At 56.5% G+C, this 230,686-nt stretch carries 204 protein-coding genes, 2 tRNA genes and 1 pseudogene (2 of these 207 running past the window's edge); 104 read left to right on the top strand and 103 right to left on the bottom strand.

Annotated features, from left to right (window positions below; translation table 11 throughout):
- From tssC to SADFL11_RS09035, 12 genes are all read left to right on the top strand, one after another.
- Positions 1–1,448, top strand: the 3' portion of a protein-coding gene (gene tssC, locus SADFL11_RS09090) for a type VI secretion system contractile sheath large subunit (protein WP_008195274.1). 40 nt of this gene lie to the left of the window's left edge; only the last 1,448 of its 1,488 coding nucleotides appear in the window; its start codon lies off the left edge, out of view; it ends in the stop codon at positions 1,446–1,448.
- Positions 1,449–1,529: 81 nt separating this feature from the next.
- Positions 1,530–1,943, top strand: coding sequence for a type VI secretion system baseplate subunit TssE (tssE, locus tag SADFL11_RS09085; RefSeq protein ID WP_008193203.1), 414 nt, complete (start codon positions 1,530–1,532; stop codon positions 1,941–1,943).
- Positions 1,944–1,965: 22 nt separating this feature from the next.
- Positions 1,966–3,714: a type VI secretion system baseplate subunit TssF gene (gene tssF, locus SADFL11_RS09080; RefSeq protein WP_008194986.1), complete on the top strand. Its 1,749-nt coding sequence runs from the start codon at positions 1,966–1,968 to the stop codon at positions 3,712–3,714.
- Positions 3,711–4,820, top strand: coding sequence for a type VI secretion system baseplate subunit TssG (gene tssG / locus SADFL11_RS09075; RefSeq protein WP_008188892.1), 1,110 nt, complete (start codon positions 3,711–3,713; stop codon positions 4,818–4,820). The genes tssF and tssG overlap by 4 nt, the downstream gene beginning before the upstream one ends.
- Positions 4,817–6,751 carry a type VI secretion system-associated FHA domain protein TagH gene (gene tagH, locus SADFL11_RS09070; RefSeq protein ID WP_008196624.1) on the top strand — a complete coding sequence of 645 codons (1,935 nt, stop codon included), beginning with the start codon at positions 4,817–4,819 and terminating at the stop codon, positions 6,749–6,751. Before tssG ends, tagH begins: the two co-directional genes overlap by 4 nt.
- A complete protein-coding gene (gene tssJ, locus SADFL11_RS09065; protein ID WP_050776091.1) occupies positions 6,748–7,239 on the top strand; it encodes a type VI secretion system lipoprotein TssJ in 492 nt (163 codons plus the stop codon). Before tagH ends, tssJ begins: the two co-directional genes overlap by 4 nt.
- 131 nt (positions 7,240–7,370) lie before the next feature.
- The gene (gene tssK / locus SADFL11_RS09060; RefSeq protein ID WP_040451780.1) at positions 7,371–8,705 is read left to right on the top strand and encodes a type VI secretion system baseplate subunit TssK; all 1,335 of its coding nucleotides are present in this window, start codon (positions 7,371–7,373) and stop codon (positions 8,703–8,705) included.
- Positions 8,706–8,716: 11 nt separating this feature from the next.
- Positions 8,717–9,640 (top strand): type IVB secretion system protein IcmH/DotU, encoded by a 924-nt coding sequence (icmH, locus tag SADFL11_RS09055; protein WP_008195533.1) that lies wholly within the window; start codon positions 8,717–8,719, stop codon positions 9,638–9,640.
- An 11-nt stretch (positions 9,641–9,651) separates the two neighbouring features.
- On the top strand, positions 9,652–13,266 hold the full coding sequence (gene tssM, locus SADFL11_RS09050; RefSeq protein WP_008197388.1) for a type VI secretion system membrane subunit TssM: 3,615 nt from the start codon (positions 9,652–9,654) through the stop codon (positions 13,264–13,266).
- Between the two features lie 54 nt (positions 13,267–13,320).
- Positions 13,321–14,058, top strand: coding sequence for a type VI secretion system-associated protein TagF (gene tagF, locus SADFL11_RS09045; protein WP_040451781.1), 738 nt, complete (start codon positions 13,321–13,323; stop codon positions 14,056–14,058).
- A gap of 61 nt (positions 14,059–14,119) precedes the next feature.
- Positions 14,120–14,815 (top strand): PP2C family protein-serine/threonine phosphatase, encoded by a 696-nt coding sequence (locus SADFL11_RS09040; RefSeq protein ID WP_040451782.1) that lies wholly within the window; start codon positions 14,120–14,122, stop codon positions 14,813–14,815.
- On the top strand, positions 14,808–15,767 hold the full coding sequence (locus tag SADFL11_RS09035) for a serine/threonine-protein kinase (protein WP_008189142.1): 960 nt from the start codon (positions 14,808–14,810) through the stop codon (positions 15,765–15,767). Before SADFL11_RS09040 ends, SADFL11_RS09035 begins: the two co-directional genes overlap by 8 nt.
- Before the next feature lie 12 nt (positions 15,768–15,779).
- Here SADFL11_RS09035 and SADFL11_RS09030 read toward each other — a convergent pair whose 3' ends face one another.
- The 9 genes from SADFL11_RS09030 to SADFL11_RS08990 are packed head-to-tail and all read right to left on the bottom strand — an operon-like array spanning position 15,780 to position 27,912.
- Positions 15,780–17,546, bottom strand: a complete 1,767-nt coding sequence (locus SADFL11_RS09030) for a hypothetical protein (RefSeq protein WP_008193153.1) — start codon at positions 17,544–17,546, stop codon at positions 15,780–15,782.
- Between the two features lie 17 nt (positions 17,547–17,563).
- The gene (locus SADFL11_RS09025; protein ID WP_008194802.1) at positions 17,564–17,914 is read right to left on the bottom strand and encodes a hypothetical protein; all 351 of its coding nucleotides are present in this window, start codon (positions 17,912–17,914) and stop codon (positions 17,564–17,566) included.
- The gene (locus SADFL11_RS09020) at positions 17,911–19,806 is read right to left on the bottom strand and encodes a tetratricopeptide repeat protein (protein WP_040451783.1); all 1,896 of its coding nucleotides are present in this window, start codon (positions 19,804–19,806) and stop codon (positions 17,911–17,913) included. The genes SADFL11_RS09025 and SADFL11_RS09020 overlap by 4 nt, the downstream gene beginning before the upstream one ends.
- A gap of 34 nt (positions 19,807–19,840) precedes the next feature.
- On the bottom strand, positions 19,841–20,482 hold the full coding sequence (locus SADFL11_RS09015; protein WP_008193838.1) for a DUF3540 domain-containing protein: 642 nt from the start codon (positions 20,480–20,482) through the stop codon (positions 19,841–19,843).
- A gap of 25 nt (positions 20,483–20,507) precedes the next feature.
- On the bottom strand, positions 20,508–21,584 hold the full coding sequence (locus SADFL11_RS09010) for a hypothetical protein (protein ID WP_008193402.1): 1,077 nt from the start codon (positions 21,582–21,584) through the stop codon (positions 20,508–20,510).
- A gap of 33 nt (positions 21,585–21,617) precedes the next feature.
- Positions 21,618–23,147 (bottom strand): type VI secretion system Vgr family protein, encoded by a 1,530-nt coding sequence (locus SADFL11_RS09005; protein ID WP_008192908.1) that lies wholly within the window; start codon positions 23,145–23,147, stop codon positions 21,618–21,620.
- A 31-nt stretch (positions 23,148–23,178) separates the two neighbouring features.
- Complete coding sequence (locus SADFL11_RS09000) at positions 23,179–23,583, bottom strand: PAAR-like domain-containing protein (RefSeq protein WP_081450578.1); 405 nt, start codon at positions 23,581–23,583, stop codon at positions 23,179–23,181.
- Positions 23,583–24,704: a pentapeptide repeat-containing protein gene (locus tag SADFL11_RS08995; RefSeq protein WP_081450579.1), complete on the bottom strand. Its 1,122-nt coding sequence runs from the start codon at positions 24,702–24,704 to the stop codon at positions 23,583–23,585. Before SADFL11_RS08995 ends, SADFL11_RS09000 begins: the two co-directional genes overlap by 1 nt.
- Positions 24,697–27,912: a DUF2169 family type VI secretion system accessory protein gene (locus SADFL11_RS08990; protein ID WP_081450580.1), complete on the bottom strand. Its 3,216-nt coding sequence runs from the start codon at positions 27,910–27,912 to the stop codon at positions 24,697–24,699. Before SADFL11_RS08990 ends, SADFL11_RS08995 begins: the two co-directional genes overlap by 8 nt.
- A gap of 517 nt (positions 27,913–28,429) precedes the next feature.
- Here SADFL11_RS08990 and SADFL11_RS08985 point away from each other — a divergent pair.
- The 4 genes from SADFL11_RS08985 to SADFL11_RS08970 all read left to right on the top strand — a co-directional run bounded on the left by SADFL11_RS08985 (position 28,430) and on the right by SADFL11_RS08970 (position 35,196).
- Positions 28,430–28,942: an Hcp family type VI secretion system effector gene (locus tag SADFL11_RS08985; RefSeq protein WP_040451785.1), complete on the top strand. Its 513-nt coding sequence runs from the start codon at positions 28,430–28,432 to the stop codon at positions 28,940–28,942.
- A gap of 214 nt (positions 28,943–29,156) precedes the next feature.
- Positions 29,157–31,904 carry a type VI secretion system ATPase TssH gene (gene tssH / locus SADFL11_RS08980; protein ID WP_040453237.1) on the top strand — a complete coding sequence of 916 codons (2,748 nt, stop codon included), beginning with the start codon at positions 29,157–29,159 and terminating at the stop codon, positions 31,902–31,904.
- Between the two features lie 117 nt (positions 31,905–32,021).
- Positions 32,022–33,641, top strand: coding sequence for a sigma-54-dependent Fis family transcriptional regulator (locus tag SADFL11_RS08975; RefSeq protein ID WP_008193784.1), 1,620 nt, complete (start codon positions 32,022–32,024; stop codon positions 33,639–33,641).
- 94 nt (positions 33,642–33,735) lie between these two features.
- The gene (locus SADFL11_RS08970; RefSeq protein ID WP_008195916.1) at positions 33,736–35,196 is read left to right on the top strand and encodes a serine/threonine-protein kinase; all 1,461 of its coding nucleotides are present in this window, start codon (positions 33,736–33,738) and stop codon (positions 35,194–35,196) included.
- A gap of 13 nt (positions 35,197–35,209) precedes the next feature.
- Here the strand turns inward: SADFL11_RS08970 and SADFL11_RS08965 are convergent, their stop codons facing one another.
- Both SADFL11_RS08965 and SADFL11_RS08960 read right to left on the bottom strand, forming a co-directional pair.
- Positions 35,210–35,983, bottom strand: coding sequence for a MinD/ParA family ATP-binding protein (locus SADFL11_RS08965; RefSeq protein ID WP_008195891.1), 774 nt, complete (start codon positions 35,981–35,983; stop codon positions 35,210–35,212).
- Between the two features lie 26 nt (positions 35,984–36,009).
- Complete coding sequence (locus SADFL11_RS08960) at positions 36,010–36,435, bottom strand: hypothetical protein (protein WP_008197238.1); 426 nt, start codon at positions 36,433–36,435, stop codon at positions 36,010–36,012.
- Positions 36,436–36,584: 149 nt separating this feature from the next.
- On the opposite strand from SADFL11_RS08960, the gene SADFL11_RS08955 reads away from it, so the two are divergent.
- Both SADFL11_RS08955 and SADFL11_RS08950 read left to right on the top strand, forming a co-directional pair.
- On the top strand, positions 36,585–37,211 hold the full coding sequence (locus SADFL11_RS08955) for a LysE family translocator (RefSeq protein WP_008191901.1): 627 nt from the start codon (positions 36,585–36,587) through the stop codon (positions 37,209–37,211).
- Between the two features lie 164 nt (positions 37,212–37,375).
- Positions 37,376–38,173 (top strand): hypothetical protein, encoded by a 798-nt coding sequence (locus tag SADFL11_RS08950; RefSeq protein WP_008191064.1) that lies wholly within the window; start codon positions 37,376–37,378, stop codon positions 38,171–38,173.
- An 88-nt stretch (positions 38,174–38,261) separates the two neighbouring features.
- Here SADFL11_RS08950 and metG read toward each other — a convergent pair whose 3' ends face one another.
- From metG to SADFL11_RS08935, 3 genes are all read right to left on the bottom strand, one after another.
- Complete coding sequence (gene metG / locus SADFL11_RS08945) at positions 38,262–39,782, bottom strand: methionine--tRNA ligase (RefSeq protein ID WP_040453241.1); 1,521 nt, start codon at positions 39,780–39,782, stop codon at positions 38,262–38,264.
- 343 nt (positions 39,783–40,125) lie between these two features.
- Positions 40,126–41,121: a YeiH family protein gene (locus SADFL11_RS08940; protein ID WP_008189587.1), complete on the bottom strand. Its 996-nt coding sequence runs from the start codon at positions 41,119–41,121 to the stop codon at positions 40,126–40,128.
- A 15-nt stretch (positions 41,122–41,136) separates the two neighbouring features.
- On the bottom strand, positions 41,137–42,399 hold the full coding sequence (locus SADFL11_RS08935; RefSeq protein WP_209002774.1) for a cytochrome-c peroxidase: 1,263 nt from the start codon (positions 42,397–42,399) through the stop codon (positions 41,137–41,139).
- 57 nt (positions 42,400–42,456) lie between these two features.
- On the opposite strand from SADFL11_RS08935, the gene SADFL11_RS08930 reads away from it, so the two are divergent.
- Positions 42,457–42,951, top strand: a complete 495-nt coding sequence (locus SADFL11_RS08930; RefSeq protein WP_040451787.1) for a tetratricopeptide repeat protein — start codon at positions 42,457–42,459, stop codon at positions 42,949–42,951.
- Positions 42,952–43,001: 50 nt separating this feature from the next.
- On the opposite strand, the gene SADFL11_RS08925 is transcribed toward SADFL11_RS08930, so the two are convergent.
- From SADFL11_RS08925 to SADFL11_RS08895, 7 genes are all read right to left on the bottom strand, one after another.
- Complete coding sequence (locus SADFL11_RS08925) at positions 43,002–43,805, bottom strand: ORF6N domain-containing protein (RefSeq protein ID WP_008193442.1); 804 nt, start codon at positions 43,803–43,805, stop codon at positions 43,002–43,004.
- A gap of 141 nt (positions 43,806–43,946) precedes the next feature.
- Positions 43,947–45,005, bottom strand: a complete 1,059-nt coding sequence (locus SADFL11_RS08920; protein ID WP_008192124.1) for a TRAP transporter substrate-binding protein — start codon at positions 45,003–45,005, stop codon at positions 43,947–43,949.
- A 27-nt stretch (positions 45,006–45,032) separates the two neighbouring features.
- Positions 45,033–46,322 (bottom strand): TRAP transporter large permease, encoded by a 1,290-nt coding sequence (locus tag SADFL11_RS08915; RefSeq protein ID WP_008191145.1) that lies wholly within the window; start codon positions 46,320–46,322, stop codon positions 45,033–45,035.
- Positions 46,322–46,912, bottom strand: a complete 591-nt coding sequence (locus tag SADFL11_RS08910; RefSeq protein WP_008190882.1) for a TRAP transporter small permease — start codon at positions 46,910–46,912, stop codon at positions 46,322–46,324. The genes SADFL11_RS08915 and SADFL11_RS08910 overlap by 1 nt, the downstream gene beginning before the upstream one ends.
- A 71-nt stretch (positions 46,913–46,983) precedes the next feature.
- A complete protein-coding gene (locus tag SADFL11_RS08905) occupies positions 46,984–47,499 on the bottom strand; it encodes a flavin reductase family protein (RefSeq protein WP_008195861.1) in 516 nt (171 codons plus the stop codon).
- Positions 47,499–48,389 (bottom strand): aldo/keto reductase, encoded by an 891-nt coding sequence (locus SADFL11_RS08900; protein WP_008196161.1) that lies wholly within the window; start codon positions 48,387–48,389, stop codon positions 47,499–47,501. Before SADFL11_RS08900 ends, SADFL11_RS08905 begins: the two co-directional genes overlap by 1 nt.
- Positions 48,389–49,543, bottom strand: coding sequence for an LLM class flavin-dependent oxidoreductase (locus SADFL11_RS08895; RefSeq protein ID WP_008194466.1), 1,155 nt, complete (start codon positions 49,541–49,543; stop codon positions 48,389–48,391). The genes SADFL11_RS08900 and SADFL11_RS08895 overlap by 1 nt, the downstream gene beginning before the upstream one ends.
- Positions 49,544–49,689: 146 nt before the next feature.
- On the opposite strand from SADFL11_RS08895, the gene SADFL11_RS08890 reads away from it, so the two are divergent.
- The 3 genes from SADFL11_RS08890 (at position 49,690) to SADFL11_RS08880 (ending at position 54,524) form a co-directional block, all read left to right on the top strand.
- Positions 49,690–50,400 carry a GntR family transcriptional regulator gene (locus tag SADFL11_RS08890; RefSeq protein ID WP_008196299.1) on the top strand — a complete coding sequence of 237 codons (711 nt, stop codon included), beginning with the start codon at positions 49,690–49,692 and terminating at the stop codon, positions 50,398–50,400.
- A gap of 38 nt (positions 50,401–50,438) precedes the next feature.
- Positions 50,439–51,563 carry a Gfo/Idh/MocA family protein gene (locus tag SADFL11_RS08885; protein ID WP_008195953.1) on the top strand — a complete coding sequence of 375 codons (1,125 nt, stop codon included), beginning with the start codon at positions 50,439–50,441 and terminating at the stop codon, positions 51,561–51,563.
- Between the two features lie 312 nt (positions 51,564–51,875).
- Positions 51,876–54,524, top strand: coding sequence for an SH3 domain-containing protein (locus SADFL11_RS08880; RefSeq protein ID WP_040451788.1), 2,649 nt, complete (start codon positions 51,876–51,878; stop codon positions 54,522–54,524).
- Between the two features lie 351 nt (positions 54,525–54,875).
- Here the strand turns inward: SADFL11_RS08880 and SADFL11_RS08875 are convergent, their stop codons facing one another.
- The 4 genes from SADFL11_RS08875 to SADFL11_RS08860 form a co-directional block, all read right to left on the bottom strand.
- Positions 54,876–55,880: a lipase family protein gene (locus SADFL11_RS08875; RefSeq protein WP_008193268.1), complete on the bottom strand. Its 1,005-nt coding sequence runs from the start codon at positions 55,878–55,880 to the stop codon at positions 54,876–54,878.
- Positions 55,877–56,677, bottom strand: a complete 801-nt coding sequence (locus tag SADFL11_RS08870; protein WP_040451790.1) for a glycosyl hydrolase family 18 protein — start codon at positions 56,675–56,677, stop codon at positions 55,877–55,879. The genes SADFL11_RS08875 and SADFL11_RS08870 overlap by 4 nt, the downstream gene beginning before the upstream one ends.
- Before the next feature lie 2 nt (positions 56,678–56,679).
- On the bottom strand, positions 56,680–57,225 hold the full coding sequence (locus SADFL11_RS08865) for a hypothetical protein (protein ID WP_134852962.1): 546 nt from the start codon (positions 57,223–57,225) through the stop codon (positions 56,680–56,682).
- 222 nt (positions 57,226–57,447) lie between these two features.
- Positions 57,448–57,909, bottom strand: a complete 462-nt coding sequence (locus SADFL11_RS08860; RefSeq protein WP_008189243.1) for an Lrp/AsnC family transcriptional regulator — start codon at positions 57,907–57,909, stop codon at positions 57,448–57,450.
- 104 nt (positions 57,910–58,013) lie between these two features.
- Between SADFL11_RS08860 and SADFL11_RS08855 the strand changes: the two genes are divergently transcribed.
- Complete coding sequence (locus tag SADFL11_RS08855; RefSeq protein WP_008191462.1) at positions 58,014–59,495, top strand: aminotransferase class V-fold PLP-dependent enzyme; 1,482 nt, start codon at positions 58,014–58,016, stop codon at positions 59,493–59,495.
- A 15-nt stretch (positions 59,496–59,510) separates the two neighbouring features.
- Complete coding sequence (locus tag SADFL11_RS08850; RefSeq protein ID WP_008195799.1) at positions 59,511–60,299, top strand: class II glutamine amidotransferase; 789 nt, start codon at positions 59,511–59,513, stop codon at positions 60,297–60,299.
- On the opposite strand, the gene SADFL11_RS08845 is transcribed toward SADFL11_RS08850, so the two are convergent.
- Positions 60,289–60,669, bottom strand: coding sequence for a SpoIIAA family protein (locus tag SADFL11_RS08845; RefSeq protein ID WP_008188877.1), 381 nt, complete (start codon positions 60,667–60,669; stop codon positions 60,289–60,291). The two genes, SADFL11_RS08850 and SADFL11_RS08845, sit on opposite strands and share 11 nt — an antisense overlap.
- 279 nt (positions 60,670–60,948) lie before the next feature.
- Here SADFL11_RS08845 and SADFL11_RS08840 point away from each other — a divergent pair, with 279 nt between their 5' ends.
- Complete coding sequence (locus tag SADFL11_RS08840) at positions 60,949–61,968, top strand: hypothetical protein (protein ID WP_008192313.1); 1,020 nt, start codon at positions 60,949–60,951, stop codon at positions 61,966–61,968.
- Between the two features lie 61 nt (positions 61,969–62,029).
- On the opposite strand, the gene SADFL11_RS08835 is transcribed toward SADFL11_RS08840, so the two are convergent.
- The 4 genes from SADFL11_RS08835 to SADFL11_RS08820 all read right to left on the bottom strand — a co-directional run bounded on the left by SADFL11_RS08835 (position 62,030) and on the right by SADFL11_RS08820 (position 64,946).
- On the bottom strand, positions 62,030–62,653 hold the full coding sequence (locus tag SADFL11_RS08835; protein WP_008190392.1) for an HD domain-containing protein: 624 nt from the start codon (positions 62,651–62,653) through the stop codon (positions 62,030–62,032).
- 49 nt (positions 62,654–62,702) lie between these two features.
- The gene (locus SADFL11_RS08830; RefSeq protein ID WP_008193276.1) at positions 62,703–63,275 is read right to left on the bottom strand and encodes a helix-turn-helix domain-containing protein; all 573 of its coding nucleotides are present in this window, start codon (positions 63,273–63,275) and stop codon (positions 62,703–62,705) included.
- A gap of 49 nt (positions 63,276–63,324) precedes the next feature.
- Positions 63,325–63,687 carry a VOC family protein gene (locus tag SADFL11_RS08825; protein ID WP_040451791.1) on the bottom strand — a complete coding sequence of 121 codons (363 nt, stop codon included), beginning with the start codon at positions 63,685–63,687 and terminating at the stop codon, positions 63,325–63,327.
- 632 nt (positions 63,688–64,319) lie between these two features.
- The gene (locus SADFL11_RS08820) at positions 64,320–64,946 is read right to left on the bottom strand and encodes a DapH/DapD/GlmU-related protein (protein WP_040453247.1); all 627 of its coding nucleotides are present in this window, start codon (positions 64,944–64,946) and stop codon (positions 64,320–64,322) included.
- A 385-nt stretch (positions 64,947–65,331) separates the two neighbouring features.
- Here SADFL11_RS08820 and phnC point away from each other — a divergent pair, with 385 nt between their 5' ends.
- From phnC to SADFL11_RS08795, 5 genes are all read left to right on the top strand, one after another.
- Entirely contained in the window at positions 65,332–66,165 is an 834-nt protein-coding gene (gene phnC, locus SADFL11_RS08815; RefSeq protein WP_008194278.1) for a phosphonate ABC transporter ATP-binding protein, read from the top strand.
- A 52-nt stretch (positions 66,166–66,217) separates the two neighbouring features.
- Entirely contained in the window at positions 66,218–67,135 is a 918-nt protein-coding gene (gene phnD / locus SADFL11_RS08810; protein WP_008192947.1) for a phosphonate ABC transporter substrate-binding protein, read from the top strand.
- 72 nt (positions 67,136–67,207) lie between these two features.
- Entirely contained in the window at positions 67,208–68,056 is an 849-nt protein-coding gene (phnE, locus tag SADFL11_RS08805; RefSeq protein ID WP_040451792.1) for a phosphonate ABC transporter, permease protein PhnE, read from the top strand.
- Between the two features lie 13 nt (positions 68,057–68,069).
- The gene (phnE, locus tag SADFL11_RS08800; RefSeq protein WP_008192847.1) at positions 68,070–69,404 is read left to right on the top strand and encodes a phosphonate ABC transporter, permease protein PhnE; all 1,335 of its coding nucleotides are present in this window, start codon (positions 68,070–68,072) and stop codon (positions 69,402–69,404) included.
- A 216-nt stretch (positions 69,405–69,620) separates the two neighbouring features.
- Positions 69,621–70,820, top strand: coding sequence for a lytic murein transglycosylase (locus SADFL11_RS08795; protein ID WP_040451794.1), 1,200 nt, complete (start codon positions 69,621–69,623; stop codon positions 70,818–70,820).
- A 19-nt stretch (positions 70,821–70,839) separates the two neighbouring features.
- Here SADFL11_RS08795 and SADFL11_RS08790 read toward each other — a convergent pair whose 3' ends face one another.
- A complete protein-coding gene (locus SADFL11_RS08790; RefSeq protein ID WP_040451796.1) occupies positions 70,840–72,381 on the bottom strand; it encodes a tetratricopeptide repeat-containing diguanylate cyclase in 1,542 nt (513 codons plus the stop codon).
- Between the two features lie 220 nt (positions 72,382–72,601).
- On the opposite strand from SADFL11_RS08790, the gene parA reads away from it, so the two are divergent.
- From parA to SADFL11_RS08770, 4 genes are all read left to right on the top strand, one after another.
- Entirely contained in the window at positions 72,602–73,243 is a 642-nt protein-coding gene (gene parA, locus SADFL11_RS08785; RefSeq protein ID WP_040453249.1) for a ParA family partition ATPase, read from the top strand.
- A 180-nt stretch (positions 73,244–73,423) separates the two neighbouring features.
- Positions 73,424–78,877: an alpha-2-macroglobulin family protein gene (locus tag SADFL11_RS08780; RefSeq protein ID WP_209002773.1), complete on the top strand. Its 5,454-nt coding sequence runs from the start codon at positions 73,424–73,426 to the stop codon at positions 78,875–78,877.
- A gap of 24 nt (positions 78,878–78,901) precedes the next feature.
- Positions 78,902–81,028 (top strand): penicillin-binding protein 1C, encoded by a 2,127-nt coding sequence (gene pbpC, locus SADFL11_RS08775; RefSeq protein ID WP_040451797.1) that lies wholly within the window; start codon positions 78,902–78,904, stop codon positions 81,026–81,028.
- A gap of 452 nt (positions 81,029–81,480) precedes the next feature.
- A complete protein-coding gene (locus SADFL11_RS08770; protein ID WP_008188951.1) occupies positions 81,481–82,656 on the top strand; it encodes a porin in 1,176 nt (391 codons plus the stop codon).
- A gap of 158 nt (positions 82,657–82,814) precedes the next feature.
- Here the strand turns inward: SADFL11_RS08770 and SADFL11_RS08765 are convergent, their stop codons facing one another.
- Positions 82,815–83,729 (bottom strand): alpha/beta fold hydrolase, encoded by a 915-nt coding sequence (locus SADFL11_RS08765; RefSeq protein WP_008194251.1) that lies wholly within the window; start codon positions 83,727–83,729, stop codon positions 82,815–82,817.
- A gap of 274 nt (positions 83,730–84,003) precedes the next feature.
- Between SADFL11_RS08765 and dapA the strand changes: the two genes are divergently transcribed.
- Positions 84,004–84,882, top strand: a complete 879-nt coding sequence (gene dapA, locus SADFL11_RS08760; RefSeq protein ID WP_040451798.1) for a 4-hydroxy-tetrahydrodipicolinate synthase — start codon at positions 84,004–84,006, stop codon at positions 84,880–84,882.
- Between the two features lie 42 nt (positions 84,883–84,924).
- Complete coding sequence (gene smpB, locus SADFL11_RS08755) at positions 84,925–85,404, top strand: SsrA-binding protein SmpB (RefSeq protein WP_008196682.1); 480 nt, start codon at positions 84,925–84,927, stop codon at positions 85,402–85,404.
- A gap of 286 nt (positions 85,405–85,690) precedes the next feature.
- Here the strand turns inward: smpB and SADFL11_RS08750 are convergent, their stop codons facing one another.
- The 3 genes from SADFL11_RS08750 to SADFL11_RS08740 form a co-directional block, all read right to left on the bottom strand.
- A complete protein-coding gene (locus SADFL11_RS08750) occupies positions 85,691–86,146 on the bottom strand; it encodes an acyl-CoA thioesterase (protein ID WP_008195797.1) in 456 nt (151 codons plus the stop codon).
- Positions 86,143–87,306 (bottom strand): iron-containing alcohol dehydrogenase, encoded by a 1,164-nt coding sequence (locus SADFL11_RS08745; protein WP_008190778.1) that lies wholly within the window; start codon positions 87,304–87,306, stop codon positions 86,143–86,145. The genes SADFL11_RS08750 and SADFL11_RS08745 overlap by 4 nt, the downstream gene beginning before the upstream one ends.
- Positions 87,307–87,398: 92 nt before the next feature.
- Entirely contained in the window at positions 87,399–87,806 is a 408-nt protein-coding gene (locus SADFL11_RS08740; RefSeq protein ID WP_008196721.1) for a DUF2000 family protein, read from the bottom strand.
- Between the two features lie 16 nt (positions 87,807–87,822).
- Between SADFL11_RS08740 and SADFL11_RS08735 the strand changes: the two genes are divergently transcribed.
- Positions 87,823–88,704: an AraC family transcriptional regulator gene (locus SADFL11_RS08735; RefSeq protein ID WP_050776095.1), complete on the top strand. Its 882-nt coding sequence runs from the start codon at positions 87,823–87,825 to the stop codon at positions 88,702–88,704.
- On the opposite strand, the gene parC is transcribed toward SADFL11_RS08735, so the two are convergent.
- On the bottom strand, positions 88,701–90,953 hold the full coding sequence (gene parC, locus SADFL11_RS08730) for a DNA topoisomerase IV subunit A (protein WP_008190233.1): 2,253 nt from the start codon (positions 90,951–90,953) through the stop codon (positions 88,701–88,703). The two genes, SADFL11_RS08735 and parC, sit on opposite strands and share 4 nt — an antisense overlap.
- Before the next feature lie 294 nt (positions 90,954–91,247).
- Here parC and SADFL11_RS08725 point away from each other — a divergent pair, with 294 nt between their 5' ends.
- On the top strand, positions 91,248–93,296 hold the full coding sequence (locus SADFL11_RS08725; RefSeq protein ID WP_134852961.1) for a putative bifunctional diguanylate cyclase/phosphodiesterase: 2,049 nt from the start codon (positions 91,248–91,250) through the stop codon (positions 93,294–93,296).
- 13 nt (positions 93,297–93,309) lie between these two features.
- Here the strand turns inward: SADFL11_RS08725 and recO are convergent, their stop codons facing one another.
- The 9 genes from recO to rpoZ form a co-directional block, all read right to left on the bottom strand.
- Complete coding sequence (recO, locus tag SADFL11_RS08720) at positions 93,310–94,065, bottom strand: DNA repair protein RecO (protein ID WP_040451801.1); 756 nt, start codon at positions 94,063–94,065, stop codon at positions 93,310–93,312.
- A 61-nt stretch (positions 94,066–94,126) separates the two neighbouring features.
- Positions 94,127–95,026 carry a GTPase Era gene (gene era / locus SADFL11_RS08715; protein WP_081450643.1) on the bottom strand — a complete coding sequence of 300 codons (900 nt, stop codon included), beginning with the start codon at positions 95,024–95,026 and terminating at the stop codon, positions 94,127–94,129.
- Positions 95,027–95,146: 120 nt separating this feature from the next.
- Positions 95,147–95,854 (bottom strand): ribonuclease III, encoded by a 708-nt coding sequence (gene rnc, locus SADFL11_RS08710; RefSeq protein WP_008195308.1) that lies wholly within the window; start codon positions 95,852–95,854, stop codon positions 95,147–95,149.
- A 48-nt stretch (positions 95,855–95,902) separates the two neighbouring features.
- Positions 95,903–96,655, bottom strand: coding sequence for a signal peptidase I (gene lepB / locus SADFL11_RS08705; protein ID WP_008189074.1), 753 nt, complete (start codon positions 96,653–96,655; stop codon positions 95,903–95,905).
- Positions 96,656–96,768: 113 nt separating this feature from the next.
- Positions 96,769–97,200, bottom strand: coding sequence for a holo-ACP synthase (gene acpS / locus SADFL11_RS08700; RefSeq protein ID WP_008194475.1), 432 nt, complete (start codon positions 97,198–97,200; stop codon positions 96,769–96,771).
- 55 nt (positions 97,201–97,255) lie between these two features.
- Positions 97,256–97,858 carry a DUF2062 domain-containing protein gene (locus SADFL11_RS08695; RefSeq protein WP_008189263.1) on the bottom strand — a complete coding sequence of 201 codons (603 nt, stop codon included), beginning with the start codon at positions 97,856–97,858 and terminating at the stop codon, positions 97,256–97,258.
- Positions 97,859–97,890: 32 nt separating this feature from the next.
- The gene (gene pyrE, locus SADFL11_RS08690) at positions 97,891–98,472 is read right to left on the bottom strand and encodes an orotate phosphoribosyltransferase (protein WP_008189523.1); all 582 of its coding nucleotides are present in this window, start codon (positions 98,470–98,472) and stop codon (positions 97,891–97,893) included.
- Between the two features lie 31 nt (positions 98,473–98,503).
- Positions 98,504–100,744 (bottom strand): RelA/SpoT family protein, encoded by a 2,241-nt coding sequence (locus tag SADFL11_RS08685; RefSeq protein WP_008192496.1) that lies wholly within the window; start codon positions 100,742–100,744, stop codon positions 98,504–98,506.
- Between the two features lie 103 nt (positions 100,745–100,847).
- Positions 100,848–101,249 carry a DNA-directed RNA polymerase subunit omega gene (rpoZ, locus tag SADFL11_RS08680; RefSeq protein ID WP_008197301.1) on the bottom strand — a complete coding sequence of 134 codons (402 nt, stop codon included), beginning with the start codon at positions 101,247–101,249 and terminating at the stop codon, positions 100,848–100,850.
- A 379-nt stretch (positions 101,250–101,628) separates the two neighbouring features.
- Here rpoZ and SADFL11_RS08675 point away from each other — a divergent pair, with 379 nt between their 5' ends.
- Together SADFL11_RS08675 and SADFL11_RS08670 are read left to right on the top strand one after the other, a co-directional pair.
- Positions 101,629–102,219, top strand: a complete 591-nt coding sequence (locus SADFL11_RS08675; RefSeq protein ID WP_008196956.1) for a LabA-like NYN domain-containing protein — start codon at positions 101,629–101,631, stop codon at positions 102,217–102,219.
- A gap of 10 nt (positions 102,220–102,229) precedes the next feature.
- Positions 102,230–102,889, top strand: coding sequence for a uracil-DNA glycosylase (locus SADFL11_RS08670; RefSeq protein WP_040451802.1), 660 nt, complete (start codon positions 102,230–102,232; stop codon positions 102,887–102,889).
- A gap of 6 nt (positions 102,890–102,895) precedes the next feature.
- Here the strand turns inward: SADFL11_RS08670 and SADFL11_RS08665 are convergent, their stop codons facing one another.
- The 4 genes from SADFL11_RS08665 to hemB all read right to left on the bottom strand — a co-directional run bounded on the left by SADFL11_RS08665 (position 102,896) and on the right by hemB (position 107,731).
- Positions 102,896–103,675 (bottom strand): arginyltransferase, encoded by a 780-nt coding sequence (locus SADFL11_RS08665; RefSeq protein ID WP_008192550.1) that lies wholly within the window; start codon positions 103,673–103,675, stop codon positions 102,896–102,898.
- A 30-nt stretch (positions 103,676–103,705) separates the two neighbouring features.
- A complete protein-coding gene (locus tag SADFL11_RS08660) occupies positions 103,706–105,544 on the bottom strand; it encodes an SLC13 family permease (RefSeq protein WP_008194198.1) in 1,839 nt (612 codons plus the stop codon).
- Between the two features lie 154 nt (positions 105,545–105,698).
- Positions 105,699–106,214 carry an RDD family protein gene (locus SADFL11_RS08655; protein ID WP_008196004.1) on the bottom strand — a complete coding sequence of 172 codons (516 nt, stop codon included), beginning with the start codon at positions 106,212–106,214 and terminating at the stop codon, positions 105,699–105,701.
- A gap of 521 nt (positions 106,215–106,735) precedes the next feature.
- Positions 106,736–107,731: a porphobilinogen synthase gene (hemB, locus tag SADFL11_RS08650; protein WP_008197365.1), complete on the bottom strand. Its 996-nt coding sequence runs from the start codon at positions 107,729–107,731 to the stop codon at positions 106,736–106,738.
- Between the two features lie 267 nt (positions 107,732–107,998).
- Here hemB and SADFL11_RS08645 point away from each other — a divergent pair, with 267 nt between their 5' ends.
- From SADFL11_RS08645 to SADFL11_RS08620, 6 genes are all read left to right on the top strand, one after another.
- Positions 107,999–109,138, top strand: coding sequence for an isobutyryl-CoA dehydrogenase (locus SADFL11_RS08645; RefSeq protein ID WP_008192462.1), 1,140 nt, complete (start codon positions 107,999–108,001; stop codon positions 109,136–109,138).
- 56 nt (positions 109,139–109,194) lie between these two features.
- Positions 109,195–110,226, top strand: coding sequence for an enoyl-CoA hydratase/isomerase family protein (locus SADFL11_RS08640; protein ID WP_008194722.1), 1,032 nt, complete (start codon positions 109,195–109,197; stop codon positions 110,224–110,226).
- Positions 110,227–110,244: 18 nt separating this feature from the next.
- Complete coding sequence (locus SADFL11_RS08635) at positions 110,245–110,664, top strand: DUF6163 family protein (RefSeq protein WP_008194069.1); 420 nt, start codon at positions 110,245–110,247, stop codon at positions 110,662–110,664.
- 115 nt (positions 110,665–110,779) lie between these two features.
- Entirely contained in the window at positions 110,780–111,670 is an 891-nt protein-coding gene (gene mmsB / locus SADFL11_RS08630) for a 3-hydroxyisobutyrate dehydrogenase (RefSeq protein ID WP_008195547.1), read from the top strand.
- A gap of 156 nt (positions 111,671–111,826) precedes the next feature.
- Positions 111,827–112,342: a transcriptional regulator LdtR gene (ldtR, locus tag SADFL11_RS08625; RefSeq protein ID WP_008190274.1), complete on the top strand. Its 516-nt coding sequence runs from the start codon at positions 111,827–111,829 to the stop codon at positions 112,340–112,342.
- A gap of 385 nt (positions 112,343–112,727) precedes the next feature.
- On the top strand, positions 112,728–113,954 hold the full coding sequence (locus SADFL11_RS08620; RefSeq protein ID WP_008193457.1) for a L,D-transpeptidase family protein: 1,227 nt from the start codon (positions 112,728–112,730) through the stop codon (positions 113,952–113,954).
- Between the two features lie 306 nt (positions 113,955–114,260).
- On the opposite strand, the gene mauJ is transcribed toward SADFL11_RS08620, so the two are convergent.
- Positions 114,261–115,067, bottom strand: coding sequence for a methylamine utilization protein MauJ (gene mauJ, locus SADFL11_RS08615; protein WP_040451803.1), 807 nt, complete (start codon positions 115,065–115,067; stop codon positions 114,261–114,263).
- A gap of 436 nt (positions 115,068–115,503) precedes the next feature.
- Between mauJ and SADFL11_RS08610 the strand changes: the two genes are divergently transcribed.
- Entirely contained in the window at positions 115,504–115,791 is a 288-nt protein-coding gene (locus SADFL11_RS08610; RefSeq protein ID WP_209002772.1) for a DUF6898 family protein, read from the top strand.
- Between the two features lie 76 nt (positions 115,792–115,867).
- Here the strand turns inward: SADFL11_RS08610 and SADFL11_RS08605 are convergent, their stop codons facing one another.
- Genes SADFL11_RS08605 through SADFL11_RS08590 form a run of 4 tightly spaced genes read right to left on the bottom strand, consistent with a single transcriptional unit; the run spans position 115,868 to position 119,250 of the window.
- A complete protein-coding gene (locus SADFL11_RS08605) occupies positions 115,868–116,689 on the bottom strand; it encodes a GGDEF domain-containing protein (protein WP_008194538.1) in 822 nt (273 codons plus the stop codon).
- Positions 116,686–117,084 carry a DUF1987 domain-containing protein gene (locus tag SADFL11_RS08600; RefSeq protein ID WP_008193103.1) on the bottom strand — a complete coding sequence of 133 codons (399 nt, stop codon included), beginning with the start codon at positions 117,082–117,084 and terminating at the stop codon, positions 116,686–116,688. The genes SADFL11_RS08605 and SADFL11_RS08600 overlap by 4 nt, the downstream gene beginning before the upstream one ends.
- Before the next feature lie 18 nt (positions 117,085–117,102).
- Complete coding sequence (locus SADFL11_RS08595) at positions 117,103–117,654, bottom strand: SiaB family protein kinase (protein ID WP_008192128.1); 552 nt, start codon at positions 117,652–117,654, stop codon at positions 117,103–117,105.
- Between the two features lie 9 nt (positions 117,655–117,663).
- Positions 117,664–119,250, bottom strand: coding sequence for a SpoIIE family protein phosphatase (locus SADFL11_RS08590; protein ID WP_134852960.1), 1,587 nt, complete (start codon positions 119,248–119,250; stop codon positions 117,664–117,666).
- Between the two features lie 360 nt (positions 119,251–119,610).
- On the opposite strand from SADFL11_RS08590, the gene glyA reads away from it, so the two are divergent.
- The 10 genes from glyA to SADFL11_RS08545 all read left to right on the top strand — a co-directional run bounded on the left by glyA (position 119,611) and on the right by SADFL11_RS08545 (position 129,051).
- Entirely contained in the window at positions 119,611–120,918 is a 1,308-nt protein-coding gene (gene glyA, locus SADFL11_RS08585) for a serine hydroxymethyltransferase (protein ID WP_134852959.1), read from the top strand.
- A gap of 28 nt (positions 120,919–120,946) precedes the next feature.
- A complete protein-coding gene (nrdR, locus tag SADFL11_RS08580; RefSeq protein ID WP_040451804.1) occupies positions 120,947–121,423 on the top strand; it encodes a transcriptional regulator NrdR in 477 nt (158 codons plus the stop codon).
- A 14-nt stretch (positions 121,424–121,437) separates the two neighbouring features.
- On the top strand, positions 121,438–122,565 hold the full coding sequence (gene ribD / locus SADFL11_RS08575; protein ID WP_008189440.1) for a bifunctional diaminohydroxyphosphoribosylaminopyrimidine deaminase/5-amino-6-(5-phosphoribosylamino)uracil reductase RibD: 1,128 nt from the start codon (positions 121,438–121,440) through the stop codon (positions 122,563–122,565).
- Position 122,566: 1 nt separating this feature from the next.
- On the top strand, positions 122,567–123,178 hold the full coding sequence (locus tag SADFL11_RS08570) for a riboflavin synthase (protein WP_008197360.1): 612 nt from the start codon (positions 122,567–122,569) through the stop codon (positions 123,176–123,178).
- Positions 123,179–123,213: 35 nt separating this feature from the next.
- Positions 123,214–123,378, top strand: a complete 165-nt coding sequence (locus tag SADFL11_RS25240) for a hypothetical protein (RefSeq protein ID WP_008195503.1) — start codon at positions 123,214–123,216, stop codon at positions 123,376–123,378.
- Positions 123,347–123,796 (top strand): 6,7-dimethyl-8-ribityllumazine synthase, encoded by a 450-nt coding sequence (ribH, locus tag SADFL11_RS08565; protein ID WP_008197303.1) that lies wholly within the window; start codon positions 123,347–123,349, stop codon positions 123,794–123,796. Before SADFL11_RS25240 ends, ribH begins: the two co-directional genes overlap by 32 nt.
- A 5-nt stretch (positions 123,797–123,801) precedes the next feature.
- Positions 123,802–124,335 carry a transcription antitermination factor NusB gene (gene nusB / locus SADFL11_RS08560; RefSeq protein ID WP_008193251.1) on the top strand — a complete coding sequence of 178 codons (534 nt, stop codon included), beginning with the start codon at positions 123,802–123,804 and terminating at the stop codon, positions 124,333–124,335.
- 2 nt (positions 124,336–124,337) lie between these two features.
- Positions 124,338–125,336, top strand: a complete 999-nt coding sequence (gene thiL, locus SADFL11_RS08555; RefSeq protein ID WP_008191723.1) for a thiamine-phosphate kinase — start codon at positions 124,338–124,340, stop codon at positions 125,334–125,336.
- Positions 125,337–125,471: 135 nt separating this feature from the next.
- Complete coding sequence (locus SADFL11_RS08550; protein ID WP_008197143.1) at positions 125,472–126,695, top strand: MFS transporter; 1,224 nt, start codon at positions 125,472–125,474, stop codon at positions 126,693–126,695.
- A 217-nt stretch (positions 126,696–126,912) separates the two neighbouring features.
- Positions 126,913–129,051, top strand: coding sequence for a sodium-translocating pyrophosphatase (locus tag SADFL11_RS08545; protein WP_040451805.1), 2,139 nt, complete (start codon positions 126,913–126,915; stop codon positions 129,049–129,051).
- Between the two features lie 79 nt (positions 129,052–129,130).
- On the opposite strand, the gene SADFL11_RS08540 is transcribed toward SADFL11_RS08545, so the two are convergent.
- Complete coding sequence (locus SADFL11_RS08540) at positions 129,131–129,568, bottom strand: outer membrane protein assembly factor BamE (RefSeq protein WP_008197254.1); 438 nt, start codon at positions 129,566–129,568, stop codon at positions 129,131–129,133.
- 114 nt (positions 129,569–129,682) lie between these two features.
- On the opposite strand from SADFL11_RS08540, the gene SADFL11_RS08535 reads away from it, so the two are divergent.
- The 6 genes from SADFL11_RS08535 to SADFL11_RS08510 all read left to right on the top strand — a co-directional run bounded on the left by SADFL11_RS08535 (position 129,683) and on the right by SADFL11_RS08510 (position 134,133).
- A complete protein-coding gene (locus SADFL11_RS08535; protein ID WP_134852958.1) occupies positions 129,683–130,318 on the top strand; it encodes a ubiquinol-cytochrome C chaperone family protein in 636 nt (211 codons plus the stop codon).
- 166 nt (positions 130,319–130,484) lie between these two features.
- Entirely contained in the window at positions 130,485–130,832 is a 348-nt protein-coding gene (locus SADFL11_RS08530; protein ID WP_167578968.1) for a YceD family protein, read from the top strand.
- 203 nt (positions 130,833–131,035) lie between these two features.
- Positions 131,036–132,100, top strand: a complete 1,065-nt coding sequence (gene plsX / locus SADFL11_RS08525; protein ID WP_008195827.1) for a phosphate acyltransferase PlsX — start codon at positions 131,036–131,038, stop codon at positions 132,098–132,100.
- Positions 132,097–133,074, top strand: a complete 978-nt coding sequence (locus SADFL11_RS08520) for a beta-ketoacyl-ACP synthase III (protein ID WP_040451806.1) — start codon at positions 132,097–132,099, stop codon at positions 133,072–133,074. The genes plsX and SADFL11_RS08520 overlap by 4 nt, the downstream gene beginning before the upstream one ends.
- A gap of 142 nt (positions 133,075–133,216) precedes the next feature.
- Complete coding sequence (locus tag SADFL11_RS08515) at positions 133,217–133,522, top strand: integration host factor subunit alpha (protein ID WP_040451807.1); 306 nt, start codon at positions 133,217–133,219, stop codon at positions 133,520–133,522.
- An 8-nt stretch (positions 133,523–133,530) separates the two neighbouring features.
- A complete protein-coding gene (locus SADFL11_RS08510; RefSeq protein WP_008192472.1) occupies positions 133,531–134,133 on the top strand; it encodes a MerR family transcriptional regulator in 603 nt (200 codons plus the stop codon).
- 8 nt (positions 134,134–134,141) lie between these two features.
- Here the strand turns inward: SADFL11_RS08510 and SADFL11_RS08505 are convergent, their stop codons facing one another.
- The 3 genes from SADFL11_RS08505 to SADFL11_RS08495 form a co-directional block, all read right to left on the bottom strand.
- Positions 134,142–135,449 (bottom strand): hypothetical protein, encoded by a 1,308-nt coding sequence (locus tag SADFL11_RS08505; protein ID WP_008193765.1) that lies wholly within the window; start codon positions 135,447–135,449, stop codon positions 134,142–134,144.
- A 121-nt stretch (positions 135,450–135,570) separates the two neighbouring features.
- Entirely contained in the window at positions 135,571–136,770 is a 1,200-nt protein-coding gene (locus tag SADFL11_RS08500) for a glycerophosphodiester phosphodiesterase family protein (protein WP_008192519.1), read from the bottom strand.
- Positions 136,771–136,842: 72 nt separating this feature from the next.
- Positions 136,843–138,078: a cytochrome P450 gene (locus SADFL11_RS08495; protein ID WP_008192204.1), complete on the bottom strand. Its 1,236-nt coding sequence runs from the start codon at positions 138,076–138,078 to the stop codon at positions 136,843–136,845.
- A 273-nt stretch (positions 138,079–138,351) separates the two neighbouring features.
- Here SADFL11_RS08495 and SADFL11_RS08490 point away from each other — a divergent pair, with 273 nt between their 5' ends.
- Entirely contained in the window at positions 138,352–138,537 is a 186-nt protein-coding gene (locus tag SADFL11_RS08490) for a hypothetical protein (RefSeq protein ID WP_008190198.1), read from the top strand.
- 55 nt (positions 138,538–138,592) lie between these two features.
- Here the strand turns inward: SADFL11_RS08490 and SADFL11_RS08485 are convergent, their stop codons facing one another.
- The 3 genes from SADFL11_RS08485 to SADFL11_RS08475 all read right to left on the bottom strand — a co-directional run bounded on the left by SADFL11_RS08485 (position 138,593) and on the right by SADFL11_RS08475 (position 141,286).
- Positions 138,593–139,177, bottom strand: coding sequence for an SOUL family heme-binding protein (locus tag SADFL11_RS08485; RefSeq protein ID WP_167578967.1), 585 nt, complete (start codon positions 139,175–139,177; stop codon positions 138,593–138,595).
- 213 nt (positions 139,178–139,390) lie between these two features.
- The gene (locus SADFL11_RS08480) at positions 139,391–140,551 is read right to left on the bottom strand and encodes a matrixin family metalloprotease (RefSeq protein ID WP_040451808.1); all 1,161 of its coding nucleotides are present in this window, start codon (positions 140,549–140,551) and stop codon (positions 139,391–139,393) included.
- Positions 140,552–140,839: 288 nt separating this feature from the next.
- The gene (locus tag SADFL11_RS08475; RefSeq protein WP_008188783.1) at positions 140,840–141,286 is read right to left on the bottom strand and encodes an ABA4-like family protein; all 447 of its coding nucleotides are present in this window, start codon (positions 141,284–141,286) and stop codon (positions 140,840–140,842) included.
- Between the two features lie 86 nt (positions 141,287–141,372).
- Between SADFL11_RS08475 and SADFL11_RS08470 the strand changes: the two genes are divergently transcribed.
- Complete coding sequence (locus SADFL11_RS08470) at positions 141,373–141,819, top strand: MarR family winged helix-turn-helix transcriptional regulator (protein ID WP_040451809.1); 447 nt, start codon at positions 141,373–141,375, stop codon at positions 141,817–141,819.
- Positions 141,820–141,903: 84 nt separating this feature from the next.
- Here SADFL11_RS08470 and SADFL11_RS08465 read toward each other — a convergent pair.
- The 6 genes from SADFL11_RS08465 to SADFL11_RS08445 all read right to left on the bottom strand — a co-directional run bounded on the left by SADFL11_RS08465 (position 141,904) and on the right by SADFL11_RS08445 (position 146,889).
- A tRNA-Pro gene (locus tag SADFL11_RS08465) sits at positions 141,904–141,980 on the bottom strand.
- Positions 141,981–142,094: 114 nt separating this feature from the next.
- On the bottom strand, positions 142,095–143,387 hold the full coding sequence (locus tag SADFL11_RS08460) for an O-antigen ligase family protein (RefSeq protein ID WP_008195966.1): 1,293 nt from the start codon (positions 143,385–143,387) through the stop codon (positions 142,095–142,097).
- The gene (locus SADFL11_RS08455; protein WP_008196322.1) at positions 143,384–144,997 is read right to left on the bottom strand and encodes an undecaprenyl-phosphate glucose phosphotransferase; all 1,614 of its coding nucleotides are present in this window, start codon (positions 144,995–144,997) and stop codon (positions 143,384–143,386) included. The genes SADFL11_RS08460 and SADFL11_RS08455 overlap by 4 nt, the downstream gene beginning before the upstream one ends.
- Entirely contained in the window at positions 144,997–145,224 is a 228-nt protein-coding gene (locus SADFL11_RS25580; protein WP_040451810.1) for a hypothetical protein, read from the bottom strand. Before SADFL11_RS25580 ends, SADFL11_RS08455 begins: the two co-directional genes overlap by 1 nt.
- A 30-nt stretch (positions 145,225–145,254) precedes the next feature.
- Complete coding sequence (locus SADFL11_RS08450) at positions 145,255–146,226, bottom strand: glycosyltransferase (protein WP_040451811.1); 972 nt, start codon at positions 146,224–146,226, stop codon at positions 145,255–145,257.
- Positions 146,227–146,331: 105 nt separating this feature from the next.
- Positions 146,332–146,889, bottom strand: a complete 558-nt coding sequence (locus SADFL11_RS08445) for a polysaccharide biosynthesis/export family protein (protein WP_040451812.1) — start codon at positions 146,887–146,889, stop codon at positions 146,332–146,334.
- Positions 146,890–147,085: 196 nt separating this feature from the next.
- On the opposite strand from SADFL11_RS08445, the gene SADFL11_RS08440 reads away from it, so the two are divergent.
- Complete coding sequence (locus tag SADFL11_RS08440; RefSeq protein WP_008193846.1) at positions 147,086–149,446, top strand: exopolysaccharide transport family protein; 2,361 nt, start codon at positions 147,086–147,088, stop codon at positions 149,444–149,446.
- Between the two features lie 36 nt (positions 149,447–149,482).
- Here SADFL11_RS08440 and SADFL11_RS08435 read toward each other — a convergent pair whose 3' ends face one another.
- Complete coding sequence (locus SADFL11_RS08435; protein WP_008192213.1) at positions 149,483–150,685, bottom strand: GNAT family N-acetyltransferase; 1,203 nt, start codon at positions 150,683–150,685, stop codon at positions 149,483–149,485.
- A 154-nt stretch (positions 150,686–150,839) separates the two neighbouring features.
- On the opposite strand from SADFL11_RS08435, the gene SADFL11_RS08430 reads away from it, so the two are divergent.
- Positions 150,840–151,913 carry a polysaccharide deacetylase family protein gene (locus SADFL11_RS08430; RefSeq protein ID WP_008195557.1) on the top strand — a complete coding sequence of 358 codons (1,074 nt, stop codon included), beginning with the start codon at positions 150,840–150,842 and terminating at the stop codon, positions 151,911–151,913.
- A gap of 13 nt (positions 151,914–151,926) precedes the next feature.
- Here SADFL11_RS08430 and SADFL11_RS08425 read toward each other — a convergent pair whose 3' ends face one another.
- A complete protein-coding gene (locus SADFL11_RS08425; RefSeq protein ID WP_040451813.1) occupies positions 151,927–152,139 on the bottom strand; it encodes a DUF2842 domain-containing protein in 213 nt (70 codons plus the stop codon).
- A gap of 136 nt (positions 152,140–152,275) precedes the next feature.
- On the opposite strand from SADFL11_RS08425, the gene SADFL11_RS08420 reads away from it, so the two are divergent.
- Positions 152,276–153,403: a COX15/CtaA family protein gene (locus SADFL11_RS08420; protein WP_008189973.1), complete on the top strand. Its 1,128-nt coding sequence runs from the start codon at positions 152,276–152,278 to the stop codon at positions 153,401–153,403.
- 71 nt (positions 153,404–153,474) lie between these two features.
- Here SADFL11_RS08420 and SADFL11_RS08415 read toward each other — a convergent pair whose 3' ends face one another.
- From SADFL11_RS08415 to SADFL11_RS08405, 4 genes are all read right to left on the bottom strand, one after another.
- Positions 153,475–154,755, bottom strand: coding sequence for an O-acetylhomoserine aminocarboxypropyltransferase (locus SADFL11_RS08415; protein ID WP_008194552.1), 1,281 nt, complete (start codon positions 154,753–154,755; stop codon positions 153,475–153,477).
- 140 nt (positions 154,756–154,895) lie between these two features.
- Complete coding sequence (locus SADFL11_RS25235) at positions 154,896–155,048, bottom strand: hypothetical protein (protein ID WP_008188953.1); 153 nt, start codon at positions 155,046–155,048, stop codon at positions 154,896–154,898.
- 765 nt (positions 155,049–155,813) lie between these two features.
- A complete protein-coding gene (locus SADFL11_RS08410; RefSeq protein ID WP_008196180.1) occupies positions 155,814–156,344 on the bottom strand; it encodes a CoA-binding protein in 531 nt (176 codons plus the stop codon).
- Positions 156,345–156,349: 5 nt separating this feature from the next.
- On the bottom strand, positions 156,350–157,171 hold the full coding sequence (locus tag SADFL11_RS08405; protein WP_008197029.1) for an enoyl-CoA hydratase: 822 nt from the start codon (positions 157,169–157,171) through the stop codon (positions 156,350–156,352).
- A 162-nt stretch (positions 157,172–157,333) separates the two neighbouring features.
- Between SADFL11_RS08405 and SADFL11_RS08400 the strand changes: the two genes are divergently transcribed.
- Positions 157,334–158,161: a DUF1194 domain-containing protein gene (locus SADFL11_RS08400; protein ID WP_008196109.1), complete on the top strand. Its 828-nt coding sequence runs from the start codon at positions 157,334–157,336 to the stop codon at positions 158,159–158,161.
- Positions 158,162–158,172: 11 nt separating this feature from the next.
- Here SADFL11_RS08400 and SADFL11_RS08395 read toward each other — a convergent pair whose 3' ends face one another.
- Complete coding sequence (locus SADFL11_RS08395) at positions 158,173–158,514, bottom strand: hypothetical protein (protein ID WP_008193158.1); 342 nt, start codon at positions 158,512–158,514, stop codon at positions 158,173–158,175.
- 223 nt (positions 158,515–158,737) lie between these two features.
- Between SADFL11_RS08395 and SADFL11_RS08390 the strand changes: the two genes are divergently transcribed.
- Positions 158,738–159,412, top strand: coding sequence for a DUF2161 domain-containing phosphodiesterase (locus SADFL11_RS08390; protein WP_008189009.1), 675 nt, complete (start codon positions 158,738–158,740; stop codon positions 159,410–159,412).
- 40 nt (positions 159,413–159,452) lie between these two features.
- On the opposite strand, the gene SADFL11_RS08385 is transcribed toward SADFL11_RS08390, so the two are convergent.
- The gene (locus SADFL11_RS08385; RefSeq protein ID WP_008194199.1) at positions 159,453–161,639 is read right to left on the bottom strand and encodes a putative bifunctional diguanylate cyclase/phosphodiesterase; all 2,187 of its coding nucleotides are present in this window, start codon (positions 161,637–161,639) and stop codon (positions 159,453–159,455) included.
- Between the two features lie 304 nt (positions 161,640–161,943).
- Between SADFL11_RS08385 and SADFL11_RS08380 the strand changes: the two genes are divergently transcribed.
- Positions 161,944–162,930, top strand: a complete 987-nt coding sequence (locus SADFL11_RS08380; RefSeq protein ID WP_040453267.1) for a calcium/sodium antiporter — start codon at positions 161,944–161,946, stop codon at positions 162,928–162,930.
- A 15-nt stretch (positions 162,931–162,945) separates the two neighbouring features.
- Here SADFL11_RS08380 and SADFL11_RS08375 read toward each other — a convergent pair whose 3' ends face one another.
- On the bottom strand, positions 162,946–164,238 hold the full coding sequence (locus tag SADFL11_RS08375) for an MFS transporter (protein WP_040451814.1): 1,293 nt from the start codon (positions 164,236–164,238) through the stop codon (positions 162,946–162,948).
- A gap of 88 nt (positions 164,239–164,326) precedes the next feature.
- Positions 164,327–165,052, bottom strand: a complete 726-nt coding sequence (locus SADFL11_RS08370) for a spermidine synthase (RefSeq protein ID WP_008195015.1) — start codon at positions 165,050–165,052, stop codon at positions 164,327–164,329.
- A gap of 195 nt (positions 165,053–165,247) precedes the next feature.
- Here SADFL11_RS08370 and SADFL11_RS08365 point away from each other — a divergent pair, with 195 nt between their 5' ends.
- Both SADFL11_RS08365 and SADFL11_RS08360 read left to right on the top strand, forming a co-directional pair.
- Positions 165,248–166,231 carry a LysR family transcriptional regulator gene (locus tag SADFL11_RS08365; protein WP_008193787.1) on the top strand — a complete coding sequence of 328 codons (984 nt, stop codon included), beginning with the start codon at positions 165,248–165,250 and terminating at the stop codon, positions 166,229–166,231.
- A gap of 138 nt (positions 166,232–166,369) precedes the next feature.
- Positions 166,370–168,805 (top strand): GcvT family protein, encoded by a 2,436-nt coding sequence (locus SADFL11_RS08360; protein ID WP_008188989.1) that lies wholly within the window; start codon positions 166,370–166,372, stop codon positions 168,803–168,805.
- Between the two features lie 32 nt (positions 168,806–168,837).
- Here the strand turns inward: SADFL11_RS08360 and SADFL11_RS08355 are convergent.
- The 7 genes and pseudogenes from SADFL11_RS08355 to SADFL11_RS08325 all read right to left on the bottom strand — a co-directional run bounded on the left by SADFL11_RS08355 (position 168,838) and on the right by SADFL11_RS08325 (position 176,513).
- Positions 168,838–170,872 (bottom strand): annotated as a pseudogene (locus SADFL11_RS08355) (ASKHA domain-containing protein).
- A 121-nt stretch (positions 170,873–170,993) separates the two neighbouring features.
- A complete protein-coding gene (locus SADFL11_RS08350) occupies positions 170,994–171,950 on the bottom strand; it encodes a methyltetrahydrofolate cobalamin methyltransferase (protein WP_008189177.1) in 957 nt (318 codons plus the stop codon).
- Positions 171,951–172,844, bottom strand: coding sequence for a methylenetetrahydrofolate reductase (locus SADFL11_RS08345; protein WP_040451816.1), 894 nt, complete (start codon positions 172,842–172,844; stop codon positions 171,951–171,953).
- Entirely contained in the window at positions 172,837–173,139 is a 303-nt protein-coding gene (locus tag SADFL11_RS08340) for a virulence factor (protein WP_040451817.1), read from the bottom strand. The genes SADFL11_RS08345 and SADFL11_RS08340 overlap by 8 nt, the downstream gene beginning before the upstream one ends.
- Before the next feature lie 103 nt (positions 173,140–173,242).
- Positions 173,243–173,920: a DUF1638 domain-containing protein gene (locus SADFL11_RS08335; protein ID WP_008189173.1), complete on the bottom strand. Its 678-nt coding sequence runs from the start codon at positions 173,918–173,920 to the stop codon at positions 173,243–173,245.
- 6 nt (positions 173,921–173,926) lie between these two features.
- Entirely contained in the window at positions 173,927–174,631 is a 705-nt protein-coding gene (locus SADFL11_RS08330; RefSeq protein ID WP_008193275.1) for a corrinoid protein, read from the bottom strand.
- Between the two features lie 211 nt (positions 174,632–174,842).
- Positions 174,843–176,513: a formate--tetrahydrofolate ligase gene (locus tag SADFL11_RS08325; protein ID WP_040451819.1), complete on the bottom strand. Its 1,671-nt coding sequence runs from the start codon at positions 176,511–176,513 to the stop codon at positions 174,843–174,845.
- Between the two features lie 201 nt (positions 176,514–176,714).
- On the opposite strand from SADFL11_RS08325, the gene SADFL11_RS08320 reads away from it, so the two are divergent.
- Positions 176,715–177,275 (top strand): helix-turn-helix domain-containing protein, encoded by a 561-nt coding sequence (locus SADFL11_RS08320; RefSeq protein WP_008189720.1) that lies wholly within the window; start codon positions 176,715–176,717, stop codon positions 177,273–177,275.
- Between the two features lie 115 nt (positions 177,276–177,390).
- Here SADFL11_RS08320 and SADFL11_RS08315 read toward each other — a convergent pair whose 3' ends face one another.
- On the bottom strand, positions 177,391–177,669 hold the full coding sequence (locus SADFL11_RS08315; RefSeq protein WP_081450644.1) for a hypothetical protein: 279 nt from the start codon (positions 177,667–177,669) through the stop codon (positions 177,391–177,393).
- Positions 177,670–177,905: 236 nt separating this feature from the next.
- Between SADFL11_RS08315 and SADFL11_RS08310 the strand changes: the two genes are divergently transcribed.
- Together SADFL11_RS08310 and tdh are read left to right on the top strand one after the other, a co-directional pair.
- Entirely contained in the window at positions 177,906–179,093 is a 1,188-nt protein-coding gene (locus SADFL11_RS08310) for a glycine C-acetyltransferase (RefSeq protein ID WP_008190767.1), read from the top strand.
- Positions 179,090–180,127, top strand: coding sequence for an L-threonine 3-dehydrogenase (tdh, locus tag SADFL11_RS08305; protein WP_040451821.1), 1,038 nt, complete (start codon positions 179,090–179,092; stop codon positions 180,125–180,127). The genes SADFL11_RS08310 and tdh overlap by 4 nt, the downstream gene beginning before the upstream one ends.
- A 204-nt stretch (positions 180,128–180,331) precedes the next feature.
- On the opposite strand, the gene SADFL11_RS08300 is transcribed toward tdh, so the two are convergent.
- On the bottom strand, positions 180,332–180,535 hold the full coding sequence (locus SADFL11_RS08300) for a YgaP family membrane protein (protein ID WP_040453271.1): 204 nt from the start codon (positions 180,533–180,535) through the stop codon (positions 180,332–180,334).
- A 126-nt stretch (positions 180,536–180,661) separates the two neighbouring features.
- Positions 180,662–181,873, bottom strand: coding sequence for a winged helix-turn-helix domain-containing protein (locus SADFL11_RS08295; protein WP_008193307.1), 1,212 nt, complete (start codon positions 181,871–181,873; stop codon positions 180,662–180,664).
- A gap of 156 nt (positions 181,874–182,029) precedes the next feature.
- On the opposite strand from SADFL11_RS08295, the gene SADFL11_RS08290 reads away from it, so the two are divergent.
- The 3 genes from SADFL11_RS08290 to SADFL11_RS08280 all read left to right on the top strand — a co-directional run bounded on the left by SADFL11_RS08290 (position 182,030) and on the right by SADFL11_RS08280 (position 184,659).
- A complete protein-coding gene (locus SADFL11_RS08290) occupies positions 182,030–182,869 on the top strand; it encodes a substrate-binding periplasmic protein (RefSeq protein WP_040451823.1) in 840 nt (279 codons plus the stop codon).
- A 29-nt stretch (positions 182,870–182,898) separates the two neighbouring features.
- Positions 182,899–183,654 (top strand): sulfite exporter TauE/SafE family protein, encoded by a 756-nt coding sequence (locus tag SADFL11_RS08285; protein WP_008189961.1) that lies wholly within the window; start codon positions 182,899–182,901, stop codon positions 183,652–183,654.
- A 231-nt stretch (positions 183,655–183,885) separates the two neighbouring features.
- Entirely contained in the window at positions 183,886–184,659 is a 774-nt protein-coding gene (locus tag SADFL11_RS08280; RefSeq protein ID WP_008194320.1) for a substrate-binding periplasmic protein, read from the top strand.
- 73 nt (positions 184,660–184,732) lie between these two features.
- Here SADFL11_RS08280 and SADFL11_RS08275 read toward each other — a convergent pair whose 3' ends face one another.
- The gene (locus tag SADFL11_RS08275) at positions 184,733–185,767 is read right to left on the bottom strand and encodes a GlxA family transcriptional regulator (protein WP_040451824.1); all 1,035 of its coding nucleotides are present in this window, start codon (positions 185,765–185,767) and stop codon (positions 184,733–184,735) included.
- 458 nt (positions 185,768–186,225) lie between these two features.
- Here SADFL11_RS08275 and SADFL11_RS08270 point away from each other — a divergent pair, with 458 nt between their 5' ends.
- The 5 genes from SADFL11_RS08270 to SADFL11_RS08250 all read left to right on the top strand — a co-directional run bounded on the left by SADFL11_RS08270 (position 186,226) and on the right by SADFL11_RS08250 (position 191,760).
- Complete coding sequence (locus tag SADFL11_RS08270; protein WP_008194694.1) at positions 186,226–187,038, top strand: ferredoxin--NADP reductase; 813 nt, start codon at positions 186,226–186,228, stop codon at positions 187,036–187,038.
- A gap of 262 nt (positions 187,039–187,300) precedes the next feature.
- Positions 187,301–189,124, top strand: a complete 1,824-nt coding sequence (locus tag SADFL11_RS08265) for an N-acetylneuraminate synthase family protein (protein WP_008188926.1) — start codon at positions 187,301–187,303, stop codon at positions 189,122–189,124.
- Positions 189,117–190,148: a GDP-mannose 4,6-dehydratase gene (locus tag SADFL11_RS08260; protein WP_008196271.1), complete on the top strand. Its 1,032-nt coding sequence runs from the start codon at positions 189,117–189,119 to the stop codon at positions 190,146–190,148. Before SADFL11_RS08265 ends, SADFL11_RS08260 begins: the two co-directional genes overlap by 8 nt.
- Before the next feature lie 21 nt (positions 190,149–190,169).
- Positions 190,170–190,859: an acylneuraminate cytidylyltransferase family protein gene (locus tag SADFL11_RS08255; protein WP_008193344.1), complete on the top strand. Its 690-nt coding sequence runs from the start codon at positions 190,170–190,172 to the stop codon at positions 190,857–190,859.
- A gap of 22 nt (positions 190,860–190,881) precedes the next feature.
- A complete protein-coding gene (locus tag SADFL11_RS08250; RefSeq protein ID WP_040453275.1) occupies positions 190,882–191,760 on the top strand; it encodes a class I SAM-dependent methyltransferase in 879 nt (292 codons plus the stop codon).
- 8 nt (positions 191,761–191,768) lie between these two features.
- Here the strand turns inward: SADFL11_RS08250 and SADFL11_RS08245 are convergent, their stop codons facing one another.
- From SADFL11_RS08245 to SADFL11_RS08230, 4 genes are all read right to left on the bottom strand, one after another.
- Positions 191,769–193,622: a tetratricopeptide repeat protein gene (locus SADFL11_RS08245; protein ID WP_008189670.1), complete on the bottom strand. Its 1,854-nt coding sequence runs from the start codon at positions 193,620–193,622 to the stop codon at positions 191,769–191,771.
- A 185-nt stretch (positions 193,623–193,807) separates the two neighbouring features.
- Positions 193,808–193,879, bottom strand: a tRNA-Val gene (locus tag SADFL11_RS08240).
- A gap of 86 nt (positions 193,880–193,965) precedes the next feature.
- Positions 193,966–194,628: a phosphoglycolate phosphatase gene (gene gph / locus SADFL11_RS08235; protein ID WP_040451826.1), complete on the bottom strand. Its 663-nt coding sequence runs from the start codon at positions 194,626–194,628 to the stop codon at positions 193,966–193,968.
- 125 nt (positions 194,629–194,753) lie between these two features.
- Positions 194,754–196,523: a methyl-accepting chemotaxis protein gene (locus SADFL11_RS08230; protein ID WP_134852955.1), complete on the bottom strand. Its 1,770-nt coding sequence runs from the start codon at positions 196,521–196,523 to the stop codon at positions 194,754–194,756.
- Positions 196,524–196,763: 240 nt separating this feature from the next.
- Between SADFL11_RS08230 and rpiA the strand changes: the two genes are divergently transcribed.
- The 3 genes from rpiA (at position 196,764) to gor (ending at position 199,637) form a co-directional block, all read left to right on the top strand.
- Positions 196,764–197,462, top strand: coding sequence for a ribose-5-phosphate isomerase RpiA (gene rpiA / locus SADFL11_RS08225; RefSeq protein WP_008190030.1), 699 nt, complete (start codon positions 196,764–196,766; stop codon positions 197,460–197,462).
- A 51-nt stretch (positions 197,463–197,513) separates the two neighbouring features.
- On the top strand, positions 197,514–198,026 hold the full coding sequence (locus SADFL11_RS08220; RefSeq protein ID WP_209002770.1) for a DUF2059 domain-containing protein: 513 nt from the start codon (positions 197,514–197,516) through the stop codon (positions 198,024–198,026).
- Between the two features lie 234 nt (positions 198,027–198,260).
- Positions 198,261–199,637 carry a glutathione-disulfide reductase gene (gene gor, locus SADFL11_RS08215; protein WP_008190763.1) on the top strand — a complete coding sequence of 459 codons (1,377 nt, stop codon included), beginning with the start codon at positions 198,261–198,263 and terminating at the stop codon, positions 199,635–199,637.
- A gap of 75 nt (positions 199,638–199,712) precedes the next feature.
- On the opposite strand, the gene SADFL11_RS08210 is transcribed toward gor, so the two are convergent.
- The 3 genes from SADFL11_RS08210 to SADFL11_RS08200 form a co-directional block, all read right to left on the bottom strand.
- Entirely contained in the window at positions 199,713–201,242 is a 1,530-nt protein-coding gene (locus SADFL11_RS08210; RefSeq protein ID WP_208981169.1) for a sensor domain-containing diguanylate cyclase, read from the bottom strand.
- A 294-nt stretch (positions 201,243–201,536) separates the two neighbouring features.
- Entirely contained in the window at positions 201,537–203,078 is a 1,542-nt protein-coding gene (locus SADFL11_RS08205) for a GGDEF domain-containing protein (protein ID WP_008192543.1), read from the bottom strand.
- A 187-nt stretch (positions 203,079–203,265) separates the two neighbouring features.
- Positions 203,266–204,453, bottom strand: coding sequence for an aminotransferase class V-fold PLP-dependent enzyme (locus tag SADFL11_RS08200; protein ID WP_040451827.1), 1,188 nt, complete (start codon positions 204,451–204,453; stop codon positions 203,266–203,268).
- A gap of 49 nt (positions 204,454–204,502) precedes the next feature.
- Here SADFL11_RS08200 and SADFL11_RS08195 point away from each other — a divergent pair, with 49 nt between their 5' ends.
- From SADFL11_RS08195 to SADFL11_RS25760, 3 genes are all read left to right on the top strand, one after another.
- On the top strand, positions 204,503–205,096 hold the full coding sequence (locus SADFL11_RS08195; protein ID WP_209002768.1) for a gamma-glutamylcyclotransferase family protein: 594 nt from the start codon (positions 204,503–204,505) through the stop codon (positions 205,094–205,096).
- Positions 205,097–205,259: 163 nt separating this feature from the next.
- Entirely contained in the window at positions 205,260–205,685 is a 426-nt protein-coding gene (locus tag SADFL11_RS25840) for a hypothetical protein (RefSeq protein WP_008190291.1), read from the top strand.
- Complete coding sequence (locus SADFL11_RS25760; RefSeq protein ID WP_008195915.1) at positions 205,685–206,713, top strand: calcium-binding protein; 1,029 nt, start codon at positions 205,685–205,687, stop codon at positions 206,711–206,713. The genes SADFL11_RS25840 and SADFL11_RS25760 overlap by 1 nt, the downstream gene beginning before the upstream one ends.
- Before the next feature lie 59 nt (positions 206,714–206,772).
- Here SADFL11_RS25760 and SADFL11_RS08185 read toward each other — a convergent pair whose 3' ends face one another.
- The gene (locus SADFL11_RS08185; protein ID WP_008196519.1) at positions 206,773–207,507 is read right to left on the bottom strand and encodes a VIT1/CCC1 transporter family protein; all 735 of its coding nucleotides are present in this window, start codon (positions 207,505–207,507) and stop codon (positions 206,773–206,775) included.
- 275 nt (positions 207,508–207,782) lie between these two features.
- Between SADFL11_RS08185 and SADFL11_RS08180 the strand changes: the two genes are divergently transcribed.
- From SADFL11_RS08180 to gltX, 5 genes are all read left to right on the top strand, one after another.
- Positions 207,783–209,165, top strand: coding sequence for a class II 3-deoxy-7-phosphoheptulonate synthase (locus tag SADFL11_RS08180; RefSeq protein ID WP_008192513.1), 1,383 nt, complete (start codon positions 207,783–207,785; stop codon positions 209,163–209,165).
- Between the two features lie 199 nt (positions 209,166–209,364).
- Positions 209,365–209,898, top strand: coding sequence for a response regulator (locus tag SADFL11_RS08175; protein ID WP_040451829.1), 534 nt, complete (start codon positions 209,365–209,367; stop codon positions 209,896–209,898).
- A gap of 119 nt (positions 209,899–210,017) precedes the next feature.
- Complete coding sequence (locus tag SADFL11_RS08170) at positions 210,018–211,685, top strand: NAD+ synthase (protein ID WP_008194633.1); 1,668 nt, start codon at positions 210,018–210,020, stop codon at positions 211,683–211,685.
- A 24-nt stretch (positions 211,686–211,709) separates the two neighbouring features.
- Positions 211,710–212,933 (top strand): MFS transporter, encoded by a 1,224-nt coding sequence (locus SADFL11_RS08165; protein WP_008191387.1) that lies wholly within the window; start codon positions 211,710–211,712, stop codon positions 212,931–212,933.
- Positions 212,934–213,016: 83 nt separating this feature from the next.
- On the top strand, positions 213,017–214,378 hold the full coding sequence (gene gltX / locus SADFL11_RS08160; protein ID WP_040451830.1) for a glutamate--tRNA ligase: 1,362 nt from the start codon (positions 213,017–213,019) through the stop codon (positions 214,376–214,378).
- Here gltX and SADFL11_RS08155 read toward each other — a convergent pair.
- Both SADFL11_RS08155 and SADFL11_RS08150 read right to left on the bottom strand, forming a co-directional pair.
- Positions 214,341–215,672, bottom strand: a complete 1,332-nt coding sequence (locus tag SADFL11_RS08155) for a DUF2865 domain-containing protein (protein ID WP_167578964.1) — start codon at positions 215,670–215,672, stop codon at positions 214,341–214,343. The two genes, gltX and SADFL11_RS08155, sit on opposite strands and share 38 nt — an antisense overlap.
- A 129-nt stretch (positions 215,673–215,801) precedes the next feature.
- A complete protein-coding gene (locus SADFL11_RS08150) occupies positions 215,802–216,266 on the bottom strand; it encodes a MarR family winged helix-turn-helix transcriptional regulator (RefSeq protein WP_040451831.1) in 465 nt (154 codons plus the stop codon).
- Between the two features lie 401 nt (positions 216,267–216,667).
- Between SADFL11_RS08150 and SADFL11_RS08145 the strand changes: the two genes are divergently transcribed.
- Both SADFL11_RS08145 and SADFL11_RS08140 read left to right on the top strand, forming a co-directional pair.
- Positions 216,668–217,891 (top strand): MBL fold metallo-hydrolase, encoded by a 1,224-nt coding sequence (locus SADFL11_RS08145; RefSeq protein ID WP_008193652.1) that lies wholly within the window; start codon positions 216,668–216,670, stop codon positions 217,889–217,891.
- Between the two features lie 139 nt (positions 217,892–218,030).
- Positions 218,031–218,546, top strand: coding sequence for a CreA family protein (locus tag SADFL11_RS08140; protein ID WP_040451832.1), 516 nt, complete (start codon positions 218,031–218,033; stop codon positions 218,544–218,546).
- Positions 218,547–218,569: 23 nt separating this feature from the next.
- Here the strand turns inward: SADFL11_RS08140 and SADFL11_RS08135 are convergent, their stop codons facing one another.
- The 3 genes from SADFL11_RS08135 to SADFL11_RS08125 all read right to left on the bottom strand — a co-directional run bounded on the left by SADFL11_RS08135 (position 218,570) and on the right by SADFL11_RS08125 (position 221,010).
- Positions 218,570–218,929: an ArsR/SmtB family transcription factor gene (locus SADFL11_RS08135; RefSeq protein WP_008188976.1), complete on the bottom strand. Its 360-nt coding sequence runs from the start codon at positions 218,927–218,929 to the stop codon at positions 218,570–218,572.
- A 64-nt stretch (positions 218,930–218,993) separates the two neighbouring features.
- Positions 218,994–219,182, bottom strand: coding sequence for a hypothetical protein (locus tag SADFL11_RS08130; RefSeq protein WP_008193965.1), 189 nt, complete (start codon positions 219,180–219,182; stop codon positions 218,994–218,996).
- 139 nt (positions 219,183–219,321) lie between these two features.
- On the bottom strand, positions 219,322–221,010 hold the full coding sequence (locus tag SADFL11_RS08125; protein WP_008194602.1) for a L,D-transpeptidase family protein: 1,689 nt from the start codon (positions 221,008–221,010) through the stop codon (positions 219,322–219,324).
- Between the two features lie 276 nt (positions 221,011–221,286).
- Here SADFL11_RS08125 and cysS point away from each other — a divergent pair, with 276 nt between their 5' ends.
- The 6 genes from cysS (at position 221,287) to rarD (ending at position 226,912) form a co-directional block, all read left to right on the top strand.
- Positions 221,287–222,714 (top strand): cysteine--tRNA ligase, encoded by a 1,428-nt coding sequence (gene cysS / locus SADFL11_RS08120; protein WP_008196296.1) that lies wholly within the window; start codon positions 221,287–221,289, stop codon positions 222,712–222,714.
- A gap of 293 nt (positions 222,715–223,007) precedes the next feature.
- Positions 223,008–223,376, top strand: coding sequence for an endonuclease domain-containing protein (locus SADFL11_RS08115; RefSeq protein ID WP_008191144.1), 369 nt, complete (start codon positions 223,008–223,010; stop codon positions 223,374–223,376).
- Positions 223,373–223,855, top strand: coding sequence for a GFA family protein (locus tag SADFL11_RS08110; RefSeq protein ID WP_040451833.1), 483 nt, complete (start codon positions 223,373–223,375; stop codon positions 223,853–223,855). Before SADFL11_RS08115 ends, SADFL11_RS08110 begins: the two co-directional genes overlap by 4 nt.
- On the top strand, positions 223,852–224,358 hold the full coding sequence (locus SADFL11_RS08105) for a GFA family protein (protein ID WP_040451834.1): 507 nt from the start codon (positions 223,852–223,854) through the stop codon (positions 224,356–224,358). The genes SADFL11_RS08110 and SADFL11_RS08105 overlap by 4 nt, the downstream gene beginning before the upstream one ends.
- Complete coding sequence (cimA, locus tag SADFL11_RS08100; protein WP_008196661.1) at positions 224,355–225,950, top strand: citramalate synthase; 1,596 nt, start codon at positions 224,355–224,357, stop codon at positions 225,948–225,950. The genes SADFL11_RS08105 and cimA overlap by 4 nt, the downstream gene beginning before the upstream one ends.
- Positions 225,951–225,976: 26 nt before the next feature.
- Positions 225,977–226,912 carry an EamA family transporter RarD gene (gene rarD, locus SADFL11_RS08095; RefSeq protein ID WP_040451835.1) on the top strand — a complete coding sequence of 312 codons (936 nt, stop codon included), beginning with the start codon at positions 225,977–225,979 and terminating at the stop codon, positions 226,910–226,912.
- Positions 226,913–226,924: 12 nt separating this feature from the next.
- Here rarD and SADFL11_RS08090 read toward each other — a convergent pair whose 3' ends face one another.
- Together SADFL11_RS08090 and SADFL11_RS08085 are read right to left on the bottom strand one after the other, a co-directional pair.
- A complete protein-coding gene (locus SADFL11_RS08090; RefSeq protein WP_134852954.1) occupies positions 226,925–228,184 on the bottom strand; it encodes a GGDEF domain-containing response regulator in 1,260 nt (419 codons plus the stop codon).
- Positions 228,185–228,343: 159 nt separating this feature from the next.
- Complete coding sequence (locus tag SADFL11_RS08085; protein WP_228198254.1) at positions 228,344–228,979, bottom strand: LOG family protein; 636 nt, start codon at positions 228,977–228,979, stop codon at positions 228,344–228,346.
- Between the two features lie 196 nt (positions 228,980–229,175).
- On the opposite strand from SADFL11_RS08085, the gene SADFL11_RS08080 reads away from it, so the two are divergent.
- Positions 229,176–230,686: the 5' portion of a LysM peptidoglycan-binding domain-containing protein gene (locus SADFL11_RS08080; protein WP_008190212.1), read on the top strand. Its footprint extends 133 nt past the window's final position; 1,511 of the gene's 1,644 nt are visible here — the first part of the coding sequence; it begins with the start codon at positions 229,176–229,178; the stop codon falls past the right edge of the window.

Genomic DNA, 230,686 nt, shown 5'->3' with positions numbered 1-230,686 from the left:
AAACCGAGGAACTCGACGCCTCGTTGCTTGACCAGATTTTGCAGGAAACCAAACTCGCTCCGAGTGACGATGGTTATGACGTCGCCAAAAAGGGCGTTGCTGCATTCATTTCCGAACTTCTGAAGCCGACAGACGGTCAAAGTCAGGTCTCTGGCGCTGCCGTCGACATGATGATCACCGAGATCGACAAGAAACTGTCGGACCAAGTCGATCAGATCATCCACAATGAAGACTTCAAGACGCTGGAATCCGCTTGGCGCAGCATGAAGTTCGTCGTGGACCGGACCGATTTCCGCCAGAACATCAAAATCGAAATGATGAGCGTCTCCAAAGACGAGCTGCTGGAAGATTTTGAAGACAGCCCGGAAGTCGTGAAGTCCGGCCTCTACAAGCACATTTACACCGCTGAATATGGCCAGTTCGGTGGTCAGCCGGTTGGCGCTGTCGTGACGAACTACGATTTCGGCCCCGGCTCACAAGACATCAAGCTGGCTCAGTATTGCGCCAGCGTTGGGTCCATGTCGCATGCCCCATTCATCGCCGCGGCTGCACCGGCCATGTTCGGTGTGGATACCTTTGAGGAAATACCGAACCTCAAGGACATGGAGTCCATTTTTGAAGGGCCGAAATACGCGAAATGGAACTCGTTCCGCGAGTCCGAAGATTCCCGTTATTTCGCGCTTGCCATGCCGCGCTTCATGCTGCGCACCCCGTACGGCCCTGAGACCACACCGGTCAAGGCCTTCAACTACGAGGAAGAGTCTGGTTCCAAGAGCGAGAACTACCTCTGGGGCAATGCAGCGTTTGCAATGGCGACCAAGCTGACGGACAGCTTTGCCAAATTCCGCTGGTGCCCGAACATTATCGGTCCTCAGTCTGGCGGTGCGGTCGAGGATCTGCCGGTCCACACCTTTGAGGCCATGGGGCAGCTGCAGAGCAAGATCCCGACAGAAGTTCTGGTTTCCGACCGTAAGGAATACGAACTTGCTGAGCAGGGCTTTATCTCTCTGACCATGCGCAAAGGTTCCGACAACGCTGCGTTCTTCTCGGCAAACTCGGTTCAGAAGCCGAAGTTCTTCGGCAACAATCCGGAAGCCAAGGATGCGGAGCTGAATTACAAGCTCGGCACACAGCTGCCCTATATGATGATCATCAACCGCTTGGCGCATTACATCAAGGTTCTGCAGCGGGAGAACATCGGCAGCTGGAAAGACCGCAACGAACTGCAGTCCGAGCTGAACAACTGGATCCGTCAGTACGTATCTGACCAGGACAACCCGTCCGCAGACGTACGTTCGCGCCGTCCGCTGCGCAAGGCGTCGATCACCGTTGCGGATGTTGAGGGCGAACCAGGCTGGTACAGCGTGTCGATGGCGGTGCAACCGCACTTCAAGTACATGGGGGCAGACTTCACACTGTCCTTGAAAGGCAAGCTCGACAAGGCTTAAGTCTGTCAGTGTCTTGACGAATGACCTTTCACAGGGCGCCAATCGTTTGGTGCCCTGTGTTGCTTCAAGAGGACTTCTGCTGTGGCGGTTTCCCTTTTTCAGCGTCTTGAAGGCGATGTATTAAAAAACGAGTTCAAGTCGCTGGATCAACATGAGGCGGCGCTGATGGACAGTATTCTCGCCGACCTGCGTATCCTGTTGAACTCAATGGCAGGCTGCTGTGAAACGCGGCCTGACTACGGGTTGACGGACTTCAACGCCGTCAACCAGAGCCACAAGGACACGGCTGCAGAGCTGTGCCGGGATATTGAACAGCAAATCATCAAATTCGAACCGCGATTGAGCAATCCGGTGGTCAGGACCATCGAGGATCCTAACCGTCCGCTGGAGTTTGTGTTCAACGTTGAGGCAGACTTGAAATATGGTACGCGGCAGGTTCGCGTGCGTTTTGATTCTGTGCTGGACAGCTCAGGCAAGGTGCGCCTCACTGCTTAAGCCGTAAAAGGATACGTGCTGGATGTCGGTCAATTCCTACTACAGGGATGAACTCAGCTATCTCAAGGAACTCGGAGCCGAGTTTGCCAAGGCGAACCCGCGCCTGTCCAAGTATCTTGCCGATGACCCGACAGACCCGGATGTCGAACGGCTCATGGAAGGCTTTGCGTTTCTCGTCGGACGGCTGCGTCAGCGTCTTGATGCCGAAATGCCGGAAGTGGCGCATTCGCTGCTCAAGCTGATCTGGCCGCATTATCTGCGGCCTGTCCCGCCGATGACGACATTGAAATTCCGGCACGCACCGGATGTTTCCGAACTTGCCATTCGCGTTCCTAAGGGGACGTCGGTCAAGACAGCGTCCATGAACGGCGAAGCGGTGCCGTTCCGCACAACGCTGGACTTGAATGTCCTTCCGCTGGAGATCAGCGAAACCAACCTGGACAATCGCAAGGACAGCGCATCGCTCGAATTGTCCTTTACGAAAACGGCTGGCGCGGGCCTGGCTGCATTGGCAGCTGCCCCGCTGACCCTTTATCTCGGCGGCCAAGGCGAGACCAACACGGCGCAGCAGCTTTACCTCTATCTGATGAAGCGATTGAGGTCGGTTCAGCTGTTGCCAAAGGGACAGGACCCGATCACCGCGGACGTGGTTCTGGAACCGGTCGGGTTTGAGCGCGACGAAGCGAGCCTGCCCTATCCGGAAGGCTCATTTGACGGATTCCGGATCATGCAGGAGTACTTCTCCTGCCCTGAAAAGTTCATGTATGTCCGCATCCGCGGCCTTGAGAAATACGCCCGCGTCACCGCGGACAGCTTCAAGCTGGTGTTTCAATTCAATCAGGGCTTTTCCAACCTCAGCCGGGTGATGCCGCACCAGATCCAGTTGAACACCACGCCGGCGGTCAATCTGTTTGAGGCCGAAGGCCAGGCGCTTCTGGTGTCGCATGATCGCAGTGAGTATCCGGTGCGGCCCCTCGGCGGCCGGGAACTGCGCAGCGTCCATGATGTTTTGTCCGTGACCGGTTGGGTGCAAGGAAGCAGCAAAAGGATCGATTATCAGGCGTTCGAGTCCTTCTCGCATGATTCTTCCGGGGCGGATCCGGACAAGCTCTACTACCGTGCGACCATCAAGCCATCTGTTCTCGGAAGTGGGATTGACCACTACATTTCGTTCGTCACCCGGTTGAACAAATCCGGGGAACCGCTCACTGAAACGATCTCTCTCAATCTGCTTTGCTCCAACGGGGAGCACGCGGGCAAGTTCGGCATTGGCTCGGTCAACCAGCCGACATCGGAGACACCAGCCAAACTTGTGTTCACAAACATCACCCGGATTTTGGGCGAGGTTCCACCACCGCTTGATGACCGGATCCTGTGGACGTTGATTGCCAACCTCTCCCGCAACTATGCATCGCTGATCGACGTCGAAGCGTTGCGCACAGTGATCGGAGCCTATGATTTCCGGGCGAATGTGGACCGGCAGGCCGCGCTTCAGCGAGACCTCTTGCTCCAAAGCTTCAAGAGTTTCGAACGGCGCAGCGTCGATATCTTCCGCAATGGCCGTCCAGTCCGGGCCTATGAACTTGTGCTTCGGCTCGCCGAGAGTGAAATGGGCGGCGAGGCGGAAATGTACCTCTTCGGCTGTGTTTTGGACCGCTTTTTGAAATCCTATGCCAGCATCAACAGTCTGCATCGCCTCTCGATGATCGGGACCGACAGCAACACGCTTTTGAACTGGGATCCGAAGGAAGGGAGCGCGGCGCAGCTATGACGGAAGTTGTCGAGGCAACGGATAAACACCAAGCTCTTGCCGGGCACCTTGCGCACAGCCAATTCTTTCAGCTCGTCTACCTCATCGGCCTGATGCATGCGGACGTCAACAAGATGGGTCCGGGCCATGCGCCGAAGGATGAGCCTATCCAGTTTCGTGCCACCCGCTCGCTCAGTTTCGGTGCCAGTGATGTTTCCGAGATCTCTTATAACGAAGCCCGCGACAAATTTGATATCCGGGTGAATTTTCTGGGCCTTTATGGTCCGGCCTCGCCGTTGCCGCCGAACGTTACGGAACGGATCATCGAGAGTGATGAAAACCCGTCTTCTCTCGAAGACCTTTTGGATTTGTTCAATCACCGCCTGACGATCCTGCTTTACCAGATTTGGCGCCGCTCCCGGCACTACATCCGGTTTGAAGACCATGGCCTTGATGCGACGTCCAAATGCTTCCTGGCCTTGTGCGGGTTTCCGATCGAGGACCGGGCGGAAATCGGATCCGTCGCAAGATCAGCGCTGCTGCCGCATGTTGGTCTGATGTCGTTGTACTCGAACTCCGCCGAGGCTGTCGCATCGGTCTTGTCGAGTTTCTTCAAGGTGCCGTGCGAAATCATCGAGTATGTGAACCGCCATGTGGTGATGGGTGAAGACAGCCAGATCTCTTTGGGCGTTCGAAATACCCTACTTGGCGGGGACATGGTGCTTGGCGAAGAGGTCGAAGACGACCTTGGCAAATTCACCGTCCGGATGGGCCCTGCGTCTTATGAAAAACTCAAACCGTTCATGCCCGGTGGAGAGCGGCACCCCGAAATTGCCGAACTTTTGGCGATGGTCATGCGGGACCCACTTGATTGGGATCTGCAATTCGTCTTCAAGGAGGACACGGTGACAGCCGGAAAAGTAGGCGATATTCGGCTGGGTGTTTCTCTGTGGCTCGATGCCGAGGAAGACAGCCAACTGGAAAATCCTGTTCAGTTGACGGGTCTGCCTTTGGGGAGCGGGCCGGACTATACCGGTGAGCAGGAACATGCTACGCCGAAAACGAGTGGTCATGTGCCCGGGACGGGGCCTGCCGATAAACAATCCAACGGTCTGATGGTGTCATGAGCAGTGAGTTGATCCTGACCTGCGCGGCTTTGGGCAGTCAGTTCCGGTACGGGCCCTCCGGTGGAACCTTTGGGCGCTCAAAAAAGTGCGACTGGGTTCTTCCTGATCCCAATCGGATATTGTCATCCATACATGCGCGCGTTGTGTTTCAAGGTGGCGCATTCTTGCTGATTGACGAGAGCACCAACGGGACATTTCTTGCCGGACAGGAGCAGCCAATTGGCCGCGGCCGGTCTATTCCGCTGGGGCCGGGGACTGTCCTGACTGCAGGCCCTTATGAAATAACTGCAGAACTCGTCACAGCGCAGCAACCCATGCAATCCGCACCTGTTGCCGTCGCACAGCCACAGGTTCAGCAAGCCGCTGCAATGGAGCCGCAACCCGATTTTACTCCGGATGCGCAATTTCTGGCACCGGGACAGACCTATGGTGCACCTCCAAAGGGCAAACAGTCTCTGGATCCACTGGACTATCTTGGTGGCAGGGACCCAGCGCCTCAGCCGGTGAGGGCCGCCCCGCCGGCATCCTCGCAGCAAATCCCGCAAGACTTCATGCAGGCTGGCGCGCAGGCGCCGGTTGTTGTTCCACCGGCAGCGCCAGTCCCGCCGCAAGCCGCCGCCGCACCCATCGCCCAACCGCCGCAACCAGCCGCTGCCAGCGTTTCGCCTCAACCGGTGGCATCGCCGCCGGCCGAGCCGGCTCAACAACAACCAAGTACTACGCCCGCGCCAGCTGCCACGCCGCCAGCTTCGGGCGGCATTCCTGACGACTTCTGGTCGTCCCTTCCAGGCGGCCCGCTTCCAGGTTCACCTGCTGCGCAAGGGGCGTCTCCGATGCCGTCTCAGCCAGCTGCGCCTGAACCAGCTGCGCAATCGGCCATTCCAGACGATTTTTCCTTTGGCGCGCAACAAGCGTCGCAAGCTCCAGCTCCGGTCTCTACACAGGGCGCCGCCCAGCCGGCTTCCACATCAGCGCCACTTCCGCCAATGCCGCAGAGTGCTGGATCGAACGCACCCGTTTCCTCGATGATGCCGCCGATGCCGGGACCAGGAACCGCAGGCGGTCTCTCCCACCTCGACGCGCTCAAGGCGCGCAGAGAACAGCGGGTCGCAGCGCTTGATGCCAAGGCAAAGGGTGCGGACAAGGATGAAGCCCGTCTGGCGGGAGCGCCGCAGCCGATGCCTTTGGCCGCGCAACAACCGCCAATACCGGCTCAGCCGATGCCCGCTCAACCACTTCCGGTGTCTCCAGCGGCATCAGAACAGCAACCCGCTGCGCCTGTTCAAGAGATACCGAACATCCCGATGCCGACCGGACCGCGCAGCGATGAGGATCTACAGGTCCTGTTGAGAGCCATGGGGTTTTCGGAAGCCGATGTTCCCGAAGCTATCCGCGATCAAATCCTGGAGGATGTCGGCGCCATGGTTCGCGAAATGGCGTCTGGCCTCGTGTCCATGATGGCCGCACGAAAGGTTGTGAAATCGGAATTCCGGATTGATGAAACCCGGATTGAACCGAAAGAAAACAACCCGTTTAAGTACTTCAAGGTTGGCGAACTTGCGTTGGATGAAATGCTTTTGACCAGAACCGAAGGGTATCTGTCGCCAGCACAGGCAACCCGTCATGCGTTTCAGGACTTGCAGAGCCATTCGATGGTCGTCATGTCCGCCATGCAACGGGCGATGCGGTTGATGTTTGAAAAATTATCCCCAGAAGCTTTGGCGCAATCCGGTGACGGTGACGGGGCATTGCGCCTAAGAAGTCTTGGGGGACGTCGTGACAAGTGGGATACGGCGCGCAATACATATGATCACTTGCGCAAGGATTACGAAGCGCTCGTGCGGCAGATGATCATGGAAGCCTTCACGCAAGTGCAGGAAGAGCAGGCGCGGCGGATGTCCGACGATTATTGGAACAAGAGGAAAAAATGAGCCTGACCCGACGATCAGCCTGCATCGGACTTCTTGGAGTGCCCATTGTCATTTCTGCAGGGTGTGCAAGGACCGCAAAGCCGACACCGATCAAGATCGAGCTGCAGGCCGATGCCAACGTGAACCCCAACGAAAATGGCGATCCGGCACCGGTTGTGGTCAGGGTTTACGAGTTGAAAGAGCTGACGGCCTTTCAGAATGGCAGCTTTTTTGACTTCGCGGACAACGACAAGAAATTGTTGGGCGGTGACTTGGTCGGAAGTGCGGAATACGAGCTGACACCGGGACAGACGGTCGACTATAACCGCAGTATCTCCAGTGAAGCCCGCTACATCGGGGTTGTCGCTGCATTCCGGGATATTGAGTCCGCTCAGTGGCAGGACTCGATCGAACTCGAACAAGAAAAGAAAAATGAGTTTGTCATCTATCTGACCACTCTTGCTGTTCGAATACAAAAGCTTCGAAACCGCCGGTTGGGCGTCTTTTAGGACAGATCCCGCATGGGTTTCCTAACGAATTGAGTTTGCACAGCGGAATCAATTAGAAGATACTCCGCAACGTCGGTATTTTGCCGTTAGGTTCGAATCATGAAACTTGGTGAGAAGCGCAGGGGAGTGCATTGAACGCAAGCGGCAAACCGCTCTGGCTGGAGGGAATGTTTCTCCGGCCCCAGCACCTCCAGCAATATGACCGCTGGATCGAAACCAATCTTGAGCACCGGGTGAAAGACCAGGCGCCCTACAGCTGGGGCGTGCGGAAACTTGAGTTTGATCCGGATGCCTTGCGGATCGGCCAGATTCAGATCGCGGACGCGGACATCGTGTTTCCGGACGGATCTGTCTTCAACACCTCGCTCCTGCACAAGGTTGCAGGCGCGCGCGAAATAACGTCAGAACATCAAGGCAAAAAGATCTATCTGGCTGTGCCTTTGAAATCCGTCGGCGGGCTGGAAGTCGGCGACGAAGCGCAAGGCAAACAGCGCTACACAAGGCATATGTCCGAGGCGCGCAACACGGCAGAAGCTGACCGCCCACCAGCCAATATCGCGGTTGGAACACTGACAGCCCGTTTGATCCTCGAAGGTGAAAACCTTGATGAGACCGCCAATCTGCCGATCGCCGAGATTGAAGGTGTGGACGCGCAAGGAGGTGTGCAACTTTCCGGCACATTTATCCCCCCGGTGAATTTCGTTGCAGCCAGCAAGCCGTTGCTGGCGCATCTTGAAGAAGTGCGCAGCCTTCTGCGCAAGCGCGGCGAAATGATGGCTAGCAATGCGGCAGGGCAGGGCAGCAGCACCCGCAACGGCCTCATGGACCTCATGATGCTCGGCGTGGTGAACCGCTACGAAGTTGTTATCGGTCATCTGATTATGTCGGGACGGCACATGCCCGAGATGGTTTACCGCGACCTGATTTCGCTGATCGGCGAGATTTCGGCCTACGGCACTGATACACGCCGCCCTCCGGAAATACCGATTTATGATCATCGTGATCTGCGGATGACCTATCAGGGCCTTGTCGCCGTCCTGCGCAACCTGCTCAGCTTTGTTGTCGAGCAGAACGCGGTCAGCATTCCGCTCACAAAACGGGAATACGGGATCTGGCTGGGCGAAACCTCAGACCGGATGGTATTCCAGGCGCGCTCCTTTGTGCTGATTGCCTATGCAAACGTGGATCTGGAAACCCTGCGCAAGCAGATGCCTATCCAGATCAAGGTCGGGCCGGTCGAAAAGATTCGCGAGTTGGTCAACCTGCAGCTGCCCGGGATTGGGATCTCGCCACTCTCAGTGGCCCCCCGCCAAATCCCGTATATCCAGAACGCGGTCTACTTTTCGTTGGATACCGACAATGAACTTTGGCCGCAAATGCAGACCACAGCCGCATTCGCGTTACACTTGAGCGGCGACTATCCGGGGTTGGGGCTAGAGCTTTGGGCAATCCATAAAGGCAAGTGACTTAGCAGCTTATGACGAATGACGACCTGGACCAACCGACCGTAGCGCAGCGCTTGTCGCCGCGGGCACGTACGTCCATGGCGCAGGGCTCGGCAGGTGCGGGCGATCCGGGCGATGAACCGACTGTTGCGTTCGTCAGCCAGCCTTCCGTCGCCCAACCCGCGCAGCAAGCTCAGCCTGACCCGTCTGCTCCGGCCACGCAGAATGGATCTTCGGTTGAAGCAGCAACATCGATCGTTCGCCTTTTCGACCGCATCCCGGAACGCGTTCTGGTCCGCGCGGCATCACCGCTGCTGCTGCTGATAGCGCACTTGCGCAGTGCGATTGACCGCGCCGATGTCGTCTCGCTCCGCCGCGAAGTCGTGGCTGAAATCGACAAGTTTGAGCAAACGGCGCAAAAGGAAGGCGTAGAAGCCGGTGACATCATCGCTGCGCGCTATGTTCTGTGTGCAACCGTTGATGAGACGGTCTTGATGACGCCCTGGGGCAGCCGCAGTGAGTGGAGTTCCAACAGTCTGCTCAACCAGTTTCACAATGAGACCTGGGGCGGCGAAAAGTTCTTTGGCATTTTGGACCGGATCAAGGGCGATGCGCCGCGCAAGATGCCTTTGCTTGTTTTGCTGCACGCGTGCCTGATGCTCGGATTCGAAGGCCGTTACCGGGTTTTGGAAGGCGGCCGGGATCAGCTGGAAGATCTGCGCAACGAACTGTCGCGGCTGATCAAGCGGAACACGCGCATCAAGCCGGACCAGCCGCTGTCGAAAGTGTCTGAAGGCCACAAGGGCGGTCGGAAGGTGAGCATTCTGCCGCCAATATGGATCATCGGCATTATTGCTGTGTCGATCCTTTTTATTGCCTGGGCCTACAGCGATTTCATGCTGGAAGGTGAAATCGTCCCCCCGTTGAGCGCCATTGAAGCGCTCGAAGTGAAATAGGGGCGGCGGGTATGATCAGGACGTATTTCGCAAGCCTTTTGAGACCGGTAAGCCTGCTTATTCTCTTGCTGCTGATCATCGTATCGGTTGCCATCTATTTCTTTGGCGGCATCGTCACGATTGCGGGCTTCACGCCGTTTGCGCAGACCGAGCCGCGGATCATTGCGATCGTCGCGCTCTTTGTTCTGTTTTTCCTCATTACATTCCTGCGCCATGTTCTGGCACGCCGGGCGAATGCCAAGCTCATCAATTCCATGCTCGCCAATGACGAATTGGTGTCCATGGGAACGGACATGTCGGCCGATGAAGTCGAGCTGATCCGGGAGCGCTTCGAAGCTGCCCTGCAGAAGTTGCGCGACAACCCGCTGGACGGCAAGCGGCGCCGGAATTTCCTGTTTGAACTGCCGTGGTACATCATCATCGGCCCGCCCGGCACCGGTAAAACCACCATCTTGCGCAATTCTGGCCTGGAATACCCGCTCGCCGAACACGGGCAGGAGGCGCTGCAGGGCATTGGCGGCACGCGCAACTGTGATTGGTGGATTTCCAATGAAGCCGTGATGATCGACACGGCCGGCCGGTACACGACGCAGGACGTCAACAAGGGCGTTGATGCCGCGGCCTGGAATGGTTTTCTCGAGCTGATTCTGAAGTTCCGCAGACGGCGTCCGGTCAACGGCATTCTGCTGACCATCAGCATTGAGGATGTGGCCGTTGCGGACGAGGACAGCCGGAAGCGTCAGGCGGAAATTCTGCGTCAGCGGCTGCGCGAACTGCACCGGACATTCGGCATGCGGCTGCCGGTCTATGTCATGTTCACCAAGTGTGACCTGATCGCCGGGTTTGACGAGTATTTCGACGACCTGAAGCAACGCGAGCGGGATCAAGTCTGGGGCGTTACGCTGCCCTATGACCCACAACAGATCACGGTTGGACCAGCGTTCGAGGCCGGATTCACGGATCTTGTGGCACGTCTGGAAAAGGACCTGCCGGGCACGCTGAGTGAAGAACGGAACAACAGCCGCCGCTGCCGCATTTACGGCTTTCCTTATGAGTTCGGCTCTCTTTCCACGGTTTTGCGGAGTTTTCTGGCGGATGTTTTCCGGTCCAGCCGGTATGAAGCGCAGCCTTTGTTGCGGGGCGTCTATTTCACGTCCGGAACGCAGGAAGGGACGCCGTTCGATCGTTTGCTCGGTGCAATGGGCCGAAGTTTCCAGCTGGCCCCATCGCATCAGATGCCGCTCAGCGGGCAGGGCAAAGCCTATTTCATCAAGAACCTGCTCTCCAATATTGTCTTTCCTGAGCAAAACCTGGTCGGCGTCAACACAGGTCTGGAGCGTCGGCTGGCTGCTGTCTACGCCGGTGGTTTGGCTGCTCTGTGCGCCCTTGTAATCGGTATGTCAGCTTACTGGCTGGCAGGTCTCAATCACGCAGAAGAGACCGCAGAGGAAGTGGAAGAGTTGACGGATCGGCTCCGTATTCTGCGCACGGAAGCGGATCAAAATCGATCCTTGATCAGCATTCTGCCGACACTCAACGCAGCCAAGGCGCTGCGCGATGAAGTGATCGAGCAGGAGAATTGGCTTACGGTCACACCGTTTTCGATCGAGTCCCAGTCCAAGTTGTTGCCGGCTGCAACGAAGACCTACGATTCTTATCTGACCGAGTATCTTCTGCCGTCGATTGCCTCGCGCCTGGAAGCGCAGATCCAACTGGTCTCGAACACCACGGGCAGCAATTCCGCGCTCCTGCGGGATCAGCTCGAAACCTACCTCATGCTGACGACCGGTCAGAACTACAACGCCGACAAGGTCAGGAGTGCCTTCCGTTCGCAGAACGAGGCCGCGTTCGTGCTCAACCCGGAAAACCGGGGCGCAATGCAGGAGCACATGAACAACCTGATTCAGCTCCTGCCGATAAAGACGGCCGTTGACCAGCCGATCGTCCAGGAAGCCCGCGACAGGATCCAGCGCGTTCCACAAGCAAGCGAAATCTATAACCGCATGGTGACGGATTCCGCACAGCGTTACCGGGTCGCACCAATCAATCTGACGCGCTCGCTCGGGGCCGGTGCGCTGTTCATCGACAGTGCGACAGCAGGTGGCCGCAGCCTGATCCCGGGCCTTTACACCAAGAACGGTTTTTACAACTTCTTCCTGGCCCGGCTGCCGGAATACATCCGGTCATCGATTGGGTCTGACTGGGTGCTCGGGGATAGCGTCAGTGAGACGACCTATAACCGGCTCGCCCAGGAAATCGTCCGGATGTACACGCAGGATTACATCCAGGCCTGGCGTGAAGGGATCAGCTATATCCGCGTCGTGGAAATCGGCTCGCTCGGCCGGGCCCAGATTGTCCTGCAGGACTTGTCGAGCCCGGATTCGCCACTCACAAATGTTCTGAATATCCTGCGCGAAAACACCCAGCTGCCGCTTCCTGGTTCCCAGCAAAACCAGGCAGCGACACAGGCCGCCTCCGCAGCATCGTCAGGTGCGGCAACCAGTCTCGCAGCCTCTGCCAGCGAAGCAGCTCAAAAGGCGGCAGTTGAAACTGCGTTCGGGGATGCGCCTTGGCCTGGACTTGCAATTGAAAATGCCTTCCGGCCGCTGAACAACCTGACCGATCCGACGAGCACTCAGACACTCGACCGTGTTCAGCAGCTGTTCGGCGATCTTTATGGCAACGTGTCCGGAGTTGTGACGGCTCCGGACCCTACAAAAGCTGCTTACGATTTGGTCAAGGGAAGAGCGCAAACCCCGACCACCGATTCCTTCACGACCTTGCGGGCGGAAGCGTCCACCAAACCCGAACCGGTGCGGTCGATGGTCCTTTCGATCGTCAATCGTACGTGGGATCTTTTGAACAAATCTGCCTATCTCTATCTGAACGGCCGATGGAAAGATGAAGTCGTACCAGCCTGTACGTCCATCATCGCTGGGCGGTACCCGTTCGATCCGGATGCGCAAGAAGACGTCAGCCTGGAAGATTTCACTGATCTGCTCGGCCCGTCCGGTGTCATGGATGCGTTTTACAACGACTATCTGAAACCGTTTATCGTGGTGCGCCGGCGCCAGTTCAGCCCGATCCAGACGCAAGGTGCGGGCCTGGGCTTGGCTCAGGAAACGCTCAACCAGATTTCCACGTCTCAGACAATCAAGGAAGCGTTCTTTGCCAAAGGCGGCAGCAGTCCGGAGACCAAATTCACGATCCGGCCGTCCTTCCTGGACCCGGAAGCCCTGCGCTCGACTTTGAAGATTGACGACGATTCGATTGTTTACCGGCACGGTCCGGTGCGCGGCAAGGACTTCAGTTGGCCGAGCCAGGCTGATGCGAGCACCGCGGAACTGTCGATCACACTTCTGGACAATTCCAAGACCACGATCCTCAAGGAAGGCACATGGGCGATTTTCCGGCTGTTGAGTGCATCTGGCTTGTCTCGGGTCCGTGGCCGCGACCGGTTCGAGTTCTCGGTCGAAAAGGTTGTGAAGAAGGAACAACGGATCGACAACGGCACCAAGACGGTTGATGTCAGCTACAAGGGCAGCTTCGCCTTGAGTGCCGGTAGCGTTGTGAACCCGTTCAACCTTGGGCTCTATTCATCGTTCCGGTGCCCACCAGCGCTGTAAGGGCATCGGCCGGACAATACTATTGACCCTAAAGAACCAGGGAGGCTGGGGCGCATGCATATCTGCGGCTTTTTTGGCAAACGCCCCGCCGAACGAGATTTTGTCTTCGAGGGATTGCCGGCGCGGGTAACCGACGCTTGGGCGAACACCGTGAGCAACTGGCTTCACGCATGTAAGACCGCTGCGCCGCAAACCTGGCACAGCGCCTACTTCAGTGCCCCGGTCTGGCGATTTGCGCTGCCAGCCAATCATCTCGATGACCGCGCCTGGATTGGACTTGTTGCCGGATCCGCAGACACCATGGGCCGGACCTTCCCGTTGGCTGTTTTGATGTCGATGCATGTCGAGCAATTCAGCAACGATGTTATTTTCCAGATCGATGAAATCATGGATCGCCTGGAGCTTGACCTGCTGACGTTCCTTGCGGGCGAAAGCACGCGGCGTCACTTCCTCAACAGCGTCACAAATTGCTCAGCGGACATCAGGGCTACGATAGATGAGCCGCCCTACAACGTTGCGATGACGCTTCCCGACCTTGAGAGTGATGAAGCGGGCCTGTGCATTCCATGGACAGATCTGGTGGCTTCGAATGAAGTGCCAGCACACATACTGGTCTGGCCAGAGACGGAAAAAAAGAAGAAGCGATCATCCTCTCCGGGATACTGGTGGCATGAAGGGTCGCCGGAACGGGTCAGCGAAGTCTGTGTGTTCTCAGCCATGCCTGAAGCTGCGGCCGCAAGGGGAATTTTCATGGGGCAATGGGAGGCTCAGGGCTGGCGTGCGCGGACTTGAAACAGCATGCTGTCCTATCCGGATCGCAAGGAGATAGCGCCTCAAACGGCAAAACGAAAATATGGTCATAAAAAAGAAAAAGACCGGAACAGGCCTGGAGATCGAGACCGCCACCCGGCAAGGCACGCGCCACAGTCAGAATGAAGACAATCATGTGTCCAAGCCCGAACATGCTATGTTTGCTGTCTCTGACGGCATGGGGGGGCATCGGGATGGTCATCTCGCGAGCCGAGCCTTTGTCGAAGAACTGCAAGTGATCGAGTTTGTGGACGGCGAAGGCGTGAACGAACGGCTCCAACGGATCGAAGCTGCCTTTCATCGTGTGAATGACCGGCTCTATGGCAGTTATCTGGAAAACCCGGATGCGGACATCAGCGGATGTACCGGTTTGACCCTGATCATCCACGACGGATATGCCGGGTGCCAATGGGTAGGAGACAGCCGCCTTTATCTGTTGCGCCAGGGTCATCTCTTTCTTGTATCGGAAGACCATAGTGATGATCTGGGGCGGTTGACCCGCGCGCTCGGCTCGCATGAAGAGATTCTGGTCGACAGGCGTGTGATCGAGTTCTCGAAGGGCGACTGTTTTGTCCTGTGCACCGACGGCTTGTTCAAGGGGGCCAGCGAGACAACAATTGCCGATGCGCTTGCAGATGGCAGTGCGGGTGTTGCGGACCGTTTGGTTGCTCATGCGGTCGAGGGCGGATCATCGGACGACGTAACACTGATCACGGTGCGGCTGAACGACAATGGCTGAAGCAGACACGGATCTTGGCTATTCGCTCGCCGTTGATACGATGGCGGAGCCAACCGAAACCATGACCCCGGTGCCGGGTCTTGTGCTGAAGGCCCGGTATTTGCTGATCAAGGAGATCGGCCGGGGCGGGCAGTCCCTGGTATTCAAGGCGCGGGATCTTGTTGCGGCAAAAGCGGGATTGTCGAAAGCCGATCTTGCTTTGAAGATCATCACAGCGGGACCGGAGATAGAACCGGATTTTGTCGCCTTGATGCACCGGGAAGCGCGACGCCTTCGGGACCTTGTCCATCCCAACATCGTTCGTGTTTACGACATGGACCGCGTTCAGAACCTGCATTTCATGGTGATGGAGTATCTGGAAGGGGACACGCTCTCCAGTTTTCTGCGCAATGCGGAGGGCCGTAAACTGGAGCTCGCTCAGGTGATCCGGCTGGTACAGGATTTGGGCTCGGCTCTCGAGTTTGCACATGCCAACGGGATCATCCATTCCGACCTGAAACCCGGCAATGTCTTTGTGCAGACCGATGGCTCGGTGAAGCTGATCGACTTCAACATCTCTGCACCGATTGCACCGTCCTTGCGCATGGATGAAGAAGACACGATCCGGATCCTGATTCGTCTGGGCGCAATCACCCCGAGTTATGCCTCGCCCCAGCGGCTGGAGGGCCACGAACCATGCGCAGCCGATGACGTGTTCTCGCTTGCGGTTATGGTTTACCTATGCCTCGCCGGACGCCGTCCGTTCGGACCCAAAAACGCGTTGGAGGCCATGGACGCGTCAGTACAGCCGGAGCGCCCTGACCAGCTCTCTTCGGCGCAGTGGACAGCCTTGATGAAGGGCCTTGCGTTTGACGATGCAGGACGGACCTCGGAAATCACCAATTTCGTTACGTCCTTCGCCGCGCAACGTCAATCTGCAGCCGATTGGATCCGGTCGCGGCTCAGCTGGTAGGTCAATGCCGAGTCAGATCCCGATCCTAAATCCGAAGTGACGATCGCCCCGAGCTGAGCCTGTGAGCGTCGCATCGATATCAAGGACGTCTTCATCCTCTTCAGATCGGGCTGCGCTCACCGAAAACTGGACTGCATTGAAAAGGGCGTCTGAAATCTCGTCGAGCCGGGCTTGGAGATTGTTGGCGGACTCTTCTGCCGTCTTGGAACCTGATGGAGCCGTTGAAAAAGCCACCTGAAGCAGCGTGTTGAGCCGGGCCATGGAAAGTGCACGCGCAACACCTGCGTCCGGTTCGTCCGACTTGCTGGCCGAGACCGTACGTGAACCGGCAAAATAGACTTCTGCCCGGTTGGCCTGCCCGCGTAGAACGTTGATCCCGGCTGAGGCGAGTGACAGAGAAGAGTCTTGCGAGACATAAGTCATGACGCTGTCCGCCACCGGTTTGCCGGTGGTGGTGTGTTCCGCCGTTTCCAGTTGATCAATCGACAGTTTTTGACCAGCACCAAAGTCGGGCCATCCTTTTGCCGCTTGAGCGTGGAGAATGGAAAGCAGGGCAACCCAGCTGGCGGGCAGGCCAACATCGGCCGGACCGTCATCATCAGCAATGAGGCGTCCCTTGTTCCAGAACAAGGCAAGGCTGCTCGACGCCGGAGATTGCCGGAGGCTTGCAAACTGTTCAAAGCCGATTTGATCCAGCATTTGATGCGGCGTGTCCCGGCTGCCGACAGTGTCAGCGCTGTCTCCGGCAAAGTCCGGGGCGAGGGTGCCGAGCAGGCACGTCGCATTGTCCACTGCAACCGTGGCCAGACGTTTGAAGCCGGAGGCGCCGTCCTTTGCGAGGCTGGATTCATTGGCGGCAAGAACGACATCGAATGCGGCATGGGCGAGCGCGCCCTCCGGTTCTTCCAGGCTCGCCAGAACATCCTCGATCGCAGCTGTTGCACTGACTTGAACCAGAAACAGGCGGATTGAGCTTTCGCGCGGCAATTCAGCCAGCAACATCCGCAGCGCGAGCCAGTTTTCCAGAACCTGATGTAGGCGGCGGTCTTTGATGATCAGAGCGGCCTGGTCTTCGATCATTGCATCGAAAGAGGCACCTCCGCCGGCGGGTGCAGGTGTGGGCGGCGCAGGTTTGCGGGGTTCACCACTTGAGGTCTGTGACAAGAATGCTTGGACGGCATGCTTTGCAAGGTCCTGTGTGGCTTCACTGTCTGCCGATCTCTTCGGTGGCTCGACCATCGAGAACAGGCCATCCAGCCCGTCGTCTTCGTCTGACTTCGAATCCGAAGAAGGAGAAGCCGATGTCTGGGGTTTGGGAGCTGCGTCACCAGATGCAGTCATTTCCGGAGCTGAGTTAGCACTCGATGATTTGGCTGCGTCCAAGAGCAGATCGAAACGTTGTCCATGGTCGGCCAGTCCGGACACGCCGCCCATAGCCATCGCAGTCTTGATTGTGGTGCGGAACTCAAGCGCCTTGCTGACGGCCGCGGGCTTGAAATCCCTCGGACGTTTGAAAGACACATCTTCGATCAAAGTGGCCGGGAGTGTCCCGAGGATGTTTTGGGCCTCCACCGTCAGCGCCGGCGAGAGCTCGCTGATCAGTTCTGAGATATCATTGCCGGTGATTTCCAGAAGACCGGCAACGGAAGTGGCGAAGTCGCCAAAAATCAAAACACGGTAGGGCGGTGGCGGTTGCCTGTCCTGAGGCAGCGGCGTCCCATCGCCCAAGCCAACGGAAAACGACTTGATGCCGGTGGGGGTCTCATCGTCCTGAGCCATGGACCGGTCCTTTCTGGTTATCTGATATTCACGCGGGTCGGTGTCGCCTCGATCGCCAGAAACGCAAGGGTTTTCTGATCAATCACCACCCGACCGTCGACACTATAGCCCGCCGCGCGGTCCGCGACATGTCCGGTCACTGCAAACTCGACGACAGGGCGCGAGGACCATTGACCGCTGCCGACCGGCGTCACAACCAGATCCAGCGTCAACTTGTGCCCGTTGCTCATAAGCTCTGTGGTTTGTCCAAGCGACTTGGCTTCCGATTTGCCGTCCAGATATACTTGCGGCGTGCGGTTGCGCAGGTAATCGTAGATGCAGGCATGAAGGGCATCAGGCTCTTGTGTCGCAGGTCGCCAGGCGCTCATGATGTTTCCTCCGTTTGCCCGCCGGACGACGCCAGCCGGTTGTCGATACGTGCATGGATGTCATCCGTTAGTTCCGGGATGAGCGTTGCCCAATGGCCAAAGCGTGGTGCCTTCAGGACGTCCATGCTCGGATACCACAGGCTTTGATTGGTTTCGGCGTACCAATACCATGGGGACATGTATTGCGCGATGACCAGTCCCGGTGTTCCGGCAGCTCCGGCACCATGCAGGATAATTCCGTCCGGGCCCACCACGAAATCGAGGGCGTGCAGCAGGGCTGCAAGATCGTCGAGGCGTTTGATATGCGCACCAGCATCAATAATTCCTTGATGACCGGACAATTGTCTGCGGCTGTGATCCCAAACCGTACTGACCAATGTGCCGGGCAGGGAACGTAATGCGGGCAGTAATGTATCAAGTGTCAGGCCGGGCTGCGCCTCGTTCCAGGCAATCCCGATCCACGGCTTCGGAAACTCAGAAAGGGCGTCCTGCCAACGTTTTAAAAGCTCCGGTTTGACCGGCAGATACGGGCAGGGCCCTGTAACCCCACCCCGCAGGTCGGTCGGCAATCCGAGGATCTGAGATATTGGAAGCGTGCCGGAGTGCGTTGGTGGTTCAGCGTTGCCGTTCGGCGCGTCGTTCGGCAGAAAGTTGTTGTATCCGAAAAAGCCAGAGAGCTGGGACAAGGTTGAAGGACCGGCAAGCGGAGCAGTCTTGTCGCGGCCCGCCTGGTCCAGAAAGCGCGCAAGCACCATGAATTCCAGGTTGGACAGACCGGGATCGATGACCATGACGGCTTCACTGACCCGTTGCCTCAACACTTCAGGATTTGTGTCTCCGCTTTGGCCACCATCTAGGGGCGCAACGACCGGCTGTTCCAGCGTTGACGGGATCTTTTCAATTTGTCCGGTGGACAGGAAGGCATCGCGCAAGATGCTGAAGAGCCGGCCCCGGACCGCATCCTTCATGCCTGCCGCATTGGCCATCAGTGGCTCCAGCAGCTGTATGGCCTTTTCCGGTTCTCCGGCCAGCCGATAGGCCGTGCCCAGCGTCAGCGTTGCGTCCATCCGGTCCTTGGCACCTTTGGCGACCGGAGCAAACTCCCGCAAGGCTTCCAATGCTTCTCCGCGTTCCGCCTTGATCTTGATGTAGCTGAGCCAGGCTGGCATCAGATCCGGGAAAAGGGCTTTGGCGCGGCCGGCGATCCGCAAGGCTTCGCTCGATTGACCAATCGCGGCGGCGTTGTTGGCAAGCGCCAGCATGAATTCCGGGTTCGTCGGTTCCTTCAGATGTGCTGCTTCAAAAAACGATGTGGCTTTCCCATGGTCGCCAAGCGCAGTCAGAATTTGGCCGACAAAGGCTGACAGGTTGCTGTCGTCCGGTGCATTGCTCAAGGCTTCTTGAGCGATCATCAGAGCCGGAGAGAACAAGCCGTAGGCATAATAAAGCCGCGATATGCCAAGCAGGATATCAGTATCGCCGGTGTTTCGGCTCCGAACGGTGTTCAGGAGGTCTTCCGCTTCCGACAAGGCACCTGCGGACGCCAAAAACTCGGCTTTCAAGAGCGCTGCCTGGGCATGATACGGATCAAGGGCGAGAGCACGTTCCACCAGTTTTTCAGCGTCGTCCGGCTTCTGGCTTATGATCGAGATCTTCGCGGCGAGTGTCAGAAAGCCCGGATCCTGGCCGGTGACTGCGGTCGATTTCGACAACAGTGTTTGAGCCCCTTCCAGATCGCCGTTCGCCAGCCGGGTTTCAATCAGACCGGACAAGGCCTCCGGATGGCCCGGCGAGACGTCCAGAATACTTTCATACAGGAGCGCCGCATTATCGTTCCGGCCGGCCAACGCATGGTCTTTGGCCGCTTTCAGCCTATCATCAACTAGGAGCATTCAATTTCCGCAATCTGCTATTTCGAACAGCACCTTAGCCGACGCTGACGCGTTTGGCATCGAGCCGGACATCTTCTTCCGCCGTAATCATGGAGATGTCGCTGTTTTGAGTGGCGACGCTGTCGATGTTCTGAACAAGGATACCGGCCTTGAGCGTTTCGGTCTCCTTGACCGAGCTGCTGCGGCTTTGCGCAGTCGTCGTGATGGTCCGGGCGTTGACCATCTTGTCCACCAGCGTTTCCATTGAGCGGGTGAAGTTGGTGATCAATTGCTTTCCGGTCTGAGTCACGCTTTCCGCCAGCACGTTCATACGCCGCGCACTCACATTAACATCCGGTGCGGACACGGTGAGGCGCCCCTCGGATTTCAGCGCGACTTCCTTTGCACCTGCAACTCCGATTTCTGCAGATACATCGGCGTCGCGGATCAGGACCGACAGTATGAACGCCTGATCGGCACCGCGGTAAACCAGAACCGTATCGCCGATCGCGGGGGCCAAAAGGCAACCGGCCGCTTGGCTTGCATGGATTTGCTCACCGTCCGACAAGGTCACCATGGCGTCCTGTTCTGTCAGGAGCGCCTTGACGATGCCGGTTTCAAGGCCGTTGCCGGGAGCGGGCGGCGGTGTCGCTGTTTTGGATGTCGTTTCCGCCTTGCGGGATGTTTGTTTTTTCATAAGCGACTCTTTAGCGGTGGGATTGTCAGATCTGCGCCGTGCTGGCGATCTTTGCTTCCCACAATGATATCATGGACTTGACGTTTACATTCGCACATTCTGCAGCGATCTGTTCGGCGGTGATGCCACCGGTGCTTGCTTTGACAGGGGTTGCGGTTGCTTCCGTTGCTGTCGTGTCTACCTTGACGGCTTTGGATCTGAACGTCGCCCCAAGCACCTTCAGTTCACCTTCCTTGATTTCGGTTTTCCAGGCAAGGATGTCTGTCTTGACCAGTCCGATATCGGTCTTGAAAGCGTAAAATGTGATCTTGCTGATCGGTTCGATATTCAGGCTAAAGGCCAAATTGAATATGAATTCAGCCGCGATTTTGACCTGAATGTTTCCGCCGCAGAACATTTTGAAGTACGTGCCATAATGCCTTGTATCGGTATGGGCGTGGATCTCTTTGTATGAGTTCGCGTGATAGATTTCGTATTTGTTCGCTTCGTAGTATTTGCGCGAGACGCTGGTCACCTTTTCGTATTGCTCGCCGGCGACGGTTTTTGTGTCTTTCCTGACGGTGGTGTTGAGATCACCCAGTCCATTGGCGCCGGCGATCAGATTGATATCCTGTTCATTGCCGTTGGTGTCGGTGCCGGACTGGATCGTGATCGCTCCCTCGTCCGACTGGATGTGCATGGCACCTTTGGGGTTCAGGTAGAATTTCTCACCGCCGCGGATCAGGATCCGGCCATCGCAGGCCATCAGGATGCCTTTCCCGCCGCCAGCTGCATTTGTGTAGATCGCATCACCCGATTCATCGGCAATGTGTTGTGCCGGAAAAAAGGCGGAGTAGGTATCAGCGCCCGCATTGAAGGCGGTTTGTTCGACATCTGCGTATTCGCCAAGGCGCAGCAGGGTGCCGAGGCCGGTGTCGTCGGCTGATGTATTCGCGGCGCCGGGTGTGCTTGGCACGTAAAAGTAAGTGTACGTTGTCTGATAGTGAGTGCCCGTGTCGTCTTCGACAAGGGCTTCACTGTCAGTCACGCTGTCCAGGGAGGTGTTCAGATCGGACAAAGTCGCGGTCAGGGAATTGATCTGCGTATCATAGGCCGAAGACATTCTGTGTCCTCCCATTGTGGGTCTTTGCAGACCCTACGCGGAACCGTCGCTGATCTGCATGATAATGCCGGAAGCTGTCCGGGTTCTGTGCGCGACATTCTGGTTTGTCGCCGTGACAGGGTTGACCTGCTCCCCGTTCGACACCGCGCCCAGAATGACCGGGCGGTCCGGATCGCCGTGCAGGAAGCCGAGCAACACCTCTGTGCCGATCAACAGTGTGGAGTGGGACCCGTAACCGTCTCCGCCGCCATAAGGTTCCATTTTCCGAACGACATAGCTTGCCTTGCCCTGCGACAGGCCGCTTTCCTCGTCCAGAATCCGGACACGGTACCGGCCGGCGCTGTCGAGTTCGGCGCGCTTTCCTTCGGTCTCACCATCGATCACCGCGGAAATGTACCCCGGGATAGATGGCTTTGGTGTGACAATGGATGGCCGGAAGCCGTTGTCGAACGGAACACAGACGAAGCGGTTGCGGTAGGGCTCCGGTGTCATGTCGGCCGAACTGAAGCCAAGCGGTGTCGTATTGACACAGCTGTGGGTGACTTCGGTCACGATATAAAGACCGTCAAGATCCCGGATCGGATGGTCCTTCAACTGAAAGAAATATCCCGGGCGCAGGAGCGGAATGTTGCTATCGCCAACGAATTGCTGGCGTTCCGTTTCAACGAGTTCGACCCGCCGCTTCGCGATGAAGTTGCCTTCTGAAACGGTTGCATAGTGCTCACCATAGCGGGTGGTGATGCCCTGGCCGGGGAAGCTGGCGTCTTGCGAGACGAACAGATCTACCTTCGGGGTTTCTTCGTTGTATTCCCGCAAAGCCACTGTGCCGCTTTGGGTGATGAATTTCTGGTTGAAAGACCAGATTCCGAAATCGCCGGTGCCCATCACCTGTTCTTTGCTGCGATAGGACAGCTCTTCGGTGATTTGTTTGCCGGAAAGCTTTGTGAAGTGTTCCTTCCGGTCGCCGAAGACAACCTTCTCCTTGTCACTGGAATGATCGAAGGAGAAGAAGATGCCGAACCGCTCACACATGCGCTTCAGGAAATTCAGGTCATGCTCCCGGTACTGCATGACGAAATGCAGTTTCGGGTAATCTCCGCTGGACGGCAGCATGTCATACTGGATCTGGCGCGGAACGCGGCTCGAACTGGTGTTCGAGTTCTTCTTGTTCGCATCGCTAAGCTCGCTGGTCAGGATATCGATGACGGTGACATCCTTGTCCGTGCCGTACACCTGGTTCTGGGCACTGTGCCGCAGCATGGAGAGTTCAGGTTCAATGACGAACCGGTAACAGAATTCGCGGTTCGGTGTCGGGTCGCGTGTCTCCGCGCCTTCAATGAGACCCTGCGCCTCCATCTTTTCTTCGCCCATCTCCAGCGTGAGCGTGGCAGCCTTGCCCATCATGTCGGGCAGTTTGATAGGGTCTTTCGAGACGATATCAGTCGTAAACCGATACCCGTCGGTCAGGGCTTCAACGCCGTGAAGAGCTTCGACATAGACGTCGCTGCTCGATACGCCGGGCAGGGTGATCGACATTTTTCCCTGCATCGCTTCGCTGCTCATTGTCTGATCTCCTCTTCTGCCGTCGCGCCGCTTAAAGGCTCGGGTTCAGCAGACGTATTTGTGACGGTACCAGAGTGGTGCCGACAGAATTGGGTGAAACGCCGTTCTGCGCTGTCGGGTCCAAAAGTGCGCGGGTTGCCGGCATGCACTGAAGGAAGAGTTTGGTGGAGCCCTTCACGTTCCGGCTGTTGGAACACACCATCCCCGAAGCCACGCCGGGACCAGGGCCACTGACCGTAACCGGCGCCAAGTTTGTCATATTATGTGCCGGCATGCACATGATGAGTGACCGGAAACAGGTTGGGATTTCCGTCACCCGGAACCCCATGGAAAAAAGCGGGATCGGGACCGGGCCGACCGGTGTTGTTTGCAGGTAGATATCCGGAACCGAGAAGTCCATTCCGGGAATCGGGCCTTGTGAGTTTACAAACACCATCAGAGTGTCCCTCCTTGGCCCGCACCATCGCCGTCGAGGGCGACCTTGTCGGGCCGGTATAATTCTGCAATCGCACGATCAGTATCGGTCTCGATCCGGCTGCCGGATGTGCCGAGCATCACAGTCTGTTCGGTCTTGGCTGCATGAAATTTCGTAAGGTTAAAATTGCTTGCCGAGAGAGAGGCACCTGACAGGTCGGCATGCGAGAATTCGACCTGGCGCAGATCGCATTGCTCAAACAAAGCCGCCCGGCAATCCGCCTCCAGAAAGACTGCGGAAAACAGCTGCGAACTGTTGAACCGGGCTCCAGAAAGACCGGCACCGGCAAAGTTCGCCATGGTCAGCTGGCTGCCCGAGAGATCCACGCCGTCCAGTTTGCTTTTGGTGAAGCCGGTCGTATTTGCTGTGACACCGCGCAGGCTGGCGCCTTCAAAATTACATTCGGCAAACACGGACGCGCTGAGGTTGGCACCGTTCAAACTTGTGCCCTTGAACTCGCCCTTGTGGAATGTGCAGTGCTGCCAGGACTGACCGGAAAGATCGAGGCCGGAGAGGTTTGCATCGGCAAACAAGGCAATATCGATAAAGGTGCCGGTGATATCCACCGGCCGCAGATCGGCGTCTGTCAGCATGAAATTTGACAGAACCGCGTTTGCAAAGCTGGCGCCGGTCACGTCAGATGCCAAAACGACGGCCCGGTAGAAGCTGGCCCTGGAAAAGTCGGCATCCATCAGGTCCGGCTGGGCAAAGGACACCTGATCGAACGTGCTGCCAGAAAAATCGCAGTTGCTGGCGTTCCCCGCAACGATCTGGGCGCGCTCAACATACGTGTCGCGCATTTCTGATGCTTCCATGTCGCAGGACACGATCTGGCTGTTCTTCAAGTTGCAGCCATTGAAACGTGCGCCTTTGAGCGTGCACGACACAATCTGCGCATCTGTCAGGGCCGTTCCGGAAAAGTCGCACCCGGTCAAGTCGCACTCGATAAACCTTATCCCTGCAAGGTTCATGTTAGCAAAGGACATTCCCGAGGCAATGCGGAGCATGATCGGTTGTTCATGGGCGTGGAACGCCATGACATCTTCAAAAGTGATCGGTTTTCTGTCCGGCATCTTAGGCATGGGTCGGTTGCTCCAGAAGTGTCATGCCAAGGTTGGCGCCGGAAAAATCGCAGCTGGCGAGTTTGGCCTCAAGCAAGTCTGCGGCGAAGAGATTGGCAGCGCGCATCGAGCAGCGCCGAAGATCGACACCTGTGAGCGCAGCGGCAAAAAGATTGGCCCCAAAGAAATCGCTGCCTGCAAAATTGGACCGGCCGAACAGCGAGTTGCGGAATGAAGACAGTCTGAAATCATTGGCTTCAAGGTTACATGCGTTGAAGAAGCAAGCGGTCCCGCTTGCCCTCAAAAAACAGCATTCGGGCATTTCGGCCGTGTTGAATGAGCTTTCGGTTGCATGAAGTCCGTCAAAGCGCGAGCCGGTCAGGTCGCTTGCGCCCATGATGCCAACGGACAGCCATTTGCCGTTGACGGCACGCATACCAGGTGCCTTCACTTCCATAAAACCAATGCGTTCCAGGTCGCTGTCGCTTAAGTCCAGGCCTTTCATGGACAGGGTCACGAACATTGTCCGAAGCAACTTGGAGCTTGTAGCTTTAAATCCGTCCGCCGATCCGGTCAGGATCTGACAATCGGTCATTCGGCTTTGCTTGAGCTGCATGTCGTCGATGTTGGATTCAATCAGACGCACTTTCTCAAGATCCGCTCCGGTGCCGGTCGATCCCGACAGGTCCGACTGGATGATCAAAAGGTCATGCAGTTTTGCCCGGTCAAGCGACAGTTCCTGCGCGCTTGCCCTGTTCAGGTTGGCGCGGGTCATGTCGCAGTCGGAAAAGTCGACACCCGTAAGCGTTGCCCCGGAAAAGACTGCTCCAGTCAGGTTTGAACCTGTGAACCGGGCATCTGTAAGGTCTGATTGCTCGAAGAACGTTCCGGAAAGGTCCATGCCGCTGAAATCAACGCCGCGTAGATCGGCGCCAGCAAGATCAGCGCCTTTGAAGTCGTGACCATCGCGCAGTTTTCCGGTGACAAACGCACCCAGACGGATCGGAACCCCCTCGGGCAGGGCCTCAAGTGGAAACAACGGGGCTGGGGATTGCTGGCGGGCTGTTGCCATGGAGTCTTCCATGGTCTCTTCCGCCTCGTCCATGCGGTCCTTGGCTGTTGCCACCGACGCCAGTGCCGTCTCCGACGGTGTTTGGCCTTCAGGCGGCTGCGGTCCGTCCGCTTGCATGCCCTCGACCCGCTCCAAAAGGGTTTCGAGCATCTCACCCGGTTTGTCTTTCGGGATGATGGGTGAATCGAGTTTGGACAGGCCTTCTTCCAGTTTGGCCGTTAGGTCGTCCATCGGCATGTCATCTGGTTGACTTGCCAATAGGTCTTTGAACGATGACTGTTTTGCCGAAGGCGCAGGCGTGGTTTCGGCCAGCTCCCCGATCATCGCACTGAACTGATCGTCAATGGCGTCTGAGGGCGGTTTCATGGCCTCATCCAAGCCTTCAAGCTGGGACAAGTCCATTTCGTCTATGGCCTTCCGGGCGTCTGCCAGGATACTGCCCTCAGGTTGTTTCATCGCCCGCGCAACCGCCTTGGTATACGCGAGTTCGATGTCTTCTTCCGACGGCGCGTCCGGTTCGCCGAAGATGCCAGCCAGCGTTTCATCAAGAGCCCCGGCAGCGTCGGAATTGTCATCCAGTCCCGCAAACGGACCGGAGGGTGACCGGTCTTTCAGGGCGGTCAGTTGCCCCGTGACTTCCTGAAGGCCGGATGCGAAGTCCGGGTCGAGTTCAAGATCTGAAAACCGAGCCAGGAACGCGTCATCGACAATTGGTTTCTTGGCGTGTGGCGGCAGCAATTTGGGCGGCGTTGCTGCGACAATGGCCCGGCGCTGAAGCTCTGCTTTGGCCATCTCGCGGTCACGTTTTTCCAGAAGGGCGTCTTCAACCGCTTTGACGTCATCCAGAAGGGCGGCCAGATCCAGATCGCCGTTTTCCAGTTCTTCCGGGGTTGGTTGGGCCACCAGGGGAATATCGTCGATAATGTCCGACTTGGGCGGCGGGACGAGGTCTCCCGGGAGGCCTTCATCCTCCAGCATCTTGCGCGCAGCCCAATTCTGGTTGTCCATGAACTTCTGCCGGTCGGCCGCAGCCTTTTCCAGTTTGGCTTCGCGTTTGGCACTGAGGATTGCCGGATCGACATCCGGCATCAACTGATAGTCGGCCAGCGCATATTTGTGCGCTTCGTCCTTGGATGTCCGTTTCTGATAGACATCAGCGTAGTAAGCAGCATCCCGGCTGACTGCATCCGTCTCTTCCAGGCCGACCATGATGGCCGCAATGTCTTCCGCAAACCGGTCTGTGCCGCGCAAAAGGCCACGGAATGTCAGAACGGCCTTTTGAACATTCGGGAAAAGCGTCACGGTATCGCAGCGCATCGTGGTTTCGATGAGCTCATTCGTATTGGTCAGCTTGTAGAAACACCGGGCGGTGAGACGCGGCAGTTGTCCGCCAACGGATGCCTCACCGCGCGACATACCGGTGATCGCAAATGTTTCCCCGCCTTCAAAGAAACCATCGAACCGTTGATCCTCTGGTGCTTCGCAGTGATAGAGCGGATTGAAGTCATCCGGTTTCAGCGGCGAGATATGGTCGATCCAATGCTGATCATACGTGCCGAGATATTTCAGGCGTGCGGCGTCATCCGCAGCAATTGGGCCGAAATGAGCTGGAACCGGCTGGTCATCCGGCGCCTTGATCAGCCTCGCGGGATCTTCAACATTCGGAAGCGGTGCATCGTAGCCGGCCTCCAGAATGCTTCTGGCTCCGTGCCCTTTGCCACGCGCATTCGGTGCGTAGTTCGGGCCGCCGAAGGCCTGCGCTTCGCCAATCGGCATTTTGAGAAATGGAACCGGCCGGCTCATTTGCACGCCCTGATCCGAAAGTTGCCAAACGCGATCGCCAAAAACGGCGAGCTCTTTATGGAACCGTTCGAAACGGACAGAGACCCGGATGCCTTCTATGGGCGCATCAGTCGGCGACAGCGCATTGCCTGCAACAATCACTTCGCCCTTCGGCTTGAGCTGACCCTTGTCGAAGATTGCACCGTTGGGCATTTGCTCCGTCACCATCGGCCAAAGCGCTTGCTCGGTCAAAAGCCGGCTAGGCTCCTCGAAGTCAAATAGAGCATAAGCCGACACTGTGGTCAGCGCTCCGTCCTTCGTGGGGTCTGTTTGGTGCGCTACCGAAACCCGGGATGGTTTGATGATAGCTGGCAAAGGCCTTCTCCGTTGCGTTTGTTACTTCATCGAATGAAGGGCCATTCGATCGATAGGAGCCTGTAATCTATAGGACGCAGACAGTGTCCCGCAAAAGTTACAATATCATCACACTCATACAGGACCGACCTAAGCAAGGTGCGGGACTGGCTACCTTGGGTCAATTGTCTAATATCTGCACATCTGGATTGAGAGTGCTCTAACGTTTTTTGGAAAAAGTGAATGATTTCAAAGAGCGGTTCGAGTGCGAATTGGAAGCAGGCCGTAAAACAGCGCGCTGAATGTGATGCAAATCACAAGGAGAATGCGCAGAGAATTGCACACCAGGCCCGGCACTGTGCAGTTTTCTGCACAGTTTAACACTTTCTTAAATCGGAAAATATCGAGCGTAAGATGTTGAAATATATCAAAATATTCGACCAGATGCCGATTTGGCACGCTGCTTGCGATGTGCAGGGCGTTGGAGGCGAACATCCTCCTACCGGAATTTCGAAAGCTCAAATACGGGAGACGAAAAATGGCAAATGTCGCATACATGACCATCAGTGGTTCCACTCAAGGCGAAATCACTTCCGATGCCACCACAGCCGATTCCATCGGCAACAACTGGCAGGAAGGCCACGAAGGCGAGTCCCTGATCTACAAGTTCGAGAGCAACGCGATTGTTCCGCGTGACCCGAACTCGGGTACCGCCATCGGCACCCGCCGCCACCAGCCGACCACCATCATCAAGCCGCTGGACAAGGCGTCTCCGCTGATGTGGCAGGCTCTGGCCACCGGTGAATCCCTGGAGATCACCGTCAACTTCTGGCGCACATCCACCTCCGGTGTCCAAGAGCATTACTACACGATCAAGTACACCGACGCCGTTCTGGTTGAAGGCAAGACCATTTTGCCGGACGTTTTGGATGATGCGAACTCGTCCCGCGGTGATCAGGAGCAGTGGTCCTTCACTTACCGCAAGGCCGAGTGGACCCACGAAAAGGCCGGCACATCGGCTTCTGACGACTGGCGCGCTCCGGTCACCTGATCCGGGTGACTGAGTTGAATTGTTGATTGAATGCCGCTTCGGAAACGGGGCGGCATTCTTTTTAACGTTTGTACTATTAATTCAGCGTTTTCCGCATTGTGCGGGAAACGTCTCTTTGCGTAAGCTTGCAGCGTTTTTATGACACGTTTGTCATCAAAGGCCGCTAACAGTTGGGAACAATGCACGTCCGTGCATAATTTGGGGGTTGCTCACCGTGCTCGACCTGGATCTTCGCCGCCTCATCGGCCGTCTGAACGCATATTCAAAACGCGCGCTGGAAGGTGCTGCGGGCCTGGCGGTGACACGCGGGCATTATGAAGTCTCCATCGAACATGTGCTGCACGTGTTCGTGGAAGACAGTCAGCATGATGTCCAAAGCGCGCTTCGGCACTTTGAGATTGATCCGGCGGTGATGCGAAAGGGGCTTCAAAGTGTCCTTGAAAGCATGAAGACGGGTAATCAGGGCCGTCCGGTGTTTTCGCCTCTCCTTGTCGAACTCATTTCTGATGCATGGCTGGTCAGCTCCGTCGAGCTGGATCTTGATCAGGTCCGCTCCGGCAGCCTCCTGGCCACAATCTTCGCGCAGCCGAACCGCTACGGTGATGATCGTTGGCTTCAATACATGGAAGACATCACGTTCGCCGGGTTCAAAAAGGATTTTACCGACATCATCGGGAACTCCGAAGAAACCACAGCAGGTCTAACCGCAGCACCTGTTGGAGATGACAAGGCGTCATCTATCGCGCCCGGAATGAGCCCGGACAGTGCACTTGCCAGATTCTGTACAAACTTCACACAGGCAGCCAGAGAGGGCAAGATCGATCAGGTGTTTTGCAGGGATCACGAGATCCAGCAGATGATCGACGTTCTTGGCCGCCGGCGGAAAAACAACCCGATCTGTGTCGGTGAACCTGGTGTCGGTAAGACTGCAGTTGTCGAAGGACTAGCGGTCAAAATCGCCGAAGGCGATGTGCCGGATATGCTCAAGAGTGTTGAGCTGATCGGTCTGGATCTCGGCATGCTGCAGGCGGGCGCCGGTGTTAAGGGCGAATTCGAAAACCGCCTGAAAGGCATTATCGACGAGGTCAAGTCGTCGCCGAAACCAATCATCCTGTTCATCGATGAGGCCCATATGCTGATTGGTGCAGGTGGATCTGCTGGTGGTGCTGACGCTGCGAACCTTCTGAAACCGGCTCTGGCGCGCGGTGAACTGCGTACAGTCGCGGCAACGACCTGGAGCGAATACAAGAAGTATTTCGAAAAGGACCCCGCACTGGAGCGGCGTTTCCAGCTGGTAAAGCTGGATGAGCCGAGCCCGGAGCAGGCGATCACGATTATGCGCGGCCTGCGCGGCGCTTATGAGAAAAACCACGGCGTCTATATTCGCGACAATGCTGTGGTGGCTGCTGCCAAACTATCCGCGCGCTACATTTCAGGCCGGCAGCTCCCGGACAAGGCGGTGGATGTGTTGGATACCTCCTGCGCGCGCGTGAAGCTGTCTTTGTCTTCAAAGCCGTTTGTAATCGAGCTGAAGGAAAAGCGTCTCGGCGAATTGAACCGGGCGCTGGGATCATTGACCCGGGATGCCCAGGCTGACTTTGCCCCCGTTGATCCGCAAGTTGAGGAGATCGAGGCCGAAATTGAGACAGTCGAGATGGAGATCGCTGATCTGACGGCCCGCTGGCAAAAGGAACTGGATCTCGTCAATCAAATTCTGAAGCTCCGTCATGACCTTGGCCTGAGCCTTGAGGGGGACGAGCCGGCTGCGGAGGACGAGGTGTCCAGCGAAGACGCGGAAGAAGCCTCTGACACTCCGGAAGCCGAAGCCGAGGAAAGTGGTCAGGTGACCACCGGCGACACGGCCGTTGATATCGAAGCCATGAAGGCAATGTACGCTCAGATCGCTGAAGACCTGAAGGTGGCTCAGGACGGCGACCCGCTGGTTTCTTTCGAAGTCACCGAAGAGGCCATTGGTCAGGTGATCTCTGACTGGACCGGCGTACCCCTCGGCCGCATGGTAGAGAACGAAGCCGATTCTGTACTGAAGCTTTCTCAGAACCTCCAGGCGCGCGTGATCGGTCAAGATCACGCCATTCAAGCCGTCGACGAAGCCTTGCGGACTGCAAAGGCTGGTGTTCAGAACCCCGAAGCGCCGATGGGTGTGTTCCTGTTCGTCGGCCCATCGGGTGTTGGTAAAACCGAATTGGCAACGGCGATCGCGGACCAGCTGTTCGGCGGCGAGCGCTTCCTGATTTCCATCAACATGTCGGAATTCCAGGAAAAACACACCGTATCGAAGCTCGTCGGGTCCCCTCCGGGCTATGTCGGCTATGGCGAGGGCGGTGTTCTGACCGAAGCTGTCCGCCAGCGGCCCTATTCAGTTGTACTGCTCGATGAAGTGGAAAAAGCGGACCTTGAGGTGATGAACCTCTTCTACCAAGTCTTCGACAAGGGCGTCTTGTCGGATGGCGAGGGACGCCAGATCGACTTCAAGAATACAATTGTTGTTCTGACCAGTAACCTTGCCACAGATGTTCTGACTGAAATGGGCTCGCTGCCGGAAAAACCTGTCGTGGATGAGCTGGTGGCTGCTTGCCGCCCAATCCTGAGCGCACATTTCAAGCCGGCACTTCTTGCGCGGATGCAAATCGTGCCGTTCTATCCGCTGATTGGCGAACCGCTTGAGAAGATCGTCCGGTTGAAACTGAACAAGGTCGGCAAGCGCCTACGTGAAAACCAGAAGATGGAACTTGTTTATTCCGACGAGGTCGTCAAATCGATTGCCGCCCGCTGTACGGAAGTGGAAACAGGTGCCCGAAACATCGACCACATCGTCAATCGCACGATTTTGCCGGAGCTCTCCACCGAGCTTTTGACAAAAATGGGCGGCGATGGAACGGACTTTACTAAAGCGACGATTGATGTCGGCGAGCCGGGCCACTTTACCTACAGCCTGAGCTGATGACCTTGCAAAGACAGGTTGGCAAAGGCGCCGCCTGCAAACATGAACACAAACGGTCTCCGGGCGGGCATGCTGCTGCCCGGGGGATGAGTTCACATCTGCGCAGGCGGAAACCGAATGATACTCGATGACCTGTTGGATTTGACCGAGGCACTGGCTGGAGCCGAGCAGGTGGAAACTGTTCTGGAGTTGGTGCTGGAGTCTGCGCTGAATATCTCGCGCGCAGAGGGTGGGTCGATTTATACGCTCGACACTTTGGGGCAGCATTTGCACCGTACGGCGTCCCGCTATCACGGTGTTGTCGCGACCGCGGCAACAGGCGAGCGTGTTTCCATTTATGGCGATGACATGATGCCGAATCTGCAGGCTCCAGCCGCGCTCGTCGTCTCCACCGGCACCGTGATCAACATCGCTGACATCACTTCAGCAGTTGGATATGATTTTTCCCGCATCGAGGAAGATGATCGGCTGTGTGGAACAAAAACACAGTCCTTGGTCATTATTCCGATGACGGTTCTAAGGGACCGGTCCATCGGTATCCTGCAGCTGATCAACCCGCGCAACGCAGATGGCCAAACCGGCGCCATTCGCGATGAGGTGCTAAAGCAGCTTAAGGCGCTGTCCATCCATGCGGGGATCTGCATCTGGAACACCCGCATGCATGAGGAAAACACACGGCTTAAGAAGCAGTTTGATCGCTACATGAAGGAGCTGCCGCGCCAACTGACAAAAGACAAGGCGCAGCCGGCTCCGGTCAAAAAGCAAAAGCCGCAGGGGCTCGTCGGTGATAGCCCGCCGATCGAAAAGGCCATCAACCTTATTGGCAAGGCGGCCAATTCCGATGTCCCGATCTTGGTGCGCGGAGAAACCGGGACCGGCAAGGAGATGATGGCAAGTTTCATCCATCAGTCCAGCGACCGGTCGGACCAGGCATTTGTCGTGCAGAACTGCGCGGCACTTCCCGAATCGCTTCTTGAAAGTGAGCTTTTTGGACATGTCAAAGGCGCGTTTACTGGCGCGCAAACGGATAAGGCAGGCCTCGCACATGAGGCGCACAAAGGTACGCTGTTCCTCGACGAAATCGGAGACATGCCGCTCGCACTTCAGGCGAAGGTTCTGCGTTTGCTGCAAGAGGGCGAAGTCCGGCGGGTTGGAGCGACAAAAACCGAACATGTGGATGTCAGAATAGTCGGGGCGACAAACGTCAATCTGGAAGAAAAAATTGCGGAAAGCGAATTCCGGAAGGATCTGTTTTACCGCCTGAATGTCTTCCCGATCAGCTTGCCGCCTTTGCGGGAACGTCCCTCTGACATTCCAAAACTCATCGATCATTTCTTGAAAAAAGGCGCGGCCAAGGCGGGAACGACCGTGCCGATCGTATCGGCCGACGCGCTCGATGCGTTGCTTTGCTGGAGCTATCCCGGCAATGTTCGCGAATTGAAGAACATTTTGGACCGGGCCCGCTTGATGGCCGAGGCCGGTTATCCCATTCAGCTGGAGCACCTGCCGCTGGAGTTGACGGGACCCATGAATGGCAGTGCAGCGCCGATGCCGAGCGGGATCCCTGAGGGGGATTTGAAAACCATCGTTGGCCAGTATGAAGCACTGGTCATCGAGGCTAAAATGCGGGAAGCTGGTTGGAACAAAACCAACGCGGCGCGTTTACTGAAAGTAAGCAGGCGAACCATTATTGAAAAGCTGAACCGCTACAACATCACCCGTCCGGCTGGCTTCTGACAGTGGTCGGGCCATCAGGAGACACCGCAGTCTGAAACTCTTTGGGTTAAGCGCGAAAAAACACGATGCCACTGGTGAAGGTCCGGATTCACTGGTGAAAGCCTTCGTGTCCGGCCGCTTGTCCTACGATGCGCTTATTCACGGGCTCAAGGAAGTGTTCCATCGCTCCGATTCACACGCGGCCGACGTTCACGCGACCCTTGGAGAGGCTGTAGAAAGCGGGCGTCTCCCGAATGATCTTGCCCAAATAATACGGACGCAATTGCCCCCAGGTGGCGAGCTAAACGAGCCCGGTGGACCGGCAGTGCCCTCAGACACGGCTGCAATCGCGAGCGGTGCCGCGGACCGTGCGGCCGAAGACGATCTGGATGAACCAACCATACCGAATGGCGTGGTCGGGCGGGCGTCTTCAGCAAGTCAGCCACAACCTGCGGCGCAATCGCCCTACCTTCCACCCTTGCCGTATCTCACCGAACCGCCAGCACAGGCGGGCGATGACATGCGCAACAAGGTCGATGATGTTGTCCTCGGGTCGATCGTCGACGGTTTCAAGGATTTCCGGAAGGCGCGGAACAGCGGCAGCGATCAAACTGCTGGCGAAGTGCAATCGGGAAAACTCGACCAGTTTCTGACCGGCTACAAAAGCGCGCGGCTGCGGACCAATGCCCGTAAGGCGGCAGCAGGTCAGTCAGGAGGGGCGGCCGATCTCAACTCGCTTGCGGGTGCCGGAGCAGAGCGGGCGGGAGTGGGGACGTTACTGCGTGACCGGTTCGTGCTCGACCGGGAGGTAGGCCGCGGTGCTATGGGTGTCGTTTATGCCGCCGTCGACCGGCGCCGCCTGGAGGCAGGGCACGACGAGCCGTATGTGGCGTTGAAACTTCTGACCGATGAAATCCGGTCAGACACTGGCGCCTTGCGCCAGCTGGAGGCCGAGGCCCGTAAGGCGCAGGCGCTTGCGCATCCGAACATTGCGACGATCTATGATTTCGACCGGGATGGTGGTGAAGTCTTTATCGTGATGGAACTGTTGCGCGGGACCACGCTGGACCGGAAGCTGTCAGCAGCTCTGGGCCATTCCCTGCCGGCCAAGGATGCATTGCCGATCCTGCAAGGGATTTGCGACGGTCTCATCTATGCGCACAGTCAAAATGTCGTCCATTCGGACTTGAAACCGGGGAATATCTTTGTTCTCGACAACAATGTGATCAAACTGCTCGACTTCGGTCTCGCAGCCGTTACGACCGCTGAGATAGCCGATAATGGGCTCGGCAGTGCATTGACCGCGTCCTATGCAAGTCCGGAAATGTTTGAGAAGGCACCGCGGGATCCGCGCGACGATGTGTTCGCACTTGGCTGCATCGCCTATCAGGTTCTTGCCGGTCGCCATCCGTTCTCATTGAAAGGCTCAGATGAAGCTGCCCGGGAAAACATGGTGCCAGAACCCCTGGAAGGGCTGGATGCTGAGGTATGGCAGGCTCTTGAAAAAGCCTTGGCATTCAAGCGCGAAAACCGGCTGGTCGATGTCAGTACATTCCGGGCCGCACTCTTCGATTAATCCTTAAAGCGGATCATTCAATTGAGTCAGCAATCGTTTCGATCGACCGGGTGAATGCATGGTCCGGGTGCAGGGTACGGATGAGCCCGGTGCTGCCGATTTGAATAAGGTCGGTCGAGAGCGGCAGGACCGCGGCCACCGGCGTCCGGTAGTTGGAGAAAATCCGCTGGGACAGATCCTGAAAATCGAAGGTTTCCAAAGCTTTGTTGACAATTAAGAACAATTGCGGAACTTCCAGCTTGCGGGCAAGTTCAAGCGTCACCGCTGTCCCCTGGTAGTCCTGAATATCCGGACGCAGGATCAACAATAGCGTGTCGGAGACCGCTATCGACAGCAGGGTCTCTTCATTCACGCCCGGGTGTGTGTCGATCAAAAGGTAATCGAGATCCATGGTGTCACAAAACTCCATGAACCCGCGATTGAGGGCTTCCACATCATACATTTCCTTCACAATCCGGGCGATGTCCCCGGTCTTGATGGAGGAGGGAATGAAGAAGACCTTGCCCGGCCCAGTGATCGAGGGTTCGCCGTCCGGGCCTTTGACACCGTCGGTGATGTCCAAAACGGTGTCCTTGATACCGCAGTATCCCCACAGGTAGTTGTTGAGCGTGTGTGTCACCGTGTTCAGGTCCACATGAAAGAGCGTGTGAATGCCCGGTGACTGAATATCCGTGTCCACGATCCCGACCTTGTGGCCGCGCAGGGCAAGGCTCGCAGCGATGTTCGCCGTCACGTTCGATTTGCCGGTGCCGCCGCGATAGGAATGGGTGGAAATGATCTTGGTCACTGGAATTCTTTCAGTCTAAAGAAGCCTCAAGGCTGCTTTTTATACTTTGATCTCATCGACTTTGCGCGGGCCTGAAGCGTGCGGAAGTAGTCAGTATCAGCGACTTTCTCCACTTCCATCTTGGCTTCTTTTTCGTCATAGGCGACTTCGAATTTGTCGAGGCGGACCTTCAGTTCCTGGTTCTCCTTCCGCAGCTGAGCTTCGGCGAGTTCCAGTTTGCGCCGTGTTTCGGTCAAGTCCTCAATAAGCTGACCGGAATGAAATTCCCGGGCCTCGACCTGCACCACCATGCTGGAGAACGTTTCGGCAAGCGCGCGGATGCTCTCAGGCACATGTTTATCCGTGATGATGTCAAAGAGTTCGTCCACATCATCATAGCGGCCGTTCGCGATGGCCTCGCACGTCTTTGCGAGGCTTGCGATGGCAGGCTGCATGGCGTCCGGTGAGCTCAAAAAACCTCCTGAAGATCGGCGGGTGCTGGACCGTCGCCCTTGAATACACCAACAGACGGGGGACCCAAAGGCAAAACTGTCTTTGTTTCCTCTGACCTTGACCGGCGAAGTTTAACCGGCGAAATGTGAACGAACGATTGGAGACCTAAATGATTCCGGTGGATGTCCTTGGTGTATTTTTTGTCGCGGCCATTGCCTTGGGTCTGGCGCCGGGGCCCGACAATATCTTTGTTCTGACCCAATCTGCCCTCTACGGACGGTTTGCCGGCCTGGTCGTGACCCTGGGGCTGTGCACCGGCCTGATCTTTCACAGCGCCGCCGTTGCATTGGGTGTCGCCGCGATCTTTCAGACATCTGCTCTTGCCTTTACGCTGCTTAAATTCGCAGGGGCTGCCTATCTCGTTTATCTGGCAGTGCAGGCGTTCCGTGCCGGCAGCAGCAAGATCAATGGAAACAGCGCCCTGGAAATGTCTCTGCCGGCGCTCTATCTGCGCGGCATCATCATGAACGTGACCAATCCAAAGGTCGCGATTTTCTTTCTGGCGTTCCTGCCGCAGTTTGCAGATCCCGCGCGCGGCTCTGTCCCGTTTCAAATCCTGATATTTGGCGGGCTTTTCATTGTTGCCACAATCCTGGTGTTTGGCGCGGTTGCGCTCGGAGCGGGGTCTCTTGGGGGATACCTGAAACGCTCACCATCGGCGCAAGTCTGGCTCAACCGCTTGGCGGGTGTGGTCTTTGTCGGCCTTGCCGTTCGGTTGGCAATCTCAGAGCGGTGACGCCACTCGGCAAAAATCCCTGTAATCCATAGAATTTACCGAATGAATCAACACATAATTGCGGAATGCCGCCCGCTTTTACGCGATGTTAACCATAAAACAAGCACAACTTTAGGGTGAAGTCCGAAGGTGGCCTTCGGCAAATCCAAGTGGCGTGTTAGCTCATGAAGACCAGTGTAATTGCAATTCTATCGGCCTTTACGGCGGCTGGTTCCGCCCTCGCGGCGGACCCTTTTCCATATGATCCGGGAATGTCCGGCGACGTCTATACCGCGTCAACGCTGCGCGGTTCCATCGGTCTTCGCTATTGGTACAGCCAGGGATCAACCGAGAACAAGGGCGACTTAGCCCGGATCGACAACGAGAATGTGACCGGCCACACAGTTGAGTTCCTTGCGCGTCTTGAAGATACGTCTACAGGATTTTTCACGAAGGGCTATGTCGGTCTTGGCAAGAACACTGACGGTTCGCAGTCCCAGAGGGGCTTTAAGTCGACCAGTTGGAACACAAGCAATCTTGGCTACCTCACGCTGGATGGCGGGTGGGAGTTTCGGCGGTTTTCTAACAACTCAGCCCGTATCAATGCTTTGGTCGGCTATCAGTATTTGAGCGACATTCATTCAGCCTCTTTCAACACTGTCGATGTCAAAATCACGAGCAAGTTTCATGCTTTTCGTGTCGGCGTGGCAGCGGATGGTCAATTTAACGACCGTTTTGCCTGGGCGGTCGAAGCGGCGGCAGTGCCTTGGGCCTACAATCAGGTCAAGGACAGTGCAACCAAGCTTGAGAGTGAATACACCTACGGCTTTGAAGCCGACGCCACATTGAACGTCGCACTGACCAGCAACTGGGACATTGGTATCGGTGGCCGCTACTGGTGGCTGCATTCCGAGTATGAACTCGACCAAAGCCAGACCTACCAGCGTTATGGCCTGCTGATCGAGAGTAAATACAAGTTCTGAGTGTTTGGGATTCTAGGGCCGTCCGGAAATGACGGTAAAAAAACGCCGACCCATCAGGATCGGCGTTTTTTGTTTGGAAGTTTGAGCCTTACTGCACCCGGGGGAACAGGGCGTCGATCTCGCCGAGTTCTGTTCCGCCAGCCAGCTTGTCCAGCTCGGGAGCCCAAGGCGTTGCAGCCTTCGGTGCGTTGAGCATGCCAAGTGCCCTGGTGGCCGAGCCCGGGATCACCTGGGTGAGGGCCTCGAAAAGGATGCGCTGACAATCGAGTGTCACATAAAGAACGGTCGCGCAGCGCTCGCGGGTCTCCTCGTTCTTGAAGAGAGACCACGGGGCCTGTTGGTCGATGTATTCGTTCATGGCCACGGCCGCCTCGACGATCTGCTGGGTCGCTGCCGGAATATCCTGCAGGTTGATCCAGCCCGCGAACGCCTTTGTGGCCTCGACAACCGTCCGGCGCAGCGCCTCGTCTTCGGCCGTTAGAGCTCCTGGCATCGGCACCTTGCCGTCGAAATTCTTGTTTGAGAATTTCGCAACACGGGACAGGAGGTTACCGATCTTGTTGCCAAGCTCTGAATTGTAAGCCTGGGTGATCAGATCGACCGAAATCTGGCTGTCGCTGTCCGCGCGCATGTGCCGGGCAAGATACCAGCGCAGCGCATCGACACCGAGCTTGTCCATCACCTCGATCGGATCAACCACATTGCCGATGGACTTCGACATCTTGACGCCGCCAGCGCCCACCCAGTGGCTGTGCACGGAGAGCTTTTTCGGCAACGGCAGATCAGCCGCCATCAGCATCAAGGGCCAGTAGACACCATGCGGCTTCAGGATGTCCTTGCCGATCATGTGTTCACATTCCGCCCACCAGTCCTGGTAGCCGTCGTCCGGCCAGCCGATGTTGGTCAGGTAGTTGGCAAGCGCGTCGAACCAGACATACGTCACGAAATCCGGATCGAACGGCAGATCGACGCCGAGCGTGACGCGGGTTTTCGGCCGGGAGATACACAGATCCTCCAGCGGCTCGGCCAGCATCTTCTTCAGCTCGTTTTTGAACGGCTCGGGCTGAATGAAATCCGGGTTCTCGTCGATGTGCTTCAGAAGCTTCTCGCGGAACGGTTCCATCTTCAGGAAGTAGTTGGTCTCGTCCGTTTGCTCGACCTTTATGGTCGGGTGCAGCGGGCACTGGCCGTCCTCGGTAAGATCGCTTTCCTTCTTGAACTCCTCGCAGCCCTTGCAGTAGGTGCCGGTGTACTGCTTCTTGACGATCAGGCCCTTGTCAAAGATGCGCTGCTCCATCTCCGCGACGGCTGTCTTGTGGCCTTCGCGGCTGGTGCGGACAAAGTAGTCGAATTCAACGCCGATCTTTTCGAACACATCGCGGAATTCCTTGCAGCGCATGTCGAGATAGTCGGTGACCGGCATATCGAGTGCTTCGGCTGCTTCCTGGTTCTTCTGGCCGTGCTCGTCAACGCCGGTGGACAGCATCATCTCGTACCCCAGCGCCTCGCGGTTCCGCTTCAGGATGTCGGCCATGATCGAGGTGAAGGCGTGGCCGATATGCGGGGATCCGTTGACGTAATAGATCGGGGTGGTGATGTAGCTTTTCATCAACATGCTTTCGAAATTTCTAGGCAGGGGCCGGAACGCTTGTTTTTGCAAGGACCGGCCAGAAAATCCGCCGTGAAGAGGTGCGAGCTATATTTCACACTCGCGCCCCCAAGAAAAGCCCCGGCAGGGCAAAAGCGGATGGGTGGTTGCTTAGGATATAGGGATTTGGGGCGGGCGAGGCTAGAGGTTGAGCCTCGTGCTCTCCGCCGTCCCGGCCTTGCGCCGGGACCAAAGTCCGGTTTGATGTGCATGACCCCGGCTCAAGGCCGGGGAGGCGGATTTGGTCAGCGCTTTGCAAGGTGGCCGGAGTGCGACAGTCCACATTCAAGCCTATGTTAAAAGATCACCCGATCAACCAGATCCCGGCAAGCACGAACAGGGCCAGAAAAACTGTTTGCGTGACCACCATCCAGATCGCCGGGCCACCGACTTCCAGGAGTTTCGGGATGGAGGTTTTCATGCCAACTGCGGCGATCGCTGCAAGCAGCGCCCAACGGGACACCTGGCTGGCGGCATCCTTCACGATCTCCGGAATGAACCCGAAGGAGTTGAAGGTTGCAAGGATCAGGAAAGCGACGACAAAAAGCGGCATCAGAGGCGGCCGGGCAGCTCCGGGTTCTGTGCCTTTGCGCAGGATAAGCGCTGCGATCAACACGATCGGGGCCAGCAGCGTGACCCGGATCAGCTTCACCAGCGTCGAGAGATCACCGGTTTCTTCGGACACGGAGAAGCCAGCGCCGACCACTTGAGCAACATCGTGAATGGTGCCGCCAAGGAAGACGCCGGTCGCATCCCGGTCGAGCCCGAGTGAGGCGGTCAGGATCGGATAGAAGATCATGGCAAGCGTGGACAGCACGGTCACCGTGATGACGGTAAACGCAAGGTCCCGCTCGGCATGCTCACGCTTGGGCAAAATTGAGCCAATGGCCATGGCAGCCGAGGCACCGCAAATGGCGACCGCGCCGCCAGACAGAAACGAAAACAGCCGGTCCTTGCCAAAGAGGTTCCCGATCAGCAGCGAAAAGCCGATGGTCGCTAGGACTCCTGCAACAACGAGAGCCAGAAACGGCAGTCCAAGCGCCTGAACCATATCGACACTGATCCGAACGCCCAGCAAGGCAACCCCAATCCGCAATAGCGTGCGTGCAGAAAAGGCAATGCCGTCCGCTGTGCGTTTTTCCTCCGAGAGAAAATTCAGCGGCATTCCAAGCAGGATAGCCATCAGCATCGCGGGCGCACCATAGTGCTCGTTCAAAAACTGCGCCGAGATTGCGACCAGACCGGCAATCGCTATTCCCGGGAACAATTCATGAGCCCGGTGTTTGATCTTGTCGATCATTTTTCGTCCTTGTTCTTATTTGTCGATCGGAAGACCGCTTGGAACGGAAGTTGGAATGCCAAAGGGCGGAAAAGCTACGGAATCTGAGCCTGTAAGCGCTTTCATGAAGTCTACTATAGCACCAATTTCACTGTCAGAAAGGTCAATGGTCTCAACGTCGCGAAATAGTCTTTGGCGCGCCATTTCGCGACTGTCCGACCAAACGACAAAATCAATGGCTTCCAACCAGGGAGCAGAGGGAAGGGCGGCAAGTTTTGGGTCCCATTTCGCCAGCATACCGTCCGGATCAAGATGGTGGCGTATGATCCCTGCCAGTGTTGGATAGGCGCCATTGTGCCCGTAAGGAGCGGTGAGCTCGACATTGCGCAGCATAGGTGTGCGGAACCGGTAAGCGTCCTCCAGGCTGTCGCTTTCGGCCATGCGTCCTGTGTCCCGAACCATCGGGTCAAACCGCCGTGTCCGACCGGGTCCGAAAGGAGGCAGCCCGAGCGCGTGGAACTTCTGGTCACTCAACAGACTTCCAGAATGGCAGCTTGAACAGCCGGCCTTTCCGTAGAAGAGATCAAGCCCATGTTTTTGCTGCGCGGAGAGAGCCTCTGTGTCACCAGCCAGATAGCGGTCGAAGGGACTGTCGAAGCTCTGCCATTCGATTGCCTGAAAGGCGGCTAGAGAATTGGCGATCTCGACAATCGTGACGTCTTCGGCTGACTCAACATGGTTGAAAGCCTCGATAAACATCTGACCATATTCAGGAATTACGCGCACTCTTTTGGCGAGGATCGGCCAGGCCGCATCGATCCGGTCATGGACCGCGCCGGCAATCTCGTTCTCTTTCGGATTTCCCGACATCTCGAACTGCGCCACGAGGGGAAACACAGCCTGGGCCGCGAGCAGCGAGTTGAAGCCTTCCGGCAGCCATTCTTCCGCGGGTGAATTAAAGCCGTTCTCATAGGTCTCGGCAATGGATATGCGGCCGTCATGAAACAAGGTGTGAAGGTCTTTTGCGCCCAAATTCCAAAGGCCTGGCGCGTTGCGCGGAATCCGTTTCTTAATCCGGCTCTCACCGGTTCCAGCCAAGCGGCCAGGACCGAGACCTTTGCCGCCCTCGCCAATGCCGAGTGACAAGCCGTCGCCTGTTCCAAACTCTGGATGATGGCACGTTGCGCAGGCAATATTCCTGTTGCCGGACAGGATCTTGTCGTAAAAGAGAAGTTGGCCGAGCGCGGCCTGTTTGCGATCAAATTCGAGAAAGTCAGATCGGGTTAGAGGCGCTGGCAATTCAGCCGCGCCAGCTGGCAATATGCAAGCAGACAAAAGCGAAGGAACGAGGAAAACATGACGCCACTTCGATCTGCGGTCGCCGCACTTTGCATCCTTGTCAGCGCGGCAATGACCAGCCCGGCGCGTGCGGAGATCGAAGAAGCGCGCGATCTGATGGAATCCGGCAAATTCGAAGAAGCCAAGGATGCGCTTTGGCCGGCGGCCCGGTCCGGCAATGCTGACGCTGAAGAGCTGATCGGTGTCATGTATGCCATGGGGCTTGGCGTGGAACGGGACGACCAAAGGGCTTTTGAATGGTACCTCAGAAGCGCCATGAAGGGGCATCCCGGCGCCCAGTCCGGTGTTGGCTGGTACTACGAGATCGGCCGGGGCATGCCGGCGCCCGATCTTGTGCGCGCTTATATGTGGTACACGCTGTCTGCCATCGGAGGCGATCCGGACGCGGCGATTTCGCTTGAAGAGGTGGTCAAAAAGATGACCGCGGAAGAGATCGAAAAAGCGCATATTCTTGTCGCCGACTACAAGGTCTGGATGTACCCGTTCCGCTGACCGCGGCTGACGGCCTGTGAGAACGGATGTCAACCTCGTGCTCAACAGTTCTATCCTCCCAGGTCTTTCAGAACGGCCAAAAGACCGTCGACACTGCCGCTGTCCATGTAGCGCTGCACCTCGATCACGATCCTGAGCTGTTTGGCCAGATATGCCAAGCGCCTGTGGTCATTTTCGATATGTTTGGCGGTCACCTCGGCATCGATCGCTTCGGCTTCCTTCAAGAGTTTCTGGATTTCCGCCAAGGTTTTTTCGTTTTGGACGCCTTGCTTGCGCAAATGCGATTTCACAGCGTTGAGGCCCTCTAGGGCAATGGCCCGTGCCTCATCCCGGACAGTGGTGTCGGCGGTCGGATCGGCAATTGCATCGAGAACCCGGCCAAGGGCGCCGTCGAGTTTAACCAGGAGACCGGGCCGTTCATCAGCCGGGGCAGGAAGCATACCCGTTTTGGCGGTCACTGCCTTTGCGTTTGGCTCTGGACTGACACCAGCCTTGCGTGCTGCAACGAATGTCTTGATGATGAACCGGGTCGCCTCCACTGCCTCCGGAGTCCGGATAATGGTTGCCGCCATGGCGGCACCGTGTTCGGTGAAAACCCATGGAAGTTTCCGGCGTCCACCATGTCCACTTGATGTACCAGATTGGTATATCAAAATTTCTGCTTCACTTTCAGTGAGTTGAAACGCGAATCCGCCCTCAAACCGCTCCAGATGTGCCTTGACACGCTGGTTGAATTTCGAGGTCGACAGTCCAAAAAGCCTTGCCAAATCCTCATCCAGAACGACGGCCTGGTCCCGGGTTTCAAAGATTTGTGGCGGTTCGAGCTTGGTCAGTTCCGGAGATGAGGCAGCCATATGACAATCCAAAAAATCAACGACTAAAGACAGGTAGCATCAAGAGATGTGTCATATCCACGGTTGATTGTCTGGATGAAAATACAAATGCCAAGAACGAAGTGAGGAGCCAGAATGCGGCCCCTCACTTGTCGTGTCGTGTTAGTTCAGGTCTGCGTCGCGCGCGCCGTTAACGTCTGCCTCGGCAGCTGCCACGGCTTCTTCCAGCGCGCCGAAGATTTCGCCGCCGCGGTCAACGTTTTCCTTGAACCAATCGAAGACCGGGCTTGCAGCTTCTTTGAAGGCTGCCTTTTCGGCCGGGGTTGGAACATAAAGATCACCACCGCCGGCAACAAAGTCTTCATAGGCCTGGATCGACTTGCGCTTCGGAGATGCAAAGGTTGCCTGTTGCAGGGCATAGAAACCATCAACAACCACCCGGCGCATGTCCTCCGGCATGGAGAGGAACTTCTCATTGTTCATCCACCACAGAGCGCCCATGTAGGCATGTCCGTCGAGGGTGACGTATTGCAGGCCGGCATCCGGGAACTTCATGCCCATGATGTCGGTGATGCCGTTCTTTGAGCCTTCAACCACGCCAGTCTGGAAGGAGGTGAACAGCTCCGGCCACGGGATCGGGGTCGGAGACGCGCCAAGCGCTTTGACAAGAACCTGCGGCAGATCGGCAACGACAGTACGGATTTTCAGGCCTTCCATGTCAGAAGGTGCCGCAATACGCCGCTTTGTGTTGGCGAAGTTCCGCCAGCCGCCGGTGTTGCCGATGGTCATCAGGCGGATCATGTTGTCACTGTCTTCCAGCGCCATGTTGCGCATGGTGCGGGTGAAGTCACCGGACAGAACATGTTCTGCAATCCGGTCATCGGACATCATGTACGGCAGGTCGAGAACCTGAACATACGGGAAGATGCCGGATGCGCCGCCGGATGTGGAGATGTAAACATCGATGGCACCACCAGCGACCCCTTGCAGGCACTCTGCGCCGTTGGAGCACAGCTGCGTGCCGATGAAGAGTTCAACCTCGATGGCACCGTTCGAAGCGGCTTCCACGAAGTTCTTGAACACGACAAGACCATCATAGTCTTCATCGTTTTCGTTGGAGTTTGCGGTGGCGCGCAATGTGTAGTCGGCCGCCGTTGCACTCAATGCGGACCCGGCGAGCATCGCCGCGACCGTCAAGGATTTAAGGGCAGATTTGAGCATTGAAGTCCTCCCTAGGTAAAGCTCAGATCAGTTGGCAAATCCGGTCAGACGCGGGATCGTCATCGAAAGTGCCGGAATGTAAGTGATCAGAAAGATCACTGCGATCTCCACCGCCAGAAACGGCAGAATAGCCTTGGATATCGTCTCCACCCGTTCCTTGGAGACAGATGCTGCTACAAACAGGACCAGCCCCATCGGAGGCGTTGCCAGGCCAATGGTCAGGTTCACGCTCATGATGATGGCAAAATGGATCGGATCAACACCCAGTTCGAGAAAGATCGGTCCAAGGATAGGTCCAAGAATGATGATCGCCGGTCCGGCATCCAGAAACATACCCACGATGAACAAAAGCAGGTTGATCAGGAACAGCAGGAGCAGCGGGTTTTCGGTCAGGCTAAGCACGAAGTCGGCCATGATCTGCGGCGCGTAGCTGAGGCTGACCACGGTTTTGAAGGCCATGGCGGCGCCGACCAACAGCAACACAACGGCTGATGTAATGCCAGCCCGGTTCAAAACGCCCGGAATTTCATGCGGCTTCAAGGTTCTGAGAACAAACAGCCCGATGAAGAGCGCGTATGCCACGGCAACCGCTGCGGCCTCTGTGGGCGTGAAGACACCGGCCAGAATGCCGCCAAGGATGATCACCGGGGTCAGAAGCGGGAAGAATGCCTTGAGAGAGGCCTGACCACGTTCGGCCCAGGTCGACTTCCGGGACGCAATAGGGAAGTCGTACTTGTCGGCCATGAACTTGACCATCAGCATCAGGCCGACGCCGACCATGACACCGGGAACGATACCGGCGAGGAACAGCGCGGCAACACTTTCGCCCATGACATAAGCATAGATGATCATGATTCCCGAGGGCGGAATGATCGGTCCGATCACCGAGGAGGCCGCTGTAATCGCAGCTGCAAACTTGCGGGTGTAGCCCTGCTTTTCCATGGCCGGGATCAGCATGGATCCAAGAGCAGAGGTATCGGCAACCGCTGAGCCGGAAAGGCCGGCAAACAGCATCGACGAGAGGATGTTGACGTGAGCCAGCCCACCGCGCAGGTGGCCCATCAGCGCCTGAGAGAACTCTACCAGCCGCATGGTGATGCCGCCTTTGTTCATTAACTCGCCTGCGAGCATGAAAAACGGAATCGCCATGAGAGGAAAGGAGTCCATGCCATTGTAGACGTTGCGGTAGAGCAGGGTGATGTCCCGCTCTTGACCGTTCAGCCACAACAGAATACCGGGCGCTGCCAGTAGGCCGAAGAAAACCGGCAAACCGATCATCAGGAAGGTGAGGAAGACAGGAAGGAACCAAATCAGCATCAGTCCGCCCCCGCCATATCTGCATCCGGAATGTTTGGCAGATGGTCCTTGCCGCCAATCAGCGAAATCAGGCTGCGCAGAATGAGCTCAACATTGACCAGAGCGAGCAAGATGACGCCAACGAACATCGACATCATCATCCAGCTGCGCGGCACCCGGATCCATTCGGTCAAGGTCAAATTGCCGGGAACGTAGAGAGAGGCGGTTGCAAACCTTCCGCCAAAACCGGTGACCTCGGCGTAGCCGATCTGAACGGCAACAAGCAGAACAACAAGGGAGACCAACAGGAGAAACAGCGACAGGACACTTGCCAGAATTTTCGGAAGCATGATTACCAGTGTGTCGATGGCAACAAACCCGCCGCGCCGGAAGGCGGTTGGCGCCATCAAGCCGGTCATCCAGAGCATGCAGAAACGGGCGGCCTCATCAGGCCAGGGGAGGGCATTGTTTAACCCATAGCGGGCCACGACCTGTATCAGGATCGCAACCACCATCAACGCAACGGCGACGACGCCGATCCCTCGTCCGATCCGCAAAAGATGCGAATTGACGAAGGCAAGCGGTTTTAAAACCGCCAGCAATGCCCCCATACGGGCTCCTCCCTGGTCCGTCCATTATGGCGGGGCGATGGCCGTCCCGACCTTTTCTTTTGTGATCGCTTTTACTTTGGCGCGATTTGTCCGAGTTTGCCGGAAAAAAATGTCAGCGCATCCCCGGTGCGCATTTCAGCCTGCATCACTTCGCCCAGAACAATCAAATGATCGCCGCCCTCATACGCCGCAAACCGCTTACATTCGAAACGCGCCAGGCAGTTCTCGATCAGCGGTACGTTGTTCTGGCAAAGCTGGTATGTCAGCTGATCAAAAGCATGTGCGTTCTTGACGAACCCATTGCAGATCTCTGCCTGCTCGTGGCTCAGAACATGGATTGCATAGCGTTCGGCTTGCTCGAAGTAGCGGAACCGGCGCGAGCCCTTGTCCGGCATCCAGAGGACCAGCGGCGGGTCCGTGGAGACGGAAGAAAAGCTGTTGGCGGTGATCCCGACCGGGCCGTCTTCAGAATGGGTGGTCACAACCGTGACGCCGGTCGCAAATCGGCCAAAGGCATCCCGCAACAGCCGGGAGTTTTCCGAATGCGGCGCGAACGTTACGGTGTGATCTGCAGTTTGCATGGTCATCAGGGAACCTCGTTTCCAAGGGCAGCCTCGTAAAGGCGGTACCAGGTTTCGCGGTCAAGTTTGACTTTGAGCGCGTCCGAGATTTTCCCGATACGCTCCAGATTGTTGGTGCCCATGACCGGCATGAGGTGTGCCGGATGCGCCAAAAGGAACGCAACAGCAACTGCAGAGCGGTCAACACCGAAGGAATGTGCGATCTCGTCCATCACTGACCCGAGCTTGCCGCCTTCCGAAATCAGAGATCCGCCACCAAGCGGGGACCAGGCCATCAGTTTTGTGCCGAGCCGCTGATGGAAGGCCAGATCGCCATTTGTAAATGGCGAGATTTCCTTCAAGGAGATCTCGATCTGGTTTGTCACTAGCGTGTTGGTCATGGCGGATTGAAGGAGTTCCCAGTCCCAAGGACGGAAGTTCGAAACGCCGATGTTTTTCACCTTGCCGGACTTCACCAGATCATCCAGCGCGGCACCCGTTTCATGATGATCCATGAACGGATCCGGGCGGTGGATCAGGAGAAGATCGACCGTCTCAATGGCCATTTCGGTGAGAGAAATCTCGACCGATTTATCAATGTGAGCCCGCGACGTGTCGTAGTACTTCACCTTGGCGTCGGCATACCGGCCACACGGAGCGACGATGTCACACTTGGTGATGATCTCCATCTTGTTCCGCAGAGACGGATTGGCTTTCATCGCGCCGCCAAGCACGGCTTCGGCACCGTAGTCGCCGTAGATATCCGCCTGATCGAAGGTCGTGATGCCCTGATCTAGGCAAGACTGGATCTTCCGTTCTACATGAGCCGGAGAAGTGTCCGCATCGTCGCCAAGCCGCCACATGCCGTAGATGAGGCGGGAAAATTCAAGCGTGTCGTTAAGTTTGACGCGATCCATTAGCGGCGGACTCCATTGCCGAGCGGTGTTGCAGGGGTTTCGGCCGGAACGCGGCCGTAAGCTTCGGGAAGCGAGCAGGTCTTCAGATTTGGCATGACACGGGCGCCGAAGTGCTTGGCTTCTTCTTCATGCGGGTAGCCGGAAAAGATAAACGCCCGGATGCCCATTTTCTGATAGGCCTCGATCTTGGACATCACCTGGTCGGTGGAACCGACGAGCGCCGCGCCGCAACCGGAACGGGCCCGGCCGACCCCGGTCCAAAGGTTTGGTTCGATGTAGCCAAATTGGTCCGCGATCTCGCGGTTTTTGGATTGGTGGCTGACGCCCAGGGATTTCGCGTCGAGGGCGCGTTCGCGGATAGCAGTGCCCTGATCATCATCCAGCTTGGAAACGATGTAGTCGGCGTATTCCTGCGCTTCCTTTTCTGTATCGCGGACGATCATGTGAACCCGAAGGCCATAGTCGAGGGTGCGATCGTATTTCTCGGCGACGGCATGAACAGCTTTCATGCGGCCTTCCAGCTCTTCGATCTTTTCCGGCCACATCAAGTAGACGTCGCAGTGCTGGCCGCAGAGATCCAAAGCGTCGGGCGAATAACCGCCAAAATAAAGCAGGGGGCCGCCTGTCTGGTAAGGCCGGGCCGGATCCGTGGTCAGACCTTTAAAATTGTAGATCTGACCTTCGTAGTTGATCTCGTCCTGCGTCCACGCCTGCTTGAGGATTTCAACCACTTCGCGGGAGCGCTGATAACGGTAGCCGCTGTCGGCTTCTTCGCCCGGGAAGTTGGAGGAGATGATGTTGACCGTCAGCCGGCCTTCCAGCATGTGGTCCAGCGTCGCGATGGTCCGTGCCAGCATGATCGGCTGCATTTCACCACAGCGGACAGCCGCCAGCAGGTTGATCTTGTCGGTAATCGGCGCGCAGCCGGCGACGAAACTCAAGGTGTCCTGTCCGACCTGGTAGGAGGACGGGCAAAGAATGTTCCGGAAGCCCTGGGCCTCGGCTGTTTTGACGATGGAAGAGCAGTGCTCCCATGAGGACCGCAAGTGGCCTTCCGGCACGCCGAGGAACTGATAGTCGTCCGAGCACAGCGCCGCAAACCAGGACACTTCAGCTGCATCTAGGTCCGGCGAAGTTACGGGAACAACGGTCATTTAAGGCTCTCCTCCCCAATATTTTTTAGGCATTTCGTTTGTTTTCGAAGGCCTTCATTTGGCCCTTCACTTTTTCCTTGCTTATCACCCGCCTTGATGTAAATCAATAGTGTATCAATTTTTGAAAGACAGATCGCCGCACCGCAATGCCAACCGCCTCGCAGACCTCAAATGCCCTGCCTCTTTATGTCCAGATAAGTGAGCTTCTCATTCGGGATATCGCGGCTGGCCGCCTTCTTGACGGAGAGCGCTTGCCGCCGGAGCGGGACATGGCGGAAGAGCTTGGGATCTCCATCGGCACACTGCGAAAAGCGTTGGCTGATCTTACGGAAAAAGGCCTACTGGAGCGGATCCAGGGCTCGGGAAACTACATACGTCAGGGCGGAACCAACGAAAGCGTTTACGCCATGTTCCGTCTGGAGCTCCTATCCGGTGGTGGACTGCCAAAAGCCGACATTCTTGAGGTTGAACGCGTTTCCAAGCCGGAAGGTCTGCCTGCGTTCGGCACCAGCGGCGAGGGTACGCGCATCCGCCGTCTGCGCTACCTCAACGAAACAATCATCGCGGTGGAGGAAATCTGGCTGGATGGGGATTGCGGTTATGTCCGCAAGGACCAGCTTTCAGATTCGCTTTACCGTTTCTATCAAAAGCAACTTGGCTTTTGGATCATTCGCGCTGAAGACAGGGTGACGATCAAGGCCGTGCCGGACTGGGCGCCAGAGGTTTTTACCAAGGCACCCGGCACTCTCACAGGATACATCGAACGGTTCAGCTGGGCTGACAAGCCCGAGCCGGTCGAGTATTCGCGCACCTGGTTCGATACCGACAGAGCGCATTACGTTCAAAGACTGAAATAGGCGGGCACGAAACGATCCGCCGACTTAAGGAGAGCCAAATGCCTGCAAAGGTAAAATACGGTGTCATCGGCTGTGGCATGATGGGTCAGGAGCACTTGCGCAACATCGCGCTGCTGCCGGACACCGAAGTGGTGGTTATTTTCGAACCGGATGCGGGGATGGCCGAGCAAGCTGCCCAGTTTGCGCCGCATGCCAGGCTCGTCGATTCCGTCGATGCTGTTTTGAGCGTCGCAGAGTTGGATTGCATTCTGATCGCCAGTCCCAACCACTGCCATGTGCCGCAGATGGAGGAAATCCGTCAGAAGCGGCCGCTGCCGCTGCTGGTTGAAAAGCCGCTGTTCACCGACCCGAAGGATATTGCAGCGCTCGAGGCCTTCAAGGCATCATATCCGGCCCCGGTCTGGGTCGCGATGGAATACCGGTACATGCCGCCGATTGCAGCGCTGATCGAACAGGCGGAACAGGCAACGGGCGGCATCAAGATGCTGACCATCCGCGAGCACCGCTTTCCGTTCCTGGACAAGGTCGGATCCTGGAACCGGTTCAACCGTTATTCCGGCGGGACGTTTGTCGAAAAATGCTGTCACTTTTTCGATCTGATGCGGCTGATCATCAAGAGCGAGCCGGTCCGTGTGATGGCTTCAGCGGGGCAGGACGCCAACCACAAAGAGGAGCTCTATAACGGCGAAACGCCGGATATCCTCGACAACGGGTATGTGATCGTTGATTTCGAAAATGGCGCCCGCGCAATGCTGGAGTTGTGCATGTTCGCAGAAGGCTCCCGATATCAGGAGGAAGTGTCCGCGGTCGGGCCTGCTGGCAAGATCGAAGCCTTGGTCCCCGGGCCGGGCCGGTTTTGGCCAAGAGACCTGGGTGAGCCGCCAGTTCCCCAACTGATTGTGTCGCCGCGCAATCCAAAAGGCCCGCGCCAAATCGACATTCCGGTAGATCCGACCATCCTGGATGCCGGCGACCACAACGGCTCGACCTTCTATCAGCACCAGCATTTTGTCGCTGTGGTCCGCGGCGAAAAGACCGACGTGGAAGTCTCTTTGGAAGACGGCCGGAGAGCGGTTGAGATGGGGCTTGCCGCTCAGCAGTCCGCGCGCACCGGTCAAGCCGTTGCGGTCGTCGGCAGGGCTGTGTCTTCCATGGCGTGCTGAAGCCGGTGGGTTGAATGTCATGGTCTTCCCACGCGAAGGACCTCATTCCGCCTGAGATAACGTCTGTGCTGTCCCGGCCTTGAGCCGGGACCTTATGATATTAGGCTCCGGCTCAAGGCCGGGGCGGCCACTTCCAATTCATCCACACGGCCTAGAATTGGCGCACTGAAAAAAAAGCGCGCCGGAGTTTTTTTAATGAAGAATTTCAAAGATCACGGCTGACCCTGCTGTGAAAATGCCATAACGTCAGGCTAAGGTATTGAGAACCCGCCGGAAGAAGCCGGGCCGTCCGATATTTTTGGAGGTTTTGCTGTGCGTAAAGTTATTTCCGTCGCCCTGTCATCTGCCCTGGTGCTGCAGACCGTTCTTTTGAATGGTGCTCTGGCAGCGCCGGCTGTCACCACGGCCAATGTGAATTTCCGTCAGGGGCCGGGGACCGGGTTTGGCTCGCTCGGCACTGTGCCGAACGGCACTCCCGTCGAACTTCAGGATTGCGACGACACCGGCGCTTGGTGCTCGGTGACCTACAACGGTCAGAATGGTTTCGTCAGTGGCAATTACCTGCAACTGACCGAAGCTGAGGATACGACCGGCTGGCCGCGCACCTACGATACGGATGCAGGCGCGACACTTGTTCTCTATCAGCCTCAGGTCACCGAATGGACGGACTTCAAGGCCCTCGATGCCCTGATTGCGGCTGAATACATCAAGGACAAGGATGCAGCCCCGGTGTTCGGCGTGATCGGCGTCAGCGGAAAAACCGCTCCGGACCCGCAAGCCGGCTTGATTGATGTCTCGGACATTCAAGTGACCCGCCTCGATTTTTCCGCGCTCGACCGGACGGCCCTGTCGGATCTGTCTCTGCAGGTGGGCAAGATTCTGCCAACGGGCGTGGTGACGGTTAAGGAAGACCGCATTACCGCGAATTTGGCCGAATACAAGCGGATGGAGGATGTCGACGGACTAAACGCCGAGGCACCGCCGCTGTTCATCTCCTATGAGCCGGCAATCTTGGTGCAAACGGAAGGCGAGCCCATCTTTGCACCGGTCAAGGGCGATCAGGGCTTGAGCTTCGTGGTCAACACCAACTGGGACATCCTGAAGCCGGATGAAGGCTCGGACTATTATCTCAGGGATGAAAAATCCTGGCTCAAAGCATCAGAATTGACTGGCAACTGGGAAGCGGTGATGGACCTGCCGGACCCGATCACCAATTTGCCGGACGACGACAACTGGAAAGAGACCCGCGAGGCAATCCCGCCGCAATCGTTTCCGGACAACAAAGCGCCCAAGGTCATCTATTCCGATAAACCGGCTGAAATGATCGTTTTCGAGGGCGATCCGAAACTGGAGCCGGTGCCCGGTGGGGATCTGGAGTGGGCCTCCAACACCGACCACGATGTCTTTTTCCTGAAAACCACATCGACCTGGTACATCCTCCTGTCGGGACGGTGGTTCAAGTCGGTGTCTCTCGACGGTCCGTGGGCGTTCACCACGCCTGACATGCCGTCGGATTTCCTGAACATCCCGGAAGATGCGCCTTACTATTCGGTCCGGTCGTCCATTCCGGGCACGTCTGAAGCGTCCCAGGCCCGCCTGAAGGCCAGCATTCCAACGACGGCGCGTGTTGAGCTCGGGTCGGTCAGCGCGGATGTCGCCTATGCAGGTGATCCGGAGTTCACGCAGATCGAGGGCACATCGATGTCCTATGCGGTGAACACCAACGATCAGGTCATTCAGGTCGGCGCAAAATACTACGTGCTTCAGGACGGTGTCTGGTTTGTCGGTGACAGCCCGCAAGGACCGTTTGTCGTGGTGCAAGCCGTTCCGGACGAGATCTACACCATTCCGCCGTCTTCGCCGGTCTACAACGTCACTTATGTCCGTGTTTATGAAACCGAGCCCAATGCCGTCTGGTACGGTTACACTATGGGGTATGTGACCGGGTTTCTGGCATGGGGCGTCTTTGTCTACGGCACAGGCTGGTATTACCGCCCGTGGTACCGCCCGGGCATCCGGCCGATCTATTTCCCGCGGCCGGTGACATACGGAATCGGTGCTTACTACAATCCGCTTCGCGGCACTTATGGCCGGTACGGCTATGCCTATGGTCCGCGCCGGGGCATTGCAGGTGGCGGCATCTACAATCCGCGCACGGGTGGATATATCCGCGGCGGAGCGATCAGCGGCCCGCGGGGCAGTGCCGGTTTCATCTCTGCGTATAATCCCCGCACGGGCAATCGCGTCGTTGCGGGCGGTGCCCGCGGCATCTATGGCTCCTGGGGCGGGGCGGTCGTGTCCGGCCCGCAGTGGTCGCGCACCCGTGAGGTCAGGGCATCGGCGGCAAACCGGTGGCAACAACAGGGCGGCCCGGGCCGTGCGGCAACGCTGAACCGGCGGGGAGGGGATGTCTTTGCTGGCCGCGATGGCAGTGTTTATCGCCGCGATGGACAGAACTGGCAGAAGTTTGAAGGCGGTCGCTGGAACGGGGTCGATGCGCCTTCGCGCGACGCTCTTCAAAACCGGGCGCGCGATCTCGGGGCAGGGGCTGCGATTGGAGCTGGTGCCGGAGCCGCGCTCGCCAACCGGCCGGCTGGCGACCGGATCCAGAACCGGCCAAACGCCGGACAACGACCCAATGCCGGGCAAAGGCCGAACGCGGGCCAACGTCCGAACGCAGGTCAGCGGCCGAATGCCGGACAAAGACCAAGCAATCAGAGGCCGAATGTCCAGCGTCCAGCCAACCGGCCGGAAACGCGCCCGGCCCAACGCCCAGCGACCCGGCCAGCACAGCGGCCGCAAGCACCGGCACATCTTAATCGGGACCGTGCAGCGCGCCAGGCAGGCAACCGTCAGGTCAACCGCCAGCGCAACGTGCAGCGGTCCCGGCCGCAACAGGCCCGCCCGCAAAGGGGCGGCGGTGGCCGCGCCGCCCGCGGAGGCGGCGGCCGCCGGAGGTGAACGGTCTCCGGTTCTGCAACGTGAGACCCGATCGGTGATAAAAACACCGGTGGGTACAGATTTATGCAGAAGAAATCTTCACGGCGGGTGGGCAGGACCCACTGATCTGGACAATGCGGCGCAACACACGGCGTTGAGTTGCGAGGAAAAGCGCAAAAAGCGGACTGGCTGCCTATTTGAACGGTTCGGTGCAGCAGATCGAAGCCATTCTTGCGTCCCTTTGGGACAGGATGAAGTTGCCCGGCAAGGTCGTTGCAAATCTTTGAAAACAGGGCATAAGCTCAAGGGACTGCAGGCGTCAGAGCGCCGGTACTTGCCTCATGAAATATGTCTCCAATTCATCCCCACGGACTAAGCTTTGTCCACGAATATCGGGCTCAAGCCGAGCGCCTTTTGGGTATTGGCCGGATCCGCAGCTTTGCGTGGTGAAACAACCGTTCCTAAAAGGATCGAAAACGGCAACGGTGGCGCGCCAAGCAGGGAAAGGTAAGTATCCGGCATGTGCTGGTGCAGGTTCTCCAGAACATACGCCACCAGATCACACGAGACGGATGGCGGTTGAACTTCACCGTCCAAGGGAATCGGATCGCCAATGGCCGTATAGTCATAACCACCGAGTTTTAACCGGGCGACGGTGGCAAGCAGGAGTGCTGAGACGACGGCGCCGCCTTGAGGCTCTGGCTGATAGAATTCATGAGTGGCATAGACGTTGTCCCACCCGTAAGGGACTGTGTCCAACTTGTTGTAGACCCGGCGGACACGTCCGGACAGTGCCGTGCCGGGGCCAAAAAGCTCGGCAAAGCTGCTGTTGCCGGGTGTGAGACCGGCATAGGTTGCAACGGATATCGATTTGCCGGGAAAAAGGTCTGTGAACCACAAGGCCAATACTGGAGCAAGAGTGCCGCCAAGGCTGTGCCCCGTAACAAAGACCGGGCTCTCGTCTGGTACGGTCGCTAGATAGGCCTGAAGGGTTATGCCATTGCCATTGGCGAGCATTTTTAGGTTTTCAAAACCGGTGGCGGTTCCAGCGGAGATTTTCGCCTCTGGGTTTCCGGGCCAAGAGACCATGGTGCCGAAAGGGCTGTCCTGCCGTCCGTCTTCCCAATAAGCCGATGACAGAGGATTTGGATAAGTGCCTCGGATCGAGACGACCCGCGTGCCATCCGACGTGTTGTGCGCGGCAAATGCAAAATTGGGTGGCGTATCTGTAACCGAAGGCAGCCAGTCCAGCTGCCAATCAGAGGCTGTTGGCTCAGCTTCCTCAATATACCGGCCAATGTCTTTTGGCGCACCGTAGGCAATGCCTGCCAACGTCATCAAGATTGCATCGGATGTAGAGACTGCCTTGGCTATCATGGCAGGTTGTCATGGATGACCTTGGCCCATGCTCCGTCTGGCTCACCGGTAATTTGTTTTATGTCGGAGCTGAGATTCCAGAGCGTCATCCCGTATTTTGGACCCATGGAGGGGTTCCAAGTCGTCAGCTGTTTGGTTTCGCTCAAGGACGTTCCTTGGGAGATCGGTCCCACCTTGTCAGACTTGACCCCAATAGAAATTTTTTCCGGAGCGATGACGGTTGCATATTGCTCAACGAGCTGGGTCATATCATCGAAGTCGAGGAAATATGCGATTGTGTTTATGTAATCGACGTATTTCGCAAGGTCGTGGATAACCGTCTTGTCGCGATCGAAAATGTAGCTGTCGAGCGTGATGATCTTGTCCGGCATCGCCTTGCGCATGCCGATTACAGCATCCACGAACGGCTGGCCTGGAAACGAATCCAGATCCTCATTATCGACGTCGAACCCATCCAGGTCCCATTCATCGGCAAGGTTTGCGCACCAGGAACCAAATTGATCCGGATTGGTTATCCCGGTGTTCCAGCCAACAGATGGGTTTGGTGTTCCGATCAAGGACAGCAGGATTTTTGTATCGGGATTATCTTTGCGGATGCCGGCGATCCCCGAGCGGATCGCGTCCTGGCTGTTGGATTTTTGAAGAAAACCGGTGCAAGTGGTGTTTGACGGGTAAAGGTTCGCGAACGCCAGGATCACCGTATCGATATAGCTTGGGGTGTCTTCCAGAACCGGACCAGCGCCCGGGCCTGAGGGGACATAGCCAAGCCAGAAAGCAGTAAATTTTTGGTTTGGCATGACTAGATCTGGGTCCCGCCATTGAAGGTTGGCAGGGCATACACGACGGCATCCAGAACGGAATCGCTGAGCGGGTTGGTGCCATCATAGTAGACCAGACGCTGTGTCGGTGTTGCGATGAGGGCGCCTGTCGCGCTGGAGACAATCTGTACCGTACCGCGCCAGCCGGTTCCACCCTGGGGGATCGGCACTGCCTTTTCATCGAGGCTTGGAATGACCTGCACCCCATATATGAGCGTCTGCCCACGGCCGATTTTCTGGTTGAGAAAGCCGCGCCCTGTTGACGCGAAAAACTGGGAGTAAATGTTCACGTTGCCGTTGGCGTCAATAAATTGCGCCTGCAGACTGCTTTGCCCGGCACCTTGCGTAAAATCAGTCGTTTCCTCAAAAATCAGATTGAAATTCACAGCAGATACATTCGCTGATGGCGATAATGAAATTTGTACAAAGTAACCCTGTAACAGAAATGGATTTTTTGCTGTGGAAGGGAGTATTCCAGAGGGAACAAGTGTCTCGGCAAGAACTTCAAAAGAAGAGAAGACGGTCATTATTTATTTCCTTCGACTGGAGATGTGAAGGTGGAAAAAAGTAATTTACGTAACGTAATATAATAAGAATAAATTTAAGATTGTCTAATGAAAAAATACAACAAAAAGGAGAGATGCTGCGAAGTTGGTTCCTTCTGTCCGTAGTAGGGTAACAGGAGGAGTAAGGAAATTCTCTTCAAGTTATTGAAAAATAATCAAAATAAATCTAAGCGTTGCCGTCTGTCAAATCGGCAGATCGCGGGCGTTGGCGATGGCTTCCATGGTCATGTAGGAGGTGACCGTGTCGAGATCGACCTTGTCGATCAGCCGCTGGTAGACCTGATCGAAGGCGTTCATGTCTTCGGCGACGACTTTCAACATGTAGTCGTAGTCCCCGGCGAGCCGGTAGAAGTCGATCACGTTGGGGATCCGCGTAACCTCACTGCGGAAGGTTTCCAGCCACTCCTTGGAGTGGTGGCGGGTGCGGATCATGACGAAGACCGTGAGGTTCAGGCCGAGCTGCGCCGGATCGAGGCGAATCGTGTGCCCTTCGATCAATCCGCTCTCATAAAGGATTTTCAGCCGCCGCCAGCAGGCGTTTTGTGACAATCCCACTTCCTCGGCGAGCTCCCGCTGCGACAAGCGGGCATCCCGTTGCAGGGCTCTCAGAAGCGCGCGGTCAATTTGATCGAATTTTTTCACCATTAAAGATCAAATGACACAAATTAGAGAGATCAGCAATCAAAATAGGTGCGGATTTCTGAATATGCTTGGTCGTATGATCCGTTCAAAGACATTTGGAGCAGAGCATGACCCAATCTCAACACCACGCTTCTTCCCGAACTGCGCTCGATGCATTCAAACGCGCTTTGAAAGACCCGGACCTGATCGATCGGCTGCGCGCTGGCCTGATCGGAGACGGCATGGTGATTGAGGGACCGTTTGGCCCGAAAAAGATGATCTATGCCGATTATGTCGCCTCCGGCCGGGCCCTTCGGCAGGTCGAGGACTTCGTCATGGAAGAGGTGCTTCCGGTCTATGCCAACAGCCACACCGAAGCTTCTTACTGCGGGATGGCCATGACCCGGATGCGCGAGGCCGCGCGGTCCGAGATTGCCCGCATCTGCCGGGCCTATGACAGCTACGCCACGGTCTTTTGCGGGTCAGGTGCAACGGCAGGTCTCAACCGTCTGGTTCACCTGCTGGGAGTCTCCGGAGCCGCGGAACGCGGCCAAAACCCGTTGGTGATTCTCGGCCCTTACGAGCACCACTCCGACATTCTGCCGTGGCGGGAATGCGGCGCCGAGGTCATCGAGATCGGCGAAGCGGCCGATGGCGGTCCGGACCTTTTGGAACTGGACGCGGTTCTCACCGACAAAGCATCTGGACGTTTGACCGTCGGCGCGTTTTCGCTGATGTCGAATGTCACCGGTATTGTGACCGATGATGTTGCCGTTACGCGGATCCTGAAACGCCATGGTGCATTGAGTGTCTGGGACTGTGCCGGATCTGGGCCTTACCTGCCGATCGACATGAAGCCGGGCACGGACGCAGAAAAAGACGCGGTTGTTGTCTCCCCGCACAAGTTTATTGGTGGTCCGGCCGCATCCGGTGTCATGATCGTGCGCAAACAGGCGGTCTGCATTAAGACACCGGTGTTTCCAGGCGGCGGAACGGTGCGTTTCGTCTCTCCGTGGGGGCATGACTACTCCGAAAACATCACCGCCCGTGAGGAAGCCGGAACGCCGAATGTCATCGGTGATATCCGCGCAGCGCTGGCGTTCCTGGTGAAGGAAGCCATCGGTCAGGCAGAAATGGATGCCCGTAACGAAGCCTGGCGCGCCCGGGCCCTGGCAGCCTGGCAGAAAAATCCGGCAATCGAGATCCTCGGCAATCTGGAGGCAAGCCTCACCATGCCGATCTTCTCTGTCCGGGTGAAGGACCTGGAGCGCGGCGGGTACATCCACCAACAGCTGGTCACACGGATGCTGTCGGATGTTTACGGGGTTCAGGCGCGCGGTGGCTGCGCCTGCGCCGGGCCGTACGCCCATCGGCTGCTCGGCATCGACCGGGCGGAATCCGACGCCCTGCGCGATGGCATTCTTTCCGGTGAAGAACTGAAGAAACCCGGCTGGACCCGGCTCAATTTTTCCGTTCTTCTGGATGACGTGAAAGCCGATCAGATCATCCAGGCCGTCGACCAGCTGGCGCGTAAGCCGTACCCGGTCGCCGACAGCTATGCGTGCGATGAAACGACCGCAAGGTTCAAGGCCGCGCAAAAAGCTGCATAAGGATTAAGAGCGAACATGTGCCGATGGGCTGCCTGGAGCGGGGCTCCGAAATACCTGGAAGAAGTCATCTGCGATCCGCATCATTCGCTGATTGATCAGAGCCGCAATGCAACGTCCTGCAAAACGGCGGTGAATGCGGACGGGTTTGGCGTTGCCTGGTATGGTGACAAGGGAACGGCCTGTCTTTACAAGGATGTGCGCCCGGCCTGGTCGGATCCGAATCTGTTGCAGATCGCAAAGCACATCCAGTCGGGGCACTTCCTGGCCCATGTCCGCGCGTCGACCGGCACGGCAACGACACGGGACAATTGCCACCCGTTTACCTTCGACCGCTGGACGTTCATGCACAACGGTCAGATCGGCGGGTATGACAAGGTCCGCCGGCGGCTCGACAACATGATCCCGGACGATCTTTACCGCGACCGGATGGGCGGCACCGACAGCGAGAGCCTCTTTTTGATTGCGCTCGCCTATGGGCTCAAACACCATCCACGCGCGGCGATGGCCCGCGCGGTTCATGAGGCTGAAGCGCTGTCAAAATATTCCGGCTGCACGCCGCACATGCGTTTTGCCTCTGCCTGGTCGGATGGCGAGACACTCTATGCAGCGCGGTACGCATCAGACAGCTATCCGCCGACCCTCTATTACCGCGAGTTCAACGACGGCGTCATGGTGGTCTCCGAGCCACTAGACGAGGCGCGAAACTGCTGGATGGAAGTGCCGCACGGGCACATGATCACGGTCTCCGGCGGCAAGGTCGAGCAATGCGCCTTTTTGAGCGACGAAGAGCTGCTCACGGCGTAGGCATCGTTTCCTCGATCCAATCCCAGGCGGCGTCGAGTTCGGCAGTTGAAAAGTGTTGTTCCTTAATGCCGGCCAGGTTTGCGAAGGCGGCGTCTATATCCACGAGCGCCGAGACAAATTTGCTGTCTGTCACAACGGCAACCCGCGCGATCTTGTCCATATGGGTTATGATCCATTTGATGTCGGACGCCACTGCTTTCAGTGAGACACCGACATGTTCGCCAAGAACCACCACAAAACTCACCTTGCCATAGGTTGAGACCAATTCATCCGCCTTGGCAATCAGCTCTTTTTCTTCCTCTATCGTCAGCGTGCCGGAAACCTTCACACCGAGCACGGCTCCGTCGCTGCGTGGCAAAATCTCGTACATTCCTGACCTCCCGAGTGGTTTGTAAGCATCTGCAAGTTTATTTGACGATCGCGAGCCCCACGTTCAAGGCAGTCCGGGTTTGTGCTTATGTGCGGGTTTGATGCTATCGGCATCGGATTGGTTAACGCTGCCTAACAATCTGACGACAACTCGAGTGAAGCTGCTAATCCGGCTTTAAAATGCGCCCGTTAAACTACCAGACATAAAAATGCGCGGCTGCTGTAAGGCGGCCGCGTTTGTTGTGGCCGAGAGAAACAAAAAAAGACGTGGAGACGTTCAATGGCGCTGGCTGACTGGAACGGGTTTTACGACCCGGACACAGCGAACCTGGACAACATAGCAGCAAGCGCTGCGAGCAACGCTGCCGCGCGCATGGATTCAAGCCGCAGTTGCTACTTTTATGTGCCGTCTACGAGCTCAGAGGAGGATGAACACCGCCTCGGAGCCGTCTTCCGACTTGGTGAGTATGCGGACATCGAGGAGCAGGCATTTAGAGCTGACGAGCTGGCAGATTGGTACCCGCACCAGCATATCATCGATGAGGGCAGCACTGCCAATGTCTACAAGAATGCATCCGGAGGCGGAGACGGGATCCTGCTGGCCTGTGATGGCCGGATCCTCGTCAAGGCTGAGGAGAAAATGTATCTGGAAACCGCTGATTTCAGCCAGCAAGTCAACGGTGACTACACGGTGAATGTCGACGGGGCAGCATCAGTAACGAGCTCCGGAAAACTGGAAATGTCTTCGTCCGCAGAAGTCGTTTCCATCTCCAGCGGAGCGGGCAAGGACATCACGTTGTCAGCGGGTGACGGAACCGGGGTTATCCAGACCAATGCCAAGGAAGAAACCAAAACCATTGCCGGCGACACCTACGAGTACAATTCCGGCAATACCAAGAGCTTTACCGAAGGCAACAGCATCGACATGACGTTCGGCGGATCGCTTGCCATTTTCGGCGGCGGTGAATTGAGCATCGGTATGGGCGCGACGACGGAGATCAACGCCACGGTTGCCGTTGGTATGGCGGCAATGACAGTCGACGTGGTTGGTATAGCTGCAGAAGTCACCGGCAAAGAGGTGGACCTGAAAGAACTGGCTGTCAAACTCAAGACCCTTCTGGTCAGCAATGAAACCATGGCCGCCCAGATCAAACAGATGTCCGTGGAGATGACGGAGCTAAAGGCAGCATCCAAGACAATCTCAACCGAAAACAGTACTGTTGCGGCAAAGTCAGAATCCGTGAAGGCAAAATCCGGCGGTGTGACTGCAGACACAACCGGGCTGGTCGTCAATATTTGACCGCAATCGATGCATATCTGCCATGACTGGACAAGAGATAAGGATCTGATACCTACGCCGCCTAAGCATTTTGGGCGCTTTTACGGTCTTTTATGAGCTCTTTTGTTCGAGCGTCGACCCGTTCGCGAATCTGGCGTGTGAGGGGAAAGACCTCAGTCCGGTCTCGTCCATAACTCAAATTGAAGGCATGGAAATCGGCATCGGCAGCCGGCATGAGCTGGTGCTGCAGCATGGTTTCCAGCTTATCGAAGGCTTTGGCAAGTTGCGCTTCTGGTGTCACGGCATCGGCGTATTCGTCCCAAAGCACCATGAAATCACTGGCCACGTCATCGGGCAGGTCGGCACACAGCGCTTGAAAGTCCCGTCTTTCGCGCTCCTGCCGGTTGTCGCCGTCCGATTGGTGCGGGGCTGGAACATCACCAGAGATTGCTTCGCCAAGGTCATGAAGAACACACAACTTGAGCAGCTTTTTGATATCGACACCAACGATGTCTTTCTCAAAGAGCAGAACCATCAAACACAGCCGCCAGCTGTGCTCCGCAGTACTCTCCGCTCGACCGCTCCGGCTGGTGCCGGATCGCAAAGTGTCCTTGAGCTGTTCGGCTGCCTGAAAAAAGGCAAGAAGACCGGTCAGCCGGCCATGGTCAATAAAGGGGGCGTGGTTGCCGTTGGATTTGCTGTTCATGGGCGGAAGTTTACCCCGGCCAACAACGCTTGACGACACGCTGAATATTTTATGCAAGCCGGGCAGTGTCGTCCCGCACAAGCCGGGCAAAGCGCCCGTCGGACAGGGCGAGCCGCGTGATCCGGATCCGGCTTTCCGGGATCGTCATCTCCGGAAAATCAGCGCGCTCCGTTGAAAACACGACGTCTGGTGTGTGAGGTTCGAACCAGCCCTTTACGCCAAGGCTCTGTTCGGCTGTCTGGATCCCTTCCGACGCATAAGGCCAAAGCGGGCGATCCATTAGCTCTTTCACGCCCGCATGCCAGTCCTGCGCCCGGGCAGGGGAGACGGCAAGCAGCTTGTGGCTGAGATCGCACACCAGATGAACCGGCGCGCTGTTACCGCTGACAAGCTCCACCAAGGCCCGGTCTGCTGCACTGTTGGGTCGCGCGAGCAACAGCCGTTCCACTTTGGAGCGGTCAAGTCCGTCAGGCTCTGAAGCACCGCTTTCCCAGCGCGAGACTTTGGATTGGGACACCCCGAGCTCATCGGCCAGTGCCTGCTGTTTGACGCGATTGAGCACCCGCCAGCGGCGAAGGGACGGGCCGAGGTTTCTTGAAAGCGCGGTGCCAGGATCAAACATAGCACTACCATACCAAATGCCGGACTGTTCGGCAGCTTCTGAAATCGCGTCAGGAACCCCTAAAAACCCTGTTTGAGATGGATACTGCGTTGCCAGCCGGATCCTTGGTATTGGCAAATTGATATCCGTTGCCCTGGTGTATCGGGCCGAATTCCAGTCCTTTTTTGGCAAGGACCGATTTCTCAGAAACAACATCTTCGACCTGAAAAACCAGTTTAACGAGGGTTTGTCCGGCTTTCCGGCCTTTTGCCAATGGATGCAGAAGGAGTTGGCATCCTTCGTCAAGGCTATGCAGCTCAATCAAACCGCCATCTGCAGGCCTCGCTGTGTAGCCGAAGTGCCGACAATAAAATTCGGCAACGGCTTCCACATCACGAGCGTAGAGTGTCAGGCGATTGAGAAGATATGTCACTTGCTGCTCCCGGCTGTGGCACGGTTAGGTTTGGCCACGGTTCGCCGGAGATCAAGCGTTTCTGTGGGATTCTATGCGGAATAACAGAAAGGGTGTCGGCTTTCACCAACACCCCCCTGTTCAGGTCAAGGTTATCGGACCCGGAAACCTGCCGAAGCGGGATCGATAGTCCGTCTTGATCTCAACTCGACATCAGATCTCCGAAGACATCTGGTGTCTGCGGACTTCTCATCCCCGAAGAGACTTAAAGCCTGCACCGACATTGCAGATAACCCGCTGCTCACCGGAGAGCCGGGGCGCTGGCTGCGGAGCGCTCCGCATCAAGCGCAACCTGGGTGCCTCACAGCCGGTCCGCGAGAGCCGCAAGCGGCCCCTTGGGACTGTGCCCAGACAGCGATGGCAAGAACCGTATGCTTTGGTTGGCGGTCCGAAACAGGTCTTTGCCGTGCTGTTGATTGAAGTTCACCACAGGATTTCAGCGCTGTCGAATCGGCCCTGTTAACCATTGTGACTTGTGGGGAAAGTCATCTATTTCTTCTGATAGCCGCAGAAATGCAGGCCTTGTAGTGAGTTGAGTTCCCTTACGGAAATCAAATGCAAGTTTAGAAATGATTTTCCGGCAAAATAATAGGTCAGCGATACTTCTCTATGAATCCGTCGATCGGCAAATTGCGAAAATCGGTCAAGCGCTCCTTCAACTGATCGTGGCTCCAATCCCACCAGGCGATCTCCATCAGAGCCTCTTCCTGGGTTTCCGTAAACCGGCGTTTGATTGGTTTCGCCGGAACACCGCCGACAATCGTATAGGGCGGAACGTCTTTCGACACGACCGCGCCTGCGGCAACGATTGCCCCGGTCCCGATTGTGACTCCGGCCAGAACCGTCACATTATGACCGATCCAGACATCGTGGCCGATTGTGACCCAATCGTCCTTGCGCCATTGAAAGAACTCCTGGTCATCATCACCCAGCCCATAGGCGGCCGCCCGATAGCTAAAGTGATGTTGTGACGCGCGCCAGGTGGCATGATTTCCCGGATTGAGACGCACCCGCCGGGCAATCGAGCAGAACTTGCCAATCGTTGACCAGACCACATCCCCTTCCTGAACAATGTAGGAATAATCGTCCATCTGGCTTTCGCGCATTTCGGTCAGCGCGCCGACTTCCGTCCACTTACCGAGCTCACAGTTCTGAACGACCGCGTCAGGGTGGACATTGGGGGCTTCGGTCAGGCCGGGTTTTTGGTGCGGTGCGGACATGGTTGGTTCCATTGGTTTGTGACAGGCGCAGATGGATAGCCTTGGTCGCATCACGAAGCGTGACGCTTTGATGACGTATCCATGAACTCTTTCCCTTTTCCTCAGTTTCGGTTGGTTCACAGCAGCTGGCTATTATTTCAGAGCGGAAACACGCTTCTCGGGCTTTGTTCTTCTCTTGCAACCATGATTTGCCGCGCAATGCAGAACCCTCTGAGGAGGCAGGAAAAACAAGCCCTGGCCCGGCGACCGGCATGTCCCGGCAGGCCTTTGTCATTGAAGTGTCATCGTTTCTTCAAGGGACTGATAAATTCCTGTCATCTCACTGTTACGCCCGAATGGCTCTTGTCGCGCAGCAAATACGAACAAACACGGACAGGGCTGCCGCGTGATTCAATTTCAGGACGTCACCAAGACCTTTGGGTCCCGGACTGCGGTGAACAAGGTATCTTTCAACATTGATAAACCGCAGATGGTTGGCATTATCGGCCGCTCCGGTGCAGGCAAATCGACCTTGCTGCGCATGATCAACCGGTTGACGCCGGCAACTTCCGGTCAGATCCTCTTTAATAACCGCGATATTTTGAGCCTCAAAGGCGGCATGATGCGCCGCTGGCAGCGTGACTGCGCGATGGTGTTCCAGCAGTTCAATCTGGTGCCGCGCCTGGATGTGGTGACCAACGTCATGCTCGGCCGCTTGAACGGCCATGGCACACTGAAGAGCCTCTTTAACATTTTCGGCCAGGACGATGTGAACAGTGCACTTGCTGCGCTAGACCGGCTTGGGATTGCCCAAGAGGCAACAAAACGGGCCGAGGAGCTGTCCGGCGGCCAGCAGCAGCGCGTGGCGATTGCGCGGGCGCTGATGCAAGATCCGCACATGATACTGGCGGATGAACCGATCGCGTCTCTTGACCCGATGAACGCCAAGATCGTGATGGACGCGCTGCGTGAAATCCATGTGCGCGACCACAAGATTGTCATTTGTAACCTGCATACGCTCGACACAGCACGCACCTACTGCGACCGCGTGATCGGAATGCGGGATGGTTTCATCGTCTTTGATGGCGCGCCGGATGCGCTGACCACGAATGTGGCGCGCGAAATCTACGGCGCTGATGAAAGTTTCAACGAGGCGGCCACATCGACCGCCATCGATGCCGGGCAGTCCGGCACCCAAGAATCCGCCGGTGCGGTGGCCCCGGCGGCAGCAGCGGTCTGACCCTGCTTCCAAGTTAAACGTCACCATTTACCGAACTCGGGGAGTATCCCAAATGAAACTGGTTTCCAAAGTTGCTGCGCTGGCTGCAGTCAGCATGATCGCTCTGAACGCAACTTCTGCCGTTGCTGAAGAAATCACTGAATTCCGCATCGGTATTCTCGGCGGCGAAAACGCTTCCGATCGTCTGCGTGCATATACTTGCCTTGAAGAAAAAACCGCTGATCTTCTCGGTGTTCCGGTCAAGCTGTTCGCACCGGCTGACTACAACGGCGTGATCGAAGGCCTGCTCGGCGGCAACCTCGACATGGCTTGGCTCGGCGCATCGTCTTACGCCAAAGTCTATCTGACCGACCCGGAAGCTGTTGATCCGGTTTTGGTAAAAGTCAATGTTGACGGCGGTTACGGCTACTATTCCATCGGGTTTGCTCGCGTTGACAACGAAATCAACTCCCTGGAAGACATGAAGGGCAAGGTCTTCGGCTTTGGTGATCCGAACTCCACCTCCGGTTACCTCATCCCGTCCATCGCCATCCCGCAGGAAGGTTATTCCATGGCGCCGGGTGAGTACTTCGGCGACGTAAAATTCACCGGCGGCCACGAGCAGACAATCGTTGCCGTATCCAACGGCGACATCGACGCTGGCGTTACCTGGGCCGACGGCCTTGGTGAGTGGGAAGACGGCTACAACTCCGGCGCTCTGCGTAAAGCGTCCGATGCTGGCCTGGTTGACATGACCGAACTGCGTGAAATCTGGCGTTCGCCGGTGATTCCGGAAGGTCCGATCGTTCTTTCCAAGAAGCTTCCGGAAGACGTCAAAATCAAAATGACCGCTCTGATGGCTTCTCTGAACTCCCTCGATCCTGAGTGCGCGTACGGCGTTGCTGCTGGTGAGACCAAAGGCTTCATGCCGATCACTCATGAAGCTTACGTCAACATCGTTGAAGCACGTAAAGCAAAGAACAAGAACTAAGAGTTCTTTCTCGAAGCGTGGGCCGGTTTCCGGCCCGCGTTTTTTATGCGTGACGTTTAAAGGACATTGAAGATGGCCGTCGCTGCAATGGAAGAGGAAATCCTCTCCTTACGCAAACGCCGTCAGCTCTATTCGCTGATCGGACTTTTGTTGGTCGTTGCTGTTATGGTTTCGGGATACTCGAAATCCAACGACATGAACTCCGGCGGTTTTCTGCAGGGCCTGAGCAAGTTTTTCGATTATCCAGGCGAGATCGTTGTCGAAGCCTGGGAGGCCGGGCCGGCTTTTTTCGGTCTGATTATTCAATATATCCCGGCGATGTTGGAAACCCTTAATATCGCTGCGGTGGCGACGCTTATTGGCGGAGCTATGGCGGTTGTTCTCGCAATGGCTTCGACCCGCAACGTCGACAGCTGGGGACCGCTGATACCGGTCGTTCGCCGCATGATGGACATCATGCGGGCCTTTCCGGAATTGATCATCGCGTTGTTTCTGATCTTCGTTTTAGGGTCCAGCCCGGTTCCGGCCATGATTGCGGTGGCGTTTCATACAGCTGGCGCGCTTGGCAAACTGTTTTCCGAAGTGAATGAAAACATCGACCGCAAGCCTATTGAAGGTTTGAGTGCCTGTGGGGCCAATTGGGTGCAACGGATCCGCTTTGCGGTGATGCCCCAGGTGGCGCCGAATTACCTCAGCTATTTCCTGCTGCGTCTTGAGATCAACGTGAGGGCTTCGGCTATCCTCGGTTTCGTTGGCGCGGGCGGCATCGGCCAGGAATTGCGTAGGACAATTGGCTGGGGGCAGGGCGCCGGCGATGAAACCGCCGCGATCTTCGTGCTCCTGTTTCTCACCATTATGATCATCGACCAGTCATCGTCCTATCTCCGGGGCAAGCTGGTTGGATCCGGCCGCGCGCACTAAGGAGGCCAGGACCATGTCAAATGATACGCTCGAACCGGTCGTAACGCCGAACGATGTCTGGCAAAACGTGCGCAAGCGCGCATGGATCACGATTGCTGTCCCGCTTGGTGTCCTTGCCTATCTTTCCTACACTTGGTTTGCCTTTGGCGTTCCTGAGCTTTTGTCCAAGGCGCAGCCAGAGCGGGCGGTAATCCTCGCAACGGATTCTGTGGCCCACAAAATCCATGTCACCAAACTTTTGCGCCGGGACATTCTTGAAGTGGCCATCGAAGGGGAGCGCCGCGCGACCTTCGAAGAAACAAACATGCCCGACTGGGTCGCGGTTGATGATACCGACGCTACAGTCGATCTCGGCGATGGTTATCTTGTCGAGATTATTGGAAAGCGGATGGACTTCACTGTCCCAGGCTACGGTGTTGTAACCGGGATCGCGACCAATACCGGTGTCGATATTATCCTGCCAGAAGGGGATGTGCCTGACTACGTGAAGGCCAACCCGAAGAAACTGGACGTTCGGCCGACACTCGACCGCCGGGTGCAGGTGACTCGTACAAAGATCGAAGTGCACAATTACTTCGGCGGCTGGGAGAACTTCTGGTTCCCGTTCCATTCCGAACTCTATGGTATGTCCTTCAGCCAGCTCTACGCTCTCGCACTCAGTGCAGACCGGATGGACCCGAATTACTCGAACCTATGGTTCATGGTTCATGAGTTTCTGGAAAACCCGGACTGGCAGCACGGGGAGATTTTCGTCGCTCTGTTTGAAACGATCATGATGGCCGTGCTTGGCACCATAACTGCGGCGCTGTTTGGTCTGCCGCTGGCGTTTCTCGCGGCGCGGAACTTCACGCCATCCATGTTCCTTCGGTTTGGAACACGTCGGTTGTTCGATTTCCTGCGCGGTATCGACATGCTGATCTGGTCGCTGATCTTCATCCGCGCCTTTGGCCTCGGACCATTGACGGGCGCGCTGGCAATTGCCTTCACCGACACAGGCTCGCTCGGCAAGCTGTTTTCCGAAGCGTTGGAAAACATTGACAACAAGCAGGTGGAAGGTGTGCGGGCGACTGGTGCCAACCAGTGGCAGCGGTACCGGTTTGGTGTGATCCCGCAGATCCTGCCTGTCTTCGTTTCTCAGGTGCTTTACTATCTGGAATCAAACACGCGCTCCGCGACAGTTATTGGTGCTCTTGGCGCTGGAGGTATCGGGCTGATGCTGGTCGAAACGATGAAAACCTCACGTGACTGGGAGAACACCAGCTACATCATCATTTTAACGATTGTGGTGGTGATCATCATGGATCAGACGTCCGGCTGGCTGCGCCGCAAGCTGATCGAAGGCAAATAAGGCATCTCCGCAATCCTCGCCGTGTGCCGGGACTTGCAGGGTAGAAAACAAGATCCCGGCTTCCAGCCGGGATTTTTGGTTTTGCCGCTCTGGAAAGGGCACCTATCAGGCTGAATTCCCTTTTGATAACGGTGAAGTTCATCTTCCTGCCGCAATTCGGTCGCGGTCCCGTGGCAGCGTTTCCGCAAGGTGATTCAAAAGCTGGCGGGACTGGGTATGCGGCGGAGATCTTCAAGTGTTTTCTCTTCGGTCATGATGTTGGCGGTTTTGGGGGCGGCCAGCCTTGCAACGCCTGCATTGGCGATTGAAAGCTGCGTCGCGTCGCTGAAACAGCAAGCGATTTCTGCAGGCGTCCGGCCGGAGGTTGCCCAGAAAATGCTATCTGGCGCGAAATACGACGAGAAAGTCATCCGCTTTTCAACGGCTCAGCCGGAGTTCAAGACCGAAATCTGGGACTACATGGCGTTCCTCGTTGATCCGCAGCGGATTCAGGACGGCAAGGCAAACCTGAAAAAGCATGCCCGGACGCTGGATGCGGTCGAAAAACGCTACGGCGTCGACAAGCACATTGTATTGGCAGTCTGGGGAGTTGAGAGCGATTACGGCAATTTCCGCGGCGATTTCTATACTCCGCACGCCCTTGCCAATCTGGTGTGTGCCGGCAAACGACGGCAAAAGTATTTCCGCGGCGAGCTGATGAAAACGCTTCAGATTGCCTCGCGCGGCGATGTCCGGATGGAAGACTTCAAAGGGTCCTGGGCCGGGGCCTTTGGCCAAACCCAGTTCATGCCGACAACGTTTGCCAGTCTTGCCGTCGATTTTGATGGAGACGGGCGCAAGGACCTTGTGAACTCTGTTCCGGATGCCTTGGCATCCACGGCGAACTTCCTGAAAAACGCCGGATGGCGGAACAGCCGTTTGTGGGGGTTTGAGGTGAAGGTGCCCAAGGGCTATTCCGGTCCGTCCGGCCGCAAGAACTATGCCTCCATGAGCACATGGACCAAGCGCGGTCTTAGAAATCTCGACGGCAGTACCTTCAAAAGCAAGGCAGACACGGCGTTGATCCGGCCAGCCGGTGCAAACGGCCCGGCATTTCTCGTGACGCGCAATTTCAAGGCGCTCAGATCCTACAACGCGTCGACGTCTTATGGTCTCGCAATCGCGGTGCTTTCAGAGCTTGTTTCCGGTGGTGATCCGATCATGACGCCCTGGCCGACAGACAATCCCGGTCTTTCCAGAGCGCAGCGCCTTGAGCTGCAAAAGCTCTTGAACAAGAACGGGTTCAATGTCGGAGAACCGGACGGCAAGGTTGGCCCGATGACGCGGAAGGGCATTCGGGCTGCGGAAGCGAAATACGGCATGCCCGTCACCGGGCGCCCCTCCTGGAACGTCTATTACGCACTTGGTGGGCGGTAGAAAGAAAGGTCTTGGGGCTTTATGAGCCGGTTTTTGCGGGAGCCGGTTCCATGAACGCCTGATTGCGGCCAGATCGTTTGGCGGCATACATCGCCTCGTCCGCTGCCTGAAGCAGGCTGCGTTCAAGATTTGGCCGGATCCTTGTAACGGAAATTCCGATACTCGCACCGACCGCTCCTTGATCGCCGGGCAAATCTATCGGCTGGTTGATGCGGTCAAGGATATCTTGCGCGAGCTTTGCCAGCTCGCCCTGTTCCGTTCTTACCGTTGAGGCCACCAGAAACTCGTCCCCGCCCATGCGGACCAGAAGTTCCTGATCAAGCAGGAGTGTTCTCAAGCGCTCACTGATGACCTTGATGACTTCATCGCCCGTCGCGTGACCAAACCGGTCATTGATGGATTTGAAGCCGTCAAGGTCGATAAGAAGGGCCGCAATTTCATCAGAGCTCTTATCGGACTGTTCTGCCCGGCCGAAATACTGGGTCATCATGCGCCTGTTGCCGATGCCGGTAAGCGCATCGTGCAGGGCGTTGTGTTCAATGCGCCGGTTCAACATCTGCAGCGTCTCATTGGCCTGGACCAATTCTGTATTCAGCCGGACGCTTTGATCGCGAAGCTCACGTTCGTACTCCGCGCTGCGGCGGGCGAGCTGGTACTCCAGCTGGCTCCGCAATTCATAGCTTTGCCGGTGCGCTTCAACCTTGAACTGCGTCGCCTGCATCTCGGCATAGACTTTGAGATGCGACAGCGCCTGCTGGTACGTGCCAATGGCTTCGTGGGTTTGGGAGAGGTGCAGGTGAAAGTTCCGGATCCATAGGTGATAATCGAAAGCGGTCGCTTCCTTGAGACCTTGTTCAAAGACCTTCAGCGCATCCGCTGGACGTCTCTCTTTCAAGTAGCTTGAACCGATCGCAAAATGCAGCTGGCAAGTAACACGGGGATCATCGCTGAAAACTGCCGCCCTCAGACCTTTTTCAGCTTCTTCGCGGGCCAGTTCATAGTTTCCGCTGGCAACAAGCGCGCCGGCATAAACCTCCTCAGCATAGGGCAGCATGATCGCGTTCCGCCGCGACCGGTTCTGTTCAACACTTTGCTGGCCTGCATCGAGCGCAGCATCAATATTTCCGGCAAGGCAATTGACGCGGCAAAGATTGTGCAACACGCGCCCGGGCTCGAAATAAAGACCGGTGTCCTCCGCGATCTGCAAGGCATCGCGAAGATGAGTCAGGGCCTCGTCATAGTTTTCCGAGTACTGGCGCAAGGTTGCCAGGATGGTTAGCACTTCAATACCGGCACCGCTCTCCGCATGCGGGCCAAGCGTTTCAAAACCGTCCTTCAGGAACTCGTCTGCGAGCTTGTGGTCGCCGACGCTGTAGGCGCAAACGGCCTTGACCACGAGAAGCTCTGCCCATCCTTCCGGATCGGACTGTTTGGACATGGATTGGAATGCTACCTCCGCCAGTTCACCGGCGGTTTTGAAGTTGCCGCGCCAGCGCTCCAGCCAAGATAAATTGAAGGCAAGCGGCCGCCCGTCCAAGGCAGGCACCGTTCGGGCATCCATGGCTCTGTTCAATAAAGCCCGGCAAAGTGCCGGGTTTCTCCAGCGCAGCGCCCATGTTCTTGCTTGCAGGTTTTTCAGGTTGAATCTCCGGATAATTTCACAACCTATGGATATAATTATCACTGGTGCAAATGATGTATCCGTTAACGAAACACGGTTTTCTACGTGTTGCAATGCGAAAGAGTGCGGCGCAATATGGCGGCGAAGCATGGAGGTGTTGATGTCCGGACGAATTCTTACAGTTGCACAACAAAAAGGCGGGTCCGGTAAAACAACCCTTGCAGCACATCTTGCTGTTGCACTGGCAGCGAAATCCGGGGAACCGGTTGCTATCCTGGACGTCGATCCGCAAGGTTCGTTGGGTACCTGGTACGAGGCGCGCGAAGAAACGCTCGGGGAAGATGAGACCGGTCTGGAATTCCGGACTGCCTCCGGATGGGGTGCCCGTCGGGAAGCCCGGTCTCTGGCGCGCTCTCACGGGTATGTCATCATCGATACGCCGCCGAAAACGGATACGGATGCCAAACCCGCAATTGATGCTGCCGACTTCGTGATCGTTCCGATCCAGCCAACCCCTGTTGACCTTTGGGCAACATCCCAGACCATCGATTTGGCAGCCCGGGAAGATACGCCCGCGCTCCTGGTCATGAACCGGGTGCCACCGCGAGCCTCGTTGACCGGTGAAATGGCCGATGCGATTGCCGCATCCGGCTATGACACATTGGGGGCACGCCTAGGAAACCGGACCGTGTTTGCCTCTGCGATGGGCCGCGGAGCGTCCGTGACCGAAAACGCACCGTCCAGCAAAGCTGCTCAGGAAGTTAATCTATTGATTGAAGAGCTGGTCTCCCGCGTCGGCTGAACCTGGCTCCAGGTTTGCATTTCAGAAAAATTGCCTTGTCCTCGTCATCTTCCGGTGCCTTCATAACAGAGGTTATTCGGCCCGGGAGGACTGGCCATGTGGCATGTTTCCAATAAATATTCGCAAAATCAATTAGATAGATCTGTTTTCAGATTCTCTTTGTTAGTCGCCGGGGCACTCTTGACCGGCGGATTGGCACTCGGTGGTTTCACCGAAGCCGCCCACGCCCAAGACAGACGGATCGTCACCATTGAGGACGCGGATTTCTTCGGTGGTGATTATCAGACGGTCAAGGATGTGGACCTTGACGGCTGCAAGACGGCCTGTTTGAGCGACAACCAGTGCCAGGCCTTCACCTTCAACACCAGTGCAGGCTGGTGTTTTCTAAAGTCCTCTGCCGGGCAGATGCAGAATTTTGCCGGGGCGGTTGCCGGGCGCGTGGTCGAGGTCCAGCAATCGACCTTTGCGACCACCGGTGAAAGAAAGGCAGAGCTTGATTTTCTAAGCCGTGAGACCTTAGAAGCTGCGGAAACCTACCTGCAGCGGATCGAAGAGACGGTCCGGCCAAACAGCACCGATGCAGATGAGATCCGCCGCAATGGTTCAAACGCGCTTGCCAACAACAACAACGCCCTGGCAGAGGCTGATTTCCTCCAGCTGATCGCATTGGACCCGACACGGTTCGATCCATGGGTTCAGCTTTCGACAGCGCTCATCCTGCAAGACCCAAGTGATTGGCAGGAGCGGGAAACGAAACGCAAGAACCTCGTATCCGCCGCGGTCAACGCCTATTTGCGGGCTGGAGCGCCTGAAGAACAGGCCTTTGCGCTTGAATATCTGGGTCGCGGTCTTTCCCTTCGCCAGGACTACAAAGCAGCCATCAAGTCTCTCCGGGCTTCGCTCGCACTGGAAGAACGTGGCTCCGTGCGCCGGCGCTACGACAAACTGATGGCGGAGCACGGCTTCCGGATCGTCGATCATCAGGTCGATTCGGACAGTGCGACGCCGCGGATCTGCCTTGTATTTTCGCAAAAGCTGCCGGTCGGGGAAGATCTCAGCCCGTATGTTTCTGTCCAGGGCGACGGCACAGTGTCGATTGAAACAGATGGGTCCCAGGTTTGCGCCGAAGGCGTGCGCCACGGCGCGCGCTACCAGTTGACCGCGCGCAGCGGCCTGCCGGCAGCTGACGGTGAGGTGCTCGAAAAGTCTTCAGATCTCTCGATTTATGTCCGGGACCGCAGCCCGTCGGTCAACTTCCTTGGCCGGTCTTATGTGCTTCCCGCAGGTGGGGATCCGACGATCCCGATCGTTTCGGTCAATACCAACGAAGTTGAAGCAACCATCTACCGGATCGGCGACCGGTCCGTCGCCGACGTCCTGAGAGACAACCGCTTCCTGCGCCAACTGGGCAGCTATCAGGCGGGCCAGATTGAGGGGGATCTCGGGGAAAAGGTCTGGAGCGGTGTTGTTGAGACCGGCAATGAGCTCAATCAGGATATCACGACGGCCATCCCGTTGTCTGAAACCGGGCTTGAGATGAAACCCGGGATTTACGCCATGACCGCAAGGTCAAAGCTGGACGTGAAGAACCAGTGGGGCCCGCTCGCAACGCAGTGGTTTCTGGTGTCTGACCTTGGACTCACCGCCATGTCCGGCGCAGATGGAATTGCGGCCAATATCCGGTCCCTATCCAGCGCTGATGCTCTCACAGGGGTCAGTGTCCGGCTGATGGCTGTCAACAACGAGATCCTTGGAACGAGCGAAACCGATGCGGACGGGTTTGCCAGATTCGCTGCAGGTCTCACACTCGGGCGCGGGGGCAATGCGCCGGGCATACTGGTCGCGGAAACAGCTGGAGGCGATTACGGCTTCCTGGATCTGCGCAAACCCGCCTTTGATCTGTCAGACCGCGGTGTCGACGGACGCCCGGCACCCGGGCCTTTGGACGTTTTTGCCTGGTCTGATCGTGGCGTCTACAAGGCGGGTGAGACCGTTCATGCACAGGCCTTGCTCCGAACAGCGAAGGCCGAAGCACAGGCCGGTTTGCCGCTGACATTCATAGTCCGGCGCCCGGATGGTGTCGAACATGCCCGGTACACGCTGCAAGATGGCGGTCTCGGCGGATATGTTCAGGACATTGATTTGAGCCCGATCGCCCAGCAGGGCATCTGGTCCTGGCAGGTCCTGCTGGATCCGGACGGCGAAGCGCTTGCGGACAAGACATTCCTTGTCGAGGACTATCAGCCGGAAAGAGTCGATTTCACACTGGAAACGGCCTCCGAAACCTTCAGCCGATCTGCGCCGCTCGACGTCTCATTGACGGCAAAGTTTCTGTATGGATCGCCAGCAAGTGGCCAAACGCTGGAAGGTGATGTGATCGCGCGCCCGGTGCGCACGATGGAAGCATATCCGGGATACCGTTTTGGCATTGAAGATTCGGACGCCTATTCTGAGCGCACGCGCTTGCCGTCCGGGCTTCGAACCGATGATCAAGGCGCGTTGACCTTCTCCGCTGATCTGCCGGAGCTGCCGGAGACAACTGGTCTTTACGACGCTGAGATTGTTGCCCGCCTTGTGGAGACCGGAGGACGTTATGTCGAGCGGACGCTGGATCTGCCAGTCAGCCTCGACGGGCCGCGGATTGGGATCCGGCCTGCCTTCGATGGCGGTGTCGATGAGGGCGGTCCTGCCGACTTTATAGTGGTCGCGATTGGTGAAACCGGCGAGCGGATCGCGGCAACCGGCTTGAACTGGACGCTGTCCAAAGTCGACCGGCGCTACCAATGGTACCGGCTGGATGGCCGCTGGTCGTACGAGCCGATTACCTCTACCCGCAGGATCTCGACAGGAACCCTGGATGTGTCGGAAGCCCAACCGGCCAGCCTGTCGCTCCCTGTTGAGTGGGGCGAATACCGGCTGGACATTGAAGGCAGCGGTGCGTTGCAGACCGCAACACGGGTGGTGTTTCAGGCGGGCTGGTACACCGCCAATGCGACATCCGACACGCCGGACTATCTCGATGTCGGGCTCGACAAGGAGAACTACCGGCCAGGTGAAACCGCAAAACTTCGCTTGAAACCGCAAATGGCGGGCACGGCCGTGATCAACGTGGTGTCCGGCGGCCTTCTCTCCACCCGCACCGTGGACGTGTCCGGGGAAGAAACGGAAGTCGATATTCCGGTGGAAGAGGCCTGGGGGGCAGGAGCCTACATCACGGCCAGCCTCTACCGGCCGATGGACGTTGATCAAGCCCAGATGCCGTCGCGCGCGATGGGCCTTTCTTGGCTGCAGGTTGATCCTGGTGATCGGGATCTTGAGGTTGTGATGGATCTGCCGTCGATGATCCGGCCGCAAACCCGGCTTGATGTTCCGGTCCAGCTTGCCAACTTGGCCGCAGGTGAAGAGGCACACATCACGGTTGCGGCGGTGGACGTCGGAATACTCAACCTGACGGCCTATGAAACGCCGGCCCCTGAAAAGTGGTATTTCGGTCAGCGCCGCCTCGGAAGCGATATCCGCGATCTTTACGGCCAACTCATTGACCGGATGTCTGGCGCACGGGGCAAGGTTCGCTCCGGCGGAGACGGTATGGGCATGCGTTTGGATGCGCCGCCGCCGGATGATGAACCTGTGGCGCTGTTCTCCGGCCTTGTGAAAGTTGATGAGAATGGCGAGGCAGTCGTTTCGTTTGATGTGCCTGACTTTAACGGCGCCTTGCGCGTGATAACCGTGGCCTGGAGCAAATCCGGTGTCGGTCATGGAGAACAAGAGATCGAGGTGAGGGCGCCGGTCGTCATGACGGCGAGCACACCGGCCTTTCTTGCCCCGGGCGACTCCTCCCGGCTGGTTCTTGAAATCGATCCGGTCGATGCCCCGTCAGGTGCCTACGATCTTGAGCTGACTGCAAGCAACGGGCTGAGCCTGGAAGACGGCGCGAGCGTTCCGAGGGTTCTCGATCTGGAGACGGGCAAGAAGACACAAGTCATTCTGCCAATGGCGGCCGGCGACGCACTGGGAAGCGCCGAAATCGTTGCTTCCCTGACCGGGCCTGACGCCCAGACTATCGTCAAGCGGCTCAATCTCGATATCAAGGACACCCAGCCGGAAGTTCTGCGCAGTTATGCGTTCGATTTGGCGCCGGGAAACAAGCTTGAGGTGGATGCCGCCAGCTTTGAAGATTTGCGCGGAGACAGTGTGAAGGTTACGCTGACAGCGGGCGGTGCGGCACGAATAGATGTGGCTGGCCTTCTGGCTGCGCTGGACCGGTACCCGTATGGCTGTACCGAGCAGACCACAAGCCGGGCGCTGCCGCTGTTGTACTTGAGCGACGTTGCAGAAGCAGCCGGCCTTGGTGGAGACGATGAAATCCGTGAAAGGGTTATCAAAGCCATTACCGCCGTTCTTGCCAACCAGTCCTCTGGCGGATCCTTCGGGCTCTGGAACAGCTATGGCAGCGGTGGGACGTGGCTCGATGCTTATGTTGCCGACTTCCTGACCCGGGCGCGGGAAAAGGGCTACCAGGTTCCAGATCTTGCTTTTACGTCCGCGCTCGACAATCTGGAAAACCGGCTCGCCTATGCGTCGGACTTTGAAAGCGGCGGTGAGGACATTGCTTATGCGCTTTATGTCCTTGCGCGCAATGGCCGGGCCTCCATGGGGGATCTCAGATACTATCTGGATGCCAAACTGCAGAACTTTGCGACGCCGCTGGCCAAGGCACAGCTTGCAGCCGGTCTTGCGCTCTACGGTGAAGATGAACGGGCCGCGACCGGATTTGGGGCCGCTCTTGATGCATTGGATCGGACAGCGTCCAGCAATTACAGGGAAGACTTTGGATCAAAGCTTCGCGATGCGGCTGGGGTCACAGACTATGTTGTATCTGCATCTGTCAGCGAGCAATTGAACACCCGCGCGGTTTCAGAGCTGACATCGGTGGACAGCACCGCCCGGAGCCGGTCGACACAGGATATGGCATGGTTGTTGCTCGCAGCGAATGCGCTGAACGAGTCTGCGGAAGAGGCTCGCCTGTCGGTGGATGGGGTGGAGACACCTGGCCGGCTTGCCTGGACACTTGGTTTTGACGAACTGAAGTCCGGCCAAGTCGATGTCCGCAATGCCGGTGAAAAGCCAACTGAAGTGCTGATGTCGATTGCCGGTCAGCCGCTCAGCCCGGAACCGGCAGGCGGCAAGGATTATGCCGTCGAGCGAACACTGTATGACCTTGACGGCAATGTCATTGACCCATCCGCGGTGCCCGTGAACACCCGGATCGCCGTTGTGCTGACCATACGGCCGTTGTCTGATCAGCCTGGTCGGTTGATGGTCGTCGACCGTTTGCCCGCAGGTCTTTCTATCGACAATCCGCGTCTGGTGCGTTCCGGTGATCTTGGAGGTTTGGCGTTCCTCTCCACGATCGACCAACCGGATTACAGCGCGTTTTATTCCGACCGGTTTGAGGTTTCCGTTGATGAGAGCAACTGGGGCAACCGTGAGCTGACCTTTGCGTATCTGGCACGGGCGGCGACACCGGGGACGTTCAGCCATCCACCGGCCTCGTTAGAAGACATGTACCGACCGGACCGGCGGGCTATCACGGAAACTGCCCGGTTCGTGGTGCTTGGACCGACCAGATAGAAAAGCTGGGCGGTGCGTGAACGGATGAACAGACGGTCATTGAAACGATGGGGGCTCATTGCTGGCGCTGGTGGTTTGCTGGCAATCGGCGCCGCCGCCTGGACCATTTTTGCGGACTATCGGCAACTGCCTGCTTTGCCGAAGGCCTCCGAACTGTCTGTGTCAACCGTCGTTCTCGATCGTGAAGATCGTTTGCTGCGGGCTTTCACAAGCTCTGATTCCAAATGGCGCTTGCCGGTCAAACTCGACGAAATCGACCCGCTTTATTTCGAACTGTTGCTCGCCTACGAGGACAATAGGTTCCGCCAGCATGGCGGTGTTGACGTTTTGGCGCTGGGCCGCGCCGCTTTGCAGGCAATTGCCAACGGCCAGCTTGTTTCGGGCGGTTCAACCCTGACGATGCAGGTCGCCCGGCTTCTGGACGAGACGCCCACAAAGTCGCTGAAACGGAAGTATCAGCAGATCCTGAGGGCCGTTCAGCTGGAGCAGGTGGCAACCAAGGACGATATCCTGCACCTTTATGCCTTGCGCGCGCCCTTTGGCGGCAATCTGGAAGGGGTCCGGGCGGCAAGCCTCACCTGGTTCGGTAAGGAACCGCGGCGTTTGACGCCAGCCGAAGCGGCGCTTCTTGTAGCTCTGCCGCAAAGTCCGGAGAGCCGTCGCCCGGATCGTCATCCAAAAAATGCATTGAAGGCCCGCAACCGTGTTCTGGCGCGTGCAGTCCGGGAAGGTGTGCTGGGTGAAGAGGAAGCCAGATCAGCAGCCAACGAGCCACTTCGGGCCGAGCGACATCCAATGCCACTGCTCGCAGCCCATGAGACCCGGGAGGCACGGGCCGCATATCCTTCCGAGCCGGTTCTGCGTCTGACATTGGACAGGGATCTACAACAAGCCCTGGAAGATCTCGCCCGCCGCAGGGTGGCTGTCATGCCTGCACCGCTTTCGATCGCCATGGTGGTTGCGGATCATAAGTCCGGCAAGATCCTGGCAAGCGTTGGCGCGCCCGACCTTCTGGATGAAAGCCGGGAAGGGCATGTGGACATGACCCGGGCTACCCGGTCACCTGGGTCTGCCCTGAAACCCTTTATATATGGACTCGCCTTTGAAGAGGGGATTGGCCAACCGGACAGCCTGATTGTCGACAGGCCAACCAACATCGCCGGTTATCGTCCCACCAATTTTGATCGGGGCTATCAGGGAACGGTTACTTTGGATGAGGCCCTGCAGCTTTCCTTGAACACACCGGCGGTCCAGCTTCTGGAATCAGTAGGCCCTACAAGACTTCTTGCCCGGTTGAGACGTGCGGGCGTTCAACCGCAGCTGGAACCAGGCAGCGCGCCGGGGCTTGCCATTGGTCTTGGGGGAATCGGATTATCGCTCCGCGACCTCACGCAGACCTATGCTGCACTCGCGCAGCTAGGAGAGCCTGTTGAGCTGCGATCCTGTCGAAACCCATGCAATAACGATCGGGCGCCTGCGTGGCGGGCCATGCCTGTTCTGACTGAGAAGTCGGCGTATCAAGTCACTGACAGTCTGTCCGGCTTGCCGCAGCCACTCAATCCCGCAAAAGGGGCTATTGCCTACAAAACCGGTACTTCTTATGGCTATCGTGATGCCTGGGCGGTTGGGTATGACGGCCGCTATGTTGTCGGCATCTGGACAGGCCGGGCCGATGGGTCGCCAGTCCCGGGCCAAACCGGTGCGTCGTCGGCGGTGCCAATCCTGCATGAAGCCTATCAGTCATTGGTCGCGGGGCGTGAACCTTTGCCCAAGCCGCCGGATGACATCGCTCGCGCAGCGACGCGGCCACTTCCTGAACCGCTTAGGTATGCCCGTGTCAAATCCCGTCCCAAGATGACCAGGACCACAAGCCGTTTGGGAATCACCTTCCCGCCGGATGGCGCAAAGCTGCAGATTGGCAGGGCCTCCTCTGAAGGCGCACATCCAATGGTCGTCAAGTTTGATGGCGGTCAACGGCCGTTCCGGCTTTTCGTAAACGGAACACCGACGGGGAAAGCCACGTTTGAACGCCGATTCTTCTGGAACGCACCAGGCTCAGGCTTTGCCAATCTCATGATTCTCGATGGGAAAGGGCAGACTTCCAAGGTGTCGATCGTCCTTGAGGGAACCCAAAGCCGGGAAAAACCCTAGAAACCGGCGCCGCATTCAGCGGCAGTCCTCCGGAATTGCGATCTACGGAAGCTATGCGAACGGAGTTGGCGTACGAACCGATTCCTTGGCGCGATTCCGGCCATTCAGGGCGTAGACAACATACCCGCCTTTGAAGTCGGAACTCCCCGAAACCCATTACTAACAGGCTCAAACGTCTCTAAATCCTACCAAATCCTAAACGTTGGGGCTGATTTTGTGACATTCACGCAACACCGGTTTCTGAAAACCCTGCCCGGCGGCTCCAAACCGGATTTCTGAGTTGAACGGCAGATCGGGATGCGTATGGTCACAACTGCGAGCGGCTTCGGGCCGCACTGATTTGCATACCGCGGACGTCCAACCTCCGGCAGGAAGCAAATACAGAAATTATTCGCGGGGATAATGGCATCACTTTGATGCTGGCAAATTTGACTGATTTTTGGAGGTCAGACATGAAACTCTTTAAGGGCATGATGCTCGGCGCTGCAGCCGTTGCTACAGCCACAACTGCTCAGGCAGCTGATCTTCCGGTTGCTCCGGAGCCGGTTGACTACGTACGTATCTGTGACGCTTACGGCGCTCGCTTCTTCTACATCCCGGGCACAGAAACCTGCCTGCGTGTAGGTGGTCGTGTTCGTGCCGACTACGGCATCTCTGACTTCGGCAACTCTGGCCCGAACTCTTGGGATTCCAAAGCTGACAACAGCCTGCGTTTCCGTGCTCGTGGTTACATCCGCCTCGACGCTCGTACACAGACCGAATTCGGCCTGCTGCGCACTTACACCGACGTTTGGTTCACTTCAAACAACTCCAACTTCGGTTCCGCTGGCGGCAACACTGAGCTGTGGGACGCATTCGTTCAGCTCGGCGGCTTCACCTTCGGTCGTACCGGTTCTTTCTTCGACTACTGGACTGGTGAATCCTGGGGTTCCCGCATCGGTCAGGGTCTTGACTCCCGTGCAAACCTCGCAGCTTACACCGCTACCTTCGGTAACGGCCTGTCTGCAAGCCTCTCTCTCGAGTCCAACACCGGTGAGCGCTCCCCGAGCACTTACATCGGCGGTTACTCCCGCGGTGGCTTCCGCTACCCGGCTCTCGTTGCCAACGTGAACGTAGTTCAGGGTTGGGGCGGCGCTCAGTTGATGGGTGTTGTTAAAGCTAACCGTGCTTCCACAGCTCCGGTTGACTCTGAGACCGCTTGGGCGATCGGTGCATCTGCACGCTTCAACCTGCCGATGCTCGGCTCCAACACTGGCCTCGGCCTGCGCGCTGTCTACGCTGACGGTGCAATCGGCTACATCCACGAAGCATACGGTTCCTACGACGCGACCCTCAATGCTGCTGGCACTGGCCTGTCCAACTCCACCGGTTGGGGCGTTGCAGCTGGTATCACTCACTACTGGACCCCGACCATCTACACCGCGGTTCAAGGTCAGTACTGGGATATCGACACTCTGAACACAGCCAACGACCTGTCCGCTTGGTCCGCTCACGCGACCCTCGGCTGGACCCCGGTCTCCGGTCTCGTAATCGGTACTGAATTCGAGTACAAAGACGAAGACTTCGGTGCTGGTGGCGTAGACAACCAGGACATGACTGTTACCTTCCGTGTACAGCGCACGTTCTAATCAATCCTTATCTTAAGGTTTGATGGAAAACCCGGCGGAAACGCCGGGTTTTCTTTTTGTTCAGCACGAACTGCGGCAAAGAAAAAAGCCGGGACACAAACGGGTCCCGGCCTTTTCTGTTTTTGTTTGGGGCAACGGCCAGACAAATAAGGGACTTGTCAGACCTTGCTCAAAAACCCTCCGATACGTTCATGCGTCTCGCTGTCCCACAAAACAGGCGCATGACCCTGGCCCGCAATCGTGTGGAGCGTGGCTTTGGGGTGGCTGTCGAGCATCTGTTGTGCAGTGTCTTCCCCCAAGAGGTCAGATTTTGCGCCGCGAATGACCATGACTGGCCTGTCTTTCAAGAACTCGTAAAGCGGCCAAAGGTCAGGAACCGGAGCGCCGTCATCAAGACTGGCAAACTGATGCCCAAGCGCCGGATCATAATCGAGCACAACCTTTCCATCCTTCTCAGAAGCAACCTGGCCCGCCATTTTCAGCCAATCGTCCGCCGAAAACACGGGGAATTGCATTCCGAGCATATGCCGGAGTGAGCCGGCAACCTCATCGAGGGACGCGTAGGACATGTTGCGGCCAAGTGTTGCCGCGATCCTATGGATGGCCCGCATCTCGATATGCGGACCGATGTCATTGAAAATTACGGCGGCCAGCCGGTTGGGTGGATACCGGTGAGCCATCGCGAGCGCATGCAGTCCGCCCCGGGATGTGCCCAAAACTGCAAAACGCTCGAGTTTGAATGCCTCGATCGCTGCATCTATGTCTTTTTCCTCAACAGGGAGCGCATAATTCTGCCACTCCGGGTCCCAGTCGCTGTCGCCGCGTCCGCGATAATCCAGGGCGATGACACGGTGGCCTTGGCCTTGAAGAAATGCTGCGATCTCATTGAAGTCGCGTGTATTTCTCGAAAGGCCGGGAAGGCACAGGACGGTGACTTTTTCGTCTTTCTGTGCGGACTGGGGCACGGGCCATTCTTTTGCCGCCAGCGTCAGACCGTCCGGGCTCTGATAGGTCAAGCTGACCGGAGCGCCGGATGGGGCGGCATGTGGCGGTTCCTCTGGTGCAAGCGTCATGGCGGTTCTCCCTAGGATATGTTGTGTTTTTTTGAAAGATAACTGGAGCGCGCGCCGGCTGCCATAGGAAGATTGCTTAAACGGCACACCCGCTCAGTGGGTGAAATGCGAACCAATGCTGCATCAGCCGAAAGAAAAGCGAAATTGAGCCTTCTAAACAGCAGTTGCAGGATTGCCGGAAGCTGGCGGGGTGAGTATGTTGCGCCTCCGTTAGAACTCTTTGGGCATTCGTCCCAAGCTTAGCCACGTACTGCCGATCCAAAAGGAAACCGAGATGTTTAAAGGCTCCATCCCAGCGCTTATCACGCCCTTCAAGGACGGTGCGCTTGATGAGAAACGGTTTCAGGAGTTCGTGGACTGGCAGATTAAGGAAGGCTCCAGCGGCCTGGTTCCGGTCGGAACCACCGGAGAGAGCCCGACGCTCGGCCATGATGAGCACAAGCGTGTCATCGAGCTCTGCATAGAAGCGGCCAACGGCCGGGTTCCGGTCATCGCCGGCGCTGGCTCGAACAACACGATCGAAGCCATTGATTTCGCCCAGCACGCCGAAAAGGCGGGTGCCGATGCGCTTCTGGTGGTGACGCCTTACTATAACAAACCGAACCAGGCTGGCCTGAAGGCACACTATAAGGCGATCAATGACGCGGTCGGGATTCCGATCATCATTTACAATATTCCGGGGCGGTCGATTATCGATATGACACCGGAGACCATGGCTGAGCTCTTCGAGACCTGCGAAAACATCAAAGGTGTCAAGGACGCAACTGCGGATTTGGCCAAGGTTTCGCGGCAGCGCCAGTTGTGCGGACCGGATTTCATCCAGCTCTCCGGCGAAGACATTTCTGCGCTGGCTTTCAATGCACATGGCGGGGTGGGCTGCATTTCGGTAACGGCGAATGTCGCACCGCGGCTGTGTTCGGAATTTCAGGCTGCGACGCTGGCCGGTGACTACACGACAGCGCTTGAGTATCAGGACCGCCTCGCACCGCTTCATCGGGCATTGTTCCTTGAACCGAGCCCAACAGGGGCCAAATATGCATTGTCGCTTTTGGGAAAGATCGAGGAAGAGCTGCGTTTGCCGCTCGTTCCGATTTCCGAAGGCACGCAGGCAGAGATCCGCAGCGCGTTGTCGCATGCAGGTTTGATCAACTAATACAAAGAAGGGCGTGCTGCGGCACGCTCCGGGAACACGCTTATGGCTCCGAAAAAAGGGGGGCATCCGGGCCGGACCATCATCTCCGACAACCGGAAGGCCCGGTTCAACTACGAGATCGAAGACACGCTTGAAGCCGGCATCGAGCTGAAGGGGACGGAAGTCAAATCCCTTCGCACGGGTAAGGCGAATATCGGCGAATCTTACGCTGCCGAGCACAAGGGCGAGATCTGGATCTACAACGTCTATATCCCGGAGTATCTGCAGGGGAACCGGTTCAACCATGAACCGCGCCGTCCGCGGAAGCTGCTTCTGCACAAGCGCGAAATCGGCAAGCTGGCCGGAGCCGTTCAAAAAGACGGCAAGACGATTGTTCCGCTCAAGCTCTATTTCAATGAACAGGGGCGGGCGAAACTGGAATTGGCCCTGGCACGCGGTAAGAAGCTTCATGACAAGCGCGAGACGGAAAAGAAACGCGATTGGCAGCGTGAGAAGTCGCGCTTGATGAAGAATATTTCCTAAAGCCGAACCTTCATAAATCGCGTTGTTTTGAAGCCGTGCGATGTGTGGAACAGCCTGTCCAAAACCTGTTCCAAACTTGTGGATAAGCTGTGGGTAGGCCGCTGTTGATCACCTGTGCGCAGCTTGTTGAGATGTGGAGAATTCCGCTCCAGCGAATGGCAACTTTGCTGGTGGTCTACAGCGTGTCGCGTTCAATTAAATTCAGGCTAGTTCAGCTTTCGCGTACGAGGCAAAGCCGAGTTGCAGCAAAACCTGAATCCGCTTAAACGCGATTTGCTTTAGAACGCTAACCCAGCGTTTCCAGAACCTTGCGGGTTTTGTCCGAAATTGGAACCGGGCGCCGGGTCTGCCTGTCAACATAGATATGAACGAAGCGGCCGTGCGCTGCGGTTTGAAGATCTTCGCCGGAAAAGAGACCGACCCGGAAAACCACTGAGCTCTTGCCGATTTGTTCTATTCTGAGACCCGCTGAAACATTGCCCGGAAACAACAGCTCCGCGAAATAGTTGCAGCCCGTCTCAGCAACAAGAAACACGGTTTCTCCGCGCACCGGATCCAGCAGACCATTTTCGATATACCAGCTGTTCACGGCGGTATCGAAATAGCTCAGGTACTGGACATTGTTGACATGACCATACATGTCCACATCCATCCACCGGGTGGGGATTTCCAGGAAACTCCGGAAATCTGACCGTTCCAGCGGTTTTTTGCGCTCAGGAGCTGCAGATTTGTTTGCCGTCATAGGGCCGCCGCGTAGATGTTGAAGGCGTCCGTCTCGGTCACTTCACGCGGATTATTCACCAGAAGACGGGTTTGTTTCATGGCATCACGCGCCATTTTCGGCAGATCCTTTTCAGAGATACCCACCTCACTCAAACGGGTCTGCAGACCGAGTTTTTCCGTAAGTGCGGCGAGACGCCTTGCAAAGGTGTCCGCGCGGTCAGTGGGGCTGGCAAGATCACTCAGTTCCGGAAACAGGGCCGGTGCGAGCTCCGCGTAGATTGGTGCGGCAACCGCATTATTGAAAGCAAGCACATGCGGCAGGACCAGGGCGTTTGAAAGCCCATGAGGCACGTGGAATGTCCCGCCGATCGGGTAGGCGAGGGCATGCACAGCCGCAACCGGGGAATTGGCAAACGCCATTCCGGCGAGTTTCGAGCCGAGCAACATGCCGCCACGGGCGCTCACATTGGTGGGATCAAACACGGCAGTCTCGATATTGGCACCGAGCAGTTTCAATGCCTCGACCGCAAGCGTGCGGGACAATGGATTGTTGTTGGCGGACTTTGAGGCATAGGCTTCGATCGCATGCACCATCGCATCAACGCCGGTGGCAGCGGTCACATGGGCCGGCAGACCAAGGGTCAAAAGTGGATCGAGAACGGCCAAATCCGGCAATAGGTGTGGGGAAACAACACCGCGTTTTTCATCGGCGCCGACCGTGATGATCGAGATCGGCGTCACTTCGGATCCGGTGCCCGCGGTGGTCGGGATCAAGATGAGGGGCAGGCGGGGGCCTTTGGCGTTGCCGATGCCCCAGGCATCATTCAGATCTTCACCGCTGCCGAGCAACAGGGCGACCAATTTGGCGACATCCAGAGAGGACCCACCGCCAAACCCGATGATTGAGGTCGCGCCGTGGTCCTTGGCCGCTGCGACAGCGTCTTCGACCAGTTTTTGCGGTGGATCTGCAACGACTTCAGAAAAGCGGCCAATCTGATGTCCGGCGGCGGTCAGGCTAGCTTCACACTCTTCTTGCAGACCGAGAGATACGATCCCCGGATCAGTGACCAGAAAGGGCCGGTCACCCAGAAAATCCAAAGCATGCCGGTCAAGCGCCGCCGCTGCGCCATTTTCAAAAACAATCCGCTCGCTGGTATGAAAAGTAAACGCCGCGACCATATTCCCTCCCGATATTTTGCGAGTGTGCATAACAAAGCTGGCTGCGTCGAGGGGCAATTGGTCAGGTCCATGAAACGCCCGTGTCGAAACGCCTATCCGTGCATCTTCGCACCTTTAGAAATCTTGTCGGCGGTCTTTTTGTCCGTGTGAAAAGCAATGCCGACGACCTTTGCGCCATCCGGAGTATGCTCTGCAAAGACCGCGCGGTTGGCGCTGTCGTGGCCCGTTGAGAACATTTCTTCGATATAAAGGCTCGATTTGACCTGCCGCTCAAGCGTGCGCCGGTGGATCTTCTTAAGCGCATCTGGATTGGCAGTCAAAACGATCACAGGCTGGACGCTCATCGGATGATAGACATTGCCGTCTGCATCTTGGTAAGGCATTCCGATGATGTCCGGCTTGGCGGCGGCGACGCCGGTGGACAGGAATGCAGTGACATTCAGCTTCTGCCACATGGCCAGGTCCTCGCGGACGACGATGACGAATTTGGTATCGAACATGAATGAAAATTCCATAATGGGATTTGAGGAAAGGCGAGAGACAACCAGCCTAGGCGGGGTGGCCGGAAACGGTCTTGAACGTTTGTGCAAAATCGGATGGGACGGCATTCGCGTAGCGCCAACTGAAGCCGGGATTGAGCGGATCGAAGCCAATTTCCAGGGCAACGGCTTCTCGGCTCATCGGCATGATACCTATGCCATCGGCGTGACACTGCAGGGCGTGCAGCGGTTCAAGTACCGCGGTGCGGAGCGGGCGTCCTGTCCCGGTCAGGTGATTGTCATCCACCCGGATGAAGTTCATGACGGCGGGGCCGGGACAGAGACCGGCTTGCGTTACAGGATGATGTATATCCCGCCGGAAATGATTGCGGAGGCGCTTGGGGGAAAGGCGTTGCCCCACGTTTCAACTCCGGTTCTGACGGATCCAGTGTTTCAGAGGAGCCTGATCGAAGCCTTGCAGGATCTCGACAGCGAGATGGGTGACTTGAGAGTTTCTGATCTTCTGGCAGTCTTGGCCAGCTGTTTGAACCGCTTCTCAGATGATGCACGACCCGTCCGGCAGACGCTCGACTGGCCGGTTCTGAAAATGTGTGCCGAGTTTATAAAGGAACATGCGGCAGATCCGATTGCCTCTGCTGATCTGGAGGCTGTCTCAGGTCTGGACCGGTTTGCGCTCTCCCGCCAGTTCCGGGCGGCCTTCGGAACAAGCCCGCATCGGTATCTGGTCATGCGCCGTTTGGAACAGGTGAAGAGCGGCCTTGCGGATGGCGAATGCCTTGCGGCAGCGGCAACGGCCGGTGGCTTTGCAGACCAAAGCCATATGTCCCGTCATTTCAAACGTGCGTTTGGCATGTCACCTGGAAAATGGCGGCAGTTGAATGCCGCCAGCTTGGCTTAAAGCGTCTTCGGCCCAAACTTGTTCGAGCGCGGGAACCCGGTCGGGGGCAGGCGGCCTGCCTGGCCGCGGTCGCCGAGCCATTCGGAAAGCTCCTCCAGCGAGCGGGTGAAGCTGCGCCCGGAACTGTCGGTCCAGGTAAGACCGTCTTCGCCTTTGAACACGCGGATGTCAGAGACATTGCCATCCCGGTAGCGCTGCAGGCGGACACCGCGGCCACGCCCCATCTGGGCGATCTGCGCGAGCGGGAACACCAGAAGCTTCCGGTTCTCACCAATGATCGCAACATGATCGCCGGTCGCATCGACACACAAAGCCGCTTCAGCCGGTGCTGTGAGGTTCAAGACCTGTTTGCCCTTCCGGGTGTTGGCAACGACATCATCTTCGCTGACAACAAATCCGCGGGCTTCGTTGTTGCTGAGGAGAAGGTTCCGTCCGGGTTTGTGAACGAAGGCGCTGACGACATCCTGTGCCTCGTCCATTTCCACCATCAAACGGATCGGCTCGCCATGGCCACGTCCCCCCGGCAGGCGGTCCGCACCGAGCGTGAAGAACTTGCCGCCGGTGGAGAAGACGAGGATCTTGTCGGTCGTCTCCGCATGGAAGGAGAGCTTAAGCTTGTCGCCTTGCTTGAAGGAGAGGCTCGAAAGGTCCGCCTGGTGGCCCTTGAGTGCCCGGATCCAGCCTTTCTCCGAGATGATGACCGTGATCGGTTCCTTTTCGATCATCGCCTGTTGGATGTCGACCAGATCCGCTTCCGGGGCTTCCGCCTTGTCCGTGCGGCGTTTGCCGATCTCCGTCTCCGGGCCATAGACCTTGGCGATTTCGCCAATTTCCTTGGAGATCTTTGTCCACTGGCGCGCATCGGATCCAAGCAGTTTGGTCAGCTGATCCTTTTCATCCGTCAGCTTGTCGTGTTCCTTCCGGATCTCAAACTCTTCCAGCTTGCGCAAGGAGCGCAGACGCATGTTGAGGATCGCTTCGGCCTGAACGTCGGTCAGCTCGAAGGTCCGTATCAGAGATGCTTTGGCGTCGTCTTCCTCGCGGATGATGCGGATGACTTCATCAAGGTTGAGATAGGCGATCAGATAGCCGGCCAACACCTCTAGCCGGTGATTGATCTGGCCAAGCCGGTGTTCGGAGCGGCGGACAAGGACGACCTTGCGGTGGTCCAGCCATTCCCGCAGCACCTGCTTGACGCCCATCACCATCGGCACCTTGCCCATGGAAAGAACGTTCATGTTCAGCGAGAACCGGTTTTCCAGATCCGTCAGTTTGAACAAGGATTCCATCAGGATATTGGCATCGACGTTCTTGGAGCGCGGCACCAGAACGACGCGAATGTCTTCCGCCGACTCGTCGCGCACATCGTCCAGAAGCGGGAGCTTGCGGGCGATCAGCAGCTCGGCAATCTTCTCGATCAACCGGGACTTTTGAACCTGATAGGGGATCTCGGTGACAACAATTGCCCATTGTCCCCGGCCAAGTTCTTCCACTTCCCAGCGTGCCCGCACCCGGAAGCTGCCACGCCCTGTGGCGTAGGCCTCACGGATGGAGCCTTGATCGGAAACCAGAAGCCCGCCCGTCGGGAAATCCGGGCCCTTGATGTGCTCTAAAAGCTCATCGACTTCAGCATCCGGGTTCTTGATTAGATGCTGACAAGCGTTGCAGAGTTCAAAAGCATTGTGCGGTGGAATCGAGGTCGCCATGCCAACCGCAATGCCCGAGGAACCGTTGCCGAGAAGGTTCGGAAACCCGCCCGGAAGAACGATCGGTTCCTTGTCTTCGCCGTCATAGGTTTCGCGCCAGTCGACCGCATCCTCGTCCAAACCGTCCAGAAGACGCTTGGCGGTGTCGGTCATGCGGGCTTCGGTGTACCGCATGGCTGCGGCATTATCGCCATCCACATTGCCGAAGTTGCCCTGACCATCGATCAGCGGATAGCGCTGTGCAAAGTCTTGAGCCAAGCGGACAAGGGCGTCGTAAACCGCCTGATCGCCATGGGGGTGGTATTTACCAATGACATCGCCGACGACGCGCGCGCATTTCTTGAAACCCTGGCCTGGATCCAGCTTCAACAGCCGCATGGCGTAAAGCAGGCGCCGGTGCACCGGCTTCAGGCCATCACGAACGTCAGGCAGAGCCCGGTGCATGATGGTTGACAATGCATAGGCCAGGTAGCGCTCTTCCAGCGCGTCCTTCAGGTTGATGCCTTCAATGCCGCTTGGCGGCGGTGTCACTTCTTGTCCCATACCTGCTTGCTACCGGCTTCCGCGAAGCAGTTCAATAAACCGGGGCGCACATAGGTATCAAAACCGCAGATTTTCAACGGTTTTCCGCATCATGCACAGGCAGTAGCGGGTGCAGTTTGAGTTCAAATTTGTTCGCTCACCGCAATGAGGTCCGTTTGAGAGGGTGTTTCGGTTTTCAATGCGACCATTAGTTGTTCTTTTACCGTAAAAATAACAATGAAATAGGCATTATGGTGTTTTTAACACCTCGGATCGAGGCTGTCTGAGAAGTTGCCCAAATTGTAACGAGCAGGATTGTCGACGATTATCGGTATGAACAGAGTTTCCGGCCCTTTTTCTGGTTTGAAATCCGCACTGTCCACTTGGTTGCTGGATGACAGCCAGGACATCGAAGTTGCAAAAGCGCAGTTTGAATCGACACGGCACCAGGCCCCTTTCCTCTACATTATCCGGTTCATCTGCGCCTGGACCATTGCGTTCACGCAAATGAGTTACGCGCCGCTTTGGCTGGTCCTGATTTATCCGATTTGCACAACTATCTGGTCCTATTGCCGTATTCGCCGCCTTTGGTCCGCACCAAAGGCACCTCCGAGAACCTTGGAGGCGTTGATTGTCTGGCGGAAAAGGACACAGATTATCGCGGCTCTGGCCCCCTCGATTTTCACAATCTGGGCCCTCATGCTGTTTCCCTATGGAACCGCGTTTTCGCAGGTTCAGATTTTCCTGACGATCCTGGTGGGCAACCTGAGTGCCTTGTTCAGCCTGACGCATTTGCGCTCGATCGCGGTTACCAACGCCGTCTCCAGCACGGGCATCTATACACTGTTCTTCAGCTGGTACGGGGACCCGGCCTATCAACTGATGGCACTTTTTGGGGTGGCAGTTACATTCTTTGTGGCGCTCATAGAAATGAATACCTATCGGGACTTCATTTCGCTCATCAAGACCGGCACGCGCTTTAAGGAGCAAAGCCGTTATCTGGAGCAAAAACATCGGGAAACCGAAAAGCTCAATGCGTTGAATTACCAGCTCGCAACCACTGATCATCTGACCGGTGTCGCAAACAAGCGGTTTTTCCGGCAAGAACTTGACCGGGCGCTTCGGGCCGCGAATGCGTCGGGAGAGCGTTTCGGCCTCTGCATCTTCGACATCGGTGGTCTGAAATCGATCACTGAGATTTACGGGCTGGATGCAGGGGACCAAGTGTTAAAGGAAGTTGCCCGCCGGCTGTCCGGCATGGACGGCGAAGGGGTGTTCGTTGGCCGGGTCGGCGGCGATGAATTCGGGTTCTTCGGGACCTGCGATCCTGAAAAATATCAAAGGGTGAAAGCCGCTTTTGAGCGGTTGATCGAGCTGCCGGTAGAAACCAAACAGGGCCGCTTCCGCCCCAATTATTCCGCCGGGATAGCCCACTCAAATGGGGCTGTGACATGTGCAACGGAATTGTTTGAACGGGCTGATTTTGCCCTTTCCACCGCCCGCGAAAACCGCAAGGAAACCTCTGTTTCCTATGATGCTTGCCTTGACGCCCGGCGGTCCCGGGACACCGAGATCCTGTCTGCATTGCTCGATGAAGAAACAAGAGACGGTCTGCACCTGGCGTTTCAGCCGATCATCGATATCACATGCAATTCAATCCTCGGCGTCGAGTGCCTTGCCCGTTGGCATCATCCCCAGCTCGGCAATATCGCACCGGTCGACTTCATCCCGCTCGCCGAACGGTCCGGTGTGATCAATCTGATCAGCCTGGATCTGTTTGAAAAAGCCCTGTCTGAGGCCAAGGCTTGGCCGGAGAGCCTTCGACTGTCGTTCAACCTGTCGGCGTCCAACCTGTCTTCAAGACGTTTCATCGTTGAGTTTCTGAGTATCCTCAAGCAATCCGGGATCGACCCTCAGCGGCTGAGCTGCGAAGTGACCGAAACGTCGGTCATGTGGGACTTCAAGGAAACACGGCGCGCGCTGGACACATTGAAGGGTGCTGGCGTCCGGATTTCTCTGGATGATTTCGGAACCGGGTACTCGAGCCTCTCCCACGTGCACCGGCTGCCGCTCGATTGCATTAAGATCGACCGGAGTTTTGTCTCGGACCTTTGCCCTGGAAGCACCGGCTATGGCATCGTGAAATCACTTCTGGCACTCAGCCGGGATATGGCGATCTCCTGTGTGGTTGAGGGCGTTGAAACGGACGACGAGTTATCTATCCTAAAAGACCTCGGCGCATCATTCGTCCAGGGCTATCTTTTCTCAAAACCGCTCAATGCCGCAGAGTTGGCACAGCTTCTGGCAACGGGATTACCGGATCGGGCAGACCCTTCAATCGACGGGCTTCCAAAAGCCAGTTGATCGGTGTCCAGGGTCAGAAATTCCATGGGAATTCAGATCTATAGCGTTTTTCCAGGGCATTCGTCAGAAGCGTGCGTGTGCCGCTATCAGTGATGTTGCGCTCGCCTAGTTGCCGGTCGAGAAAGAAACCGGTCAGCTGAAAGCCTTGGGTGACGTCTTGCCAGGTCAACTCAGTCCCGGCTTGCCGTTGCCCATCCAGCAAAAACGAGGGCAGGGGGAGCAGTTTGTCATGATAGGGCCGTCCGGCTTCCCGGCTCACGGCACGGGCCGAGCGGGGCGAGACATAGGCGAGATCGTCGGTCGTTCCGGTTGCAGCGCAGGATGTTAGATCCAGACCGGCCCCCAGTTCCTGAAGCAATTCCAGCTCAAAACGGATCATGAGTGCCGCCGCCGCATCGCTTGCATCAAGGTGATCAAGCACAACGTTCAGCGCGCCATAGATGCGCGGATAGGGATGGCGTTCCGGTAGAAGTCGGACCAGTGCGGCAAGGTGTTGAACTGCAGCCAATCCGATTCCGCTGTTCATCAGGTCAGCAGCACGGGCGGTGTGTGGTTCTATCTGGAATTGCCCGAGATGATCGGAGAGCCGGGCTTTCCAGGTGAGAGACAATTCGTTGCCGGGCTGCAATGCAGGGCGGTGGCGCTTTGAACGGCCGCCACGAACAAGACCAAGGTGACGGCCGCTGTCTGCGGTCATCACTTCCAGTATGACGTCGTTTTCGCCGTGCTTGCGGGTGGTCAGCACCACACCGTGTCCGCTCCATTCCAACGCGACTGTCCCTTGCTCAGGCCGACGCCAGACCGTGCCGGATTCGCGTGCAGAAGGCCAACTACTTCGGAAACTCCAGCCCCATTTCCCGGTAGCGCTCGGGATCATCGGCCCAGTTTTCCCGCACCTTGACGAACAGGAACAAATGCACTGGCGCTTCGATGATGTCCGAGATCTCGCTACGCGAGGCCTGGGAGATCTGCTTGATCGTCTGGCCCTTCTTGCCGAGGACAATGCTCTTTTGGCTGTCGCGCTCCACATAGATGGTCTGTTCGATCCGGGCCGATCCGTCTTTCTTGGTCTCCCAGCGCTCGGTCTCGACCGTAGAAATGTAAGGCAGCTCCTGGTGCAGGCGCTCAAACAGCTTCTCGCGCGTGATTTCAGCCGCAAGAATGCGCAAAGGCAGGTCGGATGGCTGGTCTTCCGGATACAGCCAAGGGCCATCCGGCATTTTTGAGGCAAAGTAGTCTAGAATTTGCTGTGTGCCGTCGCCGGTCAACGCGGAGACCATGAACGTTTCTTCAAACTCCAAGTACTCGTTCGCCTTTTGCGCCAGCTTCAACAGCTTTTCGCGGTTGGCAACATCGGTCTTGTTGAGGATCAAAACCTTGGGTGCCGATTGTCCCTTGAGGCGTTTTAGGATCTGTTCGACTTCTTCGTCGATGCCCTTCCGGGCGTCGATCAGAAGTGCAATGACATCAGCATCCCGTGCACCGCCCCAGGCCGTGTCGACCATGGCCCGGTCGAGTCGCCGTTTAGGCTTGAAAATCCCAGGCGTATCAATGAAGACTAGCTGCGCCGTGCCATGCATGGCCACACCGCGCACGATGGAGCGGGTGGTTTGAACCTTGTGCGTGACGATCGAGACCTTGGTTCCGACCAGCTGGTTGATCAGCGTCGATTTTCCGGCATTCGGCGCGCCGATCAGGGCGACAAAGCCGGCCTTCGTGTCAGACGGCATCGCACCCAGCGGATCGGGTAGCGGAATGTCGAAGCGGCCTTTCGGCGCGACGAACTCCGTACCATCGTCGTCGGTCTCAAAGTCGTCAGGTTCGTTTGAGGTTTCGTCGCTCAACGTCGTTCAGTCCTTCCACACGCCTTCGCGGCGCAGCACCGCCTCGGCGGCGTGTTGTTCGGCAATCCGTTTCGACCCGCCTTTTCCCTCACCGTTCTTCAGGCCCTGCACTATGACGGACACTGTAAAACTCGGCGCGTGGTCCGGGCCTTCCCGGCTGGCCACTTCGTAGTGCGGCGTTGGCAGGCTCTTGGATTGGGCCCATTCCTGCAACGTTGTCTTTGCGTCTCTCAAAGGGCCGGTCCAGGATAGCATACGCGGCTCCCAAAGGCGCCGGACGAATTCGTCTGCGGCCTCGAAACCGCCATCGAGATAGATTGCTGCAATAATCGCCTCGCAAATATCGGCAAGAAGGGCGGTTTTCTTCCGCCCGCCGGTCTGAGCCTCTGCCTGACCGATCCGCATGGCATCGCCAACGCCGAGTTCGCTGGCGATCTCCGCGCAGGTTTCGCGTTTGACCATGTGATTGAACCGGCGGGCCAGCTCGCCTTCATCTGCCTTTGGGAAATGGTGGTGAAGCATGGATGCGACCACCAACCCGAGTACACGGTCACCAAGAAACTCAAGCCGTTGGTAACTCCCGGCAACGGTGTCTGCCGGATCGAGGGCACTGGCGTGGGTCAGCGAGACCCGGAGCAGCTCCAGATCCTTGAATTCGTAAGCCAGCGCTGCCTTGAGCGCTGCGATGGGATTTTGCTTTTTATCTTTTGTCATGTCGTAGGTCCGGTGCTGGACACCGGACGTTGCCTATCGATGCGGGCGTCAAAGACCCCTGCCAATGCGGTCCCAACGGACCGTCCACGGCCATGTCCAGATCTGCCAGGCCGGCGTACCGTCTCCGATAGAGAAGAAGAGGATTTCAGCACGGCCAATGAAGTTGTCATAAGGTACGTAACCAACCCGGCTGAGGACACGGCTGTCGACCGAGTTGTCCCGGTTGTCACCCATCATGAAGTAGTGCCCTTCCGGCACTTTGTACTCACGGGTGTTGTCCAGTTGGCCGCGGTCTGTAATGTCCAGCGTGTCATAGCTCACACCGTTTGGAAGAGTTTCCCGGTAGCGCGGAACCCGGCGCACAGCGCCAGAAGAGGACTCTTCGATGTAATCGTCGATCCTGACCCGTGGGACCGCTTCGCCGTTAATGTGAACGACGCCATCGATCATCTGAACGGTGTCGCCCGGCAGGCCGATGACCCGCTTGATGTAATCAATTGAGGTGTCAGTCGGCAGCTTGAAAACCGCGATATCGCCGCGCTCCGGTTCCGCATCCCAGACGCGGCCGGAAATCGGCGCAAGACCAAACGGGAAGGAATAGCGGGAATAACCATAGCTGAACTTCGAAACGAACAGGTAATCGCCGATCAGCAACGTGTCCTTCATCGACCCGGAGGGGATATTGAAGGGCTGAAAGAGAAAAGTCCGGACCACAAGGGCGATCAGAAGGGCCTGAATTATGACTTTTACGGTCTCGTAAACGCCGCCTTCCTTATCTTTTCCGTTTTCCGTCACGCTCATGCTGTCCCTAAAGTTGTTCTCTAAAGTCCGCCGGAGCCGGTGCCCGGATATCGGCCACTCTTAGCCGGTTGCGGCCAGCGAAGCAATCAATAGCCAAAGGTTCGCTGTCATGCTCACGAGGAAGTTGTTGATGGGGGCTTCGGCCAGTCTTCCGGCCACGCAGAAATGACAACAAAGGCCTGCGCCAAAGGAAAATCGTCGGTGATGGTCAGGTCAATGGTCGCCTTGAAACCTTCCGGTATCATCGCATTCAGGCGATCCGAGGCTCCACCGGTCAGGCTGATGGTCGGTTTTCCGGATGGCAGATTCACAACGCCCATTTCCCGCCAGGCAACACCCATGCGAATTCCGCTGCCCAGAGCCTTGGAGCAGGCTTCCTTGGCCGCAAACCGCTTGGCATAGGAGGCTGCCCTTTGTGCGCGGCGATCGGACTTGGCCCGCTCTACTTCGGTGAAGACCCGATTGGTGAAACGCTCACCAAACCGGTCCAGCGTCTTCTCGATCCTGCGAATGTCGATGAGGTCACTGCCGATGCCCAAAATCATCTTCGGTCAATTCCATTCGTTCCGTTCAGGACCGCTTATGTAGGGTGAGATCCCGTCAGCTGCCAGGGTCGTCGTCAAAGGAGCGGTTTGGCGGCGGGAACAGACGCTTGTTCCGGGCATCCAACGTTACCTTTCGGCGCCGCTGATACACCTCGACGCTCTTATAGACGATAAAATACGAAACCGTTCCGAGAACCAAACCCATAGGCACCGCGCCGATGAACATAGGCTTGACCATGGGCAACAGCGAATCGAGCGACTTGGCGAACAAAGAGCTCTGGAATTGCGCATGGACCGCGTGCGGGTCAGCATCCGGGGCCTGACCATAGAGCACCCACTGACCGATTTTGTACGTGAACGCCCAAATGAACGGGAAGGTGAGTGGGTTGCCGATCGATGTGCCCAGTGCCGCCGCAATCATGTTGCCGCGAAGAACCCACGCCAGTGCAAAAGCTGTCAGAAAGTGAAAACCAATCAGAGGCGTGCAGGAAGAAAATGCACCGGCAGCAAAGCCAATGGCAATCGCATGAGGGGTTGCCGTCAACCGCAGGACACGCTTGCCGAAATACCGCGTCGAGCGGGCCCAGCTGTGCCGTGGCCACACGGCAACACGAAGGCGCTCAACATGCGTTGGTCTATTACGGCGGCGGAACAGCATCTGGCGGCGTTAAGTCCTGTTAATCAACTTTTTCAGGCGAGGCCTCTGCTGCCCGGTTTGACGGCCGGCAGAGCGGCGAGCTCCGGCGGCAGGTTGTCCGGTTCATAAGCTGGAACCTTGTAATCCGCCAGTGCAATTACCGGAACCCCTGCATCTGCCTCTCCGCCGGACCGGTCGATCAGGCAGGCGACAGCAAGAACTTCAGCACCAAGTGCTTTCAGAGACGTTACCGTTTCGCGGCTGGAGAGGCCTGTTGTCACGATGTCTTCAACAATGATGACCCTTGCGCCTTCTGGCATCTCGAACCGGCGCAGACGGAACTCCCCATCTTCCCGCTCGACCCACATTGCCGGGACGTCGAGATGCCGCGCGGTTTCATAGCCCGGGATAAGTCCGCCGAGGGCTGGGGAAACAACAAAATCCAGAGGCCCGAGATCCGATGCCTGGATCTTCTCAGCCAGTGCCTTGCACAGGATTTCCGTTTTGTCCGGGTACATGAAAACCCGCGCCTTTTGCAGGAAGATCGGGCTGCGAAGGCCTGAAGTCAGGATGAAATGCCCTTCAAGAATGGCACCGGCATCGCGGAAAACGGACAGCACGTCGTCACGTGTCATAAAGCGGGTCCTTTTGACTTGATCAGTCCGGTCAGCCGTTCACCCGGCTTACACTGGAGACATTCGGTTTGGAACGGAGTTGATTGATGATGCGGTTCAAGTGTTTCAAATCCCACACTTCCAAATCAATCAACATTTGATGAAAATCCGGTGCGCGTTGAAGCATTTTGACGTTATCGATGTTGCCACTGTTCTCGCCAATGACCTGCGCGATAGTTGCCAGTGATCCGGGCTCGTTGGCGGCGGAAATATCCAGCCGTGCTGGAAACCGTTCCGGATTGTTGACGTCGATATCCCAGCGCACATCAACCCAGCGTTCGGTTTCGTCGTCATATTCTTTCAGGGCAGGCGATTGTATCGGATAGATGGTCAGCCCGCCGGATGAGGTCAAGATCCCGACAATGCGATCGCCGGGCACAGCACCGCCATCTGGCGCAAAGCTGACCGGGATGTCCCCCGACAATCCCCGAATTGGCAGCGCATTGGTATCTGACCAATCATCGCCGTCTTCAACGATTGCACCGGCAAGCCCAGTTGGAGGGATGCGAAACTTGAGACCATGGCCTTGTTTGAGGTCAAACCAGCCTTCGCCAGACGGCGGACCGGAAATGGTGACACGTTCATCCTGATAATCAGGATGGGCGGTTTTCAATACGGTCTGAGCGCTGAGATCGCCCCGGCCAACGGCGGCCAGGAGATCGGCAACGCTGTTTTGGTGATGCGTATCAAGCACCGCCTCAAGAAGGTCTTCCGAGTAGCTCTTGTCGGCTCGTGCGAAAGCGCGCTTGAGTATGTGTTCGCCCAGCGCGCCATATTGCTGACGCACTGATTCCCGTGTTGCGCGGCGGATCGCGGCACGCGCTTTCCCGGTGACGGCAATCGCCTCCCAGGCAGGCGGGGGCGTTTGCGCCTGCGACCGGATGACTTCAACCTCATCGCCATTATGGAGCGCGGTAACCAGCGGCATGATCTTGCCGTTGATCTTGCAGCCGACGCAGGTGTTGCCGATATCCGTATGCACCGCGTATGCAAAGTCGATCGGAGTGGCGCCGCGCGGCAGGGCAATCAGGCGGCCTTTCGGTGTGAAGCAAAACACCTGATCGTGGAAGAGTTCCAGTTTCGTGTTTTCAAGAAACTCTTCTGGGGTGTCGCCTTGGGCCAGAAGCTCCGTGGTCCGGCGGAGCCACTCAAACGCGCGGCAGTCTTCTGTGTGATCGGCGATGTTCCGGCCGCCATATTCGCTGTCTTTGTAAAGAGCGTGTGCCGCAATGCCGTACTCGGCAACCCGGTCCATATTGACGGTGCGAATCTGCAGCTCGACACGCTGGCGGGAGGGGCCCACGATCGTCGTGTGCAACGATTTGTAGTCGTTTTGCTTCGGCGTGGAGATGTAATCCTTGAACCGGCCCGGAACTGTCGGCCAGGTCGTATGGATGACACCGAGAACCCGGTAACAGGCTTCTATGGTGCCAACGGTCACCCGGAAACCATAGATATCCGACAGCTGCTCAAACCCGATCGCCTTGCGTTGCATCTTGCGGAAAATGGAATAAGGGCGTTTTTCCCGGCCTTTGACCAAAGCCGCCATGCCCCGTTCCGACAAGCGCTCAGCCAGCGTCGTCTCAATGTCGAGAATCAGATCCTTGTTGCGCTCTCTGAGGTCTTCCAGGCGTTCGTTGATCGTCTCATAAGCTTCCGGGTTGAGCGTGTGGAAGGAGATGTCTTCAAGCTCTTCCCGCATGTCATGCATACCCATGCGGCCGGCCAGGGGCGCATAGATCTCCATGGTTTCTTCCGCGATCCGGCCGCGCTTGTGCTCCGGCATGTGTTGGAGCGTGCGCATGTTGTGCAGCCGGTCGGCGAGCTTCACCAACAGGACACGGACATCATCGGCGATTGCCAGAAGAAGTTTTCGGAAATTTTCGGCCTGCTTCGCTTTTCGCGACACCAGATCCAAACGGCTGATCTTGGTCAGGCCGTCGACCAGTTTGCCGATCTCCTCACCGAACAGAGAATCGATCTCGGTGCGGGTCGCATCCGTATCTTCTATGGTGTCATGAAGCAGCGCGACAGCGATGGTCGCATCATCCAGGCGCAAATCCGTGAGGATCGCAGCGACTTCCAAAGGATGAGAGAAATAGGGGTCACCGGAGGCCCGCATCTGCGAGCCGTGTTTTTGCATGGCGTAGACGTAAGCCTTGTTGAGCAAGGCTTCGTCGGCATCGGGGTTGTAGCGGGTGACACGCTCAACCAATTCATATTGACGCATCATGGTCGCGACTGACCCATGCAACCGCCAACATACATGGCGGAACTGATAAACTGCGGCCAGAGCGCCAGGTCAGTCCAGCAACACTCCGGCCATGATAATGGTATCAAATATCGTCGGTCCGCTCAGGCGGCACAAGACCTTCCAGGCCGCGCAGAAGATCTTCTTCTGTCATGCGGTCAAACTCGACGGCACTGTCGTCGACGTTGTTGACCTGAGTGACCTGCTGTTGACCGGGTACAGCCACAACCGGAACAGATTCGGCTTCCGGCTCATCCACTTCAACGAATTTTTGAAGCGAATGAATGAGGTCTTCTTTCATGTCTTCAGGGCTGACGGTCTGTTCGGCGATTTCACGCAGAGCGACAACAGGATTCTTATCGTTGTCGCGATCTATCGTCAACGGAGAACCACTGGAAATCATGCGAGCGCGATGCGCAGCAATCAGCACCAGCTCAAACCGGTTTTCGACCTTGTCGATACAATCCTCGACGGTCACGCGCGCCATTCGACGTCTCCATAGCTTTTGGAACAAGAACTTCAAGCGTATAGTGATGCCCTTGGCAAAAAGCAACCCCTTGTCGAAAATCCGGGGAGGCGGCGGAAATTATAGAAAAATCCGGTTATTTTTTCACAGCCTACGCGCCATAGCCGTTGCGGCTTGGAGAGGAGATAGTGTACGCCAGTCCTTAGCGCCCTATAACTAAAAAGGCGTTCTAGAAGAACTAAAAATAATCTGATCACAAAATGGCAAAATAGCAGCCAGTGGTCGGAAGCTATATGCGGTGATTTTGTTTTTGTTCCGTGAGGTTCCTTTGGTGGGAAGGAAACTCGGGTCAGCGGTCTCAAACAGGATACGCATACCACTTAGAAGGGTTTCAATATAAATGTTTGATGCACGAGAAAAGGTTGCCTTGTTCATCGACGGTGCAAACTTGTATTCGACAGCCAAGGCCATCGGCTTTGACATAGATTACAAGCGTCTGCTGAAGGAATTTCAGGGCCAGGCCTATCTGTTGCGTGCCTATTATTACACGGCGCTGATTGAGGACCAGGAATACTCCTCCATCCGCCCGTTGATCGATTGGCTCGACTACAATGGCTATAAAGTCATCACAAAGCCTGTGAAGGAATTCGTCGACAGTGCGGGACGCCGCAAGGTCAAAGGCAATATGGATATCGAGCTTGCTGTTGATGCCATGGAACTTGTGGAATCCGTGGATCACATCGTGCTCTTCTCCGGTGACGGCGATTTCCGGTCACTGGTTGAAGCGTTGCAGCGCAAAGGGCGGAAGGTCAGTGTGGTATCGACCTTGAAAACGCAGCCGCCGATGATTGCCGATGATCTGCGCCGCCAGGCCGACCACTTCATCGATCTGGCAAGTCTTGCCAACAAAATCGGCCGCGATCCGTCCGAACGTCCTCAGCGTCCTCCGATGCCGGAGATCGATGACGAGGATGACGACGACGATTACTAAGAGCGGTTAGATGCCGGTCCATGATGTCCAGGCTACGCCCGTCGATCCACCTCTGGATTGCCGGGCATGCCCTCGTTTGGTTGAATTTCGGGAAGGTCTGCAGGCCGAACATCCCGAATGGTTCAATGCGCCCGTGCCGTCCTTTACGTCTCCAAATCCGAGATTGCTTGTCATTGGACTTGCTCCGGGCATGCGCGGTGCCAATGCGACCGGGCGCCCGTTCACCGGCGATTATGCCGGCGATCTCCTCTACAAGACCATGCTGGATTTCGGTTTCGCCGAAGGGGCGTATAAAGCGCGGCCGGACGACGGGTTGGTGCTGGCTGACGCACTGATTACCAACGCCGTGCGCTGTTTGCCTCCGCAGAACAAGCCAACCGGACCGGAAATCAAGACCTGCCGTCCGTATCTTTTGTCGACACTCGCGGCCAACCCATCTGTCCGGGCGGTCTTGGCACTTGGCCGGATCGCGCACGAGACGTTTTTGACCGCCTTGGAATTGAAACGGGCCCAGTTCCCGTTTTCCCACAATGGGCGGCATGAACTCCCGGGAACGGATCTTGTCCTGTTCGACAGTTACCACTGCTCCCGGTACAACACGAATACGGGGCGGTTGACCGAAGACATGTTCCGCGATGTCTTCACGTCGATCCGTCAGCACATTCCTTAGGATACGTCAGTCTTTTGTAGGGGCGCCGGGCCCACTCGGCGCGTCGACTGTCGTCCAGCCATCCGGCCCGAGATGTTCTTGCGGCCGGAAGCGGGCCTTGTACGCCATCTTGATCGAGCCATCGACCCAATAGCCGAGATAGATGTAGGGCAGCCGGAGCTTTCGCGCGCGCTCGATGTGATCAAGTATCATGTAGGTGCCAAGCGCGGTCTCAGTGAATGCCGGATCGTAGAAGGAATACACCATCGACAGGCCGTCGCTGAGCTGGTCGCTCAGAGCAACGCCGAGCAGCGGCCCGGTCCCGGCTCCCGTCATGAATGTATCCGGTCCGCGTTTTCGATACTCGATCACCATAGTCTCAACATGCGTATCCTCCACCATCATGGCGTAGTCGAGGATACTCATTTCGGTCATGCCGCCATCTTCATGGCGTGCCTGCAGGTAATCGCGAAAAAGATCATATTGCTCGGCCGATGGGCTCGGCGGAAGGCGGGCTCCGATGACATCCGCCCCGGATTTCCAAACCCGTTTGAGCGATTTTGTCCACTTGAAGTCGTCGACGCGGACACGCACGGAGACGCAAGCCTGGCAGTTCTCGCAAGCCGGGCGGTACGCAATGTTCTGGCTGCGCCGGAAACCACCTTGTGTGAGCACTTCGTTGAGCGCGGGCGCGCCGTGGCCGACAAGATGCGTAAACACCTTGCGCTCCTGCAAACCCTCAAGATAAGGGCAGGGCGCGGGGGCAGTCAGATAGAACTGCGGATGGTCGGTCGGGTGGCGTGTCACCAGCTATTCCTACGGCATAAAAGTCGTCCCTCACAGCCCATAGTACCATGGTGCGATCAGCGAGAAGGTCAACCATAAAACAAGCGCCAGCGGGACGCCAGCACGCAGGAAATCAGCAAAACGGTAATGTCCGGGCCCCATCACGATCAGGTTGGTTTGATATCCAACAGGCGTCGCAAAGGACGTGTTGGCGGCAATGATCAGGCAGACAATAAAGGCTTCCGGCGGCTGGCCGATCTGATCAGCGAGATTGATAGCAATGGGAGTGAAGAGGACCGCGGCTGCGTTGTTCGACAGGAAGTTCGTCAGGATCATCACCATGAAGAACAAGGCGGACAGGACGACGCCAGGCGGGCTGCCGTGAAGGATGTCGGCAAGTGACATGGCAACCGCTGACGCCCCGCCAGTTGATTCCAGGGCGACCGCCCCGGCAAGTGAGGCGCCGACGAGCATGAATATCCGGCTGTCGATGGCCCGCATGGCCTGGCGGATGTTGAGGCAGCCGGAGGCAATCATGGCGAAGGTTCCCGCAACGGCCGCGGAAACAATCGGCACCAGGCCTGAAGCTGCAAGCGCGACAACGCAGGCAAAGATCGCTAGCGCGCGTGGAGCATAGCGTTTGCGGGGAACTTCTGCCGTTGACCAATCAAGCAGCAGGACATCGCGATTTCCGCGCAGCCGCGCAATGTCTTCTTCGGATCCCGCGACCAATAGAACGTCACCGGCTTCCAGTCGGATATCATTCATGGCCATGCGGGGCATGCGGCTGCGGCGCTGAATGCCCATCACCAGACAGCCGGTTTCCGTGTAAAAACCGGATTGCGGCAGCGTGCGGCCCATCAGGCGCGAAGCGGGGGCAACGACGGCTTCCGCAAGGCTGAGGGACCCATCCTGGTTCGGCGTGGCCTCACGGCCGGTTACATTGGTTTCACCGCCATCCGTTTCCATCAACGGCTGGCGCCGCGCCAGGGCATTGGCAAGTGCGGTGCGGGTCGCAGCCACAATCACGGTATCGCCCGGAGACAGGATGACATTTTCAAAGGGCGGAAGAAGCGGTTGCTGGCCACGCTGAACCAGGCGGACGGTCATGTCCTTCAGGCTCGGAAACATGCCGGAGACGGCTTCGGTGCCGACGAGCGGGTGCTCATAGGTGATTTCGATCTGGGCGATGAACTGCTTGCCGGACGTTGCCTGAAATTCCTCAGCCATGGTTTTACGATTGCGCATCAGGTGCGGCATGACGAACAAAACGTAGAGGATCCCGGCACCGGCAACCATGACCCCGATTGGGGTGAAGCTGAAGAAGGTCAGCTTCAGATCCGAGGACTGCGCCGCGTAATTGGCCACCAGCAGGTTGGTGGACGACCCAATCAGTGTGGTCATACCGCCCAATATCGCGATGAAGGACAGCGGCATCAGAACCCGTGAGGCCGATTGCCCCGCCGTGACTGCGACGGCGGTCAGGATCGGCAGGAACATCACAACCACTGGTGTGTTGTTCAAGAAAGCGCTGAGTATGGCGACGGCAAGCAGGATTGGGGCCGTGGCCCATTTGGACCGGCCGCGGGTCCATCGGACAATAGCTTTGGCAGGACCTTCCAGGGCATCTGTCTGAAACAGGCCCTGACCGATTATGAGAAGGCAGATGACGGTGATCAGGGCCGGATTTGCAAAGCCTTGCAGAAAATCACCTGTCGCAACCCGGGTCCCGTCGCTGCGGAAGACCGGGATCAGGGAGAATATAACGATGAAGCTGGTAACGGATCCGAGCGCGACCGTTTCAATCGGATAACGCTCAAGCGCATACAAGACGACGGTGGCGGTCAGGACCACAAAGGTCAACGCCATCGCGATATCAACTGAGAGCATTCACCCGCCTAGATCCAACCTGCCCATTTCTAGGAGCAGTTTAGACCAGCCGCTTGAGGCTTTGGAAGGGCTCACCTTTCGAATTCACACCCGGAACACTGCTCATATTTCATGCAGAGCGTTGAAATAAGATCATTTTTCTTTGAGCAAGAAATCACGCAGCGGCGGAATGCTCGCGGGTATAGGCCCGGTGATAGGCGGAATTGATCACCACAGTGCCCAGGATCAGGTCATGCAGCAGGCGCTTGCGGTCCGAGAAAAGGGACACGAGCAGCACGAACGGCGTGAGCAGAGAGATGGAGAACCAGAACAGCAACAGGTGCACGGCGGCCAGCAGAGGGTAGGGTTTGGCGCCATACCAGAGCCGCATCTCAAGACCCATCGCACGCATGCCGATCGTGGAGGCGCTTGGCCCGCCCAGCGTAAATGCGGCATAGATCAGTGCGACGGATACCGGCAGGATGGCGTAAAGCAGGAAGCCGAGACCCAGGGTGAAGACCCCGAGAATGAACACAAGAATGCTCGCCCCGAGTGTCAGCAGGGTGATCACGAACGCATCGATAATGAAAGCGATAATCCGGCGGCTGCGCACGCCCTCAAACAACTCCGGTTGCAGGAACGGATCAAATGCGTCTTGCCTGGAGGATCGGGACGATGTGTCGGCGGACATGAAACAAGCTCTCCAATTCGTGATGAGCTGGATATGGGGATCGGAATTGGGAAACGCAAATGCTTGTCTTTGACATCTAAACAATCAACGCATTGCTTTGATGACCCCTAAGAGAATGGCAAGGCCTCTGCCACATTCACCTTCGTCATTGCCCCGCTTGAAAAGCCTGTCCCCGACACGATCGGGGAGGTAATCCATGCCGAAGTGGTGCCGCAAACAAGGCCGTGCTGTTTGGAAAGGGAACGGAATAGAATGGATCCTCGGGTCAAGCCCGAGGATGACCGCGTGAGGGCAGACGTGTTGCTGTAGTGTTGAGGCGCCGTCCCGGACTTGATCCGGGACCACCCATCCGTGGCAGGAGTTTTTCCAAACGGACCCCGGCTCGGCGGCCGGGGTGGCATTTGGCAGTTATAGTGTGCCGCGTTTAATTGAATTCAGGCTGCTTCAGGTTTTGCGTACGAGGCATAGCCGAGTGGCAGCGAAACCTGTATCCGTTTAAACGCGATTTGCTCTAGGAGATCTCAGTCCCGGCCCGCAAGCATTTTTGCAACGGTGGGCGCGAAGTAGGTGAGAATGCCGTCGGCGCCGGCGCGTTTGAAGGCCAAAAGGCTCTCCATCATGGCACGGTCGCCGTCGAGCCAGCCGTTGCCGCTCGCCGCCTTGATCATCGCGAATTCACCGGACACCTGATAGGCGTAGGTCGGGACCTGGAACTCGTCTTTCAGCCTGCGGACAATGTCCAGATACGGCATGCCGGGTTTCACCATGATCATGTCGGCGCCTTCGGCAATGTCGAGCTCTGCTTCGCGCAAGGCTTCGTCCGTGTTGGCCGGATCCATCTGATAGGTGCGTTTGTCGCCCTTCAAGGTGCCGGACGAGCCGACAGCATCACGGAACGGGCCGTAGAAAGCCGATGCATACTTGGCCGAATACGCCATGATCTGCGTGCTGCGATAATCCTGAGTGTCGAGTGCCTGCCGGATGGCACCGATCCGGCCGTCCATCATGTCGGACGGGGCAATCACATCGGACCCGGCTTCGGCTTGATTAAGCGCCTGTCGGCAGAGTTGATCGACTGTCTCGTCATTCAAGATGCTGTCGCCATGCATCAGGCCGTCATGGCCGTGGCTTGTGTATGGGTCGAGCGCTACGTCTGTCATCAAGCCAAGGTTCAGGCCCTCGCCCTTGATCGCCCGGCAGGCCTGACATGTCAGGTTGTCCGGATTAAGCGCTTCCGAGCCCGTATCGTCGCGCAGATCCGGGTCCGTATAAGGAAAGAGTGCGATCGCCGGAATACCGAGCTCAGCGGCTAGATTGGCGTCGCGCACCGCCTCGTCGACCGACAGGCGTTCGATGCCTGGCATGGACGGAACCGGCTGGCGGATGTTTTCGCCATCAACGACGAAGACCGGCCAGATCAGATCATCCACGGTCAGCGTGTTTTCACGGATCAGGCGGCGGGACCAGTCGGTCTGCCGGTTGCGGCGCATGCGGGTGCCGGCAAGGAGCGAGTCCATGTGATCGGAGGTGATGGGCGGAAGAGAACGGTGAGACGGCATTAAACGGGCCTGCACTTAGGTGGGAAAATCAGATTGGATGTCCATCGGACATTTGTGTCACATTATCACGCAGATTTCTGACGTCCAACATTCTGTAAAACAACTGAAATTAAATACGAAAAAGAGATTGTTTGACGTTCGCGTCAAATATGGTTTTATGCGCTTCAGAAATCAAACACATCCGGCGCAGCCAGAATCGGCCGTGCAGGTTCCCGGGAGGATATCGTGGACTTTCAACTGAACGAAGACCGGCGGGCAATTCGCGATATGGCGGCAAGCTTTGCGCGGGAAGAACTTGCCCCGCATGCCGCGCAGTGGGATGAAGACAGCCATTTTCCGATACCTGTCATGCGCAAGGCGGCCGAACTCGGGCTCGCCGGAATTTATGTCCGGGACGATGTCGGGGGCTCCGCTCTGACCCGTTTGGACGCTGCGCTTATCTTTGAAGAATTGTCGAAGGGCTGCACGTCCACCGCGGCATATCTGTCGATCCACAACATGGTGGCCTGGATCATCGATACGTTCGGCAATGAAGATCTGCGCCAGAAGTTTCTGCCGAAACTCTGCACCATGGAACTCCTGACCAGCTACTGCCTGACCGAGCCGGGATCAGGCTCTGACGCCGCAGCGTTGCGGACTACCGCCAAGGATGATGGCGATCACTATATCCTCAACGGCTCCAAGGCCTTCATTTCCGGCGGCGGTGTCAGCGATCTCTATGCGGTGATGGTCCGGACAGGTGATGAAGGGCCGGGCGGGATTTCCTGCCTGCTCGTCGAAAAAGGCACGCCGGGTCTAAGCTTCGGTGCGAATGAAGTGAAAATGGGCTGGAAGAGCCAACCGACTGCGCAGGTGAACTTCCAGGATTGCCGCGTTCCGAAATCCAACCTCATCGGTGTCGAGGGCCAAGGCTTCAAGATCGCAATGGCCGCGCTTGATGGCGGGCGTTTGAACATTGGTGCTTGCTCGATCGGCCCGGCTCAGGAGTGTCTCGACCAGGCGATTGCTTACATGCGGGAGCGCAAGCAGTTCGGCAAACCGCTGACAGCTTTCCAGGCGCTACAATTCCGACTTGCCGATATGGCAACGGAGTTGGAGGCCGCGCGCCTGCTTCTTTATAAGGCGGCAACCGAGGTGGATGCGAAAACACCGGATGCGCCGAAGTTTGCGGCCATGGCCAAGCGCCTGGCCACGGACACCGGTTTCAAGGTGGTGAATGACGCGCTGCAACTGCATGGCGGCTATGGATATCTGAGGGACTATCCGATCGAACGGTTTTTGCGGGATGTTCGCGTGCACCAGATCCTGGAAGGCACCAATGAGGTCATGCGCTTGATCATCTCGCGCCACCTCCTGAAAGACTGACCGTCTTCTCACGGCAAAAAAACACGACCACTTTTCCAGTTTCTTAAGGACATGCAGTGAGCGACATCCTGTTTGAAAAGCGCGGCAAGGCCGGATTTGTTACTCTCAACCGGCCGAAGGCGCTGAATGCGCTGACCCATCCTATGTGCTCGGCGCTGGCGGCTCAGCTGACCGAGTGGGCGGAGGATCCGGACGTTGCCCATGTGGTGATCACCGGGGCTGGGGAAAAAGCGTTCTGCGCCGGCGGTGACATCCGCAGCATCTATGATGCGAGGATGGCTGGCGAAATGGACGGGCTCGCGGAGTTCTTCAAGGAAGAGTATCTCCTCAACGCGCAGATCAAGGCATATCCCAAACCCTATGTCGCGCTTATCAATGGCATTGTCATGGGCGGCGGCGTTGGTGTATCGGCCCATGGCAGCCATCGCGTCGGAACGGAAAAGACAATGTTCGCCATGCCGGAAACCGGCATTGGTTTCTTCCCGGATGTTGGCGGCACGTATTTTCTGCCGCGCATGCCGAAGAAAACCGGTGTCTATTGCGCCTTGTCCGCTGGCCGTCTGAAGCAGGGCGATGCACTGGCAACGGGTGTGTTGACCCATGCCATCAGCGAAGCAGATCTCCCCGCATTAGAAGCGGAGCTGGCGGAGAACAGCGACGTGGATGCAGTGCTCAGCCGGTATATGGTTGAGGCTGAACCCGGCCCCTTGATGGCCGCTGCAGATATGATCGAGCACTGCTTTTCTGAAGGCAGCGTTGATGCCATTTTGTCGAAACTGGACGAGAGCAGCGACGAATTCGCGTTGAAAGCTGCTCAGGCGATCCGGCAGAAATCCCCGACCAGCGTGCTGATTGCCTTTGAACAAATGCAGCGCGGCGGGGAATTGAGTTTCAACGAATGTATGAAACTCGAATACCGTATTGTCTCCGAAATCCTGAAAGGCTCGGAGTTCTACGAAGGCGTGCGCGCGGTGCTTGTCGACAAGGATCAGGACCCGAAATGGTCCCCTCCAAGCCTTGATCAAGTGGACAAGGAAGACCTGGCAGCGTATTTCCGGGAACCGGCAGGCGGAGACTTGCCGCTCTAACGCACAAACGGACCGGCCATGATCACGAGCTTTCAGGACCTCTTCTATTCGCGCCCGCCCTGGAGCACCGTGCTGATCTGGTATCTGCGCGCGATGGCACTGCTATTGATGGGCGGCGGCGTGATCTATTGGGCGCGAATTATCGGCATTGTTGAATGGCGCGGCATGTGGTTCTGGGAAATGCCGATTGCCATACAGGGTGCCGTTGTCTTCTTTGCGGTCCTGGACCTTGTGGCGGCGATCGGCCTTTGGCTGACCGTATCCTGGGGAACGGTCATGTGGATTTTCCGGTGCCTGTGCCAGATCGTCATGCACACGGCCTTTTCAGATCTTTATGGCCGCCGGCCTTATGAGATCGCCTTCTACCTTTTGACCATATTGATCTTTGCGGGGCTCACCTATCTGATGCGCCGCGAAAACCGAACGGCCGCGGCTTGATGCAGAAGGTTGTGCTGGCGCCAACTGACTCAACTTTTTAAGGGCTTGGTCCGGAGCATCAACAAGCTGGCCTATAAATCTGAAAATACGAAAAGAATCGTCACGGGAGAAAACAATGGCAACCACGGTTGGCTTTATCGGTCTTGGGAACATGGGCGGCCCGATGGCCATCAATCTGGCGAAGGCGGGCCATCGGGTCCTTGGCTTCGACATGTCGAAAGCAGCCATCGACGCCCTTGTTGCCGAAGGCGGCGAGGCGGCAGCCGATGTTGCCCAATTGGCGGCTGAGGCCGATGTCATTGTGTCCATGCTGCCAGCAGGCAAGCATGTCCGTCAGGTCTACATGGGCGAAGGCGGCATCCTGGACAACGCGAAGGCCGGAACCCTCCTGATTGATTCTTCCACGATCGATGTCGACAGCGCGCGGGCGGTAAGCGCGGCGGCAGCCGGCAAATCCATGCCGATCGTCGATGCCCCGGTTTCCGGTGGTGTCGCCGGTGCCGCTGCTGGGACACTGACTTTCATGGTCGGCGGCGAAGACAGCGCTTTTGAAGCAGCCAAGCCTTACCTCGATATCATGGGCAAGACGATTGTCCATGCAGGTGGCGCAGGAACCGGGCAGGCGGCCAAGATTTGCAACAACATGATCCTGGGCATTTCCATGATTGGCGTCTCGGAGGCGTTCGTTCTGGCGGAACGTCTTGGCCTTGATGCGCAGAAGCTGTTCGACATTTCCTCAACCGCATCCGGTCAGTGCTGGTCGCTGACATCTTATTGTCCGGTGCCTGGACCGCTGCCCACATCTCCTGCAAACCGTGACTACCAGCCGGGCTTTGCCGCGGGCATGATGTTGAAAGATTTAAAATTGGCTCAGGAGGCCGCGCATTCCTCGGGCGCAGCGACACCTATGGGTGCAGAAGCCGCGTCGCTCTATTCGCTCTTCTGCAACCAGGGCGGGGAATCCTTGGATTTCTCTGCTATTGTCAAATTTCTCAGGGGCTCATAGTAAATCAAAGATTAAATCGATCCCTAAAACAGCTTGTGGAAGTTAATATTTGATTCAGTGTGTCTCTTAAGCGGATTTTAGAGTCGCTTGTGTAGATTGTGCATCAAGGCGGGAAAATATCCGTCGAATGACAGGTACAAAAAGAGGCGCAATCACATGATCACCGCAAGTAGGGCAGTCGATGCTGTGTCACAGGGTGAAGAGGAAGAAGTGGCCATCAAGCCGCTCTACCTCGAGGCTCTTACACTTGTAGAACGTTTGCACCGGCGTTTGCTGGACGTCATCAAGGACGAGTTCGACCGCATGGGCCGGTCGGATGTCAACAGCGTTCAGGCGTTGTTGCTGTTCAACATTGGCGATGCTGAGCTGACAGCTGGTGAACTGCGGACCCGCGGATACTATCTCGGTTCCAACGTGTCCTATAATCTGAAGAAACTGGTCGAGACCGGTTACATTCATCACCAGCGCTCGCGCATGGACCGCCGGTCCGTCCGGGTCAGCCTGACCGACAAGGGCCAGGAAGTGGCAAAGATCGTCAATGATCTTTATGAGCGCCATATTCTGTCCGTTGAGCAGGTTGGTGAAATCGGCCCGCAAGACTTTGTCACACTGAACAAGTCGCTGCGGCGTCTCGAGCGGTTCTGGACCGACCAAATTCTATACCGCCTCTGATCAATTCACGGCGTATCCAGATGACAAAGCACCGCCCAAGTGGCGGTGCTTTTGTATTTGGGGCACTTAATCGGCTGACAAATTCGTGATCGGCTTGCGGCCGTCAGAATTCGACATCATCTGGACACATTGGAATGGCCTTTAGGCCGTTGAATCGCGGCGGGTGAGCTGTCTTTGAATTTGTTAACCTTGCTGCAGTACCCATAATGGTCGTGAGCCGGTGATTGACCGGGCAGGTCAACGGCCATTGAACCGGATTGACGATGAATGCGCCGGATGGCGCCTTGTACACAGCACTGTGGGGTCGGCAATGACACTTTTTTCCGCTTCGTCCGGGACAAAGTCTTCTTTCAAGTTGAACGCCAAATTTTGGAAAAACGGGCTGATGCTCCTTGGACTGGCCGCGCCTGTGGTGGTCACAGGAGCTGCGTCTGCGCAGCAATCTTTCCGGACTGCGGGGCAGGACCTTGAATGGGCCGACAGCTTCGATATCGCAACGGACAATATCACCGAGGTGAAGTCATACGCTCCGACCTTGTCGCCAACGACGGTTGACTACATCGGCGCTGCCATCACACGCTATCAGTCGATCGTGCAAATGGGTGGATGGGGTACAGTGTCCACGGGCGGGAAAGCTCTTCGCATCGGTATGAAGGACCCGCGCGTTGTCCAAGTACGCCAACGCCTGATCATTTCTGGTGACCTGGAACAACAGGCCGGCCTTTCGGATACATTCGACTCTTACGTCGATGCCGCCCTGCGGCGCTTCCAACTCCGCCACGGCTTGATCCCGGATGGCGTGATGGGCGAGAGCACCGTTGAGGCGCTCAACATTCCGGCCTATGTGCGCTTGCGCCAGCTCGAAACGAACCTTGTCCGGGTCCGGTCCATGTCCGGCAACCTCGGTGACCGGTATGTGATGGTGAACATCCCGGCGGCTGAGATCGAAGCGGTTGAAGATGGCCGCGTCCGCTCGCGCCACACCGCAGTGGTTGGCAAGATCGACCGTCAAACGCCAATCCTGAACAGCAAGATCTATGAGCTGAACTTCAACCCGTATTGGACCGTTCCGGTCTCCATCATCCGCAAGGACTTGATCCCGAAGATGAAGGAAGACCCGGAATATCTGTCCCGCAACAAGATCCGGATTTTCAACTGGCGCGACAACCAGGAAGTGGCGTGGCAGCAGATTGACTGGAATACGGATGAGGCGACACAGTACCGCTTCACTCAGGATCCGGGGCAAGAGAACTCTCTCGGCTCTGTGCGGATCAACTTCCACAACAAACACCAGGTCTATCTCCATGATACGCCGTCCAAGACCTTGTTTGGTGAAGACTACCGGTTCCACTCGTCCGGTTGCGTGCGCGTTCAAAACGTCAGGGAATTGGTGACCTGGCTGCTGCAATCCACGACACCGGATTGGGACCGCACTAAGGTCGATTCAGTCATTCGAACCGGCGAACGGGAAGACGTGAAGCTGAAGCGCTCGATCCCGCTTTACATGACATATGTGACCGCCTGGGCCAATGCCGACGGCGTGGTTCATTTCCGCGAAGACATTTACAACCGTGATGACCTCAGCGGCACAGGCGAGCAAGCCCGCCTCTAGGAACACAACGCATGTCATGAATGGTTCTGGAACGCCGGTCTTGATGAGACCGGCGTTTTTGTTTGGTGGAAGAAAAAATATAATGAATCTAAATACTTACGCCGATTTGGGTGCGGCGAGGTTTGTAGGGTGAGGCTAAATTATTCATGAGATTACAAATACTTGCCGAACCAACAGGCCGGTTATTCAACTTGCTAGGCGAGCAAACTCTGAGGTTGATTGAGGTAGTCTTGGTTAGTAGTCGATAAGCTGACGTTGCAAAACCGGATACGTTCTTTCAGATTGCCCGCTTTGAAGTGCTTAGCCTTACATCCACATATCGCGAGGCGCGGGGACACCTTTTTCCTTCTGAACCAGGTACATCGCGATCACTTTCACGGCTTCTAATGCATAATAGTAGTGGCGTTCACGCTCCCAATCGTCTGGGTCACTTTCAGCAAATTCTGATGATGCGTGCGCTGCTGGATGGCGTATGTGTTTCCTCAAAAATCGCCCCACGTTTGCATCAACTTCCCTAATTGTGTTCATCGATTTGCCTGCCATCTGAGCCAATTGGGGAACTTTCTCAATTTCCTCAACAGCGGACTTGATGATGGCGTCCCGAGCTTCAATGACAACTGTTTTGCTTTCTTTTTTTGGGAAGGGAGCAAAGCAATTTTCAATCATCTTGTAGAAGGTCAAGCATGCGAACCGATTTGAATACCTGGATAGCCAAAGCCCTTCGCGCCACAATGCAAAGACAAAGCGCCATTCCCGATTGACATCCCGCAGCTGGCGCCTCGGAAAAGAGCCGTCCGCATAGTAACTTGTGAAGTGTTGCGAATTCCGGGAAAAACCTGATAGTGGCGAGGGGCCTCGGCTTCCACCACTGAAACTAAAAATTGAAAATGGTGAATTCTCCTGTGCCCACGCTAAGGCGCTCAGGAAACGAGCCAGAAGGGTGTACCCCTCCTCATATTCATCTTTATGTGTTGTTAGTTCTACAGCAACAGCGGGAAAGAAGTCTCCGGTCTGGGCGATAATGTGAAAATCTCGCCCCATGTGTGGGATGATGGTGTCTGAACCAGGCCAAGCGCCAGCTATCGAAATATTTGCAACCGCCCAACGTTCCATAGCTTTCCTTTTCGTGTGCAATCGTTCCGCGTTTCGCCGCCAACCTTTTAAACTCGGTCTCAGTAGCAGCCTTCGCCGCGTCTTTGATTACCTCTGGCCGCGGCTGATCGCGGCCTTTCCATTCACAAACAAAAATGCCGATGTCGGCCTTCGTTCTCGAAGTAAACCCGGGCTAAGATGCCTGGCAAAGAATCAACCGTCGCTGGGCAATTATTGTGCCGATCCAATCAAGCCTGTTTCAGTGTGATGTTCGGGTGTTTCTACCAATCTGTCTAGGTGCAGCCTGCGCGGAATACAGAGGACTTGCTAAGGTGCGGCGCCGGTTTAAAATTGCATCGTGATTTCAAGACCCAATACAGCCATATTTTGCAGGGTGCGGCGAGTAAAATAGTAATGTAGTAAAGGGGTTGGTTTACCTTGATGAGACCGGCGTTTCGTGTCTATTGAGGCAGGAGAGGGACCTTTTGAACCAGCAAGGGATTCAGGCCGGATGAATCGCGGTCCGAGGGCGGGCGAAATCTATATCGAGTTCAGGCAGATGGGAAAACAGGTGCAGGTCACCGCGATCGATGCTGCGACTGGGGTCGAAGTGTCGATGTTCGGCCCGTCTTCTGCTTTACAGAGCGATTTACAAAAGCTCGCCGTCCGCAAGCTAAAACGCCGGGTCGAGCAGGTGCGTGCAGCTGAACTTGCCAATAAGGACCAGGATCCCACGCTGTACTGATAGTGGCGGTGGTGTAGTTTTTTGTGGCGTGAAAACGAGATATCCGGACGGGAATTGGCCACTCTAGTGCGGGCCGCTAATCGACGGCTTCAGCGGTTTGCAAAACACGGGCCTCAGCTGTAATAACCTTGTTCCGGCCTGCGTCTTTGGCTTTGTAGAGCGCGTCATCTGCATCTTTAAACAACAGATCTATGGCATCAGCGCCGGTCGCTTTACACGCTGGATTGGGGCCCGCCATAGTGGCTACCCCAAAACTCGCGGTCAAAGAAAAGCTCGTGCCACCTTCTTTGATAACTATCTCAGAGAGTGTTTTGCGCAGACGGTCTGCCAAACCAGAAGCATTTTCAGAATTTGTCCGCGGCATCAGAAGACTGAATTCCTCGCCGCCCCATCGGCACACGACATCGCTTTGGCGGAGACTGTTTTCAAGAGTGCGCGCGACAACCCGCAGCGCTTCGTCACCGGCGGCATGCCCGTAGGTGTCGTTGACGGACTTGAAGTGGTCGATGTCTAGAAGCGCGACGCTCAGCGGAGCTTCCGTCCGGCTGCGCGCTTTAAGTTCGTGATTGCAAAGTTCGAGAAAGTGGCCGCGATTGAAGACCTGCGTGAGGCCGTCCGTAATCGCCTGCATGCGGAATTGCTCCGCGAGTTCGGCGCGGGCTTTGACTTCCCCCTCGAGTCGCTCCTTGACCGCGATCAGTTCTTCTTGCATGCGGTCGCAGAGGCGAACCATCCGCTTCTGGTCCTTGACTGCCCGTTTGTAGGCTGTCGTAAGCGTTTTGATGAGATCAGTCGTTTCCTCCAAGCCGTCGATTATCGTGCTGGCATGTTCCAGCACCCGGTCTTCGCTATCGAATAGCGTGAAATCGGTCTCGGCTTTTCTGGAGGTCTCGGTCATGCGTCCTCGGTTTCCGGCTTCAAGTTGAATGTGGCATGTTCGAAGTCTTCCGCAAAGTCCTCGCCCATCTCCTCCATCATGTCGTCTTCTGGATCAAAGTACCAGTTGATGGTGATGGTCTTGCCGTCTTCAGCAGCTTCTTCCAGCATCTGGAAGAGGTTCATGATGGCTTTGGCGCTCGAAGAATTGAAATAGATGAACCGCATCTCAACCGTCAAAGCTTGTCCGTCAGAGGCAGCAACGTGTTCGGCGACGGCCTGGAACACCGGACCGAAGAAGGCGCTTGCATCTTCCGGGTAGCTTTCGCCGGACATGGACAGCGTGCCGTTTGCGGCATCCAAATGGACTTCCGGGGAGCGGGAGGTTGCTTCGATCTTAAGAGACGTATCTGTCATTTTGTTCTCGTTCTCTCTTTAGATGAACGCTTTGAGCACGAAGAATTTGCGATCGTCTTCGATTTCATGGAAATCGAATTCCAGCGGTTGGGTGGCCCGCCGTGCGATCTCCAGAAGGCCGATAGACCCACCTTCGCTTTGCTCTTCCGGTTCTTCGCGCAGTTTAGTCCGATAATGCTTGCGCAGGGTCACTTCGTCCATGCTGGCAATTTCTTCAAGACGGGTCCGCAATTGCTCGGCCTCGGAGCCGGGCACCGGGTTGCCGCAAATCACAAAGAACCGCTCATGTTCATGGCCGAAGGCAACAACACCGCCGGAAAGACGGTCGGCCTTGGTTTCAGACAGAAATTCCTGCTCATCCGAATACCGAATGATGTTTTGGACCTGCTCCACAAAGACAGAAAAGACCCGTTTGGCCACTTTGCTTTCGGCGTTTTTCAACTCCATTTGCTGCTTGACCGAATTGCCGAGCGATTCAAGAAGATTTTCCGAAAGATAACCGGAATATGCAAACAGCATTTTCCGGTCGCTAAGTTCCTGTTTGAACGAGTACATGTCGTTTGCGAGCACTTCGGCCTCCTACTCAGCTGCCTGCTTGTGCGCTGGATTGTTTGAACGTGGCGTCACCGCCAGAACCGTGTAGTCGTCCCGCGCGGGTTCAGAGCCACGATAATTTTCCAGGACTGATTTTAGCTTTGAAAGTTGGGTTTCGAGGTCTGCGTAGGCATTGGCCTCCAAAACCTCAAATAGCCGTTTCCGGCCAAAGGCGCGTTTGCGTTCGCCGCCAATGTGATCGGTTGCTCCGTCCGTCGCCAGATAGAAGGTTTCGTCTTCTTCAACGGCCAGATGATGCACCTTGAAGCTTTCCGGGCGGCGGAGGCTGCGATAACCGAGACGGTGCCGGTCGGCCGCGATCCGCTTGATGCCGTCCGATGATTGGACGTAGAGCGGAATGCCAGCCCCGACAAAGGTGAGTGTGTTTTCGGCGGGGTCATAGATTGCCAAGGCGGCTTCAAAGCCATCATCGGACGTTTGGTTATCGTTCCCCGCATCGGAAGGCCGGTCTTGACCAAGGCGTTGACGGACACCCCGATCGAGATCCAGCATCAACCGCTCCGGGTCCGCGAGTTCTCCAAGGTCCAGGAGTTTTTTCAGCTCCGATGAGACAACCATTGTCAAAAGCGCACCGGGAACCCCGTGCCCGGTACAGTCGGCAACGAAAAACACTGTTTTGCCATCGACTTCTGAGGACCAGACGAAGTCGCCGCTGACCACCTGCAGAGGCTCCCACAGCATCGCCGCATCCTTGACCGATGTGCGCATGTCCGTGACATTGGCGAGCACACCTTGTTGGATCTTGCGGGCGTAGTGGATGCTTTCCAAGAGCTGTTCATTGGCCTCTTTCAGCTCGATCCCGCGTTTTTCCGAGATGCCCAGCGTCTTTTGAAGTTGGGCCATCGTTTCGCGGATCTTCCGTGCCATCGGTTGGAAGATGAAGACAATTTCCAAAAGGATCAGAAGCAGTGTCAGGGCCCACATCGCCGTGATGAACCGGTCCAGTGCATGAAGGGACACTTCGCCTTCATCCTGAAACACGCGCACAAGTGTGTTCAGTTTCACCGGCAGTTCAAGGTTCGCCATGCGTACGATCGAATCGATGTCTTCTTGTCGGGGCGGTTCTGATTGTGCAACAGCGACCGCCCTTTCTAGGAACTCCCGAAGCAAGGGATCAAGCGGATGATTTCCGCCAAAAAACGCGCCCTGGAGAGCCGGCGAGAGATCGCCTGTCGGAACAGCTTCGGCAGCGCCAACATGGCAGCTGATGCCTTCACCGAGTGCCTTGTTGATCCGGTCAATGTCCGTTGAAAGAAGTGCCGTATGCGCGCGCATCATCTGGTCCGCGCAACCGATCAACATGAAGCTTGGGCTGGCTCCGTTGACACGCTCGAACCGGCTCATGTCCTGAGCGACCATCGCGATGCGCTGGCTGAGCATGCGCTGCCGGCCTGCCAAGTTCACTTCGGCACCGATGCGATGCTGGTCAGCAAGAAATCTTGTATCTGCAACCCAGATAGCAGTCACGGCAAAAGCAATAAGACCCAAGCCAAGACTGTAAGCCATGGTGGGTAGGTTCTGCTTGTCTTTCAGCCAGCCAAGTATCTTCATTTCCCCGGGCCCAATACAAGTTACAAAAAATAGTCCCCAATCTCGTATTAGTTTTCATATTCGTTTGAAAACAATTAAAGGCGGTGCACCGGTTCCGTTTAAAGTCATAGAATATCTGTACTGCTAGTTAATTACATCAATGAGCGTATGGCAGTTACATTTTCCTTTAGGGCATGTGGTCATGTGCCGGATTTCGAAGCATGCCGGTTTCAAGAAGCCCTGCGTCGCTGTTGCTCTTGGTTCCACCACAAGGCTGTGTTAATTCCACGCCACACAGCGGTGAGAGGACCTGGGACCTGCAAAGAAACCGGCCTCTGAAACTGCGCTATGACACAGACACAACACAATAAGGATGGTGCTATGTCTTTGATGGAATCCTCCGATCAGTCCGTTCAGTCGGATTTCTTCACCCGCGGTCTTGCTGAGGCAGATCCGGAACTCTTCGGCACCATCGAAAAGGAACTCGGCCGCCAGCAGCATGAGATCGAGCTGATCGCATCCGAGAACATCGTGTCACGGGCCGTTCTTGAAGCGCAGGGCTCTGTGCTCACCAACAAATACGCTGAAGGTTATCCGGGCCGTCGCTATTATGGCGGCTGTGAATACGTCGACATGGCGGAAAATCTGGCCATTGATCGGGCGAAGAAGCTTTTTGGCTGCGGCTTTGCGAACGTTCAGCCGAACTCCGGCAGCCAGGCCAACCAGGCGGTCTTTCTTGCGCTGATCAAGCCGGGCGACACCATCCTCGGCATGAGCCTGGATGCAGGTGGTCACCTGACCCACGGGGCCAAGCCAAACCTCTCCGGTAAGTGGTTCAATGCCGTTCAGTACGGCCTGAACGTTGAAACCGGTCTGATCGACTATGACGCGATGGCAGCCTTGGCTAGCGAAACCAAGCCGGCCCTGATCATTGCCGGCGGCTCTGCGTACTCGCGTCAGATCGACTTTGCCAAGTTCCGCGAAGTGGCGGATGAGGTCGGCGCATATCTGATGGTGGATATGGCACATTTCTCCGGTCTGGTTGCCGCTGGCGAGCATCCTAGCCCGTTCCCATATGCCGACGTTGCCACAACCACGACCCACAAGACCTTGCGCGGTCCGCGCGGCGGCATGGTACTGACCGACAAGGAAGAGATTTCCAAGAAGATCAACTCCGCGGTTTTCCCGGGTCTTCAGGGCGGTCCTCTGATGCACGTGATTGCTGCCAAGGCTGTTGCGTTTGGCGAAGCCCTGACCGACGATTTCAAAAGCTACATCCGTGCCGTTCGCGAAAACGCGCAGGTGCTGTCTGAAACCCTGCGCGAAGGTGGCATGGACATTGTCTCCGACGGCACCGACACGCACCTGATGCTTGTGGATCTGCGTCCGAAAATGCTGACGGGCCGCGACGCAGAGAAGTCTCTCGGTCTGGCGAACATCACCTGTAACAAGAACGGTGTTCCGAACGACCCGCAAAAGCCGATGATCACCTCGGGTGTCCGCCTCGGCACGCCTGCGGCGACCACGCGCGGCTTCGGTGTTGCAGAATTCCGCGAAGTTGGCCTGTTAATCACGGAAGTGTTGGACGGTTTGAAGTCTGCAAACAGTGAAGATGGCAACGCGGCAGTTGAAGCAGCAGTCAAAGCCAAGGTAGAAGCACTGACAGCACGGTTCCCGATTTACGGGTAATGACCGGCTCGTTCAGGAGCTTTGACATATGAAATGTCCGTTTTGCGGCGGCGAGGAGACCCAGGTAAAGGACTCCCGTCCCACCGAGGACAACACAGCCATTCGCCGCCGCAGGATCTGCAACACTTGCGGTGGCCGCTACACGACTTTCGAGCGTGTGCAGCTGCGTGAGTTGATGGTGCTGAAGCGGTCTGGCCGCCGGGTGCCGTTCGATCGCGAAAAACTGGTGCGGTCCGTTCAGATCGCAGTGCGCAAGCGTCCGGTCGATCCAGAGCGGATCGAGCGCATGGTGAGCGGCATCGTACGCCAGCTGGAAAGCTCCGGCGAAAGCGAGATTACTGCCGAGACCATCGGCAACCACGTCATGGAAGGCCTCAAAGGGGTCGATGACGTGGCCTATGTCCGATTCGCATCCGTTTATAAGAATTTCCGTGAGGCCAAGGATTTCGAAGCTCTCCTCGATGAGCTGAGCGATCCTGTGACACCGGTCTCCAACAAAGACTGATTTCCGGCGCGCTTATGTCTTCAATTACAGAAACCGACAACCGGTTCATGGCAGCCGCCGAACGGCTGGCCCGGCGGGGTCTTGGCCGGGTTTGGCCAAACCCGGCTGTCGCCGCCCTGATTGTCCAGGAAAACTCAGAAGGTGTTCCTGTGCTCGTGGGCCGTGGTGTCACCTCCCGGCCCGGAATGGCGCATGCGGAAGTCAACGCCCTCACTCAGGCTGGTGAATTGGCCAAAGGCGCGACGTGTTACGTCACCCTGGAGCCCTGTTCACATTATGGACGCACGCCCCCGTGTTCGCTGGCGCTAATCGAAGCCGGTGTGTCGCGTGTTGTTGTCGGGATGATGGACCCGAACCCGCGTGTCTCCGGACGGGGCGTCGGCATGCTTCAGGACGCCGGCATTGAGTTGGTTACGGGCGTTCGGGAGCGGGCCCTCAAAGATTTGTACCGAGGGTTCACCTACCGGCAACGCCGGCACCGGCCATCCGTGTTTTTAAAGCTCGCGGTGTCAAAAGACGGCTTCATTGGCAGGGAAGGAGAAGGCCAGATCAAGATATCCGGGCCGATCTCCATGCGCATGGTCCATGGGTTTCGGGCAGCATCGGATGCGATCCTCGTTGGAATTGGCACAGCGCTGGCCGACGACCCGCAACTGACTTGCCGATTGCCCGGTCTTCATGCCCGCTCGCCTGTGCGTGTGGTGGTTGACCGCCAAGCGCGCCTGCCGCTGATGTCCAAGCTTGTTCGCACCTGCGTCGATGTGCCGGTCTGGCTGGTTTGCGGCAATGCAGCGGATGCCGACAAGGTCAATGCCTTGGCCGCAGCCGGTGTCAACATTATCCGGGTGCCTGCCACCCAAACCGGGATCGATCCGGACGTGATCTTGAGCGCTCTGGCAACGCGCGGGATCACCCGCCTGATGGTTGAAGGTGGGGCGCGTCTTGCCTCGTCCTTCTTGAATGCTGGACTGATTGACGATCTTTGTGTTGTCACAGGCGATATGGAAATCGGGGAGGGCGGCATACCTGCCCTGCATGACCTTGATCTTGCAAATGTCCTGACCGACCCCCAATTTGCCCGCATTGGTGCCGGGTATCTTGGAGCCGACCGATACACTTACCTCAGAAAGAGTGGAGCCTGACATGTTCACCGGCATTGTGACCGACCTCGGCGAGATTCAGTCCGCGTTGGATATTCCGGCTGGCAAGCGGACCCGGATCAAGACCCTTTACGACACGGACAGCTTCGATATTGGTGCGTCCATCTCCTGCGACGGCGTTTGCCACACGGTGACCGCCAAGGAGAACAGTTCAGGCGGCAACTGGTTCGAAGTTGAGTCTGCCGCCGAGACTCTGGCGTTGACGAATGTCTCCAATTGGAAGGAGGGGCAGACGCTCAACCTTGAGCGCTCTTTGACCATGGGGGCGGAGCTCGGCGGTCACCTCGTTCTGGGACATGTCGACGGCGTTGCCGAGATCACCAAGCGCGAAGATCATCCCGATAGCGTCTATTTCCAGTTCCGTGCACCGGAGGGTGTCGCCAAGTTCATCGCCAAAAAAGGATCCGTGGCACTCAACGGTACATCGCTGACCGTGAATGAGGTCGACGGTCTTTTGTTTTCCGTCTTCCTGATCCCGCACACGCTGGAAGTGACCAACTGGTCAAACAGCAAGGCCGGAGACCGCGTCAATCTGGAAGTGGATATGATGGCGCGCTACGCGGCACGTCTTGCGGAATTCACCAAGACCGGGTAGGGGACGATCCCAACACTTTCACGCAGAACTGATGCATGGATCCGAGCACGTCGGATCGGCGGAACCAGACGGCAGCTATGCCGTCCGGTCTTAACGGTCTTGCAGGAATGACACTGGACAAACCGGGGCAGACGTGGTTCCTGTCGCGGCCTTACAAAGGATCAACCTATGAGCGCTGCACCGAAACTCTTGATCATTGAAGCCCGCTTCTATGACGACCTCGCCGATTCCCTCGCCGAAGGCGCAATCGCAACGCTTGACGCGGCGGGTGCGACTTATGAGCGTGTGGCAGTCCCCGGTGTTTTGGAGATCCCGGCAGCGTTGTCGATGGCCATGACGGCCATGGAGAACGAGGGTGCACTCTACGATGGTTTTGTCCTGCTTGGTGCCGTGATCCGGGGAGAGACCACGCATTACGACATCGTGGCAAATGAATCCAACCGCGTGATCATGGATTTGATCGTCGATGCGGATCTTGCTGTCGGAAATGGTATTCTGACAGTCGAAAACAACGAACAAGCGTGGGCCCGCGCAAAAGTTGGTGACAAGAACAAGGGCGGAGCAGCGGCTCAAGCGGCTCTTGACATGATCGCCTTGCGCGAGCGCTTCGGAGTATAAGAAAAATGACCGGAAAGGCCGACCCGGACAAACCGGCACGACAAAAAAGCGACAACTCAAGCCGTCCCGCGAACAAGCGTGGCGTTGCCCGGCTGGCTGCCGTTCAGGCTCTGTATCAAATGGATATCGGCGGCGCACCGCTGACCAATGTTGTGAGCGAATACACAGCATTTCGTTTGGGCAAGGAAATCGACGGCGAACAGTATCGCGATGCCGACGAGCAATGGTTCAAGCACATTTTGGCGGGCGTTGTTGCGGACCAGAAGTTCCTCGATCCCTACATCCACACCGCCTTGAAGGAAGACTGGCCGCTCAAGCGGATCGACAGCCTGCTTCGGGCCATCTTGCGCGCCGGTGGCTATGAGCTTCTACGGCGCCGGGATGTGCCGGCCAAGGTGATCATCTCCGAATACATCGATGTTGCGAAAGCATTCTTCGAGGATGATGAACCGGGACTGGTCAACGGGGTGCTTGATCGGTTGGCCCACGAGCTGCGCAGCCCGGAATTCGACGTCAAGGACGCGGACGGACAGGCCTGAACATGGCCGCCGACCGGCCCGGAGAGTTTGAGCTGATCAAACGGTTTTTTGCGCCCTTGGCAAAAGACCCTGGCAGTCTTGGATTGACGGACGATGCTGCGGTTCTCAAGCCCCGGCCGGATTTCGATCTCGTTCTGACCAAAGACGTTTTGGCCGCCAATGTTCATTTCTTTGCCGAAGATGCCCCGGAGGCCATCGCGGCGAAGTCTCTGCGGGTCAATCTTTCCGATCTGGCCGCAAAGGGAGCCACACCGCGCGGCTATCTACTCGGCATCGCGCTTCCCAAAGGCTGGACAGCGGATTGGCTCGAGCGCTTCTGCAAGGGACTGGCTGCCGATCAGGCCGCTTACGACATTCAGCTTCTTGGCGGCGATACCATACGATCTTCCAATGGCTTACAGATATCTATTACCGCAATAGGTGAAGTCCCAAGCGGGCATGCCGTTCGCCGTTGCGGTGCCAAAGCTGGTGACATCTTATTTGCAACAGGCACGATCGGAGATGCAGCCGCGGGATTGAAGGCACGGCTCGACAGGGGTTTTGCATCCACAGCCGGTCTTGCCGCTAGTGGCGAGGCGCACATCCTCGATCGCTATCTGCTGCCGCGGCCGCGCACCCGTTTGGCGCCGTTGATTGTCAAATACGCCAACGCGTCCATGGACATCTCGGACGGTCTTTTGTCGGACGCGGGCCATATGGCCTCGGCAAGCTCTTCGACCATCCAGATAAATCTGGAATCAGTGCCGTTGTCACCTGCGCTTACCTATCTGAAGAGCGCGGCGCCGGACGTCTTTTTCGCGTGTCTAAATGGCGGCGACGACTACGAAATTCTGGTTTCGGTTCCTGAAGCCGTCTCGCAGGCCTTTTCGGCGGCAGCTTCCGGACTCGGGTGCCCAGTGACCGCCGTTGGCAGGGTCGTGGATGGCGAGGGGGCGGTTAAGCTGCTCGACAACGGTGTTCCCGTATCTGCTGATCTTCAGAACGGTTTCAGGCACTTCTAAGAGGGCCTGCTTCAACTGGTTCGAAACAGGAGTCGCGGTGCTTTGCGAACTCCAGCAAGCGTGATAGGCAAGGTTTCTTTCCCACGCCAAAGGCGATCACGGCCTGAGGCTTTGTCCCGTTTGAGATCCTGATTGATGACTGCTGTTGCGCAAGACACGTTTGTCGACGACCGGTTGGCCAAAAGAAATGCCGTTCTCCTTGCTCTGGCCCAAGCGCTTGGAGGGGCATCCGCCTCCATCGTAATCACGACGGGTTCGTTGGTCGGGTACATGATGCTCGACGAAGACAAGGCGCTGGCGACCGTACCTGTATCCGCCATGGTTTTGGGAACCGCATTCGGCACGATTCCCGCCGGGATCATCATGCGGCGTTTCGGTCGCCGGGCCGGGTTTATGGGCTCCGCATTGGTGGGTGTTGCCTCCGGTCTGCTTGCCGCCTACGCGGTGCTGCTGAACCACTTTCTGCTGTTTTCCTTTGCCTGCGGGCTGGGCGGGTTCGCTGGCGCCTTCGTCCAGCAGTACCGGTTCGCTGCGGCCGATACGGCAAGTGACGCGTTTAAGCCGAACGCGATTTCATGGGTCCTTGCCGGCGGGGTGCTTGCCGGTGTTGTCGGACCCCAAACCGTCATCGCCACCAAGGACATGTTTGCGCCAATCCTGTTCGCGGGAACCTACGTGGCACAGGCCGGTCTCGCCTTGATCGCCATGTTTCTTCTGGCTTTTATCAAGATCCCCAAGCCACCACGCCAAAGCCACAAGCAGGCAGGAGGACGGCCGCTTGGACAAATCATGAAACAGCCGCGCTTCATCGTGGCGGCTGCATGTGGCATTTGCTCCTATGCTTTGATGAGCCTTGTGATGACCGCAACACCGCTTGCCATGATCGGCTGCGGACTGAGCGAAACGGACGCTGCGCTTGGAATCCAGTGGCATGTCCTGGCCATGTTCGGTCCAAGCTTCTTCACCGGAAGTCTCATTGCCCGGTTTGGCAAGGAGCGCATCGTCTCGATCGGTTTGGCGCTACTAGCCGGATGTGCCGTCGTTGCCCTTATGGGGCTGGAGCTTGCCCATTTCTGGACAGCTTTAGTCCTCCTCGGCCTTGGCTGGAACTTCGGTTTCATCGGCGCGACTGCAATGCTAACTGACACCTACCGCCCGGAAGAGCGCAATCTTGTTCAGGCGGTCAATGATTTTCTGGTCTTTGGATTCGTTGCGGCAGCGTCCTTCTCATCCGGGGCGCTTCTCAATTCGTTCGGTTGGGCGACGGTCAACATCCTTGTGTTCCCGTTCGTCGTTCTTTGCATCGGTCTGCTGGTTTGGCTCGCAATGGCTGAAAGAAAAGCCGTTACAACTGCTTAAAGAAATTGCAGAAATCCACTTCGCCACTGCAACATAATTGCTGCAGTGCGCAAGTTAATGACGTAGCGGCATGAAAAAATAATACAATCGAAGTGCTTGACGCCCCGCGCTGCTTTGCTGCTATCGTGCAGTTGCTTCACGCTGGGGAATTCGGGTGTGAGGCGATCTGGCGGGTAAAACTACAACAACACCGCCCGCCACAGCCTTGGGAGGAAGCATGATCGAGCTTGTCGTCATCATTTTTTGTGGCCTCTTGTCCATTGCGTACGGCGCATGGGCAATTCAGTCCGTTATGGCAGCGGACGCGGGGAATGCCCGCATGCAGGAGATAGCCGGAGCGATCCAGGAAGGGGCCAGCGCATATCTCAACCGTCAATACACAACGATTGCCATTGTCGGTGCTGTTGTTTTTGTTATTGCATGGATCCTGCTTTCCGGACCTGCGGCAATCGGTTTCCTTATCGGAGCCGTGTTATCCGGGGCTGCCGGATACATCGGTATGATGGTGTCTGTCCGGGCCAATGTCCGCACCGCCCAGGCCGCAAGCCAAAGCCTGGGTGCGGGACTGGAAATTGCGTTCAAGGCCGGTGCTGTCACCGGCCTTTTGGTTGCCGGGCTCGCGCTTTTGGGCGTTGCTGTCTACTACATGATCCTTACTGGTCCGATGGGCTATGGGTCAGGTGACCGCGTTGTTATCGACGCCTTGGTCGCGCTTGGCTTCGGCGCCTCGCTGATCTCGATTTTCGCCCGTCTAGGCGGTGGCATCTTCACCAAGGGCGCAGATGTTGGCGGCGATCTCGTCGGTAAGGTTGAGGCCGGTATTCCGGAAGATGATCCGCGCAATCCGGCAACCATCGCCGACAACGTTGGCGACAACGTCGGCGATTGTGCAGGCATGGCGGCTGACCTTTTCGAAACCTATGCTGTGACCGTGGTCGCAACAATGGTTCTGGCATCCATCTTCTTCACGGGCGCTGAGGCAACCGAACTGATGCTGCTGCCGCTCCTTATTGGTGCAAGCTGTGTGGTCACCTCCATCATCGGAACGTTCTTCGTCAAACTTGGCGAAAACAATTCGATCATGGGCGCGCTCTACAAAGGTTTTATCGCAACTTCGGTGCTGTCTGCGGTTGCCTTGGCCATCATTGTCTTTGGCTGGTTGGGTGCAGGCACAGAATACATCACATCAGGCGGCACAACGTTCACCGGATTTGATCTTTTTGTTTGCGGTGTTATCGGCCTGATTGTGACCGGCCTCATCATCTGGGTGACGGAGTACTATACCGGCACCGAGTATCGCCCGGTAAGGTCTATTGCCCAGGCGTCTGTAACCGGTCACGGAACAAACGTGATCCAAGGTCTTGCGGTCTCTTTGGAGGCAACCGCTTTGCCTGCGATCATTATCATCGTTGGTATCTTGTCGACGCACGCCTTTGCCGGTCTGTTCGGGATTGCGATTGCGGTGACGACGATGCTTGCGCTGGCGGGTATGGTCGTTGCGCTCGACGCCTTCGGCCCGGTGACCGACAATGCTGGTGGTATTGCCGAAATGGCAGATCTGCCGGCGGAAGTCCGGACCACTACGGACGCGCTTGATGCGGTTGGCAACACAACGAAGGCCGTGACCAAGGGCTACGCGATTGGTTCCGCCGGTCTTGGAGCCTTGGTCCTGTTTGCAGCCTATACGGAGGACCTGAAGTTCTTCAGCGCCAATGCCGAGGAGGGGTCAATCTTCTATGGCATCTCGGTGGACACCTTGTTCTCGCTGTCCAACCCGTATGTTGTCGCTGGTCTCCTGTTCGGCGGTCTGCTGCCGTATTTGTTTGGTGGAATTTCAATGACCGCTGTGGGCCGGGCTGCAGGCGCGGTGGTTGAGGAAGTCCGCCGTCAGTTCAAGGAAAAGCCGGGCATCATGGAGGGCACCGAGCGACCGGACTATGGCCGGGCGGTCGACATGCTGACTAAAGCCGCGATCAAGGAAATGATCATTCCGTCGCTGCTGCCGGTTCTGTCACCGCTTGTCGTGTTCTTCGTCGTTCGTGCCGTCGCAACACCGGCGGACGCCTTTGCAGCGCTCGGAGCGATGCTGCTCGGCGTAATCGTCACCGGTCTCTTCGTGGCAATTTCCATGACCGCCGGCGGCGGAGCATGGGACAATGCCAAGAAGTCCTTTGAGGACGGGTTCACCGATAAAGACGGCGTAACCCACCAAAAGGGCAGCGAAGCGCACAAGGCGTCTGTCACCGGTGATACAGTTGGTGATCCCTACAAGGACACAGCCGGTCCGGCCGTGAACCCGATGATCAAGATCACCAACATCGTGGCGCTCCTGCTCTTGGCGGTGCTGGCGCACTGATAGGTCAATAAGCCAACAAAAACGAAAAGCCCCGGTCCAGTGGATCGGGGCTTTTTCTTTGTACCTTGCAGTGGACTTGTTAGAGCCCCAAGCCCGGGTTTGCTGCGCCCTTCAGGATCTGGCTCAGGAAGCCATAATCGGCGCCGCCAGTCCGGGTGGTCCGGGTCACGATGTCGACGATCTTGCCGTCTTCAAGGGTGTAGTTGCCCATATCTTTCACGAAGCCGTCCTCATCGAAGTAAACGGCAACAACCCTTTGCTCGACAATGTCGGGTGCCAAAAAGGCAGTCGTGGCAGTTTTTTGCGAGATGTAGTAGTACGCATCGCCGTCAAGACTTGACCTGGTCGACGGCGAACCCAAAACAAGTTCTACCTGTTCGCGGCTCGAGCCGACTTGAACCTGGCTCATCATGTTGGACGTGATGACATGGCCGTGCGTGTAGGTAGATGTGAAACAGCCACCAAGGGGCAGAGTTGCCATCAAGGGAAGTAACAGGGCGCAAGCCTTGAAGTTCATCTATGAAGTCCCGTAATGCCAGATCAGTCCGGCTGTATGTCAATTTCGTTGCTTGGCAAAGTCACTATCGTGGGATAGGGCACAAGGCAACACCTGAATTCTAAGGAGACCGCCATGATCCTCGGCTTGTTCCGCCGCAGATCTCGTGACGCCGAGCACAAAACCTACTGTGAAATCGTGGCTCAAGCACGGCAGCCCGTTTTTTACACGGATTTTCTAGTCCCAGATACAATAGATGGGCGTTTTGACCTCATCGTGTTGCATGCTGTTCTTTATTTTAAGCGCATGCAGGGTGAAGGCAAGAAGGTCGCCGAGTTCACACAGGATGTCTTTGATCTCTTTTTTCAGGACATGGATGCGTCCTTGCGCGAACTGGGCGTAAGCGATACACGCGTTCCCAAGAAAGTCCGGAAGATGGGCGAAGCGTTTTTTGGCCGCGCGGACGCTTACATGGCAGCCGTTGAAGCCGGAAACGCTGAGGATCTTGCGCAGGCACTTGGCCGCAACATCTATACGGAAAAAGACGAGCCGATTGCCCAGGAGCGTCTTGCCAGCTATGTCATCGCTGCGTCTGCGGAGCTGACAGGGCAGGACACACAGGACCTTTTGAACGGTAACATCAACTGGCCGGATCCTGCGCGGTTCCTGACTGGTAATGAAGAAAAAGACGAGCCTCAAAAGACATGGCCAATGAAACATTTCCTTACAGCCCATAAAGTGAACGGGGCGCCGGGTTGGGGACATGGATGAGAAAATAACCGTGACGCCGAACCAGGGGGAACGGGGCTGCGATTGCGAGGCCCTATGACCTCGATGGCGGGAAGAGCCTTGTCGCAGATCTTGTTCTAAAGCCCTACCGGAAAGCCGGGCTGCGGGTTGCGGGACGTATCACGGCCGAGCTGGAGCAGACCTGCGTGTGTCTCTGGAGCCGTTCGTCCAGGAACTGAAACTCGACATTGACCGGACGTTTGAACCGCATTCCAGCCGGCCTCGGAAAGTCCGTGATCTCAATGAGGACGGTGAAATCGAGATCGATCTTGAATCTCTGGATCCGCCCGATGTCATAACCGACGGCGTGCTTGACCTTGGAAACGTCATTTGCGAAGAACTAGCGCTCGCGCTTGACCCGTTTCCGCGTAAACTTGGTGTTGAGTTTGAAAGCGGAAACGACGGTGCAGCCGACCCGCAAGATCGTCTTGAGGAAAGTGATAAACCTTCGCCATTTGCCGCACTCAGCGCCCTCAAAGAACCACCGAAGCAATAACGCTGGATCAAAGGTCCTCGGGACCCCCGGTGTGTAAACGGGCGCTTTTTCGTGCAAGCAACCATGCATTGGCAGGAAAACGGTTGTCACGTCAGCCAAAACCTTTATGTTCGCGCCCGGCTCGAGACCCCTTGGGACCGGTTTAACATCTGTGACAGCGAGACTTTCCGCGTCTTGCCGGTAAACGTTTAAAGACTTTCTGAATGGCGAAAACGATTCCGATTTCACTTGATGTCATGGGAGGCGACCACGGTGCCGAGGTCGTGATTCCAGGCGCTGAAATTGCGCTTGTCCGGCATCCCGACATTCGTTTCCTGCTGTATGGCAATGAAAATGTCGTGCGTCCGCTACTGGACAAATACCCGCGCGTTCGCGATGCCTCCGTTTTCCATCACTGCGAAGTCGCTATAGCGATGGACAGCAAGCCGAGCCAGGCGTTGCGCCAGGGCCGCTGGAAGTCCAGCATGTGGAAGTCGATCGAAGCGGTAAAGACCGGCGATGCGGCGGTATCTGTGTCTGCTGGCAACACCGGGGCGTTGATGGCGATGTCCAAGTTCTGCTTGCGGACGATGGCTAATATCGAACGTCCGGCAATTGCCGCCATCTGGCCCACATTGCGTGGTGAGTCTGTTGTTCTCGACGTTGGGGCGACCATCGGGGCTGACGCCCAGCAGTTGATCGATTTTGCCATTTTGGGCGGTGCCATGGCGCGCGCGCTGTTCGGCATTCAAAAACCCACTGTTGGTCTCCTGAACATCGGTGTCGAAGAGGTCAAGGGTCTTGAAGAGGTGCGTACTGCGGGCAGGCTTCTGCGCGAAACGCCGCTACGCTCCTTGCAGTATTCCGGTTTCGTCGAGGGCAATGACCTTGGCGCCGGCACGGTGGACGTCGTAGTCACCGAAGGTTTTGCCGGCAACATCGCGCTGAAAACGGCAGAAGGAACGGCCAAACAGATCGGCAGTTACCTGCGTTCTTCCATGAACCGCACTTTCATGTCGAAACTCGGCTACCTATTTGCCAAGGGCGCTTTTGACCTGCTGCGCGAGAAAATGGACCCGCGCAAGGTCAATGGCGGCGTGTTCCTCGGCCTTAACGGCATTGTCATCAAGAGCCACGGCGGAACGGATGCGGAAGGCTTCGCATCGGCCATCGATCTGGCTTACGACATGGTGAAAAACGAACTGACGCACAAGATCGCGCAAGATCTTGTGCATTACCATCGCGGGCGCTTCGCAGAAGCGGCGCCGACATCGGAAGGTGATTTGTGAGCGTTATCCGTTCAATCGTTACTGGTACCGGAAGTTATTTGCCGGAAAAAATCCTGACCAACAGCGATCTGGCTAAGATGGTCGACACTTCGGACGATTGGATCGTTCAGCGCACCGGAATTCAGCAGCGCCATGTTGCTGCTGAAGGGCAGGTGACTTCGGATCTCGCAGTCGAAGCCGCTCTGCGCGCGCTGGAAAGCGCTGGGCGGAAAGCCGACGACATTGACACGATCATCCTGGCGACTGCTACGCCGGACAACACGTTTCCGGCGACCTCCGTTTCCGTACAGGCCCGTCTCGGCATCAATCACGGCTTTGCGTTCGACGTCCACGCGGTATGCTCCGGCTTCGTTTATGCTCTGACGACAGCCGATGCTTATATTCGCTCGGGCATGTCCAAGCGGTGCCTTGTCATTGGTGCAGAAACCTTCTCTCGGATTCTGGATTGGAACGACCGGACCACGTGTGTCTTGTTCGGTGACGGTGCAGGCGCTGTGGTTGTCGAAGCGTCAGAAGGCGAAGGCAACACGGCAGACAAAGGTGTTCTCACGTCGCATTTGCGCTCTGATGGCCGCCATAAGGACAAGCTCTTTGTCGATGGGGGGCCGTCTTCCACGCAGACCGTTGGCTATCTGCGGATGGAAGGCAAGGAAGTCTTCAAACATGCCGTCGGCATGATCACCGATGTGATTGAAGATGCATACTCCGCCACTGGCCTGACGTCCGAGGATCTGACCTGGTTTATTCCACACCAGGCCAACAAGCGCATCATCGACGCCAGTGCGAAGAAGCTGAAGATCGCGCCGGAGAAGGTCGTGACCACAGTTCAGATGCACGGAAATACGTCCGCAGCCTCCATTCCGCTTGCGCTCGACCTGGCTGTTCGGGACGGCCGTGTCAAAAAAGACGACCTCATCATGCTTGAGGCCATGGGTGGCGGATTTACATGGGGCTCCGTGCTTTTACGCTGGTAGTTATATCTGACAGTGCAAGAAACAAATCGTATTCCGATAGAGAGTTCCTGTTGACCGAGTCCCCTTCAGGCAATACCGTGAGAGCCTGCAGCAGAGTTTCTGTGTAAAATCAGCCAGATCAATGGCGTCCTGAGGAGGGGTTATGGGCAACCGGACTATTACCCGAGCGGATCTGTGTGAAGCCGTTTATCAGAAGGTGGGTCTTTCGCGGACCGAGTCTTCGGAATTGGTGGAGCGAGTTCTTTCCGAAATTTCTGACTGTCTCGTGACAGGAGAATCGGTAAAATTGTCTAGCTTCGGGTCGTTCGTCGTCCGTTCCAAAGGGGAGCGCATCGGCCGCAACCCGAAGACCGGTGAGGAAGTTCCGATTTCCCCGCGCCGTGTGATGGTCTTCAAGCCATCGAATGTCTTGAAACAACGAATTAACGACGCCCTGACCGGCAGCTAACGGGTTGCATGAGCTCACAGGACAAAAGCCCAGACGCTTTTCGCACCATCAGCGAAGTCGCTGAGGATCTGGATTTGCCGCAACATGTGCTGCGTTTCTGGGAAACCCGCTTTTCGCAAATCAAACCACTGAAACGGGGCGGCGGCCGACGCTATTACCGGCCGGATGACGTTGAGCTCCTCAAGGGAATCCGCCATCTTCTGTACGGTGAGGGTTACACCATCAAGGGTGTACAGCGGATTCTGAAAGAGCAGGGTCCGAAGCTCGTTATGCAAATCTGGCGCGAGGATGCCGATCCGCTCATCGGCAACCAACAGAGCACGTCTTCAGCACCAGCTCCTTTGACAGAAGAAACAACACCCGGCGAAACGGCCACTGGGGCAATGCCCTCAGGTTCGGTGCCGCACGATGTCATCGACGATGAAGCCGACAAACCTGCTGACGGGCAGGGTGGCAGCGGGTTTGGTATTTTGAGCCGCCTGCGGGGTGAAAAGCCGGAGAGCGCGGCAGCTGGTCCTGCGAAAGCGATTTCGAAAGAAGATATCCGCCGCCTGCAGTCCACCTTGTTCGAGTTGCTGGAGTGCAAACGCACCTTGGACCGGGCGCGCTAATAGCTCCACTATTTCCGCTTTAAAAACCGCCCAAGAAATCCGCCGCCCTTTGAGGGTTTATCGCTGGCGTTTGCCTGTTGTGCCGCAATCGCGATCTGACGGAGCTCATCCATGGACGAGCGTTTTCTCGGCCCAGCTTCTGATGCCCCACCAGCCGTCTCATCGCTGACTACACGTGGACGTCGAGGCTGTGTACCTGGCTGGGAAGCTTCCGGCGAAGATGCGGCTGGCGGCCGGCGAATTGGCTTTACGCGATTTGCCAACGTGGCAGGTGGAGTCTCCCCCGTTTTCTGGCGGTTAAGTTGCTGTAGAATGGCCGCGTCGATCGGATCGTCGGGATCAAGAACAACCTCTTCTGCCCCGTCAATGCGTTCGCCTTTCAGGGCACCTTCGGTATCGTATTCCTTGAAGATCGTGGGAACAGGGTCTCGCTCGACACCAAGGGCCGGATTATGGACCACTTTCAGTTCAATGCGCGGTGCGCCGCCGTCTTGCGGAGGGTGGTGAAACACCTGAATTTTTTCGTTTTCGTCTGAACCGAAAACATCTCCACTTGGAAACACCTTCCCGCGTTTGAGTGTGAAGCCAATGAACGAATAAAGCCGTTCAATGAGGTAACCGGTTGGCAGTTTGGAAGGCGTGAATTCCACCGAATAACCGATGATAGACGGGGCTCCCGAGCCAATCACACCAATGAGCTGTTCACCGGTGAGCGGAGACTTTTCGCCGTAAAGGTGGGGGTGAACATAAAGAAGAAGTGGTGTGTCTTCATCCGCCACCAGTTTGAAAGTGTCTGGTGTCATCAGGAACAAACTGGGCATCCAGAAAATGGCAGTTGGAGGAGACGCATTTGCGATGCTGGCCGTGACAGACTTCACAATCGCCATCGCCATATGGCTCTCGCTGCTGTCAGTGAAGGTTGCAACGTTTTCACCGATCTCTTGCAAAGCTCCATCAGGAAAAGCATCGACTGGGATAAGCCCCTTGTAGACGGAGATTTGTGTATAGGCTGTCGTCGCCTCAATAACGTCAGCAGCTTCCGGAAAACTTGACTTTACGGAGAAGCTGTTGAGCGCTTTTTCAAGCTGAGCGCTCGCTTCAAACGGCACTGTTTGCGTCACCAAAATGTGGTAGTTGCCGCAGAGAACCCGGATATCCTTCTCTGTTGATGTTTTTAGAAGTTTACACTCTTCGGCAGGCAGCCCGGCGGCGACCGCAGCGCGCACGATCATTTCCAAGACTGCGTTACCGGAAAGCGGTTCGTAACGCTCCATCAGCACCTGAGCGTCAATGCTCGGGGTTGGAAAGATCTTCATCTGAAAACACCTTTGGACTGAAATCGCCAAAGGACTTTAGCGATGCACACGTAAAGAAGGACTTATCAATCTACGCGCGCATCGCATCTTGGTGGCTAGAAGCTCACTATTTTTGCGAGGTCTATTTCAACCCCATGCAGGAGGCATAAAATGTGGTTGTAGCGGGCCAGTCGGAGAAAAGACCGACAACACCGGCGTCCTGAGCAAGGACATCGACCACTTCATAAACCTTGCCATCACCGTCAATCGCATCCTTGACCGTCTGAAAGTACCAGCCGCCGCCCGTAGTGAGCGGACCAGAGCGCTCCAGTGTCCAGGTGATTAGGTTAAGCCCTGCTTCGTTGGCGGCACGAGCATAGGCGGAGGCTGTAATTTCCCCTTCGTCCAGCGTCACAAGCACCCAAAGCGGGGGAGCGATGTAGTTGACACCCATTGCCTTCAGTTCGGCCATGGACGGCGAAAAGGTGCTCGGGTCGGACGGGTTCAGGTCCCGGCGGCCATCCAGATAAACAGCCTGCTTGCCGAATTCCGGCTCGTTCTCGATCCAGTACAGAACATCGTCGAGATTGAAGGACTGCGGGAAGACATCTGAAGCCGGAATACCGGCTGCCTTGTATTCGTCGATCAGTTTTTGCGCGTAGTCTTCCTGGCTAAACCCGTCAAAGGGCATATCCACCGACGGCGACTTGAGTTCGGGCGTGAATTTGACGCCCAGATCCTTGAACAAGGCGATCGATTTCGCGTGGGTCATCAAAGTGCCAGTTGTGGCATAAAGGTCAGTGCGCCATCCCGCCGTTCCATCCATGTAGGCTTCGACGGTCTTGGCGCTTCTGTCGGCTGCGTCCATTTTGCCATTTAGCGTCTTGAATTCGGCAAGCGTCAGGTCTGACGCCCGGCATTCCGCAGAGGCTTTTGTGCTGCCATCTGCAGGGCTGAACCCCTTGGTGCATTTACTAGCCAGATCTGTCGCCAAGATGTCGGTGGTTGTGTGCAGATCGTTCTGTGCGTGCCGGCAGACAAGTTCCTTGTCCTTGGTGAAGGTGACATCGCACTCCATGATCCCGGCGCCCATCAAGGCGGCAGCTTTGTAGCTCTCTACTGTGTGTTCTGGAAATTGCAGCGGCGCGCCCCGGTGACCAATCGAGAAGTCGGTCTTTTTCAGCGGCAGGCCGATGCAGGCCTCAAGTTTTTCCTTCAGCGGACCTTCGGCCATCTGGTCGATCAGATAATAGGGACGGGGGCCAAGCTCGATCGTGTCGGCAATGGCGGGAGTAGACAACATAGCAAGTGCGGCAATCGAAGCTGCTTTGGTAAAGCGCATGAGGATGAAAGTCTCCGTTGCAATAGGCGGCCTGGGTAACCCGGTAGAATGGCAATCAGATTACAGCTTTTGTCAGGAAGGCGACCAGCGAATTTTCAGCGCGTCCGGTCCCCGGACCGACAAACCGCGTTTGTAGCGGACATCTTCTGCTGCCAGTTCGATCCTGGAAAACCGGCGCAGCAGAGTTGAGAAGATAATATCCATGTCGAGCCGGGCGAGGTGATTGCCGAGGCAAAAGTGGGCGCCGCGGCCAAAAGCAATATGCCAATTGGGGGACCGGCCCACATCAAAGGTATCTGCGTTTGGAAACTGCTTCGGGTCGCGGTTGGCGGAGCCATAAAGAACGCCAAACTTCGTGCCGCGTTCAAACCTCTGGCCGCAAACTTCCATCTCCTGTGTCACATAGCGATGGAAAAAGGGGAGGGGCGACTCATAGCGGAACATTTCCTGGACCGCCGTCTTCATCAGGCTTTGATCGTCCCGCAGCCGCTGCATCTGGTCCGGGAACTTCAAAAGCGCATGCATGCCGCTGCCCAGAACGTCGATGGTCGATCCGTGCCCGGCCATCAGGATGAGCATGGCCGTTGAAATGAACTCGTCCTCGTTCATTTGACCCGCCTTTTGCGCCTCGATCATCATCGAAATCAGATCGTCTTTCGGAGCAGTTTCGCGTTGGCGCTTCAGATCCGACAGGTAATGATAGAATTCGGTGGTGTTGCGCTCGGCGAGTTCCTTGCGCTTATCAGACCGGTCGATGTCGAAATACTGAACGATGTTTTCCGACCAGATCCGTAGCTGAGGGCAGTCCGCGTCCGGAACGCCAAGAATGCGCCCGATGATGTGCCCTGGAACATTGGCGGCGAGATCCTCGATGAAGTCGATCTCCGCGTGGTCGGCCAGACCATCAACGAGGCTGTCAACATAGGCCTGGATCTCGTCGCGCAGCTTGTTGACCATCACTGGGGTGAACAGTTTGAACACCTGCTTGCGCAGCCGGTCATGGACGTCGCCGTCGCTGTCGAGCAGGGAGAACTGCACGAAGCGCGAATGGTGCGGCATGTCGTGCCAGTTGCCGTCGCGCTTTTGTTTTTCAATCTCTTCGGCGCTCGCGATGTGCTCCATGGACCGGACCATGTGTTCACTCATCACGATTTCCGAAACATCGTCAAAACGCGCGGCCAACCAGACGTCAAAGTCCTCATAATAGGTCAAACCCTCCTTGGCACGCAGCGCCGCGTAAAACGGATGAGGATCCTGCGCGAAGGCGTCAGAAAGGGGATTAAACTCAAGATCGGATGTGTGGCTCATTCTGGGCTCTGGGTACTTGGCGGGCGGGGACGGCGCTTTTTTCGATTCGCAAGGGCCGCATGGCATTTTTTGAGAAATACAAGTGAAAAGGGTTTCAGGCCACCCGCAGAACGGGTTTTCCGCAGGTCGAGGTTGTGTGTGAGGACATCGGCTGGGGATAGTGAGGAAAGGACAGTTTTGACAATGAGGAGAGGCGCGGGCCCCTCCTAAGATCGGCTCACACCTGCTAAGGGCGCTGTCTCAAAAACGACGACGGAAGTTCAGGGGGCTCAGATGCAATTGCCGGAACTATTTCATAAAGAATATCAGGGCTTTTTGCTGGAAACCGGCTTCGATGATCCGGATCCGCAAAGCCTTTTGATGGAGCTCGCATCGCTCAGCATGGAAGTTTATCTGAAGGAAATAGCGTGGCTGTCAGATTTTCTCGGACGCCTGGAAAAAGGCCGCGAAGTGGCTTGAGAGTGATGGGCTATTAGCGGTGCCACTTTAGAAACTGCCACAACACTGGTACGTGTTATCTGGACAATGGAATTTGGACTTCGTTCCGCCGGAAGGGCGGCAGTGTAAAGGGCGCATTGAAATAGGCGAAAATGGGCGCGCCGGCCACCTTCAAACCGTTCTTTGAGAGATGTTGCTCCAGCGTCTGCAAATGTCGATTGAAGTTTCGATCAGTCCACATTCCGGAAAACCGGATGGCGGCGACCTTCTTTCCTTTCACATTTACAATCCTGATCCGGTTATCATCCGGCCGCGGCGCAGTGCGTACCGTGTATTCTGATGGCAGGTAAAAGGCGACCCGCCACTCTCCATTCCCAACAGGCTGCTGCGTGACCGGGGCGGTCATTGCAATTTCAGCCGGTGCCGCTTGCTGGCTGACCGGGGCTGTCATTTCGATTTTATTGCTGCCCTGATTATCGCCTGAAATATATCGGAATAAAATCCGGAAAGCCTTGCGGGTCGCGGCGCTTCGATCGCCCGCAACGGTAACCTCTGCTGCAGCCATATCCTTATACTGCCGGATCTCGATTGGGCCATCGGACGACAGGACTTTATAACTCGGCTGTTCGAGTGCGGCGGCGGCAGAAGACAAAATGGCCAAAAGCGCGACAACTGCCGGGCCTGTGACCCCCAGCCATCCTGGTTTCCTGCGGAGAAACGATTGAGGTGTATGCATCATGGACCGAATATGGGGCAATACCGAATGAGGGCCACACCTCGCGTGTAATCACTGCCTGAATGCCAAGCAGCCGCGTCTTGGATTCAGCCATGAAATCAGTTCCTTGTTCAGATCTTCAAGAAGTCGGTATGTCACCTATGCGACATCGACATAGCCAACAATCCCCTCATAACTGTACTGCGAGAGCGTGGCGATCACATTGTCTTTTTCGGACTCGCTCGCCGTATAGAAATGAGTGCCGGTTTCAGTATTGAAGAAACGATAAAGTGCAATGTCATCCGTATCAGCCGTGCTGTGGAGGTGATAGGCAACACCTTCATAATTGAACTGTGAGAGTGTGGAAATCACCGAGTCCCGTTCCGCAGCGCTTGCCGTGAAGAAATGGGTTCCGGTGTCCGTATTGTAAAAACGATAGAATTCGACCGCATTCGCATCGGTGCTGTTCACGCTTTTGTAGGCAACGCTTTCGTAGCTGTATTGCGCCAGGTTTGTGCTGATCGAAACGGCTTCGGTGTGATTTGCTGAATAAAAATGTGTGCCGGTGGAGCTGTTGAAGAAGCGGTAGACCCCCAAGTCAACTTCCGGGATCGTAACCGTGGGAGTTGTTGGGGTCGTCGTCGCAGCGCCGTAGATCGCCTGGACGGCATTGATGTCATCCTGCGTCAGCGATGTGCCGTAATTCTCGTTCACGACCACTGCAGTCATGATCGCGTTCGGATCCTCGCTGTGCCCAATGCCCAAGGCGTGCCCGATCTCATGAATTGCAGTACTCAGGAAAGCCGTAGTGGTCCAGCTTTCTGCCGTATCAAAAATCACTTGGACGGAATCGGTGGTGAACGTATTTCCGCCGTCCAGGCTTGAAAAGCGGGAGTCAGCGAACCCCAGCGTATTACTCACGCCGTCGATCGCGTCCATAGCAAATCTAATTTGCGTGGAACTCGAGTCAGTGACTTCCCGGAAACTGATATTTGCGACCTGCGCCCAGACATCGAATGCCTGGCGGACGGCTTGTTGAAAATTCGGATCTGTAATCGCCGCATCGGATGCGTAGGCGGTACCACCTGTTGTTCCAATCAGTGTCGTGGTTGCGAAGCTCCAGGTGACTTCACCGCCGGCAGTACCAGGTGTTCCGCTCGTTCCCCATTTTGGGAGCGGGTTATACAGCACAAAATCGCTGACAATGTTGTAATCGCCTTCTAGGCGTTCGGCTGTCCAACTCAAGCTGCCGGTTTTCTGCTCGTCAGATCCGTAGCTTAGTGAGAAGTCAGCCACCGGGCTGCCGCAGATAATGCACATGGTATCTCCCCTCGCAATTTCTTCAGACTAAGGGTCCTGTAAATCTGGGTGGGACACTTATTGTAATGTTTTCCATCCATATTCAGGACTGCGGTTTGAGTATTACACTTCAGACCGGATAATTATTTTTTTGAAGCGTCGTAGCTGCCTTTAGGTAAGATGCATGAAAGCATGCTTGGACAGGCACGGCAATTCCGGAAATTAACGAACTGCAAAGAGCCTTTCGGCAACTTCAGGATGAAGAATTCGCAGGGGCAATGGGGCTGTTTGATCGGCGAACAGATGCTTTTATACAGCAGCGTCATTTGCCCTGGCATCAGCACCGACTACAGATCGCAAAGTTCCCAGAGCGACGAACATCAAAAACCCGGCAGGTCCGAACAAAAAGGTTACGGGCAAGCAGGGAAGAACCAACAAAAAGCTCATGTTTTTGGCTCGGGCACTCCGACATATCCAAGCACCAACAAAAAGGTCAAATGCCAAGAAGTGGACCCACCCCGCCATGACCGCGTTTGGATTTGAAAACAGTTGAGCAACAGCGGAAAAACTCCCATAGCCACCTTCAGAAACAGGGAAAAAACTAACGATTGCGACGTAGTTAATGGCAAGAAGTGACGGGATTGCGTACCCAGAAATACGGTCTGACCATTTGGGGATGAGCGGCGAAATCAACAACAACACCCAGCCGAGCATCGCCAGTACGCTCACAGTGGAGAACACGGTTTCATAGTCCATTAGAAAACTCCCTAGGCTTCGACTGAGAAGGTAGTGATTATTGCAAGATGCTTGCATTTGCAAGCATCTTGCAATAGAAAAGCCCAATGGAAGATATTTGCACAATCAACGCACTGAGACTTATGCAATCGGCAGATGAGTTTCGGGCGAAGCTCTCAGGTGAGTTTTCCGCTGTTCACGGTCTTTCCGTGAATGAGTATTTTTTGCTCATGCATCTGCAAAGAGCACCCCTCAATCGGCTGTCCCGTGTTGAGCTTGCCAAGCGCATGTATGTCAGTGCCTCCACGGTTACGCGGATGGTCGCCCCGATGGAAAAACTTGGACTAGTGACGCGTGAGGCCGACAACCGGGATGCGCGATTGGCCTATGTTGTTCTTGCCAAGGCGGGAGCGACCAGATTGGGAGAGGCGAAAGTGACTTTTGCAAAGCACGCGCGTGACGCGTTCGGGGACCGGTGGGCCATGGCTGAACTGGAAAGCCTATCCAAGCTGCTAAATCGGCTCGTTGCTGGAACGCTTCCAAATCTGACTTAAGTCGTGACAGGAAAGGTCTGCAGTCTTGATCAGTCCATCAGACGGAATCCAGACAGTGCATAAAGGAAATACTTTTGAAATTGTTGGTCGGGCAGGCCGGATTTGAACCGACGACCCCTTCACCCCCAGTGAAGTGCGCTACCAGGCTGCGCTACTGCCCGAACACGCCCTAACTATCGCGTTCGCAATCCCTGCGCAAGATACTTGTTGGCAGGCGTCCAATGGTTTTGCCCAGCTTGTCGCACGCACCGGAAGAAGCGTCAGGAGGGTGAGGATCAGCGCTTAGAAGCTCTTGATGTCAAACAGGAGTGGGGGGTCTGCAGAGCGCTGCGCCGCCAATTGCGCCGTTCCAGCTTGTCTGCTGCGATCAGCCCCCAGGCAAGGCCATAGAGCATGAACAAATGCCGCCAGTGATCGGTGTCGATGACGACGGACAGCAACAAGTGCGCGACAAAAACTGCGAACACTGCCTGAATGAACGGGGTCCACGGGCGGGATTTGAAGATCAGCGGAAGGAACGCACATGCGGTCCAAATGGCCATGACGATATAGGCAATGCCCCCCATCCAGCCGTAGGTGGTGAAGGCCTTCAGGTAAACATTGTGCTCATCCTCACCGAATGTCTTGCCGAACTCCAGCGCGCCAAGGCCCAGAGGATGCTCCATCACCAGCTGGAAGCCGATGGCATAGCGGGCAAAACGGCCAAGGCGTCCGCCGTCATAGTCCTGCACCAGACGTGCCCGCTGGGAAAACATGTCGGAGACCACCTCGAACGACAAGGCGACTGTCATGAGAAGCGCACAGAAGAAGACGCCGGCCATGCCGATCAGGATCAGCCGGCCCCGGCGGGCAAGGTTCTGTTCGGTCACCAGCTGGATCGTGTAAAGCAGCATCAGGGACGCCAGCAGCACACCCCAGGCACCGCGTGAGAAACTCAAGAAAATTCCCAAAAGCAGGATGCTCAACGGCAGCAAGACATGGAGATTGCGCAAGGTGGGGCCGCGCAACAATCTCTGTATTAGCAGAAGGGTTGGCAGAACCAGGAACGGCCCAAACACGTTCGGATCCTGAAAGGTTCCGCGAGCGCGGTCGAAACGGGTAAAATACTCGGCTCCTGGAAACAGGTTGAAATAGCCGGCAATCCCGAACAGAGCGGCAATCACCGCACCAATGATGTAGCCGCGCTCAATGATCCGGCTGCGTTCGGGTTTGTCGCTCAGGATCGCGGCGTAAAAGATCGCCGTGATCGCAAGAAATCCGGAAACGGCGGCATACATGAGCGCATCGCCAAAATCTTCCGCGAACGGCACGGAAGCAAGGCCGCCGGCTGTAAACACCATCATCAGGACGATCAGCGGTGCAAACTCGCGGCGCAACTTGAGCCCGCACGCGAGCCAGATAACGGTGAGCGCCACCATGTAGAGCTCATATGGAGCGGGTTCTTCGATCACGAAAGCTGACAGGAAGGCCGCCAGCCACAATGCGCCAGTGCCCAGCGATCTGACCGACAGGCCGAACGGGGGCGGGGCCGTCAGCGCCCGCCCGTCTTGGGCGGCCCAAACGGTCAATAGGCATTCTCCGTGTTCAGCAGCTTCAAGGGCGTCAAGAACAGGATCTTCAGATCAAACAGGATCGACCAGTTCTCAATGTAATAGACGTCGCATTCAACGCGCTTCTGGATCTTCTCAGGTGTGTCGACTTCTCCGCGCCAGCCATTGATTTGTGCCCAGCCGGTCACCCCCGGCTTGACCTTATGGCGCGCGAAATAACCGTCAACCACGTCGTCCCAGGTCTCGTTGTTGGTGTGGGCATTGACCGCATGGGGGCGGGGTCCCACAAGGGACAGGCTTCCGGCAAGCACGTTGAACAGCTGCGGCAGCTCATCGATCGAGGTCTTGCGGATGATACGCCCAACCTTTGTCACCCGGGGGTCGCCTTTGGTCACCACCTTCTTTGCATCCGGGTCTGCCATATCCGTGTACATGGATCGGAACTTCAATACTTCAATGATTTCGTTGTTGAAGCCATACCGCTTCTGCCGGAAGATGACTGGGCCCTTGCTGTCCAGCTTAATGGCAATGATCGTTCCGATCATCACCGGTGCAAGACAAACAATCGCGATTACTGAGAAAACAACATCGAAGATGCGCTTGGCAACCATATCCCAATCGGCGATCGGCTTTTCAGCGACATCGACGAAGGGCACTGTTCCGATAAAAGACGTGCCCCGATCACGGAACCGCACCTTGTCGGTGTGTGCCGACAGACGGATGTCGACCGGTAGAACCCAGAGGGTTTTCAAAAGCTCCAGCACACGTTTTTCTGCGCGCAGGGGAATGCAGACAATCAGCATGTCGATGCGGGCAAGGCGGGCAAATTCAACAAGAGCGCTGATGTTGCCGAGTTTCGGGTAGCCGGCCACAACCGGCGGAGACCGGTCGTTGGAACGGTCGTCAAAGATGCCGCAGATCCGAATGTCGTTGTCCGACTGGGCTTCGAGATCGTGGATCAGTTCCTGCGCAGCGGTGCCGCCGCCAACAATGATCGCGCGCCGTTCAAGGCTTCCAGATTTCGTCCAGCCCCGCACCAACCGCGAGAGCACGAGCCGTGAGATGCAAAGGCTGACGAGGCCCATACTGTACCAGGCCCCAATCCAGGCGTCAGAGACACTGGACCCAATACCAGTCGCACTTCGTAAAACAGCGAACATTGCGAAGACCAGTGTCCAGCCTGCCGACACCCGGCCGATTTGGGCCAGGCGCTGACGCATGACCGGAACCTGGTAGACATCGGACGCTTGAAAGAAGGCGAGCGTGAAAAGGACTGCCAAGCCAGCAGCGAGCGCATGGATGCCGGTCGGACTACCAGCGCCGGGCCCGGTCAAAAGTGCGATCCCGGCTGATGCAAGAATGATCAGGACATCAAAAAGGCGAACCGTGCCGCCGAGCACCGGAACGGAAACACCACGTGTTCCGAGATTTCTGGCTATATCAAGCGCATCAAGCGACAGATTGGTGTTCGCAAAATCTTCAAACGAGATCTTGGTCGCTTCTCTTGATGCCAGAGGAGATTGGCGCAGCCGGTTTTCAAGGTGTCCCCTGACGCCCGGTTGAGCGGCGGGCGTTGGTGCGCTGGCTGCCGTCCCCTGTTCGGCTCTATCGTATGCGGGTTCGCTCATTATCGCTGGCTCGATCTCGCATAGACAGATGAAAGGGAAGTGGCTTGATTGGCCGTGAGCTCAGATTGTTGGGCCGGGACGTCGCTTGGCGCGATCCCCAGTGCATCCATGTAGACCGAATTGATGCGATCGGTCATCAAATCCGTGGAAAAGGTCTCCGCAAGACAGGGCCGCATTTCAACGGCTTCTGCCTGTTTCTTCTCAGGGTTTGCCAGGGCGTCTTCCATGGCAAGCGTCAATTGTGTGATGTGACCAGGTTAGATGAGGCGGTTGGCAAACTTACCGAAAATTTCTGGAATACCGCCTGCGCGGGTCGCAATAAGGGGACTTTGTGCCGCGACCGTCTCCAAAATGATGTAAGGCATGGCCTCGGCCCGCGATGGAATAACGACCGTTTTTGCAAGTTTGAAGGCCTCACGCGCTTTCATCGGACCTGTGAAGGTCACGGCCCCGGTCAAGCCGAGCTTCTCAACCATTTCGCGGTATCGCGCTTCGTCCGGGCCATCTCCAACAAGGATAGCAGACGGTGCTCGCCCGAGCTTCAGGCGCAAATTGTAAAGCGCTTCGATAAAGAGGTCCGGTCCCTTTAGATCACGTAACATGCCGATGAAGACAAAGTCGGCTGCGTCCTCATTTGCACTAACCGGCTCGAAGTCTTGTTTGGACAGTCCGTTGTAGACGATGCGGTTTGTAGCGCTTGCTGAGCCTATCTTTGTCTCATAAGCAGCGCTTTCATAATCGGAGACAAAAATCAGGCCGTCGGTTATCCGCCCCAGAAGGCGTTCGAGCGTGTGATAGACACGGCCCTCAAGCCTGTGCGGATGATAGTGCAGGCTGCCCCCGTGCGGGGAGTAGATGCGTGCTGGTTTCTGGCCCCGCAGCCCGAGATACGTGCCGATCAGGCGGGCATAGGCACCGCCTTTTGCGCCATGCCCGTGCAGGACCGTGGGTTTCAGGTCCCTGATATGTCTGTATAGTGCGAGGGTTGCCGAGAAATCCTGAACCGTGAGTTGGCGGCGCATGGGAAACCGGGCGAGCCCCAAGGACAACGTCGAGCGCAGCTCTTCGATTTGGGCATCTTCAAAGGCGCCGCCCGTTGTGCTGTCGCATATAAGGCCAACCTTGTGTCCTAAAGCTTCCTGGCAGCGAGCCAGATCGCGGACATGACGGAAAATTCCGCCGACCGGCGCGCGGACGCAATGCACGATCCGCATTGGAGGCGTTGTCATGGTGCAATATCCCTGTTTTTGCTTTCAGGCTTCTTGTTGAGCCCGTTCAGCAGTCAGGATGCACCCTAGCAAAGGGAAATGAGTCCGCGGTTAACTCGCGGCTTGTCAAAAATACCGTTCCCGAACGTAAATCGTGTCCCCGGGTCGGACAGGATCCGAAATCGGAACGCGTCCGTTTAGAATTTCACCGTTAATCTGGCGGGTGATATCGACGTCTTCCTGGCGGGCCCGAGAGCTGAATCCACCGGCAGTAGCGATCGCGTTCTGGACTGTCATGCCTGCGACGTAGTTATATTGGCCCGCGTTTTGCACCTCGCCCATGACAAAGATCGGACGGTAGGTGTCCACCTCAACGGAGACGTCAGGATCACGGATATAGCCCTGGCGCAGTTTGGCAGAAATTTCAGCCGCAAGTCCTTGTTGGGTTTTGCCGCGCGCGGCGACGCTTCCGACCAGCGGGAATGAAATATATCCAGCTTGGTCAATGACATAGGTGTTGGAGAGATCGTCCTGACCGAACACAATAATGCGCAACCGGTCGCTGGAATCCAGGCGATACGGCTGGGTCAAAGTTTCATGAAACGCTGTCGGCGGTTGCCGGTACCCACTGCACGCAGCAAGTCCCAGGCACAAGGCCGGTACCAGAAGCGCTCTCATTCGCATCAACGACTCTCCTACAATTCGGCAAGAGGATCGCAAGGTATGGTTAATTGAGGGTGAATGCGGAATGAAGCGAACAGATGGCCTGTCAATAATGCGTATACACAAATTAACGGCTGTTCCAGCCAGCCGTGTTGAAGCTTAACCGAACGCTTACCATAATCAGACATTATTCGCCGCGTATCTGGAGAGAAGTAATATGGAATCTGGGCGGCAGACCTACACAGACGACGATATGGCGTTGGATCTCGGCGGGCTTTTGAAGGCTTTGGCGCGGTCATTGCTGTGGCTGGTCCCTTTGACCCTCTTGATGACGATGGTCGTTTTAATCGCCCTGCAATTCGTTGCACCCAAATACATGGGCGAGGCTCGGGTTCTGATCGAAAGCACGGATATCAACATTCCGGGCGGGACCCGCGGTGTTGAAGGTGAGCGCGCTTTGCTGGATACCGAGGGCGTTGCCAGTCAGATCCAGCTCTTGATGGCAACAGACCTTGCCCGCAAGGTCGTCCGGAAGATGGGTCTCGCCGCCGTACCGGAGTTCGGTGCCCGCGGAGGGATGTCTTTTCTTGATAAGGTTCTGACAATTTTTGGATTTGATCGTGAGCCTTCAGGCGACTCTGCCGAAGAACGCGTGCTCAAGCATTACTACGAAAACCTGGAAGTCTATCGTCTCGACGAATCGCGTGTTATCGCCGTCGACTATGCGTCTGAAGATCCGCTTTTGGCCTCCGAAGTCGCAAACGCGATTGTCGACGAGTTTCTGGAGCTGCAGTCCAGCGCCAAACGGCAGACGACAGAAATCACATCTGCTGCCTTGGAACCGCAAATTGTCGAACTGCGAAAGAAGGTGCAATCGGCCCGCCAAGCCGTCGCAGATTTCAGGGCGCGGGCCGACCTGTTGATCGGTGCGGACAACATCCCTCTTAATCAGCAGCAGTTGGCGGATACGAGCAGCGACTATTCTTCGGCGCAAGCTGCGAAAGCGGAGGCGCAGGCCAAGGCCGAGCTGATTCGCGAGCTTCTAAACTCCGGTGGCTCCTTGGAGACCGCAACGGATGTCCTGAATTCCCAGCTGATCCAGCGTTTGCGCGAACGCCAGGTTGAAATCCAGTCCAACATCGCCGAGCTGTCGATCACGCTTTTGCCCAACCACCCGCAGATCAAAGCCCTGCAATCCCAACTCAGTGACTATGACCGGCAGATTCGCTCCGAAGCTCTGAAAGTGCTGGAAGGTCTGGAGAATGACGCGCGAGTCGCAAGCCAGCAGGCGCTGGCCCTCGAGCGGCGCCTTGACGAACTGAAAGTCGCTGCGGCGAAATCCAATGCCGACCAGGCCCGCCTCAGCGAACTGGAGCGGGAAGCCGATGCAAAGGCTGCGCAACTCGACCAGTTGTTGCTCAGTTTTCAAGAAGCTGACACCCGATTGCGGTCCCAGCTCCTGCCTGCCGATGCTCGCATCGTTTCCCGGGCCAATGTGCCGGTTGAGCCCTTCTCTCCGAAAGTGGTGTCCAGCACCATCATTGCAGCTCTGGTCACCTTCATTTTGGGCACTGCCTTCGTGATCATGCGCGAATTGCTCACGGGTAGGGCTCTTTACTCACCCGCCCAGCCCCAGAGAGCAACCAATCCGGGAGCCGGATCAGCTCCCATGCCGCCAGCGCGGGACGCCGGTGGGGCTTTTACGTGGGGCCCGTCTTATGCAGGCGGATACCAAGGTTACAGTTTCGGCAGTGAATTCGGTTCGGGCGCAGAGCCGAACGAACCACGGGCGGAACCCGATCTCGCCGATGACAGCACAGTTGCCCCCGTACCTGCGCCGAGGAAGGCCAGCAGCCCGGAAAGTCGTCGATCGAAACGCAAAGGAAACTATGACCAAGACGTTGCGCCAGATTGGCTCGGCACAATGCGTTCAACCCGGAACGATCCTGTTGAGGAGCCCGAGAAGGATGATGTCGCCATCCCGGTTGCAGCGCCTCTTCGATCTAGCGGGCCGCAGGCGGCTTCTGACGTCGACCCGACCGGCCGGATCGTGGTTCTGAGCGTTGATGAACCGGATCTTTCACACAGGCTCGCTTTTGACCTCGCCCGCCGTGCTGCGGACAAGGGCGACACAGCGCTGTTTCTTGAAGTATTTCCGGAACAGTACAATGGACGTGGGGCGGAGGGCTTCTCGGACATTGTTTCTGGGGCGGCACCATTTGCCAAGGTCGTCTACCGGGATGCCGGGTCGAAGGCGCATATTATTGAAGCCGGCCGTGTCGAGATCACCGATGAGATGGTTGAGTCCGACCGCTTCAAGCTGGCGCTCGATGCGATCAAGAAGACCTACCACACCATCGTTGTGGATCTTGGTGCGATCGATGGAACGCTTGCCAGCGCCCGCATGCTGAGCTTTGCAGATCGTGTGCTGATCGCTGCAAGTGGACCTGATCACAATCACGAACTCGAAAGCGCGGCCAACCTTCTGGCACATAACACCGGTGCGGATGTGGAGATAGTCATTGCAGGCGGACCCGGTTCCGGACCGCGGCGCAATGGAGATGGCCACGCTGCTTGAATGCGCGCCAATTTGTTGGGCAGGGCCTAAGGAAGCTTAGTTTCCAGATGCGCGCATCTGCCGGAGTTTCTTAATCATCGGCCACAGCCGGTCCGAGTTGCGGATGCGCGATTTCAGGCGTGTTTTTGCCGTCTGGACTGCAGAATAGATCTTGCCCCTGGCTGTTCTGGAGTACCGGCTGTCGCACATGGGTTCTGGGCGGGTCCAGCTCGTCTTGTAGTGCTCCTCGCCGATGCCAAGGTCGAGCGTTTTCGTATCCGGGTCGGCGCAGATCTTCTCGACAATCTCTCGTATCAAAACCAATCCGGGGCTATTTTTCAAAAACTCATCGTGCGCTACACTGTTCGAATAGGCGTGGAGTGTGCCCCCATCTCGCGCGCACATATATGTTGCCCTGATCTGCGTTGAGACCGAAAGGGTCCATATTTTGAGGGGCGCGCTCATTTTGTTCGGCGTCACGGATAGGGCCGGGCTTTGAGTTGCCTGACGCAGAAACGCCTTCGCCTCTGGGCTGGAAAAAGCATTCGGGACGCCGGTGATCTGTGCGCGCGCCTCGCGCTGCTCAAGAAACGCCTCAAGCCCCGCTTCTATTTCCGCCGGTTGCTGGCACACCCGGATTTCATAACCACCGGCGTCCTGAAGGTGCCGTTGCTTCCGGGTGAGGTTCTTGCGCGCAGACTTGCTGTGCAACGTTTTGAAAACATCCTCAAAAGTGCCGGTGACAGACCCTCGGTAAAGCGGGTTCGGGCTTAATTGAGCGTTGCCCAGGACCAGAGGGTGCGGCCGCCCGTTCCATTGGCAAGGAACGTTTTGCAGGTCAATACAATCGGCATTGCTCTTCTGGCAAAGCTGATGCAGAACATCACGGATCGCCTCCGGCCCCACTGCTTCATAGTAGGCCTTATCCCAAAGGCCGGTGTTCTGATTGCCGATCCGCGCGCCCAAAAAGGTGAGAACACGGACACCATTCTTTGTGAAAAGAGAGAGGGGGAGCAGCAAAACCGGGCGTCCCGCCGATCGCAGCAACGCAATCAATGGCCGGCTCCGCTCCGCCGTACCCAATGTGTTTTGGAAAGCCTTGCACCAGAGAAAACCGTGATAGGGATTTCCGATCCCAGCGCTCTCGAGCTGGGTCCACTCGGAAGCCAGTTCTTCAAGGTTTTCTGTCAGTTGCAGATCGTCGTTCCCGGATCCCGATCCGGGGTGGGTGCCAGAAATATCAATTGCGGCAGCTGACATGGGAGGATCACTCAATGAAACGGGATTGGTTAAACAGCAGTTAGCTATGTTTGGTGGTGCGGTCATTCGACCAAACTCTAGCGAGAAATATCAATAATTCTTAAAGAAAAGGTGCGCTAATGGACCGGTTTCAAACACACGGGCCGAGCGGCTGATGAGCATTCGCCAAACAGCAATTACCAACGCATTCCGGGTTCTGCAGACGACGGGACTGAGCCAACTCTTTGCACCTTTTACGCAAGGCTGCGGTGCTGTGTTCATGTTGCACCGTGTCCGGCCCGCGCGCGCTGGTGGGTTTCAGCCCAACCGGCACCTTGAGATAACTCCCGAGTTCCTGCGTGCAACGGTGGAGCGGATCAGGGCCAATGGTTACAAGATCATCGCTCTGGATGAAGCGGTTGACCTTTTGAAATCCGGATACGGCCGGGAACGGTATGCGGTTCTGACTTTTGATGATGGCTATCGGGACAATTTGGAGTATGCGCTTCCGGTCCTGAAGGAACTTGGCGCCCCATTCACCGTGTTTGTTGCAAGCGGTCTTGTCGACAGGTCAAGTGAGTTGTGGTGGCAGGCGCTGGAGCTGATCATTGCCGAGAATGACCAGATCGTTTTCTCGTCTGACGCAGACGAGCCGACAGTTTGTGAAACTGTCGATGAAAAGTGTTTCTGTTTCAATCGCCTGGTCGCTCATCTGAAAAACGATGTGAGCGAAGGGGATCAACGGGCGATCATTCGGGCCTTGTCGAGCCAGTACGGGCTGGACCTCGCTGAGCTCGCGGACCAGGAGATGATGAGCTGGAATGAGGTGCGGGAACTGGCGTCAGATCCACTCGTTACGATTGGCGCTCACACGCACGATCATTTTGCCCTGGCGCGTCTCACCGAAGACGCTGCACGGCAGGATATAGAAAAGGGTCTTGAACGGCTCGAAGCGGAATTGGGGCAGCGGTCCAAACACTTTGCATACCCTTATGGGAAACACAACGCGGTTGACGCAGGCGCTGCCGAGGTTGTTGGCAAGTTCGGCTTTGCATCGGCTGTCACGACATTTCCAGGTGTTCTGCAATCGGCAAGTGCGCGGGACCTGATGCTCTTGCCACGCGTGTCGCTCAATGGTGTTTATCAGGACCCGGCTTTTGTCGATCAGTATCTGACCGGTGCGCCGTTTGCGCTTTACCGGGCCGCCAAATGGCTGACGTCCGGTTTTGGTCTGCGCGCCCGAACTTAGAACATATTTGCAGTCAGCTCTTTTTGCCGCGTTCCATCCACCAGATGATGGCGCCTGCAGGGATGACCCAAGCAAGACCAGCAATGGCAAAGTAAGTGAACTGGATAAGCGTCGACGATTCCTGCAATCGGGGTGAGTCGCCGACCACCATTGCGGTCAGAGCATAGACAATCACGAACAAGACGAGCGCGACCATACCGATAAACTTGCGGAGCGAGGGAACCATTCTTGACCCGTTCTGTAACCCAAAGAGCGATGATTTGCCGCGACCCGGCCACAAAGGCTTGCCGCTTTTCCCCAGCACCTATATCTCCCGATACCAAAGGTCAAACCGGTAGACGAATTTTGGAGACAACAGGACAATGACAATGTCCGCGGACAGCCTGGGAACGGCCGGCCAAGCACAAGACGCCAAGGACCGGGAATTTATTCGCTCAAGCCGTGCGATGATCCGCTGGTGGCTCTACGGCGTCTGCTTTCTCATTCTGGTGATGGTTGTTGTGGGTGGTGCGACTCGCCTAACCGAGTCCGGACTTTCGATCACGGAATGGAAACCGATCCACGGCGTGATCCCTCCGCTGACAGAGGCGGAGTGGCAGGAAGAGCTGGAAAAATACCGCCAGATCCCGGAATACCAGTTGATCAACAAGGGCATGAGCCTTGATGAGTTCAAGTTTATATTCTGGTGGGAGTGGGGACACCGGCTGCTCGGACGGGTTATTGGTGTTGCCTTTTTTGTACCCATGGTCGTGTTCTGGGCGTCTGGGCGGGTTGAACCCTGGCTGAAACCACGGTTGGTCGGTGGTCTGGCCCTTGGCGGTCTGCAAGGGTTCGTCGGCTGGTGGATGGTCGCATCCGGCTTGGTGGAGCGAACAGATGTCAGCCAGTACCGCCTTGCGACCCACCTGACCCTGGCCTTCATCATCTTTGCGTATCTTTTCTGGATTGCCCGGCGACTGGCGCCACATGCTGCGCCGCCCGCTGATACACGCTCCGCGTTGCTGCCGGTTGGCTGGGTGTTCACGAGCCTGTTGTTCCTGCAGCTCTTCTTCGGCGGTCTTGTCGCAGGCCTGAATGCCGGCTTCACCTACAATACGTGGCCGCTGATGGACGGTCAGATGATCCCGTCCGGTCTGTTGATGCAGTCACCTGTCTGGCTGAATTTCTTTGAAAATGTCCTGACCGTTCAGTTTCAACACCGGATGGTTGCCTATCTGCTGGGCGCTGCTGCGATTTTTCTTGTGTGGCGGACATGCGTTGTAACGGATGCCAAACGGATCCATTTGCCGGCATTTCACCTGGCGGCCTTTGTCTTCCTGCAGATGGTTTTCGGGATCGTCACACTGCTGGGTTTTGGAAACTACACCGGGGAATTGTCCATGCATCAGCTCGGTGTGGCGCTTGTCCACCAGGGCTTTGCGGTTTTTGTGATCGCGGCAACGATTGACTACATGGCGGCCTTGAAGGGTCAGTACCCGATCCGGAACTGACGGACGCCCATAGTTTGAAATGAAAACAGCCCGCCAAACCGGCGGGCTGTTTTGTGTCCGTTAGCCGGGTGTTAGCCAGCGAGTGCCTGCTCCAGGTCAGCAATGATGTCATCGACATCTTCGAGACCGACCGAGATCCGGACAACTTCCGGACCGGCGCCTGCAGATGTCTTTTGTTCGTCCGACAGCTGGCGGTGTGTGGTGGACGCCGGGTGAATGATGAGGCTCCGTGTGTCGCCGATATTCGCAAGGTGCGAGAACAACTCAACCTTGGACACAAGGTTCACACCGGCGTCGTACCCGCCTTCAACACCAAACGTGAAGACAGCTCCGGCACCTTTCGGCATGTACTTTTGCTGAAGCGCATGGTGCGGATCTTCCGGCAGGGCCGCATAGGACACCCACTTGACCTTGTCATGACCGGACAAATGCAGAGCGACCTTCTTGGCGTTGTCCGAGTGGCGCTGCATGCGGAGCGGCAGGGTCTCGATCCCTGTTAGGATCATGAAAGCGTTGAACGGCGAAATCGCTGGACCCAGATCGCGCAGACCAAGAACGCGGCAAGCAATCGCGAAAGCGAAATTGCCAAAGGTCTCGTGCAGAACCATGTTCTGATATTCCGGACGCGGCGACGACAGCAGCGGATAGTTGCCTGATGCGGACCAGTCGAAGGATCCGCCGTCAACGATAATACCGCCCATGGAATTGCCGTGGCCGCCCATGAACTTGGTCAGGGAATGCAGGACGATATCGGCGCCATGTTCGATCGGCCGACACAGGTACGGAGACGCCATGGTGTTGTCGACAACCAGCGGAACGCCCCTTGCCTTGGCGATGGCTGCAATTGCTTCAATATCGACGATGATCCCGCCTGGATTGGCAAGGCTTTCGATGAAGATCGCGCGGGTCTTGTCATCAATCGCCGCCTCGAAAGAAGCCATGTCGGATGGATCAGCCCATTTCACACCCCAGCCGAAGCTTTTGAAAGAGTGGTTCAGCTGGTTGATGGAGCCGCCATAGAGCTTGTTGGCTGCGACAATATTGTCGCCCGGCTGCATGAGCGTATGGAAACAAAGAAGCTGCGCCGAATGACCGGAAGCGGTTGCGAGTGCGGCAGTGCCGCCTTCAAGTGCAGCAACGCGCTCTTCAAGAACTGCTGTGGTCGGGTTTGTGATGCGGGTGTAAATATTTCCAAAGGCCTGAAGGCCGAACAGGGACGCAGCGTGGTCGACATCGTCAAAGACAAATGAAGACGTCTGATAGATCGGTGTGACCCGAGCACCTGTTGACGGATCTGGTGTCGCGCCTGCGTGGATGGCCAGCGTGGAAAAGCCTGGAATATTTTCGCTCATAAAGAACCTCCCTTGGGTATGTGGCGCGCAGTTTGGCCAAAGCCGTGCAGGAGGTCAAAGGATCGATTTCTGAAACCAAGAAAAAACGGAAAAATCGTTCTTTTTCTGAAAGATAATTAGGTCGGAGACAGCTGCTCCGGTTACGGCGTCTTGATGAATCGCCGGGGCGAACGTGCATCCCGTTCAAAATTCATGTCCGTTTTGACAACAAGGTAAATGCCAAACAGCAGAACACTGGCCGCAAGTGGCATCACCAAAGCGAGGAGGCCCGTATCTATGACTTCGTAAAGCATGGACTCATCCGATCCCAACATGGAACTTCTGTGATGAGATCCAAGATAGATGCGTCGTGTGGAGGAATTGGTAAGACCCGTTTCGAAATGAAAAATAAAATTTCCGGAAAATTGATGAAAATTCTAAATAATGACACGTATTCATGGCTTGAGATACATTGACTGTTTGATGTCGAAGAAGGGCAAGCAAACTGGCTGGCCCAACCCAACCAATGCTTACTACACAGCGTGTCTTGCTACACCGCGTGTCTTTCTCACTCTCACTAATGCGCCGAGGGAGCCTGCAGTTTCATAACCGCATATCAATCTGAAATAGCTCTGAAGATGAGCAGCATGACGATAGCGACAACCACAACCAGGTGATAGATAGTGAACTGCGTGAACGGATCGACCATGAATGCCTCCTGCGGGAAAAGGTCAACAAGTCGTTAAAGTGTCCGTTCGGCTGATAAAGATTAGGCAAAGAAATTCACTAACAGTTTAGTCAACTGTTAATCATTGCCGATCTCTTAAAAAATACCATTGATTGTGTTTTTGTAATTTGCAAACAATAAGTGTTCGATTGGTTACTTGTTTCTATACGCGATATCAGAAATTCTCCAATTTTTAGAGGCAAATAGCGTTTTATGTTTTCGCCTTTGGTCTTAAAGGCGATGCGTGAAACGTACCCGTATCACACGCTCCTTTTTGTGGAACGCGTGTTATTTAAGAAAAACGTTTTTGCTGAAGCTGGCCGTTTCCAGGGCGCGGAAGACTGTCTAGAGCCTAAGTCTTCTTGTTTGGTGTGAGCCCGCGATGCTGGAAACCGGCTTTCAGGGCAGGGCGTTTTGAGGAGAGTGTCCGGGAATTGACACCGGCCCAGCCAATCTCTCCGGACAGGCGCCCGTATTCGATCTTGGGGCAGCGGTCCATGACCACCTTGATACCCTCAGCTTCCGCCCGCTGCGCGGCCTCTTTATGGCAAACGGTCAATTGCATCCAGATGACCTTCGGCAGTTTGCCGCTTGCGATCACGTCATCGACGATTTGGCCCGCTGCCTCGGAGTTCCGAAAGATATCGATCATATCCGGAGTGCCCGGCAGGTCTTCCAAAGACGCGTAGACCTTCTGCCCCAGAATCTCCTTGCCCGCTTGTCCGGGATTGATCGGCCAGACATCATAGCCTTTGGAAAGCATGTATTTCAGCACAAAGTAGGACGGGCGCACGGTATTTGCGCTCGCCCCGATCATTGCGATGGTCTTCACCTCATCCAAGATGGCCTTGATGTAGGTGTCGGAATAGCTGTTGTGGTCCATAGGTATCAGCTGTCCGTCCATTCCGGTTTGCGCTTTTGCAAGAACGCATTGATGCCTTCTTCGGCATCGCGGGCCATCATGTTCCCTACCATCGCCTCTGCCGCAAAATCGTACGCTTCAGATAACGGCATTTCCAGTTGGCGGTAGAAGGCTTCCTTGCCGATCTTCACGGTATGGGCAGACTTGGAGGCAATGCTCTCCGCGTATTTCTGAACGACTTGTTCCAGATAGTCGCGCGGGACGATCCGGTTGATCAGGCCGAAATCCTTGGCGGTCGATGCGTCGATGCTTTCGCCGGTCAGGAGCATTTCCATTGCCTGTTTTGGAGCAACGTTCCGGCTTAGCGCGACCATCGGCGTTGAACAAAAGAGGCCGATATTGACGCCGGGTGTGCAGAAGGTGGAGGTATCTGTTGCAATTGCCAGATCGCAGGACGCGACCAGCTGACAGCCGGCAGCGGTCGCAACACCTGTCACGACAGCAATGACCGGCTTTGGCAGCCGTACGATCTGCTGCATGAGGTCCGAACACTGACGCATGATCCGCTCGTAGGTCGCCTTGCCGCCGTCAGCTTCGGCCCGCGCACCCGTCAGCTCCTTCAGATCATGGCCCGCGCAAAAGACCTTGCCCTCTGCGCCGAGGAGAACCACCCGTACATCCGGGTTCTCAGCCGCTTTCGTCAGTTCCTCGGACAAAGCGCCCATCATTTCGCTCGATAGCGCGTTCATCCGTTCCGGACGCTGCATGACGATCCGGTACACACCTTCATGAAGAAGCGTTGCCAGAATTGGTTTTTCGGCCATGTCGTTTGCAGCAGCGTCTGTCATGGAAAACTCCCTGAGGTCTTTAATTTAAAGCCTTATAGCTGATCTGCTGTTCATGGGCGAGTACCCGAAAGGCTGCAGTCAATATTCGTTCCTGACGATCATTTGACACAATGCGGAGGATTTCCTCTGGTCGGCGGGCCGGACTGCATTATTCTCAATTCTATGAAGAGCCTCGTCTCAACCCTGATCGCCGCGATCGCCTTGTTAGCGGGGCTATTTGCTTCAGCTGCCGTCAAAGCGGATCAACCCGTCGACGTCGCTCTTGTTCTGGCCGTTGATGTGTCAAGGTCCATGTCCGCGGAAGAATTGGCCATTCAGCGGGACGGATATGCCGCCGCAATTGCGCATCCATCAGTCATTCGAGCTGTAGAGCAAGGGCTTCATGGCCGGATTGCTTTGACCATGTTTGAATGGGCCAACGATGCGCATGTTCGCGAGATTGTGCCCTGGACCCTGATCGAAACGCCGCAGGATGCAGAGGATGTATCCACCATCATTCGCGAGGATCAGACTATTGGTCAGCGCAGAACCTCGATATCCGGCGCGATCCGGTATGCGTCGAAGTTGCTGCTGGACGTACCCTATCAGGCGGATCGGCTGGTCATCGACATATCCGGCGATGGGCCCAACAATCAGGGCGCAGGGGTGACGCGCGCCCGGGACCTGGCAGTGGAAGCCGGTTTCGTGATCAACGGTTTGCCACTGATGACCACGGGCGGGTTTGGCGGCCAGTTCAACATCCCGGATCTCGATGAGTATTACCGCCGCTGCGTGATTGGCGGGCCGGGCAGTTTTGTGATTCCGGTAAATGATTGGGCCCAGTTTCCGGAAGCGGTTCGCCGGAAACTGGTTCTTGAAATCGGTGGACGAGTTCCAGAAGAACCGGCACGCGTCTACAGGGCGCAGATCACGTTCGGCCAGCCTTATGACTGTATGGTCGGCGAAAAGATGTGGCGCAATTTGCGCGAAAGATTTTTCCTCGATCCCTGAGTGTGTGACCTTCAGTTTCGTGGCCGGCTTGCCCCGATTGCACGCTTTTCGCTGTATGCCTGTACAGTGTACGCAGCGGTCATCGCGATCATAGCCGCAGCCAGTCCGATGGTGACATCAACGGCGCCGGAAAAGGGCAGCCTGAACGCGTAGATGAAAATCTCGATATAACTGACCGTGAAGCCAATCACGAGACCGATTGCAAGCAAGATGGAGATGCGGTCGCTTCCCCATCCGTTCTGGTCGCGGGTTTCGCTCTGGAAGTGTTTGGAAACGCGGAAGTATGCCCAAATGATAAACCCGAAAACAGCGGCAGAAAGGGCCATGACCGCAGCCGGTTGTAAGATTTCCATTTTTTGGATCCCTGTTTAGGAACGCTATCCGGGCGGGATCGTCCGGGAGTGAAGGCGACATGGGAAACGATTGCGGCAACTGCAAGAGGATGTTCGAATTTTCCGGTGCTAGGAATTCAAGGTCATCCGGCGTTTACACCGCGAATGAAGAAATCGTGGTCAACCTGCATCCGGCTTAGATCGCGGCTGGACCCGCCATTGGCGCAGCCATAGGATCGCATCCATGGCACGTATTCTGGAAACCGAGCTCTATGAGCCGGTCAAGGCATTCTTGGAAAATCAGGGATATGAAGTGAAGGCTGAAGTTGGTTCGGCCGACATTGTGGCTTGCCGGGGAGGCGAAGATCCGGTGATCGTGGAACTGAAGACCGGCTTTACCCTCAGCCTGTTTCACCAGGCCATTGACCGGCAGGGGATGACCGACACGGTTTATATCGCCGTTGCGCGGGGCAGCGGGCGCCGGTTTCAAACCACTTTGAAGAGCAATCTCAAGCTGGCGCGCAGGCTGGGGCTTGGACTTATTACGGTCCGGCTCGCAGATCAGCTGGTCGAAGTTCACGCTGATCCAGCGCCCTTCAAACCGCGCAAGATGAAACCACGGAAAGACCGGCTTCTGCGTGAATTTGCCCGCCGCGTCGGAGATCCGAATACCGGCGGCTCGACGCGTGTCACGCTCGTCACGGCCTACCGGCAAGATGCCACGAGATGCGCTCGGTATTTGAAGGAAAACGGTCCAAGCCGGGGCGCAGAGGTTGCCAAAGCAACCGGCGTTGACCGGGCCACACGGATAATGGCGGATGATCACTACGGGTGGTTCGAACGGGTGGAACGCGGGACTTACGGTTTGACCCCGAAGGGCGCAGATGTGACCGGCAAACGGTCCGATAAAAGTGGGTGACAGCAGAAAGGCCCGAGCCAGGGTTTTTGGTGCTGAGGTCCTATATCAAAGCATTTGACGGAAAATGCACGGCATCGCCGGGAACTGGATGGCCAATCAGATAGCCTTGACCGAACGCCACGCCGAGACCTTGAAGCGCAGCAAGCTGTTCTTGTGTCTCGATTCCTTCGGCAACAATCTGCTTGCCTAGCTTGGCCGCAAGCTTCGTGATTGTCTCGACGATCGCCATATCAACATCGGATGTCAGCATTGAGCGAACGAAAGACACGTCGAGTTTCACCAGATCAAATTCGGTTTCTTTCAAGTGCAGCAAAGAGGCATGCCCGGTTCCGAAATCATCCAGCGCGACGGTAATACCATTTTCGCGAAGGCGCCGAAGAATACTGGAGACGTTTTCGCGCTTCCTGGTGAGAAGAACATCTTCGGTGACTTCCACATGGATATGGCTTGGTTTTAGCCCAGCGTTGGAAATGGCCTCAATCAATCGATCGACAAATTGAGCATCACGCTGATAAGCCAGAAATTCTGGCGGCGACATGTTGAAGGCGATATGGCCAAAATCATGTCCCGCTTTGAGCCATGAAGAGGCTTGATCGATGGCACGCAAACGCACCATTTCTCCGATCCGGCACGCGAGCACGCTGTCCTCGAACACCTCAGAGTAGCTGCTTGGCGGAACCAGCGTGCCGTCCTCGTTGCTTAGTCGCAGCAATGCCTCAAATCCCGCCAGCTTTTGCGACTGCAAGTCCGCTTTGGGTTGAAAACAAAGCAAAAAGCGCTCCTCGGTTAAGGCACGCCGGGCAGAAGACAGGATCTTTGTTCGATTGACGGCGGTGGAAAGAAGCGCCTCCGAAAAACATCGTACAGCATTCCCGCCAGCTGCCTTTGCGTCGTAGACTGCAAGGTCAGCTTGTTGAAGGAGGTCGTTTACATCCGAACCGATGGCTTGTGTTTTCTTTGCAAGTCCTAGTGATGCCGAGCACTCGAACAAAAAACCTTCCCAGGCAATTGGTTTTGAAACCTCTTCAAGCAAGCGTTTGAAATACTGAACCGTCTCCTCCCAGCTCAAATGAGTGGAAAAAACGACCGCAAATTCGTCTCCGCCCAGCCGTATAACGATCCCTGTATCGCCTATATATTCGACGAGCCTTTCGGCCAATACGATGAGGGCGCTGTCGCCGGCAGGGTGGCCGTGGCAATCGTTGATCTCCTTGAAGTCATCAAGGTCGATAATTGCGACCCCGCAGGACCGGCAATTAGGCGAACTTTTGTGCAAGAGATCGCCCGCAATCCGCATGAAGTAATGGCGATTGTAAAGGCCGGTTAGCTGATCGCGTTCCGCATAGTACTGGGCCCTATCCAAGAGCTTCCGGTATTCGGTAATGTCACTGATCGTGCCGCCCATCTTTGTTGCACGGTTTTCATTGTTCCAAACGGCATGCCCACGAGCGCGTACCCAGATTTGCTCGCCGCTTTTGTGCAAAAGCCTCAGCGACACATCGAAAGGAGCGCGGTCTTTCAGGTGCGCTTGGAACGCCAATTCAACATTTGCACGATCTTCAGGGTGAACAATTTTAATGAAAAGACCGGGTGCATTTGGAAGGTCATCTTCGGTGTAACCGAGCCGCAGCTTCCACTGTTCTGACAAGTAGTTGTGCTCATCGTTCAGGTCCCATTCCCAGACGCCCTGACTGGCCCCCGAAATCGCAAAAGCATATCGCTCCTCGCTAAGTTTCAAGGCCCTGGTGCGCTGGTCGAGTATCTCTTCCTGGTGCTTGTGCAAGTCGCGGAGGGCGAGTTCGGCTGTTTTCAGACATGTGATGTCGAGGATGAACCCGTAGGATCGAAGATGTGTACCGTCGGCATCGACAACTGCGACGCCCCGCTCGCGCACAAAGATCTCTCCACCGCCCGTTTGGATGATGCGGTATTCGAGTTCGACAATACTTTTGGTTTGACTAAGGCGAAGCGTCTGCGTCCTGTAGTGCTCCCGGTCATCTGGATGCACCCATTCCAGATCTGCGTCCATTGAGGTCGCGCGGCGCATGAATTCTTCAACGGTGACACCATGCATGCGGGCAAGCTGCTCCGAACAATAGGTGCATTTGTCACCGATCTCGTCCCATTCCCAATAGCCAATACCGGCCAGCGCCTCGACTTCTTCAAACAGCTCTCCCGGTCGCCGTAGTGTTTGAACCGGGTAAACTTTGCTGACCTTTTTGTCCATCGAAGCTTGCGCTCACTGCAATTGTCAAAATCGAAAACAGTGATCGGAGAATAGAAGCTTTTTGCTTCCAAATGCTTTGCTTTTTGTCAATTTCATGAAACGTGAAAATTAGCTGATACTTATAACGATTGTCTTGGTAACGAGTTGAGGTAGTTCATTCGTAATTGTTCCAATTTCTTTCTGCTGCTGATGGGGGACGAGCCGACAGCGTGTTGTTTTCGACCCCGCGCGATTTGCCTCTGGTTGACGGTCATGACAACAACCAGATGCAGATCTTGGTCTTCTCGGGGGCATGGAGCTCCAGGTGTTTGAAATAGCGGTGCCGCTGATCGGCGGTTTATTTCTTTTGATCATAGGTGGAGAGTTCTTGGTGCGCGGGGCTGTAAATGCCGCGACGCATCTGGGGGTGTCGCCGCTCGTGATCGGCTTGACCCTGGTCGGGTTCGGCACCTCGACGCCGGAACTTGTTACCTCTGTGCATGCCGCACTTGTGGGTGCACCTGGCATTGCTTATGGCAATGTTGTCGGATCGAACATTGCCAACATCTTGCTGATCGGTGGTGTCGCGGCGCTGTTGTTTCCGATCGCCGTGTCGTCCACGGCGCTGAAACGCGATGCTGCGGTGATGCTGGCCGTTAGCTTGGTCTTTGCGGGCGTTGTCACCGTGATGGATGCCAATCGGCTGGTCGGCGGGGTCTTCCTTGCAGCTCTATGTACCTACATTTACATGGCCATCCGGCAGGAGCGGGCAGCCGTTCAGGAAAACCGTGGCGCAGTGCATGGAAAAAGTACGGCGTTGATCGAGACGGATCCGGTTTTGGACATTCCAGCCCAGCCGAAAGGCGGTGTGGTGGCCGCGCTGCTGCTCGCGCTGGGCGGTTTGGCGCTGGTGGTGTTGGGCGGCAAGTTCCTGGTGGAGGGCGCTGTCAGCCTGGCGCGCGGTTTTGGAATTTCGGAAACAGTTATTGGCCTGACGATCGTCGCGATCGGCACCTCCATGCCGGAACTGGTGACATCAGTCGTTGCCGGCCTGAAACGTCAGACAGACGTTGCGTTCGGCAACATCATCGGGTCGAACATCTACAATATTCTGGGGATCGGTGGTGCAACGGCTCTGATCGCTCCGAGTGAAGTTCCGTCCCAGATCATCAGCTTCGACAATCCGGTCATGATTGGCGTTTCGGTGATCTTCGTGATTTTCGCAGCAACCGGCCTACGGATCGGCCGGCGCGAGGGCGCAGTGCTGCTTGGCGGATATCTTGTCTACCTTTATGCCCTTTGGCCGTCCTGAACAAAGGGTAGGCCGCTAGACCTGTTTGTCGTCTGAAGGGGGCATTCCCACATCGGCGTCTTCCAGCGGTAAAGCTTCGTCCTCGCCGGCCGCAAGTGTTGCGGTTTCTGGTGTGACCATACGGGCAGGGGCGCTGACCTGAAACGCGCCCTTGTCTTCTTCGGCAACCGCCGCCCGCCGGGTCATGCGCCAAAGCGTGAAGGCAATCATGACGACGTGAGCGCCGATGGTCGTGATGAACAGGCCTTGCGGGCCGATGCTTGTCATCATGACACCGGCAATCAGCGGTCCGATAATGGAGCCGGTGCCGAACATCATCAAAAGCCCGCCCGACACCTGAATGGATGTTCCCGGAGGTGCATGGTCGTTGGCATGGGCAACGATCACAGGGTACATCGCAAAAATCGCCGCGCCGAACACGGCAACCAGCAAAAGGTTCGTGAGCTGGCTGTCTGGGAGCAGCACCACGAAGGCGATATCGGCAGCAAGTGCGACAGCGGCCACAACGGCCAAAACGATGCGGCGGTCCATGCGGTCGCTCAAATATCCGATCGGTATCTGGGCGACGGCGCCTGCAAGGACCGGGATGCTGGCAAAAAGCGCAATCGACGTCAGTTCAAGACCCACCCGCCCGGCATAGACGGCAGCCAGCGTCCCGAAGGCGGCGTTGGAGATCCCGACGAGAAACACGGCCGCCACGGCCACCGGAGAATTGTTCCAAAGGACGCGTATATTGAGCTGCACCGAAGTCAGCGGGGCCGGCGAGGCGGACGTCGACAACGCGGTTGGCACAAGAGCCAGGCAATAGACAATGGCGCCAATCGCAAAGAACAGGAAGCTCATCGTGTCGCCAAGCGAGATGACCATCTGCCCGGCTGTTAAAGCTCCGAGATTGACCATCGTGTAGACACCGAAAATGGTGCCGCGTGTGTTGGCCTCGGACTTGTCGTTGAGCCAGGATTCCACGATCATCGCAGCCCCAGCAAAGCAGAACCCGGAGACGGCCCGGATCGGGATCCACGCCCAGGCCTCGACCAGGAGCGCCTGCAACAGCATCGAGACGGCGGCAAAGGCGCACATCACACCAAATGTTCGGATATGACCGACGGCCCCCACCAGCCGGGGAACGAAGATGCACCCGAGCACATAGCCGATCGCCCAACCGGTTCCCAAAAGGCCTAGCGAACTTGCGGAAAATCCCTCCGCAGCTCCGCGAACCGGCAGGATGAGGCCGTGAATGCCGCCGGCAAAGAGCAAAAGCGCGGAGCCGAACAAGAGCGCCGTAATGGGAACGATTTGTCTGATCATGCCCGCCACAGTACTGATTCTGAAAACAAAAGGGTAGCGGCGCGCCTTAGCCCTCCCGAAAGGTGGCGGCCTTTCTCACCGATCGTTATCAGCTGTGTGCCTTCCGCCCGAGGTATACGGATTGCGTCACTTCGCGCCCGTCCTGAAGCGGGTTTTCGAACACCACCGGCTCCGCCCATGCCTCATCAAAGGCTTCTGCAAGTTTGGCGGTGATGGCAGCATCCGGAGCTTCGTCCGACCAGAGGCCAACGACACCACCGGGTTTCAGAAAGCGTTGCACAGCAGTGAAGCCTTCCTGGGTGTAGAAGCCCTTGGACCCTGAATGCAGCAACCGCTCGGGCGTGTGGTCAATGTCGATCAAAATGGCATCGTATTGGCGCTTCGGACGACTGGCATCGAAACCATCTTCAGAGGCTGAAAGGGCAAAGAAGTCGCCCTCGACCAACTGGCAGCGCGGATCATCCACCAGTTCGGTTTGCATCGGGACAAGACCCTCCTGGTGCCAGCGGATGACCGGCTCCAGAAGATCGACGACGGTGAGGCTGGAGACAGTGTCATGGGCCAAAACCGACTGTGCGGTGTATCCAAGGCCGAGCCCGCCGACCAACACCTCCAACCCATCGCCTGACAGAGCATCCAAACCGAGATCCGCCAGCGCCACCTCGGAGGCGGTGAACAGGCTTGACATCAGGTGCTCTTCTCCAAGAAGAATTTCGAAGACGTCGGTTTTCAGCGCCAGAAGATGCCGGCGGCGGAGAGACACGGCCCCGATCGGTGTCGGGGCATAATCCAGTTCTTCAAACATCTTGCTCATGCCGCACCATGACGGTTGGTTGGTGATTTGGGAAGGGCGCGAATGCTCTTCCCCCAAACTAGACGCGATGAAGAGCCGGGTTTCGATGGCGCCATGATTTAGGTGAGTTTTAATTAAGTTCGAACTTGTTGGACTTTTGTTTCGAGTTGATCGAAGTTCAGCCTGTTTCTCACGTCTCTTGAGTTGATTAACCGCATGCCACGTTCATCTGCCCGCAAAGACCTTACCTTGAAAGCTCTGGAACTCTTTCAGATCTGCGCCCGCAAGTCGTCGGTTCAGGCAACCGCTGATGAAACGGGCTTGTCCATCAGTACTGTTTCGCACCACCTGCGCAGCCTTGAAGAACATCTTGGCGTAGAGCTGTTCGATCATGCCCGCCGCCCTATGATGCTGACGCCCAAGGGGCAGATGTTCTTGAAAGAAATCGACGTCGCCCTCGGGTCCATCCGGAAGGCGACGGCGGAAGCGAGTGCCGGGAATGTCACGGAAACCAGTTATCTCAGGTTCGGCAGTATTGCCGACATGGATAGCGATATTACACCTGACCTTGCGGTTTACCTTTCCAAAAAAATGCCTCAGTGCAATTTCGTTTTCCGGTCCGGATCCAGCCGCGAACTTCTTGACATGCTGCGTGACCGCCAGTTGGACATCGGGATAGCGACCATGCCGCCAGAGGGGGTGAATAACCTGCAGGACACCCCTTTGCTCCGGGATCCATTTGTGGTGGTGCTGCCAGAAGGGCGGACTGAGGAGACAGCAGATGTTATGGCCGGTAAATCGGTTCTGCCTTTTCTGCAGTTTACCAGTGACCTGCTCATAGCTCGGCAGATCGAAGCACAATTGCGCCGGTTGGGAGTGGAGATGCCCGACCGTTTCGAATGCGGCAACAACCAGACCCTCATGGCAATGGTGGCGGCAGGTGCTGGATGGACCATAACAACACCTTTGCTGTTCTCCAGGGCACGCCGGTTTCATTCAAAGCTTCGCATGCACCAGTTTCCCGGAAAAAGCTTTGCGCGGACGCTGTCTCTCATCACCACACCAGATTGCGCTGGATCTGTGCGTGGTCTCATCGATCAGAAACTCCGCAAGCTGCTGACGCGCCATGCGCTGACCCCCATGCATCAAAGCAACGCTTGGCTTGAGGACCGATTTTGTCTGGTCACGGGTGCTGATTGACCGGAATGCCTCGGTCAGTATTTCGTATCTACGAGTTTTTCGAAGTCCAATTTTGATATTTTAAAAAGTGCAGTCCGCTACATTGCCACTTTGTTCAAACTGCGGCACCCCGGAGAGAGGGGATGTCGGAGGTGTTCCATGAAAACGCGTACGCATGTGGTTGTGATCGGTGGAGGTATCGCCGGTTGTTCGACGATCTATCATCTTACTCAGGAGGGGTGGACAGATGTCGTATTGGTCGAACGCAATGAACTCACGTCCGGGACGACGTGGCATTCTGCAGCCCAAGTAACCAACTTCGGCATGAATCAAACCATGGTCGGTTTGAAGAGCCATTCTATCCGGCTCTACAAGGAGCTGGCAGAAGATCCAGATTACCCGATCAACTATCACCATGCAGATGGTGGCATTCGACTTGCCAACACCGAAGCCCAGATGCAGGGCTACCGGCACTTTGCGTCAATGGCACGCGGCATGGATGTCGACTTCGAAGTAATTGATGCGCAGGAGTGCGCCCGCCGCCATCCCTTGATTTCAACAGACAATCTGCTTGGCGGTCTTTGGGATCCGCTCGACGGCGACATCGATCCGGCACAGCTGTGTCAGGCGCTGGCCCGCCGTGCCCGCAAGGCCGGGGCGGCCATCTATCGCAACTCGCCAGTCACGGGCTTGACGCAGCACAAGGATGACACCTGGACGGTTCATACCGAGCATGGAGACATCGAGTGCGACATTGTCGTGAACGCAGGTGGATACCGGGTGAATGAAATCGGGGCAATGATGGGGGTTCATCATCCCGTCGCCTCGATGGAGCACCAATACTTTCTGACGGAGGAAATACAGGCGATAAAGGAGGCGGGGCACCGGATGCCGTTGCTCCGCTGCCCGATCAGCGATTACTACTGCCGTCAGGAAAAGAACGGTTTGCTGGTCGGCTTTTACGAGCAAGATTGCAAGACGTGGGGTATGGACGGGATCGATCCGCATTTTGTCAACGCGCTCTGTCCGGATGATCTGGATCGGGTAACCGACGTCCTTGAGGGTGCTTTTGCCCGCATGCCTGCATTGATGGACACTGGAATTCACACCGTCATCAACGGTCCTATCACCTATACGATTGATGGCGCACCGTTGGTCGGACCGATCCCGGGCAAACGCAATGCTTTTTGTATCATCGGGCTTAGGGCCGGCTTGGGTGAGGGAGGGGGACACGGTTGGCTGCTGGCGCAGCAAATCGTTCACGGCGAGGCGTGCTACGACACATGGTGTCTTGATCCTCGCCGTTTTACCGGCCACGCCAATGTCGAGCTCACCGCACTGAAAGCCATAGAAGACTACCAGAACGAGTTCCGGTTTCATTTCCCTCACGAACATCGCCCAGCGGGGCGGTCCGCCAAGACAACGCCGCTGACACCAATCATGGCTGCGGAAGGTGCAGAATTTACAGTGGTGAACGGTTGGGAACGCGTGGATTACATCAAACCGACACCAGGGTTTCATCCAACGCTCGGGTTTCATTTCGATGAGGCTTTCGATGTGGTCGCAAGCGAGGTGCAACACATTCAGGCACATGTGGGCCTCTGCGAAGTCAATGGCTTTAACCGGATTGAGATTACCGGTTCCGACCGGCACGCATTTCTCGATGGTTTGTTCTGCGGCACCGTCACGAAACGGAAAGGTCGGGTCGGTCTTGGGTACCTGCTCAATCGGCATGGCATGGTCAAGGCCGAGGCAACCATTGCAAACATTCCTGCTTCGGATCGAGGACCGGCACGTGTCTGGTATGGGTCGGCAGCAGCCTCCGAATACCACGATATGGATTGGCTAAACTCCCATTTGCGTCAGGATAAAGATGTTGAGATCAAGAGCCTAACCAACGACCAAACCATTCTGGTTCTGGCAGGACCAAAGGCGCGGGCGGTTCTGCAATCGGCCAGCAGGGGCGACTGGTCGAAAGAAGGGTTCCCCTGGTTGTCTGTGCGCGAAACCTTCATCGGGTATGCTCCGGCAACCGTAATGCGGGTAAGCTTTTCCGGCGAGCTCGCTTATGAGATCCATGTCCCGAATGCATCACTCTATGCTGCCTATCTGGCGCTAAGGGATGCTGGAAAGGCGCATGATCTGAGACTGTTCGGCGCAAGAGCGGTGGAATCCATGCGCATGGAAAAAGGGTTCTTGCACTGGAAGGCGGATCTGATCAGCGAATTCGATCCTTTTGAAACCGGGTTGGATCGCTTTGTGAAGCTAGACAAACCCGACTTTGTCGGCAAGGACGCCTTGATACAGCGCCAAAATGACGGGCCGAGGAAGAAACTTGTGACCCTGAAAATTGACGCGACCCACGCGCCAGCATATGGCGGGGCCTCGCTTATGCAGGACGGTACCGTCGTGGGGACGGTCACTTCCGGCGACTGGGGCCATCGCAGCCGCCTGAATCTCGCCTATGCGTTTGTCGACACTGCGCTTTCTGGAGAAGGATCGGTGCTTGATCTTGACCTTCTCGGAGACAGGGTCAGTGCCGAGATCATCGCTCCGTCACCCTATGATCCCGGTCATACAAAGATGCGTGGGTAGGGTCATGGGCTATTTCACTGGGACAAAACAGACTAACCCCGTCGCCTCCGCCGCCTGCGGCCGTCGCCTGTGCCTTCCGCTTCAACCGGTGTCTTGGGTTCGGGCAATTCGACTGCGGCGCGCAGGTTAATGAATGGATCGACCTTGTTTGGCAGGGCCATGGCGTTGACGAAGTGCTCCTGGAACTTCGGCTCCAGAGCGGTCTCGATCTTCTCGATCTTGTGGACGGTTTCCTCAATCTCCCGGCGGTAGCCGCGATTGAGGAGTGCCATGCGCGCGCCCGTGCCTGCCGCGTTGCCGACGCCGGAAACACCGTCGAGCGCGCAATCCGGGATGAGGCCCAGGATCATGGCGTATTTGGGTTCAATGTAACTGCCAAAGGCGCCTGCGAAACGGATCCGGTCGATGTGATCAGTGCCAAGTTTGTCCTGAAGCAGTTTGATGCCGGCATAAAGCGCACCCTTGGCGAGTTGAATGGCGCGGATGTCGGTTTGCAGGATAGAGATCTCAATGCCGTCTTCGGCAATGACATAAGAGAACGTGCGGCCCTCAGACCGAACCCGGTGCGTTTTTGCCGCCATGGAGCCGTCGATCACGCCGTCTTCGGTGATGAGGCCGGCGAGATACATTTCCGCAACTGCCTCGATGATGCCGGAGCCGCAAATGCCGGTCACACCGACGCTGTCGATCTTCTCGGAAAAGCCCTCTTCATCCGACCATTCGTCGACGCCGATCACCTTGAAACGGGGCTCCAGCGTGTCCTTGTCGATGCGGATGCGCTCGATGGCTCCGGGTGCTGCCCGTTGGCCGGAGGAAATTTCCGCGCCCTCAAACGCCGGACCGGTCGGGGAGGAGGCGGCCAGAAGGCGGTTCTTGTTGCCAAGCACGATTTCGGCGTTGGTTCCGACATCGACGAGCAGCGTTGTCTCGTCCAGCGAATAGGGGCTTTCGGAGAGCGTAGCCGCGGCGGCATCCGCCCCAACATGGCCGGCGATACACGGAAGCATGTAGACCCGGGCGCCCGGGTTGAGATCAAGGTCAAGATCACGGGCGGTCAAAATCATGGCGTCGGACGCCGCCAGCGCAAACGGCGCGCCGCCGAGTTCTACCGGATCGATACCGAGAAAAAGATGATGCATGACCGGATTGCCGACAAAGGTGGCGTCCAGCACATCGGCGCGTTCTGCGCCGACATCGCCGACCAGCTTGCCGACAAGGGCATTGATCGCTTCGCGCACGGCCTTGACGAGATTCGGCAGTTTCGCCGGGTTCATCTGAACGTATGAGACCCGCGACATCAGGTCTTCACCGAAGCGGATCTGTGGGTTCGAGGTGCCGGCGGAGGAGACTGTGCGCCCGTTCTGAAGATTGCAGAGATGCGCGGCAATGGTGGTCGAGCCAATGTCAACGGCCAGGCCATAGACGGCCTGTTTTTCTCCCGGCCAGAGCGCCACCATTATTGGGACGCTCGAAATGTCAGTGTGGATGGCCGCGGTGACCGTCCAGTGTCCTTTTCGCAAGATGGTCTGAACCCTTGGTAGCAAGACAGGATCGGTCGCGAGCGTCTCAATGCCGGCCTCTTTGGCAAGGGCCTCGCGCAGGCGGTCAATGTCACCGCGCGGGGTTTCCATGTCCGGTTCATCGATGGAAACGGTCACCAGCGTAATCGCGCTGTCCGGCTCAATCGTTTTCGCCTCTGCCCGTTTGCGCACAACCTGCCGGTTGGTCTGGGCATCGGTTGGAATGTCGACCACGAGGTCGCCCAGGATTTTTGCCTGACAGGAGAGGCGACGGTCTTCGGGCAGATTTGCGCAGGTGGCGTAGCGGGTCTCCGCTTCTGTCGCACCTCCAAGTTGTCGCGGCGCTCGTCAGTTTTCCTTGGCGAAGGTGCTTTCGGACACGGAGATCTGCAAGCGCCCGCAAATGCCGCGCCCGCCGCAGACCGATTCCACATAAACACCAAGAGATCGCGCGGCATCAAGAAGCGGTGTTCCAACTTCAAACGTGCCACGCCGGCCACTTGGGCTGGAAAACGACTTTTGCGAGTTTCGCGCTGCTCTCTGACATGTCCTATTTAGGTCCAAGCGGTTTCGGGTTCAGTTTTTCTGTGATCTGGCGCGGTCATGGCAAGACCCGGGATCGGCAAGCCGCCCGGGTCTTGAACTGTTCGGCCGGGGCAGTCAGGCAATCAGCCAGCCCGCCGGGCAGCGCGGCCACCACGGCGGCGCCCGCCTGACGCTGCCCCTTCTGCCGGTGCGGCCGCAGCAGCGCCAGCGGCAGCTGCAGGCTTGTGGTCGCGGTAAGTCATGATCCATTCCTGACAGTTTGGATCGGTGCCGTTCAGAACGTTGGCGGCGCGAACCGCTTCCATTTCCTGCGGGCGGCACGGGTTCATGATCGCGGACGTCATGCCGGCGCCGATGACCATCGGAATGAAGCCGGCGTTGATGCCGTGGCGGTGCGGGAGGCCGAAGGAAATGTTGGAAAGGCCACAGGTGGTGTTCACCTTCAGCTCTTCACGGAGGCGGCGCAGCAGCGCAAACACCTGCTGCCCGGCCGTGCCCATGGCGCCGATCGGCATGACGAGCGGGTCGACAACGATGTCGTGCGCAGGAATTCCATAGTCCGCCGCACGCTCGACGATTTTCTTAGCAACTTCGAAGCGCACGTCCGGGTCTTCGGAGATACCGGTTTCATCGTTGGAGATCGCAACAACCGGCACGTCATATTTCTTGATGAGCGGCAGGATTGCTTCCAGCTTTTCCTCTTCACCGGTCACGGAATTGACCAGTGGACGGCCCTTAGTGACTTCCAAGCCCGCCTTGATCGCCTCGGTGACCGAAGAATCGATGGAGATCGGCAGATCGCTCAGTTCCTGAACGATTTCGAGTGTTTTGACCAGAAGCGGCGGCTCTGTCTCGTTCGGGTTCACCGCAGTCACACCGGCATTGACGTCTAGCATGGTGGCGCCAGCAGCGGCCTGGGCCAAAACGTCAGCTTTCACGGTCTCAAAATTGCCCTCAACCATTTCAGCAGCCAGCTTCTTGCGGCCGGTCGGGTTGATGCGCTCTCCAATCACGCAAAACGGCTGGTCAAAGCCGATCACGACTTCCTTGGTGGCGGAGGCGACAATTGTTCTGGTCATTTATGCGCTCTCGTTGGCGGTCAGAGATGTTGACGAAGTTTGAAAGGACCAGCTCCCGCGGCTGGTGAGCCACTCAGCTGTTTTGGCGACACCGCCGAATGGATAAACGTGGATTTGGGCGAGCTGGCTGTCCGGCTGGCTTGTGATGCGGGCTTCAAGCGGCTCGACCATGGTGTTCGGATCATAGCCTGCAAGCATGGAGACAACCGCGCCGCCGCGCTTTTTCAGGAAGTTCAGAGAGTTTTCGACGCCTGCGAAGGCCGCAAACTTCAAAAGCGTGGTCATCTTGGCCGGACCTGCAACGCCGATATGAACCGGGAACTGGTTGCCCCAGCCGCGGATCTCGTCGAGCCAGACACTGACCTGATGCGGGTCAAAACCGAACTGGGTGACGATCCGGAACTCCGCATCGCTTTCGGCGGCAAGCTCATGCTTGCGCATCAAGAACGATTTGATGACGTCCGGCTTGATGTCCGGTGCGCCTTCCGGGTGACCGGCAACGGCAATCTTTTGAATGCCCAGCGTGTCGAAAAGGCCCGTCTCGAGAAGGGCGACAGATGAGGTGAGGGGGCCAGCTTTGTCGGCTTCTCCGGCAATCGCCAGCACTTCCTTGACCCCGGCTTCCTGGGTCAGGCGGGTGATGCGGCGCTCGAAGTCCGCGGCGCTGGCATAACGGCGCGCGGCCATGTGCGGCACGGCGATCAGGCCCTTGTCGGTCAGGGTCTTGGCCGCAGCGACGATCGTGTCTTCCGGCGCATTGCCGAGATCGGTGACATAGACCTGGCTGCCGGCGGGAATTGTTGCCAGAAGCTCTGTCTTTTCGACCACCTGTTTGGGCGACATTTCGGTCGAGGCGGGCAGGCGGCCGTTTGCCAAAAGGCTGCTATCAGTCATTTTCCAGGCCTCCATTCGCCATCAAGTCCATCAGGCGTTGTTTCGGGTAATCGGCAACAAGCGCTTCAAGCGCGGTGTCAGCTTCCTGTTCCAGGTCGTCGGAAACATCGACAGGCTCTGCCCGGCGCCATTCAGCCATATAGGCATCGCTGTCTTTCGCGCCGACACGCATCGCGCAGGCATCGATCGTTTCCATGAAGACAGCGGGCAGCTCCCGGCGGGCGGATTTGCGGCCCTTTTTCACCAGGATCTGCGCCGGGATGTCCCGCCAGTAAACGATTGTCTTTTGCGCCATTTAACGTCTTCCTCTTTCGAGCATGATTGCCGGAAAGCTCTCAATCCAAGTCGCTTGATAGCGGCATTGCACGGTAAAAAACCGACCCGTGCAGTGCCGCATGTCAGCGCGAAGGCATCGCAGGTTCTTTCGTCAGGAACGGTGCCAGCGATCCATAGCCGGTGCGTTCAATTTCAAGTGGAAGCTGGAGACGTTCCGCCGCCCGTCTTGCGGCCTCGTCAAGGGCCGGGTCATCTGTTTGCGCCAGGTAAAGAACCCGTGTGTAGTGGGCAAAGTACATGTCGCGCAGATGAGGGTGCCAATCGAGGCCAAGGGGTTCGATCACCATTGTCTGAAAGTGCCGGGCGAGGAAGTCGGTCAGATAAAAGCTGCCAAGCTGGTCTTCCTCGAATTGGTCGAACGCCACAAGTCCGGCAAAAAACGCATAACAATGCGCGCCTTCGATCCGGCGGGTTCCGGTTTCGTCCAAAACCTTGTCCAGAAGACCGCCGGTGCCGCAATCGCCATAAGCAACCAGGATGTCGGAATAGATATCGCGGTTCTGAAGAATGACCCGCCGGACTTCGTCAGGGATCTTGTCCGGTGTGTTGTGCAGCTGTGCCGGCAGACAGGTCAGATCAATGTGATCAAGCTGATTGAGGTCGCGGATCGCGATGATCTCACGCGCCAATGCTCCGCAAGCAATAACAAGGACGCGGCCGATCTTGTCGTTCGCGTCCTCTTGTGTTCCGATCGGGAAAAGAGGCTCACCCGCCTGCATGTCGGGAGCCTCCTCGAACATATTCCGTCAGCCCCGGTTGGAGAGCTGGTTGTGCCGCCGGGCAATCAGATCTTTCGCCATCTCAACAGCAACGGCTGCATCACGGCAGTAGCCATCTGCACCAACGGCTTGTCCGAACTCTTCGTTGAGCGGCGCGCCGCCCACGAGCACGATATAGTCGTCCCGCAGACCTTTTTCCTTCATCTCGTCGATGACGACCTTCATGTAAGGCATGGTGGTGGTCAAAAGAGCGGACATGCCGAGAATGTCGGGCTGGTGTTCTTCCAAAGCCGCCAGATAGTTTTCGACCGGGTTGTTGATGCCGATGTCGATCACTTCAAAGCCGGCCCCCTCCATCATCATGGAGACAAGGTTCTTGCCGATGTCGTGAATATCGCCCTTGACGGTGCCGATAACCATCTTGCCGACTTTGGGGGCTCCCGTTTCCGCGAGCAGCGGACGCAGGATGCTCATGCCGGATTTCATGGCGTTTGCGGACAAGAGCACTTCCGGCACGAACAAGATGCCATCGCGGAAGTCGACGCCGACGATCCGCATACCTTCAACGAGCGCCTTGGTCAGGATGTCGTATGGTGCCCAGCCGCGTTCCAAAAGGATGTTCACCGCATCCAGGATTTCTTCCTGCAGACCATCATAAAGATCATCATGCATCTGCTCGACGAGTTCATCGTCAGACAGGGCCGACAGGTCGATGTCGTCTTCGTCAGACATTGGGCAGCTCCAAAAAGGCTATCGTGGCCGGTAAACGTTGAAAAACCTTATGCCTTAAGGGGAATTGCCCGATATCATCAATGCGACACGGCAAGTCGCTTTCGCGACAGCGGGCGTTTGATCGTTCGAAACGGTGCACTGCCCGGACTTGAAAAGAAAAAGGCGGATCCATTCGGACCCGCCTCAAGTTTTCTGTTCTGGTCCGGACAGATCAGAACAGACCCTCGATCAAGCCTTCGTCGTTCAGCTTGATATGATTTGCGGACGGCACGCGCGGCAGACCCGGCATGGTCATGATTTCCCCGCAGATCGCAACGATGAAGCCGGCGCCGGCTGAGAGGCGGACTTCGCGGATCGGCACACCATGGCCGGTTGGCGCGCCGCGCAGGTTCGGATCGGTGGAGAAGGAATACTGGGTCTTGGCCATGCAGACCGGCAGATTGCCGAAGCCGTCTGCCTCCCAGCGGCGCAGTTGATCCCGGATTGACTTGTCGGCCAGGACCTCGTCGGCGCGGTAGATGCGCTTGGCAATCGTCTCGATCTTTTCAAAGAGCGGCATGTCGTCTTCGTAGAGCGGGGCGAACTGAGCTGCACCGCTTTCGGCAAGCGCCGCGACTTTTTCGGCAAGTTCCGCTGTGCCTTCCGAGCCTTTGGCCCAGTGGGACGCCAGAACGGCATCAACACCAAGATCCGCGCAGAAGTTTTTGATCTCCTGAACCTCTGCGTCCGTGTCCGCGGTGAAGTGGTTGATCGCGACGACGGCCGGGACGCCAAACTGCTTGATGTTTTCGATGTGACGTCCGAGGTTGGCGCATCCCTTTTGGACGGCCTCGATGTTTTCCGCGCCAAGGTCTTCCTTGGCGACACCGCCATTCATCTTCAGCGCACGCACGGTCGCGACAATCACCACCGCATCCGGCGAAAGACCAGCCTTGCGGCATTTGATATCAAAGAATTTCTCGGCGCCAAGGTCCGCGCCGAAACCGGCTTCGGTCACGACATAGTCGGCAAGTTTCAGTGCCGTCTGGGTCGCCATGACGGAATTACAGCCATGGGCGATGTTGGCAAATGGGCCGCCGTGAATGAAGGCTGGATTGTTTTCCAGGGTCTGAACGAGGTTCGGTTGGATGGCTTCTTTCAGGAGCACGGTCATCGCGCCGTCGGCTTCCAGTTCGCGCGCGGTGATCGCGGTGCGGTCGCGGCGGTAGGCAACGATGATGTCGCCCAGGCGTTTCTGAAGATCTTCAAGGTCGGTCGCCAGGCAGAGAATCGCCATGATTTCGGAGGCAACGGTGATGTCGAAACCGCCTTCACGCGGGAAGCCGTTGGCAACACCGCCGAGTGAACAGACGATCTCGCGGAGCGCCCGGTCGTTCATGTCCAGCACACGGCGCCAAACCACCCGCCGCTGGTCAATGCCGAGTTCATTGCCCCAGTAGATGTGGTTTTCGATAAGGGCGGCCAGAAGGTTGTGCGCGGACGTGATCGCATGGAAATCGCCGGTGAAGTGGAGGTTGATGTCCTCCATCGGCACCACTTGCGCATAGCCACCGCCGGCTGCACCACCCTTCATGCCGAAGCAGGGACCGAGGGACGGCTCGCGCAGGCAGATCATGGCGTTCTTGCCGATCCGGTTGAGACCATCTCCGAGACCCACGGTTGTCGTGGTCTTGCCTTCGCCGGCTGGTGTCGGGTTGATTGCAGTGACCAGGATCAGCTTGCCGTTTTTCTTGCCGTTCAGCCCGTCGATGAAGTCTGCGGAGATCTTCGCCTTCGTGCGGCCATAAGGCAGCAACGCTTCTTCCGGAATGTTCAACCTGTCACCAATCTCCTGGATCGGCTTCATTTTGCCTGCGCGTGCAATCTCGATATCACTGGCCATGCTGTTTCCTCGACATGTTTTGTTTCCCGGAAAAAGCCGGGCGTTGTCTTTGCCGCACGCTAGAAGAGAGGGCGGTGCAACAGATGTTCTGAATGCGACCTACTAAGTTTGGGATGCGACGATGGCGTTTCCGCTTCGATAATTGCGGAATGGCACTGGTTCAGAATTGCATTTTCTAGCCAAGCGGATTTTAATTCCGCCATGACAGATTCAGATATTCTTTCCCGTTTGCCGGAGCGGTTGAAAAAAGCCCGCCGGGCCCAAGGCTTGTCGCTTGAGGCGGTTGAAAAGCTCTCCGGAGTGTCGCGGTCGATGGTCAGTCAGATCGAACGCGGCGAATCCAATCCCACGGTTGCGACGCTGCTCAACTTGACACGGGCGCTGAATGTCGACTTTGCCGGCCTGCTCGGAGAAGAGGCCGTTGAGGATCGGGTGGAAATTGTGAAGGTGAGCCAGACCCCGGCGCTCGATCGGGCAGGAGATGGCTGCAAGATCCGGATCTTGTCCGCGCCTCAGGACGCGGGCCGGTTCGAGGTCTATGAACTCTTTTTTAAAGATGGGGGCAAACTGGAGAGCAAACCCCATGAGCGGGGAACCCGGGAGCAATTGATCGCCGAAGAGGGAACGTTGAAGGTCATGTCCGGCGTTGCAACGGGGATGATTGAAAAGGGCGATACCGCGCGTTACGCGGCAGATGTGGCGCACACGATCGAAGCGGTCAACGGGCCAGCCCGGGCTATTTTGATGGTGGTTCGTTTCTAGAGTGCCTATCCAGCGGCTGCAGCTTCTCAGTCGGTTTTGAGGCGCTGTCGAAAACTGAGAATGTGTGGCCCCTGAACAGGGGATGGATCAGGGCGCCACGAAGTCCCGGGAGGCGTCAGGTTGTTCCCGGGACAAAAAACGAAAAGCCGGCATCCTTTGGGTTGCCGTTTGCGTCTTGAATGTTCACCTGGCAGGTGTTTTCCGCAAAGATATTTAGGCCAACAGTGAGGCCATCGCCCCACACTGTGGCCTGTGCCCCGGTCACAGCTGAAAAATCGCTGTCATAGTTCACCATGTAAGAGCCTGTGCCGGTGTGGTCGCAGCTGGCCACGTGTTGAGACGAAGTCAGGTTTCCGTCACTGCCGACAAGGGCCGATGCAAATGAAGCTGTCATATTTGCCTCCCGGTTGTATTCAATGGGTATGCGGCTCATGGAGCCGAGTGTGCAGTTTAAGAATATCAACCAAAAGTAGATTCGTAAGTCTGATATAACCCGCAGGGTTGAGTCATTGTCGGGCTGCCTATTGCATCCGTGAAACTGTTGCCGTCTCCGTGATAATGGAAATTGCACTTTCGCCAGACGTGAAAATCCGCTATTATGGATGAAATTCCAAATTATCGGAGGTTGCCGTGTCGCAGGCGTTCTTGGAAAACATTTCCGCCACCTTGAAAAAAATCGAGGCAGAAGGGCTCTACAAGCGCGAGCGGTTGATCACATCACCTCAAGGCGGACATATCGCTGTTGGTGGGCGCGATGTCATCAATCTGTGTGCCAACAACTATCTGGGGCTGGCCGATCACCCGGCCCTGATCGAAGCGGCCAAAAAAGCCATGGATCCAAAAGGGTTCGGCATGGCCTCGGTGCGGTTCATTTGCGGCACGCAGGACATTCACCGCGAGCTGGAGCAGCGCCTGGCAAGGTTTTTGGCTAAAGACGACGCCATTCTTTTCGCGGCCTGTTTTGACGCGAACGGCGGTTTGTTTGAGCCGCTCCTCGGTCCGGAAGACGCGATTATATCGGACGCGCTCAATCACGCTTCGATCATTGACGGCATCCGGCTTTGCAAGGCCAAGCGCTACCGTTACCAGAATTCCGATATGACGGATCTGGAGGCAAAGCTCCGGGAAGCCCGCGAGGCTGGTGCCCGTCACATCATGATCGCGACCGATGGCGTCTTTTCCATGGATGGATATCTCGCCAAGCTGCCTGAGATCACCGCGCTCGCCAAGCAATACGAGGCGATCGTGATGGTCGATGACTGCCACGCCACAGGCTTCATGGGACCGAAAGGCGAGGGCACGCCGGCACATTTCGGCGTGGATGTCGATATCCTGACCGGAACGCTCGGCAAGGCGCTGGGCGGCGGCATCGGCGGCTATATCGCCGGACCGCAGCCGGTCATTGATCTGTTGCGCCAGCGGGCAAGGCCTTATCTTTTTTCAAACAGTCTGCCGCCGTCCATTGTCATGAGCGGCCTTGAGGCCATCCGGCTGGTGGAAGAGGGGCATGAGCTCCGGAAAAGCCTTTTTGACAACGCGCGCTACTGGCGGGCGGGACTGGAGGCTCTGGGCTTTACGCTGTTGCCCGGTGAGCACCCGATCATTCCTGTCATGCTCGGAGAGGCCAAACTGGCACAGGCCATGGCGGCAAGCCTGTTTGAGGAAGGGGTTTACGTCTCCGGTTTCTTCTTCCCTGTTGTCCCGCGCGGCCAGGCGCGCATCCGCACTCAGATGAATGCGGCGCTGACACGTGCAGATCTCGACCGGGCGCTCGACGCTTTTGCGAAAGCCGGCAAGACCACAGGAGTGTTGTCATGAGCAATCAGATGAAGGCATTGGAAAAATCTGAGCCGCGGGAGGGGCTCTGGATGACGCGTGCTCCAGTGCCGGAAATTGGGCCCGACGACGTCCTGATCAAGATAAACAAAACCGGTATATGCGGCACTGACATCCACATCTGGAACTGGGACGATTGGGCTTCAAAAACGGTGCCGGTTCCAATGATTACCGGCCACGAATTTGCAGGTGAGATCGTCGAAATTGGCCGCAACGTCGACGATCTTGAAGTCGGGCAGCGTTGTTCCGGGGAGGGGCACCTGATCGGCAAACATTCCCGACAATCCCGGTCAGGCAAGTTTCATCTGGACCCAGAGACACGGGGCATCGGGGTCAACGAGCAAGGCGCATTTGCTGAATACTTGCGGCTGCCGGCGTTCAATGTGGTGCCGCTGCCAGATGAGATCGACGACGAGATCGGCGCCATTCTCGACCCTCTCGGCAATGCGGTCCACACGGCCTTGAGTTTTGATCTGGTTGGCGAAGACGTGCTGATCACCGGCGCAGGACCGATTGGCATCATGGCAGCTGCCGTCGCGCGCCATGTCGGCGCCCGCAATGTGGTGATCACCGACGTCAACCAGGCCCGCCTTGATCTTGCAACGCGCGTTGTAGATGTCGTACCCGTAAATGTCGCGCGCGAAGATCTCAAGGGCATCGAGAAGAAGCTCGGCATGAAGGAAGGTTTCGACGTTGGGCTGGAGATGTCCGGCAATCAAATCGCGCTCGACCAAATGGTCGAAAACCTCGTTATGGGCGGGCGGATCGCGCTGCTTGGTATTCCGCCGGGCAAGTCACCGGTCGACTGGTCGCGGATTGTGTTCAAGGCGATCACGATCAAGGGCGTCTACGGCCGAGAGATCTTCGAAACCTGGTATAAGATGATTGCGATGCTGCAGAACGGCCTCGATGTGCGCAACGTCATCACGCACCGGTTTGGTGTCGATGACTTTGAAAAAGGCTTTGCGGCGATGAAATCCGGCGAGGCGGGCAAGGTGGTTCTTAGCTGGCAATGATTGGAAGCTAATCGGCGTTGGCCCGCCGATGTACACAGACCGAGGCCCATGATTGGAAGTCGGCATGCCGCGGCCGGTCGACTTGGATACGTGTTTTTGAAGAACAAAGACCGGATTGCCCAAGTGTGGGCTCGGGCAATCCGGTGAGGCCAGGTCTGCCCGGTGGGCTACGGGCAGCTTGGCAATCAAAATTGCACGTGAGTGTCAGGAAAAACCGGGGCGTTGCGGCAGACCGAGTTTCTTCAAGGTCATGACCACCGGACAAAAGCCGGTGAAAGAGGCCTGCATCAAATGCACACCGAGAATGCCGGTCACCCAAAGCCAATTGATGTTCACGTAAACAGCCAGCAGCACAGTCGCCAGGACGAGCGCACCAACCACCAGAAGAATTCCTCGTTCGACTGTCATGATCTTCTCCATTAATTGGATAATTCGAACATTCGAAATAATGAGATTAAAAACATCCTGGCACCAGCCAAAATTGTGCGGCAAAGCGTCATGCGGCTTTGGTCGCAGGAAGTTCAACCGAGCGCTTTAAGGAACTCGCAGCCAGTCTGGCTCAAAGCTAACAGATCCGCAGTCCGCGAACCTTGCAATCCGATCGATTTCGCTTTCCAGTTTTCCAACCCGGCCCTTACCCATCCGGGTCTTTACCTCCGGCCAAAACGCTCTGACATGCAGTCGGTCATCGGCGCGGTAGGCCTTCATATCAATCCGGCCAATCAAGCTGTTTCCCTCCAGAACGGGGAAGACGTAATAGCCGTATTGCCGCTTCGGTTCGGGAACGAAGACTTCGATCCGGTAATGAAAGCCGAACAAGCGTTCTGCGCGCTTGCGGTCCCGCAAGGCCGGATCAAAAGGCGAGAGAATACGCACCCTTGGGGGCAGAGGTGACAGTTTGTCCAGTGTTGCCAGCGTTTCCGGCATTAGGAAGCTTTTTCGAAGGGAGCCGTCGGCGCCTTCGGTGAGGGTCTCAATGATTTCGCCGCTTGCAAGCTTCGCTTCGCACCACGTTTTTGCCTCTGCCGGCGTGATCAGATCCCAGAACGCGGCAATTTCACCGGATGTTGCAAATCCCAGCCGGTCCAGGGCCGACCGAGCTGCCCAGTCGATTGTCTCTTCCAAGTCGAAACGCTGTGCCAAATGCGCTTGCGGAATGACACGTTCGGTCAGGTCGTAGATTTTCTGAAATCCGCGCCGGTGGCAGACAGACAGCTCACCCGTCCGCCACAAAAACTCGAGTGCTGTTTTCGATGGATGCCAGTTCCACCAGCCGCCTTTGCTGCGCGCCTCATCTTCCCCCACCGTCGAAGAAGAAACAGGTCCGTGGTCAGAAACCTGTTTCAGGACCTCGTTGAACTTTTCTTCAAAACCGTTTTGCCGCCAGTTGCGCCAGCGCCCGATCAGCTTTGCCCGATCACGATCAAAGCGCAGCCGCCAATGGGGAAAAGAGGACGTTGGTATTACCGAGGCATCATGGGTCCAGTGTTCGAAGAGATGACGGTCTTTCTCTAGCAGCCGTTTGAGATGCGTTTCCTTGTAGCCCGGAAGCCGGGAGGAAAGGATCATGTGATGGGCGCGGGAAACCGTGTTGATGCTGTCAACTTGTACAAAGCCAAGGGCGGAAATTGTTTCGTTTACTCTGTCGGTGGTTGCACGGCCTGAAAGGGCCGCAAGACCATGGCGATCCAGAAAAAGGCGGCGTGCGGTTGTATTGTCAATAATCGGGGTGGCTGCACTCATCATGACATTATCTAACACTCCAAACATCGGTAATAAAACCCGTTTTCAGCTCACTTGGCTAAGAGGGTTTTGCCAGCCCTTGGCAATTTTACTTGACCTATCGTAAGCTGTGTGGGCACTGTTCGTGTTATTGGTGTGGCTGGGGAGTATGCAATTAAAATGGGGCAAAGTATAAAACCACGCAGGCGCGGGGAGCTTTTCGCATTTCTTGTTGTGTTTAGTGGAGTTCTGTTCGCTGGCGGCCCTGCATATTCAAGTTGCGACGTTCTGAAGGTGAATGGCGCCAATGAATGGCGGCCCTTTTCCTGGAGAACACCTGAGCTTGGTGAAATGAAGGGCATTTTCCCGGCGATAATACATCACGTCTCCAAGACGGTGCCTGTCAGGAGTGAATATGGGCCGGACCTGCCGTGGAACCGGCTGTTTGCGCTCTTGGAACACGGCAGCATTGATGTTCTTGCGGGCGCCTATCTATCAGCAGAGCGTCAAACCAAGTTTGAACTCAGCCATCCGGTTCAAGAAGATGAGGTGACCGTTTTTATACGGGCAGGGATGAAAGCGAAGCCTGACGGTCTGGATGGCCTCATTGGATTGCGCGGACGCGCGCCTTACGGCGTCCACCTCGGCGAAGACAATAACAAATTCGCTGCCGACAACCTTGTCATCGATAGCCAGTCGCTTGATGATATTGCCGGTGATCTGGAAATGCTGACGGATGGCAGGTTCGATTACATCTTGATGTCCCGCAGTTACGGAAAAAAGGCGGTATCCACGTTTGGGTTCGACGGCCAGATTGAAGATGTGCCCTGGACAGCTGCGCGCCGGTCGGTGCATTTCATCTTTTCAAAGGAGTCGCCCTGTGTGACTCTTCTTCCGGAATTCAACGCGGTGATTGATGAACAGCTGCAAGCCGGTTTCTTGGACGAGTTTCAAACCGGATTTGACACCGCTGGCGGCTTTAAGAACACCGCCCCCTCCGCGGACACAGTAGCAGAATGACAATCCGAACCAGGCCGGGCCGTCTTTAGATGAACAGCCCTGAGCTCTATCTGATCGCAACAGCCGTTTTTGTTCTGGCGGGTGTGGTCAAGGGGACCGTCGGCATGGGCCTGCCGGCAATCAGCCTCGGTTTGATGACTGTGTTCGTCGGGGTTGAAGCGGCCATTGTCCTGATCCTTTGGCCCACTTTCCTGACCAACCTCTGGCAAGCGGTTTACGGGGGGCACCTGAAGGCACTTGCCAAACGGCTATGGCCGTTTCTCGCTGCTGCCTCTGCAACGCTGATACTTGGAACGTTCATTCTGACGACGGCTCCAAAAGGCGTGCCGGATTTGGTCCTGGGTGCCTTGATGATTGCTTATGCAGTGCCGATGCTCGCAGGTCTTCGATTGCACATCCCATCGGAATGGGAACGGCCCATCGGTGTGGTACTTGGGGCGTTGAACGGGATTTTTTCAGGGTTGACGGGGGCTTATACAGTCCCGGGAGTGATGTACCTTCAGGCCTTGGGCCTTGATCGGGACGAATTGGTACAGGCCATGGGGCTGTTGTTCTTGTCTGCAACGGTCATGCTGGCGTTGGCGCTGGGCGGCTTTGGTCTTCTCGAATTTGAGGGGGCAGTCCAGTCTCTGCTCCTGACGGTTCCAGCCCTTGCCGGTGTTTTTATGGGCCAGCGCTTGCGGGGGCGCTTGTCAGACGCCGGGTTCCGCCGTGCATTCCTTGGTGCACTTCTATGCCTTGGGGTCTATCTGGTGCCTTTGGGCCTCTGGCGCGTAATGGGTTGAACTCCCTGTTTCAGCGTTAATGCAACCCGCTTGTTTTCAGAAGTTGTGTTTTGTGTATTTTAGGAATGGATGCGCAGATTGTTGGGCAAGCCATGTATTTGTCTGGCGCTCAGGTTTAATAAAGGTCGGTAGGATTGAGGAACGGTATGTATGGTCCAATACCCAGGATACATGTGCCCAAAACGTAATACCCGTTGGAGGCGTTGGACCTGGATTTTTCGCTTGCCGGGTGTGCTGCTGACGGCATTTTTGATGCTTGCTGGTGGACAGGGAACCGCTCAAGCCGCGGAACGCTGCGATACAATCCGGGTGAATGGGACAGTGGATTGGTATCCGGTGATGAGGCGGTCAACCAATACGGGGTTGGCATCCGGGGTCCTGCCGAAAACGGTGGTCGAAATTGCGCGGCGCATCGGCATTGATGTCGATTTCAGACCCATAACACCTTTCAAGCGCCAGCTTGTTCAATTGGAAAACGGCAGTCTTGATGCTGTTCTAGGCGCATATTGGACAAAAGAGCGTGCAGAGAAATTTCAGTACTCTTCCAGAGTGCTGGATGACGAAGTGGCCATATTTGTTTTGAAAGGCAAGGAATTCCCCCTGTCGAAATGGGCAGATCTTGAAGGCCGGTTGGGAATCAGGCCTTTTGGTGGCTCCTATGGTGAAGACTTCGATGAATATGCGCGCGAGAAACTGACGATGCAGGAAATCGCTCCTGTCCCTACAGAATTCAGACGCGATATGCTCGGGATGTTGCTGAATGAAAACGCGGATTATGCAGTCCTCGGCCGTTTTCACGGTTTGAAAATCATTGAGGAAGCCGACGGGGCGGATCAGTTAATCGACCTGAATTGGCCTGTGGTCTCCAATGGAGTGCATATTCTATTTTCCAAGACGTCGACTTGCGCGCATCTTTTTGATCGCTTCGAAGAACAGCTCAGGAAGCTTCGGGCCGAAGGATGGATAGAGACTGTCCTGTCAGACTATCGACGACCAGGACAATAAAGACCATACCTCTGGTTTTGAATAAAAACGCCGCCCCGGTCGGAGCGGCGTTTGCAGATCAGAATGGCCGTATTTACTTCGCGACAAGGCGCATGGGGGTCGCCGTGCCAACATTCGATGTTGGTTTGGTGTTGGCCCATTGATAGGACTGGCGTTCTTCTGTCGGGGTGCACAAGAAGCGTTCCCGGTAGCACTTTGTGAAGTGAGACGTGGAGGCAAAGCCGCAAGCAAGCGCAACGTCCAGAACCGGACGGCTCGTGCGCCGCAACAAATCGCGTGCAGTCTCAAGACGCAAACGCAAATAGTACTGGCCTGGCGTGCAGTTGAAGTGCCGGCGGAACAACCGCTCCAGCTGACGAGGAGACAAGTTCACCGTCATTGCGAGCTGCTGGCAGCTGAGCGGGTCTTCAATATGCAGATCCATAATCCGGATAGCGTCGAGGATCTTGGCATTTGAAATCCCAGTCCGGGCTTCAATGTCGTGACGCTGGGCGGATTCGCCGGACCGCATGTTCTGATAGAGCGCAACCTCGGCCACTTCGTGCGCAAGGTAGGCACCATGCTGAATGGCAATCAAGCGCAGGATCATGTCCAGTGACGCCATGCCGCCTGCGCAGGTAATGCAGTTTCGATCAATCGAGAAAATATCTGAGGTCACTTCGACGTCCGGGAATTCTTCGCGCAAGGAGCGGAGGTTCTCCCAGTGGATCGTGCAGCGGCGGCCATCGAGAAGATTGTAACGCGCCAGCAAATACGCGCCGGTGCAGATGGCGCCGAACGTCCGGCCGAGGGCATTGAGACGCCGCAGCTTGTTGCCGAGTTCCGGATCAAGAGGCAAGCGCTCGACATCGACGCCAGTACACAAAAGTGTAATGTCTGCATCGCCAAGGTCGCGAATAGATTTTTTTACGGAAACTTCGCATCCATTGCTCGCAACGACTGGATTCCCGTCAAGGGAATAAGTTTCCCAAACGTAATAGTCCCTGCCGAGCATCCGGTTTGCTATTCGTAGTGGTTCGATGACACTCGCGAATGCATTCATGGAGAAACGGTCCATGATCACGAATGCTATTTTTTGACAGCTGTCGTCGTGCGCGCGTCCGGACATTTACTTTGCCTCATTGGAAGGTATTATTGAAGCTTATCTTTTGATTGCAGTAAGTTGTTGGTTTTTGACTTGGCTGTCAAATAAAATCCGACATGAAGACGAATGTTCGTGATTTCGTCGTAAACCATCCACGGGTATTGCTTGAGGTTTGATCGCATTGGTCAATTTTTGGCCGTCATCTGCCCAGAAGCTGAGCGGCAATACAAGGTTGGTCTTGTCGTGTGTCGGAAATAGATATGTTGCGCTGCGGTATTACTTTGACGGTCAGACTAGGAAGGCTGCAGTTTCTAAGCCCGCAGAGCATTGCCGGCGCCAGCGATAAACCGCGTTACAATGCATTTTTGGATGTTTTTTTTGCCGAAAGCGGTTTTCGTGGTCCCATGTTGCTTCAAGTCAAGGCGCACTTGGTGGTACACGGGCTTTAGTTGCATGTGCCAAGACCCACGGATCGATCAAATATGAACGTACTTGCCAAACCCGCAGATCTCGCAGACGCCGCACCAGCCGGTGTCTTCGTGGAAGAGGTCAAGACTGTCCAGCACTATACCGACCGGCTGTTCCGCTTCCGGATGACCCGGCCGTCCAGCTTCCGGTTCCGTTCCGGCGAGTTTGTGATGATCGGTCTGATGATCGACGGCAAGCCGCTCTACCGCGCGTACTCGATCGCAAGCCCGGCCTGGGATGAAGAGCTGGAGTTCTTCTCCATCAAGGTGCCGGATGGGCCGCTCACATCTCATCTTCAAAAGATCCAGCCCGGTGATGCGGTTCTTATGAAAAAGAAACCGACGGGCACATTGGTCAACGATGCGCTCGTTCCGGGCAAGCGGGTCTATATGTTCTCAACGGGTACCGGGATTGCGCCGTTTGCCAGCCTGATCCGGGATCCGGACACCTATGAGAAGTTCGATCAGGTGATCCTGACCCACACCTGCCGGGAAGTTGCTGAACTGAAATATGGTGAGGACCTTGTTCAGGAAACACTCAATGACCCGTTGATCGGTGAGTTCGCAAAAGACAAGCTGGTTCACTACACCTCGGTCACCCGGGAAGACTTTCCGCGCCAAGGCCGGATCACCGATCTGATCCAGTCGGGCAAGCTTTTTGAAGACCTCGGCGTTCCGCCGCTTGATCCGGCGATTGACCGGGGCATGATCTGCGGCTCCATGGACATGTTGCGCGATACCAAGGCGCTGCTGGAAGAAGCGGGCCTCACCGAAGGCGCCAACAACAAGCCTGCAGAGTTCGTTGTCGAACGCGCTTTCGTCGGCTAACGGGCTTTTTTCACTGACTGAGAATCACAAAGGCCGGGGCGACCCGGCCTATTTCTTTGCCTGGCTCAGGAAGTCAATCTCTGCGGTGCATTTACCTCTTATGCAGTCAAACCCCTGCAAATGCTTAGTTAAGCTGTGGACGGTTCCCCCAACGCGAGGCCGTTCAATATCCACGGCGTTCTGCATGCAATAACCTTTGTAAATGCGCTGCGGGTTTTGAGTAGGCGCGCAAAAGATCAATTCCGGGTTGGGATAGGGACGGATGAAGATTATTGCCGAACTCGGTATCAACCATCGCGGGTCATCGCAAGTCGCTGAACAGCTTATCGATGTTGCCGCCTCCGCGGGTGCCTGGGGGGTAAAATTTCAGTATCGCGGTCAGGCCGGGTTCTACCAGGCTGTGAGCGAGATTGGCGATGAGATCCTGAGCAAAGAGATTGATGACAGTTACATTCCACCTGAAGACATCCTGGCGCTGGCTCAATACATCAAGAACAAAGGGTTGGCCGCCGGCATCAGTTTCTTCAAGTTTGAAGATGCCGGTAATTTCGGGGATCAGCTGAATACATTTGATTTTTTCAAGGTCCCGTCAGCTGAACTCATGAACAACGATCTTGTGAGTTCAATGGCGTCGCTTGGCAAGCCTTTGATCTTAAGTACAGGTGGGCACACCGAAGAGGATATCTTTCGCGCCATAGACTCTACGCGCCATGTGCCTGATGTTTGCTACCTCCATTGCATTTCGAACTACCCCGTTCTGCTCGGAAACCAGCAGATGAAATTCATTGAAGCGCTGAAGCAAAAGACCGATGCGGAAATTGGCTATTCGAGCCACGACCAGGATTGGGAAGTTTGCCTTGTTGCCGCTGGGAACGGCGCGACGGTGTTTGAACGCCATTTGACGATGGACAAGAACGGCAAGGGCATTGATGACAGTTCATCTTCTGACCCGGCGGAGTTCATTCGCATGTGCCGGCTGCTCAATGCCTATTCCACAGTCCAAGGATCTGGAAAACGGGAGATCAATCAAGGTGAACGTATAAACATGCAGAACCTTGGATCATCATTGTATGCCAGCCGCGCGATTGAGCCAGGCGAGACACTGAGCGAGGTCAATGTCGTTGTAAAAGCACCCCGGAAAGGACTGACCTGGTCTGAACTGCAAAAACGGCAGCTTACAAACATTCGGCGGCCAGTGGCTGAGGGGGTTGCCATTTCAGAACTGCATTTCACCGAACCGAAACCGCCGCTTGAGTCCGAATTGGTCGGGTTCTGCGACGAGAAGCAGCTGTCCATACCAATTCGTCTGCACGATGCCGCCGTGCTCCAATCGCGGTTTCCAATCAAAAACAACGAACTTCATCTGTCCTACGAAGAAGTTGCAAAGTTTGGCGCATCCATGGATGACGGGTTGGCGGGTTTGGATCTGAACCGCCATTACTCAATTCACATTCCGGACTACATTGATAGCAAAACTCTGATCGACCCATTGGCTGCGGATGCCGACACCCAAAGCCGAAGCCTGAAAGTAATCGAAACCTGTGTTGATTTGGCTCTGGAGCTTGAGCGGCACTCAGGGGCAAGTGTTCCGATCGTGGGCAGCTTTTCCCGGATCCTTCCGGCGGGCAAGGCTGCGACCTATGACCGGTTACATGCATCTCTTCTCAAGGCTGGCCGTGATCGTGGAGCTCCCATTTATCCGCAGTGGCTCCCGCGAATTGCCTGGTACTTCGGCGGTGCCGAAGTCCTCGACATGTTCTGCGGTGAGGATGACATTGATATCATCACGTCCATCGGCATGGAGCTGTGCCTGGACTTGTCCCACTTGATCCTGTCCGCGAACTACTCAAAAGCGGATTGGGCCGTTTGGTGCGCAAGGCTTATGCCGCTCTCCAGGCATATCCACATTGCGGATGCAGTGGGAATTGACGGCGAGGGCATTGAGTTTGGCGAAGGGGATCTTGGAGACCCAACGCAATATATTAACGGACCAGGCCGCAAAGTTCTGGAAATCTGGCAGGGGCACCTGTCTGAGGGTGATGGCTTTGACAAGGCTATCCGGCAGTTAGGAGAAAAAAATGGCTAAGGTGCTGATTACCGGGATTTCCGGTCAGGATGGAGCATTTCTGGCGCGTGGCCTTCTGGAAAAAGGGCATGAAGTCTATGGAGCGATGCGCCGGGGCAGCACCTCCAAGACCGGCCGTCTGAATGAACTCGGCATCCGGGACAAGATCAACTACTGCACTTTGGAAGTGACCGAATTTGCCAATGTTCAGAATGTCTTGAACGAGATCAGACCGGATCAGATCTATAATCTTGCAGCGCAAAGTTTCGTTGCCGACAGTTTCCAGTTTCCGCATTACACCTCTGACGTGAACTACATGGGTGTGCTGAACATCCTTGAAGCCATGCGCATCTTGAAGCTGGATACAAAACTCTATCAGGCCTCCACGTCTGAGATGTATGGCGACGTTCTGGAGAAGCCGCAGACTGAAAAAACGCCGTTCAATCCGCTCAGTCCCTACGCTATTTCAAAACTGGGGGCGCATTCTCTGGTGGTCAACTACCGGCAAGCGTATGACATGTTCGCGACCTCAGGGATCTTGTTCAATCATGAATCCGAGTTGCGTGGATTGGAGTTTGTTACACGCAAAATCACAAGCTGGCTTGCAGAAATCAAACTCCAGGGTAAAGACGCGCTGCCGCTCGGAAACCTGAGCAGTGTGCGCGATTGGGGATATGCGCCTGAGTACACGGACATGATGATCAAGATGCTGGAGCATGACCAGCCGGACGATTTCGTGATCTCGACCAACACGGAATACACGGTCCGCGATTTCCTGTTCATGGCAGCGCAGGAAGTCGGCTTTGATCTTCATTCGGAAGGCGAGGGCCTGGAAGAAAAGTGCTACGACCGGAAGACGGGCAAGCTGATTGCCTATGTCGACCCACGGTATTTCCGTGCGTCCGACGTGGTGTATCTACGCGGTGACAATGCCAAGGCTCAGGAAATGCTTGGATGGAAACCTGAAATCCTGGCGCCCGAGATTGCCCGCCGGATGGCGATTTACGATCTGAAGAAAGCGGCACTCAATACGCCCGGCCTTTGAGGTAAATCTGGAGGTCGAAGCATGGAAAGGGTCGCTGCGATAATCCCCGCAAGAGGTGGATCCAAGGGTATTCCGGGTAAGAACATCAAGCCTTTCCTTGGGGTCCCGTTGGTCGCTCACGCCATCAAAGCAGCGCTGGGTGCAAAAACGATCTCTGATGTCATCGTCTCAAGCGACGACGACGCAATCCTAAGCGTTGCCCGTGAGTACGGAGCTGCAGCCTTGAAGCGACCGGCAGATATCTCGGGGGATGAAGCCTCTTCTGAAAGCGCGGTCCTGCATGCAATTTCTGAAAATGATGCATGCCAAGCGGCGGACACGGTTGTTTTCTTGCAGTGTACCTCGCCATTGACGACATCTGAGGAGATCGATCAGGTCGTGACGGCTCGTGCGGAAATGGACGCGGATACGGCATTTTCTGTTGTCGAGGTGCATGCTTTTCTGTGGCAGATCGAGGCCGACGGAACGGGGAGGGGGATCAATCATGATGCCAGCAAACCGCGTCAGCGCCGTCAGGACCGTCCAAGAGAGTTTAGGGAAACAGGTGCGATATACGCACTTCGCAAGGATGGTTTCGTGCCCGAGGGCGTGAGGTTCTTCGGGCGCAGTATCCCTGTCGTTCTGCCGGATGCGATCGAGATCGATCTGGATACCCCACGGGATTGGTTGGCACTGGAAGCTTATGCAAGGGCTGCAGGACACCAGTCCTGAACGGTCTGCTGGAGAACAGCTGATGGCAAGTATTTATGACACGTTGGCGGAACTGGGCGTCGCCAGTAAGGAGACGCAGGAGGTCTTTGCGACGCGCACCCGTGATCGTGAGGATGTCATTGTATATCGCGATCAGCTTTCGGGAGTGATCTATATTGATGGCTTTTATGGCGGTGACGAAGTCTATCAAGAGGGTGACTACCGGCAATCAAATGAAGCCTTGATTGGCAAACGGGACTATGAAGTCACCGTAGATGCGTCACGGCGTGTTGAGGCCTACCGTCCCTTCGTGACCGGAAAGCACATCGTCGAATTTGGCTGCGGTGACGGTGCCTTTCTCCATTCCGTTTGCAACGAAGCTCAGAGCTGTTGCGGTGTGGAATTGCAGGAGGATTATGTCACGGCCCTGAACGCTGGCGGGATACTGTGCCACAAATCCTTGGCGGCTCTGCCGGACAGTTCAATGGACAGCGCCCTGAGTTTTCATGTCCTGGAACATCTTCCCGAACCCGCTCCGATTTTACAAGAGCTCTTTCGTGTCCTGAAACCAGGCGGCGTTATGGTCGCTGAGGTGCCGCACGCCGGTGATGTTTTGCTGAACCAACTGAATTGCGACGAGTTCAAAGCGTTTACCTTGTGGAGCCAGCATCTTGTTCTCCATACCCGGGACAGCTTGAAACGGCTATTGGCAGCATCAGGTTTTGCAAAGATCGTCATTGAAGGTGTTCAGAGGTATCCGCTGTCAAACCATTTGGGTTGGCTGTCCAAAGGGCGTCCCGGTGGACACAAAAGCACACTTGCGGCGATTGACACGGCAGATCTCGGAATTTCCTATGAAGCGGCTCTTAACCGGATCGATGCCACCGACACATTGGTCGCTATCGTCCGAAAACCTGTGTAGGTGCTGACTTATAGGCCGAGCCGCTTGTTCCGGCGCTCAGGCGTCCAGTTTTCCAGCTGACGGTCCATTTCCTTGATGATTTCCGGTACGAATTCCGCACACGCCTTGTCCGTGTAGGGGTGCATGTAAGTCATAGAAGGATACCAGGGCGGATTTTTCTGGCCCAGCAGAAGCGGCGGTTCCTGCTGACCAAAACGGATTGCCGGTACGTCCAGAATGCCGGCTATATCGGCCACGCTGGTATTGGCCGATACAACGAAATCACAGGCAGCCGTTAGTGCTGCTGCCCCCAGCAGATCGTCGAACAAATCGACGTCTTCCAGGTCGATGAAGCGGTCACCGGCGCGCTCTTTAAGGAAGTTGATTTCCTTTTCCAGAGCTGCGTACTGGAGATTCACAAAAATTGCGTCTCTTGATTCCAGTAGGGGAGCAATTCCGGGCGCCGATAAATAGTATCTGGCCCTGTTCACGGCGAGGTTCTTGGAGCGCCAGGAAAAACCGATCACGGGTTTGTCTTCATTACCCTTCAGGCGTTTGAGGTATTCGACTGCCCGGTCTTTTTCAAATGAGTAGACTGGACAGGGTGCAGTCTTGAACGATTCAATTGTGGGTCTGAAAAATTTTACCAACTCACCAATGTTAACGTGCAGATCGTAATCAAAAGCCGTTTGGAAGTTGTCACTGTCCATTTGTGCCAGCCGAGACTCTGCCTCGGGGAAACAATACTGGGTGAATTTAGCCCCCTTTTCCGACAGCTCGACAATCACCTTGCCAGCTCTTGCGATGAGTTCAGGTAACATTGTTCCCGCTTTGAGTGCGTCGCCGAGCCCTTGGTCTGCCCAAACAAGAATAGTCTTGTCTGAGATATCTTCGCCCTTCCACTCCGGGATTTCGAATGTACGCCGAAGTATTTGTGCAGCGGGATCTTCAAAGCGCGCCGAATGCAGTTCCCAGCCGTTTTTGAGGTCACCGTTTGCCAGGTAGGCGAGGGCCAGGTTCCAGTCTACCGTTCGATTGCTCGGTGGTGCGGACTTCTTGGCCTTTTTCATGATCCTGAGGGCTTCCTTGTGATCTCCATGCATCAACAGGTTCACCCCATAGGTGACACCCTTGTGATAGTCCCTTGGATCGGCTTCATGGGCTTGTTTGGCGTAGAAGACAGCCAAATTCGATTCATTCATCGAGAATAGAAGACGCGCCGCTTCGTGTTTTACGTCGGCATTGTCCGGAAAGCGCTCAAGGGCCTCTGTAAGCTCGTATTGGCTTGGTTCGTATTGTTTGAGTTTGAGGCGGGCGCGCGCGCGCAGAAGATAGTTTTCCGGATTGTCCGGCTCCAGCATAACTGCCTTGATATAGAAATTGACTGCGTGATTGGCGCGGTCGGCGTCCATCAGAAGTGTGCCGAAGTTGCGATAGGCGTCTTTGTATTCCGGGTCTTCAACGATAAGGCTCTGGAAGATCAGCTCCGCTTCTTCAAATTCTTTCTTCTTGGTGAGCGCAATGCCCTTTATATTGCGCGCTTCGCGTTCTAGCGGGTTCAGTGACAGAGCCTTGTTACAAACGGCCAGCAAGCTGTCGACATCCGAACCCATATCCATCATCGCGCGTGCCAGATTCGCATAGAACACGGATTGGTTCGGGTTGAGCGCAATTGCTTTCTGGATGTATTCAAGCGCGCGTGTTGGATAGCCGAGTTGGCGGTATGTCACCCCGAGAAGGTGGACAGCATCTGCGTTGTTTGGAGCTTTTTTGACCGCTTGTTTGTAGATGCGCTGGGCTTTTTCGAATTCGCCGGCCTGTTGCAGAGCGATGCCCTTCAGCAGTCTGTCTCGAATGGTATTGGGCGCTGTTTGCGTTGCCATCGTTTTCAGCCTCATCGGGAATCAATCATCCCAGATTAGCAGGCTGTGAAAAATGTGACAGTTGTGCTGATGAAACTGGGCATTTCCCTTGGGGATTGCCTTGGTTTCGAGAGCGGCGAAGAGCGAGCGCAGATGAAGCAGGCAAGAGTAGGCTACGAAGACAGGCGTACAAAGCCGCGGCGCGGTGGGCGAAACTGGGATTGAACCAGTATCCTTTCCGTCGTGACCGGAACGCTCTCCCGCTGGGCTAGTAACCCGCAACATAGAATGTAAACTGGTCTCCATCTAGCGATTTTGGGAAAGACAAGGGCTGCTTAGCCTTCTCCCGGCTTTAGTCATCGTGTCAGGTTCGGAGGCCGTCGACTGCATCCGCAAGTTCGTCAAAATGGGAAATGATGCGGTCTGGGCCGAGTTCTGTGACCGGCACTGGCGTATACCCAAAATCAACGGCGACCACGGGAATGCCCGCGGCGCGGGCAGCGTTGATGTCGGTTACACTGTCGCCGATCATGATCGAGCCCTCCAGGGTGCCGCCAGCGCGTTGAATGGCACCCAGCACCGGCTCTGCATGGGGCTTGGAAACGGAGAACGTATCGCCTCCGACCACCGCATCGAAGTGATCTGTCATATTGAGCGCAGCAAGCAAGGGCAGGGTGAGGCGCTCGGTCTTGTTGGTGCAAACCGCCAGCTTCCAGCCATCGGCACGGAAACGCTGTAGCGCCGGAATAACGCCATCGAACGGCCGTGTGTGAACAGCGATGTTGGCAGCGTAGTAGTCCAGGAAGTCTTCATATAGCGGTATGATCGTCTCATCCGACCATTCAATTTCAAGGTAGTCCAAACCGCGCTGCAAAAGCACCTTGGCTCCCATGCCAACCATGTTGGCGACCTTGTCCTGAGGAACAGTTCCATGTCCGGCTTTTTCCAGAACCGCATTCAAGGTCGCAACAAGATCTTCCATGGAAGACACCAGAGTGCCGTCCAGATCGAACACAAGTACAGACATGAAACCCTCAGCTACTAGAAATCAGGGTTCTGCCTAGCGATCTTTGTGGCTTCCCGCAAGATCCAGCGAGCGATTGGAGGCTGAACTTTGAGCTGGCAATCAAAGCGTTGAAAGGCTGTTAGTCATCAAAGCTTATAGGCCGTGCGGAAACCACCCCAATGGCGCCCCTGCACCAGGATAGGTGCATCAATTTCCTGCATCCAGATGATGTTTCCGCCGCCCATGTCTCTTGGATAGGACTGGACAAGGTAAGGCCGCATATTGCGGGCAGCGCTCAAGCCGGCCCGATCATCAAAGATCAGTTTGTTCCGGCAGTTGGCAGTGTTCCAGGCGGGGTCATCCGGTTTTTGCGGTTTTGAGAAGATGAGGTTGTGAACCGGAAGGTAGCCGTTGCGGTCGACAGCTGCGCAAAATGCCATGCCGGAGCTGTTCTTCAGTATCTCTTCCTGGATATCCGGCAGTGCGCGTTCCAGGGAGCTAAGCGCCCTCGTTGAGACCTGAAGAGGGTCGGTGCCTTCTATCGGCCTGTAGTTCGTGTCAAAGAGAGCGTCCAGAGACAATGCACCATTTTCTATCATGTGCTCCATTGCCGAGGCGACCCGCGCCGCACCAGATTGCGCGGTTTCAATCTGCTTGGCGAAGCCTTGTTTCAGGGATGTTATGCGTTGTTCGAGCGCGGTCCTGAAAGCCCCTGCCGAAGATGTAAAGGCGCAATGGCATCCGCCATCTGAAACATTTACAACCTTTGCTTCTGTCGAGCCGATCCCATTCAAGTCAAGACGCAGTACAGCGCCTGTGTGCGGGACGGTGTCCGCGTCGGTAATGAACAAAACGCCGCCCATGGAAATGTCACGCGTTTCGATCCGCATCGTGACATTTCCACTGGTTGCTGTTCCCGACAGTTTCAGCGGCAGTCGATCATCAACCCTCCGGTCACCAACATCCGTCTGCCGGATCATCATGGCAAAACGGGCCTGGAGGGCCTTGGTGCTGGCGCTCATACTGTCACCGGCATCGCGAACCAGCGTACCACTTTGCTCAGCTTCGGCGGCAGAGGCGTTGATCCGGTCGACGTGGCGTACGACATCCTGAACGAAGCTTTTGGTATCCTCGGCTTGCCGGCTCACTGTTTCGGTCGTTTCGACCTGTGCCTGCACCGCTTGTTCGACTGCCGCAAAACTTGGACGGATTTGGCCGATCACATCAATGATCCGGCCGACAGATCCAATACTCATTTCAGCGGACTGGTTCAGCTTGGTGATATTGGCAGCGATCTGCTCAGTGGCAGATTGCGTTTCCACGGAGAGCGATTTCACCTCGCCGGCGACCACGGCAAACCCCTTGCCGGCGTCCCCGGCGCGTGCCGCCTCAATGGTCGCATTTAGAGCCAGAAGGTTGGTCTGCTTTGCAATGTCGGAGATGAGACCAACAACATTTGCGATATCTTCGATTGCGTTTTTAAGCTCTAGAACACCTTGATTGGCCTGGTCGGCGATATCGCGGGCCTCAACCGCTAAATCATTCGACACACTGACCTGCGAGCCGATTTGTGCGCTGGAGGCGGAGAGTTCTTGAATGGAATGCGTCAGCTCGCCCACATTATCGTTGGCTTTTGCTGCTTGATCGGTCAGAACCTGGCTCTCAGAGATGATGGATCCCAGGGTGCTGGCCTGCTCCACCAAGCGGTCCTGCACTTTGGTTGCCGCAGCATCAATGCTTTTCGCCGCGACCTGAAGGTCATCTTCCAGACTGTCGAGGGCACGGCTCAAGCCGCTGGATGTATTCTCAGTTTCGCTGCTGCCATCTGAGGATTGATTTTCATGTCCTTGAGTGTCTTCAGGCACCAAGTCGACTTCACCAGGAGAAGTCTTCCGCCGCATCTTAACACCGAACATTTGTCGCGCCCTTATAGAGTGTTTTGCGATTCAATTCGGCAATATTTCCAGAAGGGTCTGAACCTTACGTTAACTATGCCCATTTTGTTGGCAAGTGGCGTTGTTCGTTGAAAACTGGAAACCATCTGGACCGCTGCTTGCCTGACATGTTAAGGACCGCGCGGCCATCTGAACTGATTGGAGGGCGGGCGCTGGAAATGCGGCGCTAACCAGCAACGCAGAGGCCAGAAAGGGTGAGGAATGAGCGATAACCTGAAACAGCAGGCAGCCGAGCGCGCAGCAGAGGATGTCATCTCCGGCATGCGCCTTGGTATCGGCACAGGATCGACTGCAGAGTTCTTCGTTCACGCCCTTGCAAAGCGTGTCGCAGACGGACTGGACGTGATCGGCGTTCCGACATCTGAGCGCACAGCAGAGCTTGCCGCCAGTTTGGGAATAAAACTCACCACCTTGGAAGAGTTGCCCGAGCTGGATCTGACAGTGGACGGTGCGGATGAGCTGGATGCCAACCTCGCCTTGATCAAGGGCGGCGGCGGAGCTTTGCTGAGGGAAAAGATTGTCGCAGCAGCTTCCGGCAAAATGATCGTCATCGCCGATGGCACTAAGAACGTTGATACGCTGGGGCAATTTCCGTTGCCGATTGAAGTTGTGCCGTTTGGTCAGGAAGCAACGCGGCGGGCCATCCTAGCGCTGTTAAGGGAAATGGGTTTGCCTCAAAACCTTCAGCTGAGAATGGCCGGGGAGCATCCTTTTGTCACAGATGGCGGGCATCACATCTTTGACGCCCATCTTCTGAAGATCGAAGACCCTGAAACGCTTGCACAGGCTCTGGTAAAGATCCCGGGCGTTGTTGAGCATGGTCTTTTCCTCAATCTTGCCTCCAAGGCTTACGTGGCCGGGGAAGATGGGGTAAAGACGATTACACCTGCGTCGATGTAGCGAATTTTGGTTGCCGGACGAACTCCGGAAAACCGCCAAGGAGTCAAGGAAATGAAATCAGTGAAGTTTGCCGGTGTTGGGCTTGCCATGTTGGCATGGGGCGTGATCTCTGGCGGTGCTGTTGCTCAGGACAACTTTTCAGAAAGCCATTTGGAAGCTGCGAAAGCAGTTGCCTTGGAAACTAAAGTCCTAGAGCCATTCGACGCAATCCTGTTCGTTATGGCCGAGCAGACGCTTTCCGCATTCACGCAAAATGATCCGACCCGAGCTGAGGAAATCGCTGAGATTGTAGAGCAGGTTGCGCTGGAGCTGGCACCGCGCCGCGCCGTTTTGAATGAGCGAATCTTCCGCATTTGGGCAATCGCATTTACTGAGGAAGAGCTTATCCAGTTGGCTGAGTTTTACCGTACGCCGCTCGGCATGAAGCTGCGCGACAGTGTTGCCGACATCACTGCAGCTTCGGTCGAAGCGAGCCGCGATTGGCAGGATCGGTTGAGCGTCGATATCGTTTCGATGGTGCAGGAAGAATTGGACAAGCGTAGCGCTGCGGCCACAAACCAATAAGTGATGACGGCGTGAGCAATCAGATTGCGCATGCTGTTTCAGATCTAGAGACGGGGCAATTGCCCGCACTGTCTGCAAACCGGGCCGCGAAAGCGGCCCTTTGTGCAACAAGGTATGCGTTTCAGGACACAAGGCTGATCAAGGCCAAGCCTTGTGAACAGGGACTGAGAGCTTATCTGGGCTTCATGGCCGCGGCCGCTGGCCGTTCGAATACCAAATCCCGAGGGGCATTGAATGAGCGATTTTGACTATGATCTGTTTGTGATCGGTGGCGGTTCCGGCGGCGTTCGTGCGGCCCGGATTGCAGCCACACATGGCGCTCGGGTCGGTATTGCTGAAGAATACCGGTACGGCGGAACCTGTGTGATCCGCGGCTGTGTTCCCAAAAAACTATTCGTCTACGCGTCCAAATTTTCTGAAGAGTTTGAAGATGCGGAAGGCTTTGGCTGGAGTGTCGGCGAACGAAGTTTTGCCTGGGACAAATTGACCGCGGCAAAGGATCAGGAAATAACGCGCCTGGAAGGGATCTACCGGCGGAACCTGGACAACACCGGCGTCGAAATCCATGACAGCCGCGCCCTGATCGAAGACGCCCACACCGTTCGTCTGTTGTCCACGGGTCAGACGATCACTGCGAAGTACATTCTAGTTGCGGTCGGAGCGTCGCCAAATGTCGACAACAGCTTGCCGGGCGGTGAGCACGTCATCACGTCAAATGAAGCATTTCACTTAAGCGAATTGCCGAACCGCGTGGTGGTGGCCGGCGGCGGTTACATCGCCGTGGAGTTTGCCGGAATCTTCAACGGCCTCGGTGTGGATACCACTTTGATTTATCGTGGTCCTGAAATCCTGCGTGGATTTGACATGGATCTGCGCCGGACTGTGCGCGAGGAAATGGAAAAGAAGGGGATCAAGGTTGTCTTGAATGATACCTTCTCGTCCATCGAAAAGCAGTCGGATGGTTCCTTGATCGGGCGCACCAAGGGCGGCGAAAACATGCTTGCAGACCAGATCATGTTTGCGATTGGCCGCAACCCGCACACCCGCGACCTTGGATTGGAAAAAGCAGGCGTTGAGACCGATGCCGTTGGTGCGATCAAGGTCAATAAGGACTCCCGGACCAACATTGAGTCTATCTATGCCGTTGGCGATGTGACCAACCGGGCCAACCTGACGCCGGTTGCCATCCGGGAGGGGCACGCGTTTGCGGACACCGTTTTTGGCAACAAGCCCTGGACGGTGGATCACAGCCTCATTGCGACAGCCGTGTTTTCCCAGCCGGAAATGGGCACGGTTGGCCTGACGCAGGAACAAGCACTGGAGCGTACGCCGAACCTGGATATCTATAAGTCCAGCTTCCGGCCGATGAAGCATACGCTGTCGGGCCGGGATGAAAAGATGCTCATGAAGATGATCGTCGATGCGGACAGCCAGAAAGTGCTTGGGGTGCACATTGTTGGTCCGGACGCTGGTGAGCTTGCACAAGTCCTTGGAATAACGCTTGAGATGGGCGCAACCAAAGCTGACTTTGACAGAACGATCGCGGTGCACCCGACCGCTGCGGAAGAGCTCGTGACAATGCGCGAGCCAACAGAACGCCTGCGCGGCTGATAACGAAACCGCTGATGCCACCCCTGGAAAGCCGCCGCAAGCATTTGCGGCGGCTTTTCTTTGTTTATGCAAACATCAGGCGCTGAGTGAGGACAATCCGGTATTCGCTGAAGCGTCATCTTCCTGGATGAAGGTGTCCTTCAAAAGATCTTCGTAGAAAGCGTGCACTCCGCGTCCGCGATCCTTTGCCCGGTAGAGCGCAGCATCAGAACGGGCGACCAGGTCTTCCGGTTCGGTGCCATCCGCCGGCGCAACGGCTACGCCGATACTCAATCCGACATGCGCCGTATTGCCGCCTTCGATCTGAATGGGCAAGAGCGCCTTGTTGATCAACGCGCGGCAAAGGGTGTCCAAGTCCTTGCGGCTTGTGCCTCCGCGGTAGATCACCATGAATTCGTCGCCGCCGATCCGGCAAACCAGTCCCGGCTTGCCGACAACTTCGTTGAGCCGTTTGGCCATGATCTTGATCACGGTGTCGCCGGCAGCATGTCCATAGGTGTCGTTGACCGCTTTGAATTTATCGAGGTCGCAATGCAAGACAGCGAAGCGCTTGTTCGGCAGATCGGCTGTTGAAGTTTCAAGCACCCGGTTGAACTGCAGCCGGTTTGCGAGGCCTGACAGATTATCGTGAAGGGCAAGGTAGCGGTTCTGCTCCTCGCTTTTTTGAAGTGACCGGGTCAGTTGGCCGATCCGCCAGGCAATCCCGAACGCAAGCGCTCCCAAAGTCAGGCTGAGCATTGCAATGACCGGAATGACCGTCGGCCAGATCGAATCGATGACGGTCTGGCTTTCCCATCGGAAAGAGCCGACATCCACGCCTTCCTCGCTTGTGACCAGATGCGAAGGGCCATCCTCTGGCTCAAATGCCTTGGGCTCAAAACGGAGCCGGGCGAAATTCAACTGCGAGTTCAGGCGTTCCAGCAGCGTGTCGTCAATGTATTTCACCGAGATCATCAAGGTCGGCCCACCGTCCGGCAGGGTAGCGGTGTACTCATCGGGCATGATTGGCATCGCGGAGAAGAGTGCCGGTTTTCCATCGAGCCGAATGACGCCCATCAGTGCATATTGATCTGTATCCAGGCCTTGAAGCGACCGGTGGCCAAAACCGCCGGGCACGCGGACACGATTGGCCGCGAACAGTGCCTGCGTCTTGCGGATGACAGGGGCCAGTGCAGGCGTCTCACTCGACGGGCGTTTCGTTATGTGGGTGTAGTCCTGGAATGACTCGGCCAGAACCTGATTGTTTCCGGAGATCAGGATGACCTTGTTGTGCCGGTACCGGGACCAAAGCGCGTGAAAGTGCTGGCGGGCATAGACCGGATCGAACGTCCGGACCAGTTTGCGAACCGTTTCATCGGAAACAGTTACGGTACGTTGTTCACGGACAATGTCCCGGAGCCGCTCCTGCAGTGCATTGCGGAAAAGGCGTTCTTCGTTGGCAATGGCCTGCTGTGTGGAAGCATGAGAAGCGACAAAGCCAACGAATACCAGCGATACCGATGTAACCGCGATCAAAAGAGCTGCCAGAAGAAAGGCAAGTCTTGAGATGCGGATACGGGACTTACTGTCCGATCTGTCGGAGTATCTCCGCCGAAATTCAGCCAACGTCTGTTCTTCCCACCTTCGCCGTTCCTTAAGAGAGACTGCCCTTAAATACTGGCGGAGTGCCCGTGTTTCGTTCGCCTTCCATCAAGACAGTGCCCCTCCGAAGTTCCCCAGCGTTTATGTTGGCGTCAGCCCGGATGTCTCAAAGGCGTTCAGGTTTTAGTTTTAGCTTGGAAAGTGTTAATTAGTAGTGGTGACGACCCGAGAGAGTCGCTCGTAAATATTCAAAAAGCGTCTGTTTAAAAGTGTCTTTTGAGATGGTTGGGCAACCCTAAGTAAGTGGCTGTAAGAGAGTCAACCAGATCTCTTCGCCCGGCGGTCGGTTTCGCTCCGGCGATCGATTGCAGTATCCGGTTCTGTATGCGCAAAAGCGTAGGTGTTGCGGCCTGCATCCTTTGCCAGGTAGAGCGCTGTATCAGCTGCCCGGATCAGATGTTTTTCAGACATCCCTGAGTCAGGAGCCAGCGCAATACCAAGGCTGATGCCGATGCTGACGCTTTGTTCCGGATTGAATTTAATCGGCTTTGCGACGGTAGCCAGAATCTTGTCGGCAATTGCCTGAAGCTCGGCCTGATCTCGGTGGTGCAGCAACAACAGAACGAACTCGTCGCCGCCAATGCGCCCGACCACACCCTTGTCGCTGATAATGTCCTGCAACCGCGAGGCAGTCACGCGCAACACGATATCTCCGGCCTCATGGCCATGTGTATCGTTGACTGGTTTGAATTTGTCGAGATCACAGGCAATGACCGCAAAACCATTATCGGGAAGGCCGTCCAGTGCGTAGGCGAGGCGGTCCGAGAAGTGGTGCCGGTTCGGCAGGCCGGTCAGGCTGTCGTGATGCGCAAAGTAATGATTGCGTCGTTCGCTTTGTTCCAGCGTTGAAGACAAGCGGCCAATCCTGCGGGCGACAATCACAGAGATTGCCGCAATCAGAACTGCCAGGATCACGATCAGTGGAAGGGCGCGCATCCAGACCCTCAAGCCTGGTTTGGAGTGGTCCCATTGAAAATAACCGACAAGGCTGCCGTCCGGTCCATATGCACGCAGTTGCGTCGGGTGCTCGCGGCCAGGGGCGCCTTCGGTGAAGGTCAGATCGCGAAACCCATAGTGATCCGACATCGACTGAAACCAGGCTTCCCCGAGAGAGTAGACGCTGACAAGCAGGCGGGGATTGGCATCTGAAAGCGCTGTTAGCGGTGTTTCCATCTCAACCGGAACCGCGCTCAGCAAAGCGGGGTTGCCATCGATCACGGCCAGAGCCGCGATAGAGGCGTCAAACATGGCGCGCGGCGGCGGGAAGGGGCCCTGAGGACGGTCGCGCCGTGGAAAACTTGGAGATCGAAAGGCTGCTGTGAAGAGCTCGGACAGTTTTTCGGGGTCGGATCTTTCGGCGGCCTCTGATCCGGTCCGGCCTTGATCAACCGTTTCTGAAAGAGCCATGAGATCACCGTTCTCTTCCATGAGATAGGTGCGCTCCAGATCACTGATGGCTTTGAAGCGGTTCAATATGGATGTGGTGACGGCAGACCTGTCCATCGGGCCTTTCAGCACCTCTTGAACATCCTGGTTCTGGATGGCAATCATCTGATGACGGGCGATTTCCCAATACTGATCTTCCACAGTGTCGAGGAAACGTGTCTGCGCTGTTTCTAGAGCATGCCGGTCGGCCGCGCGCCATGCGAACTGAGCGATCAGGGTGAGTGCGCCGCTGGACAAGACAATAAGTAAAGCTGCGAGCCCATAGACCCACATGGTGATTTGACGGCCGGATACGGTACCACTGCCGGAGCCGGGTATGGATCCACGGTCAGGATGCGCCTGTCTTTTCGTCATGCGTCCGGCAACTCTCCTCCAGCCCGTGCTCGGCGCCACGCGACTCAGTGCCAGTAATCATGACTGAGGGCTGTGGTGCGGACCACGAATTTATCGGATTTATACTGGGAATTCCTTACGGAAGAGTGCGCAATAAAAGTGATTTTGCGGGTTTTTCGACACGGTCTGTTTATGACTCAGACCGCCTCTAATCTGCCAGCAGCTTCACCATGAGTTCCAGCTCACTCTCCGTGTTGAAGGCATGCAGGGAGGCCCGGACCACAGCATCCAGACCGCGCAATGGAAGGTCAATTCGTGCGGAGCTGGCTTGGCTGACCGAGACATTGATCTGGTGATCCGCCAGCCGCGCCTTCGTTGCCGCCGGCGTCGCTCCTTCAACAGCGAATGTCACAATGCCGCCTTTCTGGGCGCCTTTGTCGTGGAGCGTGATGCCAGGAACGCCGGAAAGCTCAGAGCGGAGCTGCGCGCCCAATGCACATATCCGGGCACCGATCCGGTCCATCCCGAAACCGATTGCATAGCTGGTGGCAACGCCCAGGCCGACCTGCCCGGCGACATAACGTTCCCAGTTTTCGAACCGTTGCGCGTGTGGCACCAAACGGTAAGTAGACCCGTCCAGCCATTCGGTCGCCTGAAGATCGACAAATGGCGGTTCCACCTGATCAAGGACATCGTCTCTGACATAAAGGAACCCGGTTCCGCGTGGTCCCCGCAGATATTTGCGGCCGGTTCCCGACAGCATGTGGCAGCCTATTTCCCGGATGTTGAGCGGGATCTGTCCGGCGGACTGGCAAGCGTCAAGGAGGTAAAGAAGTTTGTGCCGGGCGGCAATCTGGCCGACATCTTCTGCCGGATTGATCAGCCCGGAAAAAGTCGGGATATGGGTCAAGGCGATGAGGCGGGTTTTCGGAGTGATGGCTGCCTCCAATGCCTTCAGATCGATCTGCCCGGTCTCGTCATCTTCAATGAGATCGATTTCGATGCCCTTGCGCTTCTTCATCTGGAGAAGCGCCACGTAATTGGAGACGTATTCCGCGCGTCCTGTGATGACACGGTCGCCTTCACGGAAGTCGATCCCGTAAAACGCCATATCCCATGCCCGGGTTGCATTTTCGATGAAGGCGATCTCGTTTGGAGTGGATCCGATCAGGGCCGCAATCGATGTATAAAATGCGTTCGTTTCCGACTGCGCCGCAGCCGCTGCCTCATATCCGCCGATCTTGGCTTCCAAATCAAGATGGTGTTTGACAGCGTCCAATACCGGTGTAGCAGCAAGACCTGTTCCGGCATTGTTAAAGTGAATGCATCTGTTTACACCGGGGGTCTCGTCCCGCATCAGGTCTATTTCATTCTGGCTGAGGGAAGGGGCGATCATGGGGAGCCTTTCCGGTCACGGGACGCAATTGATTGGATGTAAAACAAAAATGATCACAATCACATATTTTGGATATGGGTCCCTCGTCAACGCCGCAACGGTACCTGATGGGGCCGAGATCGTTCCCGGGCGATTGAAAGGCTGGGTCCGGGAGTGGCGTGTGTGCGGCGTGTGGGAAAACGGTCAGGGCCGCTGTGCCTTGAGTGTGCGTCAAGAGCCGGGATCGGAGATCCGGGGCGTGATGACCCGTGAGCAGCAAAGCCGGTTGCATGCTCTTGAGCAACGTGAAAGCCGGTATGAGAAGATCGGACAGATCGGCACGTCTTTCCGGTGTGAAGCAGAAAGCAAGCCGGGGCCGGAGGAGCTGTTTCTCTTCAAGGCAACGCCGGAAAACGAACGCTGGGGCTGCGACCGGCACCCGATCCTGCAGAGCTATCTCGACTGCGTTTTGGCCGGGTTTCATCAAATCTGGGGCGAGGAGGGCGTCAGCCACTTCTTCGATACTACCGACGGCTGGCATGTTCCTGTCCTGAAGGACCGGGCCGTGCCGCTTTACCCAAGGGCCGTTGAGATCGACACGAAACTTTTGCAACTGTTTGACGATCATGTTGAACGCCAGAATCTGACCCTGATATCTGCTTAACCTTCTGTTTTAATGAGAAAATATTTCAGGGATGTCCCGATCCTAAGGTGCCGCCATATCTGGCGGAGGTCTGCGCCCATGCAAATTTAAAATTCCCTTTACGTAAACTGCAGGTCCTGTTAATTGATTGTGCATACAGAAAATGCAATCTAGGGAGGAGTGCATGAGTTTTTTTGAGTACAAGGGGCAAGAGGCTTTGGGTCTTGTGTCGCACGCACGGGATCTGATGATCTACAGCTATCACGGCATAGAGGACATCCTGCAGCCGGGAAACAGTGAGGAGGCTGCCCGGCAAGAAATCGAAGCCAAAGGCTGGACGGTGCTCACCCCAGATGATCTCGGGATCCCGGCGGCAGACATAGATCGGAACGGGACATTTCAGGGCGAAACGACCCAGTTCAAGGATGCCCAGGCCGATGTGCTGGCCAGATTTGACGAGCCGGTGCCATCACCCAGATCGGTTTGGCTTTTCGAGGAACGACCGGCACGATCGACAACATCATCAGCGATACGGTCGGCGATGTTATCGATTACCTGGAATTCCTCAGCGCGGATCCGAACTATGCTTTCAGGGCGTTTCCGGAGTTGATGGGGGCCATAAAGACGCTTCTGGAGTCCAATGGTCTCACTGCGGCAGACTTGATCGTAACGGGTCATTCGCTTGGTGGCGGCGCTGTCACCAACGTGGCCGAGCGCAGCGATGATTTTTTCGACGGGTTTTACAAAAACGCCGACTATATCGGCTTTGCAGCGCATTATACGCCGGAAGACGGTGCCACCGTGTTGGACAGCGGCGCGGAAGTGCTCAGCGTGGATATAGAAAATGATCCGGTTCCCTCGGTCATTTCCGAAGGCCATATCAACCTCTTCGGCAACGATACAGACTACGAGTATGAGACGAGTAATCTGATACTTTTCAACGATTTCTACGCAACACCGGCCTATTGGGATGGCGGCAACATAACCAACCTTATCGCCTGGACGGCTCATTTGCCGTCCAACTATGAACAGGTTGTTGAGGCAATCGCCGGATCAGAGTTCTACACCGAGATGTCGCGTGACAGCGTTGTCATCGTCTCGGACCTGTCCGATCTCACGCGCGGCGTTGTCTGGGTTGAAGACATAAACCCCTTGTTTGATCCGACCGGTCACCAGGGCGACGATGCCTTCATCCTCGGCTCCAACAAAGACGATTTGCTTGCGGGTAAATCCGGCAAGGATGCGATTGAGGGATTTGCGGGGGACGATCACCTGAAAGGCGAGGGCGGTGCGGACCGGTTGATCGGTGGGGCCGGAAACGACACGCTGGACGGCGGCGCAGGAGACGATGTTATGGTTGGCGGGGCCGGTGCAGACACCCTTTATGGCGGGGGTGGCGCCGATATCTTTATCTTTGCATCCGGTGATGGCGCAGATGAGATCAAGGACTTCGAGGTCGGGATCGACAAGATCGATGTGAGCGGTGCCGGCGTGACGCAGTTCTCGGATCTTTCCATAACGGCCAATGGTTGGTGGACCGATGTCAGGATTGCATTTGGCGGCGAGACAATACGCCTGGATACAGGCTGGCGTCCCTCCTTACCGGATCTGACATCTGGCGATTTCCTTTTCGCTTGAGTGGAGCAGCACTCAAGATCGACTTGATCCATTGGGTGGGGCGGGCGTTCCGGCCAGCCTCACCCGCCGAACACTTGCTGCAGGCCATGGCCGGCAAGAAAGGCGATGGCTGCGGCCACCATACCGATGGCCGTTGTTTCAATCCCGCAGCCAACCCAGTGCCGTTGCGACCAGCGGGCTCTCAAAGACCCGATCGCGAAGAAAGCGCACGCGGTGAGACCGGACGCAAGCACTGCGCTAGCCTGAACATCAGCAAGAAAAGGCAGAAGAGGTAACGCACCGAACAACACAAAGGCGGCAAAGGTATAGAGCGCTGCCTTCATAGGCGCGCGGCCTCCATCCGAAACGCCGTATTCGGCCAGCATCATGGTTTCAATCCAGGTGGTCCGGTTGGACGTTACCAGGCGCACGATGTCCTCCAGATCAGCGCCCTCATATCCCTTGGCTCTGAAGATCTGCCTGATTTCCTCGCGCTCTCCGTCCGGTTCAACCCGGATGTGTTTTTCCTCAATTGCACGAAGCCTTTGAAAGTCTTCATTCTCGGACTTGGACCCGCTATAATTTGCGGCCGCCATTGAAAAGCCGTCGGCCAAGAGATTGGCTACACCGAGGATCAAGATGATCCGTGTTGACAAGTTGGCCCCAACAGAGCCTGCAACGATGGCAAAGGTTGTGACGGCGCCGTCGATGCCGCCATAGACCCAGTCGCGCAGATAGCTCGTATCCGGCCCCCGCGCCAATCTGTCGGCGATATCATTGGGCTGGTGGCTGTGTTCGAGTAGTCGGTTCGGCATGGCTGGTTTCCCTGGCTAGCGTCGGCCAAGTCTAGAGCGATCAGACCGGGTAAACCTTGATCCGCCGCAAATCTGCGTGGGCTTTGGGCAACACCTTTTGACCGGTGTCTTGAGAGTGATGAATTTGGCCGCCTGCGTGGGTGGCAATCAGGCCAAACGCCGTGTATAAGGCCGCACGTTTGCTGTGTTTGAGCAAGCTGAAACGAACAAAAATATCGCGGGTCGTGTGTCTGGACTTCGAATTGAACAGGCCGGCCCGATGAGGAGTTGGTACTATGGCGGACAAGTGGAGCCCGGACAGCTGGAGATCAAAACCGATCCTGCAGGTCCCGGAATATCCGGATCAGGCAGCTGTGACAGATGTTGAGCAGCGCCTGTCGACATATCCGCCGCTGGTTTTTGCAGGTGAAGCGCGGGCTTTGAAGAGCCAGCTTGCCGATGTCGCCAACGGCAAGGGGTTTCTGCTGCAAGGCGGTGACTGCGCAGAGAGTTTTGCCGAACACCATCCAGATCATATTCGCGACTTCTTCCGTGTGTTCCTGCAGATGGCGGTTGTCCTGACGTTTGCAGCCAGCCAGCCAGTGGTGAAAGTTGGCCGGATCGCCGGTCAGTTCGCCAAGCCGCGCTCGTCGAATATCGAGAAAAAGGGCGATGTTGAGCTGCCGAGCTACCGCGGCGACATCATCAACGACATCAACTTCACCTCGGACAGCCGTATTCCGGACCCGACCCGTATGTCGATGGCGTACCGTCAGTCGGCGGCGACGTTGAACCTGCTGCGCGCCTTCTCGCAAGGTGGATTTGCCAATCTGGACCAGGTGCATCAGTGGATGCTCGGTTTCATCACCGACAGCCCGCAAGGTCACCGTTACAAGGAACTGGCGGATCGCATCAGCGAGTCGCTTGCTTTCATGCGCGCCTGCGGCATCAACGGCGACAGCGTTCCGCAACTGCGCGCAACCGATTTCTTCACCAGCCATGAAGCACTTTTGCTGGGTTATGAAGAAGCGCTCACCCGCGTCGATTCCACGTCCGGTGACTGGTACGCAACGTCCGGCCACATGCTGTGGATCGGCGACCGGACTCGCCAGCCAGACCATGCGCATGTCGAGTTCTTCCGCGGCATCAAAAACCCGATCGGCCTGAAGTGTGGCCCGTCCCTGACACCGGATGGTCTTCTGGAGCTGATCGATGCTTTGAACCCGGACAACGAGCCAGGCCGTCTCACCTTGATTGCCCGTTTTGGCTCCGACAAGGTGTTCGATCACCTGCCGCAGCTCGTGCGTGCTGTTGAGCGGGAAGGCAAGTCGGTCGTCTGGTCATGTGACCCGATGCACGGCAATACGATTTCTGCCGGTGGCTACAAGACCCGTCCGTTTGACCGCATTTTGAAGGAGGTTGAAGCCTTCTTCGCTGTTCACCGTGCTGAAGGCACCCATGCGGGTGGCGTGCACGTTGAAATGACCGGGCGGAATGTCACGGAATGCACCGGCGGTGCCCGGGCCCTGACCGAAGAGCAGCTCGGTGATCGTTACCACACCCATTGCGATCCGCGCCTCAATGCGGATCAGGCTCTTGAGCTGGCTTTCCTGATTGCTGAAAACCTCAAGAAAGAGAAAGACGGCAAGCAGAAAGAACCCCTGGCTGCGAGCGCCTAGAACTGCACTTTTCCGGTGTTTGATAGTTTTGAGGGGCAGCTTCGGCTGCCCCTTATTTTTTTATATCGATTTTTGTCAATTCTGCCGCCGCGGTAACAGGCGGTTAAGGCTGCAGGTGCATATGTGCGGCGTGGGATATATGCACCGCTGAGGGGTAGGTGCTTGTCAACCGGACGCTCTGGGTAGGGGATTTTGAAGCGTGCGCGAACCGTGGGACCTAACAAAGATTTCGTGTCTGATTGTGGAGGACAATCCACACATGCGCACGATCTTGCGCTCCGTTGTCGGCGGATTTGGTGTTCGCACGATTTGCGAGGCCACCGAGGGTGCTGAAGCCCTTGAATTGGTCGTCGACCGCAAGCCCGATATTGTCTTGTGCGATTGGAACATGAGCCCGTTTGGTGGGGCTGACTTTCTCAGAATACTGCGCAAGGATACGGACCCGATTATCAAGACGACGCCAGTCCTTGTGATCACAGCCCACGCGCGCCGGCCGATCATCCTGGAAGCGCTCAACATTGGTATTCATGGCCTTGTCGCCAAACCTGTGGCGCCCGCAGTTCTTTACAGGCATATCGGCGAAATTCTACAGCGTCAGGAACTGCAGGGACGTAGCACGGGAATTTCCATGCCGGGGATGCCCGGTCACACAGGCGGCAGTGTGCTGGACTTGTCCTCAATGGCGCCGGATCAGCCTGCTGATGCCGAAGACCAATCTCTCGCACTTCTTTGAGCTGGCGCACCTCCCGGGTGGTTGTGGCCAATCCGGTGCTTGTTTCAGCATTTGCATGATTGCAACCCATTGTTCTTGACGGTACATCTCGGATCTCTTCTTTTTCCGGCACGAGATTCATGACCATCAACTCCTTCCGCCTTGCCGTTGCTCAGCTCAATCCGACCGTCGGTGACGTCGCCGGGAACGCGGAGCTTGTCCGTCAGGCGCGTGCCGACGCAAAAGCGCAGCAGTCGGATCTGGTTTTGACGTCAGAGCTGATGCTGGCCGGCTATCCGCCGGAAGATCTTGTTCTGAAACCGGCCTTTGTCCGTGAATGCATGGAAACAGCGCGCGCGCTTGCCGAAGAGACCGGCGATGGAGGACCTGCGGTTATCCTCGGAACGCCGTGGTATTCCGATGCAGGCGATCTCCACAACGCCGTCCTTCTCATTGATCAGGGCGAAGTAAAGGCGGTTCGCTATAAGAGTGATCTGCCAAACTACGGAGTTTTTGACGAAAAGCGCGTGTTCAAGGCCGGGCCGCTTCCGGGACCCGTTGACTTCCGCGGTGTGCGCATCGGGTTGCCAATCTGCGAAGACATCTGGAACGACGAGGTCTGCGAGTGCCTTGAGGAAACCGGTGCGGAAATCCTGCTGGTTCCGAACGGATCCCCGTATTGGGAGAATCGGGCTGAAGAGCGTCTTCAGGTGGTCGTGGCCCGTGTGGTTCAGACGGATTTGCCGCTCGTCTATTGCAATCAGTTGGGCGGTCAGGACGAGTTGGTCTTTGACGGTGGATCGTTTGCGCTTCAGGCGGATCGGAGCCTGGCGTTCCAGATGCCGCAGTTTGAAACTGCGCTGGGTATTAGCGACTGGAAACGGGACGGCGAGGCCTGGACCTGCACAAGCGGTTCGGTGGCAAAGCTTCCCGATCTTGATGAAGCCAACTGGCGTGCCTGTGTGCTCGGGCTTGGCGATTATGTCACCAAGAACGGCTTTCCCGGCGTTGTCCTCGGTCTGTCCGGAGGCATCGACTCGGCGGTATGCGCAGCCATGGCAGTTGATGCTCTTGGGGCGGACAAGGTGCACAGCATCATGCTTCCCTTTCGTTACACCTCAGAGGAAAGCATCAAGGACGCCGCGGACTGCGCCAAGGCACTTGGCCTTAGGTACGACACGGTCCCGATTGCGGAGCCCGTCGAAGGATTTACAAAGGCACTGGACGGGCTGTTCGCTGGCACGGAAGCGGGCGTGACGGAGGAGAACCTTCAGTCCCGGACACGTGGCGTAATTTTGATGGCGGTGTCTAACAAGTTCGGCCACATGGTCATGACCACGGGCAACAAGTCGGAAATGTCGGTCGGTTATGCAACGCTCTACGGCGACATGAACGGCGGCTACAATCCGATCAAGGATCTCTACAAGACCCAAGTTTATCATCTGTCAGCCTGGCGCAATGCCAACAAACCGGCCGGCCTGCTCGGACCGGACGGCGAGGTGATCCCGTCCAACATCATCACCAAGGTCCCAACGGCGGAACTTCGCGAAAACCAGACGGACCAGGATTCCTTGCCGGCGTATGACGTACTCGATGACATTCTGGAATGTCTTGTCGAAAAAGAGATGTCGGTCGGCGATATCGAAAAGCGTGGCCATTCCCGCGACCTGATTCATCGCATTGAACATTTGCTCTATATAGCTGAATACAAACGCAGACAGGCCCCTCCGGGCGTCAAGATTACGGAACGCAATTTCGGCCGCGACCGCCGTTACCCGATCACCAACCGCTTCCGCGACCGGTCCTAATGTTTCTCAAACCCGCGGAGACGCATGACCTATCTGACGTTTCTGCAAACCAATGCCCGCTGGCTCGCCGGCGGGTTTCTGCTGACCGCTTTTTCCGGGTTCGGGCAGACCTTTTATATTGCGTTGTCATCGGGACATTTGCGCGAGGAATTTCAACTCAGTCACGGTGACTTCGGTCTCCTTTATATGGCTGCGACGCTCGCCAGCGCGGTGTCGTTGCCCTGGATCGGACGAAGCGTCGATGTCTTCCCCGTTCGCTTCGTCGGGCTCGTGACATGTGTGTCCCTCGGTATTTTCTGCCTTTCCATGGCTCTGGTGAATTCGGTCTTCATGTTGTTCGTGGTGCTGTTCGGGTTGCGGTTGTCCGGGCAGGGCATGATGACCCATGTCTCCATGACCGCCATGGGCCGCTGGTATTCAGCGCAACGCGGCCGAGCGGTGTCTGTCGCGCAGATGGGATTTCCTGTCGCCGAGAGCTTGTTTCCCGCCAGCTTTGTTTTGATTTCAGCGGTCGTTGGGTGGCGGACAAGTTGGGCGCTGGCCGCCGGCATCATGGTGCTCGGGGCACTGCCTATGCTTGCCCTGCTGTTTGCCAAAGATCGCATCCCCCGGTCAGATGAACAGGACGCAGGTCTAATCGAAGGGCGCCAATGGACGCGCGGTGAGGCGCTGCGCGACCCGATTTTCTGGCTTTTGACAGCCGGTGTGCTGGCACCGCCGTTCATCGGAACCGCCATCTTGTTCAATCAGGTGTATCTGACTGAGTTACGGAGTTGGCCGCTTGAGCTTTTCGCCTCCGCCTTTCCGGTTATGGCCGGCACTGCAATTGCAACGGCGCTGGTGCTTGGCCCCCTGATTGACCGGTATTCCGCGCGGGCACTGCTTCCGGCTGTGCTGCTGCCGCTCTTCTCCGGGTGTCTGGTGCTAGCGTTGCTCCCGGCGGCACCAACAGCCTTTGTGTTCATGGGCCTTCTCGGTATCAGCAGCGGGTTTACCGCGGCAATGTCCGGTGCCCTTTGGCCAGAGCTTTACGGCAGCCGCCATATCGGTGCGATCCGCTCTGTCGCATTTGCATTGATGGTGTTTTCGTCGGCCGCTGGCCCGGGCCTTGTCGGCGTTCTGATCGATGCCGGTGTCGACTTTGATCGTCAGCTTCTGGTGATGAGCGGGTACTGCGCGCTGATGATAGGCGGACTTACAATAGCGTCGCGCAAGCTTCGTGACCGACAAAACGGTCCGTTGGATTGAAAAGCTGAAATCTGGCCCGGCCAAACGGGATAAAATCACCATTTGCACTTGCAGAGCTCAAGGTAGGCGGGTACCTGAGGCGCATGACTGTTACTGTTCGCTTCGCGCCGTCTCCGACTGGCCACATTCACATCGGCAATAGCCGTCCGGCCCTCTATAACTGGCTCTATGCCAAGAAGATGGGTGGGCGCTTTATCCTGCGTTTCGATGACACCGATCTTGAGCGCTCCAAGAAGCAGTATGCGGAGTCGATCGAAACCGATCTCCGCTGGCTCGGCATTTCGCCTGATGTGATCGAGCGGCAATCTGACCGGGTGGCCGCCTATGAGGCAGCGGCGGAAAAACTGAAAACCGCAGGCCTTTTGTACCCGTGCTACGAAACACCGGACGAGCTGGAACGCCGGCGCTCCCGTCAACGTGCGCTTGGCCGCCCTCCGGTTTACGACCGCGCCGGACTGAAGCAGACAAAGGAAGAGCGGGCCGCGTTTGAAGCTGAAGGCCGCAAGCCGCATTGGCGCTTCGTCCTGCCGAACCATGCCGGCAATCCATTTGAGACCAAACGCACGGAAGTGACTTGGAACGATCTTTGCCGTGGTGATCAGACCGTAGACTTAGCCTCCATGTCCGATCCGGTCCTGATCCGCGCAGACGGCACGTTTCTCTACACGTTGCCATCGATTGTCGACGATATCGATATGGGGGTGTCCCATATCATCCGCGGTGAGGATCATGTGTCGAACACTGGCGTCCAGATCGCGATTTTCGAAGCGCTTGGTGCCACGGCGCCTGTCTTCGGTCACCACAATCTGCTGACCACGCGGGATGGCGAAGGGCTTTCAAAGCGGAAGGGGGCCTTGTCGATCGGCTCGTTGCGGGAATCCGGAGTAGAGGCGATGGCGGTCTGTTCGCTTGCTGTGCTGACCGGCACCAGCCAGGCCGTTGAAGCCGTGCCGAGCATGGGCGCCCTGGTGGAGAAATTCGATCTGACCAGTGTGTCCCGGTCCTCCGCAAAATTCGATCCGGAAGATCTCAAAGGACTGAATGCGCGCCTTGTGCATGAAATGCCGTATGCGGATGCCAAGGATCGGCTCGATGACATGGGTGTCGGCGGCGGCGAGGCCTTCTGGACCGCCATTCGCGGCAACTGTGAAACCGTCAATGATGCCAAAGGCTACTGGCAAATCGTCGGCGGTCCGGTGGAAAGCCGGATTGAAGACGAAGACCGGGAGTTCATCGCCAAGGCGAAAGACCTGCTTCCGGACGGTGAGATGACCCTGGAGACCTGGGGGGAATGGACTTCAGCGTTGAAGGCGGAAACCGGCCGCAAGGGGCGGGGGCTGTTCATGCCGCTTCGCCGCGTGCTCACGGGTCTCGATCACGGTCCTGACATGAAGGACATGCTGCCGCTTATTGGGCGTAAAAGTATTCTGGACCGACTACCCTGACAGGAACGTCACGATCCGGTGCCGGACGGAACCCCGGGTCGTCAGACTTGAAAACTGGCGGGATCGAGGCTGTTTCAAGGCTGTCGTCCGCCGGAGATCTGCGATTTCCCAGCAACGGCAGCTCAGCTGGTTTGCCATTCGTGCTGCCATCGGCAACATGCTCCAGCTGTTCAGCAGCTTTCGCGATCGACGCTGTCACATCAAACCCCTTTTCCAGGTTCGCGCGCGTATCAGGGTCTTCATGGGCCGGCAGTTGCTCTTTGGTCAGAGGCGTCCGGGACAGCGTTGAGTTTGACTCAAGATTTACCGGCCGCGAAGTGCGGATGTTTTCAGCTGTGTAGCTTGACGGCAGCCCGCCGCTGATGTCCGAAAACGCAATTCGCCGTCCGGATGAGCCGGGATTACTAACTTCTGTCCAGCCAGAGCGGCTCTTTGCCGACCCTGTCAGCCGGCAGCTGCATCCCTCGACAAACTCGCTTTTGTAACGATCAGCAAACGGTTGTTCGGAATAAAGATCACCTGCGAGTGACATCATGTCGGTCCGGTCGCCGCCCGGGTTCTTGTAGACATAGAGCTCCGTTTCAGAGGCCGGGCAAATCTCGTTGCAGCGGGCAGCGTCATTGGCAAACTGCCGTTTTCCGGTCGCAAAACTGACCGGGAAAAAATACCCATCGCACGTGCGCACGCACAGGGTCCGGAAGGTTCCACCGGACGGGATTCTGCGCTTGCCGCTGGAATTGGTGCGTTTCTTGGTGCTTTGAGCAGTCTCTTGTTGCTTGGTTTGAGCCGGCGTTTGCTGCGGGTTGAAAAGCCGGGCCAGCAGCGAACGCGGCGTATCTCCAGAGTTCGGATTGGCAGCCGCATTGCGTGTATTTGCGGGTGCGCCGCAGTTTTGGCGCTTGAGGGCTGCCTGTACCTGCCGGATGCGTTTTGGATTACTGGCGTTTCCACCGCCAGCCTTTGCCAATTGACGATCAATGGCCCTTAAATTGGAGCGCATGCGCTGCACTTTGCCAGATAGCGCCTGGCACTGCGGACTGGCGTTACTGTTGCAACCGAGATAACCAAAATCCCGCTCTGCCGCGCTCAGCGCCTTTTGCTGCTGGCTTTTTGCGGTTTGCCATTTTTGAGCACCAGCAGACGGACGGCTGCCTCGCGACTGAAGTTGCCGCAGTTCCGATGTCAAACTGGCACAACTTGCGGCCTCTGCCGGGACAGCAATAAGCAGCTGCGCCGGCGCAAACGCCAGCACGCATGACATTGCCAAAAACGCGGCATGACTGCGAAGCTTCATCACTTTTCCCCACCGGCGCATATCATCCCCGCGCCTTGCTGTTCAAACAGCCGGATCAGTATCCTCTTGAAGCCAACCCATATCAAGGAAAGCTCTCATGTTCGGTTAATGGCGGGCAGGGCGGCAGGCTTATTTTTCCGCAGCGGCATGAAGACGTTGAAAGATCTCGTCCAGAACGACTCGCTGCTTTTCGTTCAAGGCAGCTTCCAATTGCAGAGAATAGCCCAATGCTTTCGGCACGAGGTCCTCATACATGGCGCGGCCATGATCGGTGAGTTGCAAGAGTTGTTCGCGCTGGTCATCCGGGTTCGCGCCGCGGCTGAGATGGCCCTTTTTTTCCAAAGCGGCGACCGCGCGGCTCACCTTCGTTTTGTGCATGGACGTCGCCTTGCCGATGTCGCGCGCTGTCATTGCTACATGTTCGCCGAGTGTTGCCACCACACGCCATTCCGGGATCCCGATCCCGAAATCATCTGCGTAGATCTTGGACAGCGACCGGCTGACGGTCTCCGCCAGATGGTTCAGCCGGTAGGGAAGAAACTCATTGAGTTTCAGCACTGCTGTTTCTTGAGGCGCTTTTCTGGTTTTGGGCATGAGAACTCGGGTCTTGTTGGGGCATGCTTCACGCAAGATACGGATCGCATGCTGGAGAGGCGCAGCACTCTGTCAAGCCGATTGGTTTTCGGCGGTCAGGGCCTCAATGGTAACCAAGCAGAAGTATAGCTGGTCAAAACAGAGGGGAAAGCACTCGGCGGTCATTTTGCAAATCTACGGAGCGTTTGCTTCTCGTTGTTCGGTTCAATGCCATAGAAATGCCTGTATGAGGCGCAATTACTGGACCTATCTGTTGATAAGAAAGAAACGTTTAACGAAATAATGCACCAAAATTTGCGAATCGATGCCGTAACAAGTGACGCTGGTGTGGCAAGAACATATTCACACCCTGAGACCGGTGAGTTGCTCATCGGGTTGGCTGGCAGGAAAGCGAGGCTGTCATGACTACGGCAGACACATCATCTGAACGTGAACTCGGACAAGACGCGAAGATCCATGACCTTGGATCCGGGTGCTATGCCATTTCTGCCGAGGGGTGTCCGAACACCGGTGTAATCGTCGGCGAGCGTGGGCTCCTTGTCATCGACGCCCAGCCGACGGAAGAACTCGGCGAGGTCTTCCTCAAAAAGATCCGGGAGATCTCAGATAAGCCGATCAAGGTGCTGCTGCTGACGCATTTCCACGGCGACAGCACTGCGGGCGCTGCCGTCTTTGAGGCTGGTGAGGTGATCGCATCCGACTTGAGCAAACGCATGATGGAAACCCGCGGTCTCGATGATCGTGAGGTTCTGAAAGCCCGGTATCCGGACTTTTATCCGGCCGGTCATGCGCTCCCGGCGCTGGCGATGCCGACCATGACCATCGCATCGTCCATGTCGATTGATCTTGGCGGCCGAGAAGTGCGCCTGATGCATCTTGGACGGGGGCACACCATGGGTGATCTCGTCGTTTGGGTCTCAGACAGTTCCGTACTCTATGCTGGCGGACTGGTTCAATCAAATACTGCCCCTTATTGCGGTGACGCGCATCTTGCGGATTGGCCTCGGGCATTGGACCGGATCATGGCGTTCCGTCCGTCTGCGCTTGTCCCAGGAAATGGCCGTCCGGAAATCGGATCTGCAGCTGTTGCAACCGCGATTGAAACGACCCGCGACTATGTCGTGACATTGCGGGATGCGGCCGCAGCTTGTGCCGAGAGCAAGTTGGGCCTGCACGACACCTTCCAATCCCTCAACGATGCGCTTCAGCCGAGATTCGGCAGCGCGCTGCTTTTCGATGCGCATCTGCCGTTCAATGTCGCAAGGGCGTATGATGAAGCGCAGGGGCTCGACCAGCCGCAGATCTGGACACGGGAGCGTTGCGACGATCTAGAAGATGCGCTGACCCGCACATCGCCGGTTTCCCAGAAAACGGAACCTGCGGTCGCAGAAGATGAGCCAGTGGCCGTCGACGAGATAGTTGCAGACGACTCCGGTGCGAACGTTGAACAAGACACGGACGAGACCGCAGAAGCACATTCAGAAGCGTCAAATGAACTCGTAACAGATAGTGACTTTGCTGCATCGTTGCTGGGTGGCGGTGAAGAGGCTGCTGCAGACGATGAACTCCTGCTGGAAGAAGAAACTGACCAGGACGAACAGGTTCTGGAAAAAGCCGGCGCCTAAAACGGCAGGCAATATCGTACGAACACCGTCCGGGCCTTATCATGGCTCGGGCGGTTTTGCTTTCTAACGCGGAGAGTGCTTGATACCCTGCGGCTGGTTCCCACATTGAAGACAGCTTTACGATACTCGGAGTTTTATCATGCGGTTTCGCACTGCAGCCATCCTCTTTCTCAGCCTATGTATGCAATCCGCTGCCCCGGCACTTGCCAACGATGAACCGGATCTGATCTTTAAAAAATCGACCGTCTGGAAGTTTCTGACCCCGGACCACAAGTTGGCGACCTATGCCATCGATGATCCGCTGATTGACGGGGTGTCCTGTCACTTCACTGTTCCGGAAAAGGGCGGGGTTTCCGGTTGGCTGGGCGTTGCTGAAGAGGTCTCGGATGTATCGCTCGCATGCCGGCAAGTCGGCCCGGTGCAAATCAAGGAAAACTTCGAGCAAGGCGAAGAAATGTTCCGCCAGGGCCGTTCGTTCATGTTCAAGAAGATGCGGATCGTACGCGGCTGCGATGTGAAGCGGAACACGCTCGTTTACATGGTGTATTCCGACAAGCTGATCGAAGGCAGCCCGAAGAATTCAACATCGACCGTGCCGTTGATGCCCTGGGGAACCCAAGAACCGCCGCGTTGTGGAGACTATCTGGAGAGCTAAGCTGGAGTAACGCAGCTTGCGCCTTATTGGCGTGAGCCCGGCTTGTCGCCTTCGAGCGTTTCGAGATGGTGGGCGACCGGCAGTTCGGCATCGGCACAAAAGTGCTTGTAGAGCATGGCCATCACATCTTTGACCGGCTCGCTGGCCAGCCGGTAATAAATGGTAGTGCCTTCGCGCCGTGTTGAGACCAGTCCTTGCGCGCGCAAAAGAGCCAGCTGCTGAGAGACGGTCGGCATGCGCATACCGGTCTTCTCGGCAAGTTCGCCAACGCTGCGCTCCTCGTCCATCACATGACACATCAGAAGCAACCGGGGCGCGGAAGCCATCAGCTTCATGAATTCTGCGGCAGTTTCCGCTTTTTCTTCCAGCGCTTTGTAGTCCATCGAGAGACCTTGCCAAACTTCGTTATGGGACGCAATCAAAGAACGTCAGTGTTCCTTGGCGCTTTTATATGCGGCTCGCTACGGTGACAACCAGGTTTCCATTGCCGCAGCCCGTTCCAGTCATCAGACAAACGCTTTTCTGTTGAATTTCGTTGCCGAATGCTTTCGTGCCGTCAGTGATCGCCAAGAGCGCAATGAACGGACCACCAAGGACGATAGCCAGGAAGATGATCACAAAAAGGCGGTTCAACATTTTCTTTCTCCAGAAGGCAACGCTGTGTTGTTGATCCGGAGAATAGGTTTTGCGCCTTGAACCCATGCTGAGTGGCGTATTCAGCTTCCGTTCAGGTTTATGAACTTCATCCAAGTCATTGATAGTAATATGAAAATCTTTAGAGATTTTCTGTCATGGCTGTTCGCAGAGCTTCAAGAAGCTTCTCGTCCCGCCGATAGATGTCCTTTCTGAAGTGAGTCGAACCGTCTTTGTTCATCCATGCGGTCAGATAGGTGAGGTGCACTTCGATCGGTACGCTCGGTTTGACGACCGTCCGCTTTTCAGTGTCCCGGACTTTCTCCCAATGGCCTTCGTTCGCATTCTTGTGGGCCAGCAGAACATCGGCGAGTGCAAAGGGATCCGACACACGGATGCAGCCGTGGCTGAACGCTCGTTCTGCTCGGGAAAACAGGGATTTGGACGGCGTATCGTGAATGTAGATGTTGAACTCGTTCGGGAACATGAACTTGATCCGCCCGAGCGCATTGCTGTTGCCTGGATCCTGGCGCAGCCGGAATGGGAAATTGCCCCGGGCGTAGCTGTTCCAGGCAATCTGGGTCGGGGCAATTTCAGTACCGTCCCGGAACACGCGGATGTTCTTGCTCGAAAGGGCAGATGGGTTTTGCTTCAGCTTCGGCAAATACTCGGAGGTCGCGATCGAGTATGGCACGTTCCAGAAGGGATTGATCTCCACGTAGTCAAGCGTATCGGAAAACACCGGTGTTGCGTGGTACGGCTTGCCGACCACAACCGGCGCGGTGTGGATGGTCTTGCCTTCCTTGACCACTTTCAGCTCCTGGTCGGCCAGGTTGACGAACACGTAAAAACTGCCGAGATCGTCCCGCATCCAGCGCCGGCGCTCCATGTTGAGCTCCATCTGGACCAGTTTTTCTTCTAAGGGAATGTTCAACCGGGCGAGGGTTTCCTTGCCGATTACGCCATCATTGGCAAGGCCATGATGATCCTGGAAGGTTGTGACGGCTTCGACGAGAACACCGTCATAAACATCGCCGCTGTGTTCGGCCGCACCGGGAATATCTTCTTCAATCAGCCTCTGACGGAGCGCGGCAACCCGGGTATCGCTCATGCCGGGCTTGAGCACATCTCCGTCCGGAACACTGGTGAAGGGGCCTGTCGCTGCTTTTTCGCGATACTGGGCAAGACGCCGTTTCAAGCGCGCGTAATTATCTGACCTTGGTGCAAGACCCTCCAGGAACGCGCTAAAGTCAATCGCCTCCACAGCCTGTTCAAGCAGCATGGTCGGGTCTGGACGGTCCGGAAAGAGGTTCAGGGCCTTGTTGACCTTGTTAGGCTGAACACGGCCGGAGGAGAGGTGCGTGGCATAGCGCAGATATTGCTTGGTGAGTTCCAGCTCAAACTGAGCCCAGTCGTCTGCTGTCTGGGCAGAGGAAGCCATATCCACAAGGCCCAGCGGGCCATAGTTTTCCGGATTGAGTGCGTGCTCATTGGCTGCCGCCATCGCCGCAACGGCCAAATGCGCGTTTTCGCTCATGCCTTCAGCGGAAAACCAGATCGGGGCAAACGCCCTCTGCCCGTAAAACAGGACAGCCTTTTCCGAGACATCCGGTGACATCGCCGCTTGCAGCGCTTTGGCGATTGGCGTTTCGGGCTCCAGGAAGACGGGCGCCGGGACTTCCACGTTTTCCGCGGTACGTTGCGGCTTTGAGGTTGGTGCCGGAGCTGTTTGGGCAAACCCGGCCAAAGGCTGTATCGCGATCACCGCTGTTGTCAGCGTGATCAGTGCCGCGTGTCGAATGTACCGGCTCGCATGATCTGTCCTGTGCATCGGAAAGCCCCTCCTTGATTCCCGCAGCGTCAGATTAAAGGTTCCCGGCCTGTGCGCCAACGTCAGAACCTGAAGGAAGGTCTGTTTGCATGAAAAAGTGATCTTGACCGCCCTGATGAAACCGGTCCATAACCCTTGCCATGATGACGGCCACACGGAACATCATTATCACCACCATTATTTGCAGCTAGCGACACCGCTGGCTGTGGCCGTTCCCTCTTGGCAAATTTCCTTGTAGACGGACCGCCCGGCCAGCCGGCCAGGAGACCGTTTGACATGAGCGCCGCTGACCCAGCGAAATCCGGCACCTTCAAAGGCTTGAAGCTCACCAACACATTGACCCGCCAGAAGGAAGACTTCTGCGCGATCGATGATAGCAATGTGCGTCTCTATGTCTGCGGACCGACCGTTTACGACTTTGCCCATATCGGCAATGCGCGTCCCGCGATTGTCTTTGATGTTTTGTACCGGTTGCTGCGCCATCTCTACGGCGCTGAGCACGTTACCTATGCGCGCAACATCACCGACGTTGACGACAAGATCAACGCACGTGCGCTCCGCGATTATCCGGACATGCCGCTCAATGAGGCGATCGCCCTAGTCACCAAGAAGACAGCGGATCAGTATCAGAAGGACGTTGCTGCCCTGGGCTGCCTTGAGCCGACCGTCCAACCACGGGCGACCGAGCACATCGATGGCATGGTCAAGATGATCGAGCAGCTGATCGAAAAGGGGCATGCGTATGTTGCCGAGACGCCGGAGGGCGGTGAAGTGCTATTCGATACGGTGTCGATGCCAAATTACGGCGGTCTTTCCAAGCGCAAGCTGGATGAGCAGATCGCCGGTGCCCGGATCGCGGTCGACAGCCATAAGAAAAACCCGGGCGATTTCGTGCTTTGGAAACTGTCGTCCCCGGAAGAACCCGGCTGGGACAGTCCTTGGGGGCGCGGCCGACCAGGCTGGCACATAGAATGCTCCGTCATGAGCGAGCATCATCTGGGCAAGGTGTTCGACATTCATGGCGGCGGGCTGGATCTGATCTTCCCGCATCATGAAAACGAGATCGCCCAATCGTGCTGCGCCAACGGCACGAAGACCATGTCGAATTATTGGGTTCACAATGGCTTTGTGCAGGTCGAGGGCCGGAAGATGTCCAAGTCTGAGGGCAACTTCTTCACCATTCACGAGCTGTTGGAGACCGAGAATTTCGGCGGCCGCAAATGGCCGGGCGAAGTGCTGCGCCTTGCGATGCTGATGACCCATTATAAGGAGCCGATCGACTTTTCCGTCCGCAAGCTGGAAGAGGCGGAGAACCTTCTGGGCAAATGGCCGGATCTTGTCGAGACTGATGCGGCTCCGGCAGCAGACGTGCTCGATGCCATGAACGATGATCTGAATACGGCCGCCGCCATTCAGGCCTTGCATGGCCTTGCTGGCGAGGCCAACAAGGATCCGCATAAACTGGCGGAGTTTTCGGCCTCTGCAGCTCTGTTGGGTCTCAAGCCTGTCGCAGCGGATATGTCCGGCATCGACGAAACCGCAATCGCGACTGCCATCACTGCCCGGCTGGAGGCGCTCAACGGAAAGAACTGGGCCGAGGCAGACCGGATCCGCGATGAACTGGCATCTCAAGGCATCGCGCTAAAGGACTCAAAAGACTCCGAAACCGGCGCCCGCGTTACAACCTGGGACCTCAAGCGGTGAGTTTTTCTCAGCGGCAAGGCGGGAACACCCCCCTCTGTCCCTTTCAGGGACATCTCCCCCTCAAGGGGGGAGAGGGGAGTTTGTGGTTCCGGTTTGCCAGTTTCCAGCGTTCGCCTCTGAGGAGACCCAATTTCAGGCACCCGGCGGCAAGTGCGTGGTTCAATGGAATTCGAGCCGTGCCGCGCGTTCCCGTCTCCCCCCTTGAGGGGGAGATGTCCGCGCCTGCGGACAGAGGGGGGTATACAGCTTCTCCTATAAATGATGGCATGCCCGTTCCATTTGGGGACCAGGTTATGCCTCACCGGGATATTCCGAACAAAAACAGACGAAATGCCAAAGCGCTCCGCTCAAATATGACCGAAGCCGAAAAGAGACTTTGGCGGGCTATTCGTGCGCATCGTTTAGAGGGCATTTCCTTTCGGCGGCAATTGCCGATTGCCGGATATATCGTCGATTTCGCTGCACCCCAGCAAAGGTTAATCGTCGAATTAGACGGGTCGCAGCATGGGGATCAGCAGTATATCGAACAGGACAGACAGCGGGATGAAGCGCTGGCAAATGCGGGATGGACTGTTCTGCGGTTTTGGAATGTGGACGTGCTTCAAGATCTCGATGCTGTGTGCCGCAAGATCCTGACGGTGTGTGGCAAGGAGGGGACATGAGCGGAGAAGAAACAGACATCAAGTCCGGCGGCTGCCAGTGCGGGGCGGTGCGGTACTGTGCTGAAGGGTTCAAACGGCCGTCGATCTGTCACTGCCGCATGTGCCAAAAGGCAGTCGGAGGCCCGTTTGCAGCGCTCGTCGTCGTTGAAAATCTCAGCTGGACGCGTGGAGAACCAGCTTACTTTCAGAGCTCCAACCTCGTTCGGCGCGGGTTTTGCCGGGACTGCGGCACACCGCTGACCTATGAGTTTGAAGGCTCACATATCGACATCACGATCGCGAGCCTCGATCAGCCGGATCTTGTGGCTCCGGAAATCCAGTTGGGGCTTGAGAACCGCTTGTCCTGGTGCGAGGGATTGGCGGTTCTGCCGACCCGAACGGAAGAAGCGGAAGCTGCGGCTCAGGACGTGTTTGCCCGCATCCGCAACCACCAGCATCCGGATCGGGATACGGATGCCTGGCCGGAGACCATCCGATGAGCGAGACCTACACAGGCGGTTGCCAATGCGGCGCGGTTCGTTTTCGCATAGAAGGCACACTTGGCGAAGCGAGCATTTGCCATTGCCGGATGTGCCAGAAGGCTTTCGGAAATTTCTTCGCTCCGTTGGTCGATGCACGGCACGAAGATCTCAACTGGACCCGCGGGAAACCAAGCTACTACGCGTCGTCTGACGTGGTTGATCGCGGGTTTTGCAGCCGGTGCGGGACACCGCTTGTTTTTGCCTATCGCGATTACCCGTTGATTGGGCTGGCGATCGGAGCATTTGATGAGCCGGGCCGCGTCCCCGTTACGAAACAGCACTGGACTCGGGACAAAATTCCAGGGTTCGAAAAACTGCACGCGTTGCCGGGTGGAGCGGAAGACGATCCGGAATTTGCAGATGTGATCGCCGAAATCGACGCCAGCAATCACCAGCACCCAGACCACGATACGAAAGAGTGGCCCGTAGCGCCGCAGTTGTCCGACGGAAAAGACAGATGACCAAAGACCGCCTCTACCTCTTCGACACGACCCTGCGCGATGGTGCGCAAACCAGCGGTGTTGATTTTTCCGTCAACGAGAAGATCGTAATCGCTGAACTGCTGGAGCGGCTTGGGGTCGACTATGTGGAAGGCGGTTACCCCGGAGCAAATCCGGCTGATACCGAGTTCTTCTCTCAAAAGCGGACAAAGAACGCGGCATTCACCGCGTTCGGAATGACCAAACGGGCAGGGCGGTCGGCGTCGAACGATCCCGGTCTTCAGCAGATCCTGGCGAGCCAGTCTGACGCTTGCTGTTTTGTTGCCAAGGCCTGGGATTATCACGTGGACGTCGCGCTTGGCTGCACAAATGAAGAGAACCTTGAAGCCATCGAAGACACCGTCAAGGCTGCCGTTATGGCCGGCAAGGAAGCCATGATCGACTGTGAGCACTTCTTCGACGGCTACAAGGCCAATCCGGACTATGCGCTCGCCTGCGCCCGGACAGCCTATCAGGCCGGAGCCCGCTGGGTTGTTTTGTGCGACACCAATGGCGGCACACTGCCTGACGAGATCCATTCCATCGTGACGAAGGTCCAGGAGATCGTACCCGGCAGTCATCTTGGCATTCACACGCATGATGACACGGGCCATGCGGTGGCCAATTCCCTGGCAGCGGTTGATGCCGGGGTGCGGCAGGTTCAGGGGACCTTGAACGGTCTGGGCGAGCGTTGCGGCAATGCTAACCTGATCACACTGATCCCAACCCTGAAACTGAAATCACAGTTTGCCGACCGGCTGGAAATCGGTGTCAGCGAAGACCAGCTTCAGGACATCACCGGGATCTCCCATGCCTTCGATGAGATCCTCAACCGCTCGCCCAACCGTCATGCGCCCTATGTGGGGGAAACGGCTTTTGCCACCAAGGCTGGTATTCATGCTTCTGCGATTCTGAAAGATCCGCAAACCTACGAGCATGTGGCCCCGGAAACGGTTGGGAACCAGCGCCGGGTGCTCGTTTCCGATCAAGCCGGAAAGAGCAATCTGCTGGGCGAACTGGCACGTGTCGGCATCACGGTCGACAAGGCCGACCCCCGTCTGGACCGGCTGCTGTCCAAGGTGAAGGAGCGGGAGGCGCTGGGCTACGCCTATGAGGCCGCGGATGCATCCTTCGAGCTGCTTGCACTGCGCGAGCTCGGCGAAGTGCCGGACTTTTTCCAGGTTGATTCCTTCAAGGTCATGGTCGAGCGCCGGTTCAACGCCATCGGAGATCTGATCACGGTTTCCGAAGCGGTGGTCAAGGTAAATGTCGACGGGGAGACGCGCATGTCCGTTGCGGAAGGCAACGGCCCGGTCAACGCGCTCGACATGGCATTGCGCAAGGATCTTGGAAAGTATCAGGCCGCGATTGAAGGGCTGGAGTTGATCGACTATAAGGTGCGAATCCTGAACGGCGGCACCGATGCGGTGACCCGGGTTCTGATCGAAAGCCATGATGCCAGGACCCAGCGGCGCTGGTTCACCATCGGTGTCTCCTCCAATATCGTCGATGCGTCCTTTCAAGCGCTGGTCGATTCCATCACATTCGCGCTTCTCAAAGCTCAGGAGAGCTAAGGTCCGGCGCCAGAAAGGCACGCGCTATGTCTGAGCCCGTGACACGCACCGAGGCGGAAAACGAACTCCGCCGTGGCCTCCTCTTTGGCCTTGCGGCTTACGGCATGTGGGGGTTCTTTCCGGCCTACTACAAGCTGACTGATACGGTTTCGGCGGACCTTGTCGTTGCACACCGGATTGCCTGGTCCGTGCTGTTTGTCGGCGGTTTCTTGTATCTCCGGGGCCGCTGGCAAGAAGTGCTCGATGTCTTTGCCGACCCGGCAGTCTTGAAAAGACTCGCGATGTCCGCGTCGTTCATTTCGGTCAATTGGCTGGTGTTCGTCTGGGCGATTGCGAACGAGCAAGTTCTGGATGTATCGCTCGGCTATTTTATCAATCCGCTCGTAAGCATTTTGGTGGGGCTGATCGTTCTTCGCGAACGCATGAGCAAATGGCAGTACATTGCCGTTGCCATGGCCGGTTTTGCCGTCGTCCTGCAGGCGGTTCTGGCTGGTGGGCTGCCCTGGGTGTCTCTGGTGCTCGCTTTCTCCTTCGCAGGTTACGGCTACGTGCGGAAGGTGACACCGGTCAAGGCAACACCAGGCTTGTTCGTCGAGACGGTGCTTTTATTTCCGATTGCCATGGGATATCTGCTTCTCAGCCTTTCATGGGGCGTCGATGCGCTGATACTCGATGACATTCCGGTTCTCATGGCGCTTGCGGGCACCGGCATTGTCACGGCGCTGCCTCTGATTTGCTTCAGTTCGGCCGCACGCCGGCTGCCGCTCTTCATGCTTGGCTTGATGCAGTATATCGCGCCATCGATCCACTTCCTGATGGCGGTTTATGTCTGGGGAGAGCCGCTTGATCAGGCCAAACTGCTGGGCTTTGTCATGATCTGGATTGCGCTGGTGGTCTTTACATTCGACAGCTGGCGGAATGCACGAAACGCAAGAAAAGCTCAGCAGCAAGCAACGGTCTAACGTTTTAGAGTGTTATCCATCCGCCGCGACGGCGAGCATTTCAAACCCATTCCGTTTGGAAGCGTAAAGGTGTTTGTCGGCAATGCTGAGCGCGTCGGAGATCTCTCCGCCCTCGAGCTTTGCAATGCCGACACTTGTTTGGCACAGAAGGTCGGTTCCCGAATGCCGGATCGGATGTGTGCTGAGGCTCTTCATGAACCCGGCCAGTTTCAGGGTCAGGCTGTCGCGTGTTTCCGATCGGAAGATCATGCAGAACTCGTCGCCGCCGAGCCGGATGATCATGTCCTCCGGGCCGGCGAGGGCTCGAAGCTGGCGCGCGAACCCCAAGAGGACGCTATCGCCGACATCATGGCCGTGTTCGTCGTTGATTTGTTTAAATGAATCGAGGTCGAACACCGCAATCCACGATGCCTTGCCGCCTGAATGGGTCCAGGACTCGATTTGCTTCACGGCCTTTGTGAACAGGAAGTGCCTGTTGTGAACTCCGGTCAACGCATCCTGCATGGCAAGGGTGTTGAGCTCCGCGATGCGGTCCATCATGTCCAGGTTCAACGAAATCCGAAGAAGGATTTCTTCCGGCGCGTAGGACTTGTCGATGAAATCGGCAGCACCGTATTTCAAGAAGCGGATACGGTTGTCCGAGTTCGACAGCGACGACATGCCAATGACGCTCAGGCGCTCGCGGCTGTATTTCCGCCGCACAGTTTTCAAAAATGCAAATCCGTCTTCGTCCGGCATGTAATAATCGGCAAGAACAAGCCGGATGTGCGGGTGATCGCGCAACATCTGCAGGGCTTCAGCCGGAGTGCTGGCCTGGTAGGTCTGATAAAGGTGGTGCGATGTAATTTGGGCGATCCTCTCCCGATCGACAGAAGCATCATCCAGAATCAAGATGCCAATCTTGGGGTTGTAGGAGAGCCGCTTCAGAAGTTCGGCCACATAATCGAGGCTCGCCGGGGTGTCCTTGAGGACGTAGTCGATCACCCCTTTAGCAAGGGCCTTTTCGCGGACTTCGTTGTCGAATTTGCTCGTGAAAATGATTGTCGGGATGTTTCTGTTGCGGCAAAGGTCAACGATTTCGCCATTTGGCGCATCCGGCAGCGTCAGATCCACCAATGCAAGGTCCGGTTCACAGATAGGCATGTCGAGACAGCTTTCCGCTTCTCGATAATTCCGGGCAACCATGATCTGGTGCCGTCCGATATCCTGAAGCCGGTCAACGATCGCCTTTTCGAAAAACGATGCGTCTTCCACCAGAAGCATAGTGCGCATGAAAGCTGATCCGCCAGTGTGATTTGCTCGGTAAATCTACAAGGGAAGAAGCTTCCAAGACCTTAACCCGATGTTCAAAACATACCCACAAGACATACGAAAATCGTCGTCCAGTCGCCGAACACCTAACGTTTGGAGAGTTTCGTTATTATTAGCTGGCTAAAGATCTGCCGCCGCCGCGCCACCTTCAAGCGGCGCATCAGAACCATCGCCGATACTTTTTTCCAGCATGGGGATGATCTGATCCACTTGTTTGGCAATCAGGTAAGGAACTTCAGTGTCTGGCCGGATGTATCCTTGCGCGCGCATGTGATCGAGCAACTCAAGAAGGGGAGACCAAAAGCCATTGATATTGGCAAGAACAACAGGCTTGCGGTGCTGCCCCAACTGAGCCCAGGTCATCATTTCAACGGCTTCTTCAAGCGTGCCAATCCCGCCGGGCAGAGCGATGAAGGCATCTGATTTTTCGAACATCAGATGTTTGCGTTCGTGCATGTTCTGGGTGATGACGAGGTCTTCAACTGTGTCCAGCATTACCTCGCGTTTTTCAAGAAACTGCGGAATAATTCCGGTGACTCGGCCGCCGCATTCCATGGCTGCGCGCGCGACGGTCCCCATCAGGCCAACTGAGCCGCCGCCATACACAAGCCGCAGTCCGGATTCGGCAATCAATTGGCCAAGCCGTGCGGCTGCCGCCTCATGTGCAGGGTCCGACCCGAAGCTCGAGCCGCAATAAACACAAACGCTTTTGAGATGCTTGGGAGAATTTGTCGTCATAAGGACATGATGTGGCATTGCGCCCTGCATAAGGTCAAGCATTCTGTTCGAAAGGCCGGTTGGTGATCCGCGGTTTTCTTGCCGCGGCACAAAAAGGCCGTTATGCATGGATGAAGAATATCCAATGGGGCAAGCAGACAAGTTCTGCCGTCTGCCAAGGGGAAGAGACGAAAGTAACGGCTGGTAAACCGCATTGCTTTCGATGGGAAGAGCAATGAACAAGCAGACCCTGATCCGGACTTTGATAATCGCCGTGCCTGTTGGCGTGGCGGCATTGATCACCGGTTACTTCTATCGTGACAGTGGCGGGATGCCGGTGGAGCAGGAGCGCGCAGATAGCCAGGTTCCTGGGACTACAAACGAGTCCTCCAAAGGCGATCAACAGGCAAGTGCTGCGCCGGACCAGCAAGAGGTCACATCCAAAACAGAAGTTCAGGAAGCAGAAAGCCCGGCCGCCGCACCTGAAGAACCCGAGGCGACTGAAACTGCTGAGGTGTCAGACAAACCGAGCTTCGACGTGGTGGGTGTAGAACCAACTGGCGAGACTGTAGTCGCAGGGCGGTCGGAAGCTGGTGCCATTGTGGCGCTGACAGCAAACGGTGAGGTGGTTGGCAAGACCATTGCGAATCCGGCAGGCGAATGGACCATCATTCTGGATGAGCCGTTGAAGCCAGGCGACTATGACGTTGCTCTGGAAGTTCACGATCAGGGCGGAGAGCAGCTGTCTACGTCCGACGAACGGGTCGCTATCTCCATTCCGGACGGCGGGAAACAACAGCCGCTCGTAGTCCTGAATTCGCCTGATGGACCGTCCAACGTTTTGCAGAAGCCGGAAGCACCGGTTGCTGTCGCCGAAGCGCCGAAGGCTGAGAAAACTGTTGTCGCTGCAGCGCCGGCCTCTGAAGCCGGCGGAGACACACCGAGTTCTTCGCCTGCAGAGAACGTGACAGCTGCGGCCGGAAACTCAGAGGGAGCTGCTCCTGCAGTCGCTGAGCCGACCGAGACGGCAGCTGCGTCGAGCGCCGAGGCGGAATCAGCCTTGAACCAAACTGCGACTGCGGACGCACGGCAACCAACGGCTGACAGTGGATCTGGACAGGCGGAACAGACAGCTGAGGCGGCCGCAACCAGCACAGCGCAGGAAACGGAAGCCACCGCGGAGCCTACTGAGACGACAACAGCCGCTGCCACGGACGCACCGGCAAGTTCTGGTGACCCAGATCTGACCGACACAAACCAGCAAGTTGCTGCGGCCTCTCAGGCCGAAACAACTGCATCTGCTGGAACAGGTACTCAGAGCGGTCAGCAACCAGTCACGGTTGAAGCGGTGGAGTCGGAAGAAGACAAGGTCTACGTTGCCGGTACTGCAGAGCCTGGGTCGTCTGTTCGTGTTTATGTAGGCGATGATTACCAGGGCGAGGCCAAAGCAAACTCCAGTGGCCGGTGGCTCCTTGAAGGCGACAAGTCGGTCGCGGAGGGCAATGTGGAAGTCCGGGCTGACATGATTGCCGAAGACGGTAAGTCGGTGGATGCACGGGCAGCCGTGACCTTTGCAAAACAGCAGGACGAACAGATTGTTCTGACCAAGGTTGTTGCAAGCGGAACCTCCGGCTCAGCAGAGGGGGAGGGCGCGGACGTCAAAAAGGCGTTGCCTGTTGTCATCATTCGCAAGGGGGACAATCTGTGGCGGATTTCCCGGCGTCTTTATGGGGACGGTATCCGCTA

This window comes from Roseibium alexandrii DFL-11, from assembly GCF_000158095.2.
Lineage (GTDB): Bacteria > Pseudomonadota > Alphaproteobacteria > Rhizobiales > Stappiaceae > Roseibium > Roseibium alexandrii.
This window is presented reverse-complemented; position numbering and strand designations above follow the sequence as displayed.

What these genes read in the sequence shown, in the direction of transcription:
- tssF (WP_008194986.1), top strand. Translation starts at nt 1,966, where the DNA reads ATGTCGGTCAATTCCTACTACAGGGATGAACTCAGCTATCTCAAGGAA.
- tssG (WP_008188892.1), top strand. Translation starts at nt 3,711, where the DNA reads ATGACGGAAGTTGTCGAGGCAACGGATAAACACCAAGCTCTTGCCGGG.
- tagH (WP_008196624.1), top strand. Translation starts at nt 4,817, where the DNA reads ATGAGCAGTGAGTTGATCCTGACCTGCGCGGCTTTGGGCAGTCAGTTC.
- tssJ (WP_050776091.1), top strand. Translation starts at nt 6,748, where the DNA reads ATGAGCCTGACCCGACGATCAGCCTGCATCGGACTTCTTGGAGTGCCC.
- icmH (WP_008195533.1), top strand. Translation starts at nt 8,717, where the DNA reads ATGACGAATGACGACCTGGACCAACCGACCGTAGCGCAGCGCTTGTCG.
- tssM (WP_008197388.1), top strand. Translation starts at nt 9,652, where the DNA reads ATGATCAGGACGTATTTCGCAAGCCTTTTGAGACCGGTAAGCCTGCTT.
- tagF (WP_040451781.1), top strand. Translation starts at nt 13,321, where the DNA reads ATGCATATCTGCGGCTTTTTTGGCAAACGCCCCGCCGAACGAGATTTT.
- SADFL11_RS09040 (WP_040451782.1), top strand. Translation starts at nt 14,120, where the DNA reads ATGGTCATAAAAAAGAAAAAGACCGGAACAGGCCTGGAGATCGAGACC.
- SADFL11_RS09035 (WP_008189142.1), top strand. Translation starts at nt 14,808, where the DNA reads ATGGCTGAAGCAGACACGGATCTTGGCTATTCGCTCGCCGTTGATACG.
- SADFL11_RS09030 (WP_008193153.1), bottom strand. Translation starts at nt 17,546, where the DNA reads ATGGCTCAGGACGATGAGACCCCCACCGGCATCAAGTCGTTTTCCGTT.
- SADFL11_RS09025 (WP_008194802.1), bottom strand. Translation starts at nt 17,914, where the DNA reads ATGAGCGCCTGGCGACCTGCGACACAAGAGCCTGATGCCCTTCATGCC.
- SADFL11_RS09020 (WP_040451783.1), bottom strand. Translation starts at nt 19,806, where the DNA reads ATGCTCCTAGTTGATGATAGGCTGAAAGCGGCCAAAGACCATGCGTTG.
- SADFL11_RS09015 (WP_008193838.1), bottom strand. Translation starts at nt 20,482, where the DNA reads ATGAAAAAACAAACATCCCGCAAGGCGGAAACGACATCCAAAACAGCG.
- SADFL11_RS09010 (WP_008193402.1), bottom strand. Translation starts at nt 21,584, where the DNA reads ATGTCTTCGGCCTATGATACGCAGATCAATTCCCTGACCGCGACTTTG.
- SADFL11_RS09005 (WP_008192908.1), bottom strand. Translation starts at nt 23,147, where the DNA reads ATGAGCAGCGAAGCGATGCAGGGAAAAATGTCGATCACCCTGCCCGGC.
- SADFL11_RS09000 (WP_081450578.1), bottom strand. Translation starts at nt 23,583, where the DNA reads ATGGTGTTTGTAAACTCACAAGGCCCGATTCCCGGAATGGACTTCTCG.
- SADFL11_RS08995 (WP_081450579.1), bottom strand. Translation starts at nt 24,704, where the DNA reads ATGCCTAAGATGCCGGACAGAAAACCGATCACTTTTGAAGATGTCATG.
- SADFL11_RS08985 (WP_040451785.1), top strand. Translation starts at nt 28,430, where the DNA reads ATGGCAAATGTCGCATACATGACCATCAGTGGTTCCACTCAAGGCGAA.
- SADFL11_RS08975 (WP_008193784.1), top strand. Translation starts at nt 32,022, where the DNA reads ATGATACTCGATGACCTGTTGGATTTGACCGAGGCACTGGCTGGAGCC.
- SADFL11_RS08955 (WP_008191901.1), top strand. Translation starts at nt 36,585, where the DNA reads ATGATTCCGGTGGATGTCCTTGGTGTATTTTTTGTCGCGGCCATTGCC.
- SADFL11_RS08950 (WP_008191064.1), top strand. Translation starts at nt 37,376, where the DNA reads ATGAAGACCAGTGTAATTGCAATTCTATCGGCCTTTACGGCGGCTGGT.
- metG (WP_040453241.1), bottom strand. Translation starts at nt 39,782, where the DNA reads ATGAAAAGCTACATCACCACCCCGATCTATTACGTCAACGGATCCCCG.
- SADFL11_RS08940 (WP_008189587.1), bottom strand. Translation starts at nt 41,121, where the DNA reads ATGATCGACAAGATCAAACACCGGGCTCATGAATTGTTCCCGGGAATA.
- SADFL11_RS08930 (WP_040451787.1), top strand. Translation starts at nt 42,457, where the DNA reads ATGACGCCACTTCGATCTGCGGTCGCCGCACTTTGCATCCTTGTCAGC.
- SADFL11_RS08925 (WP_008193442.1), bottom strand. Translation starts at nt 43,805, where the DNA reads ATGGCTGCCTCATCTCCGGAACTGACCAAGCTCGAACCGCCACAAATC.
- SADFL11_RS08920 (WP_008192124.1), bottom strand. Translation starts at nt 45,005, where the DNA reads ATGCTCAAATCTGCCCTTAAATCCTTGACGGTCGCGGCGATGCTCGCC.
- SADFL11_RS08915 (WP_008191145.1), bottom strand. Translation starts at nt 46,322, where the DNA reads ATGCTGATTTGGTTCCTTCCTGTCTTCCTCACCTTCCTGATGATCGGT.
- SADFL11_RS08910 (WP_008190882.1), bottom strand. Translation starts at nt 46,912, where the DNA reads ATGGGGGCATTGCTGGCGGTTTTAAAACCGCTTGCCTTCGTCAATTCG.
- SADFL11_RS08905 (WP_008195861.1), bottom strand. Translation starts at nt 47,499, where the DNA reads ATGACCATGCAAACTGCAGATCACACCGTAACGTTCGCGCCGCATTCG.
- SADFL11_RS08900 (WP_008196161.1), bottom strand. Translation starts at nt 48,389, where the DNA reads ATGGATCGCGTCAAACTTAACGACACGCTTGAATTTTCCCGCCTCATC.
- SADFL11_RS08895 (WP_008194466.1), bottom strand. Translation starts at nt 49,543, where the DNA reads ATGACCGTTGTTCCCGTAACTTCGCCGGACCTAGATGCAGCTGAAGTG.
- SADFL11_RS08890 (WP_008196299.1), top strand. Translation starts at nt 49,690, where the DNA reads ATGCCAACCGCCTCGCAGACCTCAAATGCCCTGCCTCTTTATGTCCAG.
- SADFL11_RS08885 (WP_008195953.1), top strand. Translation starts at nt 50,439, where the DNA reads ATGCCTGCAAAGGTAAAATACGGTGTCATCGGCTGTGGCATGATGGGT.
- SADFL11_RS08875 (WP_008193268.1), bottom strand. Translation starts at nt 55,880, where the DNA reads ATGATAGCCAAGGCAGTCTCTACATCCGATGCAATCTTGATGACGTTG.
- SADFL11_RS08870 (WP_040451790.1), bottom strand. Translation starts at nt 56,677, where the DNA reads ATGCCAAACCAAAAATTTACTGCTTTCTGGCTTGGCTATGTCCCCTCA.
- SADFL11_RS08865 (WP_134852962.1), bottom strand. Translation starts at nt 57,225, where the DNA reads ATGACCGTCTTCTCTTCTTTTGAAGTTCTTGCCGAGACACTTGTTCCC.
- SADFL11_RS08860 (WP_008189243.1), bottom strand. Translation starts at nt 57,909, where the DNA reads ATGGTGAAAAAATTCGATCAAATTGACCGCGCGCTTCTGAGAGCCCTG.
- SADFL11_RS08855 (WP_008191462.1), top strand. Translation starts at nt 58,014, where the DNA reads ATGACCCAATCTCAACACCACGCTTCTTCCCGAACTGCGCTCGATGCA.
- SADFL11_RS08850 (WP_008195799.1), top strand. Translation starts at nt 59,511, where the DNA reads ATGTGCCGATGGGCTGCCTGGAGCGGGGCTCCGAAATACCTGGAAGAA.
- SADFL11_RS08845 (WP_008188877.1), bottom strand. Translation starts at nt 60,669, where the DNA reads ATGTACGAGATTTTGCCACGCAGCGACGGAGCCGTGCTCGGTGTGAAG.
- SADFL11_RS08840 (WP_008192313.1), top strand. Translation starts at nt 60,949, where the DNA reads ATGGCGCTGGCTGACTGGAACGGGTTTTACGACCCGGACACAGCGAAC.
- SADFL11_RS08835 (WP_008190392.1), bottom strand. Translation starts at nt 62,653, where the DNA reads ATGAACAGCAAATCCAACGGCAACCACGCCCCCTTTATTGACCATGGC.
- SADFL11_RS08830 (WP_008193276.1), bottom strand. Translation starts at nt 63,275, where the DNA reads ATGTTTGATCCTGGCACCGCGCTTTCAAGAAACCTCGGCCCGTCCCTT.
- SADFL11_RS08820 (WP_040453247.1), bottom strand. Translation starts at nt 64,946, where the DNA reads ATGTCCGCACCGCACCAAAAACCCGGCCTGACCGAAGCCCCCAATGTC.
- phnD (WP_008192947.1), top strand. Translation starts at nt 66,218, where the DNA reads ATGAAACTGGTTTCCAAAGTTGCTGCGCTGGCTGCAGTCAGCATGATC.
- phnE (WP_040451792.1), top strand. Translation starts at nt 67,208, where the DNA reads ATGGCCGTCGCTGCAATGGAAGAGGAAATCCTCTCCTTACGCAAACGC.
- phnE (WP_008192847.1), top strand. Translation starts at nt 68,070, where the DNA reads ATGTCAAATGATACGCTCGAACCGGTCGTAACGCCGAACGATGTCTGG.
- SADFL11_RS08795 (WP_040451794.1), top strand. Translation starts at nt 69,621, where the DNA reads ATGCGGCGGAGATCTTCAAGTGTTTTCTCTTCGGTCATGATGTTGGCG.
- SADFL11_RS08790 (WP_040451796.1), bottom strand. Translation starts at nt 72,381, where the DNA reads ATGGATGCCCGAACGGTGCCTGCCTTGGACGGGCGGCCGCTTGCCTTC.
- parA (WP_040453249.1), top strand. Translation starts at nt 72,602, where the DNA reads ATGTCCGGACGAATTCTTACAGTTGCACAACAAAAAGGCGGGTCCGGT.
- pbpC (WP_040451797.1), top strand. Translation starts at nt 78,902, where the DNA reads ATGAACAGACGGTCATTGAAACGATGGGGGCTCATTGCTGGCGCTGGT.
- SADFL11_RS08770 (WP_008188951.1), top strand. Translation starts at nt 81,481, where the DNA reads ATGAAACTCTTTAAGGGCATGATGCTCGGCGCTGCAGCCGTTGCTACA.
- SADFL11_RS08765 (WP_008194251.1), bottom strand. Translation starts at nt 83,729, where the DNA reads ATGACGCTTGCACCAGAGGAACCGCCACATGCCGCCCCATCCGGCGCT.
- dapA (WP_040451798.1), top strand. Translation starts at nt 84,004, where the DNA reads ATGTTTAAAGGCTCCATCCCAGCGCTTATCACGCCCTTCAAGGACGGT.
- smpB (WP_008196682.1), top strand. Translation starts at nt 84,925, where the DNA reads ATGGCTCCGAAAAAAGGGGGGCATCCGGGCCGGACCATCATCTCCGAC.
- SADFL11_RS08750 (WP_008195797.1), bottom strand. Translation starts at nt 86,146, where the DNA reads ATGACGGCAAACAAATCTGCAGCTCCTGAGCGCAAAAAACCGCTGGAA.
- SADFL11_RS08745 (WP_008190778.1), bottom strand. Translation starts at nt 87,306, where the DNA reads ATGGTCGCGGCGTTTACTTTTCATACCAGCGAGCGGATTGTTTTTGAA.
- SADFL11_RS08740 (WP_008196721.1), bottom strand. Translation starts at nt 87,806, where the DNA reads ATGTTCGATACCAAATTCGTCATCGTCGTCCGCGAGGACCTGGCCATG.
- SADFL11_RS08735 (WP_050776095.1), top strand. Translation starts at nt 87,823, where the DNA reads ATGGGATTTGAGGAAAGGCGAGAGACAACCAGCCTAGGCGGGGTGGCC.
- parC (WP_008190233.1), bottom strand. Translation starts at nt 90,953, where the DNA reads ATGGGACAAGAAGTGACACCGCCGCCAAGCGGCATTGAAGGCATCAAC.
- era (WP_081450643.1), bottom strand. Translation starts at nt 95,026, where the DNA reads ATGCCGTCTGACACGAAGGCCGGCTTTGTCGCCCTGATCGGCGCGCCG.
- rnc (WP_008195308.1), bottom strand. Translation starts at nt 95,854, where the DNA reads ATGACAAAAGATAAAAAGCAAAATCCCATCGCAGCGCTCAAGGCAGCG.
- lepB (WP_008189074.1), bottom strand. Translation starts at nt 96,655, where the DNA reads ATGAGCGTGACGGAAAACGGAAAAGATAAGGAAGGCGGCGTTTACGAG.
- acpS (WP_008194475.1), bottom strand. Translation starts at nt 97,200, where the DNA reads ATGATTTTGGGCATCGGCAGTGACCTCATCGACATTCGCAGGATCGAG.
- SADFL11_RS08695 (WP_008189263.1), bottom strand. Translation starts at nt 97,858, where the DNA reads ATGCTGTTCCGCCGCCGTAATAGACCAACGCATGTTGAGCGCCTTCGT.
- pyrE (WP_008189523.1), bottom strand. Translation starts at nt 98,472, where the DNA reads ATGACACGTGACGACGTGCTGTCCGTTTTCCGCGATGCCGGTGCCATT.
- SADFL11_RS08685 (WP_008192496.1), bottom strand. Translation starts at nt 100,744, where the DNA reads ATGATGCGTCAATATGAATTGGTTGAGCGTGTCACCCGCTACAACCCC.
- rpoZ (WP_008197301.1), bottom strand. Translation starts at nt 101,249, where the DNA reads ATGGCGCGCGTGACCGTCGAGGATTGTATCGACAAGGTCGAAAACCGG.
- SADFL11_RS08675 (WP_008196956.1), top strand. Translation starts at nt 101,629, where the DNA reads ATGTTTGATGCACGAGAAAAGGTTGCCTTGTTCATCGACGGTGCAAAC.
- SADFL11_RS08670 (WP_040451802.1), top strand. Translation starts at nt 102,230, where the DNA reads ATGCCGGTCCATGATGTCCAGGCTACGCCCGTCGATCCACCTCTGGAT.
- SADFL11_RS08660 (WP_008194198.1), bottom strand. Translation starts at nt 105,544, where the DNA reads ATGCTCTCAGTTGATATCGCGATGGCGTTGACCTTTGTGGTCCTGACC.
- SADFL11_RS08655 (WP_008196004.1), bottom strand. Translation starts at nt 106,214, where the DNA reads ATGTCCGCCGACACATCGTCCCGATCCTCCAGGCAAGACGCATTTGAT.
- hemB (WP_008197365.1), bottom strand. Translation starts at nt 107,731, where the DNA reads ATGGACTCGCTCCTTGCCGGCACCCGCATGCGCCGCAACCGGCAGACC.
- SADFL11_RS08635 (WP_008194069.1), top strand. Translation starts at nt 110,245, where the DNA reads ATGATCACGAGCTTTCAGGACCTCTTCTATTCGCGCCCGCCCTGGAGC.
- mmsB (WP_008195547.1), top strand. Translation starts at nt 110,780, where the DNA reads ATGGCAACCACGGTTGGCTTTATCGGTCTTGGGAACATGGGCGGCCCG.
- ldtR (WP_008190274.1), top strand. Translation starts at nt 111,827, where the DNA reads ATGATCACCGCAAGTAGGGCAGTCGATGCTGTGTCACAGGGTGAAGAG.
- SADFL11_RS08620 (WP_008193457.1), top strand. Translation starts at nt 112,728, where the DNA reads ATGCTCCTTGGACTGGCCGCGCCTGTGGTGGTCACAGGAGCTGCGTCT.
- mauJ (WP_040451803.1), bottom strand. Translation starts at nt 115,067, where the DNA reads ATGGAACGTTGGGCGGTTGCAAATATTTCGATAGCTGGCGCTTGGCCT.
- SADFL11_RS08605 (WP_008194538.1), bottom strand. Translation starts at nt 116,689, where the DNA reads ATGACCGAGACCTCCAGAAAAGCCGAGACCGATTTCACGCTATTCGAT.
- SADFL11_RS08600 (WP_008193103.1), bottom strand. Translation starts at nt 117,084, where the DNA reads ATGACAGATACGTCTCTTAAGATCGAAGCAACCTCCCGCTCCCCGGAA.
- SADFL11_RS08590 (WP_134852960.1), bottom strand. Translation starts at nt 119,250, where the DNA reads ATGAAGATACTTGGCTGGCTGAAAGACAAGCAGAACCTACCCACCATG.
- glyA (WP_134852959.1), top strand. Translation starts at nt 119,611, where the DNA reads ATGTCTTTGATGGAATCCTCCGATCAGTCCGTTCAGTCGGATTTCTTC.
- nrdR (WP_040451804.1), top strand. Translation starts at nt 120,947, where the DNA reads ATGAAATGTCCGTTTTGCGGCGGCGAGGAGACCCAGGTAAAGGACTCC.
- ribD (WP_008189440.1), top strand. Translation starts at nt 121,438, where the DNA reads ATGTCTTCAATTACAGAAACCGACAACCGGTTCATGGCAGCCGCCGAA.
- SADFL11_RS08570 (WP_008197360.1), top strand. Translation starts at nt 122,567, where the DNA reads ATGTTCACCGGCATTGTGACCGACCTCGGCGAGATTCAGTCCGCGTTG.
- SADFL11_RS25240 (WP_008195503.1), top strand. Translation starts at nt 123,214, where the DNA reads ATGGATCCGAGCACGTCGGATCGGCGGAACCAGACGGCAGCTATGCCG.
- ribH (WP_008197303.1), top strand. Translation starts at nt 123,347, where the DNA reads ATGAGCGCTGCACCGAAACTCTTGATCATTGAAGCCCGCTTCTATGAC.
- nusB (WP_008193251.1), top strand. Translation starts at nt 123,802, where the DNA reads ATGACCGGAAAGGCCGACCCGGACAAACCGGCACGACAAAAAAGCGAC.
- thiL (WP_008191723.1), top strand. Translation starts at nt 124,338, where the DNA reads ATGGCCGCCGACCGGCCCGGAGAGTTTGAGCTGATCAAACGGTTTTTT.
- SADFL11_RS08550 (WP_008197143.1), top strand. Translation starts at nt 125,472, where the DNA reads ATGACTGCTGTTGCGCAAGACACGTTTGTCGACGACCGGTTGGCCAAA.
- SADFL11_RS08545 (WP_040451805.1), top strand. Translation starts at nt 126,913, where the DNA reads ATGATCGAGCTTGTCGTCATCATTTTTTGTGGCCTCTTGTCCATTGCG.
- SADFL11_RS08540 (WP_008197254.1), bottom strand. Translation starts at nt 129,568, where the DNA reads ATGAACTTCAAGGCTTGCGCCCTGTTACTTCCCTTGATGGCAACTCTG.
- SADFL11_RS08535 (WP_134852958.1), top strand. Translation starts at nt 129,683, where the DNA reads ATGATCCTCGGCTTGTTCCGCCGCAGATCTCGTGACGCCGAGCACAAA.
- plsX (WP_008195827.1), top strand. Translation starts at nt 131,036, where the DNA reads ATGGCGAAAACGATTCCGATTTCACTTGATGTCATGGGAGGCGACCAC.
- SADFL11_RS08515 (WP_040451807.1), top strand. Translation starts at nt 133,217, where the DNA reads ATGGGCAACCGGACTATTACCCGAGCGGATCTGTGTGAAGCCGTTTAT.
- SADFL11_RS08510 (WP_008192472.1), top strand. Translation starts at nt 133,531, where the DNA reads ATGAGCTCACAGGACAAAAGCCCAGACGCTTTTCGCACCATCAGCGAA.
- SADFL11_RS08505 (WP_008193765.1), bottom strand. Translation starts at nt 135,449, where the DNA reads ATGAAGATCTTTCCAACCCCGAGCATTGACGCTCAGGTGCTGATGGAG.
- SADFL11_RS08500 (WP_008192519.1), bottom strand. Translation starts at nt 136,770, where the DNA reads ATGCGCTTTACCAAAGCAGCTTCGATTGCCGCACTTGCTATGTTGTCT.
- SADFL11_RS08495 (WP_008192204.1), bottom strand. Translation starts at nt 138,078, where the DNA reads ATGAGCCACACATCCGATCTTGAGTTTAATCCCCTTTCTGACGCCTTC.
- SADFL11_RS08490 (WP_008190198.1), top strand. Translation starts at nt 138,352, where the DNA reads ATGCAATTGCCGGAACTATTTCATAAAGAATATCAGGGCTTTTTGCTG.
- SADFL11_RS08480 (WP_040451808.1), bottom strand. Translation starts at nt 140,551, where the DNA reads ATGTGCATTATCTGCGGCAGCCCGGTGGCTGACTTCTCACTAAGCTAC.
- SADFL11_RS08475 (WP_008188783.1), bottom strand. Translation starts at nt 141,286, where the DNA reads ATGGACTATGAAACCGTGTTCTCCACTGTGAGCGTACTGGCGATGCTC.
- SADFL11_RS08470 (WP_040451809.1), top strand. Translation starts at nt 141,373, where the DNA reads ATGGAAGATATTTGCACAATCAACGCACTGAGACTTATGCAATCGGCA.
- SADFL11_RS08455 (WP_008196322.1), bottom strand. Translation starts at nt 144,997, where the DNA reads ATGAGCGAACCCGCATACGATAGAGCCGAACAGGGGACGGCAGCCAGC.
- SADFL11_RS25580 (WP_040451810.1), bottom strand. Translation starts at nt 145,224, where the DNA reads ATGGAAGACGCCCTGGCAAACCCTGAGAAGAAACAGGCAGAAGCCGTT.
- SADFL11_RS08450 (WP_040451811.1), bottom strand. Translation starts at nt 146,226, where the DNA reads ATGACAACGCCTCCAATGCGGATCGTGCATTGCGTCCGCGCGCCGGTC.
- SADFL11_RS08445 (WP_040451812.1), bottom strand. Translation starts at nt 146,889, where the DNA reads ATGCGAATGAGAGCGCTTCTGGTACCGGCCTTGTGCCTGGGACTTGCT.
- SADFL11_RS08440 (WP_008193846.1), top strand. Translation starts at nt 147,086, where the DNA reads ATGGAATCTGGGCGGCAGACCTACACAGACGACGATATGGCGTTGGAT.
- SADFL11_RS08435 (WP_008192213.1), bottom strand. Translation starts at nt 150,685, where the DNA reads ATGTCAGCTGCCGCAATTGATATTTCTGGCACCCACCCCGGATCGGGA.
- SADFL11_RS08430 (WP_008195557.1), top strand. Translation starts at nt 150,840, where the DNA reads ATGAGCATTCGCCAAACAGCAATTACCAACGCATTCCGGGTTCTGCAG.
- SADFL11_RS08425 (WP_040451813.1), bottom strand. Translation starts at nt 152,139, where the DNA reads ATGGTTCCCTCGCTCCGCAAGTTTATCGGTATGGTCGCGCTCGTCTTG.
- SADFL11_RS08420 (WP_008189973.1), top strand. Translation starts at nt 152,276, where the DNA reads ATGACAATGTCCGCGGACAGCCTGGGAACGGCCGGCCAAGCACAAGAC.
- SADFL11_RS08415 (WP_008194552.1), bottom strand. Translation starts at nt 154,755, where the DNA reads ATGAGCGAAAATATTCCAGGCTTTTCCACGCTGGCCATCCACGCAGGC.
- SADFL11_RS25235 (WP_008188953.1), bottom strand. Translation starts at nt 155,048, where the DNA reads ATGCTTTACGAAGTCATAGATACGGGCCTCCTCGCTTTGGTGATGCCA.
- SADFL11_RS08410 (WP_008196180.1), bottom strand. Translation starts at nt 156,344, where the DNA reads ATGGACCACAACAGCTATTCCGACACCTACATCAAGGCCATCTTGGAT.
- SADFL11_RS08405 (WP_008197029.1), bottom strand. Translation starts at nt 157,171, where the DNA reads ATGACAGACGCTGCTGCAAACGACATGGCCGAAAAACCAATTCTGGCA.
- SADFL11_RS08400 (WP_008196109.1), top strand. Translation starts at nt 157,334, where the DNA reads ATGAAGAGCCTCGTCTCAACCCTGATCGCCGCGATCGCCTTGTTAGCG.
- SADFL11_RS08395 (WP_008193158.1), bottom strand. Translation starts at nt 158,514, where the DNA reads ATGGAAATCTTACAACCGGCTGCGGTCATGGCCCTTTCTGCCGCTGTT.
- SADFL11_RS08390 (WP_008189009.1), top strand. Translation starts at nt 158,738, where the DNA reads ATGGCACGTATTCTGGAAACCGAGCTCTATGAGCCGGTCAAGGCATTC.
- SADFL11_RS08385 (WP_008194199.1), bottom strand. Translation starts at nt 161,639, where the DNA reads ATGGACAAAAAGGTCAGCAAAGTTTACCCGGTTCAAACACTACGGCGA.
- SADFL11_RS08375 (WP_040451814.1), bottom strand. Translation starts at nt 164,238, where the DNA reads ATGATCAGACAAATCGTTCCCATTACGGCGCTCTTGTTCGGCTCCGCG.
- SADFL11_RS08370 (WP_008195015.1), bottom strand. Translation starts at nt 165,052, where the DNA reads ATGAGCAAGATGTTTGAAGAACTGGATTATGCCCCGACACCGATCGGG.
- SADFL11_RS08365 (WP_008193787.1), top strand. Translation starts at nt 165,248, where the DNA reads ATGCCACGTTCATCTGCCCGCAAAGACCTTACCTTGAAAGCTCTGGAA.
- SADFL11_RS08360 (WP_008188989.1), top strand. Translation starts at nt 166,370, where the DNA reads ATGAAAACGCGTACGCATGTGGTTGTGATCGGTGGAGGTATCGCCGGT.
- SADFL11_RS08350 (WP_008189177.1), bottom strand. Translation starts at nt 171,950, where the DNA reads ATGACCAGAACAATTGTCGCCTCCGCCACCAAGGAAGTCGTGATCGGC.
- SADFL11_RS08345 (WP_040451816.1), bottom strand. Translation starts at nt 172,844, where the DNA reads ATGACTGATAGCAGCCTTTTGGCAAACGGCCGCCTGCCCGCCTCGACC.
- SADFL11_RS08340 (WP_040451817.1), bottom strand. Translation starts at nt 173,139, where the DNA reads ATGGCGCAAAAGACAATCGTTTACTGGCGGGACATCCCGGCGCAGATC.
- SADFL11_RS08335 (WP_008189173.1), bottom strand. Translation starts at nt 173,920, where the DNA reads ATGTTCGAGGAGGCTCCCGACATGCAGGCGGGTGAGCCTCTTTTCCCG.
- SADFL11_RS08330 (WP_008193275.1), bottom strand. Translation starts at nt 174,631, where the DNA reads ATGTCTGACGAAGACGACATCGACCTGTCGGCCCTGTCTGACGATGAA.
- SADFL11_RS08325 (WP_040451819.1), bottom strand. Translation starts at nt 176,513, where the DNA reads ATGGCCAGTGATATCGAGATTGCACGCGCAGGCAAAATGAAGCCGATC.
- SADFL11_RS08320 (WP_008189720.1), top strand. Translation starts at nt 176,715, where the DNA reads ATGACAGATTCAGATATTCTTTCCCGTTTGCCGGAGCGGTTGAAAAAA.
- SADFL11_RS08315 (WP_081450644.1), bottom strand. Translation starts at nt 177,669, where the DNA reads ATGACAGCTTCATTTGCATCGGCCCTTGTCGGCAGTGACGGAAACCTG.
- tdh (WP_040451821.1), top strand. Translation starts at nt 179,090, where the DNA reads ATGAGCAATCAGATGAAGGCATTGGAAAAATCTGAGCCGCGGGAGGGG.
- SADFL11_RS08300 (WP_040453271.1), bottom strand. Translation starts at nt 180,535, where the DNA reads ATGACAGTCGAACGAGGAATTCTTCTGGTGGTTGGTGCGCTCGTCCTG.
- SADFL11_RS08295 (WP_008193307.1), bottom strand. Translation starts at nt 181,873, where the DNA reads ATGATGAGTGCAGCCACCCCGATTATTGACAATACAACCGCACGCCGC.
- SADFL11_RS08290 (WP_040451823.1), top strand. Translation starts at nt 182,030, where the DNA reads ATGGGGCAAAGTATAAAACCACGCAGGCGCGGGGAGCTTTTCGCATTT.
- SADFL11_RS08285 (WP_008189961.1), top strand. Translation starts at nt 182,899, where the DNA reads ATGAACAGCCCTGAGCTCTATCTGATCGCAACAGCCGTTTTTGTTCTG.
- SADFL11_RS08275 (WP_040451824.1), bottom strand. Translation starts at nt 185,767, where the DNA reads ATGTCCGGACGCGCGCACGACGACAGCTGTCAAAAAATAGCATTCGTG.
- SADFL11_RS08270 (WP_008194694.1), top strand. Translation starts at nt 186,226, where the DNA reads ATGAACGTACTTGCCAAACCCGCAGATCTCGCAGACGCCGCACCAGCC.
- SADFL11_RS08265 (WP_008188926.1), top strand. Translation starts at nt 187,301, where the DNA reads ATGAAGATTATTGCCGAACTCGGTATCAACCATCGCGGGTCATCGCAA.
- SADFL11_RS08260 (WP_008196271.1), top strand. Translation starts at nt 189,117, where the DNA reads ATGGCTAAGGTGCTGATTACCGGGATTTCCGGTCAGGATGGAGCATTT.
- SADFL11_RS08255 (WP_008193344.1), top strand. Translation starts at nt 190,170, where the DNA reads ATGGAAAGGGTCGCTGCGATAATCCCCGCAAGAGGTGGATCCAAGGGT.
- SADFL11_RS08250 (WP_040453275.1), top strand. Translation starts at nt 190,882, where the DNA reads ATGGCAAGTATTTATGACACGTTGGCGGAACTGGGCGTCGCCAGTAAG.
- SADFL11_RS08245 (WP_008189670.1), bottom strand. Translation starts at nt 193,622, where the DNA reads ATGGCAACGCAAACAGCGCCCAATACCATTCGAGACAGACTGCTGAAG.
- gph (WP_040451826.1), bottom strand. Translation starts at nt 194,628, where the DNA reads ATGTCTGTACTTGTGTTCGATCTGGACGGCACTCTGGTGTCTTCCATG.
- SADFL11_RS08230 (WP_134852955.1), bottom strand. Translation starts at nt 196,523, where the DNA reads ATGTTCGGTGTTAAGATGCGGCGGAAGACTTCTCCTGGTGAAGTCGAC.
- rpiA (WP_008190030.1), top strand. Translation starts at nt 196,764, where the DNA reads ATGAGCGATAACCTGAAACAGCAGGCAGCCGAGCGCGCAGCAGAGGAT.
- SADFL11_RS08220 (WP_209002770.1), top strand. Translation starts at nt 197,514, where the DNA reads ATGAAATCAGTGAAGTTTGCCGGTGTTGGGCTTGCCATGTTGGCATGG.
- gor (WP_008190763.1), top strand. Translation starts at nt 198,261, where the DNA reads ATGAGCGATTTTGACTATGATCTGTTTGTGATCGGTGGCGGTTCCGGC.
- SADFL11_RS08205 (WP_008192543.1), bottom strand. Translation starts at nt 203,078, where the DNA reads ATGACGAAAAGACAGGCGCATCCTGACCGTGGATCCATACCCGGCTCC.
- SADFL11_RS08200 (WP_040451827.1), bottom strand. Translation starts at nt 204,453, where the DNA reads ATGATCGCCCCTTCCCTCAGCCAGAATGAAATAGACCTGATGCGGGAC.
- SADFL11_RS08195 (WP_209002768.1), top strand. Translation starts at nt 204,503, where the DNA reads ATGATCACAATCACATATTTTGGATATGGGTCCCTCGTCAACGCCGCA.
- SADFL11_RS25840 (WP_008190291.1), top strand. Translation starts at nt 205,260, where the DNA reads ATGAGTTTTTTTGAGTACAAGGGGCAAGAGGCTTTGGGTCTTGTGTCG.
- SADFL11_RS25760 (WP_008195915.1), top strand. Translation starts at nt 205,685, where the DNA reads ATGGGGGCCATAAAGACGCTTCTGGAGTCCAATGGTCTCACTGCGGCA.
- SADFL11_RS08185 (WP_008196519.1), bottom strand. Translation starts at nt 207,507, where the DNA reads ATGCCGAACCGACTACTCGAACACAGCCACCAGCCCAATGATATCGCC.
- SADFL11_RS08180 (WP_008192513.1), top strand. Translation starts at nt 207,783, where the DNA reads ATGGCGGACAAGTGGAGCCCGGACAGCTGGAGATCAAAACCGATCCTG.
- SADFL11_RS08170 (WP_008194633.1), top strand. Translation starts at nt 210,018, where the DNA reads ATGACCATCAACTCCTTCCGCCTTGCCGTTGCTCAGCTCAATCCGACC.
- SADFL11_RS08165 (WP_008191387.1), top strand. Translation starts at nt 211,710, where the DNA reads ATGACCTATCTGACGTTTCTGCAAACCAATGCCCGCTGGCTCGCCGGC.
- gltX (WP_040451830.1), top strand. Translation starts at nt 213,017, where the DNA reads ATGACTGTTACTGTTCGCTTCGCGCCGTCTCCGACTGGCCACATTCAC.
- SADFL11_RS08155 (WP_167578964.1), bottom strand. Translation starts at nt 215,672, where the DNA reads ATGAAGCTTCGCAGTCATGCCGCGTTTTTGGCAATGTCATGCGTGCTG.
- SADFL11_RS08150 (WP_040451831.1), bottom strand. Translation starts at nt 216,266, where the DNA reads ATGCCCAAAACCAGAAAAGCGCCTCAAGAAACAGCAGTGCTGAAACTC.
- SADFL11_RS08145 (WP_008193652.1), top strand. Translation starts at nt 216,668, where the DNA reads ATGACTACGGCAGACACATCATCTGAACGTGAACTCGGACAAGACGCG.
- SADFL11_RS08140 (WP_040451832.1), top strand. Translation starts at nt 218,031, where the DNA reads ATGCGGTTTCGCACTGCAGCCATCCTCTTTCTCAGCCTATGTATGCAA.
- SADFL11_RS08135 (WP_008188976.1), bottom strand. Translation starts at nt 218,929, where the DNA reads ATGGACTACAAAGCGCTGGAAGAAAAAGCGGAAACTGCCGCAGAATTC.
- SADFL11_RS08130 (WP_008193965.1), bottom strand. Translation starts at nt 219,182, where the DNA reads ATGTTGAACCGCCTTTTTGTGATCATCTTCCTGGCTATCGTCCTTGGT.
- SADFL11_RS08125 (WP_008194602.1), bottom strand. Translation starts at nt 221,010, where the DNA reads ATGCACAGGACAGATCATGCGAGCCGGTACATTCGACACGCGGCACTG.
- cysS (WP_008196296.1), top strand. Translation starts at nt 221,287, where the DNA reads ATGAGCGCCGCTGACCCAGCGAAATCCGGCACCTTCAAAGGCTTGAAG.
- SADFL11_RS08115 (WP_008191144.1), top strand. Translation starts at nt 223,008, where the DNA reads ATGCCTCACCGGGATATTCCGAACAAAAACAGACGAAATGCCAAAGCG.
- SADFL11_RS08110 (WP_040451833.1), top strand. Translation starts at nt 223,373, where the DNA reads ATGAGCGGAGAAGAAACAGACATCAAGTCCGGCGGCTGCCAGTGCGGG.
- SADFL11_RS08105 (WP_040451834.1), top strand. Translation starts at nt 223,852, where the DNA reads ATGAGCGAGACCTACACAGGCGGTTGCCAATGCGGCGCGGTTCGTTTT.
- cimA (WP_008196661.1), top strand. Translation starts at nt 224,355, where the DNA reads ATGACCAAAGACCGCCTCTACCTCTTCGACACGACCCTGCGCGATGGT.
- rarD (WP_040451835.1), top strand. Translation starts at nt 225,977, where the DNA reads ATGTCTGAGCCCGTGACACGCACCGAGGCGGAAAACGAACTCCGCCGT.
- SADFL11_RS08090 (WP_134852954.1), bottom strand. Translation starts at nt 228,184, where the DNA reads ATGCGCACTATGCTTCTGGTGGAAGACGCATCGTTTTTCGAAAAGGCG.
- SADFL11_RS08085 (WP_228198254.1), bottom strand. Translation starts at nt 228,979, where the DNA reads ATGCCACATCATGTCCTTATGACGACAAATTCTCCCAAGCATCTCAAA.